The sequence below is a fragment of the Rhizobium leguminosarum bv. trifolii WSM2297 genome, from assembly GCF_000271845.1.
The window spans coordinates 1942092-2157797 of the sequence record NZ_JH719393.1 but is presented as its reverse complement, the minus strand read 5'-3'; the positions used below and the strand labels follow the sequence as shown (position 1 = coordinate 2157797).

202 protein-coding genes and 18 pseudogenes (1 of these 220 cut by a window edge) are annotated in these 215706 nt (G+C 60.2%); 109 read left to right on the top strand and 111 right to left on the bottom strand.

From position 1 onward, the window contains the following. Positions 1 to 83: 83 nt before the first annotated feature. The 3 genes from RLEG4DRAFT_RS64435 to RLEG4DRAFT_RS64425 all read right to left on the bottom strand — a co-directional run bounded on the left by RLEG4DRAFT_RS64435 (position 84) and on the right by RLEG4DRAFT_RS64425 (position 1740). Positions 84 to 278 carry a hypothetical protein gene (locus RLEG4DRAFT_RS64435; protein ID WP_051040877.1) on the bottom strand — a complete coding sequence of 65 codons (195 nt, stop codon included), beginning with the start codon at positions 276 to 278 and terminating at the stop codon, positions 84 to 86. A gap of 265 nt (positions 279 to 543) precedes the next feature. Then, positions 544 to 741, bottom strand: coding sequence for a hypothetical protein (locus RLEG4DRAFT_RS64430; protein ID WP_003575312.1), 198 nt, complete (start codon positions 739 to 741; stop codon positions 544 to 546). 63 nt (positions 742 to 804) lie between these two features. After that, complete coding sequence (locus RLEG4DRAFT_RS64425; RefSeq protein ID WP_003575315.1) at positions 805 to 1740, bottom strand: NmrA family NAD(P)-binding protein; 936 nt, start codon at positions 1738 to 1740, stop codon at positions 805 to 807. Between the two features lie 74 nt (positions 1741 to 1814). Here RLEG4DRAFT_RS64425 and RLEG4DRAFT_RS64420 point away from each other — a divergent pair, with 74 nt between their 5' ends. The 4 genes from RLEG4DRAFT_RS64420 to RLEG4DRAFT_RS64405 all read left to right on the top strand — a co-directional run bounded on the left by RLEG4DRAFT_RS64420 (position 1815) and on the right by RLEG4DRAFT_RS64405 (position 4470). Further along, the gene (locus RLEG4DRAFT_RS64420) at positions 1815 to 2642 is read left to right on the top strand and encodes an AraC family transcriptional regulator (RefSeq protein WP_003575317.1); all 828 of its coding nucleotides are present in this window, start codon (positions 1815 to 1817) and stop codon (positions 2640 to 2642) included. Positions 2643 to 2787: 145 nt separating this feature from the next. Next, a complete protein-coding gene (locus tag RLEG4DRAFT_RS64415) occupies positions 2788 to 3105 on the top strand; it encodes a hypothetical protein (protein WP_037093198.1) in 318 nt (105 codons plus the stop codon). A 491-nt stretch (positions 3106 to 3596) separates the two neighbouring features. After that, a complete protein-coding gene (locus RLEG4DRAFT_RS64410; RefSeq protein WP_003575322.1) occupies positions 3597 to 4172 on the top strand; it encodes a response regulator in 576 nt (191 codons plus the stop codon). A 103-nt stretch (positions 4173 to 4275) separates the two neighbouring features. Then, positions 4276 to 4470, top strand: coding sequence for a general stress protein (locus tag RLEG4DRAFT_RS64405; RefSeq protein ID WP_003575325.1), 195 nt, complete (start codon positions 4276 to 4278; stop codon positions 4468 to 4470). A gap of 178 nt (positions 4471 to 4648) precedes the next feature. On the opposite strand, the gene RLEG4DRAFT_RS64400 is transcribed toward RLEG4DRAFT_RS64405, so the two are convergent. The 6 genes and pseudogenes from RLEG4DRAFT_RS64400 to RLEG4DRAFT_RS64375 all read right to left on the bottom strand — a co-directional run bounded on the left by RLEG4DRAFT_RS64400 (position 4649) and on the right by RLEG4DRAFT_RS64375 (position 15389). Next, the gene (locus RLEG4DRAFT_RS64400) at positions 4649 to 4864 is read right to left on the bottom strand and encodes a hypothetical protein (RefSeq protein WP_003575327.1); all 216 of its coding nucleotides are present in this window, start codon (positions 4862 to 4864) and stop codon (positions 4649 to 4651) included. A 259-nt stretch (positions 4865 to 5123) separates the two neighbouring features. Beyond that, positions 5124 to 5750 (bottom strand): response regulator transcription factor, encoded by a 627-nt coding sequence (locus tag RLEG4DRAFT_RS64395; protein ID WP_003575329.1) that lies wholly within the window; start codon positions 5748 to 5750, stop codon positions 5124 to 5126. Positions 5751 to 5801: 51 nt separating this feature from the next. Continuing rightward, entirely contained in the window at positions 5802 to 11750 is a 5949-nt protein-coding gene (locus RLEG4DRAFT_RS64390) for an AAA family ATPase (protein ID WP_003575332.1), read from the bottom strand. A gap of 727 nt (positions 11751 to 12477) precedes the next feature. Next, positions 12478 to 12675, bottom strand: a pseudogene (locus tag RLEG4DRAFT_RS64385) (4-hydroxyphenylacetate 3-hydroxylase C-terminal domain-containing protein); the annotation flags it as partial. A 758-nt stretch (positions 12676 to 13433) separates the two neighbouring features. Continuing rightward, positions 13434 to 14197 (bottom strand): IS5 family transposase gene (locus RLEG4DRAFT_RS64380; protein WP_088941446.1). Its coding sequence is split into 2 segments (ribosomal slippage): positions 13434 to 13867 and positions 13867 to 14197, totalling 765 coding nucleotides; the frame shifts between segments, so codons are not numbered across the junction. Positions 14198 to 14402: 205 nt separating this feature from the next. Continuing rightward, positions 14403 to 15389: an AraC family transcriptional regulator gene (locus RLEG4DRAFT_RS64375; protein ID WP_003575337.1), complete on the bottom strand. Its 987-nt coding sequence runs from the start codon at positions 15387 to 15389 to the stop codon at positions 14403 to 14405. 153 nt (positions 15390 to 15542) lie between these two features. On the opposite strand from RLEG4DRAFT_RS64375, the pseudogene RLEG4DRAFT_RS64370 reads away from it, so the two are divergent. Then, positions 15543 to 16285, top strand: a pseudogene (locus tag RLEG4DRAFT_RS64370) (alpha/beta hydrolase). A gap of 177 nt (positions 16286 to 16462) precedes the next feature. Continuing rightward, positions 16463 to 17674, top strand: a complete 1212-nt coding sequence (locus tag RLEG4DRAFT_RS64365; protein ID WP_171898178.1) for an MFS transporter — start codon at positions 16463 to 16465, stop codon at positions 17672 to 17674. Between the two features lie 393 nt (positions 17675 to 18067). Here the strand turns inward: RLEG4DRAFT_RS64365 and RLEG4DRAFT_RS64360 are convergent, their stop codons facing one another. Then, positions 18068 to 18427 (bottom strand): response regulator, encoded by a 360-nt coding sequence (locus RLEG4DRAFT_RS64360; RefSeq protein WP_003575344.1) that lies wholly within the window; start codon positions 18425 to 18427, stop codon positions 18068 to 18070. Continuing rightward, positions 18424 to 20610, bottom strand: coding sequence for a PAS domain-containing sensor histidine kinase (locus tag RLEG4DRAFT_RS64355; protein ID WP_003575346.1), 2187 nt, complete (start codon positions 20608 to 20610; stop codon positions 18424 to 18426). The genes RLEG4DRAFT_RS64360 and RLEG4DRAFT_RS64355 overlap by 4 nt, the downstream gene beginning before the upstream one ends. Positions 20611 to 20890: 280 nt before the next feature. Here RLEG4DRAFT_RS64355 and RLEG4DRAFT_RS64350 point away from each other — a divergent pair. Next, positions 20891 to 21423, top strand: a pseudogene (locus RLEG4DRAFT_RS64350) (EAL domain-containing protein); the annotation flags it as partial. A gap of 8 nt (positions 21424 to 21431) precedes the next feature. On the opposite strand, the gene RLEG4DRAFT_RS64345 reads toward RLEG4DRAFT_RS64350, so the two are convergent. The 8 genes from RLEG4DRAFT_RS64345 to RLEG4DRAFT_RS64310 form a co-directional block, all read right to left on the bottom strand. Further along, a complete protein-coding gene (locus RLEG4DRAFT_RS64345) occupies positions 21432 to 21743 on the bottom strand; it encodes a PRC-barrel domain-containing protein (RefSeq protein WP_003575348.1) in 312 nt (103 codons plus the stop codon). Between the two features lie 2 nt (positions 21744 to 21745). Then, positions 21746 to 22105 (bottom strand): hypothetical protein, encoded by a 360-nt coding sequence (locus tag RLEG4DRAFT_RS64340; RefSeq protein WP_003575349.1) that lies wholly within the window; start codon positions 22103 to 22105, stop codon positions 21746 to 21748. A 1-nt stretch (position 22106) separates the two neighbouring features. Further along, on the bottom strand, positions 22107 to 23324 hold the full coding sequence (locus tag RLEG4DRAFT_RS64335; protein WP_003575350.1) for an Nramp family divalent metal transporter: 1218 nt from the start codon (positions 23322 to 23324) through the stop codon (positions 22107 to 22109). Then, positions 23321 to 23863, bottom strand: coding sequence for a hypothetical protein (locus RLEG4DRAFT_RS64330; protein ID WP_003575351.1), 543 nt, complete (start codon positions 23861 to 23863; stop codon positions 23321 to 23323). The genes RLEG4DRAFT_RS64335 and RLEG4DRAFT_RS64330 overlap by 4 nt, the downstream gene beginning before the upstream one ends. Before the next feature lie 399 nt (positions 23864 to 24262). After that, on the bottom strand, positions 24263 to 24598 hold the full coding sequence (locus RLEG4DRAFT_RS64325; protein WP_432416800.1) for a LysR substrate-binding domain-containing protein: 336 nt from the start codon (positions 24596 to 24598) through the stop codon (positions 24263 to 24265). A 363-nt stretch (positions 24599 to 24961) separates the two neighbouring features. Beyond that, a complete protein-coding gene (locus RLEG4DRAFT_RS64320) occupies positions 24962 to 25258 on the bottom strand; it encodes a DUF982 domain-containing protein (RefSeq protein ID WP_003575353.1) in 297 nt (98 codons plus the stop codon). A gap of 1409 nt (positions 25259 to 26667) precedes the next feature. Continuing rightward, positions 26668 to 27420 (bottom strand): SDR family oxidoreductase, encoded by a 753-nt coding sequence (locus RLEG4DRAFT_RS64315; protein WP_003575358.1) that lies wholly within the window; start codon positions 27418 to 27420, stop codon positions 26668 to 26670. A 19-nt stretch (positions 27421 to 27439) separates the two neighbouring features. Then, positions 27440 to 28324 carry an NAD(P)H-binding protein gene (locus tag RLEG4DRAFT_RS64310; RefSeq protein WP_003575360.1) on the bottom strand — a complete coding sequence of 295 codons (885 nt, stop codon included), beginning with the start codon at positions 28322 to 28324 and terminating at the stop codon, positions 27440 to 27442. 140 nt (positions 28325 to 28464) lie between these two features. Here RLEG4DRAFT_RS64310 and RLEG4DRAFT_RS64305 point away from each other — a divergent pair, with 140 nt between their 5' ends. Beyond that, the gene (locus tag RLEG4DRAFT_RS64305) at positions 28465 to 29400 is read left to right on the top strand and encodes an AraC family transcriptional regulator (protein ID WP_003575362.1); all 936 of its coding nucleotides are present in this window, start codon (positions 28465 to 28467) and stop codon (positions 29398 to 29400) included. Positions 29401 to 29958: 558 nt separating this feature from the next. Here RLEG4DRAFT_RS64305 and RLEG4DRAFT_RS64300 read toward each other — a convergent pair. Next, positions 29959 to 30261 carry a putative quinol monooxygenase gene (locus RLEG4DRAFT_RS64300; RefSeq protein WP_003575363.1) on the bottom strand — a complete coding sequence of 101 codons (303 nt, stop codon included), beginning with the start codon at positions 30259 to 30261 and terminating at the stop codon, positions 29959 to 29961. 59 nt (positions 30262 to 30320) lie between these two features. Next, positions 30321 to 31337, bottom strand: coding sequence for an NADP-dependent oxidoreductase (locus RLEG4DRAFT_RS64295; protein ID WP_003575365.1), 1017 nt, complete (start codon positions 31335 to 31337; stop codon positions 30321 to 30323). Positions 31338 to 31426: 89 nt separating this feature from the next. On the opposite strand from RLEG4DRAFT_RS64295, the gene RLEG4DRAFT_RS64290 reads away from it, so the two are divergent. After that, the gene (locus tag RLEG4DRAFT_RS64290) at positions 31427 to 32329 is read left to right on the top strand and encodes a LysR family transcriptional regulator (RefSeq protein ID WP_003575366.1); all 903 of its coding nucleotides are present in this window, start codon (positions 31427 to 31429) and stop codon (positions 32327 to 32329) included. 392 nt (positions 32330 to 32721) lie between these two features. On the opposite strand, the gene RLEG4DRAFT_RS64285 is transcribed toward RLEG4DRAFT_RS64290, so the two are convergent. Then, entirely contained in the window at positions 32722 to 33621 is a 900-nt protein-coding gene (locus tag RLEG4DRAFT_RS64285) for an AraC family transcriptional regulator (protein ID WP_003575368.1), read from the bottom strand. A 99-nt stretch (positions 33622 to 33720) separates the two neighbouring features. Between RLEG4DRAFT_RS64285 and RLEG4DRAFT_RS64280 the strand changes: the two genes are divergently transcribed. The 3 genes and pseudogenes from RLEG4DRAFT_RS64280 to RLEG4DRAFT_RS64270 all read left to right on the top strand — a co-directional run. Then, a complete protein-coding gene (locus RLEG4DRAFT_RS64280; RefSeq protein ID WP_003575370.1) occupies positions 33721 to 34479 on the top strand; it encodes an SDR family oxidoreductase in 759 nt (252 codons plus the stop codon). 39 nt (positions 34480 to 34518) lie between these two features. Beyond that, positions 34519 to 35541: an alpha/beta hydrolase family protein gene (locus RLEG4DRAFT_RS64275; RefSeq protein WP_003575372.1), complete on the top strand. Its 1023-nt coding sequence runs from the start codon at positions 34519 to 34521 to the stop codon at positions 35539 to 35541. 86 nt (positions 35542 to 35627) lie between these two features. Continuing rightward, a pseudogene (locus tag RLEG4DRAFT_RS64270) lies at positions 35628 to 35859 on the top strand (electron transfer flavoprotein subunit beta/FixA family protein); the annotation flags it as partial. A gap of 485 nt (positions 35860 to 36344) precedes the next feature. On the opposite strand, the gene RLEG4DRAFT_RS64265 reads toward RLEG4DRAFT_RS64270, so the two are convergent. Beyond that, the gene (locus RLEG4DRAFT_RS64265; protein WP_003575374.1) at positions 36345 to 37268 is read right to left on the bottom strand and encodes a LysR family transcriptional regulator; all 924 of its coding nucleotides are present in this window, start codon (positions 37266 to 37268) and stop codon (positions 36345 to 36347) included. A gap of 97 nt (positions 37269 to 37365) precedes the next feature. Between RLEG4DRAFT_RS64265 and RLEG4DRAFT_RS64260 the strand changes: the two genes are divergently transcribed. Next, a complete protein-coding gene (locus tag RLEG4DRAFT_RS64260) occupies positions 37366 to 38451 on the top strand; it encodes an aldo/keto reductase (protein ID WP_003575376.1) in 1086 nt (361 codons plus the stop codon). Positions 38452 to 38815: 364 nt separating this feature from the next. Here the strand turns inward: RLEG4DRAFT_RS64260 and RLEG4DRAFT_RS64255 are convergent, their stop codons facing one another. From RLEG4DRAFT_RS64255 to RLEG4DRAFT_RS64225, 7 genes are all read right to left on the bottom strand, one after another. Beyond that, on the bottom strand, positions 38816 to 40024 hold the full coding sequence (locus RLEG4DRAFT_RS64255) for an MFS transporter (protein WP_003575378.1): 1209 nt from the start codon (positions 40022 to 40024) through the stop codon (positions 38816 to 38818). 58 nt (positions 40025 to 40082) lie between these two features. Further along, positions 40083 to 41072 carry an AraC family transcriptional regulator gene (locus RLEG4DRAFT_RS64250; protein ID WP_003575380.1) on the bottom strand — a complete coding sequence of 330 codons (990 nt, stop codon included), beginning with the start codon at positions 41070 to 41072 and terminating at the stop codon, positions 40083 to 40085. A gap of 150 nt (positions 41073 to 41222) precedes the next feature. Further along, positions 41223 to 42404 carry a M20 aminoacylase family protein gene (locus RLEG4DRAFT_RS64245; RefSeq protein WP_003575381.1) on the bottom strand — a complete coding sequence of 394 codons (1182 nt, stop codon included), beginning with the start codon at positions 42402 to 42404 and terminating at the stop codon, positions 41223 to 41225. 74 nt (positions 42405 to 42478) lie between these two features. Continuing rightward, positions 42479 to 43258, bottom strand: coding sequence for an amino acid ABC transporter ATP-binding protein (locus RLEG4DRAFT_RS64240; RefSeq protein WP_003575383.1), 780 nt, complete (start codon positions 43256 to 43258; stop codon positions 42479 to 42481). Next, complete coding sequence (locus tag RLEG4DRAFT_RS64235) at positions 43255 to 44211, bottom strand: amino acid ABC transporter permease (protein ID WP_003575385.1); 957 nt, start codon at positions 44209 to 44211, stop codon at positions 43255 to 43257. Before RLEG4DRAFT_RS64235 ends, RLEG4DRAFT_RS64240 begins: the two co-directional genes overlap by 4 nt. Then, a complete protein-coding gene (locus RLEG4DRAFT_RS64230; RefSeq protein WP_003575387.1) occupies positions 44208 to 45098 on the bottom strand; it encodes an ABC transporter substrate-binding protein in 891 nt (296 codons plus the stop codon). The genes RLEG4DRAFT_RS64235 and RLEG4DRAFT_RS64230 overlap by 4 nt, the downstream gene beginning before the upstream one ends. Positions 45099 to 45131: 33 nt before the next feature. Further along, a complete protein-coding gene (locus RLEG4DRAFT_RS64225; RefSeq protein WP_003575389.1) occupies positions 45132 to 46112 on the bottom strand; it encodes a hypothetical protein in 981 nt (326 codons plus the stop codon). 102 nt (positions 46113 to 46214) lie between these two features. Between RLEG4DRAFT_RS64225 and RLEG4DRAFT_RS64220 the strand changes: the two genes are divergently transcribed. Then, complete coding sequence (locus tag RLEG4DRAFT_RS64220) at positions 46215 to 47543, top strand: PLP-dependent aminotransferase family protein (protein ID WP_003575391.1); 1329 nt, start codon at positions 46215 to 46217, stop codon at positions 47541 to 47543. Between the two features lie 343 nt (positions 47544 to 47886). Here the strand turns inward: RLEG4DRAFT_RS64220 and RLEG4DRAFT_RS64215 are convergent, their stop codons facing one another. The 4 genes from RLEG4DRAFT_RS64215 to RLEG4DRAFT_RS64200 form a co-directional block, all read right to left on the bottom strand. Continuing rightward, the gene (locus tag RLEG4DRAFT_RS64215) at positions 47887 to 49728 is read right to left on the bottom strand and encodes a type II toxin-antitoxin system HipA family toxin (RefSeq protein WP_003575393.1); all 1842 of its coding nucleotides are present in this window, start codon (positions 49726 to 49728) and stop codon (positions 47887 to 47889) included. A gap of 168 nt (positions 49729 to 49896) precedes the next feature. Beyond that, complete coding sequence (locus RLEG4DRAFT_RS64210; protein ID WP_003575395.1) at positions 49897 to 50751, bottom strand: transglutaminase family protein; 855 nt, start codon at positions 50749 to 50751, stop codon at positions 49897 to 49899. A 690-nt stretch (positions 50752 to 51441) separates the two neighbouring features. Continuing rightward, positions 51442 to 51678 (bottom strand): hypothetical protein, encoded by a 237-nt coding sequence (locus RLEG4DRAFT_RS64205; RefSeq protein WP_003575400.1) that lies wholly within the window; start codon positions 51676 to 51678, stop codon positions 51442 to 51444. 84 nt (positions 51679 to 51762) lie between these two features. Beyond that, positions 51763 to 51945 (bottom strand): DUF3606 domain-containing protein, encoded by a 183-nt coding sequence (locus tag RLEG4DRAFT_RS64200; RefSeq protein ID WP_003575402.1) that lies wholly within the window; start codon positions 51943 to 51945, stop codon positions 51763 to 51765. 508 nt (positions 51946 to 52453) lie between these two features. Between RLEG4DRAFT_RS64200 and RLEG4DRAFT_RS64195 the strand changes: the two genes are divergently transcribed. From RLEG4DRAFT_RS64195 to RLEG4DRAFT_RS64145, 11 genes are all read left to right on the top strand, one after another. Next, positions 52454 to 53362: a Ku protein gene (locus tag RLEG4DRAFT_RS64195; protein WP_003575404.1), complete on the top strand. Its 909-nt coding sequence runs from the start codon at positions 52454 to 52456 to the stop codon at positions 53360 to 53362. 11 nt (positions 53363 to 53373) lie between these two features. Further along, positions 53374 to 54183, top strand: coding sequence for a Ku protein (locus tag RLEG4DRAFT_RS64190; protein WP_003575407.1), 810 nt, complete (start codon positions 53374 to 53376; stop codon positions 54181 to 54183). Positions 54184 to 54851: 668 nt separating this feature from the next. Then, a complete protein-coding gene (locus RLEG4DRAFT_RS64185) occupies positions 54852 to 55643 on the top strand; it encodes a DeoR/GlpR family DNA-binding transcription regulator (RefSeq protein ID WP_037093421.1) in 792 nt (263 codons plus the stop codon). Beyond that, entirely contained in the window at positions 55636 to 56595 is a 960-nt protein-coding gene (locus tag RLEG4DRAFT_RS64180; RefSeq protein WP_003575410.1) for an N-acetylglucosamine kinase, read from the top strand. The genes RLEG4DRAFT_RS64185 and RLEG4DRAFT_RS64180 overlap by 8 nt, the downstream gene beginning before the upstream one ends. 31 nt (positions 56596 to 56626) lie before the next feature. After that, the gene (locus tag RLEG4DRAFT_RS64175) at positions 56627 to 57883 is read left to right on the top strand and encodes an ABC transporter substrate-binding protein (RefSeq protein WP_003575412.1); all 1257 of its coding nucleotides are present in this window, start codon (positions 56627 to 56629) and stop codon (positions 57881 to 57883) included. Next, a complete protein-coding gene (locus RLEG4DRAFT_RS64170; protein WP_003575414.1) occupies positions 57880 to 58797 on the top strand; it encodes a carbohydrate ABC transporter permease in 918 nt (305 codons plus the stop codon). The genes RLEG4DRAFT_RS64175 and RLEG4DRAFT_RS64170 overlap by 4 nt, the downstream gene beginning before the upstream one ends. After that, entirely contained in the window at positions 58797 to 59654 is an 858-nt protein-coding gene (locus tag RLEG4DRAFT_RS64165) for a carbohydrate ABC transporter permease (protein ID WP_003575416.1), read from the top strand. The genes RLEG4DRAFT_RS64170 and RLEG4DRAFT_RS64165 overlap by 1 nt, the downstream gene beginning before the upstream one ends. Before the next feature lie 11 nt (positions 59655 to 59665). Continuing rightward, positions 59666 to 60619: an SIS domain-containing protein gene (locus tag RLEG4DRAFT_RS64160; protein WP_003575417.1), complete on the top strand. Its 954-nt coding sequence runs from the start codon at positions 59666 to 59668 to the stop codon at positions 60617 to 60619. 445 nt (positions 60620 to 61064) lie between these two features. Next, positions 61065 to 61733, top strand: coding sequence for a transcriptional regulator (locus tag RLEG4DRAFT_RS64155; protein WP_037093211.1), 669 nt, complete (start codon positions 61065 to 61067; stop codon positions 61731 to 61733). 128 nt (positions 61734 to 61861) lie between these two features. Beyond that, positions 61862 to 62371, top strand: a complete 510-nt coding sequence (locus RLEG4DRAFT_RS64150) for a hypothetical protein (RefSeq protein ID WP_003575421.1) — start codon at positions 61862 to 61864, stop codon at positions 62369 to 62371. Between the two features lie 588 nt (positions 62372 to 62959). Continuing rightward, positions 62960 to 63478: a DUF992 domain-containing protein gene (locus RLEG4DRAFT_RS64145; protein ID WP_003575423.1), complete on the top strand. Its 519-nt coding sequence runs from the start codon at positions 62960 to 62962 to the stop codon at positions 63476 to 63478. A gap of 161 nt (positions 63479 to 63639) precedes the next feature. On the opposite strand, the gene RLEG4DRAFT_RS64140 is transcribed toward RLEG4DRAFT_RS64145, so the two are convergent. Next, complete coding sequence (locus RLEG4DRAFT_RS64140; protein ID WP_432416781.1) at positions 63640 to 64116, bottom strand: hypothetical protein; 477 nt, start codon at positions 64114 to 64116, stop codon at positions 63640 to 63642. Positions 64117 to 64179: 63 nt separating this feature from the next. Between RLEG4DRAFT_RS64140 and RLEG4DRAFT_RS64135 the strand changes: the two genes are divergently transcribed. Next, positions 64180 to 64968: a transglutaminase domain-containing protein gene (locus RLEG4DRAFT_RS64135; protein WP_003575425.1), complete on the top strand. Its 789-nt coding sequence runs from the start codon at positions 64180 to 64182 to the stop codon at positions 64966 to 64968. A gap of 420 nt (positions 64969 to 65388) precedes the next feature. Here the strand turns inward: RLEG4DRAFT_RS64135 and RLEG4DRAFT_RS64130 are convergent, their stop codons facing one another. The 6 genes and pseudogenes from RLEG4DRAFT_RS64130 to RLEG4DRAFT_RS64105 form a co-directional block, all read right to left on the bottom strand. Further along, positions 65389 to 65844: a hypothetical protein gene (locus RLEG4DRAFT_RS64130; RefSeq protein WP_003575427.1), complete on the bottom strand. Its 456-nt coding sequence runs from the start codon at positions 65842 to 65844 to the stop codon at positions 65389 to 65391. A gap of 53 nt (positions 65845 to 65897) precedes the next feature. Then, positions 65898 to 66254, bottom strand: coding sequence for a YidB family protein (locus RLEG4DRAFT_RS64125; protein ID WP_003575429.1), 357 nt, complete (start codon positions 66252 to 66254; stop codon positions 65898 to 65900). A 264-nt stretch (positions 66255 to 66518) separates the two neighbouring features. Next, positions 66519 to 67397: an NAD(P)H-binding protein gene (locus RLEG4DRAFT_RS64120; RefSeq protein ID WP_003575431.1), complete on the bottom strand. Its 879-nt coding sequence runs from the start codon at positions 67395 to 67397 to the stop codon at positions 66519 to 66521. Between the two features lie 553 nt (positions 67398 to 67950). Next, positions 67951 to 68163, bottom strand: coding sequence for a hypothetical protein (locus tag RLEG4DRAFT_RS64115; protein ID WP_245277948.1), 213 nt, complete (start codon positions 68161 to 68163; stop codon positions 67951 to 67953). Between the two features lie 439 nt (positions 68164 to 68602). After that, positions 68603 to 68803 (bottom strand): annotated as a pseudogene (locus tag RLEG4DRAFT_RS64110) (CopG family transcriptional regulator); the annotation flags it as partial. Positions 68804 to 68832: 29 nt separating this feature from the next. Further along, positions 68833 to 69786 (bottom strand): HWE histidine kinase domain-containing protein, encoded by a 954-nt coding sequence (locus RLEG4DRAFT_RS64105; protein WP_245277949.1) that lies wholly within the window; start codon positions 69784 to 69786, stop codon positions 68833 to 68835. On the opposite strand from RLEG4DRAFT_RS64105, the gene RLEG4DRAFT_RS64100 reads away from it, so the two are divergent. Both RLEG4DRAFT_RS64100 and RLEG4DRAFT_RS64095 read left to right on the top strand, forming a co-directional pair. Continuing rightward, complete coding sequence (locus RLEG4DRAFT_RS64100) at positions 69736 to 69927, top strand: hypothetical protein (protein WP_245277954.1); 192 nt, start codon at positions 69736 to 69738, stop codon at positions 69925 to 69927. The two genes, RLEG4DRAFT_RS64105 and RLEG4DRAFT_RS64100, sit on opposite strands and share 51 nt — an antisense overlap. Positions 69928 to 70045: 118 nt before the next feature. Beyond that, positions 70046 to 71083, top strand: a complete 1038-nt coding sequence (locus tag RLEG4DRAFT_RS64095) for a PAS domain-containing protein (RefSeq protein ID WP_003575436.1) — start codon at positions 70046 to 70048, stop codon at positions 71081 to 71083. A gap of 39 nt (positions 71084 to 71122) precedes the next feature. Here the strand turns inward: RLEG4DRAFT_RS64095 and RLEG4DRAFT_RS64090 are convergent. After that, a pseudogene (locus RLEG4DRAFT_RS64090) lies at positions 71123 to 71402 on the bottom strand (DUF982 domain-containing protein). 310 nt (positions 71403 to 71712) lie between these two features. Between RLEG4DRAFT_RS64090 and RLEG4DRAFT_RS64085 the strand changes: the two are divergent. The 3 genes and pseudogenes from RLEG4DRAFT_RS64085 to RLEG4DRAFT_RS64075 all read left to right on the top strand — a co-directional run bounded on the left by RLEG4DRAFT_RS64085 (position 71713) and on the right by RLEG4DRAFT_RS64075 (position 72714). Next, complete coding sequence (locus RLEG4DRAFT_RS64085; RefSeq protein ID WP_003575438.1) at positions 71713 to 71985, top strand: BON domain-containing protein; 273 nt, start codon at positions 71713 to 71715, stop codon at positions 71983 to 71985. Then, a pseudogene (locus tag RLEG4DRAFT_RS64080) lies at positions 71922 to 72510 on the top strand (DUF1236 domain-containing protein); the annotation flags it as partial. The gene RLEG4DRAFT_RS64085 and the pseudogene RLEG4DRAFT_RS64080, both read left to right, overlap by 64 nt. A 51-nt stretch (positions 72511 to 72561) precedes the next feature. Further along, entirely contained in the window at positions 72562 to 72714 is a 153-nt protein-coding gene (locus RLEG4DRAFT_RS64075; RefSeq protein WP_003575441.1) for a hypothetical protein, read from the top strand. Positions 72715 to 73017: 303 nt separating this feature from the next. On the opposite strand, the gene RLEG4DRAFT_RS64070 is transcribed toward RLEG4DRAFT_RS64075, so the two are convergent. Next, positions 73018 to 74919, bottom strand: coding sequence for a potassium transporter Kup (locus tag RLEG4DRAFT_RS64070; protein ID WP_003575442.1), 1902 nt, complete (start codon positions 74917 to 74919; stop codon positions 73018 to 73020). A gap of 447 nt (positions 74920 to 75366) precedes the next feature. Between RLEG4DRAFT_RS64070 and RLEG4DRAFT_RS64065 the strand changes: the two genes are divergently transcribed. Both RLEG4DRAFT_RS64065 and RLEG4DRAFT_RS64060 read left to right on the top strand, forming a co-directional pair. Then, positions 75367 to 75723, top strand: a complete 357-nt coding sequence (locus RLEG4DRAFT_RS64065) for a response regulator (RefSeq protein WP_003575443.1) — start codon at positions 75367 to 75369, stop codon at positions 75721 to 75723. Positions 75724 to 76104: 381 nt separating this feature from the next. After that, the gene (locus RLEG4DRAFT_RS64060; RefSeq protein WP_003575444.1) at positions 76105 to 76362 is read left to right on the top strand and encodes a GlsB/YeaQ/YmgE family stress response membrane protein; all 258 of its coding nucleotides are present in this window, start codon (positions 76105 to 76107) and stop codon (positions 76360 to 76362) included. A gap of 350 nt (positions 76363 to 76712) precedes the next feature. Here RLEG4DRAFT_RS64060 and RLEG4DRAFT_RS64055 read toward each other — a convergent pair whose 3' ends face one another. Both RLEG4DRAFT_RS64055 and RLEG4DRAFT_RS64050 read right to left on the bottom strand, forming a co-directional pair. Further along, positions 76713 to 77504: an SDR family NAD(P)-dependent oxidoreductase gene (locus RLEG4DRAFT_RS64055; RefSeq protein WP_003575445.1), complete on the bottom strand. Its 792-nt coding sequence runs from the start codon at positions 77502 to 77504 to the stop codon at positions 76713 to 76715. Between the two features lie 29 nt (positions 77505 to 77533). Then, entirely contained in the window at positions 77534 to 78283 is a 750-nt protein-coding gene (locus tag RLEG4DRAFT_RS64050; RefSeq protein WP_003575447.1) for an SDR family oxidoreductase, read from the bottom strand. 742 nt (positions 78284 to 79025) lie between these two features. On the opposite strand from RLEG4DRAFT_RS64050, the pseudogene RLEG4DRAFT_RS64045 reads away from it, so the two are divergent. The 4 genes and pseudogenes from RLEG4DRAFT_RS64045 to RLEG4DRAFT_RS64030 form a co-directional block, all read left to right on the top strand. After that, positions 79026 to 79332: pseudogene (locus tag RLEG4DRAFT_RS64045) on the top strand (hypothetical protein); the annotation flags it as partial. 21 nt (positions 79333 to 79353) lie between these two features. After that, entirely contained in the window at positions 79354 to 80034 is a 681-nt protein-coding gene (locus RLEG4DRAFT_RS64040) for a peroxiredoxin-like family protein (RefSeq protein ID WP_003575449.1), read from the top strand. A gap of 434 nt (positions 80035 to 80468) precedes the next feature. Further along, positions 80469 to 80727, top strand: a pseudogene (locus RLEG4DRAFT_RS64035) (DUF982 domain-containing protein); the annotation flags it as partial. Between the two features lie 1095 nt (positions 80728 to 81822). Then, positions 81823 to 82248, top strand: a complete 426-nt coding sequence (locus RLEG4DRAFT_RS64030) for a GNAT family N-acetyltransferase (RefSeq protein ID WP_003575451.1) — start codon at positions 81823 to 81825, stop codon at positions 82246 to 82248. Between the two features lie 78 nt (positions 82249 to 82326). Here RLEG4DRAFT_RS64030 and RLEG4DRAFT_RS64025 read toward each other — a convergent pair whose 3' ends face one another. Further along, positions 82327 to 82575 carry a hypothetical protein gene (locus tag RLEG4DRAFT_RS64025; protein ID WP_003575454.1) on the bottom strand — a complete coding sequence of 83 codons (249 nt, stop codon included), beginning with the start codon at positions 82573 to 82575 and terminating at the stop codon, positions 82327 to 82329. A gap of 144 nt (positions 82576 to 82719) precedes the next feature. On the opposite strand from RLEG4DRAFT_RS64025, the gene RLEG4DRAFT_RS64020 reads away from it, so the two are divergent. The 3 genes from RLEG4DRAFT_RS64020 to RLEG4DRAFT_RS64010 are packed head-to-tail and all read left to right on the top strand — an operon-like array spanning position 82720 to position 83918. Further along, complete coding sequence (locus tag RLEG4DRAFT_RS64020; protein WP_003575455.1) at positions 82720 to 82896, top strand: DUF3606 domain-containing protein; 177 nt, start codon at positions 82720 to 82722, stop codon at positions 82894 to 82896. A gap of 3 nt (positions 82897 to 82899) precedes the next feature. Continuing rightward, the gene (xth, locus tag RLEG4DRAFT_RS64015; RefSeq protein ID WP_003575457.1) at positions 82900 to 83703 is read left to right on the top strand and encodes an exodeoxyribonuclease III; all 804 of its coding nucleotides are present in this window, start codon (positions 82900 to 82902) and stop codon (positions 83701 to 83703) included. Then, positions 83700 to 83918, top strand: a complete 219-nt coding sequence (locus RLEG4DRAFT_RS64010; RefSeq protein WP_003575458.1) for a hypothetical protein — start codon at positions 83700 to 83702, stop codon at positions 83916 to 83918. The genes xth and RLEG4DRAFT_RS64010 overlap by 4 nt, the downstream gene beginning before the upstream one ends. A 1-nt stretch (position 83919) precedes the next feature. Here the strand turns inward: RLEG4DRAFT_RS64010 and RLEG4DRAFT_RS64005 are convergent, their stop codons facing one another. Then, entirely contained in the window at positions 83920 to 84462 is a 543-nt protein-coding gene (locus tag RLEG4DRAFT_RS64005) for a hydrolase (RefSeq protein WP_037093424.1), read from the bottom strand. A gap of 304 nt (positions 84463 to 84766) precedes the next feature. Here RLEG4DRAFT_RS64005 and RLEG4DRAFT_RS64000 point away from each other — a divergent pair, with 304 nt between their 5' ends. Further along, a complete protein-coding gene (locus RLEG4DRAFT_RS64000) occupies positions 84767 to 85207 on the top strand; it encodes a hypothetical protein (RefSeq protein WP_003575462.1) in 441 nt (146 codons plus the stop codon). Between the two features lie 205 nt (positions 85208 to 85412). On the opposite strand, the pseudogene RLEG4DRAFT_RS63995 reads toward RLEG4DRAFT_RS64000, so the two are convergent. Next, positions 85413 to 86021, bottom strand: a pseudogene (locus RLEG4DRAFT_RS63995) (TetR/AcrR family transcriptional regulator); the annotation flags it as partial. 88 nt (positions 86022 to 86109) lie between these two features. Between RLEG4DRAFT_RS63995 and RLEG4DRAFT_RS63990 the strand changes: the two are divergent. The 7 genes from RLEG4DRAFT_RS63990 (at position 86110) to RLEG4DRAFT_RS63960 (ending at position 91677) form a co-directional block, all read left to right on the top strand. After that, complete coding sequence (locus RLEG4DRAFT_RS63990; RefSeq protein WP_003575466.1) at positions 86110 to 86883, top strand: SDR family oxidoreductase; 774 nt, start codon at positions 86110 to 86112, stop codon at positions 86881 to 86883. Positions 86884 to 87101: 218 nt separating this feature from the next. Then, positions 87102 to 87398 (top strand): co-chaperone GroES, encoded by a 297-nt coding sequence (locus RLEG4DRAFT_RS63985; protein WP_003575468.1) that lies wholly within the window; start codon positions 87102 to 87104, stop codon positions 87396 to 87398. Between the two features lie 63 nt (positions 87399 to 87461). Continuing rightward, the gene (groL, locus tag RLEG4DRAFT_RS63980; protein ID WP_003575470.1) at positions 87462 to 89096 is read left to right on the top strand and encodes a chaperonin GroEL; all 1635 of its coding nucleotides are present in this window, start codon (positions 87462 to 87464) and stop codon (positions 89094 to 89096) included. A gap of 276 nt (positions 89097 to 89372) precedes the next feature. Then, positions 89373 to 90269, top strand: a complete 897-nt coding sequence (locus RLEG4DRAFT_RS63975) for a beta-1,6-N-acetylglucosaminyltransferase (protein ID WP_210161321.1) — start codon at positions 89373 to 89375, stop codon at positions 90267 to 90269. 12 nt (positions 90270 to 90281) lie between these two features. Continuing rightward, positions 90282 to 90545, top strand: a complete 264-nt coding sequence (locus RLEG4DRAFT_RS63970) for a hypothetical protein (RefSeq protein ID WP_003575474.1) — start codon at positions 90282 to 90284, stop codon at positions 90543 to 90545. Between the two features lie 356 nt (positions 90546 to 90901). Next, positions 90902 to 91111 carry a hypothetical protein gene (locus RLEG4DRAFT_RS63965; protein ID WP_003575476.1) on the top strand — a complete coding sequence of 70 codons (210 nt, stop codon included), beginning with the start codon at positions 90902 to 90904 and terminating at the stop codon, positions 91109 to 91111. Then, positions 91108 to 91677, top strand: coding sequence for a hypothetical protein (locus tag RLEG4DRAFT_RS63960; protein WP_003575478.1), 570 nt, complete (start codon positions 91108 to 91110; stop codon positions 91675 to 91677). Before RLEG4DRAFT_RS63965 ends, RLEG4DRAFT_RS63960 begins: the two co-directional genes overlap by 4 nt. A gap of 489 nt (positions 91678 to 92166) precedes the next feature. Here the strand turns inward: RLEG4DRAFT_RS63960 and RLEG4DRAFT_RS63955 are convergent, their stop codons facing one another. Beyond that, the gene (locus RLEG4DRAFT_RS63955; protein WP_003575481.1) at positions 92167 to 92460 is read right to left on the bottom strand and encodes a hypothetical protein; all 294 of its coding nucleotides are present in this window, start codon (positions 92458 to 92460) and stop codon (positions 92167 to 92169) included. Positions 92461 to 92908: 448 nt separating this feature from the next. Here RLEG4DRAFT_RS63955 and RLEG4DRAFT_RS63950 point away from each other — a divergent pair, with 448 nt between their 5' ends. Then, positions 92909 to 93283: a hypothetical protein gene (locus RLEG4DRAFT_RS63950; protein ID WP_003575482.1), complete on the top strand. Its 375-nt coding sequence runs from the start codon at positions 92909 to 92911 to the stop codon at positions 93281 to 93283. 34 nt (positions 93284 to 93317) lie between these two features. On the opposite strand, the gene RLEG4DRAFT_RS63945 is transcribed toward RLEG4DRAFT_RS63950, so the two are convergent. Then, entirely contained in the window at positions 93318 to 93533 is a 216-nt protein-coding gene (locus RLEG4DRAFT_RS63945) for a hypothetical protein (protein ID WP_037093226.1), read from the bottom strand. A gap of 401 nt (positions 93534 to 93934) precedes the next feature. On the opposite strand from RLEG4DRAFT_RS63945, the gene RLEG4DRAFT_RS63940 reads away from it, so the two are divergent. The 6 genes from RLEG4DRAFT_RS63940 to RLEG4DRAFT_RS63915 all read left to right on the top strand — a co-directional run bounded on the left by RLEG4DRAFT_RS63940 (position 93935) and on the right by RLEG4DRAFT_RS63915 (position 96746). Then, positions 93935 to 94243: a hypothetical protein gene (locus RLEG4DRAFT_RS63940; protein WP_003575484.1), complete on the top strand. Its 309-nt coding sequence runs from the start codon at positions 93935 to 93937 to the stop codon at positions 94241 to 94243. A gap of 295 nt (positions 94244 to 94538) precedes the next feature. Then, the gene (locus RLEG4DRAFT_RS63935; RefSeq protein WP_003575485.1) at positions 94539 to 94847 is read left to right on the top strand and encodes a hypothetical protein; all 309 of its coding nucleotides are present in this window, start codon (positions 94539 to 94541) and stop codon (positions 94845 to 94847) included. A gap of 118 nt (positions 94848 to 94965) precedes the next feature. Then, a complete protein-coding gene (locus RLEG4DRAFT_RS63930) occupies positions 94966 to 95256 on the top strand; it encodes a ribbon-helix-helix protein, CopG family (protein WP_037093430.1) in 291 nt (96 codons plus the stop codon). Between the two features lie 233 nt (positions 95257 to 95489). Further along, entirely contained in the window at positions 95490 to 95699 is a 210-nt protein-coding gene (locus RLEG4DRAFT_RS63925; RefSeq protein WP_003575487.1) for a cold-shock protein, read from the top strand. A gap of 121 nt (positions 95700 to 95820) precedes the next feature. Beyond that, positions 95821 to 96045 carry a hypothetical protein gene (locus tag RLEG4DRAFT_RS63920; protein ID WP_003575488.1) on the top strand — a complete coding sequence of 75 codons (225 nt, stop codon included), beginning with the start codon at positions 95821 to 95823 and terminating at the stop codon, positions 96043 to 96045. A gap of 425 nt (positions 96046 to 96470) precedes the next feature. Further along, positions 96471 to 96746 (top strand): hypothetical protein, encoded by a 276-nt coding sequence (locus tag RLEG4DRAFT_RS63915; protein WP_003575489.1) that lies wholly within the window; start codon positions 96471 to 96473, stop codon positions 96744 to 96746. Positions 96747 to 96972: 226 nt separating this feature from the next. On the opposite strand, the gene RLEG4DRAFT_RS63910 is transcribed toward RLEG4DRAFT_RS63915, so the two are convergent. The 4 genes from RLEG4DRAFT_RS63910 to RLEG4DRAFT_RS63895 form a co-directional block, all read right to left on the bottom strand. Continuing rightward, a complete protein-coding gene (locus tag RLEG4DRAFT_RS63910) occupies positions 96973 to 97557 on the bottom strand; it encodes a tyrosine phosphatase family protein (RefSeq protein ID WP_003575490.1) in 585 nt (194 codons plus the stop codon). Positions 97558 to 97851: 294 nt separating this feature from the next. Beyond that, on the bottom strand, positions 97852 to 98253 hold the full coding sequence (locus RLEG4DRAFT_RS63905; RefSeq protein WP_125869613.1) for a putative quinol monooxygenase: 402 nt from the start codon (positions 98251 to 98253) through the stop codon (positions 97852 to 97854). After that, complete coding sequence (locus tag RLEG4DRAFT_RS63900) at positions 98228 to 98512, bottom strand: helix-turn-helix transcriptional regulator (RefSeq protein WP_051040879.1); 285 nt, start codon at positions 98510 to 98512, stop codon at positions 98228 to 98230. Before RLEG4DRAFT_RS63900 ends, RLEG4DRAFT_RS63905 begins: the two co-directional genes overlap by 26 nt. Positions 98513 to 98514: 2 nt before the next feature. Continuing rightward, entirely contained in the window at positions 98515 to 99003 is a 489-nt protein-coding gene (locus RLEG4DRAFT_RS63895) for an AraC family transcriptional regulator N-terminal domain-containing protein (RefSeq protein ID WP_037093229.1), read from the bottom strand. Positions 99004 to 99566: 563 nt separating this feature from the next. Here RLEG4DRAFT_RS63895 and RLEG4DRAFT_RS63890 point away from each other — a divergent pair. Continuing rightward, positions 99567 to 99827 (top strand): DUF982 domain-containing protein, encoded by a 261-nt coding sequence (locus RLEG4DRAFT_RS63890; protein WP_003575494.1) that lies wholly within the window; start codon positions 99567 to 99569, stop codon positions 99825 to 99827. Further along, the gene (locus RLEG4DRAFT_RS63885) at positions 99824 to 100042 is read left to right on the top strand and encodes a hypothetical protein (RefSeq protein WP_003575495.1); all 219 of its coding nucleotides are present in this window, start codon (positions 99824 to 99826) and stop codon (positions 100040 to 100042) included. The genes RLEG4DRAFT_RS63890 and RLEG4DRAFT_RS63885 overlap by 4 nt, the downstream gene beginning before the upstream one ends. Before the next feature lie 172 nt (positions 100043 to 100214). Here RLEG4DRAFT_RS63885 and RLEG4DRAFT_RS63880 read toward each other — a convergent pair whose 3' ends face one another. Next, positions 100215 to 100961, bottom strand: coding sequence for a Crp/Fnr family transcriptional regulator (locus RLEG4DRAFT_RS63880; RefSeq protein WP_003575496.1), 747 nt, complete (start codon positions 100959 to 100961; stop codon positions 100215 to 100217). A gap of 548 nt (positions 100962 to 101509) precedes the next feature. Between RLEG4DRAFT_RS63880 and RLEG4DRAFT_RS63875 the strand changes: the two genes are divergently transcribed. After that, the gene (locus RLEG4DRAFT_RS63875; protein ID WP_432416782.1) at positions 101510 to 103720 is read left to right on the top strand and encodes an ATP-binding protein; all 2211 of its coding nucleotides are present in this window, start codon (positions 101510 to 101512) and stop codon (positions 103718 to 103720) included. A gap of 144 nt (positions 103721 to 103864) precedes the next feature. On the opposite strand, the gene RLEG4DRAFT_RS63870 is transcribed toward RLEG4DRAFT_RS63875, so the two are convergent. After that, positions 103865 to 104452, bottom strand: coding sequence for an SOS response-associated peptidase (locus tag RLEG4DRAFT_RS63870; RefSeq protein WP_003575499.1), 588 nt, complete (start codon positions 104450 to 104452; stop codon positions 103865 to 103867). A 56-nt stretch (positions 104453 to 104508) separates the two neighbouring features. Between RLEG4DRAFT_RS63870 and RLEG4DRAFT_RS63865 the strand changes: the two genes are divergently transcribed. Continuing rightward, the gene (locus RLEG4DRAFT_RS63865) at positions 104509 to 105003 is read left to right on the top strand and encodes an SOS response-associated peptidase family protein (protein ID WP_037093230.1); all 495 of its coding nucleotides are present in this window, start codon (positions 104509 to 104511) and stop codon (positions 105001 to 105003) included. Here the strand turns inward: RLEG4DRAFT_RS63865 and RLEG4DRAFT_RS63860 are convergent. Next, positions 105000 to 105329: pseudogene (locus tag RLEG4DRAFT_RS63860) on the bottom strand (DNA polymerase IV); the annotation flags it as partial. The gene RLEG4DRAFT_RS63865 and the pseudogene RLEG4DRAFT_RS63860 sit on opposite strands and share 4 nt — an antisense overlap. Before the next feature lie 109 nt (positions 105330 to 105438). Here RLEG4DRAFT_RS63860 and RLEG4DRAFT_RS63855 point away from each other — a divergent pair. Continuing rightward, on the top strand, positions 105439 to 106014 hold the full coding sequence (locus RLEG4DRAFT_RS63855; protein ID WP_003575503.1) for a dihydrofolate reductase family protein: 576 nt from the start codon (positions 105439 to 105441) through the stop codon (positions 106012 to 106014). A 211-nt stretch (positions 106015 to 106225) separates the two neighbouring features. Here RLEG4DRAFT_RS63855 and RLEG4DRAFT_RS63850 read toward each other — a convergent pair whose 3' ends face one another. The 3 genes from RLEG4DRAFT_RS63850 to dinB form a co-directional block, all read right to left on the bottom strand. Beyond that, positions 106226 to 106609, bottom strand: coding sequence for a type II toxin-antitoxin system VapC family toxin (locus RLEG4DRAFT_RS63850; RefSeq protein ID WP_037093234.1), 384 nt, complete (start codon positions 106607 to 106609; stop codon positions 106226 to 106228). Next, complete coding sequence (locus RLEG4DRAFT_RS63845) at positions 106606 to 106806, bottom strand: type II toxin-antitoxin system VapB family antitoxin (protein WP_003575508.1); 201 nt, start codon at positions 106804 to 106806, stop codon at positions 106606 to 106608. The genes RLEG4DRAFT_RS63850 and RLEG4DRAFT_RS63845 overlap by 4 nt, the downstream gene beginning before the upstream one ends. Positions 106807 to 107222: 416 nt before the next feature. Beyond that, positions 107223 to 108311, bottom strand: a complete 1089-nt coding sequence (gene dinB / locus RLEG4DRAFT_RS63840; protein ID WP_003575510.1) for a DNA polymerase IV — start codon at positions 108309 to 108311, stop codon at positions 107223 to 107225. 215 nt (positions 108312 to 108526) lie between these two features. Here dinB and RLEG4DRAFT_RS63835 point away from each other — a divergent pair, with 215 nt between their 5' ends. Then, the gene (locus RLEG4DRAFT_RS63835; RefSeq protein WP_003575512.1) at positions 108527 to 108781 is read left to right on the top strand and encodes a hypothetical protein; all 255 of its coding nucleotides are present in this window, start codon (positions 108527 to 108529) and stop codon (positions 108779 to 108781) included. Between the two features lie 131 nt (positions 108782 to 108912). Here the strand turns inward: RLEG4DRAFT_RS63835 and RLEG4DRAFT_RS63830 are convergent. From RLEG4DRAFT_RS63830 to RLEG4DRAFT_RS63820, 3 genes and pseudogenes are all read right to left on the bottom strand, one after another. Beyond that, positions 108913 to 109094 (bottom strand): annotated as a pseudogene (locus RLEG4DRAFT_RS63830) (iron ABC transporter substrate-binding protein); the annotation flags it as partial. 282 nt (positions 109095 to 109376) lie between these two features. After that, complete coding sequence (locus RLEG4DRAFT_RS63825) at positions 109377 to 110390, bottom strand: inorganic phosphate transporter (RefSeq protein ID WP_003575513.1); 1014 nt, start codon at positions 110388 to 110390, stop codon at positions 109377 to 109379. Further along, positions 110390 to 111031, bottom strand: coding sequence for a DUF47 domain-containing protein (locus RLEG4DRAFT_RS63820; protein WP_003575515.1), 642 nt, complete (start codon positions 111029 to 111031; stop codon positions 110390 to 110392). The genes RLEG4DRAFT_RS63825 and RLEG4DRAFT_RS63820 overlap by 1 nt, the downstream gene beginning before the upstream one ends. A 275-nt stretch (positions 111032 to 111306) precedes the next feature. Between RLEG4DRAFT_RS63820 and RLEG4DRAFT_RS63815 the strand changes: the two genes are divergently transcribed. Next, entirely contained in the window at positions 111307 to 111822 is a 516-nt protein-coding gene (locus tag RLEG4DRAFT_RS63815; protein ID WP_003575517.1) for an NUDIX hydrolase, read from the top strand. A 385-nt stretch (positions 111823 to 112207) separates the two neighbouring features. Further along, positions 112208 to 112391, top strand: a pseudogene (locus RLEG4DRAFT_RS63810) (hypothetical protein); the annotation flags it as partial. A gap of 29 nt (positions 112392 to 112420) precedes the next feature. Here the strand turns inward: RLEG4DRAFT_RS63810 and RLEG4DRAFT_RS63805 are convergent. Beyond that, positions 112421 to 113599, bottom strand: coding sequence for an MFS transporter (locus tag RLEG4DRAFT_RS63805; RefSeq protein WP_003575519.1), 1179 nt, complete (start codon positions 113597 to 113599; stop codon positions 112421 to 112423). Positions 113600 to 114093: 494 nt separating this feature from the next. On the opposite strand from RLEG4DRAFT_RS63805, the gene RLEG4DRAFT_RS63800 reads away from it, so the two are divergent. From RLEG4DRAFT_RS63800 to RLEG4DRAFT_RS63770, 7 genes are all read left to right on the top strand, one after another. Continuing rightward, positions 114094 to 114855, top strand: a complete 762-nt coding sequence (locus tag RLEG4DRAFT_RS63800) for an ImuA family protein (protein WP_003575521.1) — start codon at positions 114094 to 114096, stop codon at positions 114853 to 114855. Further along, the gene (locus tag RLEG4DRAFT_RS63795; RefSeq protein ID WP_085061878.1) at positions 114776 to 116290 is read left to right on the top strand and encodes a Y-family DNA polymerase; all 1515 of its coding nucleotides are present in this window, start codon (positions 114776 to 114778) and stop codon (positions 116288 to 116290) included. Before RLEG4DRAFT_RS63800 ends, RLEG4DRAFT_RS63795 begins: the two co-directional genes overlap by 80 nt. Then, entirely contained in the window at positions 116290 to 119553 is a 3264-nt protein-coding gene (locus RLEG4DRAFT_RS63790) for an error-prone DNA polymerase (RefSeq protein WP_003575527.1), read from the top strand. The genes RLEG4DRAFT_RS63795 and RLEG4DRAFT_RS63790 overlap by 1 nt, the downstream gene beginning before the upstream one ends. A gap of 549 nt (positions 119554 to 120102) precedes the next feature. Next, on the top strand, positions 120103 to 120411 hold the full coding sequence (locus RLEG4DRAFT_RS63785; RefSeq protein WP_003575529.1) for a DUF1778 domain-containing protein: 309 nt from the start codon (positions 120103 to 120105) through the stop codon (positions 120409 to 120411). Further along, a complete protein-coding gene (locus RLEG4DRAFT_RS63780; protein WP_003575531.1) occupies positions 120411 to 120953 on the top strand; it encodes a hypothetical protein in 543 nt (180 codons plus the stop codon). The genes RLEG4DRAFT_RS63785 and RLEG4DRAFT_RS63780 overlap by 1 nt, the downstream gene beginning before the upstream one ends. A gap of 581 nt (positions 120954 to 121534) precedes the next feature. After that, a complete protein-coding gene (locus RLEG4DRAFT_RS63775; protein ID WP_037093238.1) occupies positions 121535 to 121915 on the top strand; it encodes a hypothetical protein in 381 nt (126 codons plus the stop codon). Between the two features lie 216 nt (positions 121916 to 122131). Beyond that, the gene (locus RLEG4DRAFT_RS63770; RefSeq protein ID WP_003575534.1) at positions 122132 to 125158 is read left to right on the top strand and encodes an alpha-mannosidase; all 3027 of its coding nucleotides are present in this window, start codon (positions 122132 to 122134) and stop codon (positions 125156 to 125158) included. A 73-nt stretch (positions 125159 to 125231) separates the two neighbouring features. Here the strand turns inward: RLEG4DRAFT_RS63770 and RLEG4DRAFT_RS63765 are convergent, their stop codons facing one another. Further along, positions 125232 to 126155 (bottom strand): LysR family transcriptional regulator, encoded by a 924-nt coding sequence (locus RLEG4DRAFT_RS63765; RefSeq protein ID WP_003575536.1) that lies wholly within the window; start codon positions 126153 to 126155, stop codon positions 125232 to 125234. A 157-nt stretch (positions 126156 to 126312) separates the two neighbouring features. Here RLEG4DRAFT_RS63765 and RLEG4DRAFT_RS63760 point away from each other — a divergent pair, with 157 nt between their 5' ends. Continuing rightward, positions 126313 to 127149 (top strand): alpha/beta hydrolase family protein, encoded by an 837-nt coding sequence (locus tag RLEG4DRAFT_RS63760; protein ID WP_003575537.1) that lies wholly within the window; start codon positions 126313 to 126315, stop codon positions 127147 to 127149. A 4-nt stretch (positions 127150 to 127153) separates the two neighbouring features. On the opposite strand, the pseudogene RLEG4DRAFT_RS63755 reads toward RLEG4DRAFT_RS63760, so the two are convergent. The 3 genes and pseudogenes from RLEG4DRAFT_RS63755 to RLEG4DRAFT_RS63745 form a co-directional block, all read right to left on the bottom strand. Next, positions 127154 to 127376: pseudogene (locus tag RLEG4DRAFT_RS63755) on the bottom strand (TetR family transcriptional regulator); the annotation flags it as partial. Between the two features lie 177 nt (positions 127377 to 127553). Continuing rightward, positions 127554 to 127967: an AAA family ATPase gene (locus tag RLEG4DRAFT_RS63750; RefSeq protein WP_245277929.1), complete on the bottom strand. Its 414-nt coding sequence runs from the start codon at positions 127965 to 127967 to the stop codon at positions 127554 to 127556. Between the two features lie 281 nt (positions 127968 to 128248). Beyond that, positions 128249 to 128881, bottom strand: a complete 633-nt coding sequence (locus RLEG4DRAFT_RS63745) for a TetR/AcrR family transcriptional regulator (RefSeq protein WP_003575540.1) — start codon at positions 128879 to 128881, stop codon at positions 128249 to 128251. A 144-nt stretch (positions 128882 to 129025) separates the two neighbouring features. Between RLEG4DRAFT_RS63745 and RLEG4DRAFT_RS63740 the strand changes: the two genes are divergently transcribed. Beyond that, positions 129026 to 131509, top strand: a complete 2484-nt coding sequence (locus RLEG4DRAFT_RS63740) for a glycoside hydrolase family 3 C-terminal domain-containing protein (protein WP_003575542.1) — start codon at positions 129026 to 129028, stop codon at positions 131507 to 131509. A 582-nt stretch (positions 131510 to 132091) separates the two neighbouring features. Next, positions 132092 to 132562, top strand: a complete 471-nt coding sequence (locus RLEG4DRAFT_RS63735; RefSeq protein WP_003575544.1) for an Hsp20 family protein — start codon at positions 132092 to 132094, stop codon at positions 132560 to 132562. 342 nt (positions 132563 to 132904) lie between these two features. On the opposite strand, the gene RLEG4DRAFT_RS63730 is transcribed toward RLEG4DRAFT_RS63735, so the two are convergent. From RLEG4DRAFT_RS63730 to RLEG4DRAFT_RS63685, 10 genes are all read right to left on the bottom strand, one after another. Continuing rightward, positions 132905 to 133441, bottom strand: coding sequence for an OmpA family protein (locus RLEG4DRAFT_RS63730; protein WP_003575545.1), 537 nt, complete (start codon positions 133439 to 133441; stop codon positions 132905 to 132907). Positions 133442 to 133454: 13 nt separating this feature from the next. Continuing rightward, complete coding sequence (locus tag RLEG4DRAFT_RS63725) at positions 133455 to 134129, bottom strand: L,D-transpeptidase (protein ID WP_003575547.1); 675 nt, start codon at positions 134127 to 134129, stop codon at positions 133455 to 133457. Between the two features lie 226 nt (positions 134130 to 134355). Beyond that, positions 134356 to 135291 carry a dihydrodipicolinate synthase family protein gene (locus RLEG4DRAFT_RS63720; RefSeq protein WP_003575549.1) on the bottom strand — a complete coding sequence of 312 codons (936 nt, stop codon included), beginning with the start codon at positions 135289 to 135291 and terminating at the stop codon, positions 134356 to 134358. A gap of 24 nt (positions 135292 to 135315) precedes the next feature. Then, positions 135316 to 136269 (bottom strand): ABC transporter ATP-binding protein, encoded by a 954-nt coding sequence (locus tag RLEG4DRAFT_RS63715; RefSeq protein WP_003575552.1) that lies wholly within the window; start codon positions 136267 to 136269, stop codon positions 135316 to 135318. Further along, positions 136270 to 137286: an ABC transporter ATP-binding protein gene (locus RLEG4DRAFT_RS63710; RefSeq protein WP_003575555.1), complete on the bottom strand. Its 1017-nt coding sequence runs from the start codon at positions 137284 to 137286 to the stop codon at positions 136270 to 136272. A gap of 8 nt (positions 137287 to 137294) precedes the next feature. After that, positions 137295 to 138212, bottom strand: a complete 918-nt coding sequence (locus RLEG4DRAFT_RS63705) for a dihydrodipicolinate synthase family protein (RefSeq protein ID WP_003575557.1) — start codon at positions 138210 to 138212, stop codon at positions 137295 to 137297. An 18-nt stretch (positions 138213 to 138230) separates the two neighbouring features. After that, on the bottom strand, positions 138231 to 139109 hold the full coding sequence (locus RLEG4DRAFT_RS63700) for an ABC transporter permease (protein ID WP_003575559.1): 879 nt from the start codon (positions 139107 to 139109) through the stop codon (positions 138231 to 138233). 2 nt (positions 139110 to 139111) lie between these two features. Then, entirely contained in the window at positions 139112 to 140071 is a 960-nt protein-coding gene (locus tag RLEG4DRAFT_RS63695; protein WP_003575561.1) for an ABC transporter permease, read from the bottom strand. Between the two features lie 96 nt (positions 140072 to 140167). Next, positions 140168 to 141763, bottom strand: a complete 1596-nt coding sequence (locus RLEG4DRAFT_RS63690) for an ABC transporter substrate-binding protein (RefSeq protein WP_003575562.1) — start codon at positions 141761 to 141763, stop codon at positions 140168 to 140170. After that, the gene (locus RLEG4DRAFT_RS63685) at positions 141747 to 142490 is read right to left on the bottom strand and encodes a FadR/GntR family transcriptional regulator (protein WP_003575563.1); all 744 of its coding nucleotides are present in this window, start codon (positions 142488 to 142490) and stop codon (positions 141747 to 141749) included. The genes RLEG4DRAFT_RS63690 and RLEG4DRAFT_RS63685 overlap by 17 nt, the downstream gene beginning before the upstream one ends. A 169-nt stretch (positions 142491 to 142659) precedes the next feature. Between RLEG4DRAFT_RS63685 and RLEG4DRAFT_RS63680 the strand changes: the two are divergent. Beyond that, a pseudogene (locus tag RLEG4DRAFT_RS63680) lies at positions 142660 to 142868 on the top strand (ribbon-helix-helix domain-containing protein). A 204-nt stretch (positions 142869 to 143072) separates the two neighbouring features. Here RLEG4DRAFT_RS63680 and RLEG4DRAFT_RS63675 read toward each other — a convergent pair. Next, a pseudogene (locus tag RLEG4DRAFT_RS63675) lies at positions 143073 to 143412 on the bottom strand (4'-phosphopantetheinyl transferase family protein); the annotation flags it as partial. A gap of 331 nt (positions 143413 to 143743) precedes the next feature. Here RLEG4DRAFT_RS63675 and RLEG4DRAFT_RS63670 point away from each other — a divergent pair. Continuing rightward, positions 143744 to 145612 (top strand): HAMP domain-containing methyl-accepting chemotaxis protein, encoded by a 1869-nt coding sequence (locus RLEG4DRAFT_RS63670; RefSeq protein WP_003575565.1) that lies wholly within the window; start codon positions 143744 to 143746, stop codon positions 145610 to 145612. 24 nt (positions 145613 to 145636) lie between these two features. Here RLEG4DRAFT_RS63670 and RLEG4DRAFT_RS63665 read toward each other — a convergent pair whose 3' ends face one another. Further along, positions 145637 to 145852, bottom strand: coding sequence for a hypothetical protein (locus tag RLEG4DRAFT_RS63665; RefSeq protein WP_125869614.1), 216 nt, complete (start codon positions 145850 to 145852; stop codon positions 145637 to 145639). A gap of 104 nt (positions 145853 to 145956) precedes the next feature. Here RLEG4DRAFT_RS63665 and paoA point away from each other — a divergent pair, with 104 nt between their 5' ends. The 5 genes from paoA to RLEG4DRAFT_RS63640 are packed head-to-tail and all read left to right on the top strand — an operon-like array spanning position 145957 to position 151403. Further along, positions 145957 to 146604: an aldehyde dehydrogenase iron-sulfur subunit PaoA gene (gene paoA, locus RLEG4DRAFT_RS63660; RefSeq protein WP_003575566.1), complete on the top strand. Its 648-nt coding sequence runs from the start codon at positions 145957 to 145959 to the stop codon at positions 146602 to 146604. Then, a complete protein-coding gene (locus RLEG4DRAFT_RS63655; RefSeq protein WP_003575567.1) occupies positions 146601 to 147551 on the top strand; it encodes an FAD binding domain-containing protein in 951 nt (316 codons plus the stop codon). Before paoA ends, RLEG4DRAFT_RS63655 begins: the two co-directional genes overlap by 4 nt. A 3-nt stretch (positions 147552 to 147554) precedes the next feature. Further along, entirely contained in the window at positions 147555 to 149753 is a 2199-nt protein-coding gene (paoC, locus tag RLEG4DRAFT_RS63650; protein ID WP_003575568.1) for an aldehyde oxidoreductase molybdenum-binding subunit PaoC, read from the top strand. A 55-nt stretch (positions 149754 to 149808) separates the two neighbouring features. Further along, a complete protein-coding gene (locus RLEG4DRAFT_RS63645; protein ID WP_003575569.1) occupies positions 149809 to 150738 on the top strand; it encodes an XdhC family protein in 930 nt (309 codons plus the stop codon). A 35-nt stretch (positions 150739 to 150773) separates the two neighbouring features. Then, positions 150774 to 151403, top strand: coding sequence for a nucleotidyltransferase family protein (locus RLEG4DRAFT_RS63640; RefSeq protein WP_003575571.1), 630 nt, complete (start codon positions 150774 to 150776; stop codon positions 151401 to 151403). Between the two features lie 124 nt (positions 151404 to 151527). Here RLEG4DRAFT_RS63640 and RLEG4DRAFT_RS63635 read toward each other — a convergent pair whose 3' ends face one another. Together RLEG4DRAFT_RS63635 and RLEG4DRAFT_RS63630 are read right to left on the bottom strand one after the other, a co-directional pair. Continuing rightward, a complete protein-coding gene (locus RLEG4DRAFT_RS63635; protein WP_003575573.1) occupies positions 151528 to 152172 on the bottom strand; it encodes an NrsF family protein in 645 nt (214 codons plus the stop codon). Beyond that, a complete protein-coding gene (locus RLEG4DRAFT_RS63630; protein ID WP_003575576.1) occupies positions 152169 to 152717 on the bottom strand; it encodes a sigma-70 family RNA polymerase sigma factor in 549 nt (182 codons plus the stop codon). Before RLEG4DRAFT_RS63630 ends, RLEG4DRAFT_RS63635 begins: the two co-directional genes overlap by 4 nt. A 186-nt stretch (positions 152718 to 152903) precedes the next feature. Between RLEG4DRAFT_RS63630 and RLEG4DRAFT_RS63625 the strand changes: the two genes are divergently transcribed. The 8 genes from RLEG4DRAFT_RS63625 (at position 152904) to RLEG4DRAFT_RS63590 (ending at position 160169) form a co-directional block, all read left to right on the top strand. Beyond that, a complete protein-coding gene (locus RLEG4DRAFT_RS63625) occupies positions 152904 to 153152 on the top strand; it encodes a pentapeptide MXKDX repeat protein (protein ID WP_003575578.1) in 249 nt (82 codons plus the stop codon). Positions 153153 to 153239: 87 nt separating this feature from the next. Beyond that, the gene (locus RLEG4DRAFT_RS63620) at positions 153240 to 154082 is read left to right on the top strand and encodes a cytochrome b/b6 domain-containing protein (RefSeq protein WP_003575580.1); all 843 of its coding nucleotides are present in this window, start codon (positions 153240 to 153242) and stop codon (positions 154080 to 154082) included. Further along, the gene (locus tag RLEG4DRAFT_RS63615) at positions 154079 to 154855 is read left to right on the top strand and encodes a molybdopterin-binding protein (protein ID WP_003575584.1); all 777 of its coding nucleotides are present in this window, start codon (positions 154079 to 154081) and stop codon (positions 154853 to 154855) included. The genes RLEG4DRAFT_RS63620 and RLEG4DRAFT_RS63615 overlap by 4 nt, the downstream gene beginning before the upstream one ends. Positions 154856 to 155098: 243 nt before the next feature. After that, a complete protein-coding gene (locus tag RLEG4DRAFT_RS63610) occupies positions 155099 to 155857 on the top strand; it encodes a FadR/GntR family transcriptional regulator (RefSeq protein WP_003575586.1) in 759 nt (252 codons plus the stop codon). Positions 155858 to 155880: 23 nt separating this feature from the next. Continuing rightward, the gene (locus tag RLEG4DRAFT_RS63605) at positions 155881 to 156855 is read left to right on the top strand and encodes a sialic acid TRAP transporter substrate-binding protein SiaP (RefSeq protein ID WP_003575587.1); all 975 of its coding nucleotides are present in this window, start codon (positions 155881 to 155883) and stop codon (positions 156853 to 156855) included. Positions 156856 to 157140: 285 nt separating this feature from the next. Beyond that, positions 157141 to 157713, top strand: coding sequence for a TRAP transporter small permease (locus RLEG4DRAFT_RS63600; RefSeq protein WP_003575589.1), 573 nt, complete (start codon positions 157141 to 157143; stop codon positions 157711 to 157713). Positions 157714 to 157717: 4 nt separating this feature from the next. After that, positions 157718 to 159124 carry a TRAP transporter large permease gene (locus RLEG4DRAFT_RS63595; RefSeq protein ID WP_003575591.1) on the top strand — a complete coding sequence of 469 codons (1407 nt, stop codon included), beginning with the start codon at positions 157718 to 157720 and terminating at the stop codon, positions 159122 to 159124. Positions 159125 to 159134: 10 nt separating this feature from the next. Continuing rightward, positions 159135 to 160169 (top strand): L-idonate 5-dehydrogenase, encoded by a 1035-nt coding sequence (locus tag RLEG4DRAFT_RS63590; RefSeq protein WP_003575594.1) that lies wholly within the window; start codon positions 159135 to 159137, stop codon positions 160167 to 160169. A gap of 321 nt (positions 160170 to 160490) precedes the next feature. Here the strand turns inward: RLEG4DRAFT_RS63590 and RLEG4DRAFT_RS63585 are convergent, their stop codons facing one another. Then, the gene (locus tag RLEG4DRAFT_RS63585; RefSeq protein WP_003577347.1) at positions 160491 to 161798 is read right to left on the bottom strand and encodes a GGDEF domain-containing protein; all 1308 of its coding nucleotides are present in this window, start codon (positions 161796 to 161798) and stop codon (positions 160491 to 160493) included. Between the two features lie 198 nt (positions 161799 to 161996). Here RLEG4DRAFT_RS63585 and RLEG4DRAFT_RS63580 point away from each other — a divergent pair, with 198 nt between their 5' ends. Then, complete coding sequence (locus RLEG4DRAFT_RS63580; protein ID WP_003575597.1) at positions 161997 to 163667, top strand: sensor histidine kinase; 1671 nt, start codon at positions 161997 to 161999, stop codon at positions 163665 to 163667. Positions 163668 to 163748: 81 nt separating this feature from the next. Here the strand turns inward: RLEG4DRAFT_RS63580 and RLEG4DRAFT_RS63575 are convergent, their stop codons facing one another. Together RLEG4DRAFT_RS63575 and RLEG4DRAFT_RS63570 are read right to left on the bottom strand one after the other, a co-directional pair. After that, positions 163749 to 164267, bottom strand: coding sequence for a hypothetical protein (locus tag RLEG4DRAFT_RS63575; RefSeq protein WP_003575600.1), 519 nt, complete (start codon positions 164265 to 164267; stop codon positions 163749 to 163751). Between the two features lie 399 nt (positions 164268 to 164666). Further along, positions 164667 to 165131, bottom strand: coding sequence for an Lrp/AsnC family transcriptional regulator (locus RLEG4DRAFT_RS63570; protein WP_003575601.1), 465 nt, complete (start codon positions 165129 to 165131; stop codon positions 164667 to 164669). Positions 165132 to 165258: 127 nt separating this feature from the next. On the opposite strand from RLEG4DRAFT_RS63570, the gene alr reads away from it, so the two are divergent. The 3 genes and pseudogenes from alr to RLEG4DRAFT_RS63555 all read left to right on the top strand — a co-directional run bounded on the left by alr (position 165259) and on the right by RLEG4DRAFT_RS63555 (position 168776). Next, a complete protein-coding gene (gene alr / locus RLEG4DRAFT_RS63565; RefSeq protein WP_003575602.1) occupies positions 165259 to 166392 on the top strand; it encodes an alanine racemase in 1134 nt (377 codons plus the stop codon). A 29-nt stretch (positions 166393 to 166421) separates the two neighbouring features. Further along, positions 166422 to 167672, top strand: coding sequence for a D-amino acid dehydrogenase (locus RLEG4DRAFT_RS63560; protein ID WP_003575604.1), 1251 nt, complete (start codon positions 166422 to 166424; stop codon positions 167670 to 167672). A 79-nt stretch (positions 167673 to 167751) separates the two neighbouring features. Next, positions 167752 to 168776: pseudogene (locus tag RLEG4DRAFT_RS63555) on the top strand (AraC family transcriptional regulator). Positions 168777 to 168810: 34 nt separating this feature from the next. Here the strand turns inward: RLEG4DRAFT_RS63555 and RLEG4DRAFT_RS63550 are convergent. Further along, positions 168811 to 170145 carry an aspartate aminotransferase family protein gene (locus RLEG4DRAFT_RS63550; RefSeq protein WP_003575608.1) on the bottom strand — a complete coding sequence of 445 codons (1335 nt, stop codon included), beginning with the start codon at positions 170143 to 170145 and terminating at the stop codon, positions 168811 to 168813. Between the two features lie 140 nt (positions 170146 to 170285). Here RLEG4DRAFT_RS63550 and RLEG4DRAFT_RS63545 point away from each other — a divergent pair, with 140 nt between their 5' ends. After that, the gene (locus tag RLEG4DRAFT_RS63545; RefSeq protein WP_003575610.1) at positions 170286 to 170834 is read left to right on the top strand and encodes a cupin domain-containing protein; all 549 of its coding nucleotides are present in this window, start codon (positions 170286 to 170288) and stop codon (positions 170832 to 170834) included. On the opposite strand, the gene RLEG4DRAFT_RS63540 is transcribed toward RLEG4DRAFT_RS63545, so the two are convergent. Together RLEG4DRAFT_RS63540 and RLEG4DRAFT_RS63535 are read right to left on the bottom strand one after the other, a co-directional pair. Beyond that, complete coding sequence (locus tag RLEG4DRAFT_RS63540; RefSeq protein WP_003575611.1) at positions 170831 to 171613, bottom strand: pyrroline-5-carboxylate reductase; 783 nt, start codon at positions 171611 to 171613, stop codon at positions 170831 to 170833. The two genes, RLEG4DRAFT_RS63545 and RLEG4DRAFT_RS63540, sit on opposite strands and share 4 nt — an antisense overlap. A gap of 5 nt (positions 171614 to 171618) precedes the next feature. Then, the gene (locus RLEG4DRAFT_RS63535) at positions 171619 to 172338 is read right to left on the bottom strand and encodes a GntR family transcriptional regulator (RefSeq protein ID WP_003575612.1); all 720 of its coding nucleotides are present in this window, start codon (positions 172336 to 172338) and stop codon (positions 171619 to 171621) included. Positions 172339 to 172540: 202 nt separating this feature from the next. Here RLEG4DRAFT_RS63535 and RLEG4DRAFT_RS63530 point away from each other — a divergent pair, with 202 nt between their 5' ends. From RLEG4DRAFT_RS63530 to RLEG4DRAFT_RS63480, 11 genes are all read left to right on the top strand, one after another. Continuing rightward, positions 172541 to 173371, top strand: a complete 831-nt coding sequence (locus RLEG4DRAFT_RS63530; RefSeq protein ID WP_003575613.1) for a substrate-binding periplasmic protein — start codon at positions 172541 to 172543, stop codon at positions 173369 to 173371. Positions 173372 to 173507: 136 nt separating this feature from the next. Then, positions 173508 to 174215 carry an amino acid ABC transporter ATP-binding protein gene (locus tag RLEG4DRAFT_RS63525; RefSeq protein WP_003575614.1) on the top strand — a complete coding sequence of 236 codons (708 nt, stop codon included), beginning with the start codon at positions 173508 to 173510 and terminating at the stop codon, positions 174213 to 174215. 10 nt (positions 174216 to 174225) lie between these two features. Continuing rightward, on the top strand, positions 174226 to 174888 hold the full coding sequence (locus RLEG4DRAFT_RS63520; RefSeq protein ID WP_003575615.1) for an amino acid ABC transporter permease: 663 nt from the start codon (positions 174226 to 174228) through the stop codon (positions 174886 to 174888). 9 nt (positions 174889 to 174897) lie between these two features. Beyond that, a complete protein-coding gene (locus tag RLEG4DRAFT_RS63515; protein ID WP_003575616.1) occupies positions 174898 to 175563 on the top strand; it encodes an amino acid ABC transporter permease in 666 nt (221 codons plus the stop codon). A gap of 31 nt (positions 175564 to 175594) precedes the next feature. Continuing rightward, positions 175595 to 176473, top strand: a complete 879-nt coding sequence (locus tag RLEG4DRAFT_RS63510) for a dihydrodipicolinate synthase family protein (protein ID WP_003575617.1) — start codon at positions 175595 to 175597, stop codon at positions 176471 to 176473. Positions 176474 to 176520: 47 nt separating this feature from the next. Beyond that, positions 176521 to 177759, top strand: a complete 1239-nt coding sequence (locus RLEG4DRAFT_RS63505) for an NAD(P)/FAD-dependent oxidoreductase (protein ID WP_003575618.1) — start codon at positions 176521 to 176523, stop codon at positions 177757 to 177759. 34 nt (positions 177760 to 177793) lie between these two features. Further along, positions 177794 to 179284: an aldehyde dehydrogenase family protein gene (locus RLEG4DRAFT_RS63500; RefSeq protein ID WP_003575619.1), complete on the top strand. Its 1491-nt coding sequence runs from the start codon at positions 177794 to 177796 to the stop codon at positions 179282 to 179284. Continuing rightward, positions 179281 to 180315 carry a proline racemase family protein gene (locus RLEG4DRAFT_RS63495; RefSeq protein WP_003575620.1) on the top strand — a complete coding sequence of 345 codons (1035 nt, stop codon included), beginning with the start codon at positions 179281 to 179283 and terminating at the stop codon, positions 180313 to 180315. The genes RLEG4DRAFT_RS63500 and RLEG4DRAFT_RS63495 overlap by 4 nt, the downstream gene beginning before the upstream one ends. An 8-nt stretch (positions 180316 to 180323) precedes the next feature. Next, on the top strand, positions 180324 to 181088 hold the full coding sequence (locus tag RLEG4DRAFT_RS63490) for an SDR family NAD(P)-dependent oxidoreductase (protein ID WP_003575621.1): 765 nt from the start codon (positions 180324 to 180326) through the stop codon (positions 181086 to 181088). 63 nt (positions 181089 to 181151) lie between these two features. Continuing rightward, positions 181152 to 181907 carry an SDR family NAD(P)-dependent oxidoreductase gene (locus RLEG4DRAFT_RS63485; RefSeq protein ID WP_003575623.1) on the top strand — a complete coding sequence of 252 codons (756 nt, stop codon included), beginning with the start codon at positions 181152 to 181154 and terminating at the stop codon, positions 181905 to 181907. A gap of 82 nt (positions 181908 to 181989) precedes the next feature. Next, entirely contained in the window at positions 181990 to 182667 is a 678-nt protein-coding gene (locus tag RLEG4DRAFT_RS63480) for a GntR family transcriptional regulator (RefSeq protein WP_003575625.1), read from the top strand. Between the two features lie 27 nt (positions 182668 to 182694). Here RLEG4DRAFT_RS63480 and RLEG4DRAFT_RS63475 read toward each other — a convergent pair whose 3' ends face one another. The 5 genes and pseudogenes from RLEG4DRAFT_RS63475 to RLEG4DRAFT_RS63455 all read right to left on the bottom strand — a co-directional run. Then, complete coding sequence (locus RLEG4DRAFT_RS63475) at positions 182695 to 183696, bottom strand: Ldh family oxidoreductase (RefSeq protein WP_003575627.1); 1002 nt, start codon at positions 183694 to 183696, stop codon at positions 182695 to 182697. Between the two features lie 293 nt (positions 183697 to 183989). Then, entirely contained in the window at positions 183990 to 184574 is a 585-nt protein-coding gene (locus RLEG4DRAFT_RS63470; protein ID WP_003575629.1) for a TadE/TadG family type IV pilus assembly protein, read from the bottom strand. 1 nt (position 184575) lies between these two features. Beyond that, entirely contained in the window at positions 184576 to 185106 is a 531-nt protein-coding gene (locus RLEG4DRAFT_RS63465) for a TadE/TadG family type IV pilus assembly protein (protein WP_003575632.1), read from the bottom strand. Beyond that, entirely contained in the window at positions 185103 to 186437 is a 1335-nt protein-coding gene (locus RLEG4DRAFT_RS63460; RefSeq protein WP_003575633.1) for a TadE/TadG family type IV pilus assembly protein, read from the bottom strand. Before RLEG4DRAFT_RS63460 ends, RLEG4DRAFT_RS63465 begins: the two co-directional genes overlap by 4 nt. Positions 186438 to 186659: 222 nt before the next feature. After that, positions 186660 to 187274 (bottom strand): annotated as a pseudogene (locus RLEG4DRAFT_RS63455) (carbohydrate ABC transporter substrate-binding protein); the annotation flags it as partial. Positions 187275 to 187560: 286 nt separating this feature from the next. On the opposite strand from RLEG4DRAFT_RS63455, the gene RLEG4DRAFT_RS63450 reads away from it, so the two are divergent. Continuing rightward, complete coding sequence (locus RLEG4DRAFT_RS63450; protein WP_003575636.1) at positions 187561 to 189729, top strand: putative bifunctional diguanylate cyclase/phosphodiesterase; 2169 nt, start codon at positions 187561 to 187563, stop codon at positions 189727 to 189729. 385 nt (positions 189730 to 190114) lie between these two features. Continuing rightward, positions 190115 to 190315 (top strand): hypothetical protein, encoded by a 201-nt coding sequence (locus RLEG4DRAFT_RS63445; RefSeq protein WP_125869615.1) that lies wholly within the window; start codon positions 190115 to 190117, stop codon positions 190313 to 190315. A 90-nt stretch (positions 190316 to 190405) separates the two neighbouring features. On the opposite strand, the gene RLEG4DRAFT_RS63440 is transcribed toward RLEG4DRAFT_RS63445, so the two are convergent. From RLEG4DRAFT_RS63440 to RLEG4DRAFT_RS63425, 4 genes are all read right to left on the bottom strand, one after another. After that, complete coding sequence (locus tag RLEG4DRAFT_RS63440) at positions 190406 to 191116, bottom strand: RNA polymerase sigma factor (protein WP_003575640.1); 711 nt, start codon at positions 191114 to 191116, stop codon at positions 190406 to 190408. Positions 191117 to 191155: 39 nt separating this feature from the next. Then, a complete protein-coding gene (locus tag RLEG4DRAFT_RS63435) occupies positions 191156 to 191476 on the bottom strand; it encodes a cupredoxin domain-containing protein (protein ID WP_003575642.1) in 321 nt (106 codons plus the stop codon). A gap of 7 nt (positions 191477 to 191483) precedes the next feature. Further along, a complete protein-coding gene (locus RLEG4DRAFT_RS63430; RefSeq protein ID WP_003575644.1) occupies positions 191484 to 192005 on the bottom strand; it encodes a DUF4142 domain-containing protein in 522 nt (173 codons plus the stop codon). Positions 192006 to 192150: 145 nt separating this feature from the next. Next, entirely contained in the window at positions 192151 to 192498 is a 348-nt protein-coding gene (locus RLEG4DRAFT_RS63425; RefSeq protein WP_003575645.1) for a DUF488 domain-containing protein, read from the bottom strand. Positions 192499 to 192704: 206 nt separating this feature from the next. On the opposite strand from RLEG4DRAFT_RS63425, the gene RLEG4DRAFT_RS63420 reads away from it, so the two are divergent. Then, positions 192705 to 193844, top strand: coding sequence for a polysaccharide biosynthesis/export family protein (locus RLEG4DRAFT_RS63420; protein WP_003575647.1), 1140 nt, complete (start codon positions 192705 to 192707; stop codon positions 193842 to 193844). Here RLEG4DRAFT_RS63420 and RLEG4DRAFT_RS63415 read toward each other — a convergent pair. From RLEG4DRAFT_RS63415 to tssA, 14 genes are all read right to left on the bottom strand, one after another. After that, on the bottom strand, positions 193841 to 194764 hold the full coding sequence (locus RLEG4DRAFT_RS63415; RefSeq protein ID WP_003575650.1) for a serine/threonine-protein kinase: 924 nt from the start codon (positions 194762 to 194764) through the stop codon (positions 193841 to 193843). The genes RLEG4DRAFT_RS63420 and RLEG4DRAFT_RS63415 overlap by 4 nt on opposite strands. Further along, the gene (gene tagF, locus RLEG4DRAFT_RS63410) at positions 194754 to 196130 is read right to left on the bottom strand and encodes a type VI secretion system-associated protein TagF (protein WP_003575651.1); all 1377 of its coding nucleotides are present in this window, start codon (positions 196128 to 196130) and stop codon (positions 194754 to 194756) included. Before tagF ends, RLEG4DRAFT_RS63415 begins: the two co-directional genes overlap by 11 nt. Before the next feature lie 10 nt (positions 196131 to 196140). Continuing rightward, complete coding sequence (tssM, locus tag RLEG4DRAFT_RS63405) at positions 196141 to 199617, bottom strand: type VI secretion system membrane subunit TssM (protein ID WP_003575653.1); 3477 nt, start codon at positions 199615 to 199617, stop codon at positions 196141 to 196143. Further along, positions 199614 to 201137: a type VI secretion system protein TssL, long form gene (gene tssL, locus RLEG4DRAFT_RS63400; protein ID WP_003575655.1), complete on the bottom strand. Its 1524-nt coding sequence runs from the start codon at positions 201135 to 201137 to the stop codon at positions 199614 to 199616. The genes tssM and tssL overlap by 4 nt, the downstream gene beginning before the upstream one ends. After that, positions 201134 to 202474, bottom strand: a complete 1341-nt coding sequence (gene tssK / locus RLEG4DRAFT_RS63395; RefSeq protein ID WP_037093246.1) for a type VI secretion system baseplate subunit TssK — start codon at positions 202472 to 202474, stop codon at positions 201134 to 201136. Before tssK ends, tssL begins: the two co-directional genes overlap by 4 nt. After that, positions 202464 to 203642 (bottom strand): type VI secretion system-associated FHA domain protein, encoded by a 1179-nt coding sequence (locus RLEG4DRAFT_RS63390; protein ID WP_003575659.1) that lies wholly within the window; start codon positions 203640 to 203642, stop codon positions 202464 to 202466. Before RLEG4DRAFT_RS63390 ends, tssK begins: the two co-directional genes overlap by 11 nt. A 10-nt stretch (positions 203643 to 203652) precedes the next feature. Next, on the bottom strand, positions 203653 to 204654 hold the full coding sequence (tssG, locus tag RLEG4DRAFT_RS63385) for a type VI secretion system baseplate subunit TssG (RefSeq protein ID WP_003575661.1): 1002 nt from the start codon (positions 204652 to 204654) through the stop codon (positions 203653 to 203655). Between the two features lie 20 nt (positions 204655 to 204674). Next, positions 204675 to 206456 carry a type VI secretion system baseplate subunit TssF gene (gene tssF / locus RLEG4DRAFT_RS63380; RefSeq protein WP_003575663.1) on the bottom strand — a complete coding sequence of 594 codons (1782 nt, stop codon included), beginning with the start codon at positions 206454 to 206456 and terminating at the stop codon, positions 204675 to 204677. Beyond that, the gene (tssE, locus tag RLEG4DRAFT_RS63375; protein WP_003575665.1) at positions 206449 to 206958 is read right to left on the bottom strand and encodes a type VI secretion system baseplate subunit TssE; all 510 of its coding nucleotides are present in this window, start codon (positions 206956 to 206958) and stop codon (positions 206449 to 206451) included. The genes tssF and tssE overlap by 8 nt, the downstream gene beginning before the upstream one ends. After that, the gene (locus tag RLEG4DRAFT_RS63370) at positions 206951 to 207781 is read right to left on the bottom strand and encodes a type VI secretion system accessory protein TagJ (RefSeq protein WP_003575667.1); all 831 of its coding nucleotides are present in this window, start codon (positions 207779 to 207781) and stop codon (positions 206951 to 206953) included. Before RLEG4DRAFT_RS63370 ends, tssE begins: the two co-directional genes overlap by 8 nt. Continuing rightward, a complete protein-coding gene (gene tssC, locus RLEG4DRAFT_RS63365) occupies positions 207778 to 209244 on the bottom strand; it encodes a type VI secretion system contractile sheath large subunit (protein WP_280803283.1) in 1467 nt (488 codons plus the stop codon). Before tssC (RLEG4DRAFT_RS63365) ends, RLEG4DRAFT_RS63370 begins: the two co-directional genes overlap by 4 nt. After that, positions 209244 to 210725, bottom strand: a complete 1482-nt coding sequence (tssC, locus tag RLEG4DRAFT_RS63360; protein WP_003575670.1) for a type VI secretion system contractile sheath large subunit — start codon at positions 210723 to 210725, stop codon at positions 209244 to 209246. The genes tssC (RLEG4DRAFT_RS63365) and tssC (RLEG4DRAFT_RS63360) overlap by 1 nt, the downstream gene beginning before the upstream one ends. Before the next feature lie 128 nt (positions 210726 to 210853). Next, on the bottom strand, positions 210854 to 211378 hold the full coding sequence (tssB, locus tag RLEG4DRAFT_RS63355) for a type VI secretion system contractile sheath small subunit (RefSeq protein ID WP_003575672.1): 525 nt from the start codon (positions 211376 to 211378) through the stop codon (positions 210854 to 210856). Between the two features lie 76 nt (positions 211379 to 211454). Next, complete coding sequence (gene tssA / locus RLEG4DRAFT_RS63350; protein WP_085061894.1) at positions 211455 to 212519, bottom strand: type VI secretion system protein TssA; 1065 nt, start codon at positions 212517 to 212519, stop codon at positions 211455 to 211457. Positions 212520 to 212748: 229 nt separating this feature from the next. Between tssA and tssH the strand changes: the two genes are divergently transcribed. After that, positions 212749 to 215511, top strand: a complete 2763-nt coding sequence (gene tssH, locus RLEG4DRAFT_RS63345; protein ID WP_003575676.1) for a type VI secretion system ATPase TssH — start codon at positions 212749 to 212751, stop codon at positions 215509 to 215511. A 41-nt stretch (positions 215512 to 215552) separates the two neighbouring features. Further along, positions 215553 to 215706 carry the 5' portion of an Hcp family type VI secretion system effector gene (locus RLEG4DRAFT_RS63340; protein WP_003575677.1) on the top strand. 323 nt of this gene lie beyond the right edge of the window, so only the first 154 of its 477 coding nucleotides appear in the window; the start codon lies at positions 215553 to 215555; the stop codon falls past the right edge of the window.

The following is a 215706-nucleotide window of genomic DNA, read 5'->3' as shown; positions in this document are numbered from 1 at the left end:
CAGATTACGTGCCATTCGGATCTCGTCGGCGATGTCAGGCTAGATAATCGGCGCCCATATCCTATGGTGGCCGGTGATGGGTTTCAGGGCCAATAGGAGGCGTCCTCGTCGGCACAGTCTTCAGGGCTTAAGCCTTCTGCATGGAGCGATAGCCAGTAAGCCCGCGCAACGGTCCGCGCATATTCAGAGGGTTCCTTGCCAAACGGCAAACCTTTTTCGGCCGAGAGCTCCCAAATCCGTTTTGTGAAAAGGACGGTGAATTCGTCTTCGTCCAGCATCTGCAAAAAACACGACCTCCGCAGCCCCCCTTGTTGAGGATGGCGCAGAGTGCAGGGGGTGGCAGGGGCCCGGCCCTCTGCGCGATCGGCAGTACATAACAGTCGATGAGTGACGATAGTTCCGGTACGACAAAAAAGGCCCCGCGAGGTGAACTGACCCCCGAAAGTTGGACATCAACCTTCGGGGGTCAGTTCAGAGGTCGCGGGGCGAGTGAGCGTGCATGGAAAGGGGACGAGAGCTGCGAGAAGTGGGGCTAGCCCGTCCTCACGCGCCAGACGTGACGACGCGGGAAAAGTCCGGGGCCGCAACGGTGACGTTGATGTACCAATCCGGAGCAAGGCGCGCCGCCGCCGAGATCCCGCCCAGGAAGGCGGGATCCGTGTCGATCGGCACACCACGTGCTTTCGCGCGATCGATTGCACGCTGCGCGATGGCTCTCCGGGTCTCGGGATCTGTGCTCATGCTGTTTCGCCTCGCATTCCCGATGCGCGGCGAGCTCTATCAGGCGGCGATCTAACTCAGCGGCTATCCTTGTAAACTCCACGTTAGGAAGGTCTCTGGTTTGACGCCATCCGTCCGCGCCTTCTCGATCAATGGTCTGAGGGTGTCCCTGACGAATCCTTCCATTGTCGTGGGCAGCGCCGGACGATCATCGTGGAACTTTATACGCCCATCGTTGAGAGCAGCCGAGGTGTTCTTATCATAGACCCACCGATCAAGCGTTCCGAACCTCTCCCGGAACACCGTTTCAACCTCGCGATCGCTCGGATCGACGGAGCGATAATCCACCTCCCTACCGAGTGCCCGGCCGATCATCGCGGCGATCTCGGGCATCGTGTAATCGATGCCCAGCTGCTTCACCGACCGGTGCTGGTCGATCGGCGTGTCGAACTCGTTCGCGGCGATATCCGCGATATCCTCAATGGCAATCCAAGGAGCTTTGACGTTGGGGTCAAGCGTCCAACCGATCCTATCGTGCTGCGCGATCGAGTCGACCCACCTGGACAGGTCCTCCATGAACCAGCCACCCTGCAGGTGCACCAGATTGATGCCGCGTAACCGGTTGAGGATCTGATCCAGGATATGAAAGCCCTGGAAATGGCCGGTGTTTCCGCTGAGCTCGGATCCCATTGCCGTCAGGCTCACGGCCAGTTTCACCGGGGAATCCCGAAGTGCGTCAAAAAGCCGAAGCGCTACCGCAGGGTAGTGCCCATGAAAGTCCTCCGCCTCCCAAATGGTTTTGACCATCAGGAACGCGGCGTCAGCGTCTTCGAAGAATCTGCCAAGCTCACCATCACCTGTGTCGAAGCTGCCAAAGAACGGTTCTGCTCCTTTCGCGACAAGTGCATCGAGGGCGGGCCCTCCTCTCGAAAGAGCTTTGACTGAATGGCCTTTGGTCAAGAGGTTCTCGGTTAGTTTGACACCGATCCTGCCAGTCGCGCCAACCACAGCGATACGCATAGCTAATCTCCTAGAGTTGTTTGAACAAGATCCTAAAGGATTGCGCCGCGCGTCAAAATTGGAGATAATGCCATATGATCTCGAAATCAGGCCAATCGTCAAATAAGCTAGCTCCCTGCAGTACTGCTTGCGATCTGACCCTCTCGCATGGGCCGGCGATGGCAATCAGGATGGACTTCGCCGACTATGAAGCCGAGGGGCACCAGCACCAGCACCGGCAGGGTCAACTGATCTTGGCGCTACATGGCGCGGTGACCTGCACAGCGGAAAGTGGTGTCTGGATCGTTCCGCCAGACTGCGGACTTTGGGTACCCGGCGGCGTTCCGCACAGCAATCAGGTCACGTCCAATGCTCGTCTAACATACCTGTTTGTCGACCCCGGCGCGGCCATGCTTCCGGCTGAATGCTGCACGCTTGCGGTATCGCCGATGCTTCGGGAGATGATACACCGGGTAGCGGAACTGTCAGAAACTGATGCGCGTGACGCTCATGGTGACCGCCTCGTGCGGGTCATGCTCGATGAGCTCGCGCTGATGCCGCGTGAGAGGCTGGAGCTACCTGTATCTGATCATCCAAAGATCGCCTTGATCGCTGCGGCGCTTTTGGCAAACCCGAGCGACCGCCGTACCCTCGGCCAGTGGGCTGAGCATGTCGCCGTCAGTGAACGATCGTTGAAGAGGCTTATGGTCCAACAGACAGGGTTGAGCTTCGGCCGTTGGCGGCGCCAGCTACATCTAGTCATCGCTCTGCGTGAACTTGCCGGCGGTGCGACAGTCCAACAGGTGGCAGGCGAATTAGGGTACGAATCCACGACCGCCTTCATCGTCATGTTCAGGAAGGCGCTTGGGACCACGCCATCGCGCTACTTTGCCGATCGGCTTTTGAGCGCCGAGCGCGCGTGAGACGTTGCCATCCGACATACAGAAGGCGCTCCCCCCACGGGTCGAGCGCCTTTTTTTGTATTGGAGGCGCCCGCAAATTAGGAGCCGCATCTTGACCGCAACCGCTTTGCGGATGAGATCTGCGTAAAACACATTGCAGGAACACATGCCATTTTTTCTGGTGACGCAGACATCGCTGGTCGAAGCTCAAGATGAGCAAGAAGCCGCTCAAACGGGCGTCGACCGACTTCGCTCCGGAGGACAGGTCACCGTCGCGGTAAAATCGGATGAAACAACGATCACGCACGTCGTTGTCGCCGCGATGACCGAACAGCCGCTTCCGGTCTCGCCCTCCGGAACCATCAATCCATCGCCTGCTGCTGTTCCTATCCCCGAAGCTGCTTTTGCCGCACCGGAAAGCAGAAAACTGATCTTGAAGCGTATGCTCGCCGATGGTCTGGCCCTTCTGGGGCGGCGAACCTAGCCCCAAGTATCGCTGGCGCCAGCATTCTCTAGTCTTCGAGCGTCGGGCCGAATCTATAAGCGAAATTTGAAAATAGGAGGGGTCTTCCTTCATCGGCTGGCGAAGCCCCGGGGATGCACCATGATCGACATCTGCGTTTTGAAGCCATTGGCGAAAGCAATCGGCGCCCGGCGAGAGGCCCAGCGGCATCTCGATTGTCTGACCCGGCAGATTACGGCGCCCGCGGAAAGGCAGGCGACCAGGGCCCCCAATTCCTCTGAAAAAGGGCCTTGAGCGACATTGGGGAGACACGTCGATCCGCGATTTTCATTCGCCAGCATAGAGACCACCGCCGGCGAAGTTCGGTTACTGTCGACGGCTAAAAATCGTTCGCGCGAGGAACCCGTTTAAGTCTTTCGAAGTTTGGCGCGGGCGGCGAGACAGGAGAAACCGGCATGTGTTTCACAAATCAAGTCTCGCTGGAAACATTTTGATTAGAGGACCTAGGGACCATGACCGGCAACGCTGACGAATGGATAGCAACACGGGCTTATGCCTTGTGGGAATTGGCGGGCTGCCCGTTCGGGGCAGATGAAATGCATTGGCAGCAGGCTGTGCTGGAGCGGCGCCTCCTGGAGGAGACCAAGGCCTCTTCCGATGGGCAGGAAGTCATCAATCGCACGAGGGCCGACCCTTTGCAGGCCCAACGCGGTTCAAACGTTCTGGTCGTTGAGGACGAACCTATACTGCGCTACGATACGGTCGATTTTCTCGAGCGGGCTGGGCACCAGGTTCTTGAGGCTGCGAACGCGGACGAAGCTATGGTCTTCCTCAGACGGAACGACATCGACGCGCTATTCACCGATATCGATATGCCCGGTTCCATGGATGGCCTGGGCCTTGTCAAGAAAGTTAGGGCGGATTGGCCGTCCACCAAGGTGATTGTCACTTCCGGCCTTATCGCGCTGTCTCATGACGACCTCGAAACGGGCGTCGCCTTTATCTCAAAACCCGCATCGCGGTTGGAGTTGTTGAGGCTTATCGGGACGCGGCTCGATAACCTTCCGAGCGGACCAGCCGTCGTCTGAAGGCGTTCCAGTCGACTTTGTACGGTGTAAGACCAACAGGAAACCTTCTCGGATATTTGAGGTTCGCTTACCAGGGAATGATCCCTGAGTAAGGAGAAATAGAATGGCAAACCAAAGTGGAAACCAGTCCGGCGGCGATACGTCCAAGCGCGGCTTCGCATCGATGGATGATGAAAAGCAGAAGGACATCGCCAGCAAAGGCGGTCAGGCATCCGGCGGCAACTTCAAGAACGATCCGGAGCGTGCTTCCGAAGCCGGCAAAAAGGGCGGCGAAAACTCCAGTGGCGGCAATCGCTAATTAGCCTCAGTCGGCGACGTATGGGCCAATCTCAGGGGCCGGGCTCTGCCCGGCCCTTTCTAATATAGCAGCCGGTCGCAGTTTTCCGACAGCGAGGCACCTTTAGAGTGTCAGCGCCCTCTATCATCCCCTCGTCACAGCCTATGGGACGAGCGGTCGGCTAGATGCGATCGAAGAGTTACTGTCGTCTTCGATCGCGATGCTCCCTCTGGCCAGGCGCAAGGATAGCATTGGATTCTGCACGGTTCAGCATGTTGACCAATTCTTCGGCCTCATCGGCGGTAAGCATGTCCCTAACGAAGCCATCCACAAGTGCTTTCCGGTCTGAAATCGTATCGATTACCGTCCAGTAGATGTTGAGGTTCTTCTGCAGGGCGTATCTCTGATTTTGCATGGATGATACCCTTTCTCGGTCTTTCGTTACTCGCGTTGCGTCAACATCGATGAGCGTGCTGGATGCGCGGACCCGACGAGATCCTTGCACCGAGACGCGATAACGTCTTTCCTGTCTCTGCATGTTTTTTCAGCTGGTAAGAGGATAGAGCCGACGGCGTTCGGAACGTATTGCCGAAAGAGATAAGCGACCAGCCGAATTGGCGCCTTGACTATCCACCCGTGGCAGACGCCCGATACTTTGGTCTAGATACGTGAGCCTACCTGACCCACGCCGGCTTCGTCGTCAATCCGAGGCTGTCCGCCATCCGGACCAGGTCAACGAGAGATCTCGCCTGCATCTTCCGCATGACGTGGCCGCGATGAACCTTGACGGTCACCTCGCTCAGGCCCACTTCAGCAGCGATTTGCTTGTTGACGCTGCCCGCGACCACTAGGTGCATGATCTCGCGCTCGCGCGGCGTCAAGGAATTATAGCGGGACTGAAGCTCGGCAATGAGCGCGACTTCCTGCCTCCGAGCGCAATCGCGCTCGATTCCGGCATAGGCGGCATCGAGTAATTCCTGTTCGCGCAGCGGCTTCGTCAGGAATTCGATAGCGCCGGCTTTCATCGCCCGCACAGAGATCGGAATGTCGCTGTGGGCACTGATAAAGATGACCGGAAGCTCAATTCCAAGTGAAGTGAGCATGCTCTGAAATTCCAGGCCACTCCGCCCCGGCAGCCTTACATCGAGAATGAGGCAGCCCGGAACGTCAGGGCGCTTGCTATCCAAAAACTCCTGGCTGGAAGCGAATGTCAGTACCTCAAGTCCAACCGAGCGCAGGAGATCGCCGAGGCCTTCGCGGACAGATACGTCATCATCAATGATGTAGACAATCTCCTTCATCCATGTCCCCAAGTTTTACGCCGGTCAGGCGGCGCCCCGGACATGGATCCATTATTTCTCCTCGGTTGGTAATGTAAACTGAAAAATCGCACCGTGGGGCGCGTTTGGCGTGGCCCAGAGGTGGCCTTTGTGAGCCTCTATGATCGAACGACTGATCGTCAGGCCCATGCCCATACCCTTGGGTTTGGTACTGTAGAACGCCTCGAATATATCGCCGATCTTCGCCAGGTCGAGGATAGGACCGCTATCGCGGACTGCCACTAAAACGGTATTGGGTGCTGCCTTTTCAGTGCTTACAACGAGTTCGCGCGCTCCTTTTGGCATCGCCGCCATCGCGTCGTTGGCGTTCATGATAAGGTTCAGGATCACCTGCTGGATTTGCACTTGGTCCCCTACGATCGGGGGCAAGCCGTCGGAGAGGTTTGTACGAAGCGACACCGCACTGCGTTCGAGGTCCGTGGACACCAGCGCAATCGTCTCGGACACGATATCGTTGACGTTCAGCCTGTCCCTGCGTTCGGGTGATTTCTTCGCCATTGCCCGAATCCGGTCGATGACTTCAGATGCGCGAAAAGCGTCGCTGATCATGCGCTCGATGGCGCGACGGGCGGAGACGATGTCACGAGGGTCTGCGTCGAGATAGCGAAGGCAGGCATTGCCGCTGCTGACTAGCCCGGTGAGCGGCTGTCTGACCTCGTGGGCGATGGAGGCTACAAGTTCTCCCATAGTGGTCAGCCTGCTTACATGGGCAAGTTCTGCTCGCGCAAGCTGAATAGCATCCTCGGCTTGCCTGCGGTCGGTGATGTCACGCGCCAGCGAAAGTCGAAACCATTGCTCTTCCTGTCGGAATTTACCGACGCGAACCTCGACCGGAAACGTGGTTCCGTCCTTGCGCCGGTGGAGCGTTTCGAAAGACATTGGCTGTCCAGCGTCGACGCGATCCACCAATGTCGCAAGCGCCTTTTCGTCGATCGCTCCGTCAAAGACGCGCGGATGCATGCCAATCAATTCCTCCCGGCTGTAACCGAGGCTTTCACAGGCTTGGCGGTTGACGTCTATGACGGTCAGATCGTCGGTATGGAGGAAAAATGCATCGGTGGCATGGTCGACGAAGGTCCGAAAGCGAGTTTCGCTTGCCCGCAGCCTCTCCTCTGCTCGCTTGCTCTCGGACAGGTCGAGCACGAAGGCCACGGCCTGGCTCCCGGCCCCCTCGAAACTTGCCTCACCGATCATCACGGGTACGTGACCGCCGTCCTTTCGCCGGTACGCCTTTTCAAAGGGGCGGACGCTGCCGGTCACTCTCAGCTCGCTCTCGGCTTCGGCGTCACGCTCGCGCCATTCCGGCAGTGTCAGCTCTTTATCGAGCAGCTGACCCGCCAAGAGTTCGTCACGGTTGTAGCCCACCATTTGCAGGAACGCCTCGTTGGCCTCGATAATCCGACCGCCGATATCTCGGATAAAAATTCCGATGATGTTCGCTTCGACAAGCCGGCCTATTCGCGCTTCACGTTCTGCCAGGTCGCGGTAAAGTCCGGTGATTTCGAGCGTGCTGGCGGCTTGCGAGGCGATCAGCTTCAACACCGGTATGCGCCCCGGCGCGAAGACACGGCCCGCCAGAGTGTTTTCCAGATACAGCGCACCGATCAGCTTCGCGTGATTGATCAGTGGCAAACAGAGAATGGATCTGGCCGCGCGATGGCGGATATAGGGATCGGCCGCAAAGGCGTTTTCAGCCGACGCATCGTCGAGGCAGACGATTTCCCGCATACGCAGGACGTAATTGAGAACTGATTCCGGCATCACGCCGGCGATGGCCTCATTACGCAACTCTATGAGGACCGCTTCGCCGCGGATCGTCGCCTCAGCGGCAATCCGCGGTTCGCCGCCACGCGACAGGATCAGAAGGCCACGTTCGGCGCCCGCCTGCTCGACGGCCATTCGCAGGACCGCATCGATCAGCTTCTCGACGACGATTTCGCTGGAGACTGCTTGCGACACCTTGATGACGGTGGCAAGGTCGAGATGCTCGATCGGCGCTTCGATCGTGCTTGTTGCAGCCGGTGCCGATTGTCCATCCCGCAGTTGGGGATAGGCTTCTTCGAGCTGCCGCACCTTGCCGTCGGCTCCCCAACTGAGATAACAGCGACGGGCGTTTTGAAGATAGAGGCGAGCAATCTGGTCGAAGCCGCGCGCCCGATAAAAGGCGGAAGCGCGCTCATACGCGATCGCTTCATCGTGTGGGAGCGCGTGCGCATGCGCCAACTGGATCGCCTGTTCGTAGAGGCGCTCGGCATGCAACTCACGGCTTCCCAAGCGGGCGATCTCTGCGCCAAGCAATGATGCGCGGCTTGCGAAATTTTCCGGGCAGTGCGCGGCCCAAGTGTCGAGCTGCCGGTGGTGAGCGCGTATGGCCTTGCGATAAAGAGCTGTTTCAGTAGTCGATCCTGGCAAAGCAGAGGCCAATGAAAGGCCGGTGTAGAAGTGGTATTCCGCCCGCTCGAAAATAGCGGGAGTCATCCAGAGGAGGCTTTCTGCTTTCGCCGCTGCCGAAAGTGCTGTGAGGATATCCCCGGCAAATACACATGCCTGTAGCTTGCGGATCCAGTACAGGCAACTGCCCGGCTTGCCGTCGGTCTTAAGTTCGAATTGCTGCTCGTCGAACCTTTCATCGTTGAAGCATCCGAAGATTGGCGTCAGCCCGCGAAGCGTTCGGATGAGTTGGAGCTGCCCACTGATGAAACCAACGGCGACTCCGAAGCCGGCCTGACGCGCGAAGTCCAGGCCGGCTTCCGCGTCGCGCTGAACCTGCGAGAGGGGCTCGCCAGCGGCCAGAAGATACGTGACAAGGTTATTCCGGCTTAAGACGGCGTAGGTGAGATCGCCGACCTGCTGGGCCGTTTCGAATACGCGCTGCGCAAGTGCACGGCCGGTGCGGACATGACGCGACGACGATTTCGCAAGGTTACCGAAGGCGAGGTAGACTCGTGCCTTCAGGCGTTCCATTCCAGGCCGTTCCGTCAGGTCCAGTCCGAGCAGGCCGAAACGAAAACCGGCTTCATAGTTGGCAAAATAGGGCCCGAGCACCGTGCCCACAGCAGTGAAGGCATAAGGCGATGTGTCGCTGTTGCCGTGCTTGAGGCTGATGTTGCCCATTCGCCCGATAACGAGGCAGCGCAGATTCTCGTTGGTAAACAGGGCCGGAGTAACAAGTGAAGTCAGAACGTCCATAGTCGCGAGCGCGACCGGGTCCGCCATAGGGGGCGAGTTAAGCAGCGCTTCGATAGGGCGGCCCCCGAGTTGTCGCCAAAGCCGCGCGTATTCCTGGCGCACCTGGCTCCTGGTCGGGTGGGACGACCACGAAATGCCGACCCGGTGCAGGTAGTCGAGGCCGAATATGATGGCCTGATCGCTCCGACCCAGGCTCATGAAAAGGTCGACGCGCAGGCGCGTGACGCGGGCCAGATCGGCGAGGCTGGTGGCGCGGCTTGCCAATTCTGCGAGGCGGGCCTGCGCCTCCGCCAGTGCCCCGGTCAAGAATTCGCATTCGGCCCTGTGGAGTTCGAGGGCGAAAGCGAGTTCGTATCGGCGCTCCCAGGCATCGTTCGGTAGGTAAGCCGCACCCGTACCGGCATAGGCCAGCGCCGATTCGTATGCAGCCGATGCCTTGGCGCGGCGAGTGGCAATCAGGTTCAAGTCCGCGAGTCGCTCGCGCTCTTCACCGGGCGCGATGAGCGCGCCGCCGCAGTTGAGCTGGCCGACAATCTCGAAAATATTCTCCTCGAGTGCCTGCGGCGGCGTATGGATCAGCAGGAGGCGGCCAATCGAAAGATGCGCTGCCGCCCGCTCATCTTTAGGGATCAGCCCATACGCGGCCTCCTGAACACGATCGTGCAGGAAGCGGTATGATGACCCCTCTTCAAGCAGCACGAGTCCGGCCCGCGCCGCGGCCCAAAAGGCTGCATGAACCGCGTCGCGATTTTCGCTCCTGATCAGAGCCAGGGTATCAACCGACGCGTGATTGCCGAGACACGCTAGCATGTTCAAGGCAGCCTGCGTGGTATCGGGCAGGCGCCGCAGCTTGCTTAGCATAAGATCCACGACGTTATCGGTATAGCCTTTGGCTCCTATGCGATCGAGATCCCAATCCCAGTGCGTCTTTGCGCGATTGAATTCGAGCAGGCCTTCGTCCGGCAGCGTGCTCAGGAACTGGAGCGCGAAGAAGGGATTGCCTCCGCTCTTCTTGTGCACTAGCCGCGCAAGCGGCTGGACACGCTTGCTTCCGCAATGAAGAGCGTCGGCCAGCATCCGGGTCAGATCTTCCAGCCTAAGCGGTGTCAGTACGGTTTCATGCACTTGGCCACCGGCCTGCCGGATCGCTGTCAGCCGGCGGATCAGCGGATGGGTGGACGATACTTCGTTGTCGCGATAGGCGCCAATGAGCAGCAGGTGACGCATATCCTGCTGGGTGCACAAATCTTCAAGCAGATCGAGCGTTGCTGCGTCCAACCATTGGAGATCGTCTAGAAACAGCGTGAGCGGATGTTCTGCTGTTGCAAACACTCGCAGTAGGCGCCTGATGTTCAATTGGAAGCGGCGTTTGGCGTCCTGAGGCGGCAGGTCCGCAACCGCAGGAAGCCGGCCGATGAGAGATTCAAGTTCCGGAATAAGCGTTACCATCAGCCGACCGCTCGCGCCCAGTTCTTCGGTCAAAGCAGCGCGCCAGGGCGCGAGTTCCGCTTCACTCTTGCCCAGCAGCACTCGGACGAGGCCTTGCAGGGCCTGCGCTACGCTCGCATAAGGAATGTGACGGTGGTTCTGGTCGAATTTGCCGGAGGCAAACAGCCCACGCGCCGGCACGAGCGCGCCGTGGAGCTCATTCACAACCATGGATTTGCCCACGCCGGCATGACCCGAAACCAGCACCAGCGTCGGCCCAGCGCCCGCGACGACCCGGTCAAATGCGGAGGTTAGGGCGGCGATCTCGCGTTCGCGACCGTAGGGCCGCTCGGGAATCACCAGTCTGTCCGGCACATCGCGTGTCCCGAGCGGAAATTCTGCGATCCGCCCATATTTCTCGCTCTCGACGAGGGCACGTCGCAGATCCGCCTCTAGCCCGGCGGCCGTCTGGTAGCGTTCCTCTGCGTTCTTGGCGAGTAGCTTCATCACGATTGCCGAGATAACGCCTGGTAGCTCTCTTACACGCTCGGACGGCGGCACCGGTCGCCTGGCAACGTGGCAGTGCACCCATTCCATCGGCTCCGAGGCGGTGAAGGGCAACTGGCCGGTGATCATTTCGTAGAGCGTGATGCCGACGGCGTAGAGGTCACTACGCGAGTCCACCGACCGGTTCATGCGGCCCGTTTGTTCGGGCGCCATGTATGCGAGGCTGCCAGCAATGACCTCAGGGGGCTCGGCGGCCTGACGCTCACGAGAAAGATGCGACGCCACTCCGAAGCCCGTGAGGCGGACCCGCCCTTCCGCCTCGTGCGCCAGTATATTCGCCGGCTTGATGTCCCTGTGAATGAGGCCGCATCCGTGAGCCTTGCCGACTGCCGCCGCAATGTCCTTGGCAAGACGCAAAAAGACAGTGAGTTCGGCGGCCATGCCATGGCTATGCCGTTCCATCAACTGCGGGAGTGGCACGCCGCCGCAATCTTCGAGGACGAGCACGATACGACCATTTTCCGTTGTGAAATCCAGCGGTTTGGCTGCCCACTCCCGGTCGAGTTCGTCTTTCAGGCGATATTCGTGGGCCAGTCTATCGAGGCTGGTTCGACTGGGATGTTCGGCTGCAAGCTGCACCCTCAGAACGGCTTTTGATGCGCCGTTGACGCTCCGGATCAGCTCTCGTGTAAAGATGCGATCGCCGTCACTCCAGGAGGATTGTGGCTCGTCGTACCGAAGGTCAGTCGAAGTCTGCTGGCCGATGGAAGCGAAACCGCGCTTCCGTCCGAACATGTTCTTCCTGGTCTTCTGCGCATCTTTGACCGTGTCGTCCATGGCACACCGCTCGCTTCGATGCTGCCCGCATACCATCTGAGGTGCCGGCATCGCAGATCCAATCAAGCTTCACCGACTTTCCTCTCATGTCAACGAGCCTATGCTTCGGAATTGGCGCGGTCGCATCTCTGCGATCTTCCTCCGACGCAGGTTCCAGTGCATGTTGTCAAGGCCGTTCCGCGAAGAGGCAAAGCTGCTGCAATGCGGTTTCATGGTTTAAGAGGCGCCGCGCCGGCAGGGGTGAGGGTCTTACGGTCAAGCAAAACGCCGGCGCGGCAAGTCGGCCCGGGTTGGGAGGGCGTTTCTTTTTGGGCCGTTGCAACATTAACTCTGCGTGGAGTACCGTAGCTATTATGCCGAAGTATATTTGTTTAGCCGTTTCGCCCGATTTCCTAAACCAGACCAATTACGCCGGATGTATCAGGTCGCCCTTCTTTGTGCTGATCACCCGAATCGAGCATTCACTGCCGGCGGATACCATTCGAGGCTATCCGGCAGCGAGCGGCGCAACCTCTTTAAGTCTGCACGAAAGTCCGGCGAATTACCTCAACATAATCGAGCCGGCTGCAATGAGGGTCGGATCGCGCCACGGGCGATGCAGGAGAGTTTCAACTCTCAGAACGACGCTCGATCGCCGCCCTATGTTGATCCAACGCGGGCGAGATGATGGCAAGACAGTTCGATGAAGCCGAGCACAGCGCCAACGCCAGTTAGGGCTTTTGCACGTCGACATGGAGGTGCGGTAAGAAAGCGCCGCTTCCATGTCGGGCAGCACGGCGCCATTCGCCCATGGCTGCGGATTGTGGGCCATGGCATTGGAAGAGGACCAGAACATGGGCCGCAGCGCAATGACCTCGCCGAGTGCTGCCTGATTGCCGCGGAAGGCGTCGCCGCCGGTCGCCCGCAGCGCCTTTGCAAACAGCCCCCGCGATAAAGTCGGCCAGGTCAGCAGCCGGATCAAGGCATTTGTCCTTCACGTCATGTTGGATCGACCGGATAATCCGATACGCTTCAAGCGTCTCAAGAGATACGCTCCCTCTCAAGAGGGGAGCCGCGCAGAAGGGGTTGGAGAAGGAGTTGACCATTGCCCTCTGCGCGGCCCGAACCCCGTGGAGGGGGTAGATCGCGAAAAGCGCAGGGCAACGCTTTCCAACGATCCGAGTAGTTAACTACAATGGGAGGCGGCGGTTCCTGTACTGTGACGCACCAACCGTTTCGCCCTTAGGGGCGGTCGGGCTCGGTGGACCGCACGGCCGCTGCGAACAGGGGGTGCAGCAGCAGTATAAGAGACAGATCCATGCGGCCCGTGGGGTCAGTTCAGGTTGGCGGGGCTAGTTTGTTCAGACGGAAAGGCGGCTGCGCCATAGTTGCTGAGGAGCGGACCGAAGCGCATCCTTGCACCAAACCGCCGCCGCAACAAAAGTTCTGGCGCCGCGACTTTTCGCGTCAAAATCACCGGGGCTGCCGGCGGTAACGTGTTTCGGTTTCTTTTTGCAAGAGGAGCCGTCGCTCCTCCATAAATTTGCTGCAAAGTTCTAAAGAACCTGCGCCGCACGGTATGCCTAAATAATTGATAAGCATGTTCGACCAGGACGGTCGATTCCTATCAAAGGCAGGCATCGCTGCGTTCCGCTATGGGGCGGCCATTTTGATATCGAAGACTAGGCTGTGGTGACAAATTAACTATTTGAGCCACAGCATGATGCTTGCAAGCTTGATGAAACCGAGGAAATTGGCGGCGAGTTTGTCATAGCGTGTGGCGAGGCGTCGCCACTGTTTGAGCTTGGCGACGAAACTCTCGATGCCCCAGCGCTGCTTGTAGGCAATGCGATCATAGGCATGCTGGTGCTTTCGATGGCGTCGCGGCGGAATGACCGGTTCACCGCCCTGATCAAGGATGATGTCGTGCAGGCTGTCGGCATCATAGGCGCGGTCCGCGAGCACTTGTTTGGCTGGCAGTCCCCGAACGAGGTCGCAAGCCGGAGCCATGTCGTTCTGCTGCCCTGGGCCGAGATGGAAACGAACCGGCAGCCCGAGGGCATCTACTACAGCATGGATTTTGCTGCCAAATCCGCCACGAGAGCGGCCGAGAGCCTGGGCTTGCGGTCCCCCCTTTTGCGGCGTCCGCCAGCCGCTTGCGCCTGCGCTCGGATCACGGTGGCATCGATGGACAGCCATTCCATATCCGGCTCGGCAGCCACCGCTTCGAACACCTGGTCGAATACACCTTGATCGATCCAGCGGTAATAACGCCGTTTGACTGTCTGATACGGGCCGAAACGGTCCGCGGGCAGGTCGCGCCAACGTGCACCGGAGCGCGCCAGCCACAAGATCGCATCGAAGAACCGCCGTCCGTCGCTGCGTGGACCCCGCTTGCCTCTGCGACCACCCGGCACGAACGGCTTCAACCGTTCCCACTGATCATCCCTGAGAACTTCACCATCCATCGCTGAACTTCCAAAAGTCAGCGTTGAATCTGATTTGCTCCTCAAACGGAATCCCAACTCGTTAAATCGTCACCACAGCCTAGATCTTTGAAATACGGCTTTGCGCCCTTCAGTACTCACAGAAGCGGCTGCTCGAAAGCGGATTGCCGAGGCCGCATGCTTGCGCCAATAGCGGCCAATTGGGGAATTGGCACGAAGGGTTTTCTCAGCTTACCCGCGTCATGACAGGTGGAATTCCGAACTGTGCCTTGAAGGCGCGGCTGAACGCGGCCTCCGACTCATAACCGACGCGGCGGGCCACCTCGCTCACCCGTGCATCGGAGCGCCTGAGCATGTCGCTTGCCAGCAGCAGGCGCCAGCGGGTCTGGTAGTGGAGTGGCCCCGCCCCGACCAATGTCGAGAAGCGCTCGGCGAAATTTGATCGCGACATCCCTGCTATGGCGGCCAGTTCTGCCACGAGTCTGCGACGGAAAGGCTCGTCGTGAATGGCTTTCAGCGCCCGGCTGATGCGGGCATCCGCAAGTGCAGCGAGCCAGCCCTTTTCCTCCGGTGGCGCGGTTCGGACCCAGATGCGCATCGCGCGGATGACGAGTACATCGATGAGCCGCGAGATCATGATTGCCGCGCCCGGATGTGGCGCCTGGGCCTCGGAAAGAAGCGAGTTGGCCAGGACCTTGAGCCATTCTTGGTCCTCTCCTTTGGTCGATCCCTGAATATGGATCACCGAGGGAAGAACGGCGAGCATCGAGGGCATATTGTCGCCCTCGAAGCGAAAGGCGCCGGTCACCAGGCGGGTGACGGGCCCATTGCCTTCGAGGCGGATCGAAAGGCTGTCGTCGCGCAACTGCGCCTCCAGCAGCTTACGAGCCTCAATTGGCTTCACACCCGGCGTGCCGATCGCATGCCCCGTTCCTTGGAGCATGACGAGCAGGTCGCCGGCCACGGCATGAACCGCCTTTCCATCGCTCGCCGTGAGCCAGAGTTCGCCTTCCGAGACGACATGGAAATAACCTGAACCGTTGCCGAGCCTCAGCCCCCATGGCGCATGGAGCTCCGCCGAGAAAATGAGTTCGCCGCGCAGGCGAATGAGCGTGAGGATCTGTGACAGAAAGTCCGCCCGCGACGCCATCATCGGGAATTGGCTTTCGGACGCCAGAGCAAGAGATTGAGAGACGTGATCATGGCCGGTCATGCGGGCTGCCTCTATGTTGTAGTCATCGCTTGAAGCGAAAATGCAATCAAAACCAGACGATACGGAGAGTTTCAGTCCACGGTGCCGCATCCGGCACCGCGGGAATTGATATTGCCGGTCGTCCAGAACTTAGCACAACATATGGAGATGGAAATGAAAACTATTCTGTCAACGCTCATGCTCAGCGCCGCTGTTCTCGGTGCCGCTCCCGTCCTCGCACAGCCGACGAAGAACATCGTCCTCGTCCACGGCGCGTTTGCAAGCGAGACCAGTTGGGACAAGGTCGCCGCCATCCTGGGCGCCAAGGGCTATCATGTCATACAGGTCGCCAACCCGCTCACTTCGCTCCCGACGACGTCGCCGCCACCAAGGCCGCGCTCGATGCCCAGGACGGCCCGACCGTGCTGGTCGCCCATTCCTGGGGTGGCGTGGTGATCGGCGAGGCCGGTGACGTCGCAAAGGTCAAGTCGCTGGTCTACGTGTCGGCTTTCGGCCCGGACAGGGGTGAATCGCTTAGGAAGCTGCTGGCCGCCCGCCAGCCGAGCGAAGGTGCCAAGGCCATCCGCCCGAACGACAAGGGCGGCCTGATCGTCGATCCCGCCGCCTTCGCGAACGCCTTCGCCGGCGATCTTCCCCAGGCCGAAGCCGAGGCGCTGGCTGAGAAGCAGTTGCCATCGAACCCCGCCAATTTCGAGGCCGTGGCGCAAGTGGCCGCCTGGCACCATAAGCCGAACTTCTATGTCGTGACGACTAATGACCTCACCATCCCGGCCGACGCCCAGCGCTTCTTCGCCGGCCGCATGAAAGCCGAAGTCACCGAGATCGCCGCCAGCCATGCCGGACTGATCTCGAAGGCAGAGGGCGTCGCCGGGGTGATCGAGGAGGCGGCGCGCTGAGCCTCGGTTGGCCGTCTCTGACATGCTGTCGCGCTACCTCTGAATTTCTTTCAAGTTGTGAGAACGCGGCCTGGCTACTGCGACCAGGCCGGACGTGACATCCATGTCCTCGAGCAACACGCCGGTATGAGTTCCACCAACGAATTCACCCATTCCGTTCCCAAAAGGACCACCGAAATGTCCATCACCTCAGAAACTCGCGGCTTCGTTCCCGCCACATCCGATACCACCGCCCGTTCCCAGAAGCTGACGCTGCTCGCGCTCGCGCTTGGCAGCTTCTCGATCGGCACGTCGGAGTTTGCCAGCATGGGTATCATCCAGCTGTTCTCCGACAGCCTTGGCATCAGCATTCCCGATGCGACCAACGCGATTACGGGTTACGCCTTCGGCGTCGTCCTCGGCGCGCCGCTGGTTACGCTCGCCGCCGCCCGGCTCAACCGTCGCATGCTTCTGCTCTTGCTCATGGGCCTGTTCATCGCCGGCAATGTGCTTTCGGCCATAGCCTCCAACCTAGGGTTCCTGATGCTGGTGCGCTTCATAAGCGGCCTACCTCAAGGTGCTTATTTCGGCGCCGGCGCCGTGGTCGCATCCTACATCGTCGGACCCGGACAGGCAGGCAAGGCTTTCGCCATCGTCATGAGCGGCCTGACGGTCGCAACCATCGTCGGCTCGCCGCTTGCCACCTTCCTCGGTCAGACCATTGGCTGGCGCGAAACCTATCTCGCAGTCGCAGCCTTCTCGCTGCTCGCCTTCGGTGCCATCTGGCATTGGGTGCCGCGCACCAAGGCGCTTGACGGTGTCCCGGTCATCCAGGAGCTGTCGTCGCTCCGCAAGGGCTCGGTCTGGGGCGTCATGCTCGTTGCCGCCCTCGGTGTCGCCAGCATCTTCGCGGTCTACAGTTTCATCGCGCCCATGGTCACCGACACCGTCCGCCTGGCCCCGGAAATGATCCCGGTCGCTCTGACCCTGTTCGGCATCGGCATGACGGTTGGCAATGTCTATGGCGGCAAGCTCGCCGACCTCCATCAGGCTCGTGGCATCGCCATCGGCTTCGGCAGCGCGCTGCTGATCATGGCCGTCCTGGCCGTCGGCGGTGCCAATCCCTGGATCTTCTTCCCGTCCATGTTCGGTGTGGGCGCCGCAATGATGGCGGCGATCCCGACCATTCAGGTTCGCTTGACCAACTTCGCTCCGGAAGCTCCGAGCCTGATGGGCGCGATGAACCTCGCCTCGCTCAATGTCGCCAATGCCGTTGGCGCTGCGGCGGGTGGTGCCACGATCGCGGCGGGTTACGGCCTCCTCGCGGCCGTCTGGGCCGGCTTCGCCCTCACGCTGGCAGGTTTGATAATCTTTGGGCTCACGATGATGCAGAAGGCGAGGGCCGCCTAGGCGGCCCTCAAGCTCGTAGGAGGACGGTGTCTGCCCTCGAACTGATCCCGGCTTTTGGTGGCCTGTCGCTTCAGAACTCAACCGAATAGTAGAAAGCAAAGGCAAGGAACCGAGACGGACGGGTTGATCCGCTCGGCAAGGGGGTGGAAGTCAAGAGCCGGTCGCCGCCGTCGTTGGAGAAGCAATTACCGGCGGCGCCTTTTCACTTCATCCTGACTTGGGCCACTGCCATGGCACGCTCGATAAGATGCGCCACTACTTCGAGGTGCCTCTTGCAAGCTCGACAGAGCCCGAGGATATCGCCAGTCCACCTGACCGCCCGCTCAATATAGGTCGTGATGATTGCGTGATGCGGTTCATGTCCGCTGGCGACGCATCCAGTTACCGCCCGCATCAGAGCTTCAATGCGGCCTCAATTGTTTCCTGTAGATCTTTCTTGGAAAAAGGCTTGCCAATCAGCGGCTGATGAGCAAATTCATCCGGCAATCCGCTCAGTCCGTATCCGGTGCTGAATATGAACGGGATCTGACGTTTGCGGAGGATTTCCGCGATTGAAAAGCTGGACTCACCGGCAAGGTTGACGTCCAGCACTGCAAGATCAACGGCCGCATCGGCCACGATCGTCCGTGCATCGGCAAGCCGCGATACGGATGCGACCACGTCGAAACCGAGATCCTCCAGCATGTCCTCGATCATCAGAGCCACCAGACCCTCGTCCTCGACAACGAGAACCTTCATTCCGGAAACGTTCATGCCTTCACCTGCCCAACCGGAATCGAGATGAGGCAGGATACGCCGGTTGGCTCAAAGGAAAGGTCAAACTCACCACCGAGGTCCCGCTCAATAGAGCGTTCCATCAGGCGAGTTCCGAAACCTCGTCGGGTTGGCGGCCTGACAGGCGGCCCATCCTGCTCATGCCACTCAAGGACCAGCGTTGATTGAGCCCCGGCCTCATCTTGGAGCCGCCAGGACAGAGAGAGCGCGCCCGCCTCGGACGACAGCGCCCCATATTTGATCGCATTCGTGGCGAGCTCATTCAAAGTCATTGTAAGGCTGAGTGCCGCCCGCGGGTCCAAAGCAGCAGGAGGCCCGTCGAACTTGATGCGCCAGGCCGCTTCGCCGGCGAGCGGTACCAGCACCTCCCGGATGAGAGAATCCAGGGGAGCGTCCTGCCAGTGCCGCTTGGTCAAAAGATCGTGGGCTCGAGAAAGAGACAACAGTCGATCTTCGAAGCGGTGCAGGAAGTCATCCAGATCCTCAGCGTGCCTTGCCGATTGTCTCGACAGCGACTGCACCGTCGCTAGTGTATTCTTAACGCGATGATTGAGCTCATCGATAAGAGTCTTCTGTCTGCTTTCTGCTTGTTTGCGCTCCGTGATGTCGACGAGCATGTTTATGGCTCCGACGAGGTGGCCATTGGCGTCGTGAAGTGGCGTAGGGTACGGTATAAAGGGAACGCGACTGCCATCTGGCCGTTCGGCGATCGCTTCCGCGCCTCGAACAGGGCGATCTTCCTTTAGTGCCACCGCCATCGGACATTGGTCATGCGGAAGCGGGGTGCCGTCGAGATTGAACAGACGCCAGGTAACACACCACATGTCGCCCGCCTGTGGCGTTCGCCCCGACATCTCAACAGCTGCCTTGTTATAGAATGTAATCCGTCCTGTCGCGTCGGTCGTATATACCGCGGCCGGTAGCGCCTCGAGCAAATCGCGCATGTGCTGCTCGCTTGCGCGTATCTGGTCCTCCATCTGCTTCGCGACCGTGACATCCTGAATCACCCGCACGCCGTAGCGGAAGCTCCCGGTGTCATCCCGTACCGACGAGCTATGGATGTCGAGATAGACAATGCTCCCATCCGGTCTTGTGGCCCGCTTGCGCAGCGCATAGTTGTCGAGTTCTCCGGCAATTTGACGTGTGTAGAGCGCGGCATCCTGCTCACGGTCGTCATCGTGGGTGTAATCGCAGAAGGTCATGCTGAGCAGCTCTTGGCGGGAACGTCCGAGCATCTGGCATAGCGCGTCGTTCACCCGGAGAAGGCGCCCCACGGAGTCAGATTCTGCAATTCCGATCGTCGCAGCTTCATAGGTCGCCGCCAGGCGGTCCTCGCTGTCGCGACGTGCACTCTCGGCTTCGTGGAGATCGGTCACGTCGGTCGTGAAGCAGCGCGTGTTGATGAACGTTCCATCTTCAAACCGGCTGTTGGACGTGATCAGCACATGCTTGAAAGAGCCGTCCTTAGCGCGAAGGCGCGCAGGATAGCGGTCGAGCCTTTCACCGCATGACAACTTATGCAGAATATCGCCTATGACCGGCGCATCCGCATGAAATTCCGCGATATGCCGTCCGACATATTCCTCGGCGGTATAACCGAGAAGAGCCAGCTCTGCCTTGTTTGCACGTTGAATGATGCCGTCGCCACCGACAATGTGGAGACCGATCGCGCTGTTCTCGAAGAAATCCTCGAGGTCTGCGTTCCTTCGGCCAACCTCCTCCTCGATGGCCTTGCTCGCGGAGATGTCCTGAAAGCAATTTATCCCCCCTTGAATCGTACCGTTGTGGTGTTTCAGGGGGCGGATGTTCACCAGGGCGACAAAGCGCGATCCATCTGGCCGTTCGATGACGACTTCTGCATTGCGTGTCTCTCTTCCCTCAAATACAGCCGTCGCCATCGGGCAGTCTTCGTGCGCCAGTGGCGTGCCGTCCGGCATGAAAAGAGCATGGGACCCGCAGAAACGATCGCGCCTTTCTTCGAGCCGCGGCGTCCTTCCCCAGAGTTCGGCGGCCTGTTTGTTATAACGGACGAGCCAGCCATCGTGATCGCAGAGATAGACGGCGCCTGGAATAGCGTCGAGCACGCTCGGCGCCGCCGCGACAAGCGCGTCATATTCGCTCAACTTGCGGGGTGTGAGCGGGAATTCCTCGATATTGGACATCGGCGACCTTTGCGCTTGTGATCTTCTCGTCGCGGTCGGAGCGGTTGAGGTTTCACCAGCGGAATAGGATCTCTTCCGCCCCATCCATCAATCTGCCGAGCCAAAGGCAACGCGCCTAAACGTGTAGCTCCGGGATTTGTTTCATTTTAAGGCGAAGTTTCTACCGGCGTCTGGTGCCGCAACGTCCATTTGAACTCGTCGCAGCGCCCGAGACGTCGATGCGGAGGAGCTTGATCCGGCCGGCCAATTCAGCCAGATGCGCAGACGCGCCAGCCCTGGGCTGTCCGTGAATGTCTCGCCATTGCAACTCTGCAATCCCGATTTCGCTGCCGATGTTCTTCGGTTTGTTCGCGACGAAGGGTTTGATCCGATGACGCTCACCTTGGAGATTACCGAGGGTTCTGATGTCGCATTCCGAGCAGGCGAGGCGTTCGATTGATGCGCTGAAGGCTTTGCTCTCTATGACTTCGCTTGTGGTCACGCGAGTATCGGGACATTGCGACGGTCCGGGTTCGACAGCTTGAACGTGATTAGTAAGGATCGGCCGCCAATTGGCTGAGCCTTCACCCAACCGACGACCGATCCTTACTCATCACGCATTCGACACATCTCTCGTTGTGGCGGTGGATAAGGGAGGCGGGGGCTCGCCGTTCTGAGAGCAACGGTTGCGCTTGCCAGTGCGCTGGGCATACCCGTAACTGCCGAGGGCATCGAATTTCATCATCAGGAAGACGCCCGCGTGCTGCTGCTGCGACCAGCTTCAGGGATATGCTCGGGCGCCCCATGCGTGCAGGGGGCGTGCGGCATCTATAGAGGTGGCTTCAGTTGAGCGTCTGCAGGGTAGTCTCGCGGCAAGTCACTCGCAAATGCTCGAGATCCCGCATATCGAGCTTGTCCCATGGAACCGCTTTTTTGCTGCCGGATCTTGCCGCCCCTATCGCGGTCAGTACTGCACGACCGATGGCAAGGGCCGACAGCCGCTCAAAGAGGCTGTAGGCGCCAAGGTGATATTCGACGACATAGAGATCCGCGCCGCGTGCTTCAGCCTTAACCTCTTCCAACCGGCCAACGGCCTTGCCTTCAAGGTCGTAGACCTGTTTTCCGAGCAGTAGTTCGAGCCGAACCTCGTTCATGGTTATCCTCCCGGGATCCGCGTGATCACGTGGCGCTTCAGCCAATCCTGACACTGTTCCAATGGCGTCTCGCGACGATCCACGTTCACTTCGATGTCAATCGCAACGTTTCTGACTTTTTCCCAGGGCACGCGAAAAGCCGTGGCATTATCATCTGCGCCAGCCGTTCGGTAAAGCCAACGCAGGAAGCGATGCGACCGGTAGCCCAGCCGTCGCGACAGCGTCAGACTCCCCATTTCAATGAACGCGACTTTGGGAGCGTCGCCGTCAGAAAGGCTGAGGACGAGGCCATCTGCCTTGCCGATACGATTTTGCTCCTTGTCGACCATTTGCTTGTCCAGGACGTCGCGGATCAAAAGCATATCATCCTCCAAATATCTGCAGGGGAAGGGTTATCAGGGCGACTATGAACGACAGGCCGATAATGACTAGCACGGCGGTATTGCTGATCCATCCATTACGGTGCTTTCCAACAAAATTGCGATCGTTCATCAAAAACAGAAACGGAATGACGCCGAAGGGCAAGGCCAACGCGGTGATCGCCATCGAAAAAATCGTCAGTTGCAGGGGATCGACGCCAATCGCGATCGGCAGGACTGCGATACCGATGAAGCCTGTATAGACAAGGGCGAATGCCGGATCGGTTCGGGGCTTGGCATCTTCCGACCAATTCCAACCAAAACCCTGGGCGGCCAGGTAGGCCTGGCCAAGGCTTGCTTCGAGCGCGGCGCCGAAGCAACTGATTCCGAGCGAAGCCGCGAAAAGGTAAAAACCCCATTTGCCCAATGCTGGGGTCAATATCGGCGCAATCTGGTCATATCCTTGGATGTCGGTGATGCCGCGCGGCGGAAAGACGAGTGCCGCCACAATCAGGATTGACGCTGCAATGACGGCGCCGAAGCTCATCCCCACCGTCGCGATTACGCGATTGGCGCCAAGGAAGCTCTTATCCCACTTTTCCTCGATCGCGCCCGACGAGTAAAACAAGAACAGGAACGGGGCTATCACGGCTCCTAGAATGCTGACGGCAATGAAACCGTAGTGCAGCGGCTCTTTGTCCGGCAGCGTCGGCACCAGTCCTTTTGCCACCTCCAGCCAGGGTGGGCCCATGACAAACACACCTACCACGAAACATACTGCCACCAAGCCCAGGAGGGCTACACCATCTTCGATCATGCCGAATGTGCCCTTCCAGAGCAGAAGCCATACGGTCAAGGCTACCGGCAAGGCCCACCACTGAAAGCCGACACCGCTGACAAATTGCAGTGCTAGAGCAATACCGCCAATCTCTGACGCGAGGACGAGCAGATTGACGATCGAAATGATCAATAAAGTGACCAGGAAGTAATTCGCTCCGAAACGTTCCCTCATCCCATCGGCGACGGTGTGATGGCTGGCGATGGCAAATCGCCCCGACATTTCAATCAGGAATATAAGACATACAGTGCCGATGACAATGGGCCAAAGCAGGCTGAACCCATAGGCCGCTCCAGCCTGGCTCGACGTTGCGATCTGACCGGTTTCGATAAATCCCCCGACGCTGGTGACTATCCCCAGCGATATCTGAAGCAGCTTTTTCATCCCCCTGCACCAGAGAGCATAAGCTGCTCGGCCTCGTAGCGGTGAAGCTCGACAAGATTTTGATGGCCCTCTTCGAAACGCCCATGTCCGATCTCGTCGTGCGCCGTGGCGATCAATCCATTGAGCCTGACAACAGCCGCTCTCGCTTGGTCATACCTCGAGGTTTGCGGCAACTGCGATGAAAGATGCAAGATCTCCCTATGGCATCGTTGCACGGCAAGATCGGTGAAACCTTCTGGAACACGTCCCCCAAGGCGGGCCTCCAGGATCATCTCGGCGCTGGCGCTCCACACGAGGATTTCCTGCAGTTGTTTGTGAGACTGCTCATCCTCGTTCGAGCAGGAGGCGAGGGACAGCAATAGAACCGCAGATAAGGCTCTATTCGACCACCGCGGACTTCGCTTTACCGTTCTTGCTGGAAAGATGCGAACATGACCTTGGCCTGCATGTGCTGTATCGCCAGGCAGTGCGACGTTGCGAGAAGTCGGCGCTCGCCTGTCGTGGGTAGAGGAGGTGCGCGCCGGAAAACTCTTGGTCAAGATGCGCTCCTTGCGAAGAATGCGCCGAACTGACGGTTTGGGTTCCCAATCAACCGTTTACCGATCAGATTGGTTCCGCCCCGATGCGAGAACACTTGGCGGTCATCCGAGGCCGGCGGCCCGAAGATCAGCTACCAACTGCTGCTGATCTCCAACGATGCCAGAGCCGACACGGCCTTATCGCGAATTTTTCCAGCGCTGAGGACGTGAGAGGCTAGCCACCGGGTCGGCCGCTCTGTCCGGCAGAATGTTTGAGCCCGTGATCCCGCGGACCAACTCCAAAAAAAGCCTGAACCTTTGATGGAGGAGGCTTGACGATACGCGTAGGGCGGAAACGTCTCGTCGGACCAAGCGGAGAGGAGCGGCACGCCAAGGCAAGCGCTGACCAGCGATCCGGTGTCATTGACCACAAGGGATCCGTCGGCGGCGACGGGGATGCCTAGCCGGACCGCGCTGAAACTCCCATTCGTAAGGGCGCTGCGTGACTTGATTGCGGATCAAAAGGCAGCGGTGCCCGTTTCGGAGATCCTTCGGCTCTTCAGGCTTGCCATGGCGAGCGAGGTAGGACGGCGAGGCGCAGGTCACAACGCGCGCCCTGAACAGCAGCCGCGCCTTCAGTGACGAGGATTCCGGCTCGCAGAACCGGACGACAACGTCGAAGCCGTCCCGGCGAGGTCGCCCATTCGATCCCGCAGGCCGACATCGACGAGCGACTCGGGAAACCGCTCCAGGAATTCGCCTATACTTGGCGACAGCAGGTGATGCGTCGGCGAAGGGGGAAATCAGGTCGCCGCATAGTCGCAGCGCACAAATCGAGTAGCAAAAGACAGATAGATTGAACCCGGCAACTTACTCATAAACTTCACCCACAGTGTTTCGCGCATTGGCAATATCCACTGAATTGCTGATGGGATGATAAGCCGCTGGGATGCGGCGAGCGAAACCAGGCTCACCATCCTTCGGCCATTACGGTCGCGAGACTTCAAAATCCAAGTTCACCTGTCAATGTGCGAGCTGCGCACCGTTTACTGTGGTGCTAACACCTCAGAATAGCTTACCGCGGTGCGGCGCGATTGCCTCGGGCGGGGCTTGTTTTTGTCAGCCCGCCATCTTCATTTCCGCCATGTCGTCGGGGAGGACATGCATTCCCGCCGCACGGGCCGCCTTTACGAAGGCGTCGCGGGCGATCTCAGGATCCAGATAGAGTTCCATCGCGTCGAGCGACGTCGCAAGCGCCCGATGAAACTCGGGGGATTGCTTGCCGCCGGATGGCCAGCTCACGCTGAGCAGAAGCACCGCGAGTTCGTCGACGGTGTGTGCCTGGCGGTAGCGCGCGAGACCTTCGATCTCGACATGGAGCGGACGGATAGGAACCTTGATCTGAGAGTTGTTCATGACACGAGACCCTCCTGACCTACACCGAAAGCCTGAACATTGATTCGGTTCCGTGACGGCCGGCTCACAGCGACAGGCATTCCTCCCAGATGCCATACGAGTCCTAGTCCATGGCAGCGGCCTGGCCTCAATATGCGCCGATCGACATCGGGCACTCACGTCGTGGACCCACCTTGTCAACGCCTAGACCTGTCGGACGGGTCGGCCTATTCGAGAACGCCCCGGTTCCGTTCCTCGTCGCTGCGACGGTTGCCCGTCCCGATGAGATGACGTTCGGTCGTGCGAAAGCCCTTCGGGGTCGAGACACCTAGCGCCATTTAGCGGAAGCCGGAATCCTCGCCCGAAGCAGCGAATGAACAATTTTAAGGGAAACAATATCCGGCATTTTTATGGTCGATTATGGCCGCCCAACGTACAGGAGACTCATTGCTTAGGGTTTAGCAAGCGATCGCTGGGCGGCCAAACGAACAATACCAAATATTGATGCAAATTGTAGTTATAATTTCAACGCTTAAGCTGATTTTGTTCCTTATACGGGTATCGTAGCTTTCGACTTTTAGCTTATCTTAATATATATGTCGAAACAAATGCTTGTAAAAGTATTATTTATTGAATATATTGACAGAACTTGCGTGACTGGTCGTTGCAACGTCGCGATGGGTTGGGCCAAAAATAGAAAACACCCCTTTTCCTATCCCCGCTCTCGCGGGGTTTTCTTCTTCAAGCCTAAAAGGTCGGTCATCAATGTTCTCGGCCGCCGAGTGTGTTGTCACGAAGTCGTGTTGCTAGTGTCTGGTGATTGAACGATCCTGGCGGAAGTGGAGGGCGAGCAACCCCCGATGACATGGTGGTCATACTGGAGCAGGGTCCGCCCAACGACGAATCCGATATGGTCGGACGCGCCGAGGACGACGAATGAATCATGATCGGTCATTTCCGCTGCTCCAATGGCCAGACTTCGACGATCCCGTGCGCAACGGCGCATGGAGTCCTTGAGACGAGTTCTATCGCATCCCGGAGGCTGTCGGCTTCGATAAGCGCGAACCCGGCAACCGGCAGGGATGACTCTAAAAAGGGTCCGTGCGTCGTCTCGACCCACCGGAGAGCCCCTTTCATCTTCAACTTCTCATCATGGGTATGGGCTTCGTTGCGCCTGCCGGAGTCGTACGGTCATAAGCCTGGCTGGTCTCCATAGCCGATTGTTACATATAGGGGCATCACAGTATTCCTTTCTTCCTCAGTTCGTCTTTCGCAGCTTCACTTTTCTCGGCGGCAACGCCGAGTGCCCTCAGCACGACTTGGATTTGGTGAAGTGGACGGCACGGTATTCGATGATTTCGACGTGGTTGCCCCATTAGCACGACGGCTTCCGTGTCGAGATGGCGCGCGCCATATGCGGTGCGTGTAGGTCAAAATCCGTTGAAGATCGCAAACCGTCGCGCGTAGTCGCCGTCCCTTTCGGCAAAGCGTTCTCCCCTGACACGCTCGACGAGGATTTCCCCTTCAGGTGGGTTCGGGTCGGCCAGGAGCTCCATCACTTCGGTGATATAGGCGGCAAGCGGCATGGCGTGTGGATCGCTGAGCTGATGAGGCCCGCTGAGTTCCGTCTGGACATAGGGTGGCGCCAGTTCAAGCACTTCGACCGAAGATCCGCGCAGCTGGACGCGCAAGGACTGTAGCCAGGAATGCAAGAACGCCTTGCTGGCGCAATAGGTCGGGAAGTTGTTGCGTGGAACGAACGCCAGACCTGAAGTCGTCGTGATTATGGTCGCCTGCGGCTTCGCGGCAAGGGCCGGGAGGAGGGCTGCCGACATGTGCAGCACGCCCAGGATATTTGTCTCAATAATGTTGCGTGCGATGGAAAGATCAGAGCCGCCGGGCAGGCTTTCGGGTCGCGAGATACCCGCGTTGTTTATCAGGACATTCAGCTCAGGCATTTTCTCCCGGACCCGTGTCGCGAAGGCGTCGATCGCCTCAGGGTCCTGAACGTTGAGTTGAAAGCCGATCATGCCCGGGTTGGCTGCCGTAATCTCGTCAAGGCGGCTTTGGCGACGGCCGGCGATGATGACCTGGTTGTCGAGCTTGTGAAATGCTTCGGCAAGGCCCCGGCCGATGCCGCTGGTGCCGCCTGTGATGAGGATGGTGTTCCCTGTCATCTGCATGATGTTAGTTCTTTCGTGGTTATCCCAGGAGCGTCGGGCGCAGGACGTCCTGGCACCATTGGCGAAAGCTGGTCGGAGTGGTGTTCTCACTGGTTCTTTCGACGCCGAGATCGAGGCCGCGGTCCTTGGCACTGGCCATGTCGGTCATCCCCTGTGCCATCGCCTCGGAAAACCCGAATTGCAGGAATCGCGCCTTGTAGGCCTCGAAGGTGATTTGCTGGAACCGAACGGGACTGCTCAGAACGTCCGACATGATCTCTGCCATATCGTTGAAGGAAATGTTCTCCGGCCCAAGAACGGCAAGCTCCTCCTGGCCCTGCCAGCTGGGGTCCAGCAGCAACCGGCTCGCCACGGCTGCAATGTCGCGGGTGGCGCAGCTCGGTAATTTCAAATCGCCGGAAATCGGTGAGAAGAACATGCCCTGGTTTTTGATCGACGCGGCCTGCATGAGAAGATTGTCCATGAAGGAGGGCATGGTGAGCGCGCGAAAGTCGACACCGGTGCTGGCGACCAGATCGTCCATCGCCAGCGAGCCGGTGACGTAGCCGGCATTGGCTGCAAGTGGCGTATTTCGTCCGAGTGCAGTGATGCTCACCACGCGTTTTACACGATTGGCTTTCAGGGCGTCTGCGGCCGGTCGGGAGAAATCCACATAGGCGGCCATGACGCTGTCTGCTTTTTCGTCCGCAGGTACCAGCCAGAACACTGTCTTTGCACCACCGAATGCCCGTTTCACGATTTCGGGGTTCGCATGGGAACCCGCTACAACCTCAACCTTGTTCTGAACGTTAGCCGGCAACTTGGTGGGATCGCGGGCAATGACGCGGACCGAAGCGCCTTGTCCGAGAAGGTTTTCGACGACTTGCTGGCCGATCTGGCCCGTAGGGGCGGTGACTACGATCATTGGATGCTCCTCATGCCCTTGCAGGATTGTGTAGATGTTGGTCAACGCTCGTGAACGCCTTGAACAGACAGTTAAGGCATTGATGGTGGACGAGCCATGCTCTATGGTCGGCAATATCGTCGCGATCGTCCGGAACTCTTATGGATCCGCTCTCTGAAGTGCTCAGCCTGCTCAAGCCAGACAGCACCATCTCTTCAGGCTTTGATGCCGCTGGCGAGTGGTCGATCCAGTTCGGCGACCAACACCGTCAGATCAAATGCTATGTGATCGTCACGGGGGGGTGTTGGTTGGCGGTCGACGGCGTCGATGAAGCGGTACGCCTCGAACAGGGCGACTGCTTCGTGCTGCCGCGCGGCCTGCCGTTCCGGCTCGCAAGTGATCTCAGCCTCTCTCCGGTCCCTGCGCCGACGCTCTTTCCCGCAGCGCGTACGGGGGGGATGGTCACCGTCAACGGAGGCGGGAACTTTTCACTTGTCGGTGCGCGTTTCGCTGTTAGCGGCAATAGCGCCGGTATGCTCTTGGAAATGCTACCGCCCATCGTCCACCTCAGAGGGGAAACAGAGCGGGACGCCTTGCGTTGGTCAATCGAACGGATGATGCAGGAGTTACGTTCTCATCGGCCGGGCGGACATCTGATGGCGCAATATCTTTCGCATATGATGCTGCTCCAGGCACTTCGTATTCATCTGTCAGATAGTCATCAACGCACGGGCTGGTTCTATGCTCTGGCCGACAAGAACCTGAGTGGCGCAATTCGCGCGATGCATGCCAACCCGGCGAAAAACTGGACGTTGGCGGAACTGGGTGAGAAAGCCGGAATGTCACGCTCCGTATTCGCTGAGCGCTTCAAGGCAACCGTTGGAGAGACGCCTATCGACTACCTGTCAAGGTGGCGAATGCTTCTGGCCTGCAACCGGTTTGAAAACGGCGATGACCCTGTTTCGGTTGTCGCGCCGGCGCTGGGCTATCAGTCCGAGAGCGCCTTCAGCAAGGCGTTCAAGCGCGTCGTCGGATGCTCACCGCGCCAATATCGGGGTCAGGAAATCCTTTCTTCCGAAACTCGGCCAGCACATTAAGGGCTTGCGGTTGTGGTTGCCTTCTCGTCGGGAAGCCTCCTCACGAGGGTCTCTTTCCCCTCGCCAAATTGCCTCCGATCCAAGGCGTCGCAGGCGCTCACAGCTCTTTGAACCCTTTGACCAACGCGGCGAATAGCGCGCGGCATCTTGCATTGGCGCGCAGATCGTGGTGCATGACAATCCAAAGATCTAGCTCGAGGTCAAACTAATCGGCCAACACGCGGACTATTCCGGCAAGCGTCAGGCGCCAAATCCGCCGATTGACCGCAGTGCTGGCGTCAGGTTCAATTTCGTGGCAACTCCGTTCGAGATGGGCATTCAGCTCGGATCTCTCGGCGAGCTCGGGCTGGGCGGTGCCTATTTTCAATGCCCTTTGTGCAGCTCTCCACACTGATGCCGGACCCAACCGGATCCCACTTCGATAACGGAGAGGCGCCGGTTTGGGGCGCGATGCCCGGCGCGGCTCTCGTTGTGCTGTTCCGCTTCGGGCAAATCCGGGGCCGCAGTTTTTAAGGTTAAGGTGGACGAATATGAGCTACGTGAGGGCGGAGACGCGGATTAGCGCTTGATAAGGTCGCGTTCGTTAAAAGCGTCGTATTTCCGAATGTCGCCCTCCATACGCCCCTGCCATCGGGCGACGAACGCTTGGGTGTCGGGCGCCTCAAGGTGAGCACTGAGCGCGGACTGATCGGACCAACGTTCCGAAATGAGCAATCGTCCGGCCGCAGGGTCGGTCACCGCCACGTCATAGGAGACGTTGCCGGCACGCTGTCGGGTGGCAACCGCAAGAACTTGCAGGGCGCCTAGAAATTCCGCCAGGTCGGCGGGGTCGATGTGCATATATCCAGTTACAATCAGCATGTGCATTTCCTTTGAAGTTGCGCCCGGTCTCTGACGATCGGCTGACCGAGGGCCTGAGATTAGGCGACGCTGAAAACGAGCTTGCCCTGGATACCGCCCTGCAAGGCGCGCTCGTGCGCAGCCGACGCTTTCGACAACGGATAGGTGCTATCGATGACGATACGAATGGTGGCGCTGTCGAGCAATCGACCAGCCTCCGCCAGTTGCGTGCCGTTTGAGCGAACCTGTGTCGATGACACCGTGATCCGGCGCTCGGCAGCCTTATCCCGGCCCGAGAAGCCCAAAGGGTTGACCAGGAAGAGCGCTCCCCCCGGCTTGATGACCGACAGGAAACGCTCCATGTTCGGGCCCCCGACGGTATCGATCACAAGGTCCACATCTTGCGCCACCGCCTCGGCCGCCGCCTTGGTGTAGTCGATAAACTCTGCCGCACCCAGACCACGAAGAAGTGCCTCATGCTTTCCGGATGCAACAGCGATCACCCGTGCACCCTTCCATTTCGCCACCTGAACTGCGAGATGCCCTACGCCGCCGCCTGCGCCATTGACCAGAACCGTCTTGTCCTTGAGCGGGACCGGCGCATGGTGGAATGACTGGAACGGGTTGGGTGCATCATGGCCGAGATCGATTAGAAACTGCCAGGCTGTGAGCAACGACATGGGTGTACCTGCTGCCTGGATGTGATCGATGCCCACAGGCTTCAGGGCAAGCTCAGATGCGGGGACAGAGACATATTCGGCATAGGCGCTGCTGCCCCTCATCAGGTCTTCAGGGAACCGCACCATCGCATAGACGTCGTCGCCGACGCTAAACCCTGAAACACCGTCGCCCACCGAAGCCACAACACCCGAAACATCGGTGCCAAGGATCAGGGGGAAGGTCGGATCAGGCTGCCATTCGGGCGGTAACGCCCGGTAGCCGTCGCGCAGATAAAGGTCAGGTGGATTAATGCCGGCTGCGCGCACGCGGACAAGCACTTCGCCGTTCAAGGCTACAGGCCGGGGCGCATCCTCATACCGCAAGACTTCGGGCCCACCGAATTCGTGCAACCGCACTGCTTTCATCATCTCAGTCATCACAGCCTTCGTTCACTCTGTTTTCGTCACCATTAGATATGACGGAATGAGGGTGTTGATAATGCCTCCCATTTCGCTTTAATAGTGCCATGAAGGAACAAATCATCTTTGAGCGTCTGACCGGCTTGATCGCATTCGCTCGAGCTGGCTCTTTGGGTAGCTTCACAGCTGCGGCCCGTTCTCTGTCCGTCTCGCCTTCGGCAATCAGCAAGAGCGTCCAGCGGCTGGAGGAGCAGCTCGGCGTCTCGCTGTTCACGCGCACGACACGCTCTCTGACACTAACGGCGGAAGGGCGTGACATCCACGGACGCGCACTGCAGCTCCTGCGCGATGCTGAAGAAATTGAGCAGGTGGCAAAGACGGCGCGTGGCGAGCCGGCCGGCACATTGCGCATTGCAGCGTCGTTACCGATCGGCCTTCATGTCATTGCGCCGGCTCTCCCGCAGTTTCGAAAGCGCCATCCGAAAGTCACGATCGACCTCAGATTAAGCGACCACATGGTGGACCTTGTCGAGCAAGGCATCGATATGGCTGTGCGGATCGGCGACCTTGCTGACTCGCGCCTTCTGTCGCGACGACTGTCGGGGCATAGGCTTTGTTGTTATGCTTCCGCCGAGTATCTCGCCCTTCGCGGGACCCCCAAGCATCCGGACGAACTGGCGGCCCACGAAACCGTCAACCTTCGCTATCAAAGCAACGGCCAGATGTTTCGGTGGCCGTTCCAGATCGGAGAGCGGGAAATCGAGATCGTGCCATCCTCCAGCATCATCGTGGATACAAGTGAGGCTGTCATAGCAACGATCGCTGCGGGTGGCGGAATCGGAATGGGCACCAGCTTCATGGCTGCTCCTTGGGTCAAACGCGGGGAGTTGATGCCGGTTCTGTCCGGTTTCGCCGTGGACCGGCACAACATCATGGCAGTTTGGCCGGAGAGCCGCCGCAGCAATCCGGCTGTTCGCGCCTTTCTCGACGCGTTAATCGATCTACTTTAGTCGCGGGCGCGCTAATAACGGACATTCGGCGGCAGGCTCGAATTGGAGATCACCGAGGCATCGCAGTTCGAAGATCGCGCCGATGTGGCCAGTCGAAGCGCTGACGTCGCGTGGTGTCAGACTGGCGATGGACGACTATGGCAACGGTTATTCGCAAATGACTTCGGGCGTTACCCCCTAACAAGGTGAAAATAAGTCGCAGCTTTGGCACCTCACTCGATAACGACCTGTTGCCGAGTTCATCATCGACCACGCCCTGGCTACCCTCAATACAGGCGCGGTGGGCAGATTTTTTTCGATGGTGAGACCGTTGCGGCGTAGATCTGTGTGCGTAAGTGAACATCGCAAGGCTCGCGGAGGGCCGCATCGCCTTGGCTCGTTCCGATGCCGCTTCACGCTGCCGCGCCTTCCCGGGAATAGGCTCCGGGTGGCTTTCCGACATGGCGGGTGAACGCGACGCTGAAGGCGCTCGCTGAGCCGTAACCGACGCGTTGTGCGATCTCGGCCGTTGCGACATCCTTGCGCAGTAGCTCCTTTGCGAGCGCCATGCGCCAGCCGGTGGCATATTCCATCGGGGCAACGCCAACCTCTCGGCGGAACCGCTCGAAGAAGGTCGACCGGGACATGGCGGCAGCCTGCGCCAAAGCCTCTACGGTCATGCCGCGGCCTGGATCCTCGTGGATCCGCCGCAGAGCGGGGGCCAGCAGCGGATCGGCCATGCCTCGCAGCAGGCCGGGCGGGACCACCGCCCCGCCCGCCAAACGTAGGGCCTCAATAAGCAGGACTTCGAGCAGTCGGCGCAGAACCATGTCGCGGGCGGTCCGGTCGGCTCTTGTTTCATCGTTGATCATCCGGACAAGAAGCGTCAGGCGTTCCTCGCCCCTGATGTGGATAACCTCCGGCAGGAGCGAGACGAGCAGTGCCTTGTCATCCGAGCCGAAAGCACAATGACCGACCATCGCCACGATCTCCGCCGGCACATCCGGGTCCCCCAGCCGGAAAGCGCCCGGACTGGTCTCGAGGCGCTTCGCAGTGACCCCGCGAGGCGGTGGTTGCAGGCTGCTCATCGTGAACGAGAAGATCTCCGGAACCAGCACGAAGTCGCCGGCAGTCAGTCGCATTGGCTCACGGCCGGTGATGGTCATCAAACAGTGCCCGTCGACCACGGCACAATAGAAGGGGCTTCCAAGCTCCTTGCGCTCGACGAGCCACCGACCGCCTCCCGTCACCAGCTTGGAGATGGAAGGGCTTGGCTTGAGGAGAGCGACGACTTCGGCAATCGGGTCGGCCATTAATTCGGACTTTTGCTAAAACATTCCGGACAACTGACTATAGCAAGTCCGTCTGATGTCGTCCATCTCTAGGCAAGTCAATCATTCAGGAGACATGACATGCCAAAGATCCTTGTCACCGGTTGCTCTTCCGGCTTCGGCCTCGCAATCGCGCAGACATTCCTTTCAGAGGGGTGGGACGTGGTGGCAACCATGCGCACACCGCAGAGTGACCTGCTCCCCGCAAACGACAGGCTCAAGATTCTGGCGCTGGATGTGACCAGTGCGGAAAGCATCGAGAAAGCCGTCGACAATGCCGGGCCGATCGATGCTCTGGTCAACAATGCGGGCGTCGGCATGCTGAACGTGCTTGAAGGAGCGGAGATGGCGAAGATCCGCGAATTGTTCGAGACGAACGTCTTCGGCGCCATGGCCATGACCAAGGTAGTCCTGCCGCAGATGCGCGAACGCGCCTCGGGCGTGATCGTCAATGTCAGCTCCAGCGTCACCATCAAGCCGCTGCCGGCGCTCTCCGTCTACAGCGCCAGCAAGGCAGCGCTCAATGCCTTTACCGAAAGCCTTGCCCTCGAGGCTGCTCTGTTCGGGATCCGCGCCAAGCTCGTTCTGCCGGGTTCTGCACCCACAACCAGCTTCGGGAAGAATGCCGTCGGGCGCATGGGGATGGATATACCCGAGCCCTACGGCGCCTTTGTTCACGACTATCTGACGTCGCTGCGGTCCGGCACCGAATTCACGACGCCGGAAGACGTGGCTGAAGCCGTCTGGCGTGCTGTCACGGAGCCGGACGCGCCCAAGAAAATTCCGGCTGGTGCCGATGCGCAAACCTGGTTCCGCGAGGCCGGCCATCCTGTCGCGTAAGTGCGACGAACAAGAACCCACACTTTAGGATATTCCGACATGAACAACCTCATCGATCTCGCAAAACGTATTCCGACACCCGAAGCCAGTCTCACGATCGCCTATACGCCGATCCGCCTTCCGATGGACGGACGGCCGCCGCTGGAATTGCGCCTGACTGCCCCGTCAACAGGCGATCGCTTGCCTATCGTGCTGTTGTCGCATGGGTTCGGACCTTCCAATTACATTCCGTCAAAGGATGGCTATGCGCCACTCGCGCAATTCTGGGCAGAACGTGGTTTCGCGGTGATCCAGCCGACCCATGCGAGTTCGCGCGTTGGCGGATTGCCCGCAGATGCACCCGGAGCGCCGTTCTTTTGGCGCGAGCGCGTCGAGGAGATGAAGGCGATCCTCGACCAACTGCCGAAGGTGGAACGCCAGTCGCTGGCGGTTGCCGAACGTTTGGATCACGCGCGGGTCGCTGCCGCCGGTCACTCTTTCGGCGGTCACACGGTTGGGCTGCTGTTGGGCGCGCAGTTGAATGGAGAAGATTTCTCCGATCCCCGGATCTCGGCGGGCATTTTGCTCGCTACTCCCGGACGCGGCGGCATGGACATGACGGAGGAGAGTGCCGCCCGGTTTCCGTTCTTCGACGTCGATTTCTCGACGCTGGCCACGCGCAGCCTCGTCGTCTGCGGCGATGCTGACGATCCTCACTTCACGACGCGCGGGCCCGACTGGCATGCGGATGCCTTTCATGATGCGCCGGGCGCTGACGCGCTGTTGACGCTTCACAGTGCGGGGCACGGACTGGGCGGTATCGCAGGGCTCGACGCCAAGGAGACTGAGATCGAGGCGCCGGACTTGCTGGAAGCGACTAAACGGCTGACGCTGGCCTGGCTTCGGACCGCGATGAGTGTCGAGCCATGTGCATGGGAAAGAGCCTGCGCTGCGATCGAGGGGCCTTCCTCCGCGCTTGCGCATGTCGTCGTCCGGCAGGATAGAATGCAGGTTGAGAATAGGCCGGCAGCTAACCTTTCAACGGCCGATCGTTCACACGACCCGACCGTCGCGTTTAGTTGAGATACGCATTGATCGCCTCCGAATGTTGTTGAAGCGCGTTCCTTTGCCCGGCGTTGCGCTTGGAGCCGATGCCTCCCATGAGGACTTCTGGCGGCCCGTTCGACGAGAATTCGGTCGAGAGACCCTTCGCCCGAAGGAAGCCGGCAAGGCCGAGGAAGTGGTGGTCGTCTCGATCGGTGCGGCCAAGAAAACACTGCGCGCGGCGCTCGCCAAGGGCGCCGACCGTGCCTTCCTCGCCGGTGACCAGGATGCGGTCGAGCCGCTCACTGTGGCAAAGATCCCAAGGGAGTTGGCGACGCCGAAAAGCCGGGGCTTGTCAAGTGGATGGTCTACGAGATGCGCCTCATGGCTGAACGCTACGTCAGCGACGGGTTGATCCCAGAGGCGGGTGACGTTGATCGTTTGACGAAGAAGGGCTGCCAGCATCTGACCGGTAATCGTCGTCGATCGTGCTTGCCGACGATAAAGATCCTTGGCCGGCCGCTGCATTCTTACCGCGAACCGCTCTACGTCGCGGCGCTTTCGCTCGTTGGAACGGCTAGGCACGGATCTCCTCGTTAGATCCCGGGTTTGGTTTTGGAATATGACAAACGCATTTCAAGTGAGGGGGCCGGAGCCATCACAACGTGCGCTCTTCCGCTACGTAGCCGAAACCCCTGATGTTCTGGAAAAGGAAATTGGCGACAACAGGTTTTTTGGCAGGAGACGCGACCGTGGCGGACACTACATTCGCGATTTTCCAGACGGTTCGAGAGCGTTTCGATCAGCCGTCTGGATCGACATACCTCGCCCTGATGCATGGTTTAAAAACTTTGTGTCTCTGGAGGCGGTCTAAGAGATTTGCCGCGAACAAAATCGACGAAGGCACGCAGCGGCGGCGGCATCTGGCGCCGGCTGGGATAATAGAGGTGAAAGCCCGGGAACGGGGGTGTCCAGTCGTCAAGCATGCTGACGAGCCGGCCCGCGACGAGATGTTCCGCCACGTAATAATCGAAGAGATAACCGATGCCGACGCCATCCAGCACGGCCCGCAGCATCAGGTCGTTGTCGGTGGTGATGAGCGGCCCCGAGACGGCCACATCGAGTTTCTCGTCGCCGCGTTCGAATTCCCAGTGATAGAGGCTGCCATCCGTCGGCCAGCGGGAGGCGACGCAAGCGTGGTCGCGCAGATCGCGCGGCGTTTGCGGCATGCCGTGGCGCGCGATGTAGTCGGGCGAGGCGATGACGACGAGCCGCATGTCACCGCCGAGCTTTACGCTTACCATGTCCTTTTCCACCATCTCGCCCAGCCGGATGCCGGCATCGAACCGACCGGCGACGATATCGGAAAGTTTGTCATCAACGATAATGTCGATGACAATATCGGGGTAGGCTGCATTGAAGGGAGCAATCAACGGCGCCAGCGTGTGCGTGATCGCGACCCGAGGTGCGTTGATGCGCAGGGGACCGGCCGGCTTATCGCGAAGCGCCGTAACATCGGCTATCGCCTGGTCGAGATCAGCAAGCGCGGGCAAAAGCCGGGTAAGCAGCCGCTGGCCAGCCTCGCTCGGCGCCACGCTGCGCGTCGTGCGGTTGAGCAGCCGGATACCCATCCGTTCTTCGAGTGTGCGGATCGTCTGGCTGAGCGCGGAGGCCGACATGCCGAGCCGGGCGGCCGCGCGGCCAAAATTGCCGTGTTCGGCAACTGCGGCAAAGGCCCTGAGCTCTGCATAGTCGCTGCCGCGCATTATGTAATCTTTTCTAAAGAAGGCATGCCGATAATGTAGCATTGTTGTCAGTATCGGCAAGGCGCATCTTCTGTCTGCAACACAGGAGATTTATCCCATGTCAGATAAAACAACCAACACACTGTCCCTTGACCGCTATCGTCTCCTCGGCCGTTCCGGCCTGCGCGTCTCGCCGCTTTCGCTCGGCTCCATGACCTTCGGAACCGATTGGGGCTGGGGTGCCGATGAGAAGGAATCGCGCCGCATGTTCGACGCCTATGTCGATCGCGGCGGCAATTTCATCGATACCGCCAACCAGTACACGGGCGGCACCTCGGAAAGACTCGTCGGTCGCTTTGCCGAAGGGCGTCGCGACGAGCTTGTCATCGCCACCAAATATACTATCACCTCGCGCCCGAAGGATCCCAATTCCGGCGGCAATCACCGCCGCAGTATGGTTCGCTCTGTAGAAGACAGCCTGAAGCGACTGAACACCGATTATATCGATCTCTTCTATCTGCACGCCTGGGACTTCACGACCTCGGTCGAGGAGGTCATGAGGGGGATGGACGATCTCGTTCGTGCCGGCAAGATCGTCTATGCCGGCATTTCCGACACGCCGGCCTGGCAGGCGGCGCGCATGCAGACGCTGGCCGACCTGCGCGGCTGGGCGCCCCTAGTAGCACTGCAGATCGAATATAGCCTAATCGAGCGCACGGTTGAGCGTGAACTGATCCCGATGGCGCTTGAACTCGGCCTCGGCGTTATCCCCTGGTCACCGCTCGGGATGGGCGTTTTGACAGGGAAATACAGCCGATCAGATCTTGACATCGGTGCGGGCACAGCAAGTGCGGTCGGCACCCGCAAGAATGTGGCTGCCGGCAACGGTTCGCTGACCGAGCGCAGCCTCGGAATCGCCGATGTCGTGAAGCAGGTTGCTGCCGAAATCGGCAAGACGCCGGCGCAGGTGGCGATCGCCTGGACGCTTACCAACCCTGCCGTGACTTCGCCGATCATGGGTGTGAAGACAATAGCCCAGCTCGAAGACAATCTCGGTGCGCTCGATATCGAATTGTCGGATGAGCATCGCGCCCGGCTCGCCGAGGCCAGCGCCATCGTTCTCGGCTTCCCGCATGATTTCCTCGCCAAGCCACTGACGCGCGGCGTCATGTTCGGCGAAGTGACCGTCGAGCCCCGGCGCTGAGGACAATCGGTCGATGCGGAAAAACGGGGCGATGATCGAAGAATCGAACGCCGCCCGTTCAAATGCATTACATCGCTGCTAAAACTCGAGACAAACATGGCTGCAAACGCACGTGTCCAAATACGGTATAGATGCCGAAGTTCGGGATCAGGCTTCCGCCGTCCTTGAGAACATGGGCCCATCGGTCAAAGCTGAAGGGTGGGAGTCCCTCCTTCTCGCGGACCGCCTCGCGTCCAGATTACCGGCGGTCTTATATCCGGAGCAGAAAGAGCGGCCTCGGCCAGGCATGCGGCGTGCCTGGCCCGTTAATATGGAGAACTCCACAGCACCTTTCGTACGTTTGCAGGTGATGCTCGACCCGGAATCAGCTGCGAGGCTGCAGCAGCGCCAAGACGACCGTCGACGCAGCCAGGGCAGCGGTGAGGGTCAATGGACCAATAGCGCCGTAATGATCGACGATATAACCGCCGAAAACCGCGCCGATACTGATGGCCACCTGAAAGGACACGACCATCAGGCTGCCTGCCGCCTCCAGCGCATCGGGTGCCCCGCGGGAAAGATTGGTCGGCAGCACCACCGGCGCCATGCCAAAAGCGAAGCCCCAAAGTGCAACGAGGGCGAACGCGATGCCGGCATGAGCGCCTGCAAGCACGAGAACGAGCGCCGCAAACGCCATCAGCACCGCGGTGACAGCGAGGGCCACTGCAATACTGGCGTCGGCCATTCGGCCACCGGCAACATTGCCGATCACAGAGGCGATACCAAACCCAAGCAGCGCCAAGGCGATCGATCTGGTGTCAAGGAGCGTCACTTGTTCGAGAAAGGGACGCACATAAACCGAGCCGGCGAAATGCCCCGTCATCAGCAAAAGGATGGCAAGCATCCCAAGTTGAATGCCGCGCCGGCGTGTCAGTCGGAAAACGTCGGCGAGACTGTTGCTGGTGCTTGCCGGCAGTGTTGGCAAGCTGAGTGCCTGCAGGAGCATGGCAATCGCGGCAAGCCCGGCGGTCATCGCCATGGCGCTGCGCCAGCCCAACCAGTCGCTGATCAATGCGCCCATCGATGGTGCCGCTATGGTGGCGAGCGACACGCCAAGGGTGACAATCGACATGCCCCGACCTGTCGCATTGGCGCCGACCAGCCTCGCCACCACGGCAACCGAAAGTGCCCAGAAACCGCTAAGCGCGATGCCCAGCCCAGCCCGGCCCAACAACAACAGCCAAAAATCGGTCGCTAACGCAGCAAGAATATTGGAGCCGACCGCCAGCGCGCTGAGACCGACCAGCACTGCCTTTCGGTTAAGTCTGCCGATGAGAACATTGCTCAACAGCGCCGTCACGGCGCCGACGGAGGCGGTAGCAGTGACGACCTGTCCGGCTGTTCCCTCGCTGATCCCGAGATCGCGGGCCATTGGCGTCAGAAGGCCCGCCGGCAGGAATTCAGCCGATACGAGCGCAAAGCTGGTGGCCGCCATCGAAAGAACGGCAAACCAGGTCGCCGCGGGCCATGCGGATTGATCGGCTGTCTCGAGCTCAATTGTTGCACCCTCGAGCTGTGATGTTGTGTCCGTCATCGAAGCATCTCCTATGTTGGGAGATTTCATAGACGAACTTTCGGGGACGATATGTGTCTTATAATCCGAAATTCATGTCCGTTCGTCCGGAACTTGTGCGGCGCACAAAACCCGGCGAGACGCGGGTGACGCGCTTGAAGGCACGCGCGAAGGATGCCTCAGACTCATAGCCTAACCGGGAAGCAACTTCGGCAACGGACAGGCCGCTTTGTCCCAGCAGCTCGCGAGCAAGTTGCATACGCAGACGGGCAAGATAATGCGCCGCGCCTTCTCCTAAAATAGCGCTGAAGCGCTCGGCGAAAATTGAGCGCGACTGGCCTGCCACGCCGGCGAGGCTTTCGAGCGTCCAGTTTTGCCCCGGGTCTCGGTGCATGGCCGCCAAGACACGACCGATGTGGGGATCGCGGATGGCGGCGAGCCAACCGGTGGTCGACCCTCCGCTGCAATTGACCCAGCAGCGGATAAGCCGGGCAGCAAGCAAATCCGCCATGCGCGACAGGACAGTCGCGCTTCCCATTTGGGGCTGTGTCGCCTCGGCCGACATAGCGGCGAGCAGCGGGGCGACGATCGGATCGTTGCCGGCTACATCGCAGCCCTTGATGATTGGCGGCATCAGAGCGATCAAGGGGTTGAGCGCATGGGCGCCCAAGGCCATGGAGCCGCAGAAGAGAGTGCTGGCCGCACCCGTTCCTTCCCGCACCACTTCGCAGACATTGCTCCCCAACTTTGTTATCTGACAGCTTTCAAGCGAGTCGCCCTCAACATCTGGTGCACTGGCCAATCGATGCGCAATGCCTTGCGGCAGCAGCACCAGATCGCCATTGTTCAACTCCTGCCACCCTTGAGGTTCGGTATGGATCCAGCATGGACCCTGGCTGACAAAATGAAAACGAAGCAGCTGTTGTTGCGGAAACGCGATGCTCCAGGGATGTCTGAGTTCGCAGCGTCCATAGTTGACGCCACTCAAGCGAAAGTCTTGCAGGACTTCGCTAAGGGCATCCATCGGGATATTTGACGGCGTCGACGGTCGAGACGAATGATCAAGCATACCGTTGATCTAGGTATAAACCGTCTGGGATTCAACCAGGTGACCTCGTCAACACGTCTTCGCGTACTGTTTTTTGAAATTTCCAATGTAGTCGCCGCAAACTGCCTCGTCGCCGGCGGGCCTGCGGGCGCAATGCGCTGTCGAGAGAGCCTATTCGTCGAGGTAGCGTTCGGTCAACCGCGCCCACATCGCAGCGCCTGCCGTCAGACTTCCGTCCGCGAAGTCATATTTGGCGCTATGCAGGATCGCCGAGTTGACGCCATTACCGAGACGCAGAAAGGCGCCGGGCTTGTGCTCGAGGAAATGGGAGAAGTCTTCGCTGCCGGGAATGAGGGCGCAGGTCGTCACCTTGTCGGCACCGACCAGTTCCTCGGCAACCTTCCAGGCAAACTCGGTCTCGGCTTCGGAATTCACGACAACGGGATGGCCGCGGACGTAATCGATCTCCGCCTTGGCGCCGAAGCCATCGGCAACGGATTCGGTTAGCTTGCGGATGCGCGCTTCCAGAAGCTCGCGCACCTCGGGATCGAACGAGCGGATGGTCATCAGGAGCTTGGCGTTCTCGGGAATGACGTTCGACGCCTCGCCGCTATGGATCGCGCCCACGGTCACCACGGCCGTCTGCGTCGGGTCGACACTGCGCGACACCACGGTCTGAAGCGCGACGACGAGGTGGCAGACAACGACAACGGGATCGATTGTCAGGTGCGGGCGCGAGGCATGCCCGCCCTTGCCCTTTATCGTAATCTCGGCCGTATCGGCGGCGGCCATCAGCGGGCCGGAGCGCATCAGGAAGGTGCCTTCGGGGGCGCCGGGATGGTTGTGCATGCCGTAGATCACGTCGAACGGGAAACGCTCGAACAGGCCGTCGGCAATCATCGCCGGGGCGCCGCTGACTGCACCTGCCTCTTCGGCCGGCTGGAAGATCAGCGTCACGGTGCCGTAGAAGCGGCGGGTGCGGGCCAGATACTCGGCGGCGCCGAGTAGAATGGTGGTGTGGCCGTCATGGCCGCAGGCATGCATCTTGCCCGGCACTTTGCTGGCATGGTCGAGTCCGCTCTGCTCAGTGATCGGAAGCGCGTCCATATCGGCGCGGATTGCGATGCTCTTCTTGCCGCTGCCTACTGTCATGCGAGCAACGACGCCATGGCCGCCGACATTGCGTGTCACCTCGTAACCCCAGGCCTCCAGCTTTTCGGCGACGAAGCGCGCGGTTTCGGTCTCTTCGAAGGAAAGCTCGGGATTGGCGTGCAGATGGCGGCGGATCGCCGTCAGCTCGGCTTTGGCAGGCTCGAAATCCGAAAGGCTGGCATAGTCGTTTGTCAGGTGCATGGCGGTTCCGGTCTTGCATGGGCTCCCCGCCGCGGCTGCGGCGGGCGGTTGAAGGGGAGGGGGAAGATGCCGCGCTAGATGACGCGCGACAGGAAGCTGCGGGTGCGCGGGTGCTGCGGATTGCCGAGCACATTCTCGGGCTTGCCCTGTTCGATGACCTTGCCGCCGTCCATGAACACGACGCGGTCGGCCGCTTCGCGGGCAAAGCCGATCTCGTGGGTGACGACGATCATTGTCAGGCCCTGATTGGCGAGGTCACGCATGGTGGCGAGCACTTCGCCGACCAGCTCAGGGTCGAGCGCCGAGGTCGGCTCGTCGAAGAGCATCAGCTTCGGCTTGATCGCCAGCGCGCGGGCGATCGCCACGCGCTGTTGCTGGCCGCCGGAAAGCTGGCGGGGGTAGTTATCAGCCTTTGCTGAGAGGCCGACACGTTCGAGCAGGCGCTTGGCATTTTCCGTCGCTTCCTTGCGGCTTTCACCGTGGATGCCGACGGGGGCCTCGATGATGTTTTGCAGCGAAGTCATATGCGGGTAGAGATTGAACTGCTGGAACACCATGCCGATCTTGCGGCGCTGAAGGGCTACGGCGTGATTGGAAAGCTGCACCAGCTTGCCGTTGCGGAAGCTGTAGCCGATCTGCTCGCCATCCACCTCGATCGATCCCTGGTTGATCGCTTCAAGGCGGTTGATACAGCGCAGGAAGGTCGATTTGCCCGAACCCGAAGGCCCCAGGATGACGACGACTTCGCCTGGGGCGACGTCGAGATCGATGCCTTTCAGAACCTCCAGCTGGTCGAAGGATTTGTGCACGTTGCGGGCCCGCACGAGCGGTTCGACGGTCGCGGTCGTGTTCATTGGCTCGCCTCCTGTGTGCCAGCAAGTGCCGGTGCCGGCATGGCGGCTTCCTTTTCGGTATTGGCGCTGCCGGTGCGCCGGTCACCACGGCCGTAATAGCGCTCGATATAGCCCTGGCCGATATTCAGCACCGAGGTGATTAGCAGGTACCAGCTGACAGCGACGAGCAGCATCGGGATGACTTCGAAGGTGCGGTTGTAGATCGACTGGACCGAGTAGAGCAGGTCGGCCATGGCAATGACGCTGACGAGCGAGGTCGCCTTGATCATGCTGATCAGCTGGTTGCCGGTCGGCGGAACGATCGAACGCATCGCCTGCGGGAGGATGATGCGGCGGAGCGCCCTTGCCCGGGTCATGCCGAAGGCTTCAGCGGTCTCGTACTGGCCCCTGTCGACCGACAACAGACCGCCGCGGATGATCTCCGCCATATAGGCGGACTCGTTGAGAGCAAGGCCGGCAATGGCCGCCGTCATCGGGCTGATGACGGAATTGGTGTCCCAACTGATGAAGGTCGGTCCGAAGAAGGGGATGCCGATCGACAGTGTCGGGAAGAGGGTGGAAAGATTGTACCAGAAGATCAGTTGCACCAGCAGCGGCGTGCCGCGGAAGAACCAGATGAACAGCGAGGCAAGCGAGCTTGCGAGACGGTCCTTCGACATGCGGGCGACGGCGAGCAGCAGGCCGATAACGACGCCGATGATCATCGCTACAACGGTGAGGCCAAGCGAGACGTAGAGGCCGCTGATGACGACAGGATCGAAGAAATACTGGGCGACGACGGGCCAGCCGAAATTCTCGTTTCCGGCAACCGACCAGGCGAAGTAGGCGGCAATCACCAGGACGACAATCCAGGCCGCGACACGACCGGCCGGGAAAGGCTTTTGGGCATGCGCCACATCCCGTGCGGCCGCATCGCCGGGTGGCGACGCGGTGTTCATGATATCAATGCTCATTTCGGCAATGTCCCGCCGAGGTTGACGCCCGGCTCCTTGATCATGTTGTTCTCGAGGCCCCACTTCTTCATGATGGCGGCATATGTGCCATTATCCATCAGAAGCTTGACTGCGTCACGCAGCACCGCGCTGAGCGGCGAGCCTTGCGGAACGACGGCGCCCTGGTAGAGCGCTTCGAATCCGTTCTTCTGACCGACGCCGGTGAGCTCCAGCTGGCCTTTGGCCTGCGACACGAAATAGGTGAGCGGCGCCTGGGAGGAGAAGAAGGCATCCGAACGCTTGGAACGGACAGCGAGGATCGAGCTCGGCTGATCGGTGAAGGACTGGACTTCGATCGGATCCTTGCCATCGGTCTTGCACTTCTCGGCCTGGACCTGGATGACCTTTTCTGCCGAGCCGCCAGCCATGACGGCGATACGGTTGCCGCAGGCGGTGTCGAGGGAGGTGATCGCCTTCGGGTTGCCCTTCTGGACCGCGAAAACCACGAATTCCTGGACCCAATCGACGAAGTCGTTGGCCTCTTCACGGCTCTTGAAATCGCCGATGGGGCCGAAGGCGAACTGGTAGCGGCCGGAGTTAATGCCAGTGAGGAGGGCGGGCAGGCCGCCGACCGTCTCATGCTCGATCTTGATGCCGAGGATCTCTCCGAGCGCGTCGGTCAGGTCGGCGCTGGCACCGGTCATCTCGGTGCCGGTGACAATCTCATAGGGAGGGAAGGAACCGTTGTTGACGGAAATCATCTTGCCGGCGGTGCGGATCGCCTCTGGCAACTTGGCCTTCAGTTCCTCGTTGACCGAGAGTTTCGGCAGGCTTGCTTCTTGGGCGAAGGCTGCTCCGGAGAGCATGACGCCGGCCAGCGCAAGAGTGGTCATTTTCTTCATTTGCATGGTCATTCCCCTTTTTGATTGTGCGTTTGGGTCTCAGGCGGCAGCCGCTATCGGCTTGCCGTCAGGATCGAGCGGAAACAGTTCTTCCGGCGTCATCAGCCGCGGCAGGATACCCTGCGCGTGCAGTTCCCCGGCGAAGTCGGCGATCATCTTTCGGTTGGGCGCAAAACCGCTCGCGTTCCAGCTTTGCGGCAGTTCGGCGGCGCATTTCAGCAGTTCGTCGAACATGAAAGGCGTCGTCTCGGCATATTTCCGCCGTTTGGAAAGCCACATGCGCTGCGATTCATCGATCAGGCAGCTGAGCTCCTCGATCACCCAGGGATGTTCGGTGGCGATGGCCGACTTGATGCCGATCAGGTGCATGCCGGGCACATAGCCCACGTCGTCGAAATAGCGACGTTCGGCACCGCGGAAGTCGGATAGCAGCTGTCGGAAAGGCGAGCTGCTGGCGAAATATCCTTCCGGCATGAAGGGTGTGAAGATCGCATCCAGCACACCTTCCTTCAGCAGGTCGACCATCGGCCGTTCGCCGGGGGCCGCTTCGATGCGGCCGGGACGGCCGAAACCGTCGAGGCGGTCGATGACGGGATGCGCGTCGGTCAGGCGGCCGGCGTACCACCGCGCATCCTCGACCTCGACGCCCTCACGGCGGATCGCGGCACGCGTCCAGGTGTTGCCGGAGTCGCGCCAGCCGGTCACGCCGATGCGCTTGCCGGCGAGATCGCCGAGTTCTTGAAGCTTGCTGTCCTTGGTCGTGACGATGCAGCGATGGCGGAAGCCGCGCATGATGAAGTTCGGAATGCCGGTGACGCTTTCGTCGCTGTCGATGCGAAGCTGCGTGTAGCGGCTGAAGGACATTTCCGCGGCATCATATTCGTCGCTCTTGCCAACATGCGAGATCAGCGTGCCCACACGATCGACCTTGATGTCGAGCTTCGGCGACGAGACGTCACCGAGAACCAGCGGGGTCATGTAGTCCCAGTCACGAAGGGCGAGGCGGAGCGTCAATGGCATCGGAATTTCTCATTTAAAAGCTTGTTTTCGAAATGGGTAAATGTTCAAATCAGATTGATCAAATGTTATTACGTTATTGAACATTTAAAAAATGGCGCGAAAATGAGCGAGATTAAGGGCGCAGCCTGGTTTGCTGAAAATTTGAATGATCGTACGATTCGCGGAATCGCGATCCAAACCAGTGCCTTGATCCGGGCCGGAGCCCTGCCTGTGGGTACCAAATTGCCGGCGATCCGCGACCTCGCCTTTGCGCTCGGAATTAGCCCGGCAACCATCTCGGAAGCCTGGAGCGAATTGCGGCGGCAGAAAATCATCAGCGGTCGGGGCCGAAACGGTACCTGGGTGAGCGGCGACCGCTTCATCGCCAAGCCGGAGCGTCTGGCAAGCGTTGGTGATTATGGCGAGGGCGTTCTGGATCTGACGGCAGCAGTGCCGGATGTCCGGCTGCTGCCGAAACTTGGCGAGGCGATGGCCCATGGCGCGAATGCGGAGAATGTGAACAGCTACCAGCGCAGCCGCATTCTGCCGGAGCTCGAAGAAGCTGTCAGGCGCTCTTGGCCATATCAGCCGGAAGCATTCCTTGCGACAAATGGCGGCTACAATGCCGTCTATACGCTGATCCATGCCCTAGTGACGCCGGGCGCTTCGGTCGCAATCGAAATGCCGACGGGCATGCGGCTTCTCGATATTCTCGAAGATCGCGGGGTCCGTATCCTGCCGATCCAGTGCGACGGCGAGGGACCCGTGCCGGCATCGCTGGAGGACGCGATGAAGTACCGGCCGGCCGCCTTCATCTTCCAGCCGCGCGTTCACTCCGTCACCGGTCAAAGCGTCAGTGCCGCGCGGATAAAAAAACTGGGCGCGATCCTCGAAGATAGCGATACGCTGATCGTGGAGGATGACGGGGTGGCCGACATCTCGTCGGCGCAGCGCCACTCGCTCGGCTCACTCTATCGCGACCGTGTCATTCACATCCTGTCCTTCTCGAAGACGCACGGGCCCGACCTCAGGCTCGCCGTATTGTCCGGTTCGCGGGCACTGATCGAGCAGATCCAGTCCTACCGCGCCTTCAGCGCCGGATGGACGAGCCGCATCCTGCAATCGGCCGCGGCCTGGCTGCTGCGCGATCCGGCAACGGACGAGACGCTCTTGCGAGCCCGCGACCTCTACCTCAAACGCCGTGCGGCACTCATCGATGCGCTGGCCGAGCGCGGCGTCGAAGCCGCCCATGGCGGTGGCCTTTGCGCCTGGATCCCAGTGTCCTCGGAACCATTTGCGCTGGTCACGCTCGCAGCGAGGGGCATCGCGGTTCATCCGGGAGCGAAATTCTCGGTTCTGCCGAGCAGCCACCTGCGTGTGGCGACGGCCAATTTGACCGATCGCTGCCAGGAAGTCGCCGACGGCATTGCGCTCGCCGCCGTGCATCGGTGAAGGGGGCGTTATTCGCCGGGGGGCGGCCGGTGGCGAGTTCCATCTTGCGGAATAGTATCATGGGCGAGAACCGATGATCGCGATCCTTAATAGGCGTAACTTTATTAGCGATCCGTCCGCGCCCACCTGCCCAACCGGGCGGTTTAGATCGAAGAAGGCGATCACGCCGCATTGAAAGGCTTTGACGCCGCTGCCTGGCTGAACTGATTTGAAAGATGCGGGCCTGCGCCGAGGCGAGACGCTTTTCCGCCCGCTCATGCAGCCGCCGATCATTCAAATCCTTGAATGCCGGTCCACCGGCGCAATCTGCGACTTCGCGCATCAGAAACTGGAACCGCGACACTTATTCAAAAGTGGCCAAGCGCTCGCGAACAATCTCCCGCATCTGAGACGCCCGTTCCGCGCCGACTGAACCGTCTTTCAGCGGGTCCGGCAAAGCAAGTTCATCTAGCCCGCGCGCAAGCGCCGCCGTCATTTCATCCATAGTGGAATCCGCAGCCGCCGCCGGGATACCCGCCGTCGCCGCAAAACGCCTGAAATCCGCCCTCTTTAACCGTTCGTCCTTGCCGCTGATTTTGAGAGCCATGTGGTCGTTCTGCAGGTTCGGAAACACCCGCGTCGTCACTGCGTCGTAGAGCGGTGCCATGCGGACCGAGCCAAAATCTCCGCGGCCTGGCTCTGCGATCTTCAATACGGCCATATTCTTGAGGTGCATGTCGCCATCCGCGATCAGCCATGCGAACAATGCCCGCCTCAAAACCACTAGCAGGTCAGCGTCGGCGTCCGTGGAAAGCGGGCGCAGCGCGGACGCGATCCGTTCCATGGTGCCCGTGTATTTGTCTTCAGGCCGGACGCCCAGAACGGACGCCATGTCCTCGAGCGCCAGACGGCGGATATCGTCAAGGCTGGTGCGGACATCGAACCGCTCAACCGCAAGCGCATGGGGCATTCCATCCGGCATAGCGACGAGCGCAATGGCTGGGACTATGAACCCGGCCGCCCGGCCAAGTTCCATGGATTGCCATTCGATCGCGGGCAGCGCCTCGAACCCCGATGTTCCGGCGGGTTTGAGAATATGCGTGAATGGTTTGTTCGCGCTGGGCATCAGGGCGCCGTCCGCATCGAGGAACATCGGCGCCTTGATTTGCACGCCTGACAGGCGCGGTGTCGCGCCCGTCGCGAAGATTTTTGCCAGGTTCTGTTCGAACGTGTCCTGGATGTCGCCGCGGCCTGGACCGGCATAGGTCCCTGTGAACAAGTGATTTGCCGTGAAGCCATTCAGCCTTGTCAGCAAAACATCGGCCGGAAGGGTCGGCAGTTCGCTTGCCCGCTCCACAATCGTGATGTTCGACATGTAGCGCTTGCCGGTACGCAGTTCCGCCCGCTCATCGGGGCTGTTCAATACCCTGCTCAGCCAGCCTTCCGGCAGCAGTGATTCAATGAAGGGAGGCAATCTGCCGGGCGCAGTCTGGCGCACGAGCGGGGGGCCGTCCGGATCGGACGCCTTCCATCGCCATTCAAAGCCATCATGCGCCAGGTTGCCGATCGGCGCCCCGTGCCACGCCACGATCAGGTCGAGCGCGGCCTGGTTGGTCACTGCCATGGCGGCCGCCGGCGTCCGTTTGAGGAAACGCTCGGCCGCACTGCCTTCGTCAAGCCAGTCATTGTCGCGGGCAAGCTTGAACACTGCATCGGCTGCGTTCTCCGGACTCCCGTATTCTTCAATCAGCCGCGCAACGATTGCCTCTTTCATGTCGTCGTCGAACGAGGCCGCATGCTCACTGCGAATGCGGAAGGCCTCCAGAAAACGCTGGCGCAGCGAAGATACGTCCACGCGGAACTCGCCCAGGTCGTCGCCGACGGCAGCCTGCGCGACAGAAGGGCGGTCCGGCGCTTTATTCTGAATGATTTCGAGCGTCCTGATGCGCTGCCGCTGCACGCGACGGCCGGTCAGGAACAGGCGACCGTCGCGCATCGGGCCGAGCAGGACAGCGCTGGCAGCCGACAGGTAGGCGTTCGGATAGAGGTATTTGGCGATGCGTACAGCATGGGTCCGTACCGTCTGGTCTATATTATCGTCGGCATCGACGTAGATACCGCGCATGAGATGGACCAATTTCCCGGCCTCCGCTTGGCGGTGACCACGCACTTTATCAATGTTTTCGCCGACCAGATAAAGGGACATGATGTAACTTTCGCGTATTTCAGATACGGGAAAGTTACATCATTTATCTGGAATTTCAAGAAATGAAACTTTCGCGTATCTCAGATACGCAATAGTTTCAATTTCGAAATCTCTTAATCGGGTCGATGACCTGGCCATAGGGCAGTCGAGGGCCGGCCATCTCCCACGCTATTCTCGTATCTCGACCACCTTGACCGACACGTCCATTTCCACGAAATCTTGCGGCGTTCCAGCATATCCGCCGGTCACAGGCATGATCTGGCCATTGTTGCGGGCAAACGCCACGGAAATGAGACAGGCTGCTCCCACCCTGCGGTGGGTGGGATCAAACGCGATCCAGCCTGCTCCGGGGAGATAGACTTCCGCCCAGGCATGCGTCGATCCGCCGTCATCGACCGAGGCTTGAGGGTCGTAGAGATAGCCGGAGACAGCACGGGCACCGAAGCCCAGGCAGCGCACCGCCTCGATGAAGAGCGCCGCAATGTCCCTGCATGAGCCGCTTGCGAGTTCAAGTGTTTGTTCGGGCGACTGCGTGCCTTCTTCATCTCGGATACGGTAGGTGACCTTTGTGAGAATGCCGGCGTTCAAATCCTTGAGGAGTGACAGCGTGTCGGTCGGGTTGCTGCGCACAAACGCTCTTGCCCAACCCGACACCGCGCCACCGGAAGAGGTCGCAACAGCAAATGCGCCAAGGTCGGTTTTGTCTTCGCTTGAATAGGTGAAGGGATAGGTGTGGGCCGAAATGTCGATATTGAAAACAGGCCAAGGGTCGGCGGTCTGCTCGACAACGGCGTCACTGGAGATCATCAATTCCGAGGCTTGTTCAGAAAACGTCACCGTGGCTATCGTGTTGCCGAAAACGTCCTGCGCCCAGTCGATCGATCCCCGCGCAGAGCAGTCGATTCCGAAAGACAAGGTTCGAAGATGTTGGGCGGTTCGGGGCGACAGTATCAATCGGTGCGCAAGCAGCCCGACGGGTCGGGCGTAACGGTAAAGTGTTCGATGCTTGATCTGAAGTTTCATTATGGTCTCCCGAACATCGTAGGGTCCGGCTCAGCGAAGGCATGGGCTATCGAAACGACACCCGCAACCGGGCTCCCGTTGCGGGCGCGATCGTGGCCATGGCGCTCCCACGCTCGGCCGATCCCAACCAATTTCGCGTCGCCCCTCGGATATAATCTGCTGTGACTGAAATCCGACCCTCGGTTGTGGCGAGGTCGGGTAGCGGACCGAGCCGGTGAACTCTGCGGCAGCTGAGCATCTTTGAGTGCCGCCTGGGTCACGACGACGCATGCTGGGAGGAGCTGCCCGCCCATAACCACCATGCCGTTGTCGCCGATCAGGTTGAAACGATTGGGAAGAACGTCCAGCGACATGCATGCTCCTTTCCGGAGTTGCAGCCTTCTAACATGCTGTGCGTTCCATTGATACGCAGCACATTCTTATGGCGGCTGACCATTCTTTTCCGCGATCGCCTGAAGCGCTGCGGGCGGGGCTGCGGGATCACGCAGGCGATGGCTGAATCGGCCAACCGCAATTCGTGGGGAACGAGCCGCGGAAAATCGCTTTCGCCATTCGAGCGTGCGCGCATAGTCCTCATCCCTTCAAGAAGAGCTTCGCTAATCCTCAGACGATTGCACTGTATGATAGCTTGTAAGACCCAGGCGCGCGTGAACATCAGGCCGTCAGATTGGCTCGGAACCTGCGGCCGAATCAGTGCACAGAGTAGGACGACGGCGCGTTGATGCGAGTGGCGGCCAGCCCGACATAGGTCCCGATCAAGATCGTTGCCATCACCTCCACCGATCGGCAACCGCGGTCGTAGAGCTCGATCGCCGCATCGCAGAGAAACGACGACACCTGATCGTCCCATTCGACCTCATAGTACCGATACCATTCTCGGACAGCTTTCGACATGATGCGATAGTCGTTCGGATTGTCCCTTGTCATGGAAGACCTCAGAAAGGCTCCTGCTTCGACGTGGCGAGCTGAGAGATCGCCGGGTTGATCTTGAGGCCGGGATTGGCGCTCGGATTAGCGCCGGCCGATTTCGGCTTCGACCTTCTTACGGGAGTTTCCGGCGCTCTTGACCGCTTTTTTGACGGTATCCTTCGAGACGCTTTCCTTCTTCGCTTCGTATTGCACCTCGTGATCCTGGCCGCCCGCCACGCGGGCGCGATCTTGTGCGCGGCCTCGGGATGTCTGTGTCGTTGCCATCGAGTTTCTCCCTTGATGAAGTTCGCAAGAGAAACTCGCTACGATTCCAGTGGTTCCTCGACACAACGACTGTCCGTCATACTGCGCTTGAAGCGACGGCCGTACCCGCTATGCATTGTCGAACGAAGTGAATGAGGATGACGATGCGGTACCTATGGACACTGGAGCGCGACGGGCGGGAATCACGCGGTGGTCTCGATACTGGCGATGCCTTCATCGAGTTTCTCCGCACCGAGGAACCACCAGGATCATGCAGCCGGATTGGATCGTGACCACGCGTCAGATGGAAGAACAGGATCACGGTGTTGCCGTTCATTCCTCGCCTCTCGGTTGGACGCTCCGCGCAAAGCCCATAGCGTAACTTCTGCTCAACCATCAGACACGGTTTCAACCCGGAATCAATCTGTGAACGCAATTCCATAAGTTATTGAAAATTGATTCGTTTCGAGTCGGAACGAATCATCCTGAGACGTCTTTGAGTCGCGACAAGGTGATTCGGAGAAACGTCATGGCAACAGGGCATCGCGCGCAGTGGAAGGGCTTCGTAAAATTCGGTGAGGTCTCCTTCGGAGTAGCGCTTTATACGGCGGCAAGCACGTCAGAGCGCATTACATTCAACACGATCAACAAGGCATCCGGGAACAGGGTGAACCGCATCTTCATCGACAGCGAGACAGAGGACCCGGTTCCGAAGGAACAACAGACAAAAGGCTTCGAGATCGAAACTGGCCAGTACATTATCATCGATCCAGAGGAAGTTGCCGCGACGATCCCGGAAAGCAACAAGACCCTCGAGATTGATGCCTTCATTCCCTGCTCAGATGTGGACGACGTCTATTTCGACAAGCCCTACTACCTGACCCCTGACAAGGTGGGTAGCGAGGCCTTCGCAGCTCTGCGCGACGCCATGAAGAAGTCGAATGTCGTCGCCATAGCGCGCACGGTTCTCTTTCGGCGAATGCGGACCGTGCTCATACGGCCGCATGGCAAAGGCCTTATCGCGACGACCATGAACTATGACTACGAGGTACGCTCGTCGAAGAAGGCCTTTGAAGAAATCCCCAAGCTGAAGATCGAGGGGGAGATGCTCGATCTCGCCAAGCATATCATCGGTACCAAGAAGGGTACCTTCGACCCTGCGACCTTTGACGATCGCTATGAAGCCGCGCTCGCCGACCTGGTCAAGGCTAAGATAGAGGGCAAAGCGTTGCCGAAGCCGAAGAAGGTCGAAGTGTCGAAGCCGAACGATCTTCTCGCGGCCCTCCGCGAAAGCGCAGGGATGATGAAGGCCACCGCGGACAAGCCGAAACGCACTGCCGCCAATGCCAATCAGGGCACTGGTCGACAGCGCGCAACACGCGGAGCAGCTTCCAAGGCCATTTCTACTGGGACCGCGCCGCGTCGCAAGGCAAGCTGAGGAGATTGACCATGGCACCGCGCTATTATTGGAAAGGCTACCTGAAGCTCTCGTTGGTCACGTGCCCTGTCGCGATGACCCCCGCGACCAGCGAGAGCGAGAAGGTTCGCTTCCACACCCTCAATCGCGATACCGGAAACCGGGTCATCTCGCAGTACGTCGATTCCGTCACGGGCAAGCCGGTGAAAGACGAGAACGAGGCCAAGGGCTACGCACGCGGCGAGAACGACTACGTGATCCTCACCGACGACGATCTGGACAGGGTGGCGCTCGACACTGTGAAAACCATCGACATTGAAAAGTTTGTCCCGGCCAACAGCATCGATTGGGTCTACTTCGAGAAGCCTCACTATCTGACGCCTGACGACGCGGTCGGAAACGAGGCTTTCGCCGTAATCAGGGACGCAATGAAGGCCGACAAGGTCGTCGGTGTTTCGAAGCTCGTAATGGGTCGTCGCGAGCGTGCCGTCATCCTCGAGCCGCGCGACGAGGGCATTGTTTTGTGGTCGCTGCGGTTCGGCGACGAAGTACGTCCAGAGGAGAGTTACTTCGAGGACATCGAGGCCGAAGCCGACCCCGATCTCATTCCCCTTGTCCAGAAACTCATCAAGCAGAAGTCAGCCCGCTGGTCGACGAACATGGTCAGCGACCCGATCCAGGCCAGCCTTCTGAAGTTGATCGAGGAGAAGAAGAAGCTGCTGAAGCCCAAGAAGACCGCAAAGGGTAAAACAGCGACAGCGCCCGCATCGAACGTCGTCAACATTATGGACGCATTGAAAAAGAGTATCCAGGCCGACCTCAAGGGCCGGAAGGCGGGGTGACTACATCTGACAGACACCGAGGTAGTCCATCAACATAATGGTCGGTGGATCGATCTCGTTGGTGACGCGGTCACGTCCACGTCCGACGGCGCCGGCTTCGACCGGAAAGTTCTGGGAATCGGGCGAAGCTCCACCAAGGCCATATTTCAAAATCGAAGCGAGGTGACGCCGCGATGTTGCGTGGTAGTAGGGCGTTGGGTACCTGGTGCGTTCTGCATCGGCAGGCCGCTACCAGGTAAAGAGTCTACCACATGCCAAGTTGGCAATAGCGACCTCTGTCAATGTTTGATCGGAATAGCGCTTACGTCCATGCCGATGGTGCTCAGGCCCATGACGAGCGCGTGAAGCCGCTGGTATGGACCATCCAAAGCGGGGCTTTGAGTTCTCCCATGATGGGGTCCTCGTCATCATGCCATCACGGCTATGATTGGGGTTGAAGACCCGGCTGCAAAATAAGCGGCTGATGGGATTTAAACGCTTCCGAGCGTGGCGACGACGATGGTGCGTTAGAAGCTCTATTCGACCAGCCAAGGCTCGGCAGCTGCGTAGGCGGCCTAGCCGCTCCCAGTTAAAGTCTCGCAAAAAATCAAAAAACATCACAATCATGATTGACTTTGATTTTATGGAGTGGAACTGTGATCAAAAGCGGATGCATTCGGGAGCTTTCGTTGAGCCAAGCACCAGGAATGAAAGTGGATCGTCTGGACGCTATTCGCAGCCACCTCTATGCGAACGGCTTTTCGACGATTCAGGCTCTTGCGGACGCAATCGGGGCATCCCTCGCCACCGTTCGAAGGGACCTACAGATCCTCGAACAGGAAGGGGCGATCGATCGTGTTCACGGCGGGGCACGTATCGCCGAAGGGTCCTCGGTCGAGGTCGCGTTCCAGGAGCGGGAAAAACGCCATCTATCGGCGAAGCGGGCCATAGCCACCGTTGCGTACGATTTGCTTCATCCGCATACGGCAATTTTCCTTGATGCGGGAACGACCGTCCTGCAGCTTGCCCGCCTTATCCGCATCAATCCGCTCCCGCTTCGGATTTTCACAAACGGCCTGACGGTAGCCCAGGAATTCCTCAACATCCCAAAATTGGAGGTGGTGCTTCTCGGGGGTCAGCTTCGTAGCGAGAACGCTTCGCTTGTCGGGCCGCAAGCCGAAGCAATGCTCGAAACGATATGGTTCGATCAGCTGTTTCTCGGCGCGAGCGCCATTAGCCCTGACGGTGCTATCTACAGCGTGGACAGCGCAGAAGCGAGTCTCAACCGGTGCATGCTCACCCGATCGGCCAATCGTTTCGTCCTCGCCGACTCGTCCAAGTTCGGCACCATGGCGACATATAAGGTTGCGCCCCTGAACAACGCGAGGGTCATCACCGATGCCGCGTTGACGCGCCATTGGCGCGAGGCGCTTGTCAACCTTGGCGTCGACGCGACGATTGCGGAGCAAAAGGGTGAGTAGCGAACTGATCCTCGGCATTGACGGCGGTGGCAGCAAGGTGTTGGTCGCCCTTGCGGACAGGAATGGCCGGATCCTGCAGACCTCGCGCGGCGGTGGGGTCAATCCGATGGACAATCCGAACTGGCTCCAAGAATTGGAACAGCACCTGGCGCCTTTCCGCGACGAAGCGCGGTTGGCGGCTGTTGCAGCGGCACTGCCCGCCTACGGCGAAGTCGCGCGTCTATCGGAATTGCAAGGAGAGGCAATAAAGCGAACGTTTCCAAACCTTCCCCGGCAGATCCTCAACGATGTGGACGCGGCGCATCTTGGCGCTTTCGCCGGTCAGCCGGGTATTCTGATCCTTTCGGGTACGGGATCGATGTCCTGGGCGCGCAATTCGCAAGGCGCATCCGCTCGAGCCGGCGGATGGGGGGATATCCTTGGCGACGAGGGCAGCAGTCACTGGATCGGGCGGAAGGCTCTGAACCTCGTCACTCAGAGCCTGGATGGACGCACGCCGCCGACGGCGCTGGCCCAGGCTCTGTTCGCGCATCTTGATGTTGACGCTGCAGACCCCATGAACGCTTTGGGGGGCTGGATCAGTTCGCTGACCAATCCCCGGGCGCAGATAGCTGCCCTTTCTACCCTTGTGGACCAGATCGCGCGCGGCGGCGACGACGGCGCGATCGGGCTCATCGATCAGGCCGCGGGCGAACTCGCAAGGCACCACGAGGCGGTTGCTGGGTATTGCGATCCGGACGCTGAGTGGAGTTATGCAGGCGGCACTTTTTCCAGTCAGATCCTGCTTGGCAAACTTGAACAGCGGATCGGCAGACCCCCGGCGTCGCCGAGGCTCCCTCCCATCGGCGGCGCTCTCTTAGTTGCTGCCCAGCTTCTGGATTGGCCACTAGACGAAGGCTGGTTCGGGCAAATCGCGGCCACGGCCAAAGGTGGTGACTGCGCTTCCAAGTGAACTGAGCTCAAGAATAATGAAGGATGGGAACATGTATAAATTCATCTTGCCTTTACTTACTTCGGCGGCCTTCGCGATTGCCGTGCCCGCCCTCGGCGAGGATGCCAAGCCGCTTGCCGGCCAATCGATCACGGTCCTTATGCCGTCGCCGCAAGGGCCGGATATTGCAGCTGACTTCGAAGCCGAGACCGGTATTCACGTCGACCTTCAGACACTTTCCTGGGACGACATCCGCCCCAAACTCGTTACTGCTTTGGTCGCCGGGACCGCTCCGGCAGACGTCACCGAATTCGACTGGTCATGGACCGGGCAATTCAGCGCGGCAGGATGGTACCTGCCGCTGAACGACGTGATTGACACCGACACGATCGCAGATATCGGCGTCGCCAAGATCTTCACCGTCGACGGGAAGCTGCTTGGTATTCCTTACACCAACGACTTCCGCGTCATGCTCGTTAACAGCAAGCATTTCGCCGACGCGGGCGTTGCCGATATGCCGAAAACACTGGACGATCTTGTCGCCGCGGCAAAGAAGATCAAGGAAAAGGGTATTGCCGAGTATCCGATCGGTCTGCCGGTTTCAGCCACTGAAGGCGCTTCGACGAGCTGGTACCTGCTGACCAAGGCCTTTGGTGGCGAGCTTTTCGACAAGGATTTCAATCCGCTATTCACCTCACCGGATTCGGCTGGCTACAAAGCTCTCGCTTTCGAACTGATGCTTCTCAAGGATGGACTCGTCGATCCGGCCTCTACCGGCCTGAAAGACAGCCAGATCAATGAGAGCATGTTTGCCCAGGGCGTCACCAGCATCATGATCTCCGGAGAGCCTGGCAGGCTTGCACAGATGAACGATCCGAAGCAGTCGAAGGTTGCCGGCCAGGTTGAGGCTATCCTCGTGCCGACGGCGAGCGGCCAAACGCGGAGTTTCGGCCTTCCAGAGGCACTAGCCATTCCAAACGTCTCCCCAAATAAGGAGGCAGCGATTGCATTCGTCAAGTGGTTCACCAGCAAGGACTTCCAGAAGAAGAACGCGGCGAACGGGTTTTTGCCAACCCGCACGTCGGCGCTTTCAGAGCTCAACGCGTCGGGAAAGCTGAGTAGCGGCGATGCGCTCGTGGCACAGTCAAAGACGGTCGAGCCGCTCTTCCCGCAGGGCACGCCGCCTTGGTACCCGCAGTTTTCAAGCGGCGTGAATACCGCGATCAATAGCGCTGCCAAGGGTCAGATGAGCGTCGATCAAGCCATGGCGGCGATCGCTGAGGCCGCCAAGCAGGCGATGGCGCAATGACCACCTTCGCGTCCGAGGCTGTGGCGAGCAAGCGTGGCTTCGGTTTCCATGCAGACGCTACACTGGGCTTGCTTCTGGTGTTGCCGATCGTAATGACAATGGCGGCCCTGGTTTTCTACCCGATGGGAAAAACGGTCTGGGACAGCCTACACAGGGTTAACCCGATGCAGGCCGGCACACCCTTTGTCGGCTTGGAAAATTACAGCCGGATGCTATCGGATGGGCAACTGGGGATCTCCTGGATCAATACACTAATATACGTCATTCTCGCAGTTATTGCCGAAACAGTATTCGGCATACTTGCTGCCGCCCTCATTAATCAGATCAGGAGTGGGCGGCAGTGGGTTCTGGCAGCTGTGATCCTGCCATGGGCACTGCCCGGCGTCGTCAATTCGGTCATCTGGCTTTGGATTTATCAGCCAGGCGCGGGCCTTCTGAACGGGATACTTTCAGCGATCGGACTGCCTTTCGAAAACCATGTCTGGTTCAACGACCGGACCAGCGCCATCGTCGCGGTAACTGTGGTCCATGTCTGGCGGATGATGCCATTGACGATCGTCATCGTCCTGGCGGCAATGCAAAGCATACCCGCTCATCTCTACGAGGCCGCGCTTATCGATGGAGCCACACGCGTTCAGATGTTCGCACTGGTTACCCTTCCGCTCGTGCGCAGCGCAATCGCCGTCGCGATGACGAACGCGACCGTCAACGCATTCAATCTTTTCGACGAGGCGTGGGTTCTTGCGGGCGCCAGCCTGGAGACGCGGCCCGTGCTTGTCCAGATCTACCTCGAGACCTTCCAAAACCTTCGCTTCTCCTATGGCATGGCGCTCTCGGTGGTCATCACGCTGGTGTCCTTACTGATCTCGCTCATCTATGTCCTCCGCGTCTATCGCAACACCCGGTTCGACTGATGAAACCCACCCTTGCATACAGAATAATGGTTTGGACCGGCATTGCCGTCCTGCTGATCTGGTCTTTGGGGCCGATCTACTGGACAGTCGCAAGCTCAGTTACGCCAACCGCCGATTTTTCCGTCCGGCCTATCCACTTCTTCCCGCAGCATTTCACGCTGGATCATTATTCTCGGCTGCTCGGTGTCGGTATCGCCCGGATCGGCGGTGTCGAGGTTTTCAAGGAGTTCCGGGCTGCATTGATCAATAGCGTGATCACGTCAGTCGCCGCCACTCTGCTATGCGTCGCGATCTCGGCGCTCGGCGCTTACGCCTTCACAAGGCTTCAGTTTCCCGGCCGAAAAGCGATTTTTATCGCTGTCGTTGCGACGCTCGCGATCCCAGCTTACGCCGTCTTGATCCCGCTCTATCAGATCATGATCAAGCTACACCTCGTCGATAGCTACGTCGGCGTCGCGTTGATTTACGTCTCAGCCTATTTGCCGCTATCGCTGTGGCTGCTTCGAAGCGTATTCGAAGCGCTTCCGATCGCTCTGGAGGAAGCCGCGCAACTCGACGGAGCAGGCCGGCTGTACATCTTCTTCCACATCGTGCTGCCGCTCGCAGGCCCCGGTCTGACGGCAGCCGCAATCCTAACTTTCCTTGGTGCCTGGGGACAGTATCTCGTTCCGCTCATCTTCTCGCCACAGGCGACGAAGCCTTTGACGGTCCTGATCCCGGAATTCGTCACCAAGAATTTTATCGACTATGGCCTGATCACCGCAAGCGGCTCAATCGCGATCGTCATTCCCGCCCTTGTCGTCATTTTCCTCAACCGGTACCTCGTCAGCGGCCTGCTGGCTGGTTCGGTCAAATAACCGGAGACCTCATGAACACGACCGAAAAGGTTATCTTCGAGCAATTTGCCTACTGGCAGAAAGCAATAGGCTCAAATTTGGTCACCGATCCGGCGGAGCTTCTCGTCTTTGTCGGCTGTGGCACCTCCTATAACCTTGCTCTCTCGCTTGCGGCTTATTCGAATATGGCCGGACGCAACGCCATTGCGGCACCCGGTGCTGAGTGGCAGAACCGTCCGCAGGCTTTCTGGCCGGAATGGCGCAATACCCATGTCGTGACGCTTTCCCGTAGCGGTGAGACGACCGAAACAGTTGCCGCGGCAATAGCAAGCCGCGCCGCCGGCGCGTTTGTGACAGCGATAACGGTTGAACCGGAAAGCTCGCTGGCAAAAAACTGTGATCAAATAATCACGGCCGCAACCCACCCCGACGAAGGTATCGTCATGACGGTTTCGGCAAGCCTGATGGTCCTCCTTGGCCTGCAGATGATAGGGCGACAGGTTCCGCCTTCCATCGTCAATTCCGCCCGTCAGCTCGCGATTGCTCTTGATGCCGCGCTGCCTCCAATCCTAGCCGACCGTTCGCATTTCGTGTTCCTTGGTAGCGGTCCTATGTTTGGCGTTGCTCTGGAAGGAGCGCTCAAACTGATGGAAATGAGTCAGATTGTGACACAAGCCTTCCACCCGCTCGAATACCGTCACGGGCCGATTAGCCTGGTCGACGACAAGACGGCTGCGGTGATGCTCTATAGCTCCGATCAGCAAGATGCCGAGATTAAGCTGGTGAACGAGCTGCAAGAAAAAGGTGCCGTTGTCATTGGAGTGGGCGGTCCAGGTGACCTCGAGCTACCCATTGATGTCGACCTGTCGCTCGCAGGGCTCGTCGTTCTTCCGGCGCTGCAAATCCTCGGTGAACGCACCGCTCGGGCCCATGGGATCGATACCGTTTCCCCGCGTCATCTGACAAAGGTTGTGAAGCTCGCTTGACCGTCGAGTGAAAGGAACCGTCAGATCGTTGCCCCAATGTCAAATCGAGGCAGCACGCAGATACGCGCCGCATATTCTTGGGGATTTATGAGCAATGCCTGCGATACGTGCCATGCTTCGGCACGGTGGCGCTGCCGCTAGGGCATGGCGATCAGCCCGTGCGAGCAGGGCGTACCGCGCTGTTGGCTGCACGCGCACGTCGCCGGCCAATCGCTCACAGCTCGCGGATCATGCGCCGGTGATCAGTGGCGAAGTACCCTTGGCTACGCGACTGGCATGGCTGGGCCAGGTTTCCGGCCTCACCAGAGGCGATTTTCGGGCCGCCGGCGGTGGCGAGTATGGGGATGGGTCTAGACCGCCAGCGCGGCAGTTGTTATGGGCAGAGCCTGTTGTGATGCCGCAGGCGTCGCCGAAACATCTCCCCTGACAGCCAAGGCTTCCTGAAGTGAAAAAAGTCCAACGTAGTTTTGCCGTCGAATATAAATCCGGTCGGCGAAAATCCGACCGCAAATCGAACTCGATCTGGGGAGACATAAACCTCAGATCCGTTGCGCAAGACGTGGAAGAGGAGGTCATGCCATTTCTGCCGGTAGGCCATCAGGCCAGCAAACCCGTCGGCGACGTGCCTTTGATTGAAGAAGAACAAGTCAAGGTGTTGTTGACACCGCCGATCGAGCAGCACACAACTGCATCGGCTTTACAGGAGACCAAAATGGCCGATGAAAACGATACGATGACTGATGCCGGCACGCTAGTAGCAGCAGCGCCCGATGTGGCGAAGAAAGTGCGTAAACCTCGCGCCAGGAAGGCGGCGCCTGAAGCGGTCTCAGTCGCGGTTTCGGCGCAACCGGCAGCGGCTTCTAACGCCGCAGAAGGAAAGCAGAAGCGCGGACGTAAGGCGAAGTCCGACGAAGGCCTGATGCGTGCCAAGCGTGCGCCTATCAAACGTGCTCCGAAGACCATGCCGACCGCGGCTGCTGCTTCAACGGTGGCTGTTGATGAGATCTCTGACCTTCTCCAGCTGGAAGAGGAAAACCAAAGATTGCGCAAGCTGCTGGCCGAGAAGCTCCGTGCTGAGAATGCCGATCTGCGGAAGCGGCTCAACCTCGCTTGAGCGGTAGCTTCAGCCCAGCGCGGACCGCATTCTCATTCTTATCGAGATGAACATTCTGGCGGCAGCCATGCTGCCGCCAATGCTTGGCCTCGTCGTCTGCACGCGAGGTAGAATTCGAGGTCGATGAAATGGCGTCTCCATGGAAACTTCTTGCTCGGCTGGTGTCACCGCTACGTCAGCAGAGACAGGAACACGGCCCGACCGATGAGGTGAAGCCGGACGTGTTCGCGATCGCAAAGCCAGCCGAATTGGCCGGCAACAATGGGGTGAATGAGGCGGATCCTCCGGCCGATGAAAAGCCGCCGACTCACGATCAATCCGAGCCCGTGTCAACGGAAGCGAATCATTCCGAAGGAACGGCGAGCACTGTCGGTGGATCGGTAGATATCGAAGCTGCCAAGCCTCTAGCGGCGCCTGATCCGGCCGTCGCCAAAGTCGCAACGCGAAAGCACGGCAGACGTGGCAAGAAAGGGGAAACGGCTGAAGTTGTTACTCCAACCTCTCTACGCGTTGCCACCCTTTCTGACGATGCAATCACCCTTGATGGAGAGATCAAGCTGCTCCGCGACCAACTGGCCAAAAAACTTCAGCTTCAAAACGCACAACTGAAGAGGATGCTCCAGCGGTTCGAACGTTGATCCCGCCTGTCATATCTCTGGCACCTAATCGGACTAATTTATCGAGGATTGCGCCGGACCCCAAGTGGCGTGTCACCGCGCGACCATAAACGCGAGGCTGTCGGACGCAAAGGCGGTCGGTAGCCTTGTCTCCTCGTCCGAGCGTCGCGTGCATCTGATGACTTCGTCCGCTGGCTGCAGGAGAGGTTCTGTTTTCAATCGGACGTCAAATAGACGTCAAATCGTCAAATCTTGACTTGCAGTCAGTCAATAGGTGCTGCGGGCGGTCAACCCGGTCGCTGTCTACTCTCAAGTTCTGGACTATCATTCGCCTTCCAGGAGACTTCGGCATCGAGGGGTGGCGCTGAGATCCTGACAGCCCACCCCGCCGTAACCCTCAGGCTTTCTCAGATTGCCTTTGGAAGCCTGCGGTCGTGCGACGGCTTGAGCCGCGCGGCGTTCTAGTGGTCAATGAGGCGAGCAAGGCCACCCGGCCCAGAGCTGCGGGGCATCTTTCCAAACGCAAGCAGCCTTCGTTCGAAACGGAATGAACGAAGTGCGCATGGACGCGTTATGATCTAGGGCTCGGAGCAACGAGGAAATGATCCAATGAAAAAGTTCTTGATCATGGCGGCGGCCGTTTCGCTTGGAATCGGCCCTGCCGCTACGGCGGCGACCATGCATAAGCAAGCCAAACATCCGGCACCAACAGTCGCCAGCGAGCCAAAGCAGCGCTTGGGAACATTGTCGTGTGAGGTTGCGGGCGGCGCCGGTTTTATTATCGGATCGAGCAAAGCCGTTGACTGCACATTCAAGCAGCGCTCTGGCAAGGTCGAGCGTTACACCGGCAAGATCGGCAAACTTGGCGTCGATATTGGTGTGACAGGCAAGACATATCTGAGCTGGACGGTGGTCAACACCGCGCCAACTCGGGTGGGAGACGGTGCACTCGCCGGAACCTACGTCGGCGCCTCTGCCGCCGCATCAGTGGGCGTAGGGCTTGGCGCAAACGCTCTAGTCGGGGGTAATTCCAAGAACTTCGCGCTGCAGCCCCTCAGTGCCGAAACCGGCACTGGGGTCAATGTTGCGGCGGGCGTCTCCCGCCTTCAGCTCCGTCCGGGCGGTTAATCGCTCTGCGCGAATTGCGGCCACCGGGGCGTAGCTGGTCCTGGCTGCCCTGCGGTAACCGACCGCGGGGCGACAGCTGGCGATGAGGCTTGTTGGCTGAGCGGGCTATATTTCGAAGCAGCGCCGCCACAATGCTGGCGGCGTAACAGGGTGCATTAGCATCAAAGAGTGTTTTTCAAATTGTATGCTGCCCGATCTGCGGAATCTCTATCGGACCGATGGAGGTTGATGATGCGAGCCGCATCCGTGGAGCCTATTCCGTGCTTCTTTGCGAAGTAGGTTACGTCATAAGCATCTGAAACCTTTTTACGGGTTTCCTGCACAGTGAGATTATTTTGGTTCATTGCGTCCCCTGGGAGCAGGTCGTTCGATTGAGCAACGATGGCCGCTTCGTCGTTGTCTGACGAGAGGGACTCTCGTTTTGTCGCTTTTGATCGAAAGCTTTGGGGCGGGTATTGCTGATAGGACTCAAGGTAACCGATATGGAGCGCCCCACTGTCCGACTGGAATTCTTCTTCCCGGCGGTGTTTCTTGTCGATCTCAAAGCCCTGCCGCCGGCGGCACCAGCGAGCGTCGATCTTGGTTAGGCCCGGTGACGAGCTCAAAGACATTGCGCGAGGCGGCGGATCGACCCCCAACCGACCTTGCCGACGAAGTAATAATCAACTCAGTGTGTGCTCGAGAACGTAATGGAGAGACACATGGAAGGCGTGGCTCGCTGGATTCCGCATACCGCAATGACCAATCCAGGTCGCCATGCCAATGCAATCGCGGGGCTTCCGACCGAGATTGGCGCTTTAATCCAAATCATTCAGGGCGTCCTGGTTCATTCCGATTGGTTCAAGGAGTACGGCCTTGACGAGACGAGCCTGAATTCGACGGCGCGAACGACACTGCCGATCGCGGAGCGTTTAGACGACGTCTTTAGACGGGATTCACGACCGCTCAACGTAAAGCGTTCGGCCGACAAGCGTTCTGTCGGAACCTGCCGCTACTACGCGCTGATGCTCTGCTCGCTCCTGCGATGTCGAGGTGTTCCTGCTCGCGTGCGCTGTGGTTTTGCTGCATATTTCTCCGAGGGATGGGAAGATCACTGGGTATGCGAATACTGGGACTCCGGCGCAGAAGAATGGTGCCTGTGCGATCCCCAAATCGATCAGATGCTGCGGCAGAGGAACCAGATCTCATTCGATCCGGCCAAGGTTCCCCGCCAGTCCTTTTTGTCGGCGGGAGAAGCATGGCTTGAATGCCGGCGATCGAAAGCAGCCCCGGGTTCCTTTGGCCATGGAAACACTATCGGTCTGTGGTTCGTGAAAATCAATGTGGTGCGCGACCATTACGTGCTGAACGGTCGTGAGACTTCGAGTTGGGACCGTTGGCGGGAAGCGCCCCCGCCCGTGCGGGCGGTGGGCAGTATTGAATCGGAGTTACTGGACGTCTTGGCCGCAAGCCCGGAGCAACCGCTCGTCGAGATCGCACCAGACTGGTAGATCGATCAAATCCAGAACCCGTTTGGCGCCCTGCAATGACGCCGCCCGGTAAGGAGCAGTCGGTTAGCACTGAATTCCGTAAGGGAGGCTTTTAGCAAGGTCGGCCTCCAACACCTTGGTCGCTTAGCATGGCCGCTCAAGCTTACAATTGCACGTGCCGCTCTGATCAACGCCGCGTTTTCTCGCTACCCAATCCAGTTCTACCGCCGCAGCGTTCTCCGATCGATCGAGACCGCGCGTCGGGCGCCGTGAGCCACCAGACGAGCTGAATACAATACCTGACTGATTGGCCGATCATGCATCAGTCGAGGCAGAAGGAGAGGACCATCAAGCCCAGAACATGACCCATCGCACAAACGAGAAAAGGCCGCTTTCTGAAGGCGGCCTTTCGTGTTTCTAGAGACCGACGGCAGCCGCCAATCAGCCAGCGGCCTTGATGCTCGTGTTGCAGAGGCTCCAATAGCCGCCGCCCTTTTGGATCCACTTCAGATCGCCGAGCGAGCCAGCATCCTTGGCGGCATGATAGGCATCGACGCAGGTGTGAAGGCGGCCCTTCGCAGGCGTCTCACTCGAATATTTCTTGTCGACCGCCTTTGGGAACTTGACGCTTTTCGGCGCCATGGTTGTCGGCTTTGCCGGCTCTTTCTCGGTTGTCTTAGCGACATCGGCCTCGTCCGCCTTATCGTCAGCGGCAGCGTCCGCACCGCAGAACTTGGCGCGGAAATCGTTCCACTTCACGTCTTTGGCGGAGCCGTCGGCCTTCGCCGCCTGATATTTGGTGCTGCATTCCTTCATCGTCAACGCGTGCGCCGGCGACGACAGGACGAAAGCTGCAAGGAGCGAGCCCGCGGCGGGCAGAAGCAGTTTCTTCAACATGGGATAGCCTCGATGTGATGTTGACGGTAGCAGTCTTCACTTCCGCCGTCGTGTCAGGACGTGGACGACGGTAGGATTCCGTTGGAGCTTGTTTGGTCGACGGCTGTTGGAAGATGCTCGGCGAGAAGCTCGGATACTTTGCTGAGATCGATGCCAAACTTGGTGGCGAGAGCCGGCAGTTGTTCGCACGAAAGCGCCGAGCGGTTCTCATCCGCGGTAACTAGCAGATTATCGCCCGTGCCGATCCAGGAAGCCACCTGATGGCCAAGCCCGCTTTGATTGAATTGCGTGAGAATGCCATCGAGGCCGCCGGCATTCTGGAAATCGTCTTCGGCGACAGTCAGAGGGTTGACCGGTCTGCCGTTCAAGACGTCGCTGACGACACCGCCCAAACCATCGAAAAGTCCCATGACATTCCCCTTGGTGCATTCGCCATCTAACACAGATGCTTATACCCGCTGAATGAACCGGCGATGAACAGGTCAAACCGCATCTGATTGAGGCTAGGGTGTCGCTTGCTCGACCTTCGGCTCTTCTGCGACTTGGCGCTGATTATGGTCGATTGGTTCGAACCCGTTCAGGAGCCTACTTAGTTCCTGAGATGTTGCAGGGCGTCTGCACCAATGGTGAACCGTCGTTGCGATCCGCTCGACTGCAGTAGTCTTGGCGCGATATTACTGCGGTGAAAGAAGTGGCCGCAGCGCGTCGATCAGCTCTGTGGTGCCGCGGCGAACCTCGCCGGCGTTCGGTTCGACGTCGACCAAGCCACCCTTGTTCTTGGCATCGTTGGCTTTAATCAGGAGGTCGGCAAGGGTCGCTGGCACGGTCCGCTCGAATATCTCCTTCCATTGCGAGCGAGGGACCGCCCTTGCGTGAATCAACCGGCCCGATAATTGGCTCACCGCAGTTGCAACATCGCTGGCGCTATATCTGCGTGGTCCTTCAGCGTGGATAACCTCCAGGTCATTTCCACTGTCGGGACGCAGCAAGAGATCGGCAGCAATCACGCCGAGATCCTGGGCCGATATCGTTGGTTGCACCATATCGACCGGGTCTTGAAAGGTCATCAATTCGCCGAAGGCAACCGCCCTTGGAATAACGCGACCCCAATTGTGCATATGTTCCGCCGATCGCAGGACAAAGAAGTGGGTATCGATCCGGGTGAGTCGCGCCTCGAGCTCACGGAAAAGGCTGGGCATCCCTATGTCATCGGCGACGTGCGCGCCATAGTCCGAAATGGCTAACACCCGCTTCGGGCGCGCCTGGTCGAGTGTCTTGGCAATGCTTTGGATCGATCGTCGCATATCTCCGGCTGGATCGGCTGCCGTCGGTGACACCGGGATGACGAGTTGAACGGCGTCTACATCGTCAATCACTTGGGCGAGGGAGCGAGGATCCTTCAGATCGGCCAGAGCAATCTCGCAACCAATTTCACGCAGCCGCGCCGCCTTTGCCGCGTCTCGAAGGATTGCCCTGACAGGCTGACCCGCCTTGCGCAACGCCAAGGACGTTGAATAGCCGACCCTTCCGGCGGCTCCGACGATTGCAAACATGCGCTATTCCTTGGTTTGCGTTATTCGAGAATGATGGAATCAAGACAACTTTATCGCACGGAGCCAGCGAGATCTTCATAAAGTCAGTCGGATTTCGGGCGAAGCCGGCTGCCCTCAATCCGTGTATCCACGACCACGGTAGGATGCTGCGCGCATCGAAGGAAGGGATTGGGGGGAAGGAGATGCAGAGCAAGAAGCGTCACGTGCCCAACGTTCGCTAGCGTATCCTGACGTCTGACGCTTCTAATCGCGCCTGTCCGGCTCGCGGTGCCGGAAATGGTTGTGAATATTGAGCCAGCCGATAGGGAAATTGTTTGTGCTTGGCTGTGGTTCAACACGTTGCTTCTCCTTGCAGGGGATTGCGGCTCGTCCACAATAAAGTGGAAGCGTTGCACTGCGCGTCGAGGGCGATCCAGTGGGCTGGCTCCCAGTTTTTTTGTCAAATCATCGGGCCGCCGCTCTCGCGTGGTCCAAGCGGAATAACGACAGGCTATGCGTCTGGTTCCCGCGCGTTTTCGGACAGAGATTCAGATGGGTGACTTGGTCGCTACTCCTAATCACGCTCAAAGCCTTCAGACCAATAGCAGGCATCTTCGTCGGCACATTCTTGAGGGCTCAAGCCTTCTGCATGGCGCGATATCCAGTACGCCCGCGCCACGGTGCGCGCATATTCGGAAGGATCCTTGCCGAAGGGCAATTCCTTGTCCGCGGAAAGTTCCCAAATCCGTTTTGTGAAAAGAACGGTGAACTCGTCTTCGCTCAGCACGTGCAATAACATCTCCGGGACCAATTCGCCCCGGTCCTCAAGCAAGCACAGCAAGCCTGTCAATCGGTGAGCACACGGAGTCCAAGGGCGTGCGGACGGAGAGAGGCTCTCTGCGCGATCTGGATGACAATAACAGACAGTTTGTGACGATAGTTCCGGTACGCTTCCGCACAGTGCAAACAGGCGGGTGCTTGGGCCGCGGCCTGACTCTCGATCCCATGCGACGCGTATTGATCCGTGTCTGGAGTTGCCTAAGGCCAAACCGCCGAAGGGCGGCGAGATCAAGTGGGCTACCGTCTGGCCGTTCACATCGAGGCATCGGGCGTCTGCATCCTGACAACGGCGGTCATGATTGGACCGATCTTCCCGCCATTGCTGCCCCAGCGAGACGGCTTTCAGTTTCAACGGCGATACTGGACAGAGAAGCGGTCAGATGCGCCAGGCGTTCGGACTTCGGCTTGCCGAACTCGCCGGACAGATTCCGAAGCGCTACTTCCATGTCGTCTTCGAAGGCGATCGATCCAGAGTTTCGCAACAGGAGTGCGCCGTGGCGAAGCACGATCTGCAGGTCCAGTCGGGAGACATCCGCGATCCGATCGGCCGCGTCTTCAAGAAGAGCGGTGGTATCGCTAACGGTCAGGGCTTCTCCGTCGGACTATGAATTTACATCTAGGAGCTCGAAATTTGATCTTGCAGGCTCTGGAGCGAAGCGTCGAAGCTCATCATCAGGCCCGTTGGGGCATAATCAACCGAGACATTTCCGAAGGCAGACAGGGTGGAATTGATAAGTCGGGAGCCGAAGCCCCTCCTTTTCGGAGCTTCCACAGCCGGGCCGCCGCGCTCTCGCCAACGGACGTCGAGGCGATCGTCGCCCGCTTCTCGACGTGTGGACCAATCGAGTTCGACCACTCCGGTATCAACTGATAGGGCGCCGTACTTCGTCGCGTTCGTGGCAAGCTCGTGCAGCACGAGCGAGAACGCTAACGCAGCCTGGGGGTTCAGCGAGACCGTGGGACCACTTGCTTTGAGACGGTCCGAAAGTCCGAGATTGACTGCGGTCGCCTCGATGATCGTTTCCATGGTCGCAGACAGCCAGTTCTTCTGCAGCAAAATTTCATGCGCGTGGGCATACGCGTTGATGCGCGCCGATATCGACTGCTCGGCGTCCTTCATGCTGCCGGCACTTCTGAATGACTGGCTGATAATAGCCTGAACGACGGCCAGCGTATTCTTTATGCGATGCGAGAGTTCGTGCATAAGGACGCGCTGCCGCTGCTCGTTTTCTCGCTGCTCGGTTCGATCCCTGAGAATTTTCAGGAAACCTTCGAGCTCGCCGTCATCCGACCTCAGCGCCATCAGCTGGCCTGATGCCCAGAATAACGAGCCGTCCTTTCGAACATGCCATCGTTCATCATCTGCATGGCCATCGGCCAAAGCGGCGGCCATTTCCCTTTGGGGAACCCCGGTTTCCCGGTCCGCAGGGGTAAAGATTGCGCCGACGGGCTGGCCAATGATTTCGCTCTCGTCCCATCCGAGGATCCGGCGCGCTCCCTCATTCCATGTGGTCACCTTGTGATCGAGACCGACGGAGATGATCGCATATTCGATGGCACTTTGGAGAATGGCTTCGAGGAAGCGTTCGCGGGCGCGGCTGGAATTGGAAAAGGGGTTCATGATCATGTTGCGCCCAATCCATCAAGCCACGAGCGGCTGACCTTTCTCGATACTATACCGGACACTGCCGCATTACCATTCAAGCTGTAATGATTCCGCGAGGAAGGTTTCTTGTAAGCCATCGCACATGCGCTCGAAAAGATGGTCGCCGTGGAAACAAAGGAACGCGCACGGCGTTATTGAGTGACGTCTGGTTAAGCGTGGTAGTATGACGAGCCATCCCCAAAAAAAACTTCACGGAGACTTGCCTTCGGCATCTTCAAAAGCAGCCTTGGTCGATCGGAAAGAACTTGCAGCAATCGCGTTTGAAAGAACAAGGATGCCGATGGTCGTCACCGACGCACGCAGGCCGGATCTGCCCATCGTGCTGGCAAACAAGTCGTTCCTCGAGTTGACGGGTTACTCCGCTGACGAGGTGCTGGGCCGCAACTGCCGTTTTCTCCAGGGACCGGCGACCTCTCCGATCGCCGTCGCCGAAATTCGAGCTGGCATCGCCGACGAGCGCGAGGCCAGCGTCGAAATATTGAATTATAAAAAAAACGGGGAACCATTCTGGAACCGCCTGCACTTGAGCCCCATCCATGGCGATGATGGAAGGATCCTGTATTTCTTTGGATCTCAAATCGACATGACGGAGTACCGGCGGATCGAGGCGCTTGAAGCCTCCGAGCATCGCCTTCTCATGGAGGTCGACCACCGGTCGAAGAATGTCCTCGCCATTGTCGACAGCATCGTTCGTCTCAGCAACGCCGATGATCCTGCCCTTTATGCCGCTGCGATCCAACATCGCGTGCAGGCGCTCGCCCGCGCGCACAATTTGCTGGCCGAACGGGGATGGGCGAATATTTCGGTCGAGGAGCTCGTTCGGCTGCAAGTAACGCCATTCGCAGCAACCCGCGCTGTTTTTAGCGGACCTGATATCAGGCTACCGGCGCCGGCGGTCCAACCGGTCGCGCTTGTTCTCCACGAACTCGCCGTCAACGCAGCCCGCCACGGTGCGCTTGCCGCTGCCCAAGGCAGGCTTTCAATCAGCTGGACGCCCGGACCGTCCGGCGCCGGTTTTAGCCTTCATTGGCAGGAGGTGGGTGTTGGCAAGGCGCCCACACCAACAAAACGCGGATTTGGCACGGTTATCGTCGGCGCGATGGTTGAAAAACAGCTGAAGGGGCGGGTTGAGAAAACCTGGTCCGATGATGGGCTGGTTATCGAGATCGAAGTCCCCGCCGTGGGCTTTGCCGGCCGATAGGGCATGCGGTACAGAATTCATCACGCGCTTTCGACAGTCTCATAAGCCGCTAGGTCTCGACATGATGTCGCAGAGCGCCCTTTCGGGCTGCAGCCAGCTGACGACGGCAATCACCGGAATTCCGGCTTCCTCCGCAGCGCGAATAGGTGCGGCACGCGCTGTCTTTGCGGGGGTTGCCTCGGATGGCATCAAGGCAGGTCTTTACGGCCGCGATGTATTCCTTGCCATCGTCTGTCGGCCAGGCCGCGACAAGGGCCTTGGCAACCTCGCCAAGTGATCAGATCAGCCTATGCCTTTCTTGCCCCCTCATTACAAGCATTAGAGGGGCGAAATCTTCGCTTTCATGCCAATCCAGTATACCGACCCGTTTGCATGGATAGCGGCCCTTTACTCCCAAAATGCGACGCCCGCCATGTGGATAATACTTCACCAGGGAGGTTCTGACTGGAGACAGCAACATCGCTAAAACCTCCCTGGTGTCCTTTCAACAAGGAAGAGGAAAATCTACGCCACATACCGCCGAGGGGAAGACGGACTTAGGTCGGACTCTGGCGACCCCAGAACCCGCTTCTCATATTAGGTTTGAGGTAACATGACGGTCCGTGGAGGGGACGGAACAGGAGGACGACATGAAGTTCGGTTCCGACAACACCAACCATGAAGAGCGCTGCTCCCAAGGCCATAGTTCAGCCTCGACCATCGCGACGATCAAAGCGGCCCTTTCCGCTGATCAGAATATCGACAGCAGTGCCATCGAGATCAGGATGCTCGGTCCTGTGGTCCTGCTCGAGGGCTATATAACAAATGCCGCAGACCGCGAAAAAGCCATCTCGCTTGCGGCGATGATCGTCGGCCACGAGAACGTCCAGGATCGGATGCTGAGCCACTTCCCCACGCAGTGACGGCCAGGACCAAGGTCCAGTCTGGCACGGCGCCGGGTCGCAGTCTGGCTCCTGCATCGAAAGATGCCAGCGGTGGCACCACGACAGGACAGAAGCCCGCCGCCAAGTCTGGCACCACGGATAGCAGCGGCTCGGCCACCACAGGCACGAAGAGCACCACGCAAAGCGGCGATGCGTCGAAGCAGTCGACCGACCAAAACGCGACAACAACAAACAAAAGCTCTTCTGAAACCAACGTCAACAACAACACCACGACGACCACCAAGACCAACGTCAACATCTCGGTCGAGCAGCGGACGGAAATTCGAACGGTGGTGAAGGAGGTCCATGTGGCGCCTGTGAAGGAAGTCGACTTCACCGTCTCCGTCGGTACGAAGATCCCGAAGAAGGTCCGACTTGAACGGCTGCCGACCCGCATCGTGAAGATCGTTCCGCAGTATGAAGGCTACCGCTTTTTCAGCGGATGGCAGGATCGTCATCGTCGATCCCGATGCTCTCACGATTGTCTACATCATCGAGGCCTAACTCGCGTTTCCCGGCGGTGTCTTATGCGCCGCCGGGCGGCAGGAGCAATCAATGATCTACCATGAAGATAAGCCGTCCGGCACTGCCTTTCCCATCATAGTCATCCTGATTGCCATGGTCGCTATTGTCGGCAGCCTGGCGCTGTCATCAGGCCATCCAACGTCGGCTCGGGTCTGGATGCCTGTTACTTCGGCAGGCACCTAATCCCCGTCATCGACGATGGCTGTGGCATTCGCGATGAATGCCGCGCGCCTGATAGGCGACAAGGATTGGTCGTTCGAGAAAATCGTTGATCTCGCATCGTCGTTGTAGAAGTGCTCGTCCTCGAGGCTCCTGAAACCCTTTGAGGATCTGCCGAGCAGGATACAGCATGATCCTGCCAGCTGCGGGAGCGGGAGATGGTGGCGGTTCCGCGGATTCGGCCGTCAGTGCCATGAGCATGAGAGATCGAAGATGCCCGGTTGGCGTTCCTCGTGCATGGCCGAGGAGCGGCCCCGGGCTGTGGCGTTAGATGGTTGTCTGCAGGCCGAGTTCGACAACACGTCCGGACGGCAGCCCGAAGTAGTCTGTCGCATTGCTGGCGTTCTGGGCAAGCGTGATGAACAGACGGTCCTGCCAGAACGGCATGCTGCCCTTCTTGGACGGAAGAAGCGTGCGGCGGGACAGGAAGAAGGAGGTCGACATGATGTCGAACTTCAAGCCAAGCTTACGAACCAGAACGAGCGCGCGCGGTATGTTCGGAGTCTCCATGTAGCCGAAAGTGATCACAACACGGCTAAAGAGGGGGTTGAAGCTTTCCAGGAAGATCTTCTCATCGTCTGGTACGAAGGGCCTCGTCGAAGTCACGACGCTGAGAATGACGTTCTGCTCGTGAAGCACCTTGTAGTGCTTGAGACTATGGAGAAGCGCAGTCGGCGCGCCTTCAACATCGCTTGTCAGGAATATCGCGGTCCCTGGAACCGTGGGCGGTTTCTTACGGGCCAGATTGCCGATGATCGCCGTGAGCGGGATTTCGTCGCTTTTAGTGCGGGCGGCGAGCAGGCGCCGCCCAGCCGTCCATGTCTGCATGACGATTGCCATCGTCGATGCAACAGCCACGGGAACCCAGCCGCCATCTGCGAACTTCGCGACGTTGGCGGCGAGAAAGCCGGCGTCGATCAACGCCAACGGGACGATGACGGCAAGGGCCGTCGCAGGCTTCCAGCTCCAGATACGGCGCATTACGATGAACAGTAGGACCGACGTTATGAGCATTTCGCCCGTCACGGCGATGCCGTAGGCTGCGGAAAGGCTGCTGGAATTCCGAAAGAAGAGCACAAGGCCTGTTACGAACACGAAGAGCAGCCTGTTCACCTGCGGCATGAAAATCTGCCCGGAATGCGTCTCAGAAGTGTGGAGGATCTGAAGGCGCGGGAGAAGATTGAGATGCATGGCCTGGCGGACGAGGGAATAGGCGCCGGAGATCACCGCCTGGCTGGCGATGACGGTCGCTGCTGTCGCCAGACAGACCATTGGTATCCTCGCCCATTCGGGATGCATGCCAAAAAAGGGATGGGCAGCCATCTCCGGGTTCGCGAGCACGAATGCTCCCTGTCCAAAATAGTTCAGAAGAAGGCTCGGGAAGACGAGCGAAAACCATGCGATGACCATCGGACGGCGGCCGAAGTGTCCAAGGTCGACGTATAGGGCCTCGGCTCCGGTCACGGCGAGGAAGACCGCTCCCAGCACCGCCACGGCCGAGCCGATATTGTTTGCGACATACCGGAACGCATGGAACGGGTTTAGCGCGCCTAGCACCGACGGATCGTCGAAGACGTGGATCATCCCGCTGACGCCCAACACCATGAACCACAGCGCCGTGATGGGACCGAAGACTGATGCCACACCGCTTGTGCCGAACCGTTGGACGAAGAACAGCACCGCGATGATGGTCAGTGTAATCGGCACGACCCAGTTCGAGAGTGCCGGAGCTACCACCTCGATACCCTCGACTGCAGACAGGACGGAGATCGCCGGCGTGATGATTGCGTCGCCGAGGAAGAGCGAGGCGCCGACCACGCCCAGGACAAGCACCCATTTGGGGCGACCGGTCAGGCCCTCGCGAGCAAGGGTCATCAGTGACAAGGTGCCGCCTTCGCCCCGGTTGTCCGCCTTCAGCACGAACGTCACATATTTCAAGGTGACGACGATCGTGAGCGCCCAGACTATCAGCGAAAGGATTCCAAGCACGTCGGCATGATGCGCTCCGGATCCTCCCGTGGCGTGCAGTGCTTCCCGGAAGGCGTAGAGCGGGCTTGTTCCGATGTCTCCATAGACGACGCCGAGCGCCGCAAGGACGAGCGCCGGCAGCCCGTGCCGGCGCTGATGTTCCAGTTCCGGATCTTCAGATCGCATCTGGGAATTGGTCAAATGGGGTGTCCTGTCAGGGAGCGTTGACCGCCTGCGGGGACGTTGCCACCGGCCAAGCCTCATTGCAACGCCAAAACGAGGATGCACCTTCTGCATCACGTCGCTGGCCGGGGGTAGTTAGGGGTGCCAGTGCGAGCCATCCCTGCATGGCGGTGAAGATTGATGGGGCCTTGCAGTAGCGAGAGGTTCCCTCAAGGTTACGGCGAGGTTGACGGGAAGCAACTTTGTCGAGCATTTCCATAGAATACAAGCTCTTCGACGACCACCGCCATGTGTCGTGTATCGCGCTGTAGTGTCGCTCTGGTGCCTGCAAGAGAGCCGCGAAACAGGTAGCGCGCAAACTGAACGTGGCCTGTGAGTTTCACGGCTTCGAGAAATTGTCTCGGCTGCACGGGAACCTGCTCTCGGTGGGCAAGTTCCTTCGCAATGGTCCCAGGGTAGGTTACGATGCCGTCTAAAGTTCTGATAGTCGAAGACGAGCCGCTGCTGCTCATGCTCGCCGTGAACCTCGTCGAGGAAGCCGGGTTCGAAGCCCTCGAGGCGAGCGACGCCGAGGCAGCGATAACACGTCTGGAAACGGAAGCGGACGTCCGCATCCTGCTGACGGACATCGATATGCCCGGATCGATGGATGGCCTCATGCTGGCCACGATCGTCCGGGACAGATGGCCGCCAATCCGCATCATCGTCGTGTCGGGCAAGCGGACCCCGACGGTTTCCGAGCTCCCCGAGAGCGCCGTCTTCTTCTCTAAGCCCTATGACGTGCAGAAGATGGCGGAGACCCTTCACAAGTTGGCCGCTTAAGCGCGCGGAGATGGTATCCAGGTAGCAAATCCGATGGACAGTTGTTGCCCAATCGCGCTTCGTTGCCTCGATAGTCGTACGCACCGATCGTTTGGGTACGCGCGCGTTTCCCTCTGCGGGGGACGTGGGTGGCCGGCGCGAACCAGGCGGACGTGTACGAGGCGATCGTGGAAGAGATCGGAAGCCTTCGGACCGCCCGTGAGCGCGATCCCGACCCCGCGGACGACGACGCCGCGCGGCTTGGTGAGCCCCGCAAACGAATGGCCGGCCGCAGACTCATCGCTCCGGTGGAACCATCCGTCGTCATGCGTGTTTCGTTGCAGGCTGGCTGACGGTTTCGTCGGTGTCAGACACTCAAAACTCGATCAAAGGGGACGCAATATGGAAAATGCAGGCATCGGCTGGATCGCGGCTATTATCATTGGCGGCATCGCAGGCTGGCTCGCCGAAATGTTCATGAAGTCCAACATGGGCGTCCTGATGAACATCATTCTTGGTATTGTCGGCGCGATCGTCGCTAACTTCCTTCTTTCGCTGTTCGGCGTCGTCCTCGGGGGCTGGGTCGGAAACCTGATCGCGGGCTTCATCGGAGCCTGCATTCTGATAGCGCTCGCGCGCATGGTCCGCCGAACGGCTTGACCGACAGCACGGCGGCGCTTCGACGGCGCCGTGCTCATGCATTTTGCGGCTGAGTGTCCTGAACGGGCGATCCACCCAGCGTCCAAAGTGCCTTCGCGACGGTCTCGTCGGACATCGCCTGGAGTGATGTCTTGTACGAGTTCGTCCGGCTGTCCCCTTCGCCGCGGCGACGACGACCGCGCCGCTGGCCGCCAATGTGACGCCGGCCGGCCGACGCCGCTCTTTGCGCGTGTTGCGAAGTGACGTTCCCTCAGTGCCATGTGTCCAAAACCGGCTGGTCGTCGTCAAGATTTCCGTTGCTCGCGGCGTCGTAACGCTTGATTTGCCATACGGAATCTGGACTTAACCTCTCAAAGCGTATCGATCAGGCCGCCGTCCACGCGCATCGACGCACCCGTCGTGGCCGACGCCAGCGGGGACGCCAGATAGGTCACCATGTTGGCTATCTCCTCGACACTGGCGGCGCGCTGAATGATGGAGCTGCTCCGGTGTTGCTTGACGAAGTCGGCTGCAACCTCCTCGATCGGCTTGCCGGTTTTTTCACGCTCATCGGCAAGCATCGCCTCGACGCCTTCAGACAGAGTGGGGCCGGGAAGAACCGAGTTCACGGTCACTCCAGTGCCGGCCATGCGTTTGGCAAGCCCGCGGGCGACGGCGATGTCGGCTGTCTTGCTGACGCCATAGTGGATCATCTCAACGGGTATGTTGAAGCCGGATTCCGACGCGATGAAGATGACACGGCCCCAGTTGGCGTCCTGCATGCCTGGCAGGTACGCACGGGACAGTCGAACTGCCGACATAACGTTCACCTGCCAGTGCCGGTCCCAAACCTCGTCCGTGGTGTCGAAGAAGTCGCTCGGCTGGAAGATCCCGGCGTTGTTGATGAGGATGTCGACGCGGGGCTGCTTCGTTACAAGCGCGGCGCACCCTTCGGCAGTAGCGAGATCAGCCGCAACTGCGGTGACGGCGCCCTCTGCGCCCTCTCTCTTCAGCCGCTCGGCAGCCTTTGCGGTCTTTTCTTCGGATCTGCCGTTGACGACGACGTCCGCGCCCGCTCTCGCGAGCTGCCGGGCGATCGCGTAGCCGATGCCCTCTGTGGATCCGGTCACCAGGGCTGACTTTCCTTTGAGATCGATATGCATGTTCTTGCTCCTGTGAAGTTGGACGTCGATTAAAGGTTGCTCATGCCGCCGTCGATGACGAGCTCGCTGCCGACGATGTAGGCAGCCTCGTTCGACGCGAAGAAGACCACCGTCTTCGCTACTTCCGACACGTGGCCGAAACGGCCGACCGGGATCTGATTCTGCACGCCTTCGGCCATCGCCTTCATGTCCGATTCCGACATGCCTAGCTTCCCGTATAGAGGTGTCGCGATCGGGCCGGGGCTGACGGCATTGACGCGGATGCCGCGACCAAGTAGTTCGCCCGATAGCGTCTTAGCCAGTGTCAGAAGAGCGCCCTTGGTCAGCGAATATACGCTGGAGTTGGGCATGCCGATATGAGCGTTGATCGACGTGTTCAGCACGATCGAGGCGCCCTTTGAAAAGATCGGCAGGAGAGCCTGGATGAGGAAGTAGGGTCCCTTCACGTTCGTCGAAAACGACTTGTCGAAATCGGCTTCTGACCAGCTCTCGACCGGGCCAAATTGAGCGACGCCGGCATTCACGAACAGGATGTCGAGCTGACCGAAGGCTTCCTTTACCTCGCGGAAGACATCCTGCTGGCCATCCACGCTGCCGGCGTCGGACTGGATGACGATGACGTCGTCGCCAAGTTCCTTGCGAGCCTTCTCTACGCTGGCCGCGCTGCTGCCTGTCACGGCGACGCGCGCGCCTTCGGCGACGAACTGTCGGGCCGTCTCAAGGCCGATGCCGCTGGTGCCCCCGGTGATGAGGGCTGTCTTGTTAGCAAGTCTGGACATAATGAATTCCTTTTTGCGGTGTTGGACGGCCTCGATGCCGGGGGCGATGACAATGATTTACTGCAGGCGAGCTATTCGAATTAGTGGTCCGAAAGCAATTCTGTTGTTCGGCGATGCCGAACATTTCGACGGTGCGCCAGGGAGGAAAGACGACGACCCCCTCCCTGGCGTCGCGCAGGGTTCAGTACAACGGGGACGTCTCCGAAAGCGAGGAGTGACTGTCGGGGGCATCGCATCGATGCATGTGCCGCCCGCCGCCGTCCTCGTCCATCTGCAGGCAGACCACGATCCAATCGGCCGGCATGCCCCGGAAAGAGTCTTGTGCGCAAGGACGCATATGTGAAGAATGCCTTTGTGCCATAGATCGGTCGGAGCGAAACCCAAGCAGGGGGCATTTTACTTTAAAATTTGGAATTGAAAGACTGCATCAATAATACGACTTGCGCGCGAGGAGCTCTATGACGGCAACCACATCGAGAGGCCGCAGTCACGATCGTGGTCTTTCTTGCTTCTGAACAAAGTAGGTGTTTGCCTCACACCTTGATCACGACGCGTTGTGCCATTTCGAATGCCACTTGTGACGGAGATGGCAAAACGCGCCATTTGCAGCCATCAGAATAAGCTTTCATGTGTGGCAGCTCATTGACCCGTTGACGACGTTGGTGGTCGCAGACTTGAGCGTCCAAAACAAGTTCGGGAACCGACCTTCAGCGCAATTAGCATTCGGGAGTCTCTCGTGTGAGGTGTACCAGCCGCCGAGAAGGCAATCGAGATCGCCCGTGCGCTCGACCAACGTGGATCTCGCGCTGCCGTTGATCGTCCTGGGAAGCCAGAACTCGCGGTCCGTTATTATTATAGCGAGGCGCTCGAGAAGGCTCGCGAAACGGGCGAGCCGCAGATGCTTTTTCCGTGCTATGATGGGCCTGCAAGGCTCAATCTCGACGTCGGCAATATGGCAGAGGCCGAAGGCTACTTTGCCCCGGCGTAGGGAGTTTGCGCCCAGCACGGGCTCGACCGAAGCGCTGGGTGTGCTGCCTTTTTTTGACTGATCCGGGGCGAGGAGGTTGTTCATGTCCACGAGTAGTGTCAACCGCCCGCTGCAGCCGGGCGACCGGGCACCGAATGTTGTACTCGACGCGATCTCGCGCGAAGGCAAGATCGCGCTCGATGATTTTCGAGGCCGTAGCCCGTTACTGATCGGTTTGTTTCGAGGCCTACACTGTCCGTTCTGCCGGCGTCATGTCTCGGCGATGGCGCAACTCAACCCGGCCCTGAAGGAGAAAGGCATCGAATGTCTCGCCGTGGTCAAGACGCCGGTCGAACGGGCACGGCTCTACTTTCGTTACCATCCGCTACCCAACCTTCTTAGCGCATCCGACCCAGAGGGGGCTTCGCATCGCGCCTTCGGTTTGCCCATCCTCGAGCTCACGGAGAATGAAACCGAATGGCCGCACAAGCTCGGAATGGACGCGGTCATGACAATGCGGATCGATCTGCCGGGGGAGTTGCCCGTGCCGATGAACCCGGCTGCGGCGGGCGACTTTCTTGAGAAAAAGGACCGGTATGAAATGACGGAGGCCGACCAGCAGATTATGATCGCCGGTCACATGCCGCTTATCGGCGAGTTCCTGCTCGATCGGGAAGGCACTGTGCGCTGGAGTTTCACAGAAGCCGAAGAGGGAGGCCAAAATGTATGCCGGGCGCCGAGTACCGAAGAATTGATGTCAGCAGCTTCCCAAGTCGCACATTAATAAGCTGCTGAAAAACTCGTTCGACGACCACCGTCCTGTATGATTCTGTGGGTTTGAACCATCATCGAGATACTTAGGCGCGGCGGCTAAGGTCTGCCGTAAGCTTCGTAGCGATTTCCATTCAATGCCCCGCGGAGTGACCCGGCGCTGGAGTGGCACGCTCAGCGCATATGCGAGGCCACGTCCGCTCCTTGCCGCGATCACGTCGTTCCGACAGGCGCCTCATACGGCAAGTTTCCACCCTGTCAGTCATGTTTGGATCAGCCTTCTAGTGACCGCTTCGGGCCGACTGCAGTCTTCGAGCCACATCACTTTCCCTTGTGACACCAAGGCGGAGAAACTCCCTTTGTTCGTCCATGGATAGGCGATCACAGATCAGAGCGGCCAGAGCAACGTGGGGCAGCGCCGAGTGCCGCCGAGATGAGGCATGGTTTCTCGTGCGGACGCTGGGCGAGGGCGCGCATCTCCTGATCAAAGACGGGGCTTCCGACGAGCGAGGAATATGCGGCTGCCGTTAAGACGTGCGGCGACGCAATTAGTGGAAAAATTGCTCCGGAACAATTCCGGGAAGCGCTTGTGTGCGCGGCCGATGAGGCGGATATCGCTGCTCTAACCGTGGTTCAACGGGGTGTTGGAAAGCGACTACCGGACCTTCCATCATCAAAAATGCAAAGAAAGCGCTGTCCTCAATGATGGACGCGAGCGCATTTGTGCCCCTCGCCATTGCAGTTCCCGAACTGAACCCGAAGATTTTCTAGGATCGCCGTCGGAGAGCAACCCTGCGAATGCATGTCTAGGATCCGCGCGACGAGATCGTGGTGGTCTGGAGCAACCTTCAGCTCATTGCAAGCGTCAGTGATGATGGCCTGTAGTCGTTCGAGGTCATCAACATCAATTGCGATATCGGCAAGCAGGCCCAATTCACCTTCTCCGTAAACAGACGCCGAGAGTGAGTATCCCTCGTTGGAACCAACCGCCCCGTCGTAGCGCGAGTGCGTAAGCAACCCAGCCGAATTTCCATTATCTCGAACAAAAGTCCGACATGGATCGATAATACTTCACCAGGGAGGTTCTGACTGGAGTCAGGGCTACAACGAACCTCCCTGGTGTCCTTTCAACAAGGATCAGGAGAATCTACACCGCCTGGCGCTGAGGGAAAGACGGACCTAAGTCGGACGGCGGCGCCGCGACCTGTTTCTGATATAATTTGAGGTAGATGACGGTCTGTGGAGCGGACGGAACGAGAGGACTGTTCTACTGTTCTTGTGCGGATAAGAGCAGCAAAAGCGCCCCGCGAAACGGGGCAATTGAGCGAAAGAGGGAAAAGACGAGACCGCGCGAGGGGCGGGCGATGTTGAGAGGCTTGCGAGCGCAGGCCTCTTTCGCGCGGTCCCGACGCAATAACGATAGAGGATCCGTCTGGTTCCTGTACGCTTTCGGACCGACCGACCCGCCGCGGTTGTTTGCCGGCAAGCTCGGGATCGGCGATCAGAAAAGCAAAATCCCCGTGGAGTTTGCGGCGGCCACGTTCGCGGCTGGAGCCCCGAATTTTCCTGCTTCGTTGAGTCCAGAACCATCGCCAATTTGGGGTCGTTGTCGAAAGCTGTTCCTGCGTAGCTTCAACTTCCCGATACATAATTTATGATGCTGATGCTCCACTGCGAGTTTCGGCGGATAATGCAGACCTAACGACGCTGTAAAGTCCGTCACCTCGGTCTATGGCCGGTTGCAGTCGGCGCGTTATTTCCTTAGCATCTTGCTGGCTTCTCACATAGGATTCATTGAGCGATGCCGGAAGTCATCACAACGTGTCGACTCACCCCAGATACCGCTTGGCTGCTTGAGAACATCGCGGAAGAGGTTTTTGACGAGGAAATTAGCCCCCAGCGGCTTGCCACCTATTTGGAGTTGCCGGGGCACCTGATGATCCTTGCGGTTTACGGAAAGCAGGTCATCGGACAGGTCGCGGCCTACGTTCATTGCCACCCCGATCAAGCGTCGGATGTTTACATCGACAATCTGGGAGTGGCTCCCGCTTTCCAGCGACGTGGTGTCGCGCGACGCCTTGTCGACGATGTCTTTGCGTGTGGCAAAACGCTGGGATGTCACCAGGTGTGGATCGTTACAGACACCGAGAACGATGCCGCTCGCGCCCTCTACGAAGGTCGAGGCGCCGCAGCCGAGCCTATTGTTATGTTCTCCTATAAACTCTGACTGCCGCTGCGTTCGTTTTCCGCGCACCCATGCCCGGAACTTGCCTGCGTTCCTAGTCGGGCTCATCCGCTGCGATACTCACTCCCCAAAAACGCTCCGATTGTTGCGCCGAGGATGCCGCTCGGCACCAAGTTGATCCCACTCTATGAGTTGCTGCACGTAGCGATGATTGAGATCCAGCGCGGCTCCGAAGCCGTGTTCGCGTTCAATCGCATTGGAGGCTTCGAGACGCGCGAAAATGTTAGCCACCTCGAGGGCGCCCGCCCCTTCGAGAGTCGAAAACCAGCTTTCGTAGTTGCGACAACTTTGATCGGCAGCGCCGACCATGCCGGCTTCCTGCATCTCTCTGTGCGTAGCGATGAACGTCTAAGGTGGCGCCCAAGCGGGTTCGCGCGAACGAAGGTGTCGCTAGTGGAACTTCTTGATTCGACGCCCGTTTTCCGCTGATCGGAATCAACTGGAGGCAGCAAGATGGCAACCACATCCCGAGGTCGCGCACAGGATCGTGCAAAAGTCGCCGGCGGTCAGGACCATGAGGTCAAATACGAGGCGAAGAAGGAAGGTGTGTCGAAAGACACCGTCAAGAAGGCCGTGAAGAGCGCGGGCAATTCACGCAAGAAAGTTGAGACGGAAATCGGTCGCCACTGACCCGTGAAGATCGCGACCTACAACGTCAACGGCGTTAACGGCAGGCTCGAAGTCATCCTCCGCTGGCTGGCCGAGGCCCAGCCGGACGTGGTCTGCCTTCAGGAGCTTAAAGCCCCACAGGACAAGTTTCCGATCAAGGCGATCGAGGCGGCTGGCTATGGCGCCGTCTGGCAGGGGCAGAAATCCTGGAATGGCGTGGCCATTTTGACGAAGGGGCAGGAACCGCATTTGACACGAAAGGGCCTGCCAGGCGAACCGGAGGACGAGCACAGCCGCTATATCGAGGCTCTCGTCAACGGGATTGTCATCGGTGGCCTGTATCTGCCGAACGGCAATCCGTATCCGGGGCCTAAATTTGACTACAAGCTCCGTTGGTTCAAGCGCCTCCACGATTACGCGGCCGAACTGCTGGACCTGGACGTGCCTGTCACCTTAGTCGGCGATTACAACGTGATGCCGACCGAACTCGACGTCTACAAGCCGGAGCGCTGGACAAACGACGCTCTGTTCCGTGTCGAAGTCCGGCAGGCTTACAAGGCTCTCGTCGATCAAGGCTGGACGGACGCACTCCGCCACCTGCACCCGGACGAACGGATCTATACGTTCTGGGATTACTTCCGAAACGCCTACGCGCGCGACGCCGGACTTCGCATCGATCATTTCCTTCTTAGTTCGGGGGCCGCGTCTCGCCTCGTGAAGGCGGAGGTCGACAAGCACGTCCGCGGCTGGGACCACACCAGCGACCATGCGCCGGTTTGGATCGAACTGCAGGACGAACCCGTCAAGAAGAGGAGGAAGACGAAATGAGCCAGCCCGAATGGAAAGCACAGCTCGGGGCCAAGGTGGAAGAACTTGTCGACGGCTTCGTGGTGATCGGGGCCAAGCAGGAGGATGTCTTCGAAGCGATCATCCAAGAAGTCAGTCGGCTCCGGGCGGCATTGGAACTCGATCCGGATCCTGCCGCCGACAGTAGCGGCGTTGAAGAACCCGCCAACGACTGGCCGGCGGCGGCTCGCGATTAATTCAGATCCCGGTTTTCCGAACCGGGGCGACCAGCCGAGCCGATCTCGGAAATATCCTGCGTGCTGTCAGGATCGTCTCAAGCGTGACCGGGCGGAAGTCAAGGACGTCGACCCCGACGTCGAACTGTCGTGGCTGCGGTTTCAGCCTTCCGTGCGAGTGGCCATGTAGGTTGATCGATTTCTTGCCCATCTGGTTCCATGTCCGGAACGCGTAGTGACACAGAATCAGGAGGTTGCTGTCGATCCGGAGTTCAGCATAGTGCTGGACGCTCTCCCAGCCACGTGCCGTCATCGTCGAGCTCGGATCGTTGTTGCCGATGATCAGGTGCTTTCTTCCGTTCAGCCGACACAGCAGGTCCTCGCTCGGACCCGCTCGCGGGGATATGAAGTCTCCGAGATGCCACACGTCATCATCTGCACCGACAGTCTCGTTCCAATAATCGATCAGTGCGGCGTCGTGCGCTCCCATATTGAGAAAGGGACGGCGATCGATGCGAAGAACCCGCGAGTCTCCGAAGTGCGTATCGCTCGTGAAATAGATCATGACCATGAGATCGGAGTTCAGGAGGGGGCGCCAGGGGCAGGACTCGCAGCCGAAGGTCTAAGGCTGTGGGTTGTTAAATGTTACAGCTTCGAGCATGCCCCTTGGGCAGGCAATCCTGAGTGAGCGAGCGTTGCGCACCGGCCCCGTCACCTAAACTATGTTGCCATCCGCCTTGTTTCGTGGCCTTCTCGCAGTTGGATTGTGGCCGGGTGTTTGGAACTAATGACGGGCGAGACTGAGCTGTGACTTTGACGCTGACGTGCCCTCCTGGCCGGTTAAGCCTAGATTTGAGGAGACCCGCATCATGAAGAATTCGTCGAGATTTCGTTCAGTCGCGGCTGCGGTAATCGCTGCAGCAGGAATCAGCGTTGCCGGCTCCGCGCATGCCGACAGCGGTACCATCAGATTCTCAGTCTACAAGGCTGCCTTCTTTGTGGGTGGTTCTGGAGGCGAGGGCACGCTGACCTTCCATGGTCGCCACTATCCGGTCTCTGTCGGCGGCATCTCGGGCGGCCTCGCCTTCGGGGCTTCCAAGACCTATTTCCATGGTACCGTTCGCCACATACGCCGCGCCCGAGATGTGACGGGTGTTTACGGTGCGGCAGGCGGTGGCGGCGCGGTCGGCAAAGGTGCCCAGGTAATCGTCATGACCAATGACAAGGGCGCCCAGCTCGAACTCTCAGGCAAGCAAGTCGGCCTGCAAGTCAACGCCGATCTCAGCGGTTTGGCCATCACGGTGAAGTAAGGGCCACTGCTCCGTTCGTCGTCCCTGCAGTTCGGCTACCCCGAATGGGAAGAGTCGGCTTTCAGCTTTACCATTTCGGAAGCGACCGTTCCCAAATGGGTCATTTCTCTTTCGTCACGGCGACGTCGATTGCTGAGGGATCTGATAACAGGTCGTTTGTTCGAATCCGTTCAACTGCTCCGAATTCAGACTGTCGAGATCTTCGCTTTTTTCCCGGCCAAGCCGTGAGTGCGAGATCGATCATCCGTTTCAACAGGGCATTGCAGGCGCCGTCGCAGGCCTGGGCGGACATCCCCTGGATGATCGCCCCATAGAAGCGCGCGAGCGTATCGGTATCGGTTTGCGCCGGCAATTCACCATCCTCGACGGCACGGTCAAACCGGGTTTTAAGAGTCTGCATCGACGTCTCGCGCAATGATGCCGTCATCCGCGCGACGGACGCATTCTCTTCCGCATGCTGCAGGACGGCCGTCGAGACCATGCAGCCCCGCGGCTTGTCCGGCTGGGTGTCACCGTCAGCGATATCGTAAAGGTAAAGGCTCAGGGCTTCGTAGACGGGAAGACTTGATTGCAGGATTTCCGACCGGCGACTGTTTTCACGGGCAATGCTGAAGTCGAGCGCCTGACGATACAATTCTTCCTTGGAGCCGAAGGTCGAATAGAGAGTGGGCGGATTGATCCCCATGGCCTTCGTGAGGTCGGCGGTCGATGTTCCTTCGTAGCCGCGTTCCCAGAACAGCCGTGCCGCGATGTCGAGCCCGACGTCGCGATCCAGCACCCGCGGTCTGCCTCGTTTGCGGACTGGCTTCTCCATTAAAATAGTGATCCCTATTAAACTATTGACAGTCGTTTTTCCGCTCTTATTATAGGGATCACTATTTAATTTAGCAACGGAGTGATCCATGTCCCAGAGACTCGCAGACAAGATAGCCCTCGTCACCGGAAGTTCGCGCGGTATCGGCCGGGCAGCCGCCCTTGCGTTTGCGAAGGAGGGTGCCGCGCTAATCGGCGTGCACTACACCGCCAACGCGGATGCGGCCGATGCCACCGTACGCGACATCGAGGCGCTCGGCGTCAAGGCCGTCGCCGTGAAGGCCGATCTCAGACAGGGCAAGGACGCGGCCGAGAGCCTCTGGGCGCAGTTCACCGAAGCTGCGCGTAGCGAAACGGGCTCGTCCGGTCTGGACATTCTGGTGAACAATGCCGGCATCGCGCCCGCACTGTCATTGAAGCAGACGAGCGAAGCCGCTTTCGACGAGGTGATGACGATTAACTACAAGGCGCCGTTCTTCTTGATCCAGGCAGTGGCCGACCACATTCGTGACAACGGTCGCGTCATCAATGTCTCGACTGGGTTTACGCGGATCGCCGCGCCGACGCATCCGGCCTACGCAGCCTCCAAGGGGGCGCTGGAGACATTGACACTGGCGCTGGCACCTGAATTTGCAGCTCGCGGGATTACGGTCAATGCCGTGCTGCCGGGTGTGACGGAGACGGATATGAATGCCGAGTGGCTGGCATCACCAGACGCGCGCGCTGGCGCCGAAGCACTCTCGGTCTTCTCACGTGTCGGACGGGCGGAGGATGTCGCCGACGTCATCGCCTTCCTTGCATCGTACGATGCGCGTTGGACGACGGGACAGATGATTGATGCGACGGGTGGCGCCCGGATCTGATCGATTCCGAGGCTCCTCTCTGTTTGCAGCCATTCAAACCAAGACATAGGCGTATCCTTGACGAGGTGCCGGTTGGGGTCCGGTTCCCAGTTCGTCCACCAGACGCCGATCTTGGCACTATCAATACTAGAATGATTGCTAGCACTCTCGACGTAAGACTGCTAAGAAGGCATATCGAGATCGGACATTGGGCCGCGTTCTCGTTGAGGAACTCCAAAATGATTAAGACCATTTTTCGGCCGTTGCACGACCGTGTCGTCGTGCGCCGCATCGAGGCTGAAGCCAAGTCCAAGGGCGGCATCATCATTCCGGATACCGCCAAGGAAAAGCCACAGGAAGGCGAAATCGTCGCCGTTGGCGCCGGTGTACGTGACGAGAGCGGCAAGATCCTGCCTCTCGACGTCAAAGCGGGCGATCGCATCCTGTTCGGCAAATGGTCCGGCACCGAGATCAAGTTCAACGGCGAAGACCTGCTGATCATGAAGGAAACAGATGTCATGGGCGTTATCGCCTGATCGTCTGCTACATCGCTATTTCTCTTTTATGACGACCATTGGGCATCAGCCCGGGAGTTTTCCATGTCTGCCAAACAAATCAAATTCGGCCGTGATGCCCGCGAAAAGCTGCTGCGCGGCGTCGATATACTTGCCGATGCAGTGAAGGTCACGCTTGGCCCTAAGGGCCGCAATGTGGTGATCGATAAATCCTATGGCGCGCCGCGTATCACCAAGGATGGAGTGGCGGTCGCAAAGGAAATCGAACTGGACGACAAGTTCGAGAATATGGGCGCCCAAATGGTGCGTGAAGTGGCGTCAAAGACCAACGACGTCGCTGGTGACGGCACCACGACCGCGACTGTTCTTGCCCAGGCTATCGTCCGCGAAGGCGGCAAGGCCGTTGCAGCTGGCATGAACCCTATGGACCTGAAGCGTGGCATCGATCTTGCTGTCGCCGCCGTGGTCAAGGACCTGCTTGCAAAGGCCAGGAAGATCAACACCTCGGAAGAAATCGCTCAGGTCGGCACGATCTCGGCCAACGGCGAGAAGGAAATCGGCCAGTACATCGCCGATGCGATGCAGAAGGTCGGCAACGAGGGTGTGATTACAGTCGAGGAAGCCAAGACCGCCGAAACCGAGCTCGAAGTCGTCGAAGGCATGCAGTTCGACCGCGGATATCTGAGCCCTTATTTTGTCACCAACGCCGAAAAGATGGTGGCTGAGCTGGAAGACGCGTACGTGCTGCTGCACGAAAAGAAGCTTTCCAATCTCCAGGCGATGCTGCCGATCCTCGAAGCCGTCGTGCAGACTGGCAAGCCGCTGGTGATAATCTCGGAAGATGTGGAAGGCGAAGCCCTGGCAACGCTCGTCGTCAACAAACTGCGTGGTGGCTTGAAGATCGCTGCCGTCAAGGCTCCGGGCTTCGGCGACCGCCGCAAAGCCATGTTGGAAGACCTCGCGATCCTGACGGGCGGTACCGTGATCTCCGAAGATCTCGGTATCAAGCTCGAAAATGTCACGCTTGAAATGCTGGGCCGTGTCAAAAAGGTCTCGATCACCAAGGAAAATACCACCGTCGTTGATGGGGCCGGCACGAAGGCCGACATCGAAGGCCGCGTAGCCCAGATCAAAGCCCAGATCGAGGAAACCACCTCGGACTACGACAAGGAAAAGCTGCAGGAACGCCTTGCCAAGCTTTCAGGTGGGGTTGCCGTAATCCGCGTTGGCGGCGCGACGGAAATTGAAGTCAAGGAAAAGAAGGATCGCATCGATGACGCGCTCAACGCCACGCGCGCGGCTGTCGAAGAAGGCATCGTTCCAGGCGGTGGCACAGCTCTCCTGCGCGCTTCCATCGTCCTCGATATCAAGGGCGAGAACGACGACCAGAACGCCGGTATAGCGATCATCCGCAAAGCGCTTCAGTCGCTGGTTCGCCAGATTGCCGAAAACGCCGGTGACGAAGGTTCGATCGTGGTCGGCAAAATCCTGGAAAGCAATACCGACAACTTCGGCTACAATGCTCAGACGTCTGAATATGGCGACATGATCGCCTTCGGTATTGTCGATCCGGTAAAAGTTGTGCGCACCGCCTTGCAGAACGCGGCTTCGGTTGCCGGCCTTCTGGTGACGACGGAAGCCATGATTGCTGAGCTTCCCAAGAAAGATGCTGCCGGCGGCGGTATGCCTGACATGGGTGGTATGGGCGGTATGATGTAACAATCTTCCTTCGGGAAGTTCGCAAGTAATTTGCGACACAGGGCTCCGACCGATCGGAGCCCATCATCCCCATCAGACGACATTGGGATTTGTGATTGGAGTCGCCGCGCGCCTCCAGAGCTTTCGCCCAGACTCCCGAACCAAAGAAGATGTCGGCCGATCAGCCTTGCTGTTCGCCGCCCGGCGCGATTCTGAAAGGATCGAAGCGATGATGTTGTATACCGCCCCAAGCCTTGAAATGCTTGTAACTGGTGGAGCCAACGCATGATTGGCTATTTGATCCTGGTTCACCGCTATCCCGACCAATTCAAACGCCTGTTCAGGGCAATCTATAACGCTCGGAACCACTATGTCGTGCATGTCGACAAGAACTCAGGCACCGATCTCGAAGGCGAAATCCGAGACTTCCTACGCCCCTATTCGAACGCAGATATGATCAGAAGCGAAAAGGCCATTTGGGGTGGCTACAGTCTGGTGGACGCGGAGCTGCGTGGCATGGAACGCCTGCTGGAAATGGGTGAATGGAGCCACTTCATCAACCTCAGCGGTCAAGATTTTCCACTGAAGCCTCAAACCCAAATCATGGCCTATCTCAATGCAAATCTCGATCGAGAATTCATCAAGGTGCTGGACCAGGATAAGCATCGCCCGGATACGATGCATCGCGTCAGCGAGTACGTGGTCGAACTGGAGGAGAGCATTCAGCGTACCGCGCGTTCAAGACCGTTTCTGACTGCCGCCACACCCTATATCGGCAATCAGTGGATGATCGTCACGAGGGCTTTCTGCGAGTTCGTCTGCCATGACCGGAGCGTCGACCGCTACAAGGCGTTCTACGAAAACACCCTGATCCCCGACGAGGGGTTCTTTCAGACGGTGATGATGAATTGCGCGATCGAAAGCGAGATCACCAGTGATGATCTGCGGATGATCGACTGGATTGCCGATGATGACATCAAGCTGCGTCCCCGGACGTATCAGCGCACAGATGCGGCTGACCTCAAAGCAAGCTCAAATCTCTTCGCCCGAAAATTCGATCAGACGGTCGACGGCGAGATCCTTGAGGTCCTTGAGCGGCATCTTGCCAAACAAGCGGTCATCAATGTTGACCGGTCTCGCGCCATCCCGGTCAATGCTGGCCTACCCTTCGCCCTGGAAGGAACCGCAGCGTGAGATGAGGGCCATGTGTTGATATTGAATAGACCTCAACGGGCCGGACCATATCCCGACAGGGATATTGGCTGCCAGGAAGCTCTCGAACCGGCCTTTTTCGATTTGGCCAAGGGGCTGACTCCCGACAATATCGCGCGGGCGGCCGGCGGCAATCTGGCGCCGGCGCTGGCGGGTCTGGCAAAACGCGCTGAAAGCGCCGGCTGGACGCTGGAGGAAGCAGAGGTGGCGATCAGCGAACTGTCACAAAATCTGCTGGATGAGATGTCATCGATGTAGATTGGCTATGACTCGCGTTGAGGCCTGTTGTTCAATATTTGGCGTTGGACTGGCCTGCCTTTATGTGAGCTAGTCCAACCCAAGCATGCTATCCCGTCCACTTCAGAAACCCGTGTTTCGTCACCACGCTGGTCGGATACCGAGTTGGTCTGGTTGGAACGGGACAGCCGTTTCCGAATAGAAAAACGTCATTTGGAGCGCTCGCTGATCGAGGATGCTGGAACACGCGACGTGAGAGCGTGTTGCTGCCGATCCCGGCCCGCTTACAGGCCGTGATCTTAAATGACGGCGTCCGCATGCCGCTCTGCGCCGGCACTTCCTTCGCAACCCGTTTCAGACCATGAGGAAAATTCGCTATGATCAAGTTCGAAGTCGTGCAGCCATGTTTGGTCGGACCGCGAGCGTCCGTCTACGAGTTCGCCAGGAAATACCGATTGAGCGACGTGGAGGCCGAACGGCTCTTTCTCAAAATGGGTGCCTCAGGGACGCAGGAGGCAGTGCTTGCGGAGGCGCAGTTTGCTGCTCCGGAATTCAAGATTTCCTCTGACAAGGACAAGCAATCATGAAATCCCCCGCATTGGATAGCCCACTTTTGAAGCATATTTCCGAAGGTTCATACGCCGCTGAATCGCCTGTCACGAGCTTGCCCATCGAACCAGCCCAAAACAACTCGGTGAATTTGAGAGCGCGTGTTGCAGCGACGGTCAGAAAAGCTCGGGCTCAAAGAGAGGTTGAACTGCAAAAAGCGTCCGACCGGGCAAACGCGGAGCGTCGGGAAGTACAGCAAAAGGCAAAGAACGCCTTGCTGTCGCTTCTGGCGGACGACGTCATCGATGTCATCGTCGGCAAGCACGCCGCTCTGGGGGAACTTCATATTGGAACGATAAAGATCACGAGAAACGGTGTCGAGCTCATCAGAGACGGCGGAGCCGGGGCATTCCATACGGAAGGCGAGCGGCTCGACATCAGATTTGACGGCGCCATTCTGCAGGCCGGCCAGCAATTGAAATCCCTTGAATTTCAAAATCGCGTGCTGGAACTTCAGGCTCAAGGCATCAAGATCGACAGTGTTTACGATACCTCGTCGCAAGGTATCCTGATCACCTTCGACTATGGGGGTGCTCTAAACTGAGCCAGGACCAACGGTCATCTGCCTGTTGCACCGAGCGATGATGCGACTAGAGCATGCGCTGGTCGCGCTGGAAGCAAACTCGCTCGACGGGGCGCCCGGCAAAGGCGCATATAACCAGTGCCAATTGATTGGGCCGGACGTACTGTTAACAAAGCTATCCATGGGGCTGGCGAACACTAGCATCGCTGCGCGAGGACAGCGGACGTGTAACCCGCCGGAACGCAACTAGTTATCGCATAGAGGTCACGAGCTGTCTGTTCAGGCGACCGCTTTGCCGCGCTTGTTGCACACTCGCGAGATGCTCGCCGGCCGAGCGCAATCTCAAGTATTTTGGCAGTCACCGCTTCATCCTTAACCTCCTGAGGCTCGGCAGCGCCTGTCAGCCGCAGACCAGACCACTAGATCGCGGCTCGATCGTACCTTGGAGGCCATCTCCGAGCCTAGGTAATAGATCCGCTCAAGCCCTAACTCACAGTTATCGGACGATGTTCATCGGGAAGACTTCTGCGTCGCATCAGTCGCTGCCAGGAGATCAGCGAGCGCCGTCGGCTCGATTCGGACGATCCTGCGCAAACGGTTCCCTTGCTCTATCGACGGCAGGTGGATGTAGGTTGCGATACGGCGGTAGGCAAGCCAGGACAGGCCTTCGATCGGCTCTTCATCCTGCTCGATCTTGTAATCGCCCGCCGGATGAATCTCACCAACAAGATCGGGCAGCGCGAAAGGGACGGAGAAGTGGACAATGGTGTTCGTCGTGCGTGTGGATGATATGTCCGTGGACATGGTGATAGGCTCCTGTTGAAGGCTGTTAGCCAAGACCCGGTGAATGCTTCCAACGGGGATCGGCATGGCTATCGGAATTCGGAGCGATGACGGTCTTTAAGTCTCTGACACGGACGAGAGCCACGGGGCCAAACGACGAGAGATATTGTTATGCCCCAAATGCGTCACAAATTGGAAAAGGGTGTTCCGGGAGCCGATTGCCGAACCTACGTATTCTATAACGCTGGAAAATATATCGAATTAAACTAATTGAATAAGAGAGACCATCTCAGCCTTCTTATTGCGTTATTCTTCAATGTACGACTCGCAATTCTACAAATCTGATCTAACCAGGAAAATACACGCCGACGACCCCCACCTGCTCGACGATTAGGAGGCCTGCCGGGAAAGCGCCTTGGCCGGCGAACGGTAGCCTCGCGACTTCACAATGAACAAAGGACGCATGCAGATGTCGAGACATAACAACGCCAAGCCCTTTACCGCCAGTGACCGCCACGACTTCAGCGCCAACGGCGAGCGCCCGGATGGCAATCCCTCCGCCAGGGAATTGATCGCGGATGCCGTCGCCGCGCGCGCCGACCTCGCCGTGCCACCCGGGCAAGTGCGTGCAGCCGACCAGCTTCGTGAATCAACGAAGCCGCGGCATCGGTCCAGCAAGCGCCGACGCATCGAAGCCGATGACAAGGGGCTGGCTGTCCAGGATCTTCCTACAATGGGAGAACTCGAGCAGGCGCGAACCGATTACAGTAGGAAGATCGCCACCCGGGAAGCGGAGGGGCGTGGCGGGCAGGCAGACAAAAAGCGGGGGAGTGAAAAGGGCTGACACCCACCGACGGGGCCAGCGCGCGCCGGCCGGCTCAGCGCTCCAATCGGATCGAAGCCACAATCAGATCCTGATGGAAGCAATGGTTGCGCAATCCTCTGTCAAGGCGACCAGCTCTCTCGAGCGCCAGCCTGGCGGGCTCGCCTCGCGTCAACATCCCGTCGATCAGGCTCTGCTGCGCGCAAATCATTTGCCGGTCAACAATGACTTGCCGGCGCGCGACTTCCAGGTCTTTTGGGGAATAGGTCATGAGAGACTATATCACACAGGCGGCGATAGTAGGATTCCTTTCGCCGTCTCCGTACTGTCACGACCGCCGGGTTGGTGTCGCTGAACGAGCCAACACACAGAGCCCACGCCTCTCGCCCGCGACCGAACGGCAGGACTGAAAATTATATGGCGCCGCGCATAGCGTTCCGTCGCTTTTTCCTTGGATAAAGCGCAATAAGCGCGCATGTTTACAAACCGGCAGCCGATGAAACGGGCGCTGCCGATCAAGGGGTGGCGCCCTTCGCCCCAATCAAAGGAGGACAAGATGTCTTCCGCCTTCAAACACTCTTTCCGAATCGCGGCTTATGGCGACTTCTTATTCCGGGCCTCCATCCTGGTGAGCTTCGCCGTCATCATTAGTCTCATTTTGAGAGGGTGGTTATGGTAGTAATTATCAGGGCGGGAATTGCTGCGAAAAGCGGCGAGCATTGGCGGCTGCGGTCCATGCTCAAGCGGGCGGACTACGCGACGTCAGATCTCGTTGCGTCAGAATGTGGCATCCATCATGAAGAAGTGATGATGATACGCCGCATCAAGGAGGCGACGATCCCGGCGCCCGCCTATCCCTCTTCAAGACGCCGGAAACTGGGCGCAGATCCCAAGGCTTTGGCATCCTGGGAAAACGAAGGGGGTGCAACGCGAGCCGTGGACGCCACTGCGATCAAGAGAGATGATGAGCGAGGCGATTGAGCGAGCAAATGCCGAAGATTCTTTCAGCGCAGGGAGCGCGATAGCCGGATCGTTGGGTTCGGTGATGGCGAGCCGGCAACGGAGTTCAGATACCATAAGGCGAAAGCTTCTATGAATTTTGAGATCCGAGTCATTCCAATGCACAAGATGACCGCTTCCTGCTCATATTGGAATATTTAGTTTGCCACCCGCATTAATTAGGCGCACGGTTAGTCTTCAGTAGCTGTTTTCAGGGCGCTACTGCAGGGAGGTCGGTTAGATGCCTTGCCTTCGCCCCAAATTGAAGGAGGACAGAATGTCTTCCAATCTCAACATCTCTGTGCGGACGTCCGACCTGGCTGTATTACAAGGTGTCCTCGACGACGCCGGATACGATTCCACATCTATCCTCGCAGACCCCAAATATTACAACATCGCCGTCAGACTGCTGTTTAAGCTTTATCACGACGGCATGACCTCGCCCGCCGCCCTTTCTCTCGAACTCAGCCGGCACTTTGGAAAAACACCGCTGCCCTCGAAATCATCCGCGGAGTTTGAAAAAAATCGCAAACGGATTCAAGGGATCCGTTCTTCGGTTGCGGTCAAGTTGGCTGCCGGCACCTGAACACTTGTCAAAGCTACTTCTCGCGAAGTTCATCTCCAACAGATTCCGCTGCCATAAGAGGCAGACGACAACCTTCGGGGTATGCAAATGGTGAGCACGCACGGAAGCGGTTATAATGATGACATCGTCCAACGCCGCCACGCTTCTCCAGGATGCCGCTGACCGGATCGCGGACATCCCGCGTCCAGATCTGCAGATCCTGCTTCGGCGAACCGCACTCCGGCTGCGCAACGCTACGACGGTTTCTATGGACGACGATGTTGATGAAGTCTTATTGGACTTGGCCAGCGAGCTGGGGCTGACACGAGAGGACATGATGAGATACATCATCAGAGAGTGGATGGAAGAGAACAATTTCCTGTTCACGCATGAGCTGGACGAACATCGCAAGTTAGATGGATTGGCATGACCGGCGAATGGCCGATGCAATCTGAGATTGAAGGTGCCGCCTGACGAAAACTAATCGTTGACACAGCAGTCTCAGTTCATTATTGATGCATCATCGATCTTTTGCTTGCCGAGCTTTGTCTACCGCGCCATTGGCACCGCGCTTAAACGAACTTCCCTTTCAAAAATAGTCGGTTTCCATCTGCGCAGCATTGGCTTCGCGGTTCTTCACTCTATGCTTTGAAAGGGTTCATCATGACCACTGGCACAGTTAAATGGTTTAATTCCACCAAGGGCTTCGGCTTCATTCAGCCTGATAATGGCGGCGCCGACGCTTTCGTTCACATCTCTGCCGTTGAGCGCGCCGGAATGCGCGAGCTCGTCGAAGGCCAGAAGATCGGGTTCGAGCTCGAGCGCGACAACAAGTCGGGCAAAATGTCGGCCTGCAATCTGCAGTCCGCTTAAGCGATATCTGCTTCCCTTTGACCACGGATGTACTGGCACTGCCGGAAGCTATTTCATCAAGGCCAGGCGTTTTGCCTGGCCTTTTTCGTTTCGGTTGCTAGCCGAACTAATGAAGGTTCCAATGACACAAGCACACAGCAAATCCCGCCAGCAGGCGGAGATCGCCTTCGGCACCGTTCAGACTCAGTTCTTTGCCAAGAATAACGCGGTGGAAGAGCTCGAATCCGTGGCTCAGGCCCGAGACGCCAAGACCCTAAGGCTGCGTGAGGCACGTCTTGCCAAAGAGCTGGCTGACCGCATTTCGGCGACATCCAACCTCATCGCCAAACGCGCCAAAGCGCGCTGATCTTGCCCTCATTAGCTGGATAGGAGCGAGGAGCGCCAGAAACAACGAAGTTTCCGACCGCCGCGCCCCATCCGCCGACGCCGCTTGTTCTCCTGAATATCGACCGTGCGCCAAAGACTGCGGTAAAACCTGCTAAAATGGCGCGACAAGTCGAACGCGCTATCATTGTCCGGCTCAGGTAGAGCGATGTCTTGAACGCGAGCGCGCGAAGCTCGAGGAGCAAAAGAGTATCGAGACCCCAAGCGCGGGAGAGCGCCGAAAACGCGCGGACAGCGCGGGGATCGAAGGTGAGGCGATGCGAAAGGCCGAACGCGACCGGCGGTACGCCAACCGCAAGGCAAGACAAGTCTAGCTTTTGCCCGTACGCCCCGACCCGACAGCATGACGACGTCATGCTGGGACCTAAACAAACTAAAGGAGCCCGCATGGCACAGGATACGAACGAACTCCAGGCGATCAACACGTCGTGGCAAATCGCAATCCAGGAAATCCTGCGCATGGTCATCCGTGACATGTACCATGCCGGCGGCGAGGCAAACTTCAAAGCACAAATCAAACGCATCGAAGAGGCTGCCGTCGATAGCATCTATACCGATTTGAGACTTCGAGGAACCGATGAGTGGACTGAGGTGCTTGTAAAGGAACGAGCAAGCAATTTCGTGACCACGCTGCTGACATCGTTCACCTACGACCGAGCTTGACCCGGGAACCTTCCTGCAGATGCGCGCATCCGTCGCCACCTGCGAGGAAGCGATGTCCAGGGACCGTCGTTGACGGCAAGCCTTGTCCTCGACCGTCGAAGCGAGACCGGTCCAGCGAACGTCAGCTCGTATTCAAACAGGTGACGGAGCTAGACGGACTTTGCTGCGACAAGGTTCGTTAGGTTCGCCACAATCGTCTACCAGCTTGCTGCCCAGCGAACTGTGGTCAGTTCAGAATGGCCATTTGCAGCTCGGCATGGCGACCTAGTGTTGTCATCCACTCGGTGAACTGCGGTCGACTTTTGATCTGCCGGCCATAATGGCGGCCGAGCGCGGCTGTAAGGTCGCCTTTCCGCCCAAGTTGCTCGTCGGCGAAGCGGATCATCTGCGAATTCGGCCACGCCTGCGGGCGGATCACAATCAAACGGCCGAACAGGTCCTCTGCAGACTCATCTGGGTTCGCCTGTGCCATCAAGGTCAGCATGGCCGCCGTCGAGCGCGACACGCCCATATGGCAATGGACGAGTAGATGGCTTGACTCAATTGTGTCATGCCTTGACTGAAGATCCATTCCGAAACGAAGGATCTCTTCCACATGGTCTGGGCGGGGCATCACCCGCCCCGCTGCTGCCGCGATGATGTCGTGGAAGCGTAGCGTGGTGCGGTGGTGTTTGCCGTAGGTCTGGAATGCATCCAACTCCGGATGCTCCGGATCAATCAGCGACAGGACATGGGTGACGCTTCGGGTGCTCTGGCCCGATAGTTCTTCGATGCCGCAAACCGTCAGTACTGGTGAGAAAACGACATCCATTTCATTCGCTCCTGTCTCTTTCGATCAATAAGAGGCATTGCTCTCGCAGGCGATAAGGCTACCGAATTTCTTATACCTCGGTTTTGGCAGCCGCGACAGGCTTGCTGTTGAACCCTCTAACCAGTTGCTCAAGCGGACCCAGCGGGCTTTCTATGGGAGCGGCTGGGGTAGTCGTGTTTTCAAAAACCGCCAAGGCGCCACCGAAAAGTCAGCGTCGGAAGAAAGTCTCAACGCGGATCACACCATCGAGTGTGTTCATAGTCGTGGAAAGAAAGGGATTTGAGTACTGGGCGGTCAAGATATTTCACGGAAATAGGCGGAGATCGGCTGTCCATCCAAGTGGCTTTCAATTTTCGCCCACGCGCCATTCGAAAGGAGGCCCTGAACATGGGCTTTGTGCCTGGCTTCGCTGTCCCAGGTTTCGACCAGAGCATACTGGCAGGGATTACCAGCGGCCTGCATGACAGTAGCGCTCAGGCAACCGGGAGCCTTCGGCAAGTCGGTCTTGACGGATTCCATGATTGCATGGAAGGCAACTTGCTTTTCGGCGAGGGCTTTGAACTGTACGAGGATTTTGATGGACATTTTTGCTCCGGTGTCATCAGAAGGAAACTGATTGCACTGGTAAAATCGATTGGGCCTACGGCACAGACCCAATTCTGCGGAAAGCCTACCCGATCCTGCGAATTGCAGCATTGTCTGCTCCTATCGGGCCCCGGAAATGCGATTGCATGTTTCGTGCGTAGGCCCCTGGGGATAAGCCGAAGAGGTTCTTGAAATCCCGTGTAAATTGAGCGTCACTCGCATAGCCTGCGTCTGCAGCCGCTATGGAAATGGTTACCTCGGAATTCAGGAGGAGCAGTCGCGCTTTTTCAAGTCGTACCTGTTTTCGATAGCGCATCGGCGACAGACCGAAGCAGGCCTGGAAGCGATGCGCAAAATGGGATGGGCTCATTGCTACTTCCGATGCGATATCCGCGACCAGAAGGCTGCGCGGCGTTGGCCTCGATAAAGCGCATAGCCGCCACGAGCTTCGTATCCTCGCGTGTCACCGACGCTCTGAGCATACCGGCCGCATCCGATCGCAACAATCGATAGCAAATAGGGCGCCAACATCCGACAATCAGCGGGGTCGTCAAAAGCGCGCAACAGTCGTAGCAGCGGCCCTGCGAGATCCTCGGTCAGCTCATCGCAATATGCTGGAAGTTCGGATGTCCGAGCGGTATTCAGCACCGGATATGGAGTGTCAGCCAGTTCAATCAGCGTCTTTGCCACCAGAAGCAACGGCAGCTGCAGCTTGAGCGCGATGTAAGGGTTGTCGCCTGAGGCTTCAACGACAGCATCATAAGGTCGCTCCCCATGCAGCACCAGAAAGCGGCGTCTATCGTTGACGAGACGGCCATTTAAGACCGTTTTTTTTCCAGAGGCTGCCACCGCCAGTGTCATGCCGGCATTCCGTCCCCGATGATAGGGCAACGACTGGCTTATTTTCATCAAACCTTAGGCAATGGCGTTAGAGTGACACCCTCGTTCCTAGTCAGATTGCGCATTGTATCCATCAATGCGTCCGTGTCCGGCGTATGGTGGGTGTTCGAAGCGTCCATTTCCATAAGCAGTCCATAAGCTGCTGGGTTCCGTCTGGCAATTCGTTGAAGCTACTCTGCTGCTCAGGTCTTTCGTGACAGGGAAACCAGCGCAAGCTTCAGCTGACATAGGTGGCATGATCCAATGTTTTGGGAAATTCGAGAAGCTTCGGATTTAGCCATGCTGGTCGGAATGACGTTGCACGACAGGATATTTGGCAGAGGGCATGACCACTTCAATTTTGGCGGCAGTCGGTCCAGACAACCCACTGCCGGAGATCCGAGGAATTCTTCGCCTGAGATCAACGATCGCGACCTTCACCGATGTTCCCTAACTTTCGGTCCGATTGCGCACCAAGAGGCGCGGCATGGGAACTCGCCAGTCCGAAGAAGGTTGTCGACAAAACCGTGATAAGGAGGTTTCTTATGGAAAAAATTATTGATGCCGACTTCCGCGTCACTTGGAAGACCCCGGTGTACATTCGGATCGGCGATGGCATGCGCGAGCGCATCGACGGACCAAACGCCGCGCTCGCGGCGCTTCTCCATCGCTGGCCGTCGACCAATCATCGTGAGTTCGGCATCGCGAAGCGCAGATGTGTCGAGGCCATCGCTCGCCGTCAAAGCGCCGAGCTGGCCCGTAGCACGTTCGTGGAGGCAGCACTCGCCGTGAAGGTGTTCGCATGATGATGCTTTCTATCGACGCATCGCACTGGGCGATCCTTCTGGGGACGTTGACACTCACATGCTGGATTGCCGCCGGTCTGGCGGCTGTTCTTGGCACCAACGAACAGATAAGGCGCGGTGAGACCGGTAGAGTTTCCGGGTATGTGACGACGGGCCTGACTGGGGCTGGTATTACCTCGGCAGTGGCAATGATCGCCCTTTTGGTATTCGCCTGACGAGCATTAGACTTCTGCCAAACTGCCGCTTTCCAGGCCGCGAATTTGCCGTTCGGCCTGCGTCGGCACGTCCTTCGAGGCGGCGTTACTCAGATGGAAAAACGTCGTCATCGCCTTCAAACCAGCCTCTCCACAAGCAGTTCCAGGCCAGTTACGGACATAGCGAACGCCGTCAGCCCGCCAACGTCACAATGTCTGTTCGTTCTTCAGGCGATTGCCTGAGAAGCCTGCGGTATTCCTCCTCCGGCTTCCCATAGGCGTCATGCGCGAAGTCTTCCATCGCGGGCCTGTCTCTGATGATGATGCGGCCCCTCTCGCTGCGGATGAAATGATTGCCTTCCAGAATGTGCAATGCTGTCGTCACGCTCGGACGGCGGACTGCCAGCATGATAGCAATGTAGTCATGGGTGAGGACCAGTTGGTTACCATCCATTCTGTCATGGCACATCAATAGCCAACGGGCCAGGCGCTCCTCGATGTTATGGGTCGCGTTTGACAGTGCGGTAAACGTCACCTGGATTGCCAGCGCCTGCGAATAGCAGGCAAGCAGATGCGCGAAAGGCGGGCTCTCCTCCAGCGCTCTCAGAAAGGCGGCAAGCGCAATGCGATGACCGCTGCCCGCGGCTTGCATGATGACTTCATGGGGACTGGTGTCAGAGCCAACGGCGGCTTGCACCGGCGAAAAGCCGTCGCGGCCGAACATTCCGCCTTCCGCCCTGTTGCCATCCGGTGAAATGACGATGACCGAGCCAAGGCCGGAATCTGGAAAATAAACATGCTCGATACGACCACCCGCGGCTGCGATGATGAAGTCCTTCGGCAGATCGACCGGAAAAAGATCAACCCCGATAACCGCTAGGGCTTGCGGCGCAAGCTGTCGAAGAAGGTTGTTCTTGATTGAATGATGAGGGGCGAACATGCGCGCTCCTGTTCTGCAGGCGGGAGCACACATAAACCCTCAGTCGTCACGGCCTACCTATTCGGAATGGTGACGATCGCTTAGCATACACGAAATAGCTCACATATATTATCTTATTCTTGGAAATGCCTTCGGAGGCGCTAGGCGAGCTCCGAACAGGAGAAACGATTGCCTGACGTACCTCGGCTTTTTGTGAAGGGCGGATCGGCCAACGATGCCGCGACACGTCCGCTATCGGACCGGCTGGAATAAGTCGATATTCCGGTGATTACCGTTCGGAAGGCGCCATGAGGGTCGTTAGGAGTATCCGGGCGGTACCGGCCGACAATCGCGCTCATGAGGACCCCGCCTTGCACAAGGTCGGCGCTCACACGATCTTGTTGCGGTTGAGCATGGCTATCGGCGCGCCCCCATTGGCCCGCGCTTCACACCGTCTGTCTCAGGAGCTTCCACGAAACCTGCGATCCGCTTCAGGAGACAAGTCGGAGCCTCTAATGGGTGCTCTTCCGGCACGCCGCGATTATGCTAAGTTCGCAATACCTACCTCAATGAATCTCAACGACCGGGCGATCAATATGAATGCCGCTACCTATTTTCCGGCCGAACGTCTCCAACAGATCCTCGATAGCGCAGTTGATACTGGCATCATCATGCTCGACCCGGGGGGTATCGTCGCAGGATGGAGCAAAGGCGCGGAAAGGCTCCTCGGCTGGTCCCAGGATGAAATGCTCGGGAAGACTCTGATCGGCATTTTCCCACCGGAAGACGGAGGATCGGCCGTTCTCGCTGCCGAGATCTCCGATGCCCGCTCGAAGGGCAAGGGCAGCGGCGAGGGATGGCGGCTGAAACAAGACGGCGGTCGAATTTGGGCCGTTGGTGAGACGACGCCGATCCTCGACGACAAAAAGACACTGGTCGGCTTCGTCAAGATCCTGCGCGATCGTACCGAGCAGCGGCAAACGGAGATCGCGCTCAGGGAACGGACACGTGCCCTCGAAATCCTGAACCGAGCCGGTGCCGCCCTCGCACGGGAAAACGATCTGGAGAAGGTCGTCCAGTTGGTGACTGACGCCGGCGTCGAACTCACCGGCGCCCAGTTCGGTGCATTTTTCTACAACGTCGTCAATTCTGCGGGCGAGAGCTACATGCTCTACACGCTGTCCGGCGTTTCTCGGGAAGCGTTCTCGAAATTCCCGATGCCCCGAAACACGGAGGTTTTCGCTGCGACCTTCCTCGGCGAAGGCATCGTCCGCTCCGAGGATATCACAAAGGACAGCCGATACGGCAAAAACGCACCATACCATGGCATGCCGGATGGCCATCTTCCGGTTCGCAGTTATCTCGCGGTTCCCGTGGTTTCGCGAACGGGCGAGGTGATCGGCGGGCTGTTCTTCGGCCACTCGGAAGCTGGCGTATTCGACGAGGCCTCTGAGAGCGGGCTTGCCGGTCTTGCAGGTGAAGCGGCGATCGCAATGGATAATACGCGCCTGTTCGAGGCTGGCCAGCGCGAGTTGCTGGAGCGACGGCGCGCGGAAGCGGCGCTCAAGGATCTCAATATTAATCTCGAAGACTTGGTGAAACAGAAGACGGAGGAACTGACGCGAAACGCCGAGGCTTTGCGGCAGGCGCAGAAGATGGAGGCGGTCGGCCAACTGACCGGCGGTGTCGCGCACGACTTCAACAATTTGCTCCAGATAATCGTCGGCAATCTCGACACGTTGCTTCGAAACCTACCGGAGGAGTCAGGGCGGCTGAAGCGCGCCGCCGGCCAGGCGATGAATGGCGCAAGACGGGCAGCTGCTCTCACGCAAAGGCTGCTGGCTTTCGCTCGCAGGCAACCGCTCGACCCAAAGCCGGTGGATGCGAACGGCCTCATTCGCGGCATGTCGGAACTCCTGCATCGGACGCTCGGAGAAATTTTCCAGATAGAGATCGTGCTTGCGGGCGGTCTTTGGAAGACCGAAGCCGACCCCAACGAGTTGGAAAGCGCGCTCCTCAACCTCGCCATCAACGCCCGCGACGCGATGCCTGACGGCGGCAAGCTCACGATCGAAACTTTCAACGCGCATCTCGACGAAGCCTATGCTTCGGCGCATGCCGAAGTGCTGCCGGGACAGTACACGGCCATCAGCGTTTCTGATACCGGCATGGGCATGGACGCCGAAACGCTCTCACACGTGTTCGAGCCGTTTTTCACCACCAAAGACCAGGGCAAGGGTACCGGCTTGGGTCTGAGCCAAGTCTACGGCTTTGTGAAGCAGTCGAACGGCCATGTGAAGATTTACTCGGAGGTGGGGGAGGGCACCACGGTCAAGATGTATCTGCCGCGATTGTCCGTCGACGGGGCTGACGAGGAGGCGATGGATAACGTGGCGATCCCGGAGGCCGCCGCCGGCGAGGTCGTGCTCGTCGTTGAGGACGATCCAGATGTTCGCGCCTATTCGGTGGAGTCGCTGCGAGAGCTTGGGTACCATGTGTTGGAAGCCAAGGACGGTCCTGCGGCGCTACAAGCCTTGTTCAGCAATGGCAGGGTCGATCTGATCTTTTCGGACGTCGTCTTGCCGGGCGGCATGAGCGGCGCGGAAGTTGTTTCCAAGGCGCGCGAGAGCTTCCCGGAATTGAAGGCTCTATTCACAACAGGGTATTCCCGAAACGCTATCGTGCATCACGGTCGTCTCGACAAAGGTGTGCATTTGCTCCCCAAGCCGTTCTCCTTCGAAGATCTTGCCGCCCGCGTGCGAGACGTTCTGGATCGCTGAACATCCGGCCTGAGCTAGCATCATGCAAGAACGTGATTCCATCGCTCGGAGCCATGCAGGGTTCTAGTGTTGCGAAAGAGCCCTTCCGCTTCTGCAGCCGTGCATGATCATCCAATCGCCGCTCTCTTCGGACGGTATCGGGATTCAACCGACCTGTTCCACCGTCAACGTCCCCGCTGAAAGCGGCTTGATCAGGGACTTGGCTGAGACGGTTGGATCGAGCCATTCGGCCCATGCATTCCGCTCCAGGATGACGATCTGCCGATCGTGATAGGGTGCGATGTCCGGTCCCGGCTCCATCGTCAGCATGGTGAAGGCGTGGCCCATCTCCGGCGTTTCACGCCAGATGCCGGCGATGCAGAAGATCGGCTCGTCCTTCTTGGTGAATAGCCACTTGTCCTTGCGCTTCTTTTTCGGTTCCGTGGGATTGGTGAACTCGTAAAAACCGTCGGCGACGATCAGGCAGCGATTGGACGTGAACTCCCGGCCTTCCGACCTGAAATTATACACCGGCCGCTTGTTCGGCCCGGGCCAGCTCCAGCGCCGCTGTACGAGCTCGGCGTCTTGTGCGCCGTCGATCGCTCTGACGATGGGACCGATATCGGTGATCTTGATGTCCTCCCTTGCTTCGAGGTTCGGAATGCCTTCACCGAAGCGGATCTTGATCTTCAGGTCAGCGAAGTCCTTGGCGATCGAGGCAGCATCCACCATCAGCCGATAATCATTGCACATGCGTCCTCCATTTCAGGCTGGTTGCTTCGAAAGCGTGTTCCTGATATGTTCTATATATGATGAGCGCGAAGGTTTTCCAGTCCGACGCCCCGCTCGACGAGCGCCGCGTCATCATAAGACGCCATGATGGCGATGTGGAGATGGTGGAGCTGCCCTGGGGGCTGCGCCCCCGCAACGGCGGTCCACGTGCGGTGAACGTGGTCCGATCGGAAGGGCGAGTGTTTCCGACGCTCCGCTGCCTGGTGCCGGCATCTGAGTTTCGCCACAAGAACTTCAGCTTCTCGCTCGCCAATGGCGACTGGTTTTATTTCGCCGGCATCTGGCGGCAGGCGACCGATGGTTGGCCGGAGGCCTATGCCATACTGACGATCGAGGCGAATGCCGATATTGCGCCATTTCACGACCGACAGATGGCGGTGCTGACACGCGACCAATGCATGGCCTGGCTCGACGGTCTTCTCCCCGAAGACGAAATCCTGCGGCCGCTGCCGGCGGGTACATTCCGCGTCAAGCACCACTACGCTCCCGCCCAGCCGATGCTTGCGGTCTAAAGCGCTAGTCGCAACTGCGGCTCCGTCCCAGAGGCCCGCCGTTCCAGCGAGGACAGGGCGACGCCGAGCAGCCGTATGCCTTTTCGCGGCGGAAAGTTCGGCGTCAGCAGGCTGACGGTGTCCTCAAGATCGGCGATCATCCTCAGAGGTGCCGCAACCGTCTTGCCGCGGGTGATATGGTGGAAGTCGGCGTTTGATCTTGAGCGTCACCGTCTGGCGCCGATCCCATTGACCTCGCAATAAGCTCACACCTTTTCGATCAGCGGCTGAGGCCCTTCAAGGGCCGGTTCAAAGGCAGGGAGGTCTTGTGAGAAGATATCCTCGGCACGCTGATCGCCGCCCGCGACGAGCTATTTCGTGGCCCAGATGTAGAGTTGACCGACACCCATTCGTCATGAAGGCGTAACCTTAACCGATCGGTCACGGAGAACGCAAATGACCAAGGTCGCTTTCAATATCAGCATGTCGCTCGACGGCTTCATTACCGCAGGAAACCAGACCAGGGAGGAACCACTCGGCAAGAACGGCGAATTTCTTCATGAATGGTTCTTCAGCAGCGGTGCAGAGGGCGATACATATGTGCAGCGCCTCACCAGCAATGTTGGCAGCGTGATCTGCGGGCGCAAATGCTATGACGACTCGATCCCATACTGGGATGAGAACGGGCCGACGGGGCCGTTAAAGCTGCCGCTTTTCGTCGTCACCCGCCGGCCGTTACTCGCCTCGCACAGCGCTGGAATCTATCACGCGGCTGGGACAATTCCCGACGCGGTGAAGCAGGCGAAGTCGGCGGCCAGAGGCAAGGATGTGAGCCTCATGGGCGGAGCCGACGTCTTTCGCCAAGCACTGGCCGGCGGGTTTGTCGACGAGATCGAGTTGCATATCGTGCCGGTGCTCTTTGGTGCTGGGACTCGCCTGTTCGACACGCTGCCCAATCAGATCAAGCTTGAGCCCACCAGCATGCTCGACACGCCACCCGCTCGGCATATCGCCTATCGCATTGTGAAGTAAGCGAACGCGACCAGCCCTGTTGGACTAAGGTCCAATCCATAAATACCTTTCACGCCACTGGCACTGAAATAGTGGGTCAACGGTCTCGCACGGCGGGGGTTTTCGAGGCGTCCGGCTTGTTGCCGTTCTGGAGAAGAAGATCGCATAATGTATCGATCGGAACTCTGGGCTCAGGCGGCTGACGACCAGCGTGGGTGCTTCGATACAGCATTTAGTTTCGCGCGTTGGCAGGGGTGTGCAGTGAAGCCCCCGCCTTTTCGGCCGCTGCCCGCAGACGCTTATCCCTGGTCCATAAGACCGCTCGTTGATCGAGGAGGACTGAGGCCATCAAGTGGGCATCTGTGTAGCCAATGCCCATACTAAAAATGGCGTGGCGATCAATCATCCTCATAACTTCGTCGTGCGTAGCGACGAACGCTTCGCGCTGGGCCGCCAGGAAAGCTATCACGCTACTGCGATCCCGAAGGCTGCCAAGTGCGAGCTCTCCGATTACGGATGGATGGCATAAGAGACGGTCGTCCTCAATAATCCTACGCAGCTCTGAATCGGCATGCCGGAAATGATCGATCCAGATGGAAGTGTCGGCAAGTATCACTTGGCAGGTGCGCTCCGGCGGCGTGGGGCTGCCTCCGCATCCGGCATAGTTCCGCCGAGCGCGATCAGGCGTTTTCCCGACTCCACACGAACAAGCGTCTCCAACGCTTGGCGGACCAGAGTGGCGGTTTCTTTCGTGCCCGTCAGAAATCTAGCCCTTTCCATGAGGGTGTCGTCGAGATTGATGGTCGATCGCATCGTTTGGCTTCCTGATTATGGTGTTATGGATAGCACCATTTGGTGATAAAATCTACGCCTGATCTCCACTCCAATACGTCGGCCGTCGGATGTGCCAAATCTAGCAGTGAGATATTTTGCCGCAGGCGCGCGAATTCCTTGTCCCATCGACTGCACGATTGTGGAATGGCGGGGTCGGTGGTTCGCATCCCTTCAAGGCGAGCAATTGCACAGCCGCTTAGTCATCGCTACCTTCGGGGCGTACCGGTAGCGGGTCATGACTTCCTCCTGTCCGGCACCTCGCGCACTTCACTCCTGGTGGTGAAGAATCGGAGGCCTTAACATGACGCTTCATCCCACGAACGGGCAGCGACGATCATGTACGAGGGATACATTGCCTGCTTGGATGCCCGTGCCTGGAAAGCGATGCTCGCGGTCTAAAGCGCTAGTCGCAACTGCGGCTCCGTCCCAGAGGCCCGCCGTTCCAGCGAGGACAGGGATACGCCGAGCAGCCGTATGCCTTTTCGCAGCGGAAAGATCGGCGCGAGCAGAAAGTCGACGATATCCTCGAGATCGGTGATCCCCGGCAGCGCTGCGGGAACCGTCTTGCTGCGGGTGATCTGGTTGAAGTCGGCGTATTTGACTTTGAGCGTCACCGTCTTGGCGCCGATCGCATTGGCCTCGCAATAAGCCCAAACCTTTTCGATCAGCGGCTGAAGCCCTTCGCGGGCTGGCTCGTAGCTATGGAGGTCCTGGGAAAACGTATCCTCGGCGCCAACGGATTTGCGCACGCGGTCCGGCTTGACGCGGCGCTCATCGATGCCGCGGGCGATGCCATAGAAATAGGGTCCCGACTTCCCAAAATGTTCGACCAGAAATTCAAGCGTCTTTTCCTTGAGGTCGGCGCCGGTGTCGATCCCGAGCCGATGCATCTTTTCGGCCGTTGCCGGGCCGACACCATGGAATTTCTTGACGGGCAGAGCCTCGACGAAGGCCAGTCCGTTCCTCGGCGTGATGACAGCCTGGCCGTTCGGCTTGTTCAGGTCGCTCGCCATCTTGGCGAGGAACTTGTTATAAGAAATCCCGGCCGAGGCGTTGAGGCCGGTGACTTGCTTGATCTTTGCGCGGATCTCCAGCGCGATCTCGGTGGCGATGTCCATGCCCTTGAGATTTTCGGTGACATCGAGATAGGCCTCGTCGAGCGACAGCGGCTCGATCAGCGGTGTGTATTCGGCGAAGATCTCGCGGATCTGCTGGGACACTGCCTTGTAGACATCGAAGCGGGGCGGCACGAAGATCAGGTCCAGGCATTTGCGCTTGGCTGTCACCGATGGCATCGCCGAATGGACGCCGAAGGCGCGTGCCTCGTAGCTCGCTGCGGCCACCACGCCGCGGGCCGCAGATCCACCGACGGCGATCGGTTTGCCGCGCAATTCCGGGTTATCGCGCTGCTCGACCGACGCATAAAATGCATCCATGTCGACGTGGACGATTTTTCGGACTGGGGATAAGCTCAGGTCATTCATAGCGGCTCAGCGATCGCGACGAGATCGGCTTTCGCGCCGAAACAAAAAGGGAACATAGCAGGCTTTCGCGCGATATCAACTGTTTCGGTGGGCGCCTCGTCGCGGCTCGCGAAACTACCGGTACGGCATCGGCGCCGCTCACCGCCTTTCCTTCCTGCTTTCACTATTGGCGGGAATCGTGCGATGATTGCTCTGTCCTACCGACCGGAGCTGCCGTGAGCCCCAACACCCATAACCGCCTTGTCCTGGACTTCATGGCCATGCGCGCCAAGAAAGTCACTGACAGCGTGCCGGTCGATACCATCATGGACTATGGAATCGACAAGGGGCTCAGCTTGGACCAAGTGGAGGCCGCGTTAATTCACGCCAGCAATCAGGAGTGGATTTTGCTGGTCGGGTCGAATGTGCATCTGTCGCAAGCAGGCTACGCGGCGATTGGGCCTGCGAACGACAACTCGCTTTCCCGCTAATTCTCTCGCAGTGGCGCTCAGTCGGAGCTGTTGCCTTCCGCGCTTTCATCCGACGATTTCTTGACGATGAAGTGGGGGGCAAGGCCACAAAACTGAAGTGCGCGGTCATGCGGACGCCGCCGTTCAGGGCATCAGGTGGCGGTGGCGCCGATTTCGCGATCCCAGCGTTCCAGCATTGCCTTGCGCTTTGCCGGGTTCCATAGGTCTTAAAGTCTCAGCCGATCGGCTTGATGTCCTCGAAACGCGGCGGCGTCTCCGTCGGAATGACCGCGCTCTTGGAGGGCGGCTGGAAGGAATTTGCATCCTTCATGCGGAAACCGACGACAAGAATCTCCGCTATGCAGCCAGTCTCCCAGGCGCCGCCCCCTCACACTCAAAGCGAGGTTAGCCATGAGAGATAGCCGTCGCAGCTGGACACTGATCCGAGCGCGGTCGCGTTGACCTACTGCCCCCGGAATCGGATCGAGAACGGCTTCTTCGGACTCGGTTGGCTGGCCGGGCTTTCCCCGGACGCCGCCCCCGGCCCCGTGCAGATTTCGCGCATGGCAGGCTGTGACTTGCCAGTGCTCTCGCCCTCCTTCTATGACGAGAGATTCTAAAAAAGCCTGCTCAAAACCGTCACGAGCCCAAACGAGAGTGCCGAAATGATCGCCGCAGCGGGTAGGGTAACAACCCATGCGACCACGATATTGCCCGCCAGGCCCCACCGGACCGCAGAGACCCGCCTTGCAGCGCCGACGCCGATGATGGCGCCGGTTATGGTGTGGGTTGTCGAAACGGGGATGCCGAGCCATGTGGCGCCGAAGAGCGTCAGAGCGCCGCCCGTTTCGGCACAGAAGCCTTGCATCGGGTTCAGCCTAGTGATCTTCGAACCCATCGTATGAACGATGCGCCAGCCGCCGAACAGCGTGCCGAGGGCCATTGCGGCCTGGCATGAAAGCACGACCCAGAGCGGCACATGAAAGCTGCCGCCGAGATAACCCTGCGAGTAAAGAAGCACGGCAATGATACCCATGGTCTTCTGCGCGTCATTGCCGCCATGGCCGAGAGAATACAGCGATGCCGACAGGAATTGCAGGAAGCGGAATGATCGATCGACGGCAAACGGTGTCTGCCGGATGAAAGTCCAGGTTACCGCCAGGATGAGAAACAGCGCTAGAAGAAAGCCTATCATCGGCGACATGACGATTGCGGCAGCCGTCTTGAGAAGCCCGCTCCAGACAATCGAGCTCAGCCCTGTCTTGGCAAGGCCTGCGCCGACGAGACCGCCGACCAGGGCATGGGAGGAACTCGACGGAATGCCGAATATCCAGGTCAAGACATTCCAGACGATAGCGCCGACCAGGGCCGCGAAGATCACCTGCGGGGTGACAATCGCCGGATCGATAATGCCCGTTCCGAGCGTCTCGGCCACATGTAGCCCGAAGAACAGGAAGGCGATGAAATTGAAGAAGGCTGCCCACAGAACCGCATATTGCGGCCTTAGAACCCGCGTCGATACGATTGTCGCTATCGAGTTAGCCGCATCGTGCAGGCCGTTGAGAAAATCGAATAACAGAGCGACCCCGATAAGGCCGACCAGCAGAGGAAATGCGAGAGTGGCATCCATCAGACATTCTCGATCACGATGCCGCTGATCTCGTTGGCGACATCTTCGAAACGGTCGACCACCTTTTCCAGCTCGCCATAGATCTCGCTGCCGATCATGTAGGCCATCGCATTGTCGGCACCGTGCCGGCGAAACAGGTCTTTGAGCCCCTGCTCGTGGAGCTCATCTGACCGGCCCTCAACGCGCGTCACCTGCTCGACAATGGCTGACAGTCGCGGTGCATTGGCGTTCATGCGATCAAGCAGCGGGATTGCCTCCGCAACAAGATTTGCGGCCTCGACGATAGTCTTGCCCATCTCCTGCATGCGCGGATCAAAGCTGCTCTGCTCGAAGAGCCGAATGGTCTTAACGGTCTTGTGCATCATGTCGATCGCATCGTCCATGGATTGAATGAGATCCTTGATGTCTCCACGATCGAAAGGGGTGATGAAACTTCGCCGGACCGCCAGCATTACTTCGCGGGTGATATCGTCCGCCCGGTCTTCCAATCGAACGATCGTTTCGCATTGATGCTCGATCTCAATGCCCGACAGCAACCTGTCTAACGCTTGTGCGGCTTCGACGATCGTCTTGGAATGTTGCTCGAAGAGTTCAAAAAACCGGTCTTCGCGTGGCATCAACCTTCGAAACCAACCCAGCATTAGAACCTCGCGATTTTTTGCTCTGCACTATAGACGACGACAGCGGACCGTCATCCGGGACAGCCGTGTCCTAACCTCTATCTCCTTGAAGAGAAAGGGGTCGATTCCGATTTGTGACAGATTTATGACAATCCCGCCTTGAAAAAGCAGTATGCTTGAAGGCATTGTCACTCAGCTATGGTTTAGCTGGTTCAATGTGAGCTTCACCTTCGCTTTGCCGCCCGGGAGATCAATATGCCTTCAGCCAAAAGCTCAGCCAGCGCGCGGCGGCTAAAATGAATGCCAAGAAAACCAGATCATACCTCAGCCGGTTGGCAGCCGGGGCCGAACAGCTGTTTCGGGGAGAAGCGATGGAGCAGTTTGCCGCTATCTGCTACCGGAGAATTGACGAAAACGCGGTCCAGGTCCTGTTGATCACATCTCGCGACAGCGGCCGCTGGGTCATCCCCAAGGGCTGGCCTATCAGTGCGCTGTCACCGCACCAGGTTGCCGAGCGCGAGGCTTGGGAAGAAGCCGGCGTGATTGGAAAGGCGAAAAAGCGCCCCTTTGGCTACTATACCTATATCAAGACACTCGACACCGGTGAACGAGTTCCGTCCATAGTCCAAGTCCATCTTTTGGAAGCTAAAAAAACGGATGAAAACTTCCCGGAGGAAAAGCAACGAAGCAGCCAATGGCTCTCACCGTTCGAAGCTGCTGGTCTCGTTCGCGAGCCCGAACTTAAAAGCTTGTTAAAGAAGGTCGAAAAGGCGATCGCGAGGTCCCGTCAAGCCGATATTAAGAAGAGCTAAGGTCTCCAAGGGCGCGGGGTGAGCACGTCCGCGCCAGGTAAATGGCGACAACGTCGCTGCCGAGCAGTTGCGTATCGGCTATGGTCCCTGAGCATCGCCCGGCCCGCGTCCGGCAATGGACAGGATCCGCTTTGGTACTAATATCCTGACTGGTTGACTGGCCTGGACCTCGCAGCCTGTTCATCCTGAAGCAGTGCAGCGGCGAGCGCATCTATCATGTGCCGGGCCAGGAGTATTACGAGGCTTCGGGCGAGAGCATTGCTTCGCCGCTTCAGCGGCACTGCCTAGATACAGTCACGCTCTTCAAATTCGCTTGCCGGCCCATCCGAAAGACCGCGCTGCGCCATGAAAGTCATTGACAACGGGCCGGTCGATCGAGGCGCCGAAGGGCATGATGTTCATTACTATCGGGGACGAGACGGGCATCGCCAATGTCTTCGTCTGGCCAAAAACTCGCGCCGGGTGGTGCTCGGCGCCAGCATGATGGCGATCAACGGTAAGATGCGGCGGGAAGGGGAGGTGGTTCACCTCGTCGCGCAGCAGCGTTCGATCTCTGGGCCGATCTGTCCCGGAAACCGGCAGCACAATCTGTCATCTATTAAACGCTCCGGACAGTCGCAACGCTACCGCCGCTGGCGGCCCGGCGCGTCGCAAGCGCCTTGACCGAAAAGAGCGCGTAGATGACCAGCGGAAGGCAGACGAGATAGGAGGTCCTGATGCCTGCATGTTCTGCAATTAAACCGAGCAGCGGCGGCGCCAGGAAAAAGACCACGAAGGTCATCTGGCCGAGAGCGGCGACGTTGAGATGTGCCGCGCGATCAGTGCGCTGGGCCGCCGCCGAGACGGCCAGGGGATAGACCGCGCTGCAGCCGGCGCCCATCAAGGCGAAGCCCGCCAGTGCAACATAGGCATGCGGTGCGCCCCAGACGGCGCAGATGCCGATCGCGGAAAGAACAAGCAGCATCGTGGCGACGGTCCGCGCGCCAAACCGATCAACCAGCGGATCGACGAATAGGCGCGCCAGCGCCATGCAAAAAGTGAAAAGTGTCAATCCCAGTCCGCCGATGAAGGGCTCGACTGAAAACACGTCGCGCATATAGATCGCCGACCAATCGATCCCGGCACCTTCGACGAGAAAGGCGCCGATGCCGATTACGCAGAGCGGCATTAGCCCCCAGGTAGGAAGCGCTAGCAGCGGCGCCTTGCCCTCGTCCAACGTGATCCGCGCTGGCGCATTGCGCATGCCGGCGATCGCCCAGATGCCGATGGCAAGGACCGCGACAAAGGTCACGGCGAGATGTAGCTGCATAGAAATACCGGCTTGGCGCACGACCGAAGAGACAAGCGCCGTGACGAAGAAGCCGAGGCTCCAGAAACCATGGGCTCTGTTCATCACGCCGCGTCCCAGCTGCGCTTCGATGCGGTCGATCTCGACATTGAGATTTATCTCCAGCGCGCCGGCGAGTAGCCCCTCGACGAAAAGCACACAGAACACGGCTGGCGCACCACCGATCCATGGGACAAGCGAAAGCAGCGCAGATGTGCCGAGAACTGTAATAAACGCCGTCGCCCGCGCGCCGAGCGCGGCGATCAAGGGCGAAGACAAAGTCAACGAAATCAAGGCGCCGATCGCAGCCCCTATCAACGTCAACCCGAGTTCGGACTTATCGACGCCAAGCGCAACCTGCAAATCCGGCATCCTCGACAGCAGCGCCCCCAGCGACACGGCGAAGAGAAAGAAGCAGACATAGATCCGCTGCTGCGGCGCAATTTTCATGATGCAACTCCGGGGATTGACGCGTCGAAGCAAAACACGCGCTTTTGGATCTGTGATGAATACCTCACAGGGCAGGAGATCAAAACTTGTTTTTGTGGGCTGCGGCAGACCTGGCGTCTTCCAACCCCTGCGCGCGCTCGACGGGCTTGACCTCAGCGACTTCCATCGGGTTACCCGCCAAACGGGAAATATATTCAATATGCCAGCCTTTTGCTTGCCGCTCAGCTCGCCACAGCGATCGCGCAGTCTATTGATCAAGGTAAGCCACAGGCGCTGCCGCTAGGTCCTAGATCGTTCTAAGGCGCCCGTCGCGGCATGCGAAAAAAATTCCTAATCGGTCCATCGATTTGAATCCGTTCATGGAATCCTTCGCGCCCGCCGCGCGCTCAACTTGCGCGTGCTAAGCGCGCATTGACTCGTTTTCGCTTTGAGAACAAATACAGAACATATGTCACCTCTTTTCAAGTTAAAAACGGTTTGCCGTAAAGGAGATCATGACTACAGCCGTTGCCACTTCGAACGCCGTTCTCGACGAGCTGCGCGAGAAAATCGCCAGCCTGGAAGGAGCAGGTTCGCGCAATCGCAGCGTCCTGCCGTTCGGGATTGGCGAGATCGATGCGCAGCTGCCGGGAGGAGGTTTGGCCCATGGCGCGCTGCATGAAGTCGCTGGCGGCGGAAACGGCGTGATCAACGGCGCGGCCGCGGCCCTTTTCATCGGCGGCATCGCCGCCCGCACCACCGGCAAGGTGGTCTGGTGCCTCACCCGCTTTGATCTGTTCTTTCCAGCGCTCGCCCAGGTCGGGCTTCACCCCGACCGCGTCATCTTCGTCGAGTGCGACAAGGAAGAGACGGTGCTAGCCAGTTTCGAAGAGGCGTTGCGTTATGGCGGTCTCGGCGCCGTCGTCGCCGAACTGGTGCGCCTGCCGATGACGGCATCGCGCCGGCTGCAGCTCGCAGCGGAAAAGTCCGGCACATTGGGCCTGGTGATCCGCCGCTGGCGACGCCAGACCGAAGCCTCCGACTTCGGCATGCCGACCGCTGCGGCAACCCGCTGGAGGATCTCGGTTCTGCCGTCCGAGCCGCTCCCGGTGCCGGGCGTCGGCCGCGCACGCTGGCTGGCGGAGCTGATGCGGGTGAGATCAGGCGAGGGAGGAGAATTTATTATCGGAGCATGTGATGCCCAGGGTCGTATCTGTCTTTCTTCCGACCTTGCCGATCGACAGGATCAGGCGGGCCGATCCTTCGCTCTCTCCTGACACCCCCCTCGTGGTAATCGCGAGGAGCGGCTCGAAGCGATGGATTGCCGCGGCCGACCGGGCAGCGCTCAAACTTGGCCTTCGTATCGGTATGCCGGCCGCCAAGGCGCAGGCGCTGGTTCAGGGCCTGGTGATGATCGATGCCGATCCGGCCGCCGACCTCGCAGCGCTCGAACGGCTGACGCTCTGGGCCTTGTCGCAATACTCCCCCGTGGTTGCCATGGATCCTCCCGACGGCCTCGTCATGGATACCGAAGGCGCTGACCATCTTCAGGGTGGCGAAGATTTGATGCTATCAGGTCTGGTCAATCGCTTCCGTGCCCGCGGTCTCACAGCGCGAGCGGCGATCGCCGACACCTGGGGCGCGGCGCATGCACTTGCCCGGTCCACGGATCGCGAGACGATCATCATCGGCCGCGGCGGGACGGCCAAAGCCGTGCACCATCTGCCGCTGTCGTCATTGCGCCTGCCTGCCGAGATCGTCGCAAGCCTCCGCATACTCGGTTTCGCCACCGTCGGCGATCTGGCGGCCACGCCGCGGGCGCCCCTGACCCTGCGTTTCGGGCCGGAGGTCGGAAGGCGCCTCGACCAGATGTTCGGCCGGCTTGCCGAGCCGATCGATCCGATCCGGACGGCGGATCTCATCGAGGTCCAAAAATCCTTCGCCGAGCCGATCGGGGCACCGGAAACGATCGAGAAGTACGTCAGCCGGCTGGTGCGGCAGCTCTGCCTGGAGCTCGAGAAGCGGGGACTGGGCGTACGGCGTGCCGACCTTATCGTCCATCGCGTCGACAACACGCTTCAATCGCTTCGGGCGGGCACTGCCAAGCCGGTGCGAGACATCGCCTGGCTGACAAAACTCTTCCGCGATCGGATCGAGAAGATAGAGCCTGGCTTCGGCATCGAGAAATTGAGCCTGGCCGCCATTATTGTCGAACCGCTCGTCGACGTGCAGTCTGCCTCCTCCCTGATCGAAGAGCAGGTGACCGATGTGACGCCGCTGATCGACGTGCTTGGGAATCGCGGCGGCCAGCGGATTTTCCGTGTCACGCCAGTGGCAAGCGACGTGCCGGAGCGCAGCGTGCAGCGCATCGCGCCGACTGCCGACGAGGATGGCGCCACCTGGCCGCTCCATTGGCCGAGGCCGTCCCGGCTGCTGCCGCATCCGGAAGCGATTGAGGTGATTGCGCTTCTGCCCGATCATCCGCCGGTCTCATTCACCTGGCGCGGCAAGCGGCGCCGGGTGAAGCGCGCCGATGGCCCGGAGCGGATTTTTGGCGAATGGTGGCAACGCAGCTCCGAATGGGCCGCCGTTCGCGATTATTTTGTCGTCGAGGACGATGCCGGTGAACGCTTCTGGATTTTCCGCTCCGGTGACGGCGTCGAGGCGAACACCGGATCGCGCAAATGGTTTCTGCACGGGGTGTTTGCGTGATGCGCTACGCCGAACTGCAGGTCACCACGCATTTCTCCTTCCTCAGGGGCGCCAGCTCGGCGCAAGAGCTGTTTGCGAGCGCAAAGCTGATGGGTATCGAAGCGCTCGGCATCGTCGACCGCAATAGCCTGGCCGGTATTGTCCGGGCGCTGGAGGCGTCGCGCGCCACCGGCCTGCGACTGGTCGTCGGCTGCCGGCTTGATTTGGCTGACGGCATGTCGATCCTCGTCTATCCCACAGATCGCGCCGCCTATTCCCGGCTGACAAGGCTGTTGACGCTCGGCAAAGGCCGGGGCGGGAAAGCCAAATGCATCCTGCACCTCGATGATGTGGCACTTTACTCGGAGGGATTGATTGGTGTGCTGGTTCCGGACATGCCGGACGAGACCTGCGCCGTGCAGCTGAGGAAGATGGCCGAGGTGTTTGGTGATCGCGCTTATGTCTCGCTCTGTCTGCGCCGCCGTCCGAACGATCAGCTGCGGCTGCATGAGCTGTCGAACCTGGCGGTGAAGCATCGGGTAAAGAGCGTGGTCACCAACGACGTGCTGTTTCATGAGCCCGGCCGGCGGCAGTTGCAGGATGTCGTCACCTGCATCCGCACCGGCACCACCATCGACGATGTCGGCTTCGAGCGCGAGCGGCATGCCGATCGCTTTCTGAAGCCGCCGGAAGAAATGGCGCGCCTGTTCCCGCGTTACCCGGAAGCGCTGGAGCGAACCATGGAAATCGTCGAGCGCTGCAGGTTCTCGCTCGAGGAGCTGATCTATCAGTACCCGGAAGAAGCGCTGATCCCCGGCATGACGGCGCAACAGTCGCTGGAGCACTACACCTGGGAGGGCGTCAAGACGCGCTACCCGGAAGGGCTGCCGGCACATGTCGAAAAGACGATCCGCCACGAACTCGCTCTGATCGAGACGATGAAATACGCTCCCTACTTTTTGACGGTGTTCTCCATAGTCCGTTATGCCCGGTCGCAGGGCATTCTTTGCCAGGGCAGGGGATCTGCAGCCAATTCCGCGGTTTGTTACGTGCTCGGCATTACCTCGATCGACCCCGAAACAAATGACCTTCTCTTCGAAAGGTTCGTCTCCCAGGAGCGCGACGAGCCGCCCGACATCGATGTCGACTTCGAGCATGAGCGGCGGGAGGAGGTGATCCAGTGGATCTACACGACCTACGGCCATAACAAGGCTGCACTTTGCTCGACGGTCACACGCTACCGCGCCAAGGGCGCCATTCGGGACGTCGGCAAGGCGTTGGATCTGCCCGAGGATCTGATCAAGGCGCTTTCCTCCGGCATCTGGTCCTGGTCGGAAACGGTCGGCGAGAGCCAAGTACGCGGCCTCGGCCTCAATCCCGAGGACAGACGTCTCGCTTTAACGCTTACACTTGCCCAGCAGCTGATGGGAGCGCCGCGGCATCTCGGCCAGCATCCCGGCGGCTTCGTTCTGACCCGCGACAGGCTGGACCACCTGGTGCCGATCGAACCGGCGGCGATGGTCGACCGCCAGGTCATCGAATGGGACAAGGATGACGTCGAGGCGCTCAAAATGATGAAGGTCGATGTCCTGGCGCTCGGCATGCTGACCTGTATGGCCAAGGCCTTCGCCTTCATCGGCGAGCACAAACATCAGGATCTCGATCTCGCGGCGATCCCGCAGGAGGATCCCCCGACCTATGCGATGATCCAAAAGGCCGACACCTTGGGGACGTTTCAGATCGAAAGCCGCGCCCAGATGTCGATGCTGCCGCGCATGAAACCGAACACCTTCTACGACCTCGTCATCCAGGTGGCGATCGTCCGCCCCGGGCCGATCCAGGGCGACATGGTCCATCCCTATCTCCGCCGGCGCGAAGGCAAGGAGAAGGTGGAGTACCCGACACCCGAACTGGAGGCGGTCCTTCACAAGACCTTGGGCGTGCCATTGTTTCAGGAATCGGCGATGAAGGTGGCGATGGTCTGTGCGGGGTTCACCGGCGGCGAGGCCGACCAACTTCGGAAATCCATGGCCACCTTCAAGTTTACCGGCGGGGTCTCGCGATTCCAGGACAAGCTCGTATCGGGGATGGTCCGGAACGGCTATCCAAGAGAGTTCGCCGAAAAGACATTCAAGCAACTGGAGGGTTTTGGCTCCTACGGGTTCCCCGAAAGCCATGCCGCATCCTTCGCGCTGATTGCCTACGCCTCCAACTATTTGAAGTGCCATTTTCCCGACGTCTTCTGCGCGGCGCTCTTAAACTCGCAGCCCATGGGCTTTTACGCCCCGGCGCAAATTGTCGCCGATGCCAGGAAGCACGGCGTGGAAATCCGCCCGATCTGTATCAACCGCTCGCGCTGGGACTGCACGCTCGAGGAGGTGGAGAGTACCGGCCGGCATGCGGTGCGGCTCGGCATGCGCCTGGTGCGGGGATTGGCGACCGCCGACGCGGCGCGTATCGTCGCCGCGCGCGCCGACGAACCCTTCACCTCGGTGGACGACATCTGGCGGCGGTCCGGGGTGCCGGTTGCCTCTCTCGTCGAGCTTGCCGAAGCCGATGCCTTCCTGCCCTCATTTCAGCTCGAGCGAAGGGATGCACTCTGGGCGATCAAGGCGCTGCGCGACGAGCCTCTGCCGCTATTCACCGCCGCGGCGGAACGCGAGGCGCGGGCGATTGCCGAGCAGCAGGAGCCGGAGGTCGAACTGCGGCAGATGACCGAAGGGCACAACGTCGTCGAGGATTACAGCCATACCGGCATGACACTCCGGCAGCACCCGTTGCAATTCCTGCGGGGCGGCTTGACCAAACGCCGGATCGTCGCCTGTGCCGAGGCAATGACGGCGCGTGACGGGCAATGGCTGATGGCGGCCGGCCTGGTGCTGGTGCGGCAACGACCGGGGTCGGCGAAGGGCGTGATGTTCATCACTATCGAAGACGAGACTGGTATTGCCAATGTCGTCGTCTGGCCAAAACTGTTCGAGCGCTCGCGCCCCGTGGTGCTCGGCGCCAGCATGATGGCGATCAACGGTCGGATCCAGCGGGAAGGGGAAGTGGTTCACCTCGTCGCCCAGCAGCTATTCGATCTCTCGGCCGATCTGTCGGGTCTTGCCGGGCGCGACGGCGCATTCCATCCGCCGACTGGTCGCGGCGATGAGTTCGCCCATGGCTCACCCGGCAGCCCGGATTCACGCGAAAAAGCGCCTCCAGGGGTTCGGGCCAGGGATCTGTTCCTGCCAGATCTCCATATCGATACGTTGAAGATCAAGAGCAGGAATTTTCAGTGATGCTTCGGGCAAACGAATGGGTGCGCGGTTCAATTCCTCTCAGCCGCAAGATCGAAGCGGGAGATTATTTAAGAGGGCTTATCTTAGCGCCCTCCTTATTTAAATAAAGTGCACGGGGTTTAAATAGCGGCTCAAAACCGTACTCGCGCGATGTCTGACTCCGAACCTAATCAGCGTGGCCGCTTCGTCGAGACGTCCGTTGCGGACGAATGGGTGCGGGCATTCGTGCCTTCGCGGTTCATCCATGACCTTTTCCAGCAAATCCGTTTTTGACCGCCGGACAGCTCGCCCAACAGACAGTCCTATCCGCGCAAACCGTAAATGCAGCGTTGACTGACTTAGCTAGTACGTTCGGTATCTCGACGGGCGTGCCTCAACCGACGATGAGCCGGTGGCGTTCACCAAGATGTGCCTGCAGGAACCAAGGACGTTGCGCAACGTTTCGTGCCAGTACGCACACCCGACGTACAAAATCCATACATCAACTTGACGGGTACGTCATTTGGACGTACAGATAGCCACACTGTTACACCAGAATAGGAGGCGAGTATGCTTGCTTTCAAGGACATGACTGCCGAAATCGATGAACCAAACGACGCACGTATGGGCTTCCGTACAAAGGCCCGCATCAAGGCGGCAATCCAACGCGCTGCTGCGCTGTCCGGTGTAGACGACTCTGCTTTTACGATCAACGCTGCTTATCAATCCGCTATGACGACGATTGCCGCTCATGAACGGACCCTTTTACAGCCAGCCGATCATGCTGCGTTTTTTGCTGCACTGGACAACCCGCCAGAGCCGACAGATAGCCTTAAGGCTGCTTTCAAGCGTCACAGCGAGGCTGTCGTTTCAAAATAATGCCGCAAAACGAAGCGCCAAAGCCAATCATCGAGCCGCTCGATCCCTCAAAACATGATCGGGCGGCTTTTTCTTGCGGTATTGAGCAGGTAGACAACTTCTTTCAAAAGACTGCAAACAAGCTTCAGAAGGGCGACAATCTTCGTGTTTTCGTGATGACGCAAGACGGAGGCCCGGTGATGGGCTTCTACGCAATCAATAGTCACGCTATTGACTTTACAGATCTCCCGAAAAGGTTCGCGCGCGACCGGCCCGGTCATGGGTCAATTCCCGCGGCCTACATCTCAATGATCGGCCGCGACTTGAAATTCGCTGGTGAGGGATATGGCGGCGACCTGCTGATCGACTGCTTGACACGAATAGCGCGTATTTCGGATGAAATAGGTACGGCAATCGTCATGCTTGATGTTCTGGATTGCGGTGATACAGAGCGAACCGAAAGACGACTAAAGCTTTACAGAGAGTACGGCTTCCAGCCTCTGCCGACAAACCCGATGCGGATGTTCATTCCAATCGCTACGATCAAAAAGATGTTCGACTAAACCCCGCCCCTAATGGAGCTCTCGACCACTTTGCCGTAATGATTTCGTAATAAGTTTAGAAGGTGAAGGTATCGTCGAGTTCAATGTGCAGATCAATTGTGCGAAGCCAAGCCATTTCGGAACGCACGACAGCAAGAACTTCGGCGCCAGCATTTAGCTCGCGCCGTAAGGGCTGTTTTCTCAATGCCTTGAGAAATGGGGGTGAGAGCTTTTGGCTCGTATCCCGTGACGGAGGGGTGAATTGGGGCTGTGTCTCCACACGGGGCGCGGTTTCGTCAGCATGGCGCAACCAGACCATGCCGCCTACCCTCTTTGCCATGGGAGTCGACGACGCTTTACCGCTCACGCATCTCAGAATCTTGCCCGTTACTCGCGAACCGAGGCTGGAGGGAAGGGGCCAGCCGGACGTTGCGAGCTGCGCGATGGCGCAAAGGTCGTCATGACGGGGCGGTCGGTGACGCGCCATGGCCCCCATCGCCCTCCAGGATCTAGGGGCGAGGTCGATATTAGCCGCGTGGTTCGATCGACAGAACCCATTGGCTCCGCTGCGATTATGATGGATGCCAATGGCCGCAACATGATTGCGGTTGCAACAGGTGCCAATCTCGTCGCGCAATCTGATTGTGTTGAAGATGAGCTGCTTCGATGCGACTTACGTCCTGATGCCGATAGAGAACCACGCTGCTCAGATCGAAAATCTAATCAAACGAGTTTCCAGCCATCCGGCGATCCTTAATCTCGCGCCTGCCTACCGACTGGATCGCGGCCGCGTCAAAGTGCACCAGGTTGGGCGATATCCTCCCAATGTCGGAATCGCGGCGAAAACGGTGCGCGACATCGCAAAACGCGATGCCGAGTACGGCTTGCGGGGCGTGGCGTCAATGAGAAGAATCTCACGCTCGATTTTTGCCAGATGCTTCGCGACGAGCTCTATGAGCGCGTTCGCCGTGACGAGTGCGTAACCGTTGTCCTAACGTGTGAGTCTGATAAGAGCCTTCCAAGTCATGATCGGCCCGGATGGCTTTGACTTCCTGGCCTTGACTGCAAATCAAAGTTACTTAATCTAAGCATCGGCAGGACCGCTGGGAGGAGGGCCGCTTCGCAATATGTCGCACCATCTTCATCTCCCATAGTCATGACTGCGGATCATCTCTCGCTGATTTTCAATAGGATAAGCCATGCCTCTCACCGTTGCCCAACGCCTCGATCGCCTGAAAGTCCGCATCGCCGAGGTGGCGCATTGGCGGGATCGGCAAAGTTCTGTGATCGATGGATGGACATTCGAGGGTGAGCCGATCGGTCATCTTCAGGATTGGCCGCATCGCCAGGGTGTCGTGCATTTTGCCGTAAGGGCCGAGGCGCCGGATGCTTGGCCGCTCGAGGATATCCGCCTGCAGCTCGATCTCGGCGGCGAAAGCCTGATCACGCTGAGCTATCCCGGCGGCGACACGGAGACATTCGGTCTCGATCCCTATCACCAGGAATTCCCGGTCATTGGTCGCCGCTTCAAGATTATGACGGAAAGCGTCGCCCGCTTTCCGTTCGGCGAGCCGAACCGGGCGCCGCGGCTGAACAGGGCCCGGTTCATCTTGCTCGACCGCCCGGCCCATCGCCTGCATCTTCTGCTGAAGCAGGTTGCCGAGGCGATCGATGTGCTGGGCGAGCATGAAGTCGTGCCTCATTTGATGGAGGCTGCCGAGCAAACATTACGCAGCCTCGATTGGCCGTCGGATACGGCGGCTTACATCTCCCGCACCTCCGGCGCCGTGATGCAACAGAAGATCTGGGAGTTGCCGGAGCTTCAGGCAAATCCGGCGGGCTTGACGGATGAGCAGAGCGCCTCGGCTGACACGGCCTTCGAAGCGCTGACAGCGCGGCTGAAGGAACTGCAGAAGCGCTTTCCGCCGAACGGCGAATTGCTGCTGACCGGTCATGCCCATATCGACCTCGCCTGGCTTTGGCCTTATCGCGAGACGCGGCGCAAGATGCGGCGCACCTTCAACACGGCGCTGTCACTGATGGAGCGCTCCGACGATTTCCGCTTCAATCAGTCGACCGCCCATTATTACGCACAGATGGAAGAGGAAGACCCGAAGCTTCTGGAACGCATCAAAGAGAAGGTCGCGGAAGGAAAGTGGGAAACCGTCGGCGGCATGTGGGTGGAGCCTGACACCAACATGCCGACCGGCGAAAGCCTCGTCCGACAGATTCTTTATGGCCAACGCTATTTCGAAAAGACCTTCGGCACGCGCCATACCGTGTGCTGGCTGCCGGATTGCTTCGGTTTCTCCGGTGCGCTGCCGCAGATCTTGAGACAGGGCGGCATCGACAGCTTCTTCACCATCAAGGTCAATTGGAGCGAGACCAATCATATTCCTTCCGACCTCTTCTGGTGGCGGGGCCTCGACGGCAGCCAGGTGCTGACCCACACCTTCGACAATCCGATGCAGGGTTATAACGGCTTTGTGCAGGCCGACTGCTATGTGCCGACATGGAAGAATTTCCGCGGCAAGGTGCAGCATGACACCTCGCTTCTAGCCGTCGGTTACGGCGACGGCGGCGGCGGTGTGACGCCGGAGATGGTGGAGCGCGAAGTGCAGCTGCGCGATTTCCCCGCCATCCCGCAGGCGCGCTGGGGCACGGTCAAAAGCTTCTACGAAAAGGCTCATCAGACCGCTGGGGAAAAGAACCTTCCGGTCTGGGACGGCGAAATCTATCTCGAACTGCACCGAGCGACGCTGACGTCGCAAAGCGGCGTCAAGCGCAAGCACCGCCAGGCGGAGCGTGCGCTGATCACTACTGAGACCATCGGGTGTCTTGCCCATATGCTTGGCGCCGAAAAACCGAAAAGCCTCGAAGCGGACTGGCGCGTGGTGCTGAAGAATGAGTTCCACGACATCCTGCCGGGATCGAGCATCCGCGAAGTCTATCAGGATGCGGAGCAGGAACTGGGCGGGGTCATCGATCATGCCAAGGCCGAGCAGGCAAGCGTATTGCAGGCGCTGTCGGCCAATCTGCCGAAGGGTGGAGTTGCCGATGCGCTTGTTATCGTCAATCCCTCGCTTGCGCCGCGGCCTGTGAGCGCCACACTTGCCGACGGCACGGTAGTTGCGGCCGCCGATATCGTCGCCCCTCTGTCCGTTGCGGTCTTCGACAGGCAGGCGCTGCAGCCGGCGGGCGGATTGAACGCAAGCCCCGACCGCCTCGAAAACGACCATCTGAGCGTCGTGATCGGAAAGGACGGGGCGGTTGCCAGCCTGATTCACAAGGCGACGGGCCGTGAAGCGGTCGACGGTTCGGCAAACCAGCTCTGGGTCTATCCGGCCGACAAGCCGCGCAATTGGGACGCCTGGGATATCGATGCCGATTATGACGAAAAGGCCATCCGTCTCGAGGCGCCGGAAAGCATCTCTCTCATCGAAAGCGGCCCGCACCGCGCGGCGATCCGCGTCGTCCATCGATACCGTAATTCGAGCGTCACGCAGACCTATGTGCTCAGTGCCAACGCCCGCCGGCTCGACATCGAGACGACGATCGACTGGCATGACCGCCGCACCCTGCTGCGCACCCTGAACCCGGTCGATGTCAGAGCCCGAAAGGCGACGTTCGAATGCGCCTTCGGCATCGTCGAGCGGGCAACGCACACGAACACTTCCTGGGAGCAGGCAATGTTCGAGGCTGTCGCCCATCGATTCGTCGATTTCAGCGAGCCGGGTTTCGGCGTTGCGCTCCTCAACAATGCCAAATACGGCCATAGCGCCCGCGGCAATGTGATCGGCATGAGCCTGGTGCGCGGGCCGATCTATCCGGATCCGCTGGCCGACGAAGGCGAGCAGAGCTTCACCTATGCGCTGATGCCGCATGAAGGCGCCTGGCATGAAGGCGGCGTGCTTGATGAGGCGATCGATCTCAATCAGCCGCTTGTCGCGGCGGAAGCCAAGGGCCTTTCCACGGGCGCTTTCGCGCCGCTCGCCGTCAACGGTACTCCCGTCGCCTTTTCTGGCCTGAAACCGGCGGAAGAGGGCGACGGCCTCATACTGCGTCTTTACGAACCGGCCGGCCGGCGCGGCCGCCTATCCCTTGCCCTGCCCTCGGGATGGAGGGCATCGCAGCCGCTCAACATTCTCGAAGAGCCGATGGAGCGGAGAGGTCCTGCCGACATCATGCCATTTGAGATCCTGACCTGGAAGTTGCAGAAGGCCTGACGCCATCTACGCCGAGGCGTAGTGATCCGCCTCGGCGCCAGTATTCGACCAGCCGTTGGAGCGCCGTTGTGGATCACTTTGAGGCGTTTGACGCCGGTCGAAACGCGCAGGATCGGGCCGCAAAGTTTTCGACCACGAAATCCACGAAAGTCCGGACTTTCGGTGAAAGCTGACGGTTGGATGGCCACACGAGAGAGAGCGAGCCGAAGGGCGCCATAAAGGCGGTGAGGACGGGGGTCAAAGTGCCGGCTCGGATGTGTAGCTCTGCGACATAGACGGGCAGATGCGCGAGCCCCAAACCATCCTGTGCCGCTCTCAGCCCTGCGTCGGTATTGTTGAAGGTCAGGCTTCTCGGCAAAAGCAGCCGCTCATATGGTGGGCGGAATGCCCATGGCGCGATGCGGCCGCTGGATGGATATTTGAAGTGAATGCAGGCGTGCCGAGTGAGTTCATCAGGCGTCTCGGGTCCTGCATGGCGCTCGAAATAATCGGGACTGCCGCAAATGACGAAATGCTGTTCGCCGAGATGGCGGGCGATCAGCCGTCCGTCGGCAAGCTCGCCGCTGCGCACGACGACATCCAGGCCCTCCGCGATGAGGTCTATGACCTTGTCTTCGAAATCGATGTCCAGTTCGATCTCCGGAAATCGCTCGGCAAAGATGGGCAGGATCGGCATCAGAAGATGATGCCCGACGATATGGGGAACACTGATCCGCAGGCGTCCCGTCGGGCGTTCCCGGCTTTGCAAGATGGTTGCCTCGGCGTCCTTCATGTCATCGATGATGTGTTTATAGCGCTCGTAGAGGACCGCTCCTTCCGCAGTCAGGCTGATGCTGCGCGTCGTGCGGTTGAAGAGCCGCACGCTCAGCCGGCTTTCGAGACGCGCGATCGCTTTTCCGATCGCGGAGGGCGAAACTCCAGAGATGCGCGCTGCTCCGACATAGCTCTGCTGTTCGGCGGCGTAAACGAATGCAAAAACGCTTGCGAGGCTTTCCACACAGGCACCGGATTAGAGAAATTTTGTCCTTTATGTAAGGCCATAAGCAGCCATTGCTCAATATTGCGTAGGAAATATCCTTTGTTTTCGGAGCCGCAGATGTGGCGCGATGCGCCGCCGGCGAACGGTGTCTGCAAATATCAAAGGAATAAGTGGCATGCGGGACTTTGCAAAAGAATTGCCCGAGCACACGGCAAAATACATCGGAGAGAACGACCTATTTCTGGAGGTCTTTGACGGGAACAACAGTTCAGGACAGTTCGCCCGTCCGCCTCTGCTCTTCGTTCATGGCGCCTTCACCGGAAGCTGGATGTGGAGCAAGTACATTCCTCACTTCATATCCGCTGGATGGAATTCCTACTGTCTCAACTTGCGCGGCCACTACAAAAGCAGATCGGTCGATTTGACCAAGGTCGAATTTGAGGATTACCTGGCCGACATCCGGCAGGCGATCTTAGAAATCGTCGGGGAATGTGCAGTCCCACCTGTTGTGATCGGCTTCAGCATGGGAGGGATCCTCAGCCAGAAACTGGCGGAAAGCGTTAGGATTGCCGGGCTGGTGCTGATCGATTCCAGCATCTGCAGGGAAGTGCATGACGAGGTGCCGTATCCCACCATTGTCCCACCAACGCCCGGCCTCGTTGTGCCGGCGCCGGTGCGCGGCGAGCAAGGCAGCGTGGATGAAACGCTCGACGATATCGAATTCCAGCGGAAGTACCTGTCGATGGAATCAGCAAAGGCATTCGCTGCATTTTCCTTTCATTTCGGGGCGGAGGGGATTTCCATCGAAAGCGGGAAGATCACCTGCCCCAGCCTGGTCATCGCAGCCGTCAATACTGAGGCCGATGATCGTCGCGGCCGGGCGACCGCGCGGCATATCGGCGGCGCGTACTTGGGTCTTCAGGGGACGACACATACGGGTTTGCTGGTAGGGCAACGCTATTGCGAGGTCGTAAGCCGCATCATGGCGTGGTTGGCGCGCTTTGAAGAATGATCCATCAGCCCTTCAAACCGAGGCTCGCCAGCAGCCGGCCAACATAGGCTTCCATGCTGCCGACCATATCGACGCGAGCGGGATCGCGCAGCCAGAGCATCTGCAGGCCGTCCATCACGGCGATCAACCATCGCCTCGCCTTCGATCTTGGCGTCGATCGTGCCATCGGCGATCGCCCGTTCAAAGGTCGCGGCGACGTCGGTATGCATCGGGGTGGCGCGGACCAGATCTGCTAGCGGACGAGGCGGCGTGCATCGCATACCTCGCGGAGGCTTTTCGAATACAACAATGAGCTGCTCGCTCATGGCATCAGCCGGATCTTTGGCCTCGCGAGTGCGATTCTCTTTATCCGCCAGCCTTCGAATTGACAGGGTCCCTGGCCGCTGCGTCGCGGGTGAAATTAGCTAGCGAATAATTTGAATACTATCAATATTGTCCGCCGACACTTCCAATCCGTCGACAGGCTGCATTTCAAGATAGGCGATGCGGCCGGCCAACGTTTCGCCAGCCTGTTTGAGAAGATCGATGGAAGCCGAGCCGAGCAGCAGGAACTGGCCCGCGCGCCGTCCGGCTCGGCGGTTGCGATCGATCAAACCACGCAGGCCCTGGAACACGTTCGGCAGACGGTGAACCTCATCGAGGATGACCAGTTTGTCGTCATGACTCGCGAGATAGAGCTCCGGGTCCGACAGCTTAGTCCGGTCTGCCTCCGATTCCAGATCGAGATAAATGGAGGGCCGGGTTTTGCCGATATCGATGGCCAGCGTTGTCTTGCCAACCTGACGAGGGCCAAGCAGCGACAACGGCAGGGCTCTCATCAACAAGATCTAGGAGTTTGGCTTTTATTCTGCGCTCAATCATCCTTGCATTTATGGATCTTTATTCCAGAATTGCAAGGCGAGCGCCTTCCGGAAGTGACCCTGCGATTTTAATGTATTCCTTAGGGCGCTCTATCCGGGCGATTGCGACATATATCCACTGGCCGACAACGGACCCATCACCGGCTCACCGATGCGGCTCGGGTTCGCGGGCTAAGCGCAGTGCCGGCAGCCAGCCCTTCGTGCCACATCGGCTGAGGTGACGTCCCACAACGGATTGCTTAGTCTAAACCGAGGCTCGCCAGCAGCCGACCAACATAGGCTTCCATGCTGCCGACCATATCGAAGCGAGCGGGATCGCGCAGCCAGAGCATCTGCAGGCCGTCCATCACGGCGATTAACTCGGCCGCCATCGCCTCGCCGTCGATCTTGGCGTTGATCGTGCCATCGGCAATCGCCCGTTCGAATGTCGCGGCGACGTCGGTCTGCATCTGGGTGGCGCGGGCCAGAAACCAGGCTTTGGCGGGGTGGTCCTTCATCAGGCTTTCGGCATTCAGGATGGCGAAGGCCCTGACGACCTCGATCATTTCGGCGTTGCGGCGGAAGATCGCGACCATACCCTTGAGCAGGCCGCTGAGATCAGAGCGATAATGACCGATGAAATCAGCACTTTCGAGATCGCGTTGTGCGAGGATCGCCAGCAGCAGATCGACTTTTGTGGGAAAGTGGTGCAGCAGCCCGGGTAATGAAAGGCCGACATCGCGGGCGATATCGGCGATCGCAGCGTTTTGATAGCCATCCTCGGCAAAGCGCCGCATCGCCGCCGTAAGGATTTCCGCGCGGCGGGTCTCGCCTTTGCGGGATCGGCGCCGTCGTTTCTCCTCTCCGGTCTTCTGTTCTGCCAATTCTGCCATCGTCTCTTATCTGCCTCCCGGAGCGCCGATCGGCGGGCCCTCGGCCGTTTTCCCATGCTCTCCATCCATACATCAGGCTTCCCCGATTGACATCTTAAAAATACCGAGTAATCGGTAGGTTTAAGGATTTCTTGGGAGGTTTGCATGATCGATTCCATTCTCGACCAGATGACGCTCGAGGAGCAGGTCTCACTGCTATCCGGCGCTGATTTCTGGACGACCGTTCCCGTCGAGCGCCTCGGCGTGCCGAAGATCAAGGTGACGGACGGCCCGAACGGCGCGCGTGGCGCCGGTTCACTGGTTGCCGGCGTCAAGGCGACCTGCTTTCCCGTCGGCATCGCGCTCGGTGCCACCTGGAATCCCGACCTCGTCGGCCAAATGGGCGCAGCCCTTGCGCGTCAGGCAAAGAGCAAGGGTGCCGCGGTGCTGCTCGCGCCGACGGTGAATATCCATCGTTCCGGCCTCAACGGCCGCAATTTCGAATGTTATTCCGAAGATCCGATGCTGACCGCCGAATTGGCCGTCGCCTATATCGCCGGCGTTCAGCGCGAGGGGATCGCGGCGACGATCAAGCACTTTGCCGGTAATGAATCCGAAATCGAGCGGCAGACCATGTCGTCCGATATCGACGAGCGGACGCTGCGTGAAATCTATCTGCCGCCCTTCGAACAGGCTGTGCGCCGCGCCGGCCTGATGGCCGTCATGTCCTCCTATAACCGCCTCAACGGCACCTATACGAGCGAGCACCACTGGCTGCTGACCAAGGTGCTGCGCGAGGAATGGGGTTTTGACGGTATCGTCATGTCGGACTGGTTCGGCTCGCATTCGACTGAAGAGACGATCAATGCCGGTCTCGATCTTGAAATGCCGGGCCCGGCGCGCGATCGCGGCGAGAAGCTGGTTGCGGCCGTGCGTGAGGGCAAGGTGGAGGCCGCCACGGTGCGGGCGGCGGCACGGCGCATGCTGCTGCTGCTCGAGCGGGTCGGCGCATTCGAGAATAAACCCGACCTCACCGAGCGGGCGATCGATCTGCCGGAAGACCGCGCGCTGATCCGGCGCCTCGGCGCGGAAGGCGCGGTGCTCCTCAAGAATGACGGCATCCTGCCGCTTGCCAAGACCTCGCTCGACCGCATTGCCGTCATCGGCCCCAATGCGGCAAGTGCGCGCGTGATGGGCGGCGGCAGTGCGCAGATCGCGGCGCATTATACGGTGAGCCCGCTCGACGGCATTCGCGCCGCGCTCTCCAATGCCAACAGCATCAGCCATGCCGTCGGCTGCCGCCACAACCGGCTGATCGATGTGTTCAAGGGAAAGATCACGGTCGAATATTTCAAGGGCCGAGGCTGTGAGGGTCAGCCGCTTCATGTCGAGACCGTCGACAAGGGCGAGTTCTTCTGGTTCGAGCTGCCGTCGAACGATCTTGACCCTGCCGATTTTTCGGCGAGGATGACCATGCAATTCGTGCCGGAGGAGAGCGGCGATCATGTCTTCGGCATGATCAATGCCGGCTTGGCGCGGCTCTTCGTCGACGGTGCGCTGACGGTCGACGGCCATGATGGCTGGACGCGCGGCGAAAACTATTTCGGCACCGCCAATGACGAACAACGCGGCGCGCTAGCGCTCGAAGCCGAACGGGCCTACGAGATCGCGGTCGAATATGAGCCGTCAATCGCGAGCGGGGCGGGGATCAACCTTATCGCCGTTCGGTTCGGTGTCGAAAAGCCGCTCGGCGAGGCCGATATCGAGGCTGCCGTCGAGACGGCCCGCAATGCCGATGTGGCGCTTCTCTTCGTCGGCCGTGACGGCGAATGGGACACCGAGGGGCTTGATTTGCCCGATATGCGACTTCCAGGGAGGCAGGAGGAACTGATCGAGCGGGTGGCTGCCGCCAACGCCAACACCGTCGTCGTGCTGCAGACTGGCGGCCCCGTGGAAATGCCCTGGCTCGGCAAGGTCCGCGCCCTGCTGCAGATCTGGTATCCCGGCCAGGAACTCGGCAATGCCGTTGCCGATGTCTTGTTCGGCGATGTCGAACCGGGTGGACGCCTGCCGCAGACCTTCCCGAAGGCGCTAGCCGACAATTCCGCCATTTCAGATGATCCGGCCATCTATCCCGGCAAAGATGGGCATGTGCGTTATGCCGAAGGGGTCTTCGTCGGCTATCGTCATCACGATGCCCGCGCCGTCGAGCCGCTCTTCCCCTTCGGCTTCGGTCTTGGTTATACCCGCTTTAGCTGGGGCGAGCCGCGGCTATCGGCCGGCGAAATGGGACCTGAAGGTATCACTGTGAGCGTCGACCTGACCAATATCGGTGAACGGGCGGGGTCCGAACTGGTGCAGCTCTATGTGCGTTCGCCGAAGACCAAAGTGGAACGGCCTGACAAGGAACTGCGCGCCTTCGCAAAGCTTTCGCTGCAGCCTGGAGAGACCGGAACGGCGGTGATGAAGATCCTGCCGCGCGATCTCGCTTATTTCGATGTCGAGGCCAGCGCCTTCCGCGCCGAAGCCGGCGACTACCAACTGGTCGTGGCGGCGAATGCGGCGGATATCAGGTTCATCATCGACCTGCCGTCGCCATCCGGTTATGTGCTTCCGCCTTCGCACCAAGCGACTAGCCTCATCAGATAAACCGCTAGGCTGCTCGTCGCCATCGACAAGCCTCGCGCTCGACGAAGCAAGTCGAGCGCGACTGATCGCTGCACTTGAGTTTAAACGGCGCGAACCCTTGAAGCCATCCAGACACGCGCCCGCCGAAGTCCTTTCCCGAGGATGTCTGTCGGACCGTCCCCGCCATCCGAGGCTTTGAGCGCAACGAGGATGTCGGCATAACGAACCGGAGACGGCACACCAGGCGGCTGCCGCAGTCCCGGAGCGGACTACACCGAATAGAAGGTGCGAGGCAGGCGCGCCTCGACGACATTATCAATAATGGTCGTGGTAGTGCTTTTGCTGGTCATGAGAACGTCTTCCAAAACCTTCCACACAAGCGAAGGACATCTTCAGGCACCATCCGATTTAGGTGAAGGAAAACATCGTTCAAGCGGCCCTGAACCGTCCTTCGAGACAAAGGCAAATTTTTTTGAACCTCCTCTTGAATCGAAAATCACGCGAAACCAGATGATTTTCGTCGGCAGCGCAAAGGCGGGCCGACCCGACCGGAGACGCGGTTTTGCCCGCGTCTCTCCATGTTGCTTTACGGAGGATATGGCTATGAGAAACGAACTTGACTTCACACCCCTTTATCGGTCGAGCATCGGCTTCGACCGGGTGTTCAATCTCCTGAACAATGCGCAACGGCTGCAGACGCTCGAGACTTGGCCGCCCTATGACATCGTCAAGACCAGCGAAGACGACTATCGCATCGAGATGGCGGTTGCCGGTTTCGCCGAGGGCGACCTCGACATCGCCCAGGAGCGGAACGTGCTTGTGGTAAAAGGCCAGAAGACCGAAGAAAAGGATGGCGAATACCTGCATCGGGGCATCGCCGGGCGTGCGTTTGAACGCCGCTTCGAACTCGCTGATCACGTCAGGGTCGAGAACGCGTCATTGACCAACAGTATTCTCGTGATCGCGCTGAAGCGTGAGGTGCCGGAAGCGATGAAGCCCCGCAAAATCGCCATTGGAGACGGCTCCTTTCAGCAGACACCTCTGCAGATTGAAGCCGAGCGTCAGGTGGCTTAAGGAGCGCTTGTCGATGAAGTCTCAGAAAAAGCCGTTTGCCGTCGAAATCAGGAAACGTCGCAGCAGAGCGAAAGACGCAGGAAAGCGAACGCTTTCAAAGCTGCTGGGCAAGCTTCGCCCCGGAATCGCAGTTCCGATAACGCGATCCTAAGAACGGCCTTGACATTGTAGGGGCTGGCTGGGTGGCCGGCCCCTTCACGCAAGAATGATCTAGACTCGGTCATCTCACATCATTGCCGTAGCATCAAGGCGGCCCGCATTGGGTCTCGCGCAACAATTCCTGACGCAACACCCGTGGCTTCACTGACGGGCAGCTCTGAAACGAGGCGCTTCGGCATGCGCTCAGACCGCGTCGGGCTGGGTGCGGAGATTGGTGACGACGCGCCGGTTCTGCACCTTGCAGGAGCGCTCCGTGCAGTCGCGGACTTCGCGATCGTTGCCGTAGCCCCTGGCCCACATGCGCTTGGCGTCCACGCCCTTCGAGGCGAGATAGGCCATCGCCGCGTCGGCACGCTTCTGCGAAAGCGTCTCCATCTTCGACGCGGAACCGGAATCGTCGGCAAATCCCTGAAGCTTGAGCAGCCAGGTCGGGTTCCTATTGAGCCAATTGGCCTGGTTGTCCAAGGTTGCCATGGCGACGGAATCGAGTGCGGCGGAGTCCTGCTTAAAGTAGATCCGCCGGCCGACATTGAGGATAAAATCCTCTTCGCTGCCCGCCGCGACATTCTCGAAACCGGGCGCCGGATCGTTGGTCTGGCCGGTCATCGGCGCGGCAGTGGGTTCTTCCAGGGAGGCGGTCTCTGTGGTGGAGCAGGCGGCAAGCGCCAGGAGCATGGCCGCGGCGAGAAGGCGCCTCGTATATCCTGCTGTAGCAGACATCAGGTGATCTTCCTTATTCGACCGGGGTTGTCTGGCTGACCTGAGTGGCGCTTTCGGCCTGGTCGGCAATATGCGGCAAAACCTGCACCGCCGTGCCGATGGGGCAACGCTGGTAAAGGTCGATGGCGTCTTCGTTGAACATGCGGATACAGCCGCTGGAGGCATCCTTGCCGATGCTCCAGGGCTCAAGCGTGCCATGGAAGCGATAGCCGGTGTCGACGCCATCGCGATGAAGATACATGGCGCGCGGGCCGAGCGGGTTCTTCGGTGAGCCTCCCTCCACGAATTCGGGCAGTTCGGGATGGCGCTTGCGCATCTCCGGCGGCGGCGTCCAGCGCGGCCAAAGCGATTTGGCATCGATCGTGGCGCGGCCAAACCATTTGAACCCCTCGCGGCCGACGCCGACGCCGTAGCGAATGGCGGTCTTGTTCTCCATGATGACGTAGAGAAAATGGTGCCTGGTATCCACGACGACGGTGCCGATTGGCTCGCTGCTGAAATATTTGACGACCTGGCGGCGCCACTGTTTGTCGATCTTGGTGAAGTTGGTTCCTCGGAATGTCACGCCATTGTCGACAATGGTGCCGGCAAAATAGGAAGACGCCGCGGCGAACGCCGGTTTCCCGACCGCACCGGCGCCAAGCAACGCCAAACCACCAAGCAAAATATCCCTGCGGGTCCCCAGCATCGGCAATATCCCCCTTAAAGCCAAAGCAGCGAGGTCCCAGTAAATCAGATTTTTCATTTGCGACAACAGAAAATTCTTCTCTCGCCTCCAAGCCGAGGTCGAGTTGCCGGTCTCAGGGAACCGAATTGCGGTCGTCATTACTCCAGGAAGGCGACGATACGCCCAGCAGCCAACGGATCATTTGAAGGGATGGAGTCGCGGGGATCTCTGCTTCAGCCGAGCAAACTCAGGGGAAAAGATCGGGGAGTTCGGAGCGTGCGATGCGTCGCAACCTGACCGCTTCGGCCGTGTCGATCGAACGATACGGAAACCGTAAACGGGTGCCCACGGGTCCCCAATTGCCGATTGCGCTCAAAAGCTTGTCGAGAGCGGCGTTCGAATAGCCGAATTCCCGGCGAAACGGGACGATATGTGCGTCCATAAACCTGCAGATGCGTCGTTCCAGATCAAGTGCGGCGTCGATATCGTTTCGCATCGACACCGTCCAGGTCTGAGCACCGCGGGGACTGAGACAGGCGACATTGGAAAAGGAGCCGGCTGCGACGCCTTCCTTGATGCCGGTTGCGAGATGATGGCCGGGGACGAAGAGTAAAAGCCCGGAGAGATGCCGGCGCGCCTGGGCATACCAGCTGTCGTCGCCATCGGCGAGCTTGATGCCAATCACCTCAGGCACCTCAGCGCAGGCCATGCCCAGCTCTTTCGGCGTCAGCACCCGTTTTGCATGCGGCGGATTGTAGAGGATAAGCGGAATGCCGTCGGCAGCCTCGGCCACCCGTTTCAGGAAGACGACCGCTTCGGCATTGTTGAGCGGCCACCAGTCCGGCAAGATCACCTGAATGGCGCGGGGGTCGAGCACGGCGGCGCGGTGGACGCGATTGAGCATGATCAGCGGATCGGGCTGGCAGGCGCCGATGACGAACGGCATAGAGGACGCCTTGCAGCGTTCCGCGAGCGTTGCCTGGATCCTGTCGAACTCCTCTTCCGTCTGATTGTGGAATTCGCCTGCGGTGCCGTTCGAATAGATCCCATCGACGCCGGCCTCGATGAGGATATCGATCTCTTCACCGAGCTTGTCGAATTCGATGCCGTCATCGGCGGCGATCGGCAAAAGCAGGCTCGCCCAGTTTCCGCCGATAACCGGATGTGGCGTATTGGCGTTCATCGCTTTTCTCCGGTGGATGAAGGATCAGTCGAGGTCGTCGCGGATGCAGGCCTTGAGGTGGCCGGGTGCGACTTCCCGCAATTGCGGAACGGCGCTGGCGCAGGCCTCGAGCGCGCTCGGACAGCGCGTGCGAAAAACGCATCCGCTCGGTGGATTGGCCGGGCTTGGAATGTCGCCTTTCAGGATCTGCCGGTTACGGCGGGCATCCGGATCGGGCGACGGAATGGCCGACAGCAGTGCGCGCGTATAGGGATGTTGCGGCCGCGCATAGAGAGCAGCACTCGGCGCGATTTCCATGATGCGGCCGAGATAGAGAACGATCACCCGGTCGCAAATATATTCGACGACGGCGAGATCATGCGAGATGAACAGCATGGTAAGGCCAAGCCGCTGCTGCAGTTCGCGCAGCAGGTTGATCACTTGCGCCTGGATCGACACGTCGAGTGCGGAAACCGGCTCGTCGGCGACGATGAATTCGGGCGACAAGGTCAAGGCCCGGGCGATCCCGATGCGCTGGCGCTGGCCACCGGAAAATTCATGCGCATATCGATTGATCGCATCTTCAGGCAGATCGACCTGGGCCAAGGCGGTTTGCGCCCGTTCGAGCCTGTCGCGTGGCGATCCGATCCCCTGGATCTTCAGGCCCTCCGTCAGGATTTCGCCGATCGTCATGCGCGGCGACAGGCTGGCGAACGGATCCTGGAAGATATACTGCATGCGCGGCCGCTGGCGTCTAAGCGCCGAGGCGGAAAGAGCTGTCAGTTCATTGCCGTCGAAGCGCACGCTGCCGGATGAAGGTTCGACGAGGCGGAGGACAGAACGCCCGATCGTGGTCTTTCCGCTGCCGGATTCGCCGACAAGCCCGACCACTTCACCCTTGCCGATATCGAAGGAGATGCCCTCGAGAATGTTCAGCCGCGTACCGCGGGAGGTATAGTGTTTCGAGAGGTCGCGGACGCAAAGCAACGGCGCGCTCATCTAGATCTCCTGCCATCGGATGCAGCGGCTGCGGCGCTGCGAATTGACCTGTTCGAGCGCGGGAACTTCGGCGCGGCAGGCATCGATCGCGAATTTGCAACGGGGGGAAAAGGCGCAGCCGCTCGGCATGTTCATCAGGCTTGGAACCATGCCGGGAATGGCGGCGAGCTTTTCGCCGGCCTGCTTCATCCGCGCGGCATCGCCGAGGCGCGGCATGGAGGCGAGCAGGCCCATCGTGTAGGGATGCTTCGGATTGCGGAAAACCTCGCCGACCGGCCCCTCCTCGACGATCCGGCCGGCATACATCACCGCGACACGATGGGCGATTTCGGCAACGACGCCGAGATTGTGGGTGACGAAGAGCATGGCCATGCCGCGCTCGCGCTGCAGTTTGAGCAGCAGATCGAGAATCTGCGCCTGGATCGTCACGTCGAGCGCCGTCGTCGGCTCGTCGGCGATCAACAGCGCCGGATCGCAGGCGAGCGCCATGGCGATGGTGGCGCGCTGCCGCATGCCGCCCGAGAGTTCGTGCGGATATTGGCCCGCGCGACGCCGGGCGTCCGGTATGCCGACGCTTTCAAGCAGCGCGACGGCTGCGTCCATCGCCGCCTTGCGGCCTGCGCCGCGATGGATTCGGATCGGTTCGGATATCTGATCGCCAATGGTGAACACCGGATTGAGGCTCGACATCGGCTCCTGGAACACCATGCCGATGTCGTCGCCCCTGATCCTGCGCATGCTCTCTTCATCAAGGGAGACAAGATCCCGCACCGCGCCGCCCCTCGTCGTCAGGCGGATGCTGCCTGCGGCGATCACACCGATGTTGCGGGTGAGCAGCCGCATGACCGACAGGCTGGTGACCGACTTCCCCGAACCGGATTCGCCGACGAGTGCCAGCGTCTCGCCGGCGGCGACGCTCAGGTCGATATCCTTGACCGCCGTGATCTCGCCGCCGCGGATGCGGAAGATCGTTCGCAATCCCCTGATGTCGAGTACGGGTTCGGCCGCCTGTTCCATCGGCTTGCTCAGTGCAGCAGGCCGGTTGCGCGCAGGATCTCGTCGATCCGTGCCGATTCCGCATCGTTGAGCGGGGCGCGCGGCCGCGGCATGACGGCGGAATCGATGATGCCGAGGCTCTGCATAGCGGCCTTGAAGGCGCCGATGCCGGATGCGCCGCCGCTGACGCGGCCCTGTGCGACCCAAACGATTTCGAAGAGGCGGCAGAGACGCTCCTGTTCCTTCTTTGCGGCGACCCAATCGCCCCGCTGGGCGGCATCCCAGAGGCGCACATAACCGTGCGGATCGACATTGGCGATGCCGGGGACAACGCCATGGGCGCCCATCAGCAGGGCGTTGTCGACGACGATCTCGGAGCCGGTCATCAGGAAGACATCCTTGTGTTCAGCAAGGTCGAGAAGTGCATAGCGGAAATTGCCGTCGTCGCCGCTGGAATCCTTGAGGCCGACGATGGTGCCTTCGCTCGCAAGCGTGACGACGGTCTGGCGCTGCAGCTTGACGTGAACGCAGACCGGAATGTCGTAGGCGACCAGCGGAACGTCCACGGCATCTCTGACATAACGGAAATGATCGAGGATCTCGGACTGGCTGGTGACGGTATAAAAGGGTGCCGTCACCACCACCGCATCGGCGCCGGCGGCCTTTGCGACCTTCGCATGGGAAATGACCCGATCCGTGGTTGGATCGATGACGCCGACGATCAACGGCACGCGGCCATTCACCACCTTGGCGGAATGCTCGATGATTTGCTGCCGGGTCTTTTCGTCATGGAAGATCACCTCGCTGGTCGAGCCGAGCACGAATACGCCATGGCAGCCGGCGCCGATCAGATGCTCGAGCACACGCGTATAGGAAGGATAGTCGACGGTGAGATCCGGGTTGAGCGGTGTTACGACGGGGGGGACGACACCCTTGAATTTGGTCATTTTCGCTTCTTTCGATGATCAGTTCAGTTCGGCACGCGGGTCGAAGGCATCTCTGAGGCCATCGCCGATGAAGTTGATTGCAAGCACGGCAAGGATCAGCGCGGCGCCGGGGAAGAGCCATTGCCAAGGATATTGTTCGAGCACGGCGGTGGAGCGGGCCGCGTTCAGCATGTTGCCCCAGCTTGCCGCCGGCGGCGCGATGCCGAGGCCGAGGAAGGACAGGCCCGCCTCGAGCAGGATGGCATTGGCAATCTGCAGCGTCGCATAGACCACGAGGATATCGATCGAATTCGGCAGGCCGTGGCGGAAGAGCAGATGCCCGATGCCGGCGCCCATGCCGCGGGCAGCCATGACGAAGTCGCGCTCACGCAGTTCCAGCAGCCGGGAGCGGATCATGCGCGCAAGCAGCGGCCGCGAGAGCAGCGAGATGACCAGCACCGTCGGCCAGATGCCGGTGCCGGCAATCGAGGCGAGCACGAGCAGGAAGATGACGGGCGGCAGGGTCATCACCAGATCGACGAAGCGCATCGAGACGGCGTCCGCCCACGGACCCGCAAGCGCGGAGACGGCCCCGAAGAGAAAGCCGATGACGGCGGAAAGTGCGGTCGAAGCGACGGCGACCAGCAACGAAATCCGGCCGCCTTCGAGCACGCGCGCAAAGACATCGCGACCGACGCCGTCGGTTCCGAACCAGTGCGTTGCCGTCGGGCCGCTATTCATTGCCAGAAGATCGATGTCGTTCGGTTGGAAAACCCACCAAAGCGGATAAGAGAGGATCAACAGCAGCATTGGAACGGCGAGGCAGACGCCGGCAACGGCTGCGCGGTTGAGCAGGAAGCGGCTGAAGGCGCGGGCAAGTGGTCCCGGGCTGCGGTGTTGGGGGGAGCGTGCCAGCATGGTCAGCCCACCTTGATGCGCGGGTCGACGACCGCATAGGTGATGTCGGTCAGAAGATTGACGACGATCACGCAAGTGCCGATGACGAGCGTCGCGCCCATGATGACCGGGTAGTCGCGAGTCTGGACGGAATCGACGAGCAAAAGGCCCATGCCCGGCCAGTTGAAGACGCTCTCGATGAAGATGGCGCCGCCGATTGCAAGCCCGATGGTGGAGCCGATCAGGGTGATGATCGGAAGAAGCGCATTGCGCAATGCATGTTTGGTGATCACCCAGAATTCGACAACGCCCTTGGCGCGCGCCGTGCGCACGTAATCCTGGTTCAGGACTTCGAGCAGCGAAGCGCGCATATAGCGCATGATCAATGCGGCTTGCGCGACGGACAGAAGGGCGGCCGGCAGGATCAGATGGTGGAGGAGGTCGCCCACGGAAAATTCCTCGCCGGGCGTCAGCATGCCACCCGACGGCATCCAGTGTAGCCGGACGGAGAAGACATAAAGGCCGATCAGTGCGCTGAGGAATGCCGGGCTCGAAATACCGGCAAGGGCAACCACCGACAAGGAGAGATCGGCAACTGAATTGCGGCGCACCGCGCCGATCACCCCGCAGGTGATGCCGACGACGATGGCGAAGGCAAGTGCGGTGCCCATCAACAGCACCGTCGGCCCGATCCGCGACAGCACCAGACCCAGAACCGGCTGGTCGAGACGCTTGATCGAATAGCCGAGATTGCCCGTCAGCGCCTGCTGCAGCCAGCCGAGATACTGCAAGGGCAAGGGCTGGTCGAGCCCGAGGCGTTTGCGCAGATCGGCAAGATCCGACGGCGACATCGGCAGGTTCGGATCGATATAGGCATCGATCGGATCGCCGGGCGTCAGGCGCAGCAGCAGGAAAATCAGCATGCTCAGGGCGACGAGCATGCCTAGTCCTATGATCAGGCGTCTGAGGCTGTATCGGAGCATCGTCAATCCGTGTTGTCTGGCCGTCTTGCCTGGTCGTCTCGTTGGGCCGGCTTGTCAGGGTGGCCGAAGCCACCCTCAACGCTTTGCGGAAAACGCCTATTCGGCGATCGACCACTTCTGCGGCTCGGCCTGGTAAGGGCCGCCGCCCGGCGCCGGCGTCCAGACGAAATCCTTCAGCTTGGTCGAGACGATGCCATAGCGGTTTGCCACCCAGAGTGTCGCCCAGGGCAGGTCCGCGTTCATCACCTTGCAGACGTTCTGGTAGGCGGCATTCCGCTTGGCGCTGTCTGGCTCGGCAAGAGCGCTGTCGAGTGCCTTGGTTAGATCAGGCATACGAACTCTGGCGACGTTCGGTCCGGCCGGAGGGATCTGCTTCTCGTTGAGGCCGACATTGATGCTGCCGGCATCCGGCCCGTTCTGCAGCCCGGCGTAAACCATCTGGAACTGGGCAATATCCGGCGTCGCATTGAGCGCGATGCTGTTATAGGTCGGCGCATCGACGGCGCGCGGAACGATGTTGATGCCGACCTGAGCGAGCATGGCCTGGACGGCGGCCAGCACGTTGGTGGCAAGCGGCGTGGTATAATAGGTCAAAAGCGTAATCGGCTTGGCGCCGTTGATCTGCTCCCAGCCGGCTTCCTTCAATAGCTGCTTAGCCTTCTCAGGATCGTAGGCATAGGTGTCGATGCCCTTCGGGATCAGCTGTTCGGCGACATAGGCGCAGTTGGCCGGCTCGGCCGCGCCGCCATAAAGACTCTGGATGATGGCATCGCGATTGATCGCGTACATCACCGCCTGGCGGACACGCAGATCCTTCCAGAGCGACGAATCATGGTTGAATCCGAGATAGTTGACGACGAAAGAGTTGCCTTCGATGACCTTGAAGTCCTTGCTGTCCTTGAAGGTCGGCACATCGTTGGAATCGACATAGGTGAACTGGATTTCGCCGGATCTCAGTGCGGCGATCGCAGCGGCCGGGTTGGCGAAATAGCGATTGATGACGCGCTCCAGTGCCGGTTTGCCCCCGCGATAATCGGTGTTTGCGGCAAGCTCGACATACTGATCGGAGACGTATTTGGTGAATTTGAACGGGCCGGTGCCGATCGGCGCGGTGGACCACCAGGTGTTCTTTGCCAGCTGGTCGGCCGGTATCGAGGCGAGCGCATGCTCAGGCAGCATCATCACCTTGGTCATCGTGTCGAGAAAACTACTGCTGGGGGCGCTGAGTTTGATGATCACCGTGTGATCGTCCGGCGTCTCGACCGACGATATTCCCTTCAGCCGGGCAGCGAGCACCGAGCCGGTATTTGCATCCATCGCAAGGCCTACGGTGAACTTTGCATCCTTGGCGGTGAAGGGCTTGCCATCATGCCATTTGGCGTCCGCCAGCCTGAACGTGTATGCCATCTGGTCCGGACTGACCTCATAGGCGCTTGCCAGCGCGCCGACGACCTTCTGCAGCTTCTCATCATAGGTGATCAGCGGTTCATAGTAGATGCTGAGCCAGGTGAAGCCGGCGGTCGCCGCAAGCGGATTGAAGTTGCCCTGGAAGCCTCCGGGGCCGACATCGAAGCCACCGGACAGCGTGGCTGCCTGCGCCAGAATTGCAAACCCCGAAACGACAGCCGGAATGGCGGCCGTCGACAGCAGGGCGCCAAGCGCGATAGCGGATAATCTAGACAGTCTTTTCATGTGTTCCTCCCATGTTTGAACTTGTCTTGTTGTTGGCAATCACCCGGGCAATACCCTCGTAGTGGCGATCCAGACGCCGGCGCGCCTCCTCCAGATCTTTTGCCTCGATCGCATCGACAATCGCGGCGTGGTCGCGCCAAGTCGCCATCGGATCGGTGTTTTCAAGATTGACGAAATCCGAGGCCTTGTAGAAGGCGAGCCAGAAGACATCGATCAGCCGTACGAGCGTTTCATTGTCCTGGCAGCGAAACAGCAGCCGGTGGAACAGCTGGTCGTCTGCTGCGAAGGTTTCACCCTGCTCGGCATGGGCGCGCATTCGATCGACGGTGGCGCGCAGTTCGGCGACGTCCTCTTCGCCGATCGCATCGATCGTCTTGCCGATCAGTCCCACCTCAAGCGTACGGCGGATTTCGAGCACCTCCTCGATCTGCCGCAGGGCGCCGCCGAGGCCGTAAGCGAGATTGTCGAGAAGCGGCTCGAAGGAAAACGCCTTCACGAAGATGCCGACACCGCGCCGCGTCTCCAACACGCCGAGCGATTCCAATGCCTTGATGCCTTCCCTCAGCGAATTGCGGCTGACACCGAGCTGGGTGGCAAGCTCTCCTTCCGCCGGAAGCAGGGTTCCGGGAGCAAGGCCATTGTCATCGATATAGGCGCGCAGACTTTCCTGCACCGAGACATGCAGCAGCGGCGCGCGGGTGAGCGGTTTCATCGATTTCAATGCCATGCCGGTCACTTTCTCGCATCGTCCATAACATGGATCTTACATATATACTTGTAGGATATCTGTCAAATGGTCAGGCTGCGGTTGGCGCCCCTGCTTGCTGCAGGCGCGTGACCTTTCGTTCTTTTGCCTTAAGCGGCTCAAGGCGCGCGGGTGCGCTTCTCTCGACCCGATGAAGGATTGGGTGGAGGCACAGGCCAGGACCGGGCGAATTCCAATGCTAGCGACTACGTGCGCCACCTAATCCGACGAGATCAGATGCGGAACGACAAGATCGCCGCCATGCAGAGCTTCGTTGATGCCGGGCTCCAAAGTGGCGTTGGCATCCGATCGAAGGAGGAACTTTTTGCCGAAGCGATGGCTCGTGCCAGCAAGTCATGAGCTTTAAGCTTTCCGTCGAAGCGGAAGGAGAGTTAATCGCGATCGCCGAGCAAGGTGTCCGTTTGTTCGGAGCCGGGCAGGCGCAGCGTTACCACAATGACCTTTTTGCGCTATTGCATCTGATAGCAGATAATCCTAGTATCGCGCGCGAAAGTGACGAGATCTATCCGCCGGTTTCAGCGTCCCCGTCATGTTGCGGCCTTGGCCCAGATAGCAGAGGCCCTCAGCGACAGCGACCGGCACCAGCCCGTCAGCGTTGGCGAGGCTGAATTGCGGCGTTTCACGACCCGCAAGCTTCAGTCTGCCGTCCTTGTCCGGAGACAGACTTGCCTGGCGCTATCCCGATATACAAACTCAACAGCCGCCGCAGGAGATAGCGGCCGGCAATGAACGATGCTCGATCTCGGTCAAACCTGTAGGTCGCCGCCCGATCCCGTTCATCCTGTGAAAGCGACTGCATCCAGCAGTTCCTGTCGCGTTTGTTCTTGGAATAATGCCAGAGCGCGATTTCGATTCCGGCAGGTTGATTTTCTGATTGCTGCATAGATCCAGAATGTCAGCTCAAGATCGTGCCGCAAGGACGAGTCGCCCAGTGGTTTATCCGATGAACAGTAGCGATCCCGTCAAATTCACGACTGTCGGCTCCTACTCAGATCGTGTTTCATTTCCGCACGTCACGGCTGCTTTTTTCATAATTTCCAGTAACTTATGGACGTATTGCGCTTAATTAATCGCACAAGTAACGGTGGTCGAACAAGAATTATCGAAAACCGCACGCTGCCCACTGTATAGTTAATACTAAATTATTGAATCTGGTGCGAGATTTTTTATCAACCGGCAAGCCGGTCATCCCAGCTATCTTCGAGGAGACCCGCATGAAGCGCCCGAGTATCAAGCAAGCCCTGATCCTGAAGCTGTCGATCATGGGTCTATTCATGATTGGCCTGTCCTATGTCTCGCTCAGCACGATGTCGACACTTCGTGCCAATACCGAGCAAATCGGGACCTTCTGGATGCAGCGGCTGGTGACCGCGCGCGAGATTAAGGATCACTTCCTCGACCTTAAATTGGTCTACGCTCAGTATCTTCTGGAAGACGCGGCGGAAGAACGGAACGGCGCACAGCAAATCGATGCCGCCGGCGCCGCAGTCGACAAAGTTGTGACTGAATACGAAAAGGGTGTTCGTACCGAGCGGGGGCGCGAACTGATCAATCAGATCAAGCCGGAGCTTAGCAAATATCGCGGATTGGCAGAGCAGATGATCGCGCTTGAGGACAGCGGGAAGACGTCTGACGCAGTGCGGCTCTTCAAGGAAAATATGGAACCGCAATCGGCGCTGGTAGACAAGGCCGTGGGCGATCTGGTTGCCTTTATTCTCAGCCAGGCCGAAGGTTTTGTGGCCGCGAGCGATGCTTCCGCGACATCCGCTTTGATGTTGACGGCCGCGATCGCAGCGCTGGCCATCCTCGTCGCCATGGCTGGCATCGTGTTTGCAATATTCGGCATCGCCAATCCGATCCGCAGCATCACCTCCGCTATGAAGCGTCTATCAGACGGCGATCTTGACAGCGACATACCGGGTGCCGGTCGCGCCGACGAAGTGGGCGAAATGGCCGGTGCCGTGGAAGTTTTCCGCCTGAATGCGCGTAATGTCGTCAGGCTCGAGAAGGAAGCTGCCGCATCTCGCAGCGAGAGCGAAGCCGTGCGCGCGGCAGCCCAGCAGCGCGCCGAACGCGAGGCGGAGCAATTGCGCTTCGCAACCACGACATTGGGCGGCGGCCTCCGGCGGCTTGCAGCTGGCGACATATCCTTTCAACTTTCGGAGCAATTTGCCGCCGAATACGAAACCTTGCGCGAAGACTTCAACGCTTCGCTGCGGCAATTGGGAACGACGATCGGCGCGGTGCTCGAGACGGTACACAGCATAGATAGTGGTAGCGGTGAAATTGCATCTGCTGCGCAGGACCTTTCCAAGCGTACCGAACAACAGGCGGCCTCTCTGGAGGAGACGGCCGCAGCCTTGGACGAGATCACGTCGAATGTGTCGATGGCGTCCAAACGAACCGAAGAGGCACGCAATGTCGCCCTCGAGGCCGATATCAGCGCTCGGCGGTCGGCAACCGTCGTATCGGAAGCCGAACAAGCCATGCGTCGCATCGAGGATAGCTCAGAACAGATCTCAAACATCATTGGTGCCATCGATGAAATCGCCTTTCAGACGAACCTCTTGGCATTGAACGCCGGTGTTGAAGCTGCTCGCGCCGGTGAGGCCGGCAAAGGTTTTGCAGTGGTCGCACAAGAAGTCCGCGAGCTTGCCCAGCGCGCCGCCCAGGCAGCCAAGGAAATCAAGGGCTTTATTCAAAAGTCATCGAGCGATGTGAAAAATGGCGTGAAACTGGTGCTTGAGACCGGCACGTCGCTCAAGTCGATCGGTGAATACGTCGTACAGATCAACCAACTTATGGATGCGATTGCCACATCGGCGCGCGAGCAGTCAACTGGACTTGCCGAGATCAATACCGCGGTCAATCATATGGACCAGGCGACCCAGCAAAATGCCGCGATGGTCGAACAGTCGACGGCTGCCGCCGCCTCGTTGTCCTCGGAGGCAGGCCGCCTGCGGCATCTGGTCAATCGCTTTCAATTGGATGGCAACAAAAATGCGGCGGACGTGGAGCGCAGCGGGCGCGAAGGCAATATGCCGATCCAGTTGGTTGCTCCGCGTCGCGTGATGCAAAGGTGATCGCGACCGACGTAAAGATCAGAATCACGAAATGACTTGAACTGTCGTCGTGGGCGATTGCTGGGCATAGGCGGCCTGGGCAACGGTATTCTTGGTGGATCCTGATCCTGCACCATTTGTTGCAAGGCTGGCGCCCACCGCGTCGAGTTGCTCGAAAATAAAGCACGCGCTCAATAGCGCGGTCTCTCTCTCCTTCCGCGAATGATCCATGCCGTCTGCACGCGCGTTCAGGGAATTCATAAGCCTGATCGATAAGCCTATGCAAAGGAAGGGGCCTAATCAAAGGGCGCAGGTGCACTACCTCTGCTGACGGCGTCGACGCGCGCCTATGTCAAACGAGCAAGGTGGAGCAGTTCATGCCAAGCCAGACACACCTGGAACTTTCCCGTCGAGATTTACTTATCTCGTCGGCCGCAACGATTGCGGTAACCGGAGCCGTCACTCCCGCGGCGGCACAGTCCCCAGGAAATGAAATGGCGTATACATCGAAAGTTTCCTTCACGGTCAACGGCGAGAACCGCGATCTCGAGGTCGACAACAGAACGTCGCTGCTCGACGCGTTGCGCGAGCATCTGCATCTCACAGGCACGAAAAAGGGATGCGACCACGGCCAATGCGGCGCATGTACGGTCATGGTCGACGGCCACCGCATCAACGCCTGCCTGACACTGGCCGTCATGCACGAAGGCGACCGGATCACCACGATCGAAGGTCTCGGTCAGCCTGGAAATCTTCATCCGATGCAGGCAGCCTTCGTCAAACATGACGGTTTCCAATGCGGCTACTGCACGCCGGGACAGATCTGTTCCTCCGTGGCGGTTCTCGAGGAGATCAAGGCGAACATACCGAGCCACGTCACCGGCGATCTTACGGCCCAGGCAGCCGTGACGCCCGCCGAAATCCGCGAACGCATGAGCGGCAATATCTGTCGGTGCGGCGCCTACTCCAACATTCTCGATGCCATTTCGGAAGTCGCGGGGATAAAAGCATGAGAGCCTTCACCTATGAGCGTGCCTCCTCAGTCGAGGCTGCGGCCAAGGCGGCCGCCTCCCATCCGGAAACCAAGTTCATCGCCGGTGGCACCAACCTTCTCGACCTGATGAAGCTCGAAATCGAGGCGCCGGCGCATCTGATCGACATCAACGGTCTCGGCCTCGACAAGATCGAGGCCATGCCGGACGGTGGGCTGCGTATCGGCGCCCTGGTCCGCAACACGGATCTTGCCGCCCACGAAACCGTTCGCCGCGACTATGGTCTGTTATCCCGTGCCCTGGTCGCGGGCGCGTCGGGCCAGCTGCGCAACAAGGCGACGACGGCCGGCAACCTCCTGCAGCGCACCCGCTGTCCTTATTTTTACGACCCGAACCAGCCATGCAACAAGCGGCAGCCCGGCAGCGGCTGTTCCGCTATCGGCGGCTTCAGCCGCCAGCATGCGGTGGTCGGGGTGAGCGACAGCTGCATCGCCACCCATCCGAGCGACATGGCCATCGCCATGCGGGCGCTCGATGCCGTCGTCGAGACGGTAAAGGCGGATGGCAGCCTGCGCTCGATTCCGATCGGCGACTTTCATCGCTTGCCCGGCGACACCCCTGATATCGAGACCGTTCTCGAGGGCGGCGAATTCATCACGGCGGTCCTGCTGCCGCCGCCGATCGGCGGCAAGCATATCTATCGCAAGGTGCGAGACCGCGCCTCTTATGCCTTCGCACTCGTCTCGATCGGGGCCGTTATCCAGCCGGACGGGAAAGGACGTGTTGCCGTCGGTGGCGTCGCCCATAAGCCGTGGCGCATCGAGGCAGCCGAGGCCGAGTTGCCGAAAGGCGCGCGGGCGGCGGCTGGCGTCCTTCTTGCCGGAGCCCGCCTGACCGAACAGAACCGTTTCAAGGTTGATCTGGTCGAGCGCACGCTTGGCGCGGTCATTGCCGAAGCAAGGGGGTGAGCTATGCAGTTCGATACACCAGCGACAACCAATCCGATCGATAATCTGAAGGTCGTCGGCCAGCCGATCCACCGCATCGACGGCCAGCTCAAGACGACCGGCCATGCGATGTATGCCTATGAATGGCACGATCCGAACATGCGCTACGCCTACGGCTATCCGGTCGGCGCGGCCATCGCCAAGGGACGCATCAAGTTCATGGATGTCTCCGCCGCCAAGAGGGCTGCCGGTGTGCTTGCCGTCGTGACGACGCTCGACGTCGGCGAGCTAGCGAAGGGCAAGTTCAATACCGCCAAGCTTTTCGGTGGTGACGAGGTTCAGCATTATCACCAGGCAATTGCGGTCGTCGTCGCCGAGACCTTCGAGCAGGCTCGCGCTGCAGCCGCTCTGGTCAAGGTCGATTATGCCGAAGAAAAGGGTGTGTTCGACCTCGGCCAGGCAAAGGATTCGGCCGTCAAGCCGGACGAATCGCAGCAGCCCGATACCGCGGCCGGCGACTTCGATTCTGCCTTCAGCTCGGCTCCCGTCACTCTGGACGCGAGTTACACGACGCCCGACCAGTCGCATGCAATGATGGAACCGCACGCCTCGATCGCAGCCTGGAACGGCGAAGAGGTAACCGTCTGGACCTCCAGCCAGATGATCGACTGGTGGCGTTCCGACCTTGCGACGACGCTCGACATCGATAAGGAGAAGATCCACCTCATGTCGCCGTTTATCGGCGGTGGCTTCGGCGGCAAGCTGTTCCTGCGGGCCGATGCCGTGCTGGCCGTCGTCGGCGCGCGGGCGGTAAAGCGTCCCGTCAAGGTTGCCTTGCCCCGCCCCTTGCTCATCAACAACACGACCCATCGGCCGGCGACGATCCAGCGGATTCGCATTGGAGCCGAGCGTGACGGCAAGATAACCGCCATTGCTCACGAGAGCTGGTCCGGCGACCAACCCGGCGGCCAGCCCGAGACTGCCGTCAACCAGACCCGCCTTCTCTATGGCGGAGCGAACCGCATGACCGCGATGCGGCTGGCAACGCTTCACCTGCCCGAAGGCAACGCCATGCGCGCTCCCGGCGAGGCGCCGGGACTGATGGCGCTCGAGATCGCCATTGACGAAATTGCCGAGAAAGTCGGTATCGACCCCGTGCAGTTTCGCATTGTCAACGACACGCAGGTCGATCCGGAGAAGCCGCAGCGGGCTTTTTCCCAGCGCAACCTCGTCGGCTGCCTCAAGCTCGGCGCCGCGCGGTTTGGCTGGAGTGAACGGGGAAGACCGGGTTCCAAGCGGGAGCGCAACTGGCTCGTCGGCATGGGCGTAGCCGCTGCTTTCCGCAACAACCTCGTGCTTCCCTCCGGAGCGCGGGTAAAGCTCGACCGGGAAGGCGTCGTGACAGTTGAAACCGACATGACTGACATCGGCACGGGCAGCTACACGATTATCGCGCAAACGGCCGCCGAAATGATGGGGGTCACGATCGACAAGGTTGCCGTCCAACTCGGCGACTCGCGCTTTCCTGTCTCGGCGGGCTCCGGCGGACAGTTCGGCGCCAATTCTTCGACATCGGGCGTCTACGCGGCTTGCGTCAAGCTGCGCGAGGCCGTCGCCAAGAAGCTCGGCTTCAACTCCGAAGACATTGTCTTCGAGAACGGAGAGGTCCGGTCGGGCAATCGTTCGGTCCTTCTCGCCGAGGCCGCCGGCCCGAATGGTCTTGTCGGCGAAGACACGATCGAATGGGGCGATCTCACCGAGACGCATCAGCAGTCGACATTCGGCGCGCATTTCGTGGAGGTCGGCGTTGACGTCGCCACGGGAGAAAGCCGCATCCGCAGGATGCTGGCGGTCTGCGCGGCGGGCCGGATCCTCAACCCGATTACCGCCCGCAGCCAAGTGATCGGCGCAATGACGATGGGGGTCGGTGCAGCGCTGTCGGAGGAATTGGCGGTCGATACCCGCCGCGGCTTCTTCGTCAACCACGATCTCGCCAGCTACGAAGTGGCGGTGCATGCCGACATTCCGCACCAGGAGGTGATCTTCATGGATGAGACCGATCCGATGTCCTCGCCGATGAAGGCGAAGGGTGTCGGCGAGCTCGGCCTTTGCGGCGTCGCGGCAGCCATTGCCAACGCCATCTACAATGCGACCGGCGTCAGGGTTCGCCATTACCCCCTGACGCTCGACAAACTCATCGGCGGCTTGCCGGACGTGGCCTGATGATGTCGACGGCGGTTTGGAAAACGGACCGCCGTTGCTTGCCCAAGGATTTCCCATGGATCAGATACTCGCGTCCATCGAAGCGCCAATTCCCGTCAGGGTCTCGGCCACCGACGATCCTGCCGAACTGCTTCGCTTCGCGATAGACGCGCACGGTCGCGGAGCGGTGGCGCTCGCCACCCTCGTCGAAATACGCGGCGGGGCTGCCCGCACGCTCGGCTCCCACGTGGTTGTCGCGGCCGATGGCCGTTTCTGCGGCTATGTCTCCGGCGGATGCGTAGAAGCCGCAGTCGCGTCGGAAGCGTTTCTGGCGATGACGCAAGGACGCGACCGCACCGTGAAGTTCGGCGACGGCTCTCCCTTCTTTGACATCGTTCTCCCCTGCGGCGGCGGGATCTCCATCGCAATCCATGTTCTGAAAAATGTCGGAGCTTTGCAGGATGTTCTGGAACGTCTCGGACAGAGGCGGACAGCCGGCCTGGCCTATTCACCAGAGCGGCAGACGCTCGAACCGGTGGAGCCGCCGCCAAGGGCCCGCTGGCTGGAGCGGGATTTCGTCGGCGTCTACCGTCCCCGCACCCGCGTCGTCCTTTCCGGGCAGACGATCGAAGCGCAGGCTGTCGCACGACTGGCCGAGGCCTCCGGCTACGACGTGATCATCCGCCGACCGGGCGAGGAGGGCAGGGCGGCTGCCGGCGTCATCGACCGCTTCACGGCGGTCGTGCTTCTGCATCATGACCTCGACGCCGAAGCCGCCATTCTCCAGGCCGCACTCCGATCGCCCGCTTTTTACATCGGCGCGCTCGGGAGCACCCGGACGCATCGCCGACGTGTCGAGCGGCTGACGGCGCTGGCTTTCGGACGGGACGAGATCGATCGGATCAAGGCGCCCATCGGGATGTTCGGCCCAACGCGGGATGCAACGTCGCTCGCCCTGTCGGTTCTGGCGGATATCGCCGCAGCAAGACTGGTGGCCTATGCTTGAAAGGGCGCTTTTCGGTGTGCGCTGCGTCGGAGGCGATGATGCAGGCCGAGGGTGATCCGCTGTCAGTGGCGATCGTCATTCTGGCTGCCGGTAAGGCGAGCCGGATGGGCAAGGACGGGAAGCACAAGCTGCTGGCCGAGTTCGACGGCGTGCCTCTGGTGCGGCGGTGTGCGTTGACGGCGCTGGGGTCTGATGCAGCCTGCGTTATCGTTGTCACCGGCCATCGCAGGTCCGAGATCGAAGGCTCACTCGATGGGCTCCCTCTCACTCTCGTCGATAATCCCGACTACGCAGATGGCATGGCGAGTTCGCTCAGAGCGGGATTGTCGTCAAAACGCGCTGACGGCGCCGACGGCATTCTCGTCATGCTGGCCGATATGCCCGGCATTTCCACCGCGCACCTGAATGCCCTGATTTCGACCTTTCGCAACGCGGGCGGCGAGGCCATCGTGCGCGCCGTCTCCCGCGGCAAGCCCGGTAATCCGGTTGTTCTGCCACGCTCTCTCGATCACGCGGTGCTGCGACTTGAAGGCGACGTCGGCGCGCGCGATATCATCAGGGCGTCGGGCATGCCGGTGCTCGATGTCGATGTCGGCGATGCTGCCCATCTCGACGTCGATACGCCCGACGATATATTGGCCGCCGGCGGCGTGGTGAAGCGTTAACGCGCGATCAGGACACCCCAGCGGTGCGGGCTGCATTGTTGCTGCCGATGGCTGAGTTTTCAACGCGACGTGCTCCAATTTGGCAGGTAGTCCGAAGCATTTGGGCACGGCGGCAGAGAAGGGTCTACCAGCGGAGCAGGCGAGGGCCGGTGAAGGCGCCGAGGGCGCCGGTGAGCAGGATGCCGAGGGAATACCAGATCAGCACGAAGGGCATGCCGTTTTCGGTGCAGAACCACGAATAGACCCAGGCGCCGGCAGCGCCGGCGGCAATGCCGGCGACGAAGCCGGTTAATCGCAGATCCGAGGGGGCCGCGCGACGCAATGCCCAGACTGCGCCGGCATAGATCGGCAGGGCGAAGCCGACGATCAGCAACGGGCAATGGAGCGCCGAGGAGCCGAGGATCAGCACCCGGTAAGACCCGGCGGGAGCCATCATGAGCTGGATGGCTGCGACGCCGGTCATGGCGGCGAAGATCGAAGCCAGCAAATCGAAAAAGCGTCCCTCGGAACCGTCGGGGCGGGAGAGCCGAAAGACGGCGAAGAGTGCCGCTAAGGCAATCAGGGCATTATAGGCCGATTTGATCCAGAAAACCGGCAGCATCAGCACATCGGGCATATCGACCCGCAGCCCGAGAATGGCCAGCATCAGCAGCAGCGAGAGCGCAAGGGCCGGCAACAGGCCGAGCGCGAAGCGGCGCCACAGCGCATTGCGCGGCACCGGCTTCAGGTCGCTCACCAGGCTTTCGATAATGTTGTTCGTCTCTGTCACGATGCGCCTCGCAATCTCTCTCCGAGCGCCTTGAGCGCCCGGTGGATGCCGACTTTCACCGCCGATTCGGACTGGCCGGTGCGGTTTGCGGTGTCGGCGACCGACTGGCCCTGGAGCCTTACCTGCCGGATCAGTTCCTGCTGTCTCAACGGCAAGCCGTCGAGCAACCGCTCGACATCCATGCGGGCCGTCAGCGTGTCCTCGCTGAAGTCGCTTTCGATCTCCTCGCCAAGCTCGGTCTCGGCCAGCCTGCGCCCACCGTGGCCGCGATGATGGTCGATCAACTTGTAGCGGGCGATCGAGAAGAACCAAGCGGTGAAAGGTCGCTCTCGGTCATAGGTGGATCGGCGAGAATGCAGTGCCAGCAATGTCTCCTGCACCAGGTCTTCCATATCCGCCTTCGTCGCCGCAGCCATCCGACGGCTGTAATAACCGACAAGCAATGCGCGCAAAGTCGTCAGCAAACGCCGATAGGCCGCCTCGTCCCCGTCAAGGGACAGAAGCATCAAGGCTTTCAGGGCTTCTTCCGAACGGGCGGTTGTCATGCTGTCAGAGAGTTCATTCGGAAAAACAGCCAATCGGTTACAGGGAGGATCAAAAACAATATCGGCATCACCGTCCTATCACATACGCGTGAGCCTGTAACGCATCCCGACATTATCCCGAATGGGCTGATGTGAGCCATCGGCAGGCAGCCGGCGGACACGACAATCCCATTCCAGGAGAGTTCCATGACCAAACTTGTTTCCAGCCTTGCAGCCTGCATCTTCGTCGCCGGCCTTTCGCTCGCCGGCGCCGCCTCGGCCGAGGACGCCATGAAGACCGATACGATGAAGAAGGACACCATGCAGAAGGACACGATGTCGAAGGATGCCATGAAGATGGCGGGCACGAAGAAGGACTGCATGCACAAGGCCGGCATGGAAAAGGACGCGATGAAAAAGACCGACATGATGAAGGCCTGCGACGCGATGAAGTAAGGGGCTCGCATCTGCGCGGCCGCTGAAACTTTACGCGCAGTGGCCGCGTCTTTTCCTGCGAAACTATCCGTCACCCGGAGAACCATCATGGCGACGATTGATGCCGGCACGAAAACCGGCCGCACGCTTATCTACCGCCACAGCCTTGCCGTTCGCCTGTCGCATTGGGTGAATGTGCTTTGCCTCACCGTGCTGCTGATGAGCGGCCTGCAGATATTCAATGCTCATCCGGCGCTCTACTGGGGCCAGTATGGCGCCGACAACGATCCTTCCTTCATCTCGATGGACGCCATCGACGACGGCAATCAGGCGAAGGGGGTGACGCATGTCGGTTCGCTTAGCTTGAATACGACAGGTGTCCTCGGTCTCTCGAATGTCGATGGCGAAGCAACGGCGAGGGGGTTTCCAAGCTGGCTTACGATTCCGAGCTATCAGGACCTGTCGGCGGGCCGGCGCTGGCATTTCTTCTTTGCCTGGCTCTTCATCCTCAACGGCCTTGTCTATCTCGTCTATGGGCTGATCAGCCGGCATTTCCGCCGGGATCTCGCCCCCGCCGGCAAGGAACTGACGCTCAACCATCTCGGCCATGAGGTCGCCAACCATGCCAGGCTGCGTTTTCCCAAGGGAGCGGAGGCACGCCATTACAACACGCTGCAGAAGCTGACCTATCTCGCGGTGATCTTCCTGTTGCTGCCGATGATGATTGCCACGGGACTCACCATGTCGCCGGGCTTCAATGCCGTGGCGCCCTGGCTGCTCGACATTTTCGGAGGACGGCAATCGGCCCGCACCCTCCATTTCCTCACCGCCTTCTCGCTCGTCGCCTTCGTCGTGGTGCATGTCGCCATGGTGATCCTGTCGGGCGTGTTCAACAATCTGCGCTCGATGATCACCGGCTACTACGTCATCGAACAGGGAGACGGACAATGAACCGCCTGATCACGCGCCGCCGCTTCCTGATCGGCTCGACCTTGACCGCCTCCGCACTCGGACTGAGCGGCTGCGACGCTCTGGTCGAAAGTGAGCGGATGAAATCGGTCCTGAAGATCGCCGAGGGCTTCAGCATGAAGACGCAGCGCTTGCTGCTCGGCGACAATGCGCTCGCCCGTGAATTCGGCGAAAGCGATCTTTCGCCGATCTTTCGCTCGAACGGCACCAGCATGCCTGACAATCCGCAATATCTCGACTGGATGAGCCGGCAGTTCTCGACCTGGAGACTGGATGTCGGTGGACTTGTGGAAAAACCGGCTCAGCTCTCGCTTGCGCAGCTGAAGGCAATGCCGTCGCGCACCCAGATCACCCGCCACGACTGCGTTGAAGGCTGGAGCGCGATCGGCAAATGGACGGGCCTGCCGCTCGGCGCCCTGCTGCAATCGGTCGGGCTGAAGCCCGAGGCGCGCTACATCGTGTTCCACTGCGCAGATGAATACGAAAAGACGCTTGATGGCAGCGGCTGGTATTATGAGAGTCTCGATCTGGTCGATGCCTTCCATCCGCAGACGATCCTTGCCTATTCGATGAACGGCCGTGACTTGGAAGTGGCGCATGGCGCGCCGCTAAGGCTCAGGGTCGAGCGGCAGCTCGGTTACAAGCAGGCGAAATATCTGACCCGCATCGAAGCGGTCACCGATCTCGGCCAGCTTTATGGCGGCAGCGGCGGCTTCTGGGAAGATCGCGGCTATGAATGGTATGCCGGCATATAGGTTGCGGGCAGACCCCGAACGGATCAAAAAGCCTATCGGCAGGGCCGTGATGATGCGGCCGCTGTTCGCTATGTCCGGGTGGATCGGAGCCTGCTCGATCGCATACCCGGGCCTACGGCCAAGCTCTCCTGTTTAAGTTTTATGCGGCGGATTGACGCACAACCCCAGCGATGATACCTCTAAGCCAATTGGTCAGGCCAGTTGACCAGATGCGTGATTGAGGAGAAGCCGCCGGGAGGCCCAATGTTTTCGCCTGTTGAATCACGCCGCCTCTACAGGCAGGTGGCAGACCAGATTCGTTTGATGATCGCGAGCGGCGAGCTTGCCGTCGGCCAGCGGCTGCCGGCCGAGCGCGAGCTGGCGGAGCAACTGTCGGTGTCACGCCCGACCGTGCGCGAAGCGCTGATCGTGCTGGAGGTCGAAGGCCTCGTCAACATCCGCATGGGATCCGGCATCTATGTGGTGCGTCAGCATGCCGCGCCTGTGTCGGGGAGCGAGCGCGAGCCGGTGGAGGGGCCCTTCGAGCTGCTGCAGGCGCGCGCCATCATCGAATGCGCCATTGCCGAAGAAGCGGCAGGCTGCGCCGGGCCGGAAGGCATCGCACGGCTCGACGAGGCGCTGACGCGTATGAGCGGCGGCCTCAACGATGCGAGCACGGTGCTTGCCGCCGATCGCGCCTTCCACACCGGCATTGCCGCGATCGTCGGCAATGCGACGTTGATCCGCGTGACCGGCGAAATGTTCGACATGCGCATGACGCCTTATTTCGCCAAGCTCGCGAGCCACTTCGAGGGACCGGGAACATGGCGCAGCGCCGTCGACGAACATCGGGCCATTCGCGATGCGATCGCCGCCGGCGATGGGGCAGGCGCCAAGGCCGCCATGCGCGCCCATCTCACCCTATCGCAGAAGAGGTTTTCCGAGAGCTTCGGGGAGGAGTTTTCGGGAGAGGAGGAGCGCGGCCGCAAAAAGCGGCTCGCGAAAGGAACTGACAAGATTTAACCCGAGCTCGGGAGGAGAGAGCAATGAAGAGCAGACTGGCAACGATACTTTGCACCGCAGCCGCGATGATGGCGACGACAGCGATCGCGCATGCCCAAACCGTATTGAAATGGGCGCATGTCTATGAAACCTCGGAGCCCTTCCACACGGATTCCGTCTGGGCTGCGGAAGAGATCGCCAAGCGCACCGACGGGCGTTACAAGATCGAGGTCTATCCGGCCTCGCAGCTCGGCAAGGAAGCCGACATCAACCAGGGTCTCAAGCTCGGCACGGTCGACATCATCATCTCGGGATCGAGTTTTGCCGCGCGCGACTACAAGCCGATCGGCGTGACCTACTTCCCCTATATCTTCCGCGGCCCCGATCATCTGATCGCCTACACCAAGAGCGATGTTTTCAAGCGGCTCGCCAAAGGTTATGAAGACAAGACCGGCAATCACATTGCCGCCGTCAGCTATTACGGCACGCGCCATACGACATCGAACAAGCCGATTGCCAAATGCGCCGACATGCAGGGCCTGAAAATCCGCGTGCCCGACGTTCCGGCCTATCTCGCCATGCCGCGCGCCTGCGGCGCCAACACCACGCCGATCGCCTTTGCCGAAGTTTATCTCGCCTTGCAGAACGGCACGGTTGAGGCACAGGAAAACCCGCTGACGACAATCGAGGCGAAGAAGTTCTACGAAGTCCAGAAGAACATCATCCTCACCGGTCACATCGTCGATCATCTCAACACGGTGATCTCGAAGACGCGGTGGGCGAGCCTTTCCGACGAAGACAAGAAGATCTTCGGCGAGGTCATGCAGGAGGCGGCCGAGCGTACGACCAAGACCATCGCCGGCAAGGAAAACAGCCTGGTCGCGACCTTCAAGGAAAAGGGCATCAATGTCGTCGAGGTCGACAAGGCAGACTTCGAGAAGAATGTCATGGAAAAGGTGAAGTTCGAGGACTTCGGCTACGAAAAGGCCGATTGGGAAGCGATCCGGGCGATTCAGTAAAGGTCGCTACCGACGATTGCCCCTCACCCTAACCCTCTCCCCGCACGCGGGGAGAGGGGACCTGTCCTGCGACACGTTGGCGAGGGACGGGGAGGCTGCGGCATATCCCTTCGCCCCGTTTACGGCGGTCCGAACGACGGGTTGAGACGAGTGGCTCAACCCAGGCAAAGGTAGCGGCAGCCGGATGAGGGGCCGCGCCTCCGCAAAGTACAAGGCTCGTCAACAGACCAAAGGTCGCGCCGACAGCGCCGCACCATTCTACTCCCAACAGGAACAAGGCCGATCATGTCGCAAGAAATTCATACGCCCATCACGGCCGACGAGATCGGTCACGAGTTCGAAGGCCATGCGCCGACCGCGAACGTATCGGACTACGCCATCGAGGACTGGATCACGCTGATCGTCTTCTGGCTGATGGCGGGCTGCGTCTTCCTGCAGTTTTTCACCCGCTATGTGCTGAACGACAGCTATGCCTGGACCGAGGAGATCGCGATCAACTGCCTGATCGGCGTCGTCTTTCTCGGTTCTGCCATGTGTGTGCGCACGTCGCGGCATATTCAGGTGGATGTGTTCTATCACTATATGCCGGCAGGGCTGGCACGCGTGCTCGCAACCTTTGTCGATATCGTCCGCATCGGCTTTTTCGCCTATGGCTGTCACCTGATGTGGCGCTACGTCGATCTCGTCGCCGACGAGCAGATGGTCACCGTCGAATTGCCGCGCAACATCGTCTTCTACTCCGTACTCGCCGCCTTCGTGCTGATGCTGATCCGCGCGGTCATTGTCTTCATCGCCAATATGCGCCGCGGCTACTCCGTTCTGGAGCGCCCCGAAGAATTCCAGACTGTCGAGGGTTGATCCGATGCTGATGCTTCTTGGTTCGTTTCTGGTGCTGATGCTGATCGGAGTGCCTGTTGCCATCTCGATGGCCGTCGCATCCGTGCTTTATATCGTGCTTTACGGCATCGCGCCCGACATCATCGTCGCACAGCGCATGATCGCCGGCGTCGAAAGCTTCCCGCTGCTCGCTGTGCCCTTCTTCATCCTGGCGGGCAACCTGATGAACTCGGCCGGTGTGACGGGCCGCATCTATTCCTTTGCGGTCGCCCTCGTCGGCTGGATGAAGGGCGGGCTGGCGCAAGTCAACATCATCGGCTCCGTCATCTTCTCCGGCATGTCCGGCACTGCACTTGCCGATGCGGCCGGCATCGGCACGATCGAAATCAAGGCCATGAAGGATCACGGCTATCCCGTCGAAGCTGCGGTCGGCGTGACGGCGGCCTCGGCGACGCTCGGGCCGATCTTCCCGCCGTCGCTGCCCTTCGTGATCTACGGCATGATGGCGAATGTTTCGATCGGCGCGCTTTTCATGGCCGGCATCCTGCCCGGCATCGTCATGACGCTGTTGATGATGATCACCGTCGCCGCCTTCGCCTACAAGAAGCGCTGGGGCTCCGACGCGCCCTTCGATATCAGGCAGCTTATGTCGGCCGGCATGGAAATCGTCGTTGTCCTGATGGTGCCTGTGGCGATCTATCTGATGATGCAGGCCGGCATGTCGATGAATATTGCGGCCGGCATCGCCCTTCTCGCGCTTCTGGCGCTCGACTGGTATTTCGGCTTTTCCGCCGTCATGGCGCTGATGACCCCGGTCATCCTGATCGGCGGCATGACGATGGGCTGGTTTACGCCGACGGAGGCCGCCGTCGCCGCCGTGCTCTGGTCGCTGTTCCTCGGTCTCGTGCGCTACCGCACGATGACGCTCTCGACGCTCGCCAAGGCAAGCTTCGATACGATCGAGACGACGGCATCGGTTCTCTTCATCGTCACCGCAGCCTCGGTCTTCGCGTGGCTCTTGACGGTGAGTCAGGCCGCCCAGCTGCTGTCGGATGCGATCCTGTCGATCACCGACAACAAATGGGTGTTCCTGATCCTGGTGAACCTCTTGATGCTCTTCGTCGGCTGCTTCCTGGATACGATCGCGGCGATCACCATCCTCGTGCCGATCCTGCTGCCGATCGTCTTGAAGTTCGACATCGATCCGGTTCAGTTCGGCCTGATCATGACGCTGAACCTGATGATCGGACTGTTGCATCCGCCGCTCGGCATGGTGCTTTTCGTATTGTCGAGAGTCGCGAAACTGTCGGTCGAACGCACCACCATGGCGATCCTGCCCTGGCTGGTGCCGCTCTTCCTGGCGCTGATCCTCATCACCTTCATCCCCGCCGTATCGCTCTGGCTGCCGCAGCAGCTCGGGCTGCTGAGATAGGAAGTACAGGATGCACACACGTCTGGCCCGGCTTTACCAAAAGGGCGATCTCAGGATCGAGACCGAACCCGTTCCGGCCCCCGGTCCAGGCGAGGTGTTACTCAAAATGGCGGCCGCAGGCATCTGTGGCTCCGACCTGCACTATTACCAGGACGGCGGCTTCGGGCCGGTCAGAGTTCGCGAGCCGATTATCCCCGGCCACGAAGCTGCGGGAAGCGTGAGCCAGGCAGGCGAGGGCGTCGACCTTAAGGCCGGCGTGCTGGTGGCGGTCAATCCGAGCCAGCCTTGCGGCCAATGCGAATATTGCGCGAAGGGGCTGCCGATCCACTGCCTGGAGATGCGCTTCATGGGCAGCGCAATGCGCCTGCCGCATGAGCAGGGCATGTTCCGGGAATGGCTGGTGATACCGGCTAGGCAATGCTTCGAAGTGGCGCCTGCGACGACGGCCGCGGAGGCGGCTTGCAGCGAGCCCTTGTCGGTCTGCCTGCACGCTGCATCACGCGCCGGCGATATCATCGGCAAACGCGTTCTTATCACCGGCGCCGGCCCGATCGGCGCGCTGATGGTGGCCGTTGCCGCTTATCATGGTGCAGCCGAAATCGTGGTGACCGATCTCGCGGACGCGGCGCTGGAGAGGGCGAAGGCGATGGGCGCCAGCCGCGCGATCAATGTTTCTCAAGGGGCCGCGGCACTCTCGGAATTCGAAGTGGGAAAAGGCTATTTCGATCTCGTTTTCGAATGCTCGGCCGCCGCTCCGGCCATCCGCAGCGCGATCGCGGCCATTCGGCCGCGCGGCACGATCGTGCAGGTCGGGGTCACGGGAGAGATCCCGATCCCCCTCAACGCCATCGTCGGCAAGGAGCTTCATATCCACGGCACGCAGCGCTTCCATGAGGAATTCGCCACCGCCGTCGAGCTGATCTCCAGCCGCAAGATCGAGGTGCGGCCGATCATCAGCCACAGCCTGCCGCTGGAACAGGCCGCCGCAGCTTTCATTCTTGCTGGTGACCGCGCTGCCGCCTGCAAGGTTCAGCTTACATTTTAGAAGGATTCATTCCGTCCCAGCCCGCCATTCGCGATAGGCGAGATGGAATTTTGCGCCGATCGTCGTCGGCGGCTGCGGCGGCAGCAAAACCGGCACCGGCTAGACTAGGGAAACGCCGAGCGTACTTCCGTCATGCAGGCGGCCGGCGCCGCGGATGGCGGCATCGCTGACCTCGATGCGGGGATTTCCTGAGTTGAACAGGAAGCTGCCGCCGGCGGCGAAAAAGTGTTCGACATTTATTTCGAGCCGCCCGTATTCGATGCGGCTGGCATCGTCGAACGCGGTGGTGATTGCGAGACTGGGAAAGGATCGTATCCTGTCCTAGCGTCGGGTGGCGATCTGCTCCGCGGCGGACGGCGCTGCTTGGTTCGGCCGGTGAAAGACGCAGACCTGGTTGCGGCCTGCTTCCTTGGCGCGATAGAGCGCCATGTCGGCCTCGTGCTGGAGATTGGCCAGTGAAATCTCGGTGTCGAACGCCGATTTCAAGGCTACCCCGACGCTTAGCGTCACTGACGGGCCAACACTGGAGGAAGGATTCGGAAGGGCGGCGGCTTCCACGCTCTCGCGTATGCGCTTTGCCACCGCGATGGCTTCGTCCTTGTCGACATTCGGAAGCACGATCAAGAATTCCTCACCGCCATGGCGCGAAACGAGGTCGCGATCGGCGCGCACGCAGCTCTGGATGATGCCGGCAACCTTGACCAGGCAGCGGTCGCCCTCGCCATGACCGAGCTTATCGTTCAACGCCTTGAAATGATCGATATCGCACATGAGCATGGCGACGACGCCGCTTTCACGGCCGTTTCGCCACAAGCTCTCGAGCGTCTCCATCATCCAACGGCGGTTGGCAATTCCCGTCAGCGGATCGGTTCTGGCCAGCCGCTCCAACCGGGCGTTCGCATCGGCCAGTTCCGCAACCCGGCGCTGGTCCCTGCAGTCCAGGAGAAATGTCTTCTGCGCCAGGATGTTCATCGTGCGCCGGGCAACCACGATGGCGATGATCCCGCAGGAAAAGAACAGGGTCGCGGCGACGACGACGCTGCCGGCGTCCAGGAACGGGTTGTTCCATTGAAGGATGAAATAGAGACAAAGGGCATAACAGGCGATGGCAACCGTCCACGCCAGCGGCACGCTGAAAATGGTGATTGCGCTCGTTGCGACGAAGAGCATGATGCTCAAATGCCGCTCGTAAAATTCACCGCCGGCGAAGACGCCGACAAGTGCCACCGATAGGAGAATAAGGCACATTCCCGCAAGCAGCGACGCGTGCTGAAGCGTAGCGGCGCGCGGCTTGCTCCAGACGATCGCCGTCAAAATCGCCGCCGGCGGCAAAAGGCAGGCGGGGGCGACCATTGCCAGCGCGACCTGACGGGGAAGCAGAAGCGCGTTCAGCGCCAGCGTCAACACGTCGACGAATGCCACCCATATCATCCAGGAACGGATGATTTTCGCGGTCTGTCGCCATGACCGTTCCTCAAACCGGCCGCGCAGTTCACCCGTCAGGCGGATATCGCGGGTTCGGCCCGACAAAAGACGCTCGATCTCAGCCGCCATCGCGCCGGTCAGCGGCCGGGGCGGGAAGTGCCCGGCCGGAGAATTTTCAGGGGAAGCGCTTTTGCCATCTGTCATCCCTGAATAATCTAGCCGCAATCGAAAGCGCGGCAAGGTTTGGGGAGGCAGGCCGCGTTGGCGTGGTTAGCTTCCGGTTCTCGCCGGCCGTTCGCATGTCCGAATTCGCACATTCGGAAATTTGCGGACAAGATCGTGGACATGGTCTGGGCGAGGCCGTCCCGGTCATGCTACCAACCCTTTGCGAGGGGGTACGGAATGAGACTAAAGTTGGTTGCAGTTGCGGTCGCGGCGCTGGCGCCGGTGGTGGCGATTCTCGCCTATAACGAAGTCGCGCTCCGCCATCAGCGCAACGAAGAAGTGCGCGCATCCGCAGCACAGGCGGCGCGCCAGGCATCGTCCGAGGTCGAAAGGATTGTCGAGGGCCTGCATGGCCTTCTCGTTTCCGTCTCCGCCATGCCCTCCGTCCGGCATCTCGACGTCAACGCCTGCAATGAGGCTCTCAAATCGGTTGCCGAAAGCATTCCGAACATCAGCACCATCTTCGTCGTCGCGCTCAACGGGCGGCCGGTCTGCGGCAGCACGGTGTTTCCCGAGGGTGTGGTGTTTTCCGACCGCGACTATTTCCAGCAGATATTAAAGACCAAGGACTTCACAGTCGGCACCTACACGCAAAGCCGCCTTTCCGACAAGCACGTGCTGCCACTCGCAATGCCCTTAATGGAGGGCGATGTCCTCAAGGCCGTCATCGTCAGCGGCATCCGGATGGACTGGCTGCAGAACCGCATCACCGAACGCGGCGTCGCTCCCGGCAATGCGGTGACGATCGCAGATGGAAAGGGAACCATCGTTGCGCACGTACCCCTTGCCGAACAGGTCGTCGGCACTATGATCCCCGAAGAATACCAGCGCCTGATCCATGCCGAGCAGCCCGACGTGGTTGAGGTCACGAGCAGGGATGGAATAGCGCAAATCCTGGGCTATCGCCCTATCGCCCTGCCCTCCAGCCCTCTCTATGTCAGCGCCGGCTTCTCGAAATCGGAAGCCTTCGCGCCGATCAACCGGGCAACGCTGATGAACACGCTCGCGATCATCGGCGGCGCGCTGTTTTCTTTCGCTGCGGCGATATTCATCGGCAACCGTTTCATCCTCGTGCCAATCTGGCGGATCGCCGAGGTGATGGAGAAGTGGCGCAGCGGCCAGACGGCAGCCAGAACCGGCATGAGGGGACCGGACGAGTTGGAAGTCGTCGGCGCGACTTTCGATCGGCTGCTCGACGAACTCGATGAGCGCAGACGCCGGAACGAGCAAGCTGAGGAGGAACGAACCCTACTCGTCCGCGAAATGGCGCACCGGGTCAAGAATGGCTTCGCCCTCGTTCAGGCGATCGCCCGACAGACCTTCTCGCGTTCCAATCCGGAAAGCTACAACGCCTTTGCCCAACGGCTCGCGGCGCTTGCTGGCACATATGATCTCATCCTGTCACGGGAGGGGTCGGCCGCACCCATCCGGGAGGTCATCTCCGCCGCCTTGCGGGCGCACATCGCCTCAGAGGAACGCATTCGTCTCGATGGCCCCGACGTGGTGCTTCCCGCCGACATCGCCCTGCCGCTTTCCCTCGTGCTCCACGAACTGGCGACCAATGCGACGAAGTACGGAAGCCTCGGAAGCGAGCAAGGAACCGTCGCCATCGAGTGGACGTACGAAGACGGGCGCGTGTCTCTGATATGGACGGAAGCCGGCGGGCCGCCGGTGTCGACGCCGACGAAAAGAGGCTTCGGCTCCGTCCTCATAGAGCGGGCCTTTTCGTCCAAGGCGAAGGCGCAATCGCGATCGGACTACAGGCCCGAAGGGCTCGTCTTCGAACTTGTCTTCTTAACCGGGGAACCCACGGCGAAGACGGAAGTCGAGGTCCCGATGGAGATCTAGTGCCTTCGAGCAAACGTCCCCGCACGCGGGGAACCGGTCAGGACGCCGTGCGCCCGCCGGCACTGCGGCCGATAGACATCCCTACCTTCCTGCTGCAAGGGGCCGCTGCAACTCGATACGGCTCGTCACCACGGATTTGCCTGACGTCGGGTCTTGATCGACCGTCTGAAGCCGAAGCCTGTCCCGTCCGAGTTTCTCGATCATCAACGTCGCGTTTCGGTCGCCATTGATCACTCGAGCCCAGGTCACGCGAAGATTGAGCGCGTCGCCCTGCCTGCTGCCAACCAATTTCGACGGCTGCCCCGATGGTCCTATGTAGTTGCCGACGTATCGTTGTCCCAATGCCTTAACATTGGCCGAGAAAGCTCTTGTGAAAACCGCAAGACCGCGGCATGTCCCGTTCATCGAGACCGCAGATTCACTCGCGTCTGATTTGAGTGTGCAGGAAACATTGAAGTTTGTGCCGCCGATCTTGGTGAGGACCATGCCGGTCCCGCGCCAATCGCCGGCCAGGGATCGCAAAAAGCCTGCCTCCGACGCCTTTGCTGCGTCAGGCAGGCAAAACAGCGAGAATAATGCAGCGATCAGAGCAGCACGCATGAAAGCCTCCCCGTCAAGCGATTCTAACAAACCCTTGAAGGCTGCTGATTGTTCCGCGGCTCCAGTCGGTACCGATGAGCGGTCCGCAAGGCTGGGGCGCCGGGATTGATGGAGGCCTGTCGGCGCGGCTCGGTTGCGCGATCAGAAGCTCCCCGCCTCAAACCTTCGCGCAAGACGGAAAGGGGGATCGTTTTGAGCAGGAGCTCAGCTCTCCTTGGCAGGCAGTCAGGCCGCCGGGATTTCGAATGGCGGCAATAGCGACGCCGTCGCTCGTGGCGTTGTTGCGGGCAATGAAGCAATAATCGTCATTCGCGTGAGACGCTGCGACGACGCAGGAGTTGGCCAAAGCGGTCGCCAGGGCGACGGCGCTGGAGTCGATATGAGTTTAGCGATCGCGTCTTACCGCCTGCCTCTGGTGCGTGTCGCCAGAACATTGCGGATCGAGAAGCTGGAATGAATCCTGAGGACGCCCGGCAGGGTCGATAGTATTTCCTTGTGGATCCGCTCGAACTCACCCGGACTGGCGACCTCGACGCGCAGGAGATAGTCGGAACCGCCCGTCATCAGAAAACATTCGCGGATCTCGGGATGCCGGCGGACCGCCGCCTCGAAGCGGTCGAGATGATCCTCGGTCTGTCGCTCAAGCGTGATGTTGATGATCACGGCGATCATCTCGTCCGCATTGCCGGTGTCCACCAACGCCGTATAGCCGCGGATCACACCCGATTTTTCCATGATCTTGATGCGCCTGAGGCAGGCGGACGGCGACAGGCCGATCTCGGCGGCGAGCTTGGCATTGCTCATGCGCGCGTCGAGGCGCAGCAGCCTGAGTATATTGCGATCTATCGAGTCGAGAGCGGGCACGATGGATTATTCCAAATTTTCGTCCATTATGCGGACAATATACAAATCATGCAATAATCGGCTGCTGAATGATAGGCAATTTCGCCCATTGTTTCATAAACTTCCTTGAGATCTGGGAGGGATGGACATGGATGGCGATATTTTGGTTTCCCGCACACGCACCACCACGACCGCGCAGGGGGGCACGGGCTATCTGACGATCGATCTTGCCGCACTCGGCCGCAACTACCGAAAGCTCGTATCGATGCTGGCGCCGGTCCGCGCCGGCGCCGTGGTAAAGGCCGACGCCTATGGGCTCGGCGCTGAACGGGTCGCGGCAACGCTATACGGTGAAGGCTGCCGACATTTCTTCGTCGCCCAGTTCGTCGAGGCGGTAAGGCTGCGGCCGACCCTTGCGCATGATGCCCAGATTTTCGTGTTGAACGGCTTGCAACCCGGCAACGAGATCGTCTGCGCCGAGAGGGGCATCGTCCCGGTTATCAATTCGCTGGCCCAGTGGCGGGAATGGTCGGCGGCGGCGCGCATGCTGAAGCGCTGCCTGCCTGCCGTCCTGCAATTCGACACCGGCATGTCACGGCTCGGCTTTCCCCGGGAGGAACGAGCCGAGCTGGCGGCAGCCCTTGGCGACGGCAGCAATATCGAAATCCTGTTCATCATGAGCCATCTGGCTTCGGCCGACGACATGGAGAGCGATCAGAACGGCGAACAATGGACCGAGATGTCCCGAATTGCCGACGAATTTCCCGGCTTCGACATGTCCTTCGCCAATTCCGGCGGGGTCTTCCTCGGCGACGCCTATCACGGCGTGCTCGCCCGCCCCGGCATCGCGCTTTACGGCGGCGCGCCCAACGCCGGCGGGAACAACCCGATGGAGCCGGTCGTCAGCCTCAACGTTGCCGTCGTGCAGACCCGCACCGTGCCGGCAGGCACGAAGGTCGGCTATGGCGGCGCGCATGTCACACAGCGGGAAATGCGTCTCGCGACGATCGCCGGCGGCTATGCCGACGGCCTGCCCAGATCGCTCGGCGACCGTGGCGCCGTCTATTTCAACGGCATCCGCCTGCCGATCGTCGGCCGAGTCTCGATGGACAGCGTGACCGTCGACGTGTCGGCGCTACCAGAAGGCGCCCTGACGCTGGGCAGTCTGGTCGAAGTGCTCGGCCCGCACCAGACGCTCGAGGACGTCGCCCGCGATGCGGGCACGATATCTTACGAAATCCTAACCGGTCTGGGCGATCGTTACGACAGACAATATCGCTGAGAGCCGGCGGCTCCATCATTGGGAAGATCATGAAAGTCATTGTTCTGGGTGCCGGTATCGTCGGCGTCACATCCGCCTATCAGTTGGCCAAATCCGGTCATGAGGTCACGGTCGTCGACCGGCAGAAAGGCCCGGCGCTGGAAACGAGCTTTGCCAATGCGGGCGAAGTCTCCTTCGGCTATTGCTCGCCATGGGCAGCGCCCGGCATTCCTGCCAAGGCGATGAAGTGGCTGTTCATGAAACATGCGCCGCTCATCCTGCGCCCGAAGCTCGACATGGCCATGCTTTCCTGGATGGCGAGGATGCTGTCGAACTGCACCTCCGAGCGCTACGCGACCAACAAGAGCCGTATGCTGCGTCTTGCCGATTACAGCCGCATCGCGCTGGCCGAGCTTCGCGCCGAGACCGGCATCGCCTATGACGAACGCATGCAGGGAACGCTGCAGCTGTTCCGCACGCAGCAGCAGCTCGAGGCCTCTGCCAAGGACGTCAAGGCGCTGGCGGCCGACGGTATTCCCTATGAGGTGCTGGACCGCGACGGCTGCATCCGCTTCGAGCCTGCATTGAAGCACGTGCGCGACAAGATCGTCGGCGGTTTGTTGACGCCAAAGGACGAAACCGGCGACTGCTTCAAGTTCACCAATGCACTTGCCGCCAAAGCCGAGGCGCTCGGCGTCCGCTTTGCCTATGATACGACGATCAAGGCGCTGGATGTCGAGGCCGGCCGCGTGCGCGGCGTCATCACCGATCGCGATCGCATGAGCGCGGATGCGGTGGTGGTTGCGCTCGGCAGTTATTCGCCGCTGCTGCTCAAGCCGTTCGGCATCAGATTGCCGGTCTATCCGGTGAAGGGCTATTCGCTCACCATCCCGATCACCGACGCGTCGCGCGCACCGGAATCGACCGTCATGGACGAAACCTACAAGATCGCAATCACCCGGCTCGGCGACCGCATCCGCGTCGGCGGCATGGCTGAAATCTCGGGCTATACCAATGATCTCGGGTTCGCCCGCCGCAGCACGCTGGAACATTCGGTCACCGATCTCTTCCCCGGCGGCGACGTTTCTAAGGCGTCCTTCTGGTCCGGCCTGCGTCCGATGACGCCGGATGGCACGCCGGTGATCGGCCCGACGAAGATTATCGGCCTCTTCCTCAACACCGGCCATGGCACGCTCGGCTGGACGATGAGCACCGGTTCGGCGCGGCTGATCGGCGATCTGGTCGGCGGTCGCACGCCTGAAATCGACGCGCGGGATCTCTCAATCAATCGATACGGCTGAAGCCCGGGCAATACAAAAGAAGACAATATGACTTCAAATATCGATCATCACGCGCGGGCATTGTTTTTCGAGGTCGCCAATGTCCGTTAATCCTCATAGGCATAGCCTTGGCAGCCTTATCCCGCAGCCGGCAATGGCAATGCAGCCTGTGTCGTTTCGCGAAACCGTGTGCAGCGGAACGGACCCGGACGAACTCTCGGAAATATTGTCGACGTCGAACTCTCCGATCAAGGTTTCGGCAGAAGGCAATATGCCGATTGCATTCCGATGCAACTTCATCTCGATGGGCGATATGGGTATCGGCGACTGCGCCTATGACGGCACGATCCTCAGCAGGCGGGAGGAGCCCACCAGCAAGGTGACGATATTTCTGCCAACGCAGGGAAATGTATCCTTTGAAGGGAAGCGGGAGCAAATATATTCAACTCCCGGCCGCGGTACGATTCTGGAGACAGGTCGTGCCACGACTGCCCGCATATCGGGGCCTCGCCGTCATCTCTGCCTGTTCATCGATCAGGCGAAGATCACCGGGCACCTCACACATATGCTCGAACGAACGATCAGCGGGACATCGACATTCATCCCTACATTGATCTGACGACCGGTTCGGGGCTCGTGTTGCAGCACCTCGTCGTGAATCTCCATCGCGGGCTCAGCGGCGATGGTCCGCTGCAGCAGTCGCCGCTGGCTCTGAGCGCGCTTTGCGACGCGGTGATCTATCTGCTTCTGGAGACCTGTCCCCATCGCTATTCGGAGGCGCTTGCGCTCCCAGCCTCGGCCCCGGCTCCTCGCCACGTGAAATGGGCCATCGACTTCATGCGGGAACACATCGCCGAGCCTATTTCGCTGAGCGACATTGCGACCGCAGCCAAGGTCAGTGTCCGCACCCTGCAGCAGGGTTTCCGGCAGTTCAGGAATACCACGCCAATTGCCTACCTGCATGAACTCCGGATGCTTGCCGCCCATCGCGATCTGCTCGAACCCGGCACGAGACAATCCGTCGCCGACGTAGCAATCAGATGGGGATTCACCCATCTCGGGCGATTTTCAGCCGAGTACCGGAAGCGTTTCGGTCAGCTGCCGTCACAGGCCTTGAAGCGCTGAACTCAAATCGCCGAAGGAGCCACCGGATGCCGGCCTATGCGGCGCGCTTCAGCGCATCACCGAGCGTCGACACGAGCCTGTCGATCTGGTCCTTTTCGATGATGAGTGGCGGCGAGAGCGCGATGATGTCGCCGGTCACGCGGATCAGCAGGCCCCTGTTGAAGCAGTCGACGAAAATATCGTAGGCACGCGTTCCAGGTGCTCCGGCACGAGGCGCGAACTCGACCGCGCCGACCAGACCGAGATTGCGGATGTCGACGACATGAGGCAGGCCCTTCAGCGAATGCAGGCCCTCCTGCCAGTATTCGGCAAGCTCGGCTGCACGGGTCAGCAGCCCTTCCTCCTCGTAGATTTCGAGGGTGGCGAGGCCGGCGGCGCAAGCGACCGGATGGCCGGAATAGGTATAACCGTGGAAGAGTTCGATCGCATTGTCAGGTCCGACCATCAGGGCGTCATAGATCTTGCGGCTGGCAAAGACCGCGCCCATCGGGATGGCGCCGTTGGTCAGGCCCTTTGCCGTTGTGACGAGATCGGGCACCACGCCGAAATAATCGACCGCGAAAGGCGTGCCGAGGCGGCCGAAGCCGGTGATGACCTCGTCGAAGATCAGCAGGATGCCGTGCTTGTCGGCGGTTGCACACAGCTTTTCCAGATAACCCTTCGGCGGCAGAACCACGCCGGCCGATCCCGACATCGGTTCGACGATGACGGCAGCAATGGTTTCGGCACCGTGCAACTGCACCAGGCGTTCCAGATCGTCGGCCAGTTCCATGCCGTGGGCGGGCAGACCCTTCGCAAAGGCATTGCGCTCGACGTCGAGCGTATGGCGCATATGATCGGCCGGAATTTGCGGGAAGACCCGGCGGTTGTTGACGAGGCCGCCGACGGAAATGCCGCCGAAGCCGACGCCGTGATATCCCTTCTCACGGCCGATGATGCGCGTGCGGGTGCCCTGGCCGATGGCGCGCTGATAGGCGATAGCGATCTTCAGCGCCGTATCGACCGATTCCGAACCTGAGCCGGTGAAGAAGACCCTGTCGAGCTTGGCGTCCGGGCCGCCCGGCGCGTTCGCGGCCAGCTTGGCGGCGAAATCGAAGGCGATCGGATGGCCCATCTGGAAGGTCGGGGCATAGTCGAGGGTCGCAAGCTGCCGCTCGACGGCCTGGCCGATCTTCTTGCGGCCATGACCGGCATTGCAGCACCAGAGGCCGGCGGTGCCGTCCAGCACCTGGTTTCCGTCGACGTCGGTGTAATACATGCCGTCTGCGGCGGCCAGGAGGCGCGGCGTAGCCTTGAACTGCCGGTTCGCGGTGAACGGCATCCAGAAATTTTCGAGTACGGGCGCGTTCGTCTTGCTGATCTGGTCCATGCTGGCCTCCTGTGGTTGGCGCCGACAATGGCAATTTTCCTCTGTCAAACAAGTCCTTTTCTTTGTCTGTGCAAGCCATTGAAAATTCAAAAGGAGAAAGATATTAATTTAGATATTCTAAACAACGTAAACGGACCCACATGTCAGTCGACATCGGCAGCCGCCTTCGCTATCTCCGCATCGCTCACAAGCTTTCTCAGCGCGAGCTCGCCAAACGCACGGGCGTGCCCAATTCCACGATCTCGCTGATCGAATCGAACGCCTCCAACCCCTCGGTCGGGGCCTTGAAGCGGATTCTCGACGGTATCCCGATCGGGCTGGCGGAATTCTTCGCCTTCGAACCCGACCGTCCGAAGAAGGCTTTCTATGCGGCCGAAGAACTGGTGGAGATCGGCAAGGGCGCCATCTCCTACAGGCAAGTCGGAGAAAACCTGTTCGGGCGCAGCCTGCAGATGCTCAAGGAGTGTTATCAGGCGGGCGCCGATACCGGAAAGGTTCCGCTTGTTCATGAAGGCGAGGAGGGCGGGATCGTGCTTTCGGGAAGGCTCGAGGTGACCGTCGATGACGAGCGGCGTATCCTCGGGCCGGGGGATGCCTATTATTTCGAAAGCCGGCGACCGCATCGGTTCCGCTGCGTCGGACCGGTGCCCTGCGAAGTCATCAGCGCCTGCACGCCGCCGACGTTCTAGGTGTTACCCTCGATGCGGGCAAGCACGCCATCGAGCGCCGCTGTCAGCGCGGCAAGGCCGCCTTTCTTGTCGAAGTCCGAAAGGACCTGCTCGTTCAGTCCGCCCTTGGTGGCGAATTCGCGGCTCAAGGCGCTGAACGGCTCGGCGCCGGCGCCGCTTGCCTTCTGCGCAAGGCCTGCGAAGAGCGGGGCTATAAAGGCCTGTCCCTTCGCCCGTTCGAGCCCGCTTTTTTCCAGCCAGCCGGTGACCGACTCCATGATGCCGAAGTAGGTCGACATGACAGAGCTCGCGGCCGCGAGTAGATCGTATTCCTTCCTGGACTGGCATTGCACTGCCGTTCCGAGCGTGTCGAACAGCGCTGCGACGGCAGTATCCTGAGGGTAGATGGCGGTGACGCCCTGCCGGCGCGCGACGAAGGGCAGGGGGATGGCCTGCACCAGATGCACATCGGCGCCGATCCAATCGAGCAGGGCATGGCGTTCCGTCGCCGCGACGACGCTGACGACCGTTTGCCCATCCCTGAACGAGAGCTCCCGCACGACCTCCTCGGCGATCTGCGGCCGTATCGCCAGGAACACCATGTCGCTGCGATCGACGACAGTCTGGTTGTCTCCGGCAATCCTCACGGCGGCGAACTGGGCCGCCAGTGTCTCGGCGATGTGGGCGCTTCGCGGAGAAACGTGGATCTCGCTGGCATAGGCCGGTTCGGCCAGAAGCCCGCGAACCATCGCTTCGGTGATGGCACCGGTGCCGACGAATCCAATGCTGTTGACGTTCATTTTGATTACTCCGCAGCCCGCAACGGCCCCAGCGCGACATCCGTCGTATAGTTCTCGCGCATGAAGTTGATGAAATTATCCTGGAACTGGCGCGTATGAGCGTGGGCGAGCTCGTCGGCGAGATCGACGTTCTTGTCTCTGACGGCATTGAGCATCAGCGTGTGCTCGTCGGTCAAGAGATAGCCCTCATGGGTGCGCTCCAGATATTCGAAATGCAGGTGCAGCATGCGCTGACCCTGCGACAGCAGCTTGTCGTAGAATGAGGCGAGGTACTGGTTTTTTCCGGCATGGGCGATGGCCATGTGGAATTCCTTGTTGGCCTCCGACATGGCGAGGTGATTGCCTGTCTTAACCGCCGCTTCGAATAACTTCAGTCGCTTGGCGATGATCTTCAGGTCGGCTTCCGTCCTGAGTGCTGCGGCAAGCCGCGTATTCATGCGCTGCGCGATGTCCAGCGCTTCCACATATTTGGGAAATGTCGCGACTTCGATCGGAGCAACGATCGTGCTGCGGTTCGAGAGCGTGACGACCAATTCGTCGGCGCCGAGCCGGATCAAGGCCTCCCGCACCGGTGAACGCGACATGTCGAAGCGTTCCGCAAGCGTCATCTCGTCGAGCAGCTGACCGGGCGGCAGCGCGAGCGACAGGATCTCGTTGCGGAGCGTCTCGTAGACGTTTTTCCAGCCGGTCCCGCGGATACGTTTCACTTCCGATTCATCAGACACTTAAGTCCCTTTCTCCAGACGCGGGTCCCATTGGGCCAGAAAAGCCGCCTGTCGGCAATGTAATTTTTCCGCTTGACTTTGTCGACACGCTGTTGACATATTCTTTTCAGTCGACACGCAGCCGACACCGAAACAATAGAAACGGCCAGAGCCGACGAGTGGAACCGCGCGCTTTCCGCGCACAACAAAAGAGGAATGCCCGATGCTTTCTTTGATGACGTCCGCCTTGCGGGCGCTGCCCGCGCTCGCCCTGTTGGGCGGTCTTTCCGCAACCGCCGCACAGGCTCAGACTGCCGAAGGTTATTGGCAGGGCGTGCAGAAGGCGGGTACCTTACGCTGCGGCGCGGCGGTCGCACCGCCCTATGTCATGCGCGACCCGGCAACCGGCGAATATTCCGGCTTCTTCGCCGATCTGTGCAAGGAATTCGCCGAGACCCTCAAGGTGAAGCCCGAATTCGTCGATACGACCTGGGACAATATCGTCGCGGGCCTGCAGGCCGGCAAATGGGACGTGTCGCTGGCGCTCAACCGCACCCCGGCGCGCGCCATGGCGGTACAGTTCTCGGTTCCGGCGATGGAGTACCAGATCTCGCTCGCCTATAACAAAAACAATCCGAAGATTGCGGCCGGCGCCGCTTCGGTTGCCGATATCGACAAGGCCGGCGTGACGCTCGCCGTCATGTCCGGCACGGCGCAGGACAAGGCCATTTCCGCGGTGGTGAAAAACGCCACCATCATGCGGCTGCCCGGCAATGACGAGACCCGGCTGGCCGTCACCTCGAAGCGCGCTGACATCCTGGTCGATGCTTCCGACACCAACCAGCTCTTCACCCAGTCGAATCCGGACTGGGCGGTGGCGCTCAACCCGACGCCGGCGCTCGCCAAGCAGGGCGTCGCCTTCGGCCTGCCGCATCAGCTTTCGGCCGCCGACGTCGAAGTGGTCGATATCTTCCTCGAAGAGAGAGTCGCGACCGGTCACGTCGATGATCTCATCCGCAAGGCAGTCGACGAAGTGCTCAAGGGCGCAAAGTAACCTCGCCGGGCCGGTGCGGGCATCGCGCCGGCCCTCCCAGCTTCGATCATCGGAGATTGGCATGACCACGTCCTTCAGCCTTCCCCTCGTTAAAATGTAGGCGCTCCACAAAAGCTATGGCAATGGAGCAATCCAGGTGCTGAAAGGCATCGACATCGAAATGAAGCCCGGCGAACGTGTCGTCGTCATCGGACCCAGCGGCGGGGGCAAAAGCACGCTGCTCAGGGTGATGATGGGCCTGGAGCAGGTCGACAGCGGCTCGATCAGTTTCGATGGCAAGCCCTATATTTCTTCCGACGGTGCGGCGGGGAAAACCCAGATCGACACCCATGTCCGCCGTTCGATCGGCATGGTCTTTCAGCACTACACGCTGTTTCCGCATCTGAACGTCATCCAGAACCTGATCCTCGCGCCCTGCAAGGTGCGCGGAGAAGCCAAGGCGAAGGCGACGGATCGGGCCCAGGCGCTGCTCGAGCGCTTCGGGCTCGGCGCCAAATCCAAGGCCTATCCTGCTCAGCTTTCCGGCGGCCAGAAGCAGCGCGTCGCCATAGCGCGTGCGCTGATGCTCGATCCGAAGCTGATGCTGTTTGACGAGGTCACCTCGGCTCTGGACCCGGAGCTCGTCAGCGAGGTCGAGCAGGTCATCCTGCAGCTGGCCGCCCAGGACATGCCGATGATGATCGTCACCCATGACATGTGGTTTGCCAAGAACATTGCCTCCCGCGTCATCTTCTGCGCCGGCGGTGTGGTCGTCGAGGACGGCCCTCCCGAGCAGGTGCTCGGGGCTCCCCGCGAGGAGCGTACCAAGGAATTCATCGACCGCGTCTTCCACATCAAACAGTAGGGAGGCACAAGTGAACTATACGTTCGACTTCAATTCAGTCTCCATCGCTCCGCTTCTGCAGGGGCTATGGGTTTCTCTGCAGCTGACGGCGGCTGCGAACGTCATTGGCATCGTCCTCGGCTTCGGATTGGCGCTGCTGATCATGAGCCCGATCAAACTCGTGCGGCTGCCCTTCATGCTGTTCGTCGAATTCTTCCGCTGCACACCAGCTATCGTTCAGATCGTCTGGATCTTCTACTGCGTGCCGATGCTGTTCGACGTCTTCCTCGATCCAATGACGATGGGCATCATGGCGCTCGGGCTCAATCTGATGGCCTTCAATGCCGAGGCCTATCGGGCATCGATCCAGGCCGTTCCGCGCGAGCAGCTCGATGCCGGCATCGCGCTCGGGCTCAATCCGCTGCAGCGGGTGCTTTACATCGTCTTCCCGACGGCGTTCCGCGCCTCGATCCCGGTGCTTTTGACCAACGGCATCGTCATTTTCCAGCAGAGCGCGCTGGTCGCGATCGTGGCGATCCAGGACCTGATGTACCAGGGCAAGACGCTGGCGACGGAGACTTATCGCCCGATCGAAACCTTCACCGTCGTCGCGCTCATCTATTTTGCTGTGTCCTTCCCGATAACCCAGATCGTCGGCCTGCTCGAACGCCGCCGCCAGATCCTCGTCAGCTAGGAGGCCAGAATGACGCTCGACTTCTCGATCCTGTTGCGCTTCGAGCATGCACTGCTGCTCGGCCTTTGGATGACGATCAAACTGACGGTCATCTGCATCGTGCTCGGATGCTCCCTCGGCTTCCTCGTCGGCCTCGCCCGCGCGTCGGGCAATCTGGCGCTTCGCGCGGTCTCCGGCGCCTATGTCGAATTCTTCCGCGGCACGCCGGTCCTGATCCAGCTCTTCTGGATATTCTTCTGCCTGCCGCTCATCCTCGGTGTCGAGCTCTCGAACCTGGCGTCCGGTGTCATTGCGCTGACGCTCTATATGGGAGCGATCACCAGCGAGACCTTCCGCGCCAGCCTCAAGTCCATCGGCCGGGAACAGCTGGATGCCTGCGTCGCACTCGGTCTGCCGCGCAGAGCCCAGGTCGTCAACGTCGTACTGCCGCAAGCGGTGCTGCGGGCAATCCCGACGCTGCTGTCGAACTGCGTCAGCCTCTTCAAGGAGAGTGCGCTGGTCTCAGCCGTCGGCATGGCCGACCTGATGTTCGTCGGCCAGAACATCTCCAACAACACAGCCCGTCCCGTCGAAGTGCTGACGGTCGTCGCCATGATCTACTTCGTCATCGCTTTCCCGCTGACGCGGGCCGTCTCCCTCATCGAGGGACGCATCCTCAAGAAACTCGCAATTTAGAAACAGCCGTTCCCAGGACAGGAGAAATCCCATGAAACTTTCAGGCGTCATGCCCGCGCTCATCACTCCCTTCGACGTCAACAACAAGATCGACTTCAAGGCGTTCGAAAGGCTTCTCACACATCTGCGCGAGGCTGGCGTCACCGGCTGGGTTCCGAACGGGTCGACCGGAGAATATTTTAGCCAGTCCCGGGAAGAGCGCCGTGACGTGCTGCAATTCGTCAAGGATTTTGCCAGGCCGGGCGAGATTCTGATCGCCGGCACCAATGCGCCCGCCACCCGCGAGGTAATCGAACAGACGGCGCTGGCGAGAGATATCGGCTATGACACGGTCCTGCTGGCGCCGCCATTCTATACCCGTCCGACCCAGGCAGAGCTCATCAGCCACTATGAAGCCGTCCTCAGCGCCGTCGATGTCAGCCTCGTGCTCTATTCCTATCCGGCCAAGGATGGTTCGGATATCAGCTTCGAGCTTTTGGATCATTTTGCCGATAATCGCCGTGTGATCGGCGTCAAGGAAAGCTCGGGCGTATTGCAGCGGGCGATCGACATCGCCAGCCGCTATGAGGGCAAGATCCAGCTGGTCAGCGGTTCTGACGACATTGCGCTCGATTTCATGTTCTGGGGCGCGGAAAGTTGGATCTGCGGGCCGTCCAACTGCATGGCCAAGGCCTGCTGCGACCTCGATCGCACGTTCAGATCCGGCGATCTGAATAAGGCGCGCGAGCAGATGAAGACCCTCTATCGGGCAATGAACATCCTCGAGAGCGGCAAGTTCGTGCAGAAGATCAAGTATGGCTGCGAGCTTCAGGGCTTGCCCGTGGGCCAGTGCCGCGCGCCGCTCGGCGAGCTGACGGCGGAGGAAAAGGCCGAGTTCAGGGCGGCGATGGAGCCAATTCTGAATTGGTAACAGATCCGGGTGGTCAAGCGCCGCCCTTTAAAATTGCGAGGTTCGCCGTGTCATCCATCGTGGTCGTCGGCGCCGGCATCATCGGCGTCGCCATCGCTTATGAACTCCAGCGCCGCGGGGTTGCCGTAACGCTCGTTGACCGCGATGCGCCCGGCATGGGCGCTTCTTACGGCAATATGGCGAGCATCGCCGTCACCGAATTCATGCCGGCTTCGCGGCCCGGCATCTGGGCGCAGATGCCGAAATGGCTGCTCGATCCGGAGGGGCCGGTGCGCATCCGGCCCGGCTACCTGCCAAAATTGGCGCCATGGTTCCTCAGATTTCTCGCCGCCAGCCGCCCCTCAAAATTGAGGGAACTGGAGGCGGCCGGCGCCGTGCTCTGCGGCCGCGTCTATGAAGATCTTGACGCGCTGCTCCAAGAGACCAGGCTGGCACACATGCTGACAGCCGAGGGGTGTCTCAGCCTCTACACCGATGAGGCCGAATTCAAGGCGGATCGGGAGCATATCGATATCCTGAAACGCTTCTGTTTTCGGCACGAAATCCTCGGCGGCAACGCCATCCGCGATCTCGAGCCTGATTTGACGACGAAGATCGGCAAGGCGGTTCTCTTTCCCGACAACCGCTCGATCACCGATCCGTACAAGCTCGTCACAGCCCTCATCGAAAAGTTCGAAGCGCTCGGCGGCAGGATCCTTGAGGGTGACGTCGTTGGTTTCGAGCAGAGCGAGGTCGGCGTCTCCGCTCTGCGCCTGGCGGACGGGCGGACCGTTGCGGCTGAAAAGGTGGTGCTGGCGGCCGGGGCCTTCACCGCCCGGCTTTCGGCACTGCTGCGCGAACATATCCCGCTCGAAACCGAACGCGGCTACCACACACAGATCATGGAGCCCGGCATTTCGATGCGCCATTCGATCATCTGGCCGGCGCGTGCCTTCATGGTCACGCCGACGGCTGGCGGCATCCGTGTCGGCGGCACGGTCGAAATGGCCGGCCTCGACGCTCCGCCGGATTATCGCCGCGCGAAGATCCTGGTGAAGCGAGCCCAGGAGGCACTGCCTGATCTGGATGCCGAACGAGCGACGGAGTGGATGGGTCATCGCCCGGCGCTGCCCGACACCGTGCCGGTCATGGGGCCGTCAGCCAAACGGCGCAACGTCTGGTACGCGACCGGCCACGGACATCTCGGCCTCACCTATGCGGCCACAACAGGCCGGCTGATGGCCGATCTCATTACGGGCGTCGAACCGCCCGTGGACATGAAACCCTATCGCGTCGACCGCTTCTAAGAGCGGCGTCGGCGCAAGGAGAAAGGGAGTGAACATGCGAAGCGAACTCTATATCGACGGACAATGGGTGAAGCCGGTCAAGGGCGGCACCTGCACGGTGACCAATCCCGCAACGGAAGAGGTGATCCAGACGATCGGAGCCGCAACGGCCGAAGATGTCGATCTTGCCGTCAAGGCAGCCCGTCGCGCCTTCGATAACGACGGCTGGCCGAAGCTGACGGGAGCCCAGCGCGCCCGATATCTCCGGGCCATCGCCGACGGCATCCGGTCCCGGCAAGCCGAGATCGCCCGCCTCGAGGTTCTCGACAACGGCAAGCCGTTCCCCGAGGCCGACTGGGACGTGGCCGACGCGGCCGGCTGCTTCGATCTCTATGCGGGGCTCGCCGAACAGCTCGACAACAACCCTGAGGAGGCGATCGCGCTTCCCGATCGCCGCTTCACCTCCAAGGCGGTGCGCGAGCCGCTCGGCGTCGCCGGCGCGATCATTCCCTGGAACTATCCGCTGCTGATGGCGGCATGGAAGGTTGCCCCGGCGCTTGCCGCCGGCTGCACCGTGGTGCTGAAGCCCGCCGAATTGACGTCGCTAACGGCGCTCGAACTGGCTGATGTCGCCGACGAAGCCGAGCTGCCACCGGGCGTGCTCAATATCGTCACGGGAGCCGGGTCCGTCGCCGGGCAAGCGATCATCGATCACAAACAAGTCGACAAACTCGCCTTTACCGGCTCCGGACCGGTCGGCTCGAAAATCATGGCCGCCGCCGCCCGCGACATCAAGCGCGTCAGCCTGGAGCTTGGCGGCAAGTCGCCCTTCGTCGTTTTCGAAGATGCCGATCTCGACAAGGCGGTCGAATGGATCATGTTCGGCATCTTCTGGAACCAGGGCCAGGTCTGCTCCGCGACGTCGAGAGTCCTCGTGCAGGACACCATCTACGAACGGCTGCTCGCGCGTCTTATCGAGGAAACCAACAAGATCAAGATCGGCAACGGTCTGGACGAAGGCGTCCTCCTCGGGCCGCTGGTTTCCAAGCGCCAGCATGAGCAGGTCATTGCGGCGATCGAAGCGGCACGGCAGGCCGGCGCAACGGTCGCCTGCGGCGGAGCGCGGCCTGAAGGTTTCGACAAGGGCTACTATCTCCAGCCGACCATTCTGACAGACGTTCCGCTCGATAGCGCCGCCTGGGTGGAGGAAATCTTCGGGCCTGTCGTCTGCATCCGGTCGTTCGTGACCGAGGAGGAGGCGATCGAGCTTGCCAATGATTCCCGCTTCGGTCTGGCAGCCGCCGTCATGTCGAAGGACGATATCCGGGCCGAGCGCGTCGCGGCCGCCTTCCGTGCCGGCATCGTCTGGATCAACTGCTCGCAGCCGACCTTCACCGAGGCGCCCTGGGGCGGCTACAAGGAATCGGGCATCGGCCGCGAACTCGGGCGCTGGGGCCTCGACAATTATCTCGAGACCAAGCAGATCACCCGCTTCGTCAGTGAAGAGCCCTGGGGCTGGTATATCAAGCCGGAGGCGGCCGAATGAACTGGAACCGGACCCTCGATCTGTTGCAGGTCCACTGCCAGGGCGAGATCGGCAAGGTCATCGTCTCAGGGGCGCCCGTGATATCGGGCGCTACCATGCTCGACAAAATGAACTACATCAACACGGTCGACGACAGCCTGCGCCGCTTCGTCACCTTCGAACCGCGCGCCAATGTGGCGATGTCGGTGAACCTGCTGGTCGAGCCGACCCGCGCCGATGCGGACGCCGGCTTCATCGTGCTGCAGGCCGACCGCGCCCATCCGATGTCCGGCAGCAACTGCATCTGCGTCGTCACCGCGCTTCTCGAAAGCGGGCGCGTGCCAATGTCGGAGCCGGAGACGATCGTCCGCCTCGATACGCCCGCCGGCCTTGTCGTCGCGCGCGCTACCTGCCGTGACAACAGGTGCCTGTCCGTCAGCCTCGACAACGTGCCGAGCTTTGCCGAGGCGCTAGACCGGGTGGTGGAAACGCCGAAATGGGGGCACATCAAGATCGACGTCGCCTTCGGCGGCGTCTATTATGCGCTCGTCGACGTCGATCAGCTCGGCCTCGATATTGCGCCTGCCAATGCCCGGCTGCTGGCGGAAGCCGGCATCGAGCTCAAGGCGCTGCTTGCGGGCCAGGTATCGGTCTCCCATCCCGTCCTGAGCGGCGTCGATGAGATCGCTTACGTGATGTTTCGCGGGCGAGAGGCCGATGGTGCGGTGAGGACTTGCACGACACTGCAGCCCGGTCGCGTCGACCGCTCGCCATGCGGAACCGGCAGCTCGGCCAACTTGGCGACGCTCCATGCTCGCGGCGAAGTTTCGGTCGGAGACCGCAGAACGTCGCGGTCGATCATCGGCGGGGAATTCCTGGCGGAGGCGATCGGCGAAACCGAAGTGGGCGGCCGCCGCGCCGTGCTGCCTAGAATAACCGGCCGGGCTTTCATCTATGGCCGCGAACAGCTGCGCCTATCCGACGACGATCCATTTGCCACGGGCTTCGCGCTGTCCGACACCTGGGGTCCCCAGGTCGATTTGCTCGCTTAGGAGTCATTATGTCCCACCTTCAATCCCTGGCCGGCCAGACTGTCCTTGTCACCGGAGCGTCGGGCGGGATCGGCGCCGCCATAGTCGAGGGCCTGTCTGCAGAAGGCGCGCGGCCCGTCATCCATTGCGGGCGCGACAGAGAGAGGGCGAAAGCCCTGCTCCACAAGCTCGGCGGAAACGGCCTGATCGTCCAGGCCGATCTCTCCAGCCCGGACGGCGCCTTCACGCTCTGGCGCGACGCGCTCGCGGCGGCGGGACGGATCCATGCGGTCGTCAACAATGCCGGTATCCGAAACGAGATTTCTATCGATGCCGATCCGGCCGATTGGCGGGCCGCCTGGCAGAAGGAGTTCCAGGTGAATTTCTTTGCAGCGGCGGACCTCTGCAAGGAAGCCCTCGTACATTTCAAACACCATGGCGGCGGGCGGATCGTCAACATGGCAAGCCGTGCCGGACAGCGCGGCTATGCCGCCGACGCCATGCCCTACGGCGCGACGAAGGCGGCGCTGATCAATCTCACCAAATCGATCGGCAGGAGCTTCGGGCGCGACGGGGTTGTCGCCGTCTCCATCGCGCCGGGCTGGGTGCGCACCGATATGGCCGAGGAGTTTGTGGCCAGGCACGGAAAGGATGCGGCGGTCGGCGACATCCCGATCGGCGAAATGGCCGAGCCGGCCGAGATCGCCGAACTCGTGGCCTTCCTGCTTCGCCCTTCGCAGGCGTCGGTCAACGGCGCAACGTTCGACGTCAACGGCGGCAGTCACATCAGGTAGAGCAATTCGAGCAAAAGCGTGTTGCGGTTTTGCGTGCGGAGTTGCGTGAAAAGGAGATTCGATATGAAGAGGTTTGCAGGCAAGGTCGCGGTGGTCACGGGCGGCGGAGGCGGCATAGGATCGGCCATATCGAAGAGGTTGGCCGAGGAAGGCGCGCTGGTGGTGGTGACGGATGCCAACGCCCAGGCAGCGGGCGAGGTCGCCTCGCTGATCGAGGCGGAGGGCGGATCGGCCGTCGCCATTGCGGCCGACATTTCCCGCAAGCCGGAATGCGTCGAGCTCGTCGAGAAGGCCTTTGCGATCAACGGGCGGCTAGACGTGCTGGTCAACAATGCCGGCATCAACCGGCGCGGAAATCTGCTGTCGCTCTCAGACGAAGATTGGCAGCTGAGTTTCGCGGTTAATCTGGATTCGATGTTCCATCTCTGCCGCGCGGCGCTGCCGCATATGATCGCTGCCGGCGGCGGCGCGATCGTCAATACGGCCTCGCAATGGGGGCTCTACCCCGCGCCGAACCACATCGCCTATAACACGACAAAGGCGGCGGTCGCCGCCTTCACCCAGAACCTCGCCCGCGACTATGCGCCCGACAAGGTCCGGGTCAATGCCGTCTGCCCCGGCGAAATCCACACGCCGATGCTCGAAGCGGGTGTTACTCGCTCCGGCCGGACGATCGCCGATCTCGACAAGCTCGTTCCCTACGGCCGCATCGGCAAGCCGGAGGAGGTGGCGGCCCTCGTCGCCTTCCTGGCGTCAGATGAAGCGGCCTTCATGTGCGGCTCCTTGGTGGAGATCACGGGAGCGCAAGCCGTGGCGTGAAAGAGCCATTCGACCTTGAGCAATGAGATCGTCTACGATATCCCAAGCAGGATCTTCGTCCCGGAAAGAAGGAGCTTGGGCTATGCCTTTCAACACCGCTCAGGCGACAAATCTCGGAAAGGCGCCTACGGCCTCGGATGTCATTTTGAAATTCATTCGTGATTCCATCGCGGATGGTTCCTTGGACGAAGGAGAACCGATCCGTCAGGACGATGTCGCCCGGCTGTTCAACGTCAGCAAGATCCCGGTGCGGGAGGCGCTCAAGCGGCTCGAGGCCGAAGGTCTGGTGGAATTCCACCGCAACAAGGGCGCGATCGTCACGAGGGTCTCGGAGCCCGAGATCGCGCAGATATTCGAGGTGCGCGCCATCTTGGAATCGAATGCCATCAAGCTCTCGATCCCACACATGACGGAAGAGACTTTTGAAAAGGCGCTAGCCTATTGCGACGCCTTCGCGGGGGAAACGGATGTCGCCCGGTGGTCGGAATTGAACTGGCGGTTCCACAGCTGCCTTTACGAGGATGCGCAGCGGCCATTTCTCGTCACCACCATCCGTTCGGTAAACGACCGGCTGGAACGATATCTCCGGGTGCAGTTGACCCTGTCGCATGGCAAGCAGACAGCGGATCGAGAACATCGTCAGATCCTCGAAGCGTGCCGCGAGCGCGATGAGGAAAAGGCGGCGGGTCTGCTCTACGCGCACATCATGAGCGCCTGCCAATCGCTTCTCGAACATCTTCCCGCAAAAAAGCCCCGCTGAGCGTCATCCCGGCGATCGCGGGAACCGTTATGCGTCGGCGATTTTCACGACAGCCTCGAAGACGGCGCGCGGCACTTTCAGGCTTTCCGTCGCCGGCCTTGGATATTCGATGCCGCTGACGCCGGGTACGAACACGCCGTGCTCCTGAAGGCGGGTTGCCTGGCGGCGGGCACGTTCGACAAGACCATCGTCGGTGCGCCCCGGCATCATTGCAACGACGGTCAATCCGACGGCGGGGCTGGCACTTCCCTCTCTGAAAGAGGGCGTGTCCAATGACCAGGGGCCACCGGATAGGCCGGCCGACAGCATTTCCACCATCAGCGCCACATTGGCGCCTTTGCGCCCGCCGAAAGGAAGCAGCGCTCCGCCGAGCGCTCTTGCCGCATCCTGGGTATCGTTGCCGGCTTCGTCGACGGCCCATCCCTCCGGGATGGCGCGCCCCTCGGCTGCGGCCGCGACGATATTGACATAGGCGGTCGCGCTGGACGCCTGGTCGATGATGAGAGGCAGCGACCCTTCGCCCAGCGGAAAGCCGAAGGCCATGGGGTTCGTGCTGTAGACGGCCGGCCCCCCCGCTTTTGCGGCCACCATGGCGTTGGCGTTGGTGGCGGCGATGCCGACGATCCCTTCGCCGGCAAGCCTGCGGACATAATAGCCCAGTTCTCCCGCCGTATAGCTGTTCGTCTGGGTGAAGACCGCGAGCCCGAAATTGCGCACCGCTGCCACGAGATTATCGAACGTCAGATCGAAACCGAGCTGCGCGATGCCCCGATCGGCATCCGCGACGAAGAAGGCGGGATAGGGACGTTCGCATGTCGCCGTGGGATGGCGGTTGATGCGGCCCTCGCGGAAGCTGTCGAGATAATCGACCATGTGCGGAAATCCGAGCATGGCGGGTCCATAGAGCGCGGCTGACACTGTGGCGTCCACGAGGGAGCGGGCGGTCGCTTGCCCAGCGCCTGCTGCCAGACAGGCGCGCATCGCCAAGGCCTCGGCTTCAACCCGATCGAGTAGGATCTCATCCGACATCGCAAATCTCCAATTTCCTTGGGCGCCGGGTGCCGATGGGGCCTTCGGCGCGGTAATTTCCGCAAGGGTTCTTAGCAAAAGCGAGGAAATGCAAACAGGAAAATGTACATTTGTGTCCACATGCCTGACCTTGGTGATGACGATCCCTTCACCGAGGGTTCACCTACCCGCTCGCGGAGCAGCGGATCGGCCGGCTGGCGTTTGCGAAGCGGCCGCTCTCGCTAAGGAAAGCACTACTGTCAGCCCGGCGATAACTGACCCGAACGTCCGGCGATTTCGACAGAGCCTCCGGCTCAGTTGTATTTGATCGTGTCGCTCACGCGCGGTCGATTGAAGAAATAGCGATCGAAGCTATAGCCGTTCTGTCCGGTGAAATTTGAGAAAAACGCCGAGACTGGTGTCGTCAAGGTATATTGGACCCGGGTCAGCACCACCTGCACGCCTGTCTCCTGGATTTTGGAGGGGACTGCGACCGCGCTCGCCGTGCCGGAATTCACCGCCGAGGTGTTGAGCGCAGCGGACCAGTTGACGGTCGCGCTGCCGCTTGCGCTGACATCGTTGACCGCGACCGTGATCGTCAGCTCACCGGTGTCATAGGGCTGCAGGATGAAGCTGGCACCGGAAAGAAGCTTGGCGACGTCGGATTTCGTCCAGGAACTCTGCTGGGCAATCATGTCGCCTGTGGAAGAAGCGATCTCGTCTATTTTGCGGCTGACCGTCAGCGCATGGCCGAGATCGACGGTGCCGAACAGGAGCATCACCAGGATCGGCAGCACGAGGGCGAATTCAACCCCTGAAGCAGCCGACCGGTCGAGCGCGAGATGGCGGATGCGGGACCGCGAGAACCGGAAAAGGGACAGGCTCCGTTTCATGATCATGTCAGAAGGGCTCGTTGCGGAACAGAGCGGAAGATCCGAGCAGGTAGCTGCCGTCGGAAAGCTTGGCGCTCGACAGGCTGAAGAAATTGACGACGGCCGTCCACGGCAGGAACGCCTGAACCAGAATGTAGTCGCTGCCCTTGCCGATATCATAAGTCTCGGTAACGGCGAGTTTGCCGCTGCTGTCGATCGGGTCGGTGCTGGCAGCGGACGACATGTCGGAAAGCACGTTCACCTTGACGACGAGACCGCTGGAGCAGTTGAACGACAGAAGCATGTCGGCGCATATTTTGGCTTTGAAACCGGCCAATGTGATCTTCGAGGACGCCACCTCGCCGGTGCGGATCATCCGCGAAATCTTGTGCACCGAAGCATCAAGCGCCGAGTTGACGAAAAACATCAGCGACACTTCGATAATGCCGAACAGTATGATGAAGAGCGGCAGGGCCAGGATCGCAAATTCGATCGCAGCAGCCCCCTTGCGGTCGCCGATCAGGCGGCGCAGCGGTGAGAACCGTTTCCCGCGTCTCATTGGGTCAGCCGAACGGAAGAGAGATATTGGGTGAAAAGCGCCGACAAGCCTGCCGTGATCTCGGTCGACGACGATGCCGATAGGAATAGGCTCTTCGAAGAAGCGCAGTCGGCAAGCGCATAGGGGATATAATCCCGCCGAGTGATGCTGGTCGACACGTCGCTATCCATCGTGCCGCCCCAGGTGCTCTTCCAGTTGGCGCTCGCCATGGTCGAGCCGACGGTGGCGTTGTAGCCCCAGTCCGTGGTGATCGGCAGGTATTCCGTGTAAAGCACCGCCATCGTATTGGATTGGTTTTTCAGATAGTCGCACCAGGCTGGGTTAAGGGGCGCCACTTTGGGCCAGTAGCTCGAGCCACTGGTCACCCATTCGCGCTTTGACTGGACGCCGTCGGTCAGCAAGAGCACCAGCTTGAGCGGCGAGGCCGAGGAGGTTCCATCCCCTCCAGCGCCGACTTTCTGCTTGAGCGTCGTCAGCGACACGTCAAAATAGGTGGCGGCCTTCGAGGTCGCGCTGGTGAGGCCGTAACTCGAGGTCGCGAGGCGGGTGCGCGCCGTGTCCGTGCTCAGCGTCGGAGCGAGAACCTCCGTGAGGGAATCGCCGAGACCATATAATCCGACCTTGATCCGCTCGTGATTCTTGTCGGATATATCGACCAGGGCGAGCACCTCCTTGACCGCGTCGCCGGCGACATCGGCGCGCAACTTTATGTTCTTCGCCGTGCTGTATTCATAGTTGTTGGCATATGTCTTATTGCCGATCTTGTGCGAATCGCCGGTGTGGCAGGCGAACTGGCATCCGATGCCGGAATACATGGTCGCCTGGCCCGAAGTCGTTGCCGCCAGAAGCATCGATGGAGAGGTGTCGATGACGATATAGACGTTGAGATAGGACGTTGCCGGCCCCTTGACGGCACTTCCCACGCTGACGGGAACGGTATCGATATTGGCGATCTTCATGAATGTCGTCGGCACGGTGCCGCTTGCCGTCGCCGTGATGTTGTGGTTGGCGGTATCGATGTCGATTTCGCCAAGCGTGTAGCTGTTTTCTACCTGCGCGTGGAACCAGTCGGAGACCTTCTGCTTGAGGGCGTCGGTGTCCCCGGTATTGTTGATCTGCTTGACTGCGGCGATCAAGGCCGCATCAAGGTCGCTCTGCATCTTCTGCCGGACATTGTAGCTGCGAATATAGTCGAAACTGGCGCCGACCGCGACGAGCATCGGCACCAGACTGAGGGCAACGACGATCGCGACGTTGCCGGCTCTGTCCCTTCCGAGACCGCGAAGGGTCTGGAAGCATCGATCCAATGAAAATGAAAAAGCTGACTTCAAAAAACCACCGTCGCGCAGAACATGAAAAAATACTAATGCGAGATGTATCCAGGAAGCTTAAGCCTTTGTTAAAACTTGCAAGTTCCAGCGGGAATTGGGTCGCCGGCGCGTCGTTTGCTGCGCGTATTGGATAGGCCTGCGAATTATGGATATTCGCGCTACGCCACGTCATGGTCTTTCGTGGCGTTGATCACTCCTCGTGCGGGCACGGTGTCCGCACCCTCAGCGCTGCATCAGCAAGTCATGAAGGCGTTTTTGAACCTCTTGCGGGGAGGTGTTGCGATTGTTGAAGAAGTCGCCCACCACGGCAATCCAGCCTTCCGACATCTGGGTCGGCATGGCCTGGGATTGGGCACTGACTTCGCCTTTCCTTGCCTTGATCATCTCCAATCCAAGCTTGCCGCACCGATCAAGGCCGGATGGGTCGACATCGGTGCGGACGGGCAACGATCCCTTGATCCGGCTGAAGGCAACCTGATTGTCGCGATCAAGCACCATGCGTGCGAAAGCCTGCTGCGCCTCTGCGGTGCCGTCCCGATTGGTCAGCGGAAGGGCAAAGGCGTCGATGACCATGAAATAGGCGATCGATGTGCCCGGCACCAGACTGCAATCGAAATCCTTGTCGACGCTGTAGCCGCGTGCCACGAGCTCGCCCTTGGCCCAGTCGCCCATGAACTGCATGCCGGCCTTGCCCTGGCCCACCGCCGCGGTGGCATCAGCCCATGTCTTGTCCTTGGACAGACGCAACAATAGTTCCAGGGCTTCGATCATGCTCGGGCCCTGCACGAGAGCGGCATCGCCGCTCGTGAGACTGGGGTAACCCTCTGGCACGAATTTATGGCTGTCAGGAACCGCGCGAAAACCGCGGCTATCCATTTTACGCAGTCCGATCCGTATCGCGCGCTGAAAGTAACGCCGGCACTGGAGAAGGCAGCAATCTCTTAAATTTTCTCACTGCATATTGAGGACCAAGCCGAAGTGCCCGGTCCTCGCGGACCGGTGCCATTGCGGCTACATCTTCGGACCGCTGTTTTCGCCTCAATGACTTGGGCGGCCTTTCCGAGGAAATTCTCGATTGGATGGATGATGCATTCGGTTGATGCCCATGGTGAGGAGATCCGTCATGACGTTGTCCCAATCGCTTCCGCAGCCGGCCCTTATCGTCGATAACAACGAACACAAGCAGGCGGAGCGGGAACTGAAGAAGGCGCTTGAATTCGCAGAGGGGATCATCGCCGCCATTCCGGATGTTCTCTTCGAGGTGGACCAGGACGGCCGTTATCTGCAGGTCTGGACAAGAAACCCAGAACTACTGGCCCAGCAGAAGGAGATGCTGCTCGGCAAGACGGTCAGCGACGTTCTGGCGCCCGATCAGGCGGCCATCGCGATGGAGGCTCTGCGCGAGGCCGGCAAAGAGGGAGTTGCTTATGGACGGTGCATTTGCATCTCCCTGCCGAACGGTGAGACTCGTTGGTTCGAGCTGTCCGTAGCCAAGCGGCCGAGTGCTGACTCGACCACCACGCTACTTGCGCTCTCGCGCGACATTACTGAGCGAAAACAGGCGGAAGAAGCTATCAACTCCGTACGGATGCAGCTTCTCAGCGTGCTTCAGACCATGCCTGATATGGTCTGGGTGAAAAACATGGATGGCGTCTATCTCCTGTGCAACCACGCCTTCGAGCAACTGACTGGGAAGACGGAATCTGAGGTGGTGGGAAAGACGGATTTCGATCTGTTCGCCCCTGAAAGGGCTAAGTATTTCCGAGTCACGGACGAAGAGGCGATCGAGACCGGAGGCATGCTCGTCGGTGAGGAATGGGTCGTCTCCGAGGAGAATGGTCAATCCGTTCTTCTTGAAACACGCAAAGTGCCGGTCATGGATGCAGGGGGAGACATTGTCGGGGTTCTCGGTGTGGCCCGAGACGTTACCGAGTTGAACGTCTCGCGGCAGAAAATTCACCAGATGGCCTTTTACGATCCTTTGACCTCGCTGCCGAACCGATCGCTGTTTAACGATCGGCTGCGGCAGATGATCACCTCAGCTGGGTCGAGAGGCCAGCGGGCCGGGGTGATGCTGATCGACATCGATCATTTCAAGGCGGTCAACGATACGATGGGTCATCCCGTCGGCGATGATTTGCTCTGTCAGGCGGCGGCGCGCCTCAATGCGAGCGTTCGCGACTTTGACACGGTCGCCCGTCTCGGTGGCGACGAATTCGCGATCCTGTTGCCGGATATCAGCCAAGGCGACGATCTCGGCCGGATTGCTCACAGTATCCTGGATAAGTTCAGGGAGCGCTTCCTGCTGGATGGCCAGGAGGTGTTCATTTCATGCAGCGTCGGCATTGCGCTCTATCCCAATGACAGCGCCGACGCCAACGACCTTGTGAAATATGCCGACTCGGCAATGTATCTCGCCAAACGCTCCGGGCGGAACGGTTTCCGCTTCTATTCGAAAGACCTGACGGCAAGTGCCGAAGAGCGCATGCGACTGGAATCGGATTTGCGCCGCGCGATCGAGCGCGGCGAACTGGAACTGCACTACCAGCCCAAGGTGCTTCTGGACAGCGGCGTCATGGTCGGCTGCGAAGCTTTGCTGAGATGGCGCCATCCGGAAATGGGCATGATTCCGCCCGTCCGCTTCATTCCGGTCGCCGAAGACACGGGGCTGATCGTGGAACTCGGGCAGTGGGTGCTGCGCGAGGCGTGCCAGACCGCGACCGAACTGAATGCCGATAGCCGCTCACCGCATAAGGTGGCGATCAACCTGTCGGTCAAACAATTCCAATCCGCCGGGCTGGTAAAGTCGATTGCCGACATCCTCGACGAGACCGGTTGCCGCGCAGAATGGGTCGAAATCGAAATAACCGAAAGCCTGCTGCTCGATCAGAAGGATGAAACATTGCAGGCGCTCTCGGAACTTCGAAGCATGGGATTTTCGATCGCCATCGACGATTTCGGCACCGGCTATTCGGCGCTGAACTATCTGGCGCGCTTTCCGATCGATACGTTGAAGATCGACCGCTCATTCATCAACAGCACAGACAGACGGAACGAGGAACTGGTCAAGGCGATCCTCTCCATCGCGCGCTGCCTCGGACAGAACGTGGTAGCGGAAGGCGTCGAAACCGCCGAGCAGGCAGCTTTCCTGGCGGCAAACGGATGCGGCTCGGCGCAGGGGTTTCTTTACAGCAAAGCCGTGCCCAAGGCGGATATCATCGCCCTGTGGCTGCGTTCTCCGGCGGGTGGTCCCAATGCAAACGAGCGGCTTTGCGAGACAATTCCATCCTGAGAATATCAGTTGAACCGGTGCAACTCGTTCAGTGTTCGCCCTTTTGATCTCCTCCGGTTTGTCGGTGCGATGGCGAGCGATCGCCCTGCCAAGAAGCGGCCATCCGACGTCGGCATCGCCTCAATTCGTAGTTGTGCTATCCGATTGTCGCGGGCGTGTCCACATGGCGCAGTAAAGCCGCAAACGGGACGGTCGCGAAGGCGAAACTAGGGATTTGTTAAGGCTGACGCGGCGTTTATGGCCCGACGAACACATGCAACTCGCTGCAATGAATAGCGAGGATGTTCCGGTCGATCGGCAATGAAACACGCCGCATCCCATAAGCCATCGGATCTGGAGACATGAGGGTTTCCTGTCCGCCAAAACAACGAAACAAAGAATGCAAATGGCTGAAATCATCCTCTTTCCGAATCCGGTCCCCAGCAACTTGATAGACATTCACGCCCTGCAGGACACGGGCGAACCTTCCGGCAATCCGGAGATGGATCAGATGCTCCAGGCGCGTGCCCGGATCCGAAATGTTTTGAACGAGCTCGACAGATTGAGCGGAGAGCTGCAGGCCGGTTCTCTGTCGACGGGGTCGTAGGAGGACCGCTGCGGATGACTGGTCGGCGGGACCAGGCGAAACACAGCGCGGTCGACCATGACGGTGCAGCCGGGCTAATATTGGCAGGGCTTATGACGTCTGGCGAAGCGCTGCGACGACGCGATCGGCCATGAAGGCGCAACGGGCGCCATCGAACGGGAACAGCGCCGAGAATGCGCCGGAGAGCCGATTTTCGATCGACTGACGCATCATCTTCCGCGCCCGGTGCAATCGGGTCTTGGCGGTTTCGGACCTTATGCCGAGATGGGATGCAGCCTCTTCGGTGCTCATGCCCTCGACTTCACGCAGCACGAAAATGGCGCGAAAATCATCCGGGAGTTCGTCGACCGCCTGTTCGAGGAGCTGCCGCGCCTGGCTCCGCGACAGCTCGGTTTCCGGATCTGTTGCAGATAAGGAGGACGGAAACTGCACGATCTCCCCACCCGCCGACGTCGCCTGCATGTCGATTTCCTCCAGCCCGGTGGTGTTCTTTCGGGCTCGCACCCGGCCCAGCGCCTCGTTGAGCGTAATCCGCGTCAGCCATGTCGAAAGCTCCGCCTCACCCCGGAACGCCGCCAGATTGGTGAAGGCCTTGACGTACGACGCCTGGACGACATCTTCCGCCTCCGCATCGTTGCGGATGACGGCGCGGGCGGTGCGGAACAGGCGTTGATTGTGACGCTGGACGATGGCTCGGATGGCGGGTTCATCGCCGATCTTTGCCAGCGGCACGAGATCGGCGTCGGCAAGCGTCGATAGAAGCGGCTGGTGTCGCGCGGCCTGAGCCGGAATAGCTTTCATGGAATCTCCGCCTCTCGCCTCGTCTGTCCGGCGCCCGGCCTATGGCCGGACGTCCAGCTTACCCGTCATGGCGGGATGAAAGCGGCAATAGAAATCGACCGCTCCTGCCCGGCTGATCGTCATGCGGCCTTCCGATTTCGGCGGCAGATCGATGTTGAAGCTTTTGTCACGAGCCGTCGCCGTATGCCGGAATATATCATCATTTCGCCAGACGATCACATCGCCGACATGCAGTTCGGCAGGCGGCGCACTGAATTTCATGCCTGCAATGGTGACCTGATATTCCGTGGCAGCGGCAAGGCCGCTGACTGCCCAAAACAGCGCAAATAGCAGCGGCAGCGATTTCATCAGCAAACCCATCGCAGACCTACTTGATCACCGAGGCAAGATGCTCGGCATGCATCTGGTGCTGCTTGAACAGGGTGAGGCCCGTTTCCAGCAGCGACTTGAGCTCCTTATTCTCAGCGGAAGGGATCAGCACCTTGGCGAGCGCATCGTTGACCGACTTGTGATAGGCAACCTCGTTTTCGACATAGGCCTTGTCGAAAGCCGTGCCGTCGAGTGCGCCGAGCGTCGTCAATTCCTTGGCTGCCTCACTCGACAAGGACTGGCTGATGGCATTGTCCTCAGGCGTCACCTTCAGCTTCTTGACGAGGGCGAGCGCCTGGTCGTTGACGGCCTTGTGGTCGCGCTCCATGGTCTTGGCGAATTCGATGACGTCGGCATTCTTGCTCTTCTTCAACGCCTGCTCTGCGGCGGTAACGTCAATCTGCCCCGCCGTATAGGCGATGTGGGCGATTTGCGGGTCGGTCGGTTTGGCATCGGCGGCGATCGAAGCCGTGCCGAGCGAAGCCGCTATCACGGCTGCACCGAAAATTTGTTTCAACATGATCTGTCTCCCTGGTGTCGTGTGACATGCCTTCCGCAGCGCTGGCGCGCCTTTGGAAGTGAGCATTGGATGCAGATCAATCGAAAAGGTTCCCGGAAATTTTTACGCAGGGCGGCGGCGTTCATCGGCGCCCACCATCGATGCTTCAGTCTTTGCCGAGGAAGCGCTGCAGCACGATCGCGTGGTTGTGGTCAGGGTCTTTCGCCGCGTAGAGAAGCGTTGCCGCCGATTTCCCGATATGACGTTCGAGTTCCTCGACGGCGGATACGTTCTTCTCGAGCTCCTCCCGGTAGCGTCGTTGAAACTCGGTCCATTTGGCGGGATCGTGGCCGAACCATCGGCGCAGCGTCGGGCTCGGCGCGATATCCTTCAGCCAGAGATCGATTGCCGCATCCTGCTTGCTCAACCCGCGAGGCCAGAGCCTGTCGACCAGAACGCGCGTCCCGTCTTCGTCTTCCTTCGGCTCGTAGATTCGTTTGATGTGCAAGGCCATTTTGCTCACCTGCATGGGTTCGAAACCCGTCTCGACCGAACCGGTGGACGAGGGATTTGGTTCCAGCGCGGAGCATATGGTTGCCGATTAGCCACAGTGCCTTGCCTCTAAGCTGTCACAATTGATTTTTCGCGCGCAACTGGTATTGCTCGGTTGTCTGCCATTGTTATTTTTCGATTCTCTCAATATTGCCAAAAGGATACCTGATGCGAAAGTTGGCGCCATTCATCGTTGTCGCGGTACTCAGTGCATGTGCCCGGCCATCCGATGGCCCAACTGCCGGCGGTTTCTATAATGCCACCTCGCCGCAAACCAACGAGCGGATTCCTGTTGTCAGATTGTCGGAAGCGCCGATGGGTCCAGTTTCGGCCGCTCCGCTCGCCTATACGGCCACGGATACAGGCCTCAGCAGCATGCGCTCCAGCGGATTTGCCGATACGAGGCTCAGGCGCGGCGACGTCATCGACGTAACGATTCTCGATCCGGGCGAGGATGGCCTTTTCTCCTCGACCCAGAGCAAGACCCTCAATCTCGGCCGCTTCACCGTCGATTCCACCGGCAACGTGACCCTTCCCTTCATCGGCAAGCAGCGGGTGGTGGATTCCTCGACCGAGGCTCTGCAGACGCGCATCGTCACCGGCCTGAAGGGTTCGGCCGTCAATCCACAGGCTGTCGTCACCGTGGTCGACAGGCCCTCCAGCGGCTTCACCGTCAATGGTGACGTGCGGGCCGCCGGCCGCTTCCCGCTCACCGCACGCAAGGAGCGCGTGCTCGATGCGGTTGCCCTTGCCGGCGGCGCATCCTCGGCGCCGAGCTCGGCGACCGTTACGCTGATGCGCGGCAAGCAGCGCGCCACCGTGCCGCTGCAGCGCGTCATCGACGACAGCAAACAGAATGTCTATCTGCTGCCCGACGACCAGATCTATGTCGACAAGGATTCCCCGACCTTCACCGCCTTCGGCGCTTTCAAGAGTGTCGGCGAGTTCGAATTCGAGCCGGGCAGGCTGACGCTGGCCCAGGCGCTCGGCCGGGCGGGCGGCCTGCTCGACGACCGTGCCGATGCGAGCAATTTCTATGTGCTGCGCAATCAGCCGGTCTATACGCAGGTCGCGGCTGCGAATGCCAAGACCGCCGCGCCGGTCGTGGTCAGCAGCAAGCCGGTGATCTACCGCGTTAATATGAAGGACGTTTCCAATTTGGCGCTGATGCAGCGCTTCCAGATGATGGACGGCGATATCATCTATGCCAGCAATGCCAGCCTGGTGGACTTCGCCAAGCTCTTCAACGTCTACCAGAAGAGCGTGCCGACGGCCGCCGCGCCAATTCCCGGTTCGAGCGGCAATTAAGCCTGGACAGGACGTTTCGCGGGGCCGCCGAGCAGATGCAAGGCGGCCTTCGCATTTTGGGGTCTGTCCTGAGGAGCCCGTTCGGACAGGCGAAGCGCCAAAGCCTCCAACCCCTCGTCGCGTTCCTTGCAATGTTGCAGCAGCAAGGAGAGCAGAAGCCCGGCTGCGTAAAGATCGGATCGTCCGTCGAGCGGTTCACCGGCCATCTGTTCGGGGGAAGCGAGATCCGGTCGGCCGGCAAAGGCGAGATCGAATTGGCCATGCCGGTATCCGACCTCGAGCGCCACGCCGAAGTCGGCGATCTTCAAACGGGAAAAATCGCCATCGGCGGATAGAAGATTGAGCGGCGACAGGTCGCAATGCACGAAACCTGCGGCATGGATTGCTTGCAGGCCGAACAGTACTGAAGTCATGATCGCTGTCACCTCGCCAGGAGATAACGCTCTTTGCTGCAAAAGGTCCGCAAGCCGGCTACCGATCCATTCCATGACCAGGGCAGGGCGTCCGTCGGCAAGACGCAGAACGGTCTGCGTTGTGGCAATATGGGAATGGCGGAGCGCCATGCCGATATCAGCCTCGCGCAGCATGAGTTTCCTGACGACGGGATCGTCGGCATGCTCGGGTCGCGGTAGCTTGATGGCGTGCAGCGTTCCGAGATCACGATGGCGGGCACGATAGATTTGGGTGAACGCGCCCTCGTGGATCAGCGCTTCGAGCAGGAAGCTGTTGGCGACAATCTTAGGATCGGTATCGCTGAGGCGGGCTTCGCCTCGATCGAGCGCATCCCGGACCCGATCTACCAGGATCTGCCGGGTCTCGGGCGAATTCGGTTTGTCCGCGCTTTTATTCAACGCCTGCCAGAGATGGGAGAAATGTCGCGCGATCTCCGCGAAATCGGCTTCCGCAGGATCATGCGCCATCGGTCTTCACGTCGATCACAATGGCGCTGAGATTGTCGCGGCAATTGGCGATCAAACCCTCCTGGATGAGGATGTCGGCCGCCTTTTCGATTTTCGCGGAAAGCAGAATTTCGGCGATGCTGCGCTCCGGCACGGCGTTGGGCAGCGGGGAACTGCAGAGCAGCAGCCGGTCGCCGGCCTGCAATCCGCCCGAGAGGACTTCGGGAACGAGATGCCCGCGCAGGCCGATGGCGCGCGAGAGCGTACGCCGCAGGCCGATCTCCACATGGTCGCGGGTGAGGCAGCGCATCATGCCGTCCCGCAGCAGATAACAGCGCGCATCGCCGACCCAGAGCAGGGCGCAGCTTTCCTGAAGCGTGGCCAGCACGACGATGCTGGTGGCCGACGGCTCGCGATTTTCGGAATGATAGGCCGATTGAAGTAAGCCGTGGGCACGGCCGAGCTTGCCTTTGACCTCCTGCACCAGTGCTTCGATCGTCTGCTGCGCGGCGGTTTCAGCCAGCACATGAACGGCAATTTTGCCGACCTCGGCCGCAGCGTTGCTATCGCCGATGCCGTCGGCGATAGCAAAAAGCGAGGGCGTTTCCGAAACGAGTAGCGCGTCGGCATTGACGCTCAGTCGCGTGCCGGGATGCGTGGCGTGGCTGCGCTGGAGAACCAGGGAATGATGATGCTGCTCGACGATCGCAGGGGGCGGTATCGCGGGTGTTGCGGATTTCGGCGGTGGTGAAACCACTCCGGAACTCTCGCGCAACAGCTTCGCGAAATGCGCAGGCTCCGGTGGGCCGCTGACGCCAAACCCCTTGGTCCGGCGCTCCTCCGGGTCAATGTGCCACCAGATCGTGCCTCGGCTGGACGCTCTGTCCTGCAGCGTCTCGTTCTCCGCGAGATCGGCTGGCCGCAAGCTCCGTAGCCGCTTCAGGCTCGCGGTGAATTGGTTGATGTCGAAATCGCGCCTGGCCGAGCTTTCGGCGATCGCTTCGGCTGCCGTGAACCAGGTGTCGTCGAGGTAGAGTTGACGCGGATGTTCGGAAAAGCCGTGCAGTTGGGCGGCGATAACGAGGGGAAAACTGCGGCCGACGCGGTCGAGGCTCGGCAGCAGGACGCCGGCAACGGTCGACGATCCCCAGAGACCGCGCTCGATGATGAAACGCCATGCCGGCATCGTGCGGAAACGGCGTTGCCAATCCTCGCCGAGTTCCTGCTGCGCCGCCTGCAGCCCGGCCTGCAGCCAGGCGTCGAGCGCCGATTGAAGGCCGCGGCCGAGCCCCATCGAAACGAAGTCGCCATGGCTCGGGAGCTTGCCGAAGAAGCCGATCCTGTCGGCCTCGCTCTGGCTTCGCTCGAGGGTGGCGCGCTCGTTCATATCATGCCGATCAGAATTGCGCCGGGCATGAGAAGGCGCCGAGCGCCTCCAGCCGGAATGGATTGAGCACCGACCCGAACTGCACGTCGAACTCCGCCGCCTGGCCATCCTGCTGGAATTTTGCCCGGAAGAGATCGTCGCCCTGCACGGTGACATTGGCATCGTCGAACAGCCGGAACGGCGACCAGTCGCCATTCTCCGTCAAAGCCTGCTGCCAGCCGCCTGGCTGGAAGGCGATGCGCGAAGCGTTGCTGGCTTCCGCCGATGGCCAGGTGATCGATTTCGACTGGATTGGCCCGTGGAAATAGACCACGCGTTCGCCCTCGATCTCCAGCATCACGGCGCTGGCGGCATCGGTCAGCGAGACCGGCTTGACGTTGATCGTGATCGACGGGTTCTCGCTGCCGGCCGGGAAGAAGGCGCGGTTGATCTTATCGGCATTCTCGAACTGGGCGATCGCCGCGCTCGGAATGCTCGCCGCGCCGAAGGTGCCCTTCCAGCCCCAGGGTGAGGCGCTGGTATCGACGAAGGCTTCGAGCTTCTCCTTGAAGAAGGTCTTGAACAGCCCCTCGGGACCGAAAAGTCTCACAAAGTCGCTCATCGCCACGTCGCGCGGGGATTTCCGGTCGAAGGGATAACGGCCGGCAACGACGTTCGAGCAGAAGCCCGCGCCCTCCGCGGCCCAGGCGCCGCTGATGCGCGAACGGGCGGATTTGACCGCCAGCGATCCGACATCCGCAGCCAGCCCCGCCATCCAACTATCGATAGGCGCGGGCAACTTGCGGGCCTGCTGAAGCAGGTCCTGGTTGGCGTCGGTCAGTTGGCTGTCGACGTCGAAGACCTTGGCGACTTCGGCGGTCGAGGTCGTGGCACGCGAAAGCTGCTCCTGCACCCTCTGCAGGATCGGCTCGAGCTGGCCGATCTCCGATCGCGGCGCTTCCTCCTGTTGGTCGGTAAGCGGAGACTGTCCGGCCGGTGCCTTCAACGCGTCGCGCAGACGGCCGAAGGGATCGGGGGCATTCGCCGCACTGGCAAGCGCCGCGGTCGACTCGGCCAAGCTGTCGCCGGCAGCAGAGGCGATTTCGGCGCCTGGGCCACGCAGATCGGTGGCAGCCGTGATCGATTTCGCGATCGTCTCGACCGGGCCGGGTTTGCCCGCGAGGATGCGGGTGGTTTCCGCCGCATCGCTGATCGTCTGCGAGGGTTTGACCCTGATATCGGCGAGAAGCGTGGCCCAGCGCTGCTCGAAATTGTCGAAGTAGAGCTGAAGTGTCGCCTGGGCGACCGTGTCGACAGTGACGCCGGCGGGATTGGGATCGCCGCGGACCCATTGCTCGTCGAGCGCCTCGGTCGCGGCGTCGCTGATCTCGGGCAGAACGACGGTGCGGTAGCCGATCGCCGAGAAAAGGCCGGGAATGCTCTCAGTGAGCGGCGTCTTGGAGGTGCGCTCGAAGGCCTGTTCGCCGAGCGGTCCGAGCGCGCCGGCCGGGCTCCAGCCGGGAAGGGCGCGGGACTGGCGGTATTCCGCCAGGATATCATAGGCGCGGCTGGCGATGTTCTCAGAACGGATGGTGGCGCGGGCCTTGGCGATCAGCGCCTTGTCGAGTTCGATCGGCGGCAGCGCGCCGCGCGCCATGGCTTCGGCATGGGCAATCAGGGCGTTGCGAGCCGCGGCCCTGCCTTCGTCGGGATAGAGCCTGGTGAACATATCCTCTGCCTCAAGCGAGGCAAAATCCGCATTCACAGGGCCGAGACCGCCGAGCATGCCGTAGAGTTTCAGCGCGTCGAAGGTTCGGGTGACGTCGGTGGCCTCGGTCATTTCCTTCTGGAGCTGTACCAGCATGCGCGGCAGCAGCAATGTGTTCAGCGCCCGCTGATAGGCCTCGCGCTGGCGGCTTTCGACCTTGCCTTCCTGGTCGAGGCCGAGGCTGACCGGCCAGACGCGGGTCTTTGAGAAATCGGTGGTGACAGCGGCGAGATTGTCGAGCGCCGGCAGGATGCGCAGGAAATCCGCATCCGAGACGTCGCGAACCGGCACGCCGCGCACCAGCTGCTCATAGGCGTCGATGCGTCTGTCGGCGCCGGCGAGCGCCGTGGTGTTCTGGATATAAGTGGCCGTCCAGCTGGTCAGCACGACGGCCAGCAGCAGCACCGCGCTCGCATAGGCGGCACGGCGGAAGAGGAGCTGCCGGCCGGAAAGCCGCTTGTCGCGGGCAACGAGCGAGGCCTCTCCGAAGATCACCTCCTTGAAGAGGCGCGAAAGGAAATAGCTGCGCCGCAGGCGGGGGACGGCAACGGTCTCGTCTCTCTGGGTGCCGGAGGCGAAATAAATGCCGCGCAGCAGCGGCGCTTCCACCAGTTTCGAGCCTGAGCAAAGCTCGGTCACGACCTCCTGCAGGCGTTCCTTCAAAGAAACGAGTTCGGCTGGAAAACGGAAGATGCGGCCGCGCAGCTCCGGATTGGGCTCCTGCTGCAGGCGCTCGATCAGCATGGAGTCGACGCGTTGCTGCAGCAGAGTGAATTCTTCCATGAAACGGTCCGGCAGGTTTGCCGCCTTGTAGCTCTCTTCGAGCCCGAACGTCGTGCCCCAGACTTGCTCGCGGTCGCTTTTGTTGAAACCGTCGAAGAATTCGACGAAGCCGGTCAAGAGATCGGCCTTGGTCAGCAGCAGATAGACCGGTACGCGTGCATGCAGAAGTTCGTCGAGTTCGGACAGCCGCTGGCGGATCGCCCTGATCTCCTCGCGCTGGGCTTCCGGATCGCGGGTCAGCAGATCGCCGATCGACAGGGTCACCAGCGCGCCGTTGATCGGCTGCGAGCGGCGATACTTGCGGAGCAGGCCGAGAAATCCCTCCCAACCGGCCTTGGCTGAGCCGTTCAGATCGTCCTGCGTGGTGTAGCGGCCGGCGGTATCGATGAGGATGGCCTCGTCGGTGAACCACCAATTGCAGTTGCGCGTGCCGCCGATCCCCTGCACGGAATTGCTGCCGAGCGCATCGCCGAGTGGGAATTTAAGGCCGGAATTGGTGAGCGCCGTCGTCTTGCCGGAACCCGGCGCGCCGAAGATCACGTACCACGGCAGCTCGTAGATATAACCGAAGCGCTTCTTGGTGATGCGGCGCAGAAGCTGTAGCGCTTCCTTTAGCCGGCTGTGGATCTCGCCGACCTCAGCCTGCTGGCTGGCCGCCGCTTCGGCTTCCGCGTCCCGCTCGATCCCTTCGACGAGCTGCTTGTCGCGGCGCCGGTCACGGATCACCGTGAAGAGCAGATAAGCGAGCCAGGCGGCGATGATGACGCCGATCAGCGTCAGCCGCGCCGAGGCGCTCGCCAGCGGCTTGAAATCGCCATAGGCGGCGAGATAGCCGTAGAACCAGATGACCACGCAGATCGCCGCCACCCAGATGATCGAGATGAAGCGCCGGCCGATCAGCCCAGCATAGGCCTCGACATAGGAACGCAGCGTATAGAAATAACCTAAGGGATTCATCGCGAAGCGCCTCCTGCGGCGGACGACGGTTCATCGGGCGCTTCGGCCCTGATCGGCGGCGTCTTGAAACCCGCATCGCTCAGCCGCTCGCTCGGATCGGTCAGCACCAGGATCTCGGTGCGGCGGTTCATCTCGCGGCCTTCCGGCGTGTCGTTGGCGGCGATCGGGTCGCTGTCGGCCCGTCCCTCGGTCAGGATCGCGCCCGGACCGGTGAATGCGCTCAATATGTCGCCGACCGCCTTGGCGCGGGCTTCCGACAGGTGCCAGTTGGAGGGGAACTGAATGGTGCGGATCGGCACATTGTCCGTATATCCCACCACTACGGCGCGGAATTTCTCGGCGGCGAGCGCGCCGCCGATCCGCTGCAGGAGATCGTGGAACTTGTCGCTGACCTCGGCGCTGCCGGTGGCGAACAGACCGGAATTGCTGATGCGGACCAGCAGCCTACCGTTCGAATCCGAGAGCGTGACCAGCTTCTTCTCGACTTCCGGCTGGAGGAAGGCGAGCAGATTGTCGAGCCGGCTCGGCGGTTTTGCTTGCGGCGGGGGTGGCGGAGGCGGCGTTTCGGCGACGACGACAGGCGGCGGCTGGCGAGCCGGCTCGGGAATCGTGACCAGCACGCTCGGCGTCTCGCGCGGCGGCAGGTTGGCAAGGCGCTCGAAGGTGCCATCGGAGGCGCGATTGAGCGAGAGCGTGAAAAAGAGGTAGCCGAACGCCAGGATCAGCGTCAGTAGGGAAAGCAGTGTCCAGAGCGCCGCGGCGGTGCGCAGCGGCTGGTGCCGGGCCGAAACGCCCTTCCAATGCGGGGAAAGCTCCCGTTCGAAGACGCCGTATTGGCCAAGCAGCGTCTTGTAGAGACCGTCGCGAATGCGGGCGAGTTCCAGCCCGCCGCGCGCGGAAACGCGGGTGCGGCCCTCGAAGGCAAGCGACAGGCAGAGATAGATGAGCAGCAGCAGGTCCTTGTTGGCGCCGGGGCTCTGGTGGAAATGGTCGAGCAGGTCGAACACCCGCTCGCCGCCGGTCACGTCCATATGGAAGGTGGAGACGAGTCCCGAGCGGGCCCAGCCGGCGCGCACGCCCCAGGCCTTGCTCAGCACGACGTCGTCGACCGTCGCGCAGACGACGTAATGGGCGGCGCGCGCCCGCTCCGGGCTGATGCGCGCGCTCGCCAGATCCCGCTCGTAGCGGCCGACGGCGGCGATCGCTACCGCGCGCAGCTCATCGATGTCAGGCTGCTCTTCCGCGTAGCGCAGGCCATGGGCAAGGTTGAGGAGCGGTGCGGCCGAACGCACCAGGGTCGGCACGTCTTCGGCACCGAAGCGGAAATCCTTGACGAGTGTTTCGACCGATGCTCCGCCGTTCAAAGACGATCCCGACAGGCCCTTCTCGCCTTCGGGAAAATCGAGAACGTCGTCCAGCATCTCCGCCATCTTGCGGGCGGATTGTTTTTTCTTCACGCCATCCTCGGTGAGTTCGACGATGGTCGGCAGGTTCTGCCAGGAAGCGGGTTCGTTCTTCATTCTCTGAGGGCCCACAGTTCTATTTCGAGCCCGGGGAAATCGCCGGCGAGATGCACGGCGATGGCGCCCGAAGTGTCGAGTTGTTTCCAGAGCGGGTTCTTGGTGTCGAGTTCGAAATAGATGGTGCCGGAGCGATAGGGGAGCTGGCGCGGCAGCACCGGCAGCGGCCGGACGGGAATGCCCGGCAGCGCCACGTTGACGAGATCGGCAATGCGCTCGACAGGGCCGACCTTGATCTGCGCCGGCAGTTTGCGGCGCACGTCTTCGGCCGGCATCTCGGCCCGAACCGCCAGCACGAAGCCGGCATCCCGAAGCAGCGTGCGATCGTTGATCATGCCGATCCTGACGCCATGCCGACGCTCGGCAAGCTCGATCGCCACGGCCGCCTGTTCAAGCACGGAGGACAGCGAGGCCCTGAGATCGTCGAAGACGGCGGCAAACGTCGCCTTCAGGTCGTCATGGCGATAGGGCGGGAAATCGCTGGCGCGTTTGCGGTCGGTGGTGAAGGTAGCGAGTTCGCCGGCAAGCTGGATGCAGTTCTCGTAAAAGGCGATGGGGTGGACGCGCGTCGCATTGGCCGAAATATGTTTCAGCATCGGATCGGCGCGGTTGAGGATCTGCAAGAGCAGGTAGTCGCCGACCTCCGCGGTCCCGCGAATGGTGGGATCACCGATCCGTTCGGCGATCGCCTCGGCGCGGTGGCGCACGATGCCGAGAAGCTCGGTGATCAGCTCGTTCAGCCGGCCCGCCGCCGTGCAGTTGAGGCTCGGCAGGATATAATCCGGATCGAGGATCACCGCCCGGTCGGAGCGCACCTCGATGATACGGGCAAGTCCGATCAGCTCGTAGCCGGCAAGCTCGTCGCCGGTGCGGAGATACCGCAGGCTGAGGCGGCCGACATCGATCGGCGCCATGAAGTCGGTCTCGACATTGGCGTCGGGCGCTTCATAGGGCGAAGCGACGAGCCGGACGCTGTTGCGCTGAGCGCCGCCGTTCAGCGCCACATCGGCCTTGCCCGGCTGACGGGCGGGAAGGGCGAGATAAACGACCGCATTCTTGGTGTTCTCGTCGAGATCGAGCGGCGGCGGCAGGTCGGCATCGACAGGGGCTTCGAACGGCGTGCCGTCCGGCAGGACGCCGCGCAGGTTCGACAGGGCGAACTGGCCGATCGCCAGCGCGCCGCGGTCGATGCCGATCTCCGATATCCCCCAGGGATAGGGCGCCAGGCCGTGTGTGGCGGTGCGCACGAGCCGCTCGGTCCAGCGGTCCGCCTGCTGAAAATGCTGCACGCGAAGGAACATGCCTTCGCTCCAGGCCACCCGGTTCTCATTCCTCATGATGCGCGTCTTTTCCTTCCTGCCTGTCCTGCGGACGAGGCCCTGCATCTCTGCCACTTATCGCGCCGGTCATGGCCTCGCGGAAAACATCCTGGATCGACCGGCTCTTGCCGTCTTTTTCGAACTGGGCCCGGTAGGCCCGCCAGTAATTCCGGTCCCGGCGCCAGGCGCCGGTCTCGACACGCGTTTCCAGGCTGCGCGGCTCCAGCCGGCCAGCCGCCTGAACGAGGGCTTCGAGAGCGGAATTGAGCTTGAGTTGTTGCGTAAGCAGCGCCTCGATGCGGGCAAGGAGCGCATCCTCCCTGCTGGCGGCCAGAAAATCCGGCTGGCTGTCGGAGGAAGGCGCACCCATCTCGAAAACGGCATAGCTATTCTCGACAGCCTCCTCGAGCCGGCCGAGCAGTGGCTCCAGCCGATCCGCGAAGGCTTCCGCGCGGCCGATCGTCAGCGTCGGAAATTCCTCGGGCTCTGGCTGCGGATCGTTGTCGTTGACGATCTCGATCACCGGCGCGGCCCGGCGCTGGGCGATCGGCACGGCGACATGGGTGGCGGAACCATGTTCCAGATGGCTGCCGTACTCGGTCTCCTCCGCGTTCCAGTCTGCCGGCAGAAGCTGGGTGGCCGTGCGGATCTCCGGAGGACCGCTCCAGCCGATCTCGATATTGCGGGATGAGGCCGTCGCCTTTTTGCCGCCCGGTTCGGGAAGGGTCCAGTCCTCGGCCGCGCGCTCTCCGAGAATCCCGCTTGCTGTACGGCCGCCCGGAGCGATATCGGCGAGGATCGCGGAAATGGTCAGCGGCTCGTCGCTCAGCACCAGACCGGCATCGGGATCCTCGATCTCACGGTCGCTCTCGCCTGATATGTGGACGGAAAAGGTCAGTCCGCCCATCTCCAGCCGCGACCTGTCGGAAAGCCTGGCGATCTCACCTTCATGGACGGTGACACCATCGACCCGGGAGCCGTTTGCGCTTTGGTCGCGCAACAGGAAACCCTCGCGATCGCGCTCGATGATGCAATGGAGCTTGGAGACGGAGCGCTGGTCCTCCGGCAGCTGCCAGTCGCAATCGGGCGCCCGGCCGAGTGTGCGCCGGCCGCGTTCGAAAAACCATTTCGAGCGGCCGGCCGGCAGTGCCACGTTACTGGTAATCTCTCTCAGTTCGAGCCGCATCCCCATCTCCTCACCGCATCTCGGCCGACAGGCGCTCGACGATCACCGCATCGCCGCTGTCTTTCGCCGCCGGCGCGACCCTCGCCCAGCTGTTCCAACCCAGGCGCGGCGGATCGCCCGCCTGTCCGAGCTGGCAGAAGGGAACGTCCTCTTTCTTGAGGATCGCCTGTATGTCGAATTCGAGTGCTGCGCCGACATAAAGCCGCGTCAGGGCGAAGAGCTCGGTAATGGCGCGCCCGCCCGGCGCAAGCTGGAGGTAGTCGGCAAAACCGAGCGGACCGATGACGATGCGGAAGCCGCCGCTGAAATCGTGGATGGCGGCACCTGCCGTCGCGTTGACGCCAAGCTGGACGCCCTGCGGCTGGCCCATGCGGCTGCGCTCTTCCGCCGGAATGGTCAGCCAGCGGCCGCGGAACAATTCGATCTCCACCGGCAGCCCGCTGAATTCGGCAAGCATGGCGCGGAGATTGACGGCATTGCGGTTGCGCGCGGCAAAGAAACCCGAAAAACGCAGGATCAGCTCTTCGTCGACGCCGCTTTTTTCGACCAGCCGCTTGGTGCCGAAGCCGGTGAGCGACAGCAGCGTCGTGACGAAAGCGTTGCTAGCCCAGCTGTCGCCCCAGCGCAGCCGCCGGGCGATTCGGTATTTCTCGCAGGCGTCGGTGAAGAGTTCCGCCATCCGCGCGCCGAACAGATCGAAGAAGCCCGCCAGCGCCCGCGACCGGTTGCGCTCTTCGCGCATGACGAGTTCGTTATAGGTCGATGGCATGGAGCCGAGCGCACCGATGAGACCGGCAAGCGCACTGCGCACGGTGGCGCGGCCGGCCTTGCGGCTAAATCCGCTGACCGCAAGCGGCGCCGGCGAGACGCCGACATGCGAGGCGACATCGAGCCGTCCTTCCTCCACCGACGTCTGCGCGACGCGAAAAGCCGTCACCGGCTCGAAGCGACCGGGGTCGCGTTCGAGCAGATCGACAAGAGCGTCTGACTTGGGGGCGGTCGAAAGATCCATGATTGTCTGGCGATCCTTCCTTAGAGGAGCGGGCGTTCGGCGGCGCGTGCCGGCCACCGGGCGATCGGTCGCGACTGCCCCTTCATGCCGATCGTCAGCCGGGTAAAGCTGTTGACCGAGGTATAGAGGCTGAAGAAGCGGTCGAGCACACTTGCGAACAGGAAAGCCGACGGCCGATCGATGGCGGCGGGATCGAATTCGAGCGTGATCGCGGTGCCGGGCACCATGCCGCCGCTGCCGAGACGGGCGGTCGAATTGGCTGCCTTGATCCGGACGAGCGCGTCGACGAACTGCTTGGTCTCGGGGCTGTCGCGGAAGGCGTAGAGCGACAGGATATCCTTCAGCGCCGCGCCGTCATTGTCGAAGAGCGACAGGTGATTGAGGACGAGATGCGAGATCAGCCGCCAGTTCCGGCCCTCCTGATCGTTCATCCGGACCGACGGCGTTGGCGGGATCAGCGCCTCGACGCCTGCCACCGCCTCATGGCCGGAGGCAAGCTGCAGGAAGGGATGACCGCCGCCGAAAGGAAGTTGTTCCGGCAGGTCGCGGTTGAGGCAGAGCGTATCGACGCTTGCGACCGCATCGACAGGGCCCGCCGAACGGCGCTGCCTGTCGATGAAGGCGATGTCCATGTCGCTGGTCCCGGTATCTTCGTCGAAACGGCGCTTGGCCTGCCAGTAGGTCGGGCTCGTGCCTGTTCGTTGCGACCGTCCGAAGAACGGCTGGCAGAATTCCTCCTGGCCGCGCGAGCCGGTCAGCAGAACGCGATCGATCGAATAGATTTCGCGAGTCTTCTGGCGCCGCGCATCGGGCAGGAGACGGTATTCCGTGCGGGTGCCGTCGACAGCGATCGGCTCGCAGACCTGGCGAAAGAGGTTGACGACAGGCGTCGCATTGAGCGCGAAGTCGCGGACCGACACTGCTCGTTCCAGCTTCGTGTCGGTCTCCTTGAGATAGATGAAAAGCTCCAGCGTCTCACCCGTCCAGGCATCGAGCCCTTCGATGTCGAGAAAGAGAAACTTCCTCGGCAGGGCGAAAAATTCGGTGAGCAGCCGGTAGCCGGTGAAGCTCGGCGCCGGATAGGGCAGCATGGCCTCTTCCGGCTCGAAGCCGACGGGCTTGAGATTGTCAGCCGGCAGGAAGACCGGCGAGCGGTCGTCGGCATGTTTGGCAAGCGCAATGCCGAGCGTGTGATTGGCAAGCAGTTCGTAGATCGCCACCGCCTGCTGCCAGGGGGAAGGAATATGCAGGCGCAGCCGGCTGATGCCAAGGCCGCCGAGCGGCTTTCGAGCATCGAGCGAGCGGATGGAGAGCCTGAGGCAGCCGGCAACCCCGGAATAGGGCGAAAGCGGTGCGTTGATCGGCTGGCCGGAAAGGCTGGCGCCCGCGATCTCGATCGGCGCCATCTCGACGTCCTGCGTGGTGCGGAAGCGGCAGGCTTCCCCGCGCACCGGCTCGGCGAGGATTTCCGTATGGCGGGGCACGGTCTGGACCGAGGCGAGCGTATCGCTCGGCCGGAACTTGACGATGCTCATCGAGGGCAGCGGCGCCAGATAATGCGGGTAGAGCGTTTCCAGCAGGCCGTCGGTGAGTTCGGGAAACTCGTCGTCCAGCTTTTGGCGGACGCGGGCGGCCGAATAGGCGAAACTCTGGATCAGGCGTTCCACATGCGGGTCGTCGGCGACGTCGCCGGTCATGCGCAGGCGACCGGCGATCTTCGGGAAGGCGTCGGCAAAGCGCGCGGCCCGGCGGCGCAGCGCCAGCAGTTCCTCATTGTAGCGGTGCAGGAAACCTTCAGCCATTGCCTGCCTCCACGAGGAAGCGTTGGGTCGACGGATCGATGGTCGATTCGAAGCTGATCGGCGGCATACCTTCATGCAGGCGGAAGGTCGCCTGGATGCGCATGCGCAGCGCCCGCTCGCTCACCGTCCGGCTCTTCAGGATCGTCACCCGGACATCGGAAAGCCGCGTCTCGAACAGCGAAATCCGCCGCTCGATCGCTTCGGCAAGCTTGAGCTTGGCCTGGTCGGTCAGCAGATTTGCCGAGACGATGCCGTCGACACCATAGCTCACCAGGGCATCCCTGAGTTCGGAATGGATCGCCGGCGGCGTGGCCGGGGAGCGCCGTGTGTTGAGCAGCGCCTCGAGATCGCGGCGGATGGCCTCCCGGACCTCGCGGACCTGGTCGACGAAGCTTATCGGCGGATCGACAGCGCGATCCGGAGCCTCGTCGATCAACCTGTCGAGGATCGAGCGGGATAGGACGCGGTCGCGCTGCCGGTAGCGTTCGAGCGGATCAACCATGCGCGACCTGCCTGCCGGCAGAGCTTGCCGGCACGATCTCCAGATTCCGGGTGTCGTGGAAGGAAACCAGTTCGTCACCGGCGAGGAAGCAGCGCTGGCCGCGGCCGGTGGTAATGCCTGTGGCTTCGTCGACCCAATCGGTTTCGCGGCCAAGCCGGAGCGTCGCATCCTTGCCGGTGCCATGATAGACCGCCGGCAGAAGCACCGAGGCGGCTGCGCCGTCGTTGAGCGACAGTTCGGCGCGACGGAAGGCGAGATCCCGGGGCCGGGCAATCGGCTCGATCGACAGGGCTGCGATCTTGGCGAAGTCGATCCACAGATAGCCGCCGCCGGTCATGATGACTTCGAGAGCGTGCGGCGTGCGATCGTCGAGATCGCGGAAATCGGAGACCGGCCTGCCGTTCCAGATCAGCGGCCGCTCGCCCCTCAGCTCATCGAGCGCATTCAGCGCCGCCCTCGCCTCATCCGCATTGCCGTCGCGATGGGCGATGCCGAGGCGGACGGCGAGCTTGTCGAGTTCGCTCGGCCCTTGCGGAAATTCCGGCAGGGCGCCGCTCGCAAACCAGGCATCGCGCGCCGCCATCGCCCGAAGCTCGTTGCGCAGCAAAGCAAAGCCCATCGTTGCGTCGGGAGAGAGGGTGGCTGCGAGGCTGCACTGATTGTCGGCGCGCTCATAATCGCCTGATAGCACGAGAAGATCGATATAGAGATGCCGCGCTTCCTGATCCGAGGGCTTGGCCTTCAGATGCGCCTTGACCTCATCGAGCGCGTCCTCGAGGGCATTGTCGCTGAGTGATTGGGCGATGCTGGCGGAAAGCGTCATGCGGACATCCTCTCAGGGATAGTGACGGGGCGGCTCAGGATCTGGCCCGTGGTTGCGGTCTCGGCGATGAGATGGAAGCTCGTGGCAACGTCATCGAGCTGGAAATGCGGCTGCAGCCGGACCGTACAGGAGAAGCTGCCGGGCTTGCCGGGGATCTCGGCGACGCTGATGCCGGCGGAGCGCAGGGGAAAGCGCGTGCGCAGCGTGATGTCGGCATCGTCGTTGCCGAGCGTATAGGCGGTCAGCCAGTCGGCCAGTCTGCGCTCGATCGAGATCGCATCGGAAAGCTGGCCGATTTCGTCGCGCATGATGACCTTGAGATAATGCGCGAAGCGCGACGCACAGAGCACATATTGCAGCATGGCGGCCAGCCGCGCATTCTGGCGCGCATGTTCGTTGGAATAGTGCGGCGGCGCATGCAGCGACTGGTTGGAATTGAAGATCGCCGACGAGGAGAGATAGGTGGTCGCGGCAGGGATGATGCCGAGATCGCAGAGCTGCTGCTCCTGGCTGCTGGTCAGGTGGATTTCCACCGGCGCCTGGGCTGACAGGCCGTTGCTTTCGGTGCCGAAATCGTAAGGCGGCAATTCGGCCGCGCTCAGCAGACCGCCATCGACGGCATCCTGCGTGACGCCGCGGATATCCGCGAACCAGCCTGATGTAATGAAATTGCGGATGACGACAGTCGCAAAGGCGAAAGCGGCATTGCCCCAGAGCAGCGAACTGCCGTCGCTAGCAATGCTTTCGCGGAAGGGAAAGCCGTCATTGCGACCCCGCGCATGCGGTTCGAGCGGCGGGCGCATCAGGATGCGCGGCGCGACAAGCCCGAGGAAGCGCGAATCCTCGCGGGCGCGAAGCCCGTTCCAGCGGATGCGGTCCGCCTCGGTGGCAAGCCAGGAAAAATCGTTGACCCGGTTCAGTTCGTGAAAATCTTCCAGCCCGATCGAAAGCGGCGCGGCACCGGCGACGAAGGGGCAGAAGGCGGCGGCCGCCACCATGCCGATCTGCGACAGCGTGCCGACAGGATCGCCGTCGGCGGGATCGCCCGGAGAAAGATGATAGTCCCCGACCAGCAGGCCGAAGGGTTCGCCGCCCGGCATGCCGAACTCGCGGCTGTAGATCAGTTCAAAGAGGTGGCTCTGGTCGAAGTCGCTGGCCCGCTCCATGCTGCGCGCGAGTTCGCGCCAGCTGACGCTGAGCAGCTTGACCTTCACCTCACCGCTGCGGCTTGCCTCGCGCACGAGCATGGCAAGGCCGCGCCATCTCGCCTCCATCGCCTGGAAATCGGGATGGTGGAGGATGGCATTGACTTGCCTGTTCAGCGCCTCGTCGATCAGCGTAATCAGCTGATCCGCCCGGCGCCGCCATTCAGTACTGGAACCCATCGTCGACCTGACCAAATGTTTCGGATGCAAGGACCGGTGCGCGGCGGAAATCTCGCCACGCACCAGCCCTGATTTCATCAGTTCTTCGACGGGATCCGGGCGACCATGCGCAGCGAGGTGGTCAATTCCTCCATCTGCAGCCACGGACGCATCCAGGCGACGGCGTTGTAGGCGCCCGGTCTGCCGGGGATTTCCTGGACGGTGACTTTCGCCTCGCGCAGCGGGTATTTCGCCCGCGACTCCTCGCCGGCATCGTCATTGGCGTTGACGTAGTTGGAGATCCAGCGATTGAGCCAGGCCTCGCAATCTTCCGCCTCCATGAACGAGCCGATCTTGTCGCGGCCCATGACCTTGAGGTAATGGGCGAAGCGCGAGGTCGCCATCATATAGGGCAGACGGGCGGAAACGGCCGCATTGGAGGTCGCCTCGGGCCGGTCGTAGAGTTTCGGCCGGTGCGCCGTCTGCGCCCCGAAGAACACCGCATAGTCGGTATTCTTGTAATGGCAGAGCGGCAGGAAGCCGAGCTTGCCGAGTTCGGCGTCGCGGCGATCGGTGATGCCGACTTCCGTCGGGCACTTCAGGTCCAGATCGCCGTCGTCGCTGGAGAAGATGTGCATCGGCAGGCCTTCGACCTTGCCGCCGTTTTCCGCGCCGCGAATGGCGGTGCACCAGCCGTTCTTGGCGAAGGCTTCGGTCAGCCGCGTGCCCATCACATAGGCCGCGTTCATCCAGCAATAGGAGCCGTGCGGCAGCTCGCGGCTCTTGGAGCCGCCGGTTTCGTCGAAGTTGAACTCCTCGATCGGGCTGGTCTTCGGGCCGTAGGGCATGCGGGCCAGTACGCGCGGCATGGCGAGCGTCACGAAGCGGGAATCATCGCTCTCGCGCAGGCTGCGCCACTTGGCGTATTCGACGGTCTCGAAGATTTTTTCGAGATCGCGGGGTTTTGCCAGCTCGCGGAAATCCTCGAAGCCGAACATGCGGGGGCTGGCGGCCGAGATGAACGGGGCGAAGGCGGCTGCGGCGATCATCGAAACGCCCTGCAGAAGCTGGACGTCATCGATGGAATTGTCGAATTCGTAATCGCCGATCAGTGCACCCATCGGTTCGCCGCCAGGCGTGCCGAATTCGTCTTCATAGACCGACTTGAAAAGTCTGGACTGGTCGAATTCCACCGCTTTTGCCAGATCCTTGGCGACATCGCGCTTGGATGCATTGAGCACGCGGATCTTCAGGTTGGCGCTGGTCTCGCTGTTCTTGACGAGATAATTCAAGCCGCGCCAGGCGCCTTCGAGCTTGGTGAATTCAGGCGACTGCATGATTGCCGCGAGCTGGCTTGATATCGCCTTGTCGATCTCGGCAATGGCATTGTTCAAGGTGATCGTCAGATTGCGATCATAGGTGACGGTGCCCTTCAGGGCCTGGTCGGTGAGGGTGCGCAGAAGATCCTGCGCACGGTCGGGCTCGGTCTGGCGGGTTGCCGCAACGACCTTCGAGAGCAGGTCCTCATCAGCAGCGAACCCGGCCTCTTCCTTTGTCTGCAATTGCGTTTCAGCAGTCATCTATCGATCCTTTTTTGCGAAAGCGGCGACCCTTTGGGGATGAGGGGTTCCCTTCAAAAGGGGCCGCTGCCGGACAACGATTCTTCAGGACTTCACGCGGGCCGCGTTCGCCCCGCGATCCCAGGCACTCAGTTCAACGCGTCCTTCGCCGCTTCGGCCTTGCCGCCGCCAAGCTCAGCCACCAGCTGCGAGAGATCGGCCTTGTTCTGCAGGATGTCTTCGAGCAGGCGCTCGAGCTCTTCGGAGCGGTCCGCCTTGCTCATCAGATCGCGCAGCTGGTTGCGGGCGTTGAGCAGGGCCTTCAGCGCCGGCACCTGATCGACGACCGCGCCAGGTTCGAAATCGGCCATGCTTTCGAATTTCAGCGAAACCGGAAGCTCGGTTCCGTTTTTCTCAAGCGTATTCTCGACCGACAGGGTGAGGCCCGGCGTCATGCGGCGCATGACGTCGTCGAAGTTGTCGCGGTCGATCTGGACGAACTTTCGCTCGCCGAAAGCCTTGAGCGGCTGGGTGGGATTGCCGGAGAAATCGCCGAGCACGCCGACGACGAAAGGCAGCTCCTTCACCACCATCGCGCCTTCGGTTTCCACTTCGTATTTAATGTGGACCCGCGGCTTGCGAACCCGTTCCAGTTTCTCATGCACACTTGCCATCGAGATTCTCCTTCTCATCGGCGGATTGCGAATTGAGGTGCTTCGGCGTTCGGCCGGAAAGCCCGGCCGAACGCCGCTAGCCTCCCTTGTCGGTGACGGGCTGAATGCCGGCTGCCGTCAGCACCGCATTGCGCGTGTGCTGTTCGGGCAGGAGCTCGGCAAGAAGCTCGGAAAAATCCATGCGGCCGCGACGCACCAGCGTCTCGATCGACATGGAGATCGGTGAATGGGGCTCGGTGCGGCGAAAATAGCGCGCAACGGCGATCAGAAGTTCGAAGGCCTCTTCGCGCGAACGAATCGCCTCAGTGCCGGCTGGTCGCGTGCGAATGGCCTCCGGCTCGTCGGCATTGCCTGCCGGCAATGGCTGCAGCCCCTGCGACGCAGGCGTTTCGGACGCGGCCGCGGCAGCGTCGAGCCCGGCGAGCAACCGGATTGCAGACGCGGCCTCTTGCAAAACATTGCGTGTATTCGAACTCGGCGGCGCCTGGTCGCCGCAATGTTGGTCAAGTATTGCGACCATGCGGTCGAAAGCGGCGATGCACTCCGTCAGCACGCCGAGATAGGCTGACATCTGAGCGACACCGGCCTCCATGGCCGCCTGCTGCAATTCCTCGCGCCGATCGGCTTCGTTCGGCCGCTGCGAAAGCTGGAAATCCCAAAGCGAATATTGAGCGAACTTCCCGTCCGGGATCAACGATGTCAAACGAATAGCCTGGATGAGCGTTCCTTCGCCGCCGACACCGTTGAGGCCTGCGAAGGGCGCGAACCGTTCCTCGAAATCGCCATCGCCGATCGAATGCAAGGCGTCGAAATGCTGGTCTAAAAGCGACACGGTTGCAACGTAGACATCGCGCAATCCAGAGAAGCCGCGCAGCCTCAGCTGTGCCTCCGCAAGCCAGGCCAATACTTCGATGTCCTTGCTCCGGGAAGAAAGGATCTGCAATCCAAGATTGCTAACATCATGCCAGGCGGGTGCAAGCGCAATAACATCACCGGGGGAAATACTACGTTCGGCTGTACGTGCGGCGTTTCTCGCGTCCTTAATTCTATAGTATATTTCACGAGATACAGTATTAACGCGCACGTTTTCTCCGCACGGGCGATCTGTCTCAAGTGGATCTATTATTTCGTGGACGTTCACGCGGTTAAATACCTCAAAAATCAGAGCATACTGCAGAGAGAGGGCATTTTGGGCGGCCTGTATTGGCTTGTCAACCATCTCCGGATGATGACGGATTTATGACGACTTTCGTTATGTTCATTTTTCAAAATAGAGTCGTTTTTCTTCTGGACAAGGGTTTATGAGCGCCCTAGTTGTTCTTTGCGTCACAAATGCGCGCTGAATTTCGACGTAAAAACAGGACTTGCGAATGTCCCATATCGATCTCAATCGTCTGATAAGAACGCTTGAGCCCAATTTACGTGTCGGTCTTGAGACAGCGGCTTCGCTTGCCGTGCGGCATCAGCACGCCGTTGTGGACATCGCCCACTGGCTGCGCTCGCTTCTTGATATTGCGGAGTTTTCTGCCGTTTTCGAAGAGCTCAAAGTCTCCTCCGCGGCGCTGAGGACGGAGATTGACGCTGCCATCGCCGACATCCCGCGGGAGGATGGCGCCTCGCTGGCGCTCTCGCCCAACCTGCTTGCCCTTGGCCGGGAATCCTTTCTGGTTGCATCGCTGCAATGCGGGCGCAATGTCGTGCTTCTCGCCGATCTGCTGGCGGCGCTGCTGAACGATCCGGCATTGCGTGCCCTTATCCGCGGTATCGCCCCGTCGCTGCGCAACCTCGACAGAGCCATGCTCGACAGATTGCTGGAGACGGCAGCGCCCGGTCCGGCAGAACCGCTTTCCGTGTCCGCCGCGCCGGCCGGGGACAATGAATTCCTGCGTCTCTACACCCGCGACATGACCGCGGACGCCCGGGCGGGTCGCACCGACCCGGTCATCGGCCGCGACCGCGAACTGCGGCAGCTGATCGATATTCTGATGCGCCGGCGGCAGAACAACCCGATCCTCGTCGGCGATGCCGGCGTCGGCAAGACCGCGGTGGCCGAAGCGCTGGCGCTGGAGATTGCCGGCGGCAACGTGCCGGCCCGGCTGAAGGATGTGAAGCTGCTGCTCTTGGATCTCAGCCTGCTGCAGGCAGGTGCCGGCGTCAAAGGCGAGTTCGAAAGGCGGCTGCATGGCGTGGTCGATGCGGTGAAGACCTCGCCGCAACCGATCATCCTGTTCATCGACGAGGCGCATGGGCTGATCGGCGCCGGCGGACAGGCGGGGCAGGGCGATGCCGCCAATATCCTGAAGCCGGCTTTGGCGCGCGGCGAATTGAGGACGATCGCGGCGACGACCTGGGGCGAATACAAGCGCTTCATCGAAAAGGACGCGGCCCTGACCCGCCGCTTCCAGACCGTGCATGTGCGTGAGCCGGACGAAGAAGCCGCGATCCGCATGCTGCGCGGCGTCGCCGAAGGCCTGAAAACCCATCACAAGGTCCGCATCCGCGACGAGGCGATCGTCGCAGCAGTCCGGCTTTCGGCCCGATATCTGCCGGACCGGCAGCTTCCCGACAAGGCAATCAGCCTGATCGACACGGCCGCCGCCGCAGTGGCTCTCGCGCGCCAGACGACGCCGGAAGCGCTGAAGCTGCTGACCGACGAGCGCGATCTTCTGGAAACCGAGGCGAACTGGCTCGCCCGTGAACCGGAGACGCCGGAAAAGAGCGCTCGGCTTGGCGAGATCGCTCGTAAGCAGCAGGAGATCGTCTTCGAGATAGAGGCGGTGCGGTCGAAATTCGACGAAGAAAACCGGCTCGTCCGGGAGGCCGACCGGCTGGAGGAGTTGTTCTCGCCCGACGACGCCGTCGTGCCGCTGGCGCCGGTCGACAATTCAGGCGACGGCACGAATGTGGCGCCTTTCCCATCGCAGGCCATGACCGCTGAGAGCGCACGCGCCGCACTTGCCGCTACGGAGCGGAGCCTGGCGGCCGTGGCCGAGCAGACACCCCTGTTGCCGCGCGTTGTCGACAAGGAGATCGTTGCTGCCGTCGTTGCCCGGTGGACCGGGATCCCCCTGGGCAAGCTGCTCGCCGACCAGATCGAGACGGTCAAGACGCTCGATATCAGGCTGAAGGAGCGGGTGCTCGGCCAGGACGCGGCGATCGAGCGGATCGCTGCGGCCATGCGGGCGGCCCGCGCCGGGCTTTCCGATCCGCGCCGGCCGCCGGCCGTCTTCCTGCTGGTCGGCATGTCCGGTACCGGCAAGACCGAAACGGCGCTATCGCTCGCCGACATGCTCTATGGCGGCAGCCGGTACCTGACGACCATCAACATGTCCGAGTTCAAGGAGGAGCATAAGATTTCCATGCTGCTCGGCTCGCCCCCCGGTTATGTCGGTTATGGCGAAGGCGGGGTGCTGACGGAAGCGGTGCGGCGCAGGCCCTACGGCGTGCTGCTGCTCGATGAGATCGACAAGGCGCATCCGGGTGTCCAGGAAATCTTCTATCAGGTGTTCGACAAGGGAACGCTGCGCGACGGCGAAGGCCGGGACATCGATTTCAAGAACACCACCATCGTCATGACGGCCAATACCGGTTCGGAGATGATCTCAGCCCTTTCCGCCGATCCCGAGACGATGCCCGAACCGGACGCACTCGAAGTGCTGCTGCTGCCGGAACTGCAGAAGCATTTCAAGCCGGCCTTCCTCGGCCGCACGACGGCGCTGCCCTTCATGCCGCTGGGCACCGAGACGCTGTCGGGCATCGTCGATATTCAGATTGGCCGGATCCGCGAGCGGGTTGCCGCCACTTACGGGACGACGCTTTCACTGTCGCCGGAAGCCCGCGACGCGCTGATTTCGCGCGCACGCACCAGCGAGACGGGCGCCCGCGCGATCGAGGTGATGATCGCGCGCGACCTCTTGCCCGATCTTTCGACATTTTTCCTCGATGCCGTCGCGGCCGGGAAGAAAATTGCGGGCATTGCCATCGGATACGATGGCCACCGCTTCGGCCTCGATGCCGAAGCGGCCGCCCCGCAGGAATTCGACACGCCGGGGAAAAACCGGTTGTCGGATGAAGTAACCCCGAGCCGCAAGCGCACTCGGGGAGCAGGAAGAAGAAAGGCAACTACGCCTTAGACGCAACGAGGCACTCAACCGCCAACAGGAGAGCTGAAAGCATGCCGATTTATCTTCAGATCGATGGTATCCAGGGTGATGCTACCCACGAACAGCATCGCAAGTGGATGGATATCGAAGCCATCCACTGGAACGTCGCCCGCAACATGAACACCTCCGCCGGTTCGGCGGCAAACCGCGAAGCTTCCGAGCCGA

Excerpts from the sequence above, each read along its gene's own strand:
- RLEG4DRAFT_RS64435 (WP_051040877.1), bottom strand. The coding sequence starts at position 278 with ATGCTGGACGAAGACGAATTCACCGTCCTTTTCACAAAACGGATTTGG.
- RLEG4DRAFT_RS64430 (WP_003575312.1), bottom strand. The coding sequence starts at position 741 with ATGAGCACAGATCCCGAGACCCGGAGAGCCATCGCGCAGCGTGCAATC.
- RLEG4DRAFT_RS64425 (WP_003575315.1), bottom strand. The coding sequence starts at position 1,740 with ATGCGTATCGCTGTGGTTGGCGCGACTGGCAGGATCGGTGTCAAACTA.
- RLEG4DRAFT_RS64420 (WP_003575317.1), top strand. The coding sequence starts at position 1,815 with ATGATCTCGAAATCAGGCCAATCGTCAAATAAGCTAGCTCCCTGCAGT.
- RLEG4DRAFT_RS64415 (WP_037093198.1), top strand. The coding sequence starts at position 2,788 with ATGCCATTTTTTCTGGTGACGCAGACATCGCTGGTCGAAGCTCAAGAT.
- RLEG4DRAFT_RS64410 (WP_003575322.1), top strand. The coding sequence starts at position 3,597 with ATGACCGGCAACGCTGACGAATGGATAGCAACACGGGCTTATGCCTTG.
- RLEG4DRAFT_RS64405 (WP_003575325.1), top strand. The coding sequence starts at position 4,276 with ATGGCAAACCAAAGTGGAAACCAGTCCGGCGGCGATACGTCCAAGCGC.
- RLEG4DRAFT_RS64400 (WP_003575327.1), bottom strand. The coding sequence starts at position 4,864 with ATGCAAAATCAGAGATACGCCCTGCAGAAGAACCTCAACATCTACTGG.
- RLEG4DRAFT_RS64395 (WP_003575329.1), bottom strand. The coding sequence starts at position 5,750 with ATGAAGGAGATTGTCTACATCATTGATGATGACGTATCTGTCCGCGAA.
- RLEG4DRAFT_RS64390 (WP_003575332.1), bottom strand. The coding sequence starts at position 11,750 with ATGGACGACACGGTCAAAGATGCGCAGAAGACCAGGAAGAACATGTTC.
- RLEG4DRAFT_RS64375 (WP_003575337.1), bottom strand. The coding sequence starts at position 15,389 with ATGACCGGCCATGATCACGTCTCTCAATCTCTTGCTCTGGCGTCCGAA.
- RLEG4DRAFT_RS64365 (WP_171898178.1), top strand. The coding sequence starts at position 16,463 with ATGTCCATCACCTCAGAAACTCGCGGCTTCGTTCCCGCCACATCCGAT.
- RLEG4DRAFT_RS64360 (WP_003575344.1), bottom strand. The coding sequence starts at position 18,427 with ATGAACGTTTCCGGAATGAAGGTTCTCGTTGTCGAGGACGAGGGTCTG.
- RLEG4DRAFT_RS64355 (WP_003575346.1), bottom strand. The coding sequence starts at position 20,610 with ATGTCCAATATCGAGGAATTCCCGCTCACACCCCGCAAGTTGAGCGAA.
- RLEG4DRAFT_RS64345 (WP_003575348.1), bottom strand. The coding sequence starts at position 21,743 with ATGAACGAGGTTCGGCTCGAACTACTGCTCGGAAAACAGGTCTACGAC.
- RLEG4DRAFT_RS64340 (WP_003575349.1), bottom strand. The coding sequence starts at position 22,105 with ATGCTTTTGATCCGCGACGTCCTGGACAAGCAAATGGTCGACAAGGAG.
- RLEG4DRAFT_RS64335 (WP_003575350.1), bottom strand. The coding sequence starts at position 23,324 with ATGAAAAAGCTGCTTCAGATATCGCTGGGGATAGTCACCAGCGTCGGG.
- RLEG4DRAFT_RS64320 (WP_003575353.1), bottom strand. The coding sequence starts at position 25,258 with ATGAACAACTCTCAGATCAAGGTTCCTATCCGTCCGCTCCATGTCGAG.
- RLEG4DRAFT_RS64315 (WP_003575358.1), bottom strand. The coding sequence starts at position 27,420 with ATGCAGATGACAGGGAACACCATCCTCATCACAGGCGGCACCAGCGGC.
- RLEG4DRAFT_RS64310 (WP_003575360.1), bottom strand. The coding sequence starts at position 28,324 with ATGATCGTAGTCACCGCCCCTACGGGCCAGATCGGCCAGCAAGTCGTC.
- RLEG4DRAFT_RS64305 (WP_003575362.1), top strand. The coding sequence starts at position 28,465 with ATGGATCCGCTCTCTGAAGTGCTCAGCCTGCTCAAGCCAGACAGCACC.
- RLEG4DRAFT_RS64300 (WP_003575363.1), bottom strand. The coding sequence starts at position 30,261 with ATGCTGATTGTAACTGGATATATGCACATCGACCCCGCCGACCTGGCG.
- RLEG4DRAFT_RS64295 (WP_003575365.1), bottom strand. The coding sequence starts at position 31,337 with ATGACTGAGATGATGAAAGCAGTGCGGTTGCACGAATTCGGTGGGCCC.
- RLEG4DRAFT_RS64290 (WP_003575366.1), top strand. The coding sequence starts at position 31,427 with ATGAAGGAACAAATCATCTTTGAGCGTCTGACCGGCTTGATCGCATTC.
- RLEG4DRAFT_RS64285 (WP_003575368.1), bottom strand. The coding sequence starts at position 33,621 with ATGGCCGACCCGATTGCCGAAGTCGTCGCTCTCCTCAAGCCAAGCCCT.
- RLEG4DRAFT_RS64280 (WP_003575370.1), top strand. The coding sequence starts at position 33,721 with ATGCCAAAGATCCTTGTCACCGGTTGCTCTTCCGGCTTCGGCCTCGCA.
- RLEG4DRAFT_RS64275 (WP_003575372.1), top strand. The coding sequence starts at position 34,519 with ATGAACAACCTCATCGATCTCGCAAAACGTATTCCGACACCCGAAGCC.
- RLEG4DRAFT_RS64265 (WP_003575374.1), bottom strand. The coding sequence starts at position 37,268 with ATGCGCGGCAGCGACTATGCAGAGCTCAGGGCCTTTGCCGCAGTTGCC.
- RLEG4DRAFT_RS64260 (WP_003575376.1), top strand. The coding sequence starts at position 37,366 with ATGTCAGATAAAACAACCAACACACTGTCCCTTGACCGCTATCGTCTC.
- RLEG4DRAFT_RS64255 (WP_003575378.1), bottom strand. The coding sequence starts at position 40,024 with ATGACGGACACAACATCACAGCTCGAGGGTGCAACAATTGAGCTCGAG.
- RLEG4DRAFT_RS64250 (WP_003575380.1), bottom strand. The coding sequence starts at position 41,072 with ATGCTTGATCATTCGTCTCGACCGTCGACGCCGTCAAATATCCCGATG.
- RLEG4DRAFT_RS64245 (WP_003575381.1), bottom strand. The coding sequence starts at position 42,404 with ATGCACCTGACAAACGACTATGCCAGCCTTTCGGATTTCGAGCCTGCC.
- RLEG4DRAFT_RS64240 (WP_003575383.1), bottom strand. The coding sequence starts at position 43,258 with ATGAACACGACCGCGACCGTCGAACCGCTCGTGCGGGCCCGCAACGTG.
- RLEG4DRAFT_RS64235 (WP_003575385.1), bottom strand. The coding sequence starts at position 44,211 with ATGAGCATTGATATCATGAACACCGCGTCGCCACCCGGCGATGCGGCC.
- RLEG4DRAFT_RS64230 (WP_003575387.1), bottom strand. The coding sequence starts at position 45,098 with ATGCAAATGAAGAAAATGACCACTCTTGCGCTGGCCGGCGTCATGCTC.
- RLEG4DRAFT_RS64225 (WP_003575389.1), bottom strand. The coding sequence starts at position 46,112 with ATGCCATTGACGCTCCGCCTCGCCCTTCGTGACTGGGACTACATGACC.
- RLEG4DRAFT_RS64220 (WP_003575391.1), top strand. The coding sequence starts at position 46,215 with ATGAGCGAGATTAAGGGCGCAGCCTGGTTTGCTGAAAATTTGAATGAT.
- RLEG4DRAFT_RS64215 (WP_003575393.1), bottom strand. The coding sequence starts at position 49,728 with ATGTCCCTTTATCTGGTCGGCGAAAACATTGATAAAGTGCGTGGTCAC.
- RLEG4DRAFT_RS64210 (WP_003575395.1), bottom strand. The coding sequence starts at position 50,751 with ATGAAACTTCAGATCAAGCATCGAACACTTTACCGTTACGCCCGACCC.
- RLEG4DRAFT_RS64205 (WP_003575400.1), bottom strand. The coding sequence starts at position 51,678 with ATGACAAGGGACAATCCGAACGACTATCGCATCATGTCGAAAGCTGTC.
- RLEG4DRAFT_RS64200 (WP_003575402.1), bottom strand. The coding sequence starts at position 51,945 with ATGGCAACGACACAGACATCCCGAGGCCGCGCACAAGATCGCGCCCGC.
- RLEG4DRAFT_RS64195 (WP_003575404.1), top strand. The coding sequence starts at position 52,454 with ATGGCAACAGGGCATCGCGCGCAGTGGAAGGGCTTCGTAAAATTCGGT.
- RLEG4DRAFT_RS64190 (WP_003575407.1), top strand. The coding sequence starts at position 53,374 with ATGGCACCGCGCTATTATTGGAAAGGCTACCTGAAGCTCTCGTTGGTC.
- RLEG4DRAFT_RS64175 (WP_003575412.1), top strand. The coding sequence starts at position 56,627 with ATGTATAAATTCATCTTGCCTTTACTTACTTCGGCGGCCTTCGCGATT.
- RLEG4DRAFT_RS64170 (WP_003575414.1), top strand. The coding sequence starts at position 57,880 with ATGACCACCTTCGCGTCCGAGGCTGTGGCGAGCAAGCGTGGCTTCGGT.
- RLEG4DRAFT_RS64165 (WP_003575416.1), top strand. The coding sequence starts at position 58,797 with ATGAAACCCACCCTTGCATACAGAATAATGGTTTGGACCGGCATTGCC.
- RLEG4DRAFT_RS64160 (WP_003575417.1), top strand. The coding sequence starts at position 59,666 with ATGAACACGACCGAAAAGGTTATCTTCGAGCAATTTGCCTACTGGCAG.
- RLEG4DRAFT_RS64150 (WP_003575421.1), top strand. The coding sequence starts at position 61,862 with ATGGCGTCTCCATGGAAACTTCTTGCTCGGCTGGTGTCACCGCTACGT.
- RLEG4DRAFT_RS64145 (WP_003575423.1), top strand. The coding sequence starts at position 62,960 with ATGAAAAAGTTCTTGATCATGGCGGCGGCCGTTTCGCTTGGAATCGGC.
- RLEG4DRAFT_RS64135 (WP_003575425.1), top strand. The coding sequence starts at position 64,180 with ATGGAAGGCGTGGCTCGCTGGATTCCGCATACCGCAATGACCAATCCA.
- RLEG4DRAFT_RS64130 (WP_003575427.1), bottom strand. The coding sequence starts at position 65,844 with ATGTTGAAGAAACTGCTTCTGCCCGCCGCGGGCTCGCTCCTTGCAGCT.
- RLEG4DRAFT_RS64125 (WP_003575429.1), bottom strand. The coding sequence starts at position 66,254 with ATGGGACTTTTCGATGGTTTGGGCGGTGTCGTCAGCGACGTCTTGAAC.
- RLEG4DRAFT_RS64120 (WP_003575431.1), bottom strand. The coding sequence starts at position 67,397 with ATGTTTGCAATCGTCGGAGCCGCCGGAAGGGTCGGCTATTCAACGTCC.
- RLEG4DRAFT_RS64095 (WP_003575436.1), top strand. The coding sequence starts at position 70,046 with ATGACGAGCCATCCCCAAAAAAAACTTCACGGAGACTTGCCTTCGGCA.
- RLEG4DRAFT_RS64085 (WP_003575438.1), top strand. The coding sequence starts at position 71,713 with ATGAAGTTCGGTTCCGACAACACCAACCATGAAGAGCGCTGCTCCCAA.
- RLEG4DRAFT_RS64075 (WP_003575441.1), top strand. The coding sequence starts at position 72,562 with ATGATCTACCATGAAGATAAGCCGTCCGGCACTGCCTTTCCCATCATA.
- RLEG4DRAFT_RS64065 (WP_003575443.1), top strand. The coding sequence starts at position 75,367 with ATGCCGTCTAAAGTTCTGATAGTCGAAGACGAGCCGCTGCTGCTCATG.
- RLEG4DRAFT_RS64060 (WP_003575444.1), top strand. The coding sequence starts at position 76,105 with ATGGAAAATGCAGGCATCGGCTGGATCGCGGCTATTATCATTGGCGGC.
- RLEG4DRAFT_RS64055 (WP_003575445.1), bottom strand. The coding sequence starts at position 77,504 with ATGCATATCGATCTCAAAGGAAAGTCAGCCCTGGTGACCGGATCCACA.
- RLEG4DRAFT_RS64050 (WP_003575447.1), bottom strand. The coding sequence starts at position 78,283 with ATGTCCAGACTTGCTAACAAGACAGCCCTCATCACCGGGGGCACCAGC.
- RLEG4DRAFT_RS64040 (WP_003575449.1), top strand. The coding sequence starts at position 79,354 with ATGTCCACGAGTAGTGTCAACCGCCCGCTGCAGCCGGGCGACCGGGCA.
- RLEG4DRAFT_RS64030 (WP_003575451.1), top strand. The coding sequence starts at position 81,823 with ATGCCGGAAGTCATCACAACGTGTCGACTCACCCCAGATACCGCTTGG.
- RLEG4DRAFT_RS64025 (WP_003575454.1), bottom strand. The coding sequence starts at position 82,575 with ATGGTCGGCGCTGCCGATCAAAGTTGTCGCAACTACGAAAGCTGGTTT.
- RLEG4DRAFT_RS64020 (WP_003575455.1), top strand. The coding sequence starts at position 82,720 with ATGGCAACCACATCCCGAGGTCGCGCACAGGATCGTGCAAAAGTCGCC.
- RLEG4DRAFT_RS64010 (WP_003575458.1), top strand. The coding sequence starts at position 83,700 with ATGAGCCAGCCCGAATGGAAAGCACAGCTCGGGGCCAAGGTGGAAGAA.
- RLEG4DRAFT_RS64005 (WP_037093424.1), bottom strand. The coding sequence starts at position 84,462 with ATGATCTATTTCACGAGCGATACGCACTTCGGAGACTCGCGGGTTCTT.
- RLEG4DRAFT_RS64000 (WP_003575462.1), top strand. The coding sequence starts at position 84,767 with ATGAAGAATTCGTCGAGATTTCGTTCAGTCGCGGCTGCGGTAATCGCT.
- RLEG4DRAFT_RS63990 (WP_003575466.1), top strand. The coding sequence starts at position 86,110 with ATGTCCCAGAGACTCGCAGACAAGATAGCCCTCGTCACCGGAAGTTCG.
- RLEG4DRAFT_RS63985 (WP_003575468.1), top strand. The coding sequence starts at position 87,102 with ATGATTAAGACCATTTTTCGGCCGTTGCACGACCGTGTCGTCGTGCGC.
- groL (WP_003575470.1), top strand. The coding sequence starts at position 87,462 with ATGTCTGCCAAACAAATCAAATTCGGCCGTGATGCCCGCGAAAAGCTG.
- RLEG4DRAFT_RS63965 (WP_003575476.1), top strand. The coding sequence starts at position 90,902 with ATGATCAAGTTCGAAGTCGTGCAGCCATGTTTGGTCGGACCGCGAGCG.
- RLEG4DRAFT_RS63960 (WP_003575478.1), top strand. The coding sequence starts at position 91,108 with ATGAAATCCCCCGCATTGGATAGCCCACTTTTGAAGCATATTTCCGAA.
- RLEG4DRAFT_RS63955 (WP_003575481.1), bottom strand. The coding sequence starts at position 92,460 with ATGTCCACGGACATATCATCCACACGCACGACGAACACCATTGTCCAC.
- RLEG4DRAFT_RS63950 (WP_003575482.1), top strand. The coding sequence starts at position 92,909 with ATGTCGAGACATAACAACGCCAAGCCCTTTACCGCCAGTGACCGCCAC.
- RLEG4DRAFT_RS63945 (WP_037093226.1), bottom strand. The coding sequence starts at position 93,533 with ATGACCTATTCCCCAAAAGACCTGGAAGTCGCGCGCCGGCAAGTCATT.
- RLEG4DRAFT_RS63940 (WP_003575484.1), top strand. The coding sequence starts at position 93,935 with ATGGTAGTAATTATCAGGGCGGGAATTGCTGCGAAAAGCGGCGAGCAT.
- RLEG4DRAFT_RS63935 (WP_003575485.1), top strand. The coding sequence starts at position 94,539 with ATGTCTTCCAATCTCAACATCTCTGTGCGGACGTCCGACCTGGCTGTA.
- RLEG4DRAFT_RS63930 (WP_037093430.1), top strand. The coding sequence starts at position 94,966 with ATGACATCGTCCAACGCCGCCACGCTTCTCCAGGATGCCGCTGACCGG.
- RLEG4DRAFT_RS63925 (WP_003575487.1), top strand. The coding sequence starts at position 95,490 with ATGACCACTGGCACAGTTAAATGGTTTAATTCCACCAAGGGCTTCGGC.
- RLEG4DRAFT_RS63920 (WP_003575488.1), top strand. The coding sequence starts at position 95,821 with ATGACACAAGCACACAGCAAATCCCGCCAGCAGGCGGAGATCGCCTTC.
- RLEG4DRAFT_RS63915 (WP_003575489.1), top strand. The coding sequence starts at position 96,471 with ATGGCACAGGATACGAACGAACTCCAGGCGATCAACACGTCGTGGCAA.
- RLEG4DRAFT_RS63910 (WP_003575490.1), bottom strand. The coding sequence starts at position 97,557 with ATGGATGTCGTTTTCTCACCAGTACTGACGGTTTGCGGCATCGAAGAA.
- RLEG4DRAFT_RS63905 (WP_125869613.1), bottom strand. The coding sequence starts at position 98,253 with ATGCTGCAATTCGCAGGATCGGGTAGGCTTTCCGCAGAATTGGGTCTG.
- RLEG4DRAFT_RS63900 (WP_051040879.1), bottom strand. The coding sequence starts at position 98,512 with ATGAGCCCATCCCATTTTGCGCATCGCTTCCAGGCCTGCTTCGGTCTG.
- RLEG4DRAFT_RS63895 (WP_037093229.1), bottom strand. The coding sequence starts at position 99,003 with ATGACACTGGCGGTGGCAGCCTCTGGAAAAAAAACGGTCTTAAATGGC.
- RLEG4DRAFT_RS63890 (WP_003575494.1), top strand. The coding sequence starts at position 99,567 with ATGGAAAAAATTATTGATGCCGACTTCCGCGTCACTTGGAAGACCCCG.
- RLEG4DRAFT_RS63885 (WP_003575495.1), top strand. The coding sequence starts at position 99,824 with ATGATGATGCTTTCTATCGACGCATCGCACTGGGCGATCCTTCTGGGG.
- RLEG4DRAFT_RS63880 (WP_003575496.1), bottom strand. The coding sequence starts at position 100,961 with ATGTTCGCCCCTCATCATTCAATCAAGAACAACCTTCTTCGACAGCTT.
- RLEG4DRAFT_RS63875 (WP_432416782.1), top strand. The coding sequence starts at position 101,510 with ATGAATCTCAACGACCGGGCGATCAATATGAATGCCGCTACCTATTTT.
- RLEG4DRAFT_RS63870 (WP_003575499.1), bottom strand. The coding sequence starts at position 104,452 with ATGTGCAATGATTATCGGCTGATGGTGGATGCTGCCTCGATCGCCAAG.
- RLEG4DRAFT_RS63865 (WP_037093230.1), top strand. The coding sequence starts at position 104,509 with ATGATGAGCGCGAAGGTTTTCCAGTCCGACGCCCCGCTCGACGAGCGC.
- RLEG4DRAFT_RS63855 (WP_003575503.1), top strand. The coding sequence starts at position 105,439 with ATGACCAAGGTCGCTTTCAATATCAGCATGTCGCTCGACGGCTTCATT.
- RLEG4DRAFT_RS63845 (WP_003575508.1), bottom strand. The coding sequence starts at position 106,806 with ATGCGATCGACCATCAATCTCGACGACACCCTCATGGAAAGGGCTAGA.
- dinB (WP_003575510.1), bottom strand. The coding sequence starts at position 108,311 with ATGAATGACCTGAGCTTATCCCCAGTCCGAAAAATCGTCCACGTCGAC.
- RLEG4DRAFT_RS63825 (WP_003575513.1), bottom strand. The coding sequence starts at position 110,390 with ATGGATGCCACTCTCGCATTTCCTCTGCTGGTCGGCCTTATCGGGGTC.
- RLEG4DRAFT_RS63820 (WP_003575515.1), bottom strand. The coding sequence starts at position 111,031 with ATGCTGGGTTGGTTTCGAAGGTTGATGCCACGCGAAGACCGGTTTTTT.
- RLEG4DRAFT_RS63815 (WP_003575517.1), top strand. The coding sequence starts at position 111,307 with ATGAATGCCAAGAAAACCAGATCATACCTCAGCCGGTTGGCAGCCGGG.
- RLEG4DRAFT_RS63805 (WP_003575519.1), bottom strand. The coding sequence starts at position 113,599 with ATGAAAATTGCGCCGCAGCAGCGGATCTATGTCTGCTTCTTTCTCTTC.
- RLEG4DRAFT_RS63800 (WP_003575521.1), top strand. The coding sequence starts at position 114,094 with ATGACTACAGCCGTTGCCACTTCGAACGCCGTTCTCGACGAGCTGCGC.
- RLEG4DRAFT_RS63795 (WP_085061878.1), top strand. The coding sequence starts at position 114,776 with ATGCCCAGGGTCGTATCTGTCTTTCTTCCGACCTTGCCGATCGACAGG.
- RLEG4DRAFT_RS63790 (WP_003575527.1), top strand. The coding sequence starts at position 116,290 with ATGCGCTACGCCGAACTGCAGGTCACCACGCATTTCTCCTTCCTCAGG.
- RLEG4DRAFT_RS63785 (WP_003575529.1), top strand. The coding sequence starts at position 120,103 with ATGCTTGCTTTCAAGGACATGACTGCCGAAATCGATGAACCAAACGAC.
- RLEG4DRAFT_RS63780 (WP_003575531.1), top strand. The coding sequence starts at position 120,411 with ATGCCGCAAAACGAAGCGCCAAAGCCAATCATCGAGCCGCTCGATCCC.
- RLEG4DRAFT_RS63770 (WP_003575534.1), top strand. The coding sequence starts at position 122,132 with ATGCCTCTCACCGTTGCCCAACGCCTCGATCGCCTGAAAGTCCGCATC.
- RLEG4DRAFT_RS63760 (WP_003575537.1), top strand. The coding sequence starts at position 126,313 with ATGCGGGACTTTGCAAAAGAATTGCCCGAGCACACGGCAAAATACATC.
- RLEG4DRAFT_RS63750 (WP_245277929.1), bottom strand. The coding sequence starts at position 127,967 with ATGAGAGCCCTGCCGTTGTCGCTGCTTGGCCCTCGTCAGGTTGGCAAG.
- RLEG4DRAFT_RS63745 (WP_003575540.1), bottom strand. The coding sequence starts at position 128,881 with ATGGCAGAATTGGCAGAACAGAAGACCGGAGAGGAGAAACGACGGCGC.
- RLEG4DRAFT_RS63740 (WP_003575542.1), top strand. The coding sequence starts at position 129,026 with ATGATCGATTCCATTCTCGACCAGATGACGCTCGAGGAGCAGGTCTCA.
- RLEG4DRAFT_RS63735 (WP_003575544.1), top strand. The coding sequence starts at position 132,092 with ATGAGAAACGAACTTGACTTCACACCCCTTTATCGGTCGAGCATCGGC.
- RLEG4DRAFT_RS63730 (WP_003575545.1), bottom strand. The coding sequence starts at position 133,441 with ATGTCTGCTACAGCAGGATATACGAGGCGCCTTCTCGCCGCGGCCATG.
- RLEG4DRAFT_RS63725 (WP_003575547.1), bottom strand. The coding sequence starts at position 134,129 with ATGCTGGGGACCCGCAGGGATATTTTGCTTGGTGGTTTGGCGTTGCTT.
- RLEG4DRAFT_RS63720 (WP_003575549.1), bottom strand. The coding sequence starts at position 135,291 with ATGAACGCCAATACGCCACATCCGGTTATCGGCGGAAACTGGGCGAGC.
- RLEG4DRAFT_RS63715 (WP_003575552.1), bottom strand. The coding sequence starts at position 136,269 with ATGAGCGCGCCGTTGCTTTGCGTCCGCGACCTCTCGAAACACTATACC.
- RLEG4DRAFT_RS63710 (WP_003575555.1), bottom strand. The coding sequence starts at position 137,286 with ATGGAACAGGCGGCCGAACCCGTACTCGACATCAGGGGATTGCGAACG.
- RLEG4DRAFT_RS63705 (WP_003575557.1), bottom strand. The coding sequence starts at position 138,212 with ATGACCAAATTCAAGGGTGTCGTCCCCCCCGTCGTAACACCGCTCAAC.
- RLEG4DRAFT_RS63700 (WP_003575559.1), bottom strand. The coding sequence starts at position 139,109 with ATGCTGGCACGCTCCCCCCAACACCGCAGCCCGGGACCACTTGCCCGC.
- RLEG4DRAFT_RS63695 (WP_003575561.1), bottom strand. The coding sequence starts at position 140,071 with ATGCTCCGATACAGCCTCAGACGCCTGATCATAGGACTAGGCATGCTC.
- RLEG4DRAFT_RS63690 (WP_003575562.1), bottom strand. The coding sequence starts at position 141,763 with ATGAAAAGACTGTCTAGATTATCCGCTATCGCGCTTGGCGCCCTGCTG.
- RLEG4DRAFT_RS63685 (WP_003575563.1), bottom strand. The coding sequence starts at position 142,490 with ATGGCATTGAAATCGATGAAACCGCTCACCCGCGCGCCGCTGCTGCAT.
- RLEG4DRAFT_RS63670 (WP_003575565.1), top strand. The coding sequence starts at position 143,744 with ATGAAGCGCCCGAGTATCAAGCAAGCCCTGATCCTGAAGCTGTCGATC.
- RLEG4DRAFT_RS63665 (WP_125869614.1), bottom strand. The coding sequence starts at position 145,852 with ATGAATTCCCTGAACGCGCGTGCAGACGGCATGGATCATTCGCGGAAG.
- RLEG4DRAFT_RS63655 (WP_003575567.1), top strand. The coding sequence starts at position 146,601 with ATGAGAGCCTTCACCTATGAGCGTGCCTCCTCAGTCGAGGCTGCGGCC.
- paoC (WP_003575568.1), top strand. The coding sequence starts at position 147,555 with ATGCAGTTCGATACACCAGCGACAACCAATCCGATCGATAATCTGAAG.
- RLEG4DRAFT_RS63645 (WP_003575569.1), top strand. The coding sequence starts at position 149,809 with ATGGATCAGATACTCGCGTCCATCGAAGCGCCAATTCCCGTCAGGGTC.
- RLEG4DRAFT_RS63640 (WP_003575571.1), top strand. The coding sequence starts at position 150,774 with ATGATGCAGGCCGAGGGTGATCCGCTGTCAGTGGCGATCGTCATTCTG.
- RLEG4DRAFT_RS63630 (WP_003575576.1), bottom strand. The coding sequence starts at position 152,717 with ATGACAACCGCCCGTTCGGAAGAAGCCCTGAAAGCCTTGATGCTTCTG.
- RLEG4DRAFT_RS63625 (WP_003575578.1), top strand. The coding sequence starts at position 152,904 with ATGACCAAACTTGTTTCCAGCCTTGCAGCCTGCATCTTCGTCGCCGGC.
- RLEG4DRAFT_RS63620 (WP_003575580.1), top strand. The coding sequence starts at position 153,240 with ATGGCGACGATTGATGCCGGCACGAAAACCGGCCGCACGCTTATCTAC.
- RLEG4DRAFT_RS63615 (WP_003575584.1), top strand. The coding sequence starts at position 154,079 with ATGAACCGCCTGATCACGCGCCGCCGCTTCCTGATCGGCTCGACCTTG.
- RLEG4DRAFT_RS63610 (WP_003575586.1), top strand. The coding sequence starts at position 155,099 with ATGTTTTCGCCTGTTGAATCACGCCGCCTCTACAGGCAGGTGGCAGAC.
- RLEG4DRAFT_RS63605 (WP_003575587.1), top strand. The coding sequence starts at position 155,881 with ATGAAGAGCAGACTGGCAACGATACTTTGCACCGCAGCCGCGATGATG.
- RLEG4DRAFT_RS63600 (WP_003575589.1), top strand. The coding sequence starts at position 157,141 with ATGTCGCAAGAAATTCATACGCCCATCACGGCCGACGAGATCGGTCAC.
- RLEG4DRAFT_RS63595 (WP_003575591.1), top strand. The coding sequence starts at position 157,718 with ATGCTGATGCTTCTTGGTTCGTTTCTGGTGCTGATGCTGATCGGAGTG.
- RLEG4DRAFT_RS63590 (WP_003575594.1), top strand. The coding sequence starts at position 159,135 with ATGCACACACGTCTGGCCCGGCTTTACCAAAAGGGCGATCTCAGGATC.
- RLEG4DRAFT_RS63585 (WP_003577347.1), bottom strand. The coding sequence starts at position 161,798 with ATGACAGATGGCAAAAGCGCTTCCCCTGAAAATTCTCCGGCCGGGCAC.
- RLEG4DRAFT_RS63580 (WP_003575597.1), top strand. The coding sequence starts at position 161,997 with ATGAGACTAAAGTTGGTTGCAGTTGCGGTCGCGGCGCTGGCGCCGGTG.
- RLEG4DRAFT_RS63575 (WP_003575600.1), bottom strand. The coding sequence starts at position 164,267 with ATGCGTGCTGCTCTGATCGCTGCATTATTCTCGCTGTTTTGCCTGCCT.
- alr (WP_003575602.1), top strand. The coding sequence starts at position 165,259 with ATGGATGGCGATATTTTGGTTTCCCGCACACGCACCACCACGACCGCG.
- RLEG4DRAFT_RS63560 (WP_003575604.1), top strand. The coding sequence starts at position 166,422 with ATGAAAGTCATTGTTCTGGGTGCCGGTATCGTCGGCGTCACATCCGCC.
- RLEG4DRAFT_RS63550 (WP_003575608.1), bottom strand. The coding sequence starts at position 170,145 with ATGGACCAGATCAGCAAGACGAACGCGCCCGTACTCGAAAATTTCTGG.
- RLEG4DRAFT_RS63545 (WP_003575610.1), top strand. The coding sequence starts at position 170,286 with ATGTCAGTCGACATCGGCAGCCGCCTTCGCTATCTCCGCATCGCTCAC.
- RLEG4DRAFT_RS63540 (WP_003575611.1), bottom strand. The coding sequence starts at position 171,613 with ATGAACGTCAACAGCATTGGATTCGTCGGCACCGGTGCCATCACCGAA.
- RLEG4DRAFT_RS63530 (WP_003575613.1), top strand. The coding sequence starts at position 172,541 with ATGCTTTCTTTGATGACGTCCGCCTTGCGGGCGCTGCCCGCGCTCGCC.
- RLEG4DRAFT_RS63515 (WP_003575616.1), top strand. The coding sequence starts at position 174,898 with ATGACGCTCGACTTCTCGATCCTGTTGCGCTTCGAGCATGCACTGCTG.
- RLEG4DRAFT_RS63510 (WP_003575617.1), top strand. The coding sequence starts at position 175,595 with ATGAAACTTTCAGGCGTCATGCCCGCGCTCATCACTCCCTTCGACGTC.
- RLEG4DRAFT_RS63500 (WP_003575619.1), top strand. The coding sequence starts at position 177,794 with ATGCGAAGCGAACTCTATATCGACGGACAATGGGTGAAGCCGGTCAAG.
- RLEG4DRAFT_RS63495 (WP_003575620.1), top strand. The coding sequence starts at position 179,281 with ATGAACTGGAACCGGACCCTCGATCTGTTGCAGGTCCACTGCCAGGGC.
- RLEG4DRAFT_RS63490 (WP_003575621.1), top strand. The coding sequence starts at position 180,324 with ATGTCCCACCTTCAATCCCTGGCCGGCCAGACTGTCCTTGTCACCGGA.
- RLEG4DRAFT_RS63485 (WP_003575623.1), top strand. The coding sequence starts at position 181,152 with ATGAAGAGGTTTGCAGGCAAGGTCGCGGTGGTCACGGGCGGCGGAGGC.
- RLEG4DRAFT_RS63480 (WP_003575625.1), top strand. The coding sequence starts at position 181,990 with ATGCCTTTCAACACCGCTCAGGCGACAAATCTCGGAAAGGCGCCTACG.
- RLEG4DRAFT_RS63475 (WP_003575627.1), bottom strand. The coding sequence starts at position 183,696 with ATGTCGGATGAGATCCTACTCGATCGGGTTGAAGCCGAGGCCTTGGCG.
- RLEG4DRAFT_RS63470 (WP_003575629.1), bottom strand. The coding sequence starts at position 184,574 with ATGATCATGAAACGGAGCCTGTCCCTTTTCCGGTTCTCGCGGTCCCGC.
- RLEG4DRAFT_RS63465 (WP_003575632.1), bottom strand. The coding sequence starts at position 185,106 with ATGAGACGCGGGAAACGGTTCTCACCGCTGCGCCGCCTGATCGGCGAC.
- RLEG4DRAFT_RS63450 (WP_003575636.1), top strand. The coding sequence starts at position 187,561 with ATGACGTTGTCCCAATCGCTTCCGCAGCCGGCCCTTATCGTCGATAAC.
- RLEG4DRAFT_RS63445 (WP_125869615.1), top strand. The coding sequence starts at position 190,115 with ATGGCTGAAATCATCCTCTTTCCGAATCCGGTCCCCAGCAACTTGATA.
- RLEG4DRAFT_RS63440 (WP_003575640.1), bottom strand. The coding sequence starts at position 191,116 with ATGAAAGCTATTCCGGCTCAGGCCGCGCGACACCAGCCGCTTCTATCG.
- RLEG4DRAFT_RS63435 (WP_003575642.1), bottom strand. The coding sequence starts at position 191,476 with ATGGGTTTGCTGATGAAATCGCTGCCGCTGCTATTTGCGCTGTTTTGG.
- RLEG4DRAFT_RS63430 (WP_003575644.1), bottom strand. The coding sequence starts at position 192,005 with ATGTTGAAACAAATTTTCGGTGCAGCCGTGATAGCGGCTTCGCTCGGC.
- RLEG4DRAFT_RS63425 (WP_003575645.1), bottom strand. The coding sequence starts at position 192,498 with ATGGCCTTGCACATCAAACGAATCTACGAGCCGAAGGAAGACGAAGAC.
- RLEG4DRAFT_RS63420 (WP_003575647.1), top strand. The coding sequence starts at position 192,705 with ATGCGAAAGTTGGCGCCATTCATCGTTGTCGCGGTACTCAGTGCATGT.
- RLEG4DRAFT_RS63415 (WP_003575650.1), bottom strand. The coding sequence starts at position 194,764 with ATGGCGCATGATCCTGCGGAAGCCGATTTCGCGGAGATCGCGCGACAT.
- tagF (WP_003575651.1), bottom strand. The coding sequence starts at position 196,130 with ATGAACGAGCGCGCCACCCTCGAGCGAAGCCAGAGCGAGGCCGACAGG.
- tssM (WP_003575653.1), bottom strand. The coding sequence starts at position 199,617 with ATGAATCCCTTAGGTTATTTCTATACGCTGCGTTCCTATGTCGAGGCC.
- tssL (WP_003575655.1), bottom strand. The coding sequence starts at position 201,137 with ATGAAGAACGAACCCGCTTCCTGGCAGAACCTGCCGACCATCGTCGAA.
- tssK (WP_037093246.1), bottom strand. The coding sequence starts at position 202,474 with ATGAGGAATGAGAACCGGGTGGCCTGGAGCGAAGGCATGTTCCTTCGC.
- RLEG4DRAFT_RS63390 (WP_003575659.1), bottom strand. The coding sequence starts at position 203,642 with ATGCGGCTCGAACTGAGAGAGATTACCAGTAACGTGGCACTGCCGGCC.
- tssG (WP_003575661.1), bottom strand. The coding sequence starts at position 204,654 with ATGGATCTTTCGACCGCCCCCAAGTCAGACGCTCTTGTCGATCTGCTC.
- tssF (WP_003575663.1), bottom strand. The coding sequence starts at position 206,456 with ATGGCTGAAGGTTTCCTGCACCGCTACAATGAGGAACTGCTGGCGCTG.
- tssE (WP_003575665.1), bottom strand. The coding sequence starts at position 206,958 with ATGGTTGATCCGCTCGAACGCTACCGGCAGCGCGACCGCGTCCTATCC.
- RLEG4DRAFT_RS63370 (WP_003575667.1), bottom strand. The coding sequence starts at position 207,781 with ATGACGCTTTCCGCCAGCATCGCCCAATCACTCAGCGACAATGCCCTC.
- tssC (WP_280803283.1), bottom strand. The coding sequence starts at position 209,244 with ATGAAATCAGGGCTGGTGCGTGGCGAGATTTCCGCCGCGCACCGGTCC.
- tssC (WP_003575670.1), bottom strand. The coding sequence starts at position 210,725 with ATGACTGCTGAAACGCAATTGCAGACAAAGGAAGAGGCCGGGTTCGCT.
- tssB (WP_003575672.1), bottom strand. The coding sequence starts at position 211,378 with ATGGCAAGTGTGCATGAGAAACTGGAACGGGTTCGCAAGCCGCGGGTC.
- tssH (WP_003575676.1), top strand. The coding sequence starts at position 212,749 with ATGTCCCATATCGATCTCAATCGTCTGATAAGAACGCTTGAGCCCAAT.